This window comes from Rhizobium sp. NZLR10 (assembly GCF_019685125.1).
GTDB lineage: Bacteria > Pseudomonadota > Alphaproteobacteria > Rhizobiales > Rhizobiaceae > Rhizobium.
Genome location: NZ_JABDWE010000001.1, coordinates 229,946 through 459,003 on the forward strand (window position 1 = coordinate 229,946; position 229,058 = coordinate 459,003).

At 61.5% G+C, this 229,058-nt stretch carries 211 protein-coding genes and 3 pseudogenes (2 of these 214 running past the window's edge); 81 read left to right on the forward strand and 133 right to left on the reverse strand.

Translation table 11 applies throughout. The features are described from left to right. On the forward strand, positions 1–835 hold the 3' portion of the coding sequence (locus tag HJB82_RS01080; protein WP_221114919.1) for an SMP-30/gluconolactonase/LRE family protein. Its footprint begins 92 nt before the window's first position; 835 of the gene's 927 nt are visible here — the last part of the coding sequence; its start codon lies beyond the left edge, outside the window; the stop codon is at positions 833–835. A 55-nt stretch (positions 836–890) separates the two neighbouring features. On the opposite strand, the gene HJB82_RS01085 is transcribed toward HJB82_RS01080, so the two are convergent. Both HJB82_RS01085 and HJB82_RS01090 read right to left on the reverse strand, forming a co-directional pair. Further along, positions 891–3,029 (reverse strand): VWA domain-containing protein, encoded by a 2,139-nt coding sequence (locus HJB82_RS01085; protein ID WP_207584982.1) that lies wholly within the window; start codon positions 3,027–3,029, stop codon positions 891–893. After that, a complete protein-coding gene (locus HJB82_RS01090) occupies positions 3,026–3,550 on the reverse strand; it encodes an RNA polymerase sigma factor (protein WP_207584981.1) in 525 nt (174 codons plus the stop codon). The genes HJB82_RS01085 and HJB82_RS01090 overlap by 4 nt, the downstream gene beginning before the upstream one ends. Positions 3,551–3,812: 262 nt before the next feature. On the opposite strand from HJB82_RS01090, the gene HJB82_RS01095 reads away from it, so the two are divergent. Continuing rightward, the gene (locus HJB82_RS01095; RefSeq protein ID WP_221114920.1) at positions 3,813–4,724 is read left to right on the forward strand and encodes an alpha/beta hydrolase; all 912 of its coding nucleotides are present in this window, start codon (positions 3,813–3,815) and stop codon (positions 4,722–4,724) included. A gap of 3 nt (positions 4,725–4,727) precedes the next feature. On the opposite strand, the gene HJB82_RS01100 is transcribed toward HJB82_RS01095, so the two are convergent. From HJB82_RS01100 to HJB82_RS01145, 10 genes are all read right to left on the reverse strand, one after another. Further along, a complete protein-coding gene (locus HJB82_RS01100) occupies positions 4,728–6,731 on the reverse strand; it encodes a CocE/NonD family hydrolase (protein ID WP_405049106.1) in 2,004 nt (667 codons plus the stop codon). Between the two features lie 27 nt (positions 6,732–6,758). Next, positions 6,759–8,390 carry an ABC transporter ATP-binding protein gene (locus tag HJB82_RS01105; RefSeq protein WP_221114921.1) on the reverse strand — a complete coding sequence of 544 codons (1,632 nt, stop codon included), beginning with the start codon at positions 8,388–8,390 and terminating at the stop codon, positions 6,759–6,761. Then, positions 8,383–9,210, reverse strand: a complete 828-nt coding sequence (locus tag HJB82_RS01110; protein ID WP_207584979.1) for an ABC transporter permease — start codon at positions 9,208–9,210, stop codon at positions 8,383–8,385. Before HJB82_RS01110 ends, HJB82_RS01105 begins: the two co-directional genes overlap by 8 nt. Beyond that, a complete protein-coding gene (locus HJB82_RS01115; RefSeq protein ID WP_207584978.1) occupies positions 9,207–10,214 on the reverse strand; it encodes an ABC transporter permease in 1,008 nt (335 codons plus the stop codon). Before HJB82_RS01115 ends, HJB82_RS01110 begins: the two co-directional genes overlap by 4 nt. A gap of 89 nt (positions 10,215–10,303) precedes the next feature. Continuing rightward, a complete protein-coding gene (locus HJB82_RS01120) occupies positions 10,304–11,893 on the reverse strand; it encodes an ABC transporter substrate-binding protein (protein ID WP_221131358.1) in 1,590 nt (529 codons plus the stop codon). Between the two features lie 118 nt (positions 11,894–12,011). After that, the gene (locus tag HJB82_RS01125) at positions 12,012–12,794 is read right to left on the reverse strand and encodes a carnitinyl-CoA dehydratase (RefSeq protein WP_221114923.1); all 783 of its coding nucleotides are present in this window, start codon (positions 12,792–12,794) and stop codon (positions 12,012–12,014) included. A gap of 6 nt (positions 12,795–12,800) precedes the next feature. Then, entirely contained in the window at positions 12,801–13,808 is a 1,008-nt protein-coding gene (locus tag HJB82_RS01130; RefSeq protein ID WP_409201844.1) for an acetate--CoA ligase family protein, read from the reverse strand. Beyond that, positions 13,720–14,880 (reverse strand): acyl-CoA dehydrogenase family protein, encoded by a 1,161-nt coding sequence (locus HJB82_RS01135; RefSeq protein WP_207584974.1) that lies wholly within the window; start codon positions 14,878–14,880, stop codon positions 13,720–13,722. The genes HJB82_RS01130 and HJB82_RS01135 overlap by 89 nt, the downstream gene beginning before the upstream one ends. A 9-nt stretch (positions 14,881–14,889) precedes the next feature. Continuing rightward, positions 14,890–16,380, reverse strand: coding sequence for a carnitine 3-dehydrogenase (locus HJB82_RS01140; protein WP_221114926.1), 1,491 nt, complete (start codon positions 16,378–16,380; stop codon positions 14,890–14,892). Positions 16,381–16,387: 7 nt separating this feature from the next. Continuing rightward, positions 16,388–17,290: a 3-keto-5-aminohexanoate cleavage protein gene (locus tag HJB82_RS01145; protein ID WP_207584972.1), complete on the reverse strand. Its 903-nt coding sequence runs from the start codon at positions 17,288–17,290 to the stop codon at positions 16,388–16,390. A gap of 105 nt (positions 17,291–17,395) precedes the next feature. Between HJB82_RS01145 and HJB82_RS01150 the strand changes: the two genes are divergently transcribed. Beyond that, positions 17,396–18,388: a GlxA family transcriptional regulator gene (locus tag HJB82_RS01150; protein WP_221114928.1), complete on the forward strand. Its 993-nt coding sequence runs from the start codon at positions 17,396–17,398 to the stop codon at positions 18,386–18,388. Here the strand turns inward: HJB82_RS01150 and HJB82_RS01155 are convergent. Beyond that, a complete protein-coding gene (locus tag HJB82_RS01155; RefSeq protein ID WP_207584970.1) occupies positions 18,363–19,238 on the reverse strand; it encodes a LysR substrate-binding domain-containing protein in 876 nt (291 codons plus the stop codon). The two genes, HJB82_RS01150 and HJB82_RS01155, sit on opposite strands and share 26 nt — an antisense overlap. Before the next feature lie 111 nt (positions 19,239–19,349). On the opposite strand from HJB82_RS01155, the gene HJB82_RS01160 reads away from it, so the two are divergent. Next, positions 19,350–20,252, forward strand: a complete 903-nt coding sequence (locus tag HJB82_RS01160; RefSeq protein WP_207584969.1) for a DMT family transporter — start codon at positions 19,350–19,352, stop codon at positions 20,250–20,252. A 100-nt stretch (positions 20,253–20,352) separates the two neighbouring features. On the opposite strand, the gene HJB82_RS01165 is transcribed toward HJB82_RS01160, so the two are convergent. Then, positions 20,353–20,787, reverse strand: a complete 435-nt coding sequence (locus tag HJB82_RS01165; RefSeq protein ID WP_207584968.1) for a hypothetical protein — start codon at positions 20,785–20,787, stop codon at positions 20,353–20,355. 762 nt (positions 20,788–21,549) lie between these two features. Here HJB82_RS01165 and fdhA point away from each other — a divergent pair. After that, complete coding sequence (fdhA, locus tag HJB82_RS01170) at positions 21,550–22,740, forward strand: formaldehyde dehydrogenase, glutathione-independent (RefSeq protein WP_207584967.1); 1,191 nt, start codon at positions 21,550–21,552, stop codon at positions 22,738–22,740. 80 nt (positions 22,741–22,820) lie between these two features. Here fdhA and HJB82_RS01175 read toward each other — a convergent pair whose 3' ends face one another. Then, entirely contained in the window at positions 22,821–23,627 is an 807-nt protein-coding gene (locus HJB82_RS01175; protein ID WP_207584966.1) for a transporter substrate-binding domain-containing protein, read from the reverse strand. A gap of 101 nt (positions 23,628–23,728) precedes the next feature. Here HJB82_RS01175 and HJB82_RS01180 point away from each other — a divergent pair, with 101 nt between their 5' ends. Next, positions 23,729–26,119 carry an EAL domain-containing protein gene (locus HJB82_RS01180; RefSeq protein ID WP_221139418.1) on the forward strand — a complete coding sequence of 797 codons (2,391 nt, stop codon included), beginning with the start codon at positions 23,729–23,731 and terminating at the stop codon, positions 26,117–26,119. Between the two features lie 80 nt (positions 26,120–26,199). After that, positions 26,200–26,784: a cysteine hydrolase family protein gene (locus HJB82_RS01185; protein ID WP_207584964.1), complete on the forward strand. Its 585-nt coding sequence runs from the start codon at positions 26,200–26,202 to the stop codon at positions 26,782–26,784. A 115-nt stretch (positions 26,785–26,899) separates the two neighbouring features. Here the strand turns inward: HJB82_RS01185 and HJB82_RS01190 are convergent, their stop codons facing one another. The 7 genes from HJB82_RS01190 to HJB82_RS01220 form a co-directional block, all read right to left on the reverse strand. Continuing rightward, complete coding sequence (locus HJB82_RS01190; protein WP_207584963.1) at positions 26,900–27,253, reverse strand: cupin domain-containing protein; 354 nt, start codon at positions 27,251–27,253, stop codon at positions 26,900–26,902. After that, positions 27,246–27,914, reverse strand: a complete 669-nt coding sequence (locus tag HJB82_RS01195; protein WP_207584962.1) for a cysteine hydrolase family protein — start codon at positions 27,912–27,914, stop codon at positions 27,246–27,248. Before HJB82_RS01195 ends, HJB82_RS01190 begins: the two co-directional genes overlap by 8 nt. After that, entirely contained in the window at positions 27,914–29,464 is a 1,551-nt protein-coding gene (locus tag HJB82_RS01200) for an ABC transporter ATP-binding protein (RefSeq protein ID WP_221131369.1), read from the reverse strand. The genes HJB82_RS01195 and HJB82_RS01200 overlap by 1 nt, the downstream gene beginning before the upstream one ends. Continuing rightward, positions 29,461–30,162, reverse strand: coding sequence for a cysteine hydrolase family protein (locus HJB82_RS01205; protein WP_207585174.1), 702 nt, complete (start codon positions 30,160–30,162; stop codon positions 29,461–29,463). Before HJB82_RS01205 ends, HJB82_RS01200 begins: the two co-directional genes overlap by 4 nt. Positions 30,163–30,227: 65 nt before the next feature. Continuing rightward, positions 30,228–31,154, reverse strand: coding sequence for an ABC transporter permease (locus tag HJB82_RS01210; RefSeq protein ID WP_207584960.1), 927 nt, complete (start codon positions 31,152–31,154; stop codon positions 30,228–30,230). Then, positions 31,154–32,278 carry an ABC transporter permease gene (locus HJB82_RS01215; protein ID WP_221139419.1) on the reverse strand — a complete coding sequence of 375 codons (1,125 nt, stop codon included), beginning with the start codon at positions 32,276–32,278 and terminating at the stop codon, positions 31,154–31,156. Before HJB82_RS01215 ends, HJB82_RS01210 begins: the two co-directional genes overlap by 1 nt. 20 nt (positions 32,279–32,298) lie before the next feature. Next, complete coding sequence (locus HJB82_RS01220) at positions 32,299–33,426, reverse strand: BMP family ABC transporter substrate-binding protein (RefSeq protein ID WP_207584958.1); 1,128 nt, start codon at positions 33,424–33,426, stop codon at positions 32,299–32,301. A gap of 341 nt (positions 33,427–33,767) precedes the next feature. Between HJB82_RS01220 and HJB82_RS01225 the strand changes: the two genes are divergently transcribed. After that, positions 33,768–34,442 carry a GntR family transcriptional regulator gene (locus tag HJB82_RS01225; protein WP_207584957.1) on the forward strand — a complete coding sequence of 225 codons (675 nt, stop codon included), beginning with the start codon at positions 33,768–33,770 and terminating at the stop codon, positions 34,440–34,442. Positions 34,443–34,482: 40 nt separating this feature from the next. On the opposite strand, the gene HJB82_RS01230 is transcribed toward HJB82_RS01225, so the two are convergent. The 5 genes from HJB82_RS01230 to HJB82_RS01250 form a co-directional block, all read right to left on the reverse strand. Further along, on the reverse strand, positions 34,483–35,280 hold the full coding sequence (locus HJB82_RS01230) for an ABC transporter ATP-binding protein (protein ID WP_207584956.1): 798 nt from the start codon (positions 35,278–35,280) through the stop codon (positions 34,483–34,485). Positions 35,281–35,291: 11 nt separating this feature from the next. Beyond that, positions 35,292–36,185 (reverse strand): nitrate ABC transporter permease, encoded by an 894-nt coding sequence (gene ntrB / locus HJB82_RS01235; RefSeq protein ID WP_207584955.1) that lies wholly within the window; start codon positions 36,183–36,185, stop codon positions 35,292–35,294. A gap of 58 nt (positions 36,186–36,243) precedes the next feature. After that, entirely contained in the window at positions 36,244–37,557 is a 1,314-nt protein-coding gene (locus tag HJB82_RS01240; protein WP_207584954.1) for a CmpA/NrtA family ABC transporter substrate-binding protein, read from the reverse strand. Between the two features lie 470 nt (positions 37,558–38,027). Further along, positions 38,028–39,032 carry an inorganic phosphate transporter gene (locus tag HJB82_RS01245; protein ID WP_033184194.1) on the reverse strand — a complete coding sequence of 335 codons (1,005 nt, stop codon included), beginning with the start codon at positions 39,030–39,032 and terminating at the stop codon, positions 38,028–38,030. Continuing rightward, positions 39,032–39,676 (reverse strand): DUF47 domain-containing protein, encoded by a 645-nt coding sequence (locus HJB82_RS01250; protein ID WP_207584952.1) that lies wholly within the window; start codon positions 39,674–39,676, stop codon positions 39,032–39,034. The genes HJB82_RS01245 and HJB82_RS01250 overlap by 1 nt, the downstream gene beginning before the upstream one ends. A 95-nt stretch (positions 39,677–39,771) precedes the next feature. On the opposite strand from HJB82_RS01250, the gene HJB82_RS01255 reads away from it, so the two are divergent. Next, complete coding sequence (locus tag HJB82_RS01255) at positions 39,772–40,305, forward strand: NUDIX hydrolase (protein ID WP_207584951.1); 534 nt, start codon at positions 39,772–39,774, stop codon at positions 40,303–40,305. Positions 40,306–40,331: 26 nt separating this feature from the next. Here HJB82_RS01255 and HJB82_RS01260 read toward each other — a convergent pair whose 3' ends face one another. From HJB82_RS01260 to HJB82_RS01310, 11 genes are all read right to left on the reverse strand, one after another. Next, entirely contained in the window at positions 40,332–41,243 is a 912-nt protein-coding gene (locus HJB82_RS01260; RefSeq protein ID WP_207584950.1) for an ABC transporter permease, read from the reverse strand. Further along, a complete protein-coding gene (locus HJB82_RS01265) occupies positions 41,240–42,340 on the reverse strand; it encodes an ABC transporter permease (RefSeq protein WP_221139420.1) in 1,101 nt (366 codons plus the stop codon). Before HJB82_RS01265 ends, HJB82_RS01260 begins: the two co-directional genes overlap by 4 nt. Beyond that, positions 42,340–43,860 carry an ABC transporter ATP-binding protein gene (locus HJB82_RS01270; RefSeq protein ID WP_207584948.1) on the reverse strand — a complete coding sequence of 507 codons (1,521 nt, stop codon included), beginning with the start codon at positions 43,858–43,860 and terminating at the stop codon, positions 42,340–42,342. Before HJB82_RS01270 ends, HJB82_RS01265 begins: the two co-directional genes overlap by 1 nt. A 3-nt stretch (positions 43,861–43,863) precedes the next feature. Continuing rightward, positions 43,864–44,961: a BMP family ABC transporter substrate-binding protein gene (locus HJB82_RS01275; protein ID WP_207584947.1), complete on the reverse strand. Its 1,098-nt coding sequence runs from the start codon at positions 44,959–44,961 to the stop codon at positions 43,864–43,866. A 25-nt stretch (positions 44,962–44,986) separates the two neighbouring features. Further along, the gene (locus HJB82_RS01280) at positions 44,987–46,366 is read right to left on the reverse strand and encodes an amidohydrolase (RefSeq protein ID WP_207584946.1); all 1,380 of its coding nucleotides are present in this window, start codon (positions 46,364–46,366) and stop codon (positions 44,987–44,989) included. 1 nt (position 46,367) lies between these two features. Beyond that, complete coding sequence (locus tag HJB82_RS01285) at positions 46,368–47,030, reverse strand: glutathione S-transferase family protein (RefSeq protein ID WP_221139421.1); 663 nt, start codon at positions 47,028–47,030, stop codon at positions 46,368–46,370. Beyond that, positions 47,027–47,872, reverse strand: coding sequence for an aromatic ring-hydroxylating dioxygenase subunit alpha (locus HJB82_RS01290; protein WP_207584944.1), 846 nt, complete (start codon positions 47,870–47,872; stop codon positions 47,027–47,029). Before HJB82_RS01290 ends, HJB82_RS01285 begins: the two co-directional genes overlap by 4 nt. Continuing rightward, complete coding sequence (locus tag HJB82_RS01295) at positions 47,869–48,522, reverse strand: Rieske 2Fe-2S domain-containing protein (protein ID WP_207584943.1); 654 nt, start codon at positions 48,520–48,522, stop codon at positions 47,869–47,871. Before HJB82_RS01295 ends, HJB82_RS01290 begins: the two co-directional genes overlap by 4 nt. 151 nt (positions 48,523–48,673) lie before the next feature. Then, positions 48,674–48,940, reverse strand: coding sequence for an acylphosphatase (locus HJB82_RS01300; protein ID WP_221114938.1), 267 nt, complete (start codon positions 48,938–48,940; stop codon positions 48,674–48,676). Positions 48,941–49,191: 251 nt separating this feature from the next. After that, positions 49,192–50,643: an NADP-dependent succinate-semialdehyde dehydrogenase gene (gene gabD, locus HJB82_RS01305; RefSeq protein ID WP_207584941.1), complete on the reverse strand. Its 1,452-nt coding sequence runs from the start codon at positions 50,641–50,643 to the stop codon at positions 49,192–49,194. A 325-nt stretch (positions 50,644–50,968) separates the two neighbouring features. After that, positions 50,969–51,844, reverse strand: a complete 876-nt coding sequence (locus tag HJB82_RS01310; protein ID WP_221131374.1) for a GNAT family N-acetyltransferase — start codon at positions 51,842–51,844, stop codon at positions 50,969–50,971. Between the two features lie 242 nt (positions 51,845–52,086). Between HJB82_RS01310 and argE the strand changes: the two genes are divergently transcribed. Genes argE through HJB82_RS01325 form a run of 3 tightly spaced genes read left to right on the forward strand, consistent with a single transcriptional unit; the run spans position 52,087 to position 54,524 of the window. Beyond that, complete coding sequence (gene argE, locus HJB82_RS01315; RefSeq protein WP_221131375.1) at positions 52,087–53,214, forward strand: acetylornithine deacetylase; 1,128 nt, start codon at positions 52,087–52,089, stop codon at positions 53,212–53,214. Between the two features lie 15 nt (positions 53,215–53,229). After that, positions 53,230–54,153 carry a glyoxylate/hydroxypyruvate reductase A gene (locus tag HJB82_RS01320; protein WP_221139422.1) on the forward strand — a complete coding sequence of 308 codons (924 nt, stop codon included), beginning with the start codon at positions 53,230–53,232 and terminating at the stop codon, positions 54,151–54,153. Positions 54,154–54,167: 14 nt separating this feature from the next. Further along, positions 54,168–54,524, forward strand: coding sequence for a cupin domain-containing protein (locus HJB82_RS01325; protein WP_221131377.1), 357 nt, complete (start codon positions 54,168–54,170; stop codon positions 54,522–54,524). Between the two features lie 122 nt (positions 54,525–54,646). On the opposite strand, the gene HJB82_RS01330 is transcribed toward HJB82_RS01325, so the two are convergent. Beyond that, positions 54,647–55,216: a cupin domain-containing protein gene (locus HJB82_RS01330; RefSeq protein ID WP_259673894.1), complete on the reverse strand. Its 570-nt coding sequence runs from the start codon at positions 55,214–55,216 to the stop codon at positions 54,647–54,649. Between the two features lie 528 nt (positions 55,217–55,744). Here HJB82_RS01330 and HJB82_RS01335 point away from each other — a divergent pair. From HJB82_RS01335 to HJB82_RS01345, 3 genes are all read left to right on the forward strand, one after another. Further along, the gene (locus HJB82_RS01335; protein WP_221114943.1) at positions 55,745–57,022 is read left to right on the forward strand and encodes an FAD-binding oxidoreductase; all 1,278 of its coding nucleotides are present in this window, start codon (positions 55,745–55,747) and stop codon (positions 57,020–57,022) included. Between the two features lie 126 nt (positions 57,023–57,148). Continuing rightward, a complete protein-coding gene (locus tag HJB82_RS01340; RefSeq protein WP_221139423.1) occupies positions 57,149–58,603 on the forward strand; it encodes an aldehyde dehydrogenase family protein in 1,455 nt (484 codons plus the stop codon). Positions 58,604–58,881: 278 nt separating this feature from the next. Beyond that, positions 58,882–60,339, forward strand: a complete 1,458-nt coding sequence (locus HJB82_RS01345) for an NAD-dependent succinate-semialdehyde dehydrogenase (RefSeq protein ID WP_221139424.1) — start codon at positions 58,882–58,884, stop codon at positions 60,337–60,339. 444 nt (positions 60,340–60,783) lie between these two features. Here the strand turns inward: HJB82_RS01345 and HJB82_RS01350 are convergent, their stop codons facing one another. After that, positions 60,784–61,452, reverse strand: a complete 669-nt coding sequence (locus HJB82_RS01350) for a haloacid dehalogenase type II (RefSeq protein ID WP_221139425.1) — start codon at positions 61,450–61,452, stop codon at positions 60,784–60,786. A gap of 395 nt (positions 61,453–61,847) precedes the next feature. Here HJB82_RS01350 and HJB82_RS01355 point away from each other — a divergent pair, with 395 nt between their 5' ends. Next, the gene (locus tag HJB82_RS01355; RefSeq protein ID WP_221139426.1) at positions 61,848–62,681 is read left to right on the forward strand and encodes a GNAT family N-acetyltransferase; all 834 of its coding nucleotides are present in this window, start codon (positions 61,848–61,850) and stop codon (positions 62,679–62,681) included. A gap of 13 nt (positions 62,682–62,694) precedes the next feature. Then, complete coding sequence (locus tag HJB82_RS01360) at positions 62,695–64,071, forward strand: aspartate aminotransferase family protein (RefSeq protein WP_221139427.1); 1,377 nt, start codon at positions 62,695–62,697, stop codon at positions 64,069–64,071. Between the two features lie 398 nt (positions 64,072–64,469). Here the strand turns inward: HJB82_RS01360 and HJB82_RS01365 are convergent, their stop codons facing one another. Next, positions 64,470–64,946: an Lrp/AsnC family transcriptional regulator gene (locus tag HJB82_RS01365; RefSeq protein WP_007634620.1), complete on the reverse strand. Its 477-nt coding sequence runs from the start codon at positions 64,944–64,946 to the stop codon at positions 64,470–64,472. 201 nt (positions 64,947–65,147) lie between these two features. Next, positions 65,148–66,221 carry a tartrate dehydrogenase gene (locus HJB82_RS01370; protein ID WP_221139428.1) on the reverse strand — a complete coding sequence of 358 codons (1,074 nt, stop codon included), beginning with the start codon at positions 66,219–66,221 and terminating at the stop codon, positions 65,148–65,150. 115 nt (positions 66,222–66,336) lie between these two features. Between HJB82_RS01370 and HJB82_RS01375 the strand changes: the two genes are divergently transcribed. Further along, positions 66,337–66,564, forward strand: a complete 228-nt coding sequence (locus HJB82_RS01375) for a LysR substrate-binding domain-containing protein (RefSeq protein ID WP_409201822.1) — start codon at positions 66,337–66,339, stop codon at positions 66,562–66,564. A gap of 66 nt (positions 66,565–66,630) precedes the next feature. Here the strand turns inward: HJB82_RS01375 and HJB82_RS01380 are convergent, their stop codons facing one another. After that, positions 66,631–67,626 (reverse strand): LacI family DNA-binding transcriptional regulator, encoded by a 996-nt coding sequence (locus HJB82_RS01380; RefSeq protein WP_207585173.1) that lies wholly within the window; start codon positions 67,624–67,626, stop codon positions 66,631–66,633. A 171-nt stretch (positions 67,627–67,797) separates the two neighbouring features. On the opposite strand from HJB82_RS01380, the gene HJB82_RS01385 reads away from it, so the two are divergent. The 9 genes from HJB82_RS01385 to HJB82_RS01425 all read left to right on the forward strand — a co-directional run bounded on the left by HJB82_RS01385 (position 67,798) and on the right by HJB82_RS01425 (position 76,919). After that, entirely contained in the window at positions 67,798–68,745 is a 948-nt protein-coding gene (locus HJB82_RS01385) for a sugar ABC transporter substrate-binding protein (RefSeq protein WP_221114947.1), read from the forward strand. Positions 68,746–68,870: 125 nt separating this feature from the next. Continuing rightward, complete coding sequence (locus tag HJB82_RS01390) at positions 68,871–69,992, forward strand: ABC transporter permease (protein ID WP_221114948.1); 1,122 nt, start codon at positions 68,871–68,873, stop codon at positions 69,990–69,992. 2 nt (positions 69,993–69,994) lie between these two features. Beyond that, positions 69,995–70,789 carry an ATP-binding cassette domain-containing protein gene (locus HJB82_RS01395; protein WP_207584926.1) on the forward strand — a complete coding sequence of 265 codons (795 nt, stop codon included), beginning with the start codon at positions 69,995–69,997 and terminating at the stop codon, positions 70,787–70,789. A gap of 81 nt (positions 70,790–70,870) precedes the next feature. Further along, positions 70,871–71,674, forward strand: coding sequence for a TIM barrel protein (locus tag HJB82_RS01400; RefSeq protein ID WP_207584925.1), 804 nt, complete (start codon positions 70,871–70,873; stop codon positions 71,672–71,674). 42 nt (positions 71,675–71,716) lie between these two features. Continuing rightward, positions 71,717–72,709 (forward strand): inositol 2-dehydrogenase, encoded by a 993-nt coding sequence (iolG, locus tag HJB82_RS01405; RefSeq protein ID WP_221139429.1) that lies wholly within the window; start codon positions 71,717–71,719, stop codon positions 72,707–72,709. Between the two features lie 139 nt (positions 72,710–72,848). After that, positions 72,849–73,133, forward strand: coding sequence for a MurR/RpiR family transcriptional regulator (locus HJB82_RS01410; protein WP_221139430.1), 285 nt, complete (start codon positions 72,849–72,851; stop codon positions 73,131–73,133). A 410-nt stretch (positions 73,134–73,543) separates the two neighbouring features. Continuing rightward, a complete protein-coding gene (locus HJB82_RS01415; RefSeq protein ID WP_221139431.1) occupies positions 73,544–74,365 on the forward strand; it encodes an Ig-like domain-containing protein in 822 nt (273 codons plus the stop codon). A 360-nt stretch (positions 74,366–74,725) separates the two neighbouring features. Then, entirely contained in the window at positions 74,726–76,129 is a 1,404-nt protein-coding gene (locus HJB82_RS01420) for a nodulation protein NfeD (RefSeq protein WP_207585172.1), read from the forward strand. Between the two features lie 28 nt (positions 76,130–76,157). Beyond that, the gene (locus tag HJB82_RS01425) at positions 76,158–76,919 is read left to right on the forward strand and encodes a slipin family protein (protein WP_207584905.1); all 762 of its coding nucleotides are present in this window, start codon (positions 76,158–76,160) and stop codon (positions 76,917–76,919) included. Here HJB82_RS01425 and HJB82_RS01430 read toward each other — a convergent pair. From HJB82_RS01430 to HJB82_RS01465, 8 genes and pseudogenes are all read right to left on the reverse strand, one after another. Next, a pseudogene (locus HJB82_RS01430) lies at positions 76,866–77,081 on the reverse strand (ATP-binding protein); the annotation flags it as partial. The gene HJB82_RS01425 and the pseudogene HJB82_RS01430 overlap by 54 nt on opposite strands. A gap of 44 nt (positions 77,082–77,125) precedes the next feature. Beyond that, entirely contained in the window at positions 77,126–78,523 is a 1,398-nt protein-coding gene (lpdA, locus tag HJB82_RS01435; RefSeq protein WP_221114956.1) for a dihydrolipoyl dehydrogenase, read from the reverse strand. 3 nt (positions 78,524–78,526) lie between these two features. Then, entirely contained in the window at positions 78,527–79,762 is a 1,236-nt protein-coding gene (locus HJB82_RS01440; RefSeq protein WP_221114957.1) for a dihydrolipoamide acetyltransferase family protein, read from the reverse strand. 3 nt (positions 79,763–79,765) lie between these two features. Further along, positions 79,766–80,779 (reverse strand): alpha-ketoacid dehydrogenase subunit beta, encoded by a 1,014-nt coding sequence (locus tag HJB82_RS01445; RefSeq protein WP_221139432.1) that lies wholly within the window; start codon positions 80,777–80,779, stop codon positions 79,766–79,768. 1 nt (position 80,780) lies between these two features. Beyond that, entirely contained in the window at positions 80,781–82,013 is a 1,233-nt protein-coding gene (locus HJB82_RS01450) for a 3-methyl-2-oxobutanoate dehydrogenase (2-methylpropanoyl-transferring) subunit alpha (protein WP_221131386.1), read from the reverse strand. Between the two features lie 63 nt (positions 82,014–82,076). Continuing rightward, positions 82,077–83,204 carry an acyl-CoA dehydrogenase family protein gene (locus HJB82_RS01455; protein WP_221114960.1) on the reverse strand — a complete coding sequence of 376 codons (1,128 nt, stop codon included), beginning with the start codon at positions 83,202–83,204 and terminating at the stop codon, positions 82,077–82,079. 4 nt (positions 83,205–83,208) lie between these two features. Continuing rightward, positions 83,209–84,408, reverse strand: a complete 1,200-nt coding sequence (locus tag HJB82_RS01460; protein WP_221139433.1) for an acetyl-CoA C-acyltransferase — start codon at positions 84,406–84,408, stop codon at positions 83,209–83,211. 20 nt (positions 84,409–84,428) lie between these two features. Then, positions 84,429–85,196, reverse strand: coding sequence for an SDR family NAD(P)-dependent oxidoreductase (locus HJB82_RS01465; protein ID WP_207584898.1), 768 nt, complete (start codon positions 85,194–85,196; stop codon positions 84,429–84,431). Positions 85,197–85,329: 133 nt separating this feature from the next. Between HJB82_RS01465 and HJB82_RS01470 the strand changes: the two genes are divergently transcribed. Next, positions 85,330–86,337 carry an AraC family transcriptional regulator gene (locus HJB82_RS01470; RefSeq protein ID WP_221139434.1) on the forward strand — a complete coding sequence of 336 codons (1,008 nt, stop codon included), beginning with the start codon at positions 85,330–85,332 and terminating at the stop codon, positions 86,335–86,337. A 1-nt stretch (position 86,338) separates the two neighbouring features. Here HJB82_RS01470 and HJB82_RS01475 read toward each other — a convergent pair whose 3' ends face one another. Together HJB82_RS01475 and HJB82_RS01480 are read right to left on the reverse strand one after the other, a co-directional pair. Beyond that, entirely contained in the window at positions 86,339–86,758 is a 420-nt protein-coding gene (locus HJB82_RS01475) for a hypothetical protein (RefSeq protein ID WP_221139435.1), read from the reverse strand. Then, a complete protein-coding gene (locus tag HJB82_RS01480) occupies positions 86,748–87,008 on the reverse strand; it encodes a type II toxin-antitoxin system Phd/YefM family antitoxin (RefSeq protein ID WP_207584895.1) in 261 nt (86 codons plus the stop codon). The genes HJB82_RS01475 and HJB82_RS01480 overlap by 11 nt, the downstream gene beginning before the upstream one ends. 153 nt (positions 87,009–87,161) lie before the next feature. On the opposite strand from HJB82_RS01480, the gene HJB82_RS01485 reads away from it, so the two are divergent. Genes HJB82_RS01485 through HJB82_RS01505 form a run of 5 tightly spaced genes read left to right on the forward strand, consistent with a single transcriptional unit; the run spans position 87,162 to position 93,087 of the window. Next, positions 87,162–88,307, forward strand: coding sequence for an isovaleryl-CoA dehydrogenase (locus HJB82_RS01485; RefSeq protein WP_221114963.1), 1,146 nt, complete (start codon positions 87,162–87,164; stop codon positions 88,305–88,307). Next, positions 88,304–89,914 carry a carboxyl transferase domain-containing protein gene (locus HJB82_RS01490; RefSeq protein WP_221139436.1) on the forward strand — a complete coding sequence of 537 codons (1,611 nt, stop codon included), beginning with the start codon at positions 88,304–88,306 and terminating at the stop codon, positions 89,912–89,914. Before HJB82_RS01485 ends, HJB82_RS01490 begins: the two co-directional genes overlap by 4 nt. A 7-nt stretch (positions 89,915–89,921) precedes the next feature. Then, positions 89,922–91,787: an acetyl/propionyl/methylcrotonyl-CoA carboxylase subunit alpha gene (locus tag HJB82_RS01495; protein ID WP_221139437.1), complete on the forward strand. Its 1,866-nt coding sequence runs from the start codon at positions 89,922–89,924 to the stop codon at positions 91,785–91,787. Then, positions 91,787–92,239: a MaoC family dehydratase gene (locus tag HJB82_RS01500; protein ID WP_221131389.1), complete on the forward strand. Its 453-nt coding sequence runs from the start codon at positions 91,787–91,789 to the stop codon at positions 92,237–92,239. Before HJB82_RS01495 ends, HJB82_RS01500 begins: the two co-directional genes overlap by 1 nt. Beyond that, a complete protein-coding gene (locus tag HJB82_RS01505; protein ID WP_221139438.1) occupies positions 92,236–93,087 on the forward strand; it encodes a CoA ester lyase in 852 nt (283 codons plus the stop codon). Before HJB82_RS01500 ends, HJB82_RS01505 begins: the two co-directional genes overlap by 4 nt. 98 nt (positions 93,088–93,185) lie before the next feature. Here the strand turns inward: HJB82_RS01505 and HJB82_RS01510 are convergent, their stop codons facing one another. The 3 genes from HJB82_RS01510 to HJB82_RS01520 form a co-directional block, all read right to left on the reverse strand. Continuing rightward, positions 93,186–94,634 carry an efflux transporter outer membrane subunit gene (locus tag HJB82_RS01510; RefSeq protein ID WP_221139439.1) on the reverse strand — a complete coding sequence of 483 codons (1,449 nt, stop codon included), beginning with the start codon at positions 94,632–94,634 and terminating at the stop codon, positions 93,186–93,188. A gap of 116 nt (positions 94,635–94,750) precedes the next feature. Then, positions 94,751–96,040 carry an ATP-binding protein gene (locus tag HJB82_RS01515; protein WP_221139440.1) on the reverse strand — a complete coding sequence of 430 codons (1,290 nt, stop codon included), beginning with the start codon at positions 96,038–96,040 and terminating at the stop codon, positions 94,751–94,753. A gap of 2 nt (positions 96,041–96,042) precedes the next feature. Continuing rightward, complete coding sequence (locus HJB82_RS01520) at positions 96,043–96,729, reverse strand: response regulator (protein WP_221114970.1); 687 nt, start codon at positions 96,727–96,729, stop codon at positions 96,043–96,045. Between the two features lie 320 nt (positions 96,730–97,049). On the opposite strand from HJB82_RS01520, the gene HJB82_RS01525 reads away from it, so the two are divergent. Both HJB82_RS01525 and HJB82_RS01530 read left to right on the forward strand, forming a co-directional pair. Continuing rightward, positions 97,050–98,150: an efflux RND transporter periplasmic adaptor subunit gene (locus tag HJB82_RS01525; protein ID WP_221139441.1), complete on the forward strand. Its 1,101-nt coding sequence runs from the start codon at positions 97,050–97,052 to the stop codon at positions 98,148–98,150. Then, positions 98,150–101,302 (forward strand): efflux RND transporter permease subunit, encoded by a 3,153-nt coding sequence (locus HJB82_RS01530; RefSeq protein ID WP_221114972.1) that lies wholly within the window; start codon positions 98,150–98,152, stop codon positions 101,300–101,302. Before HJB82_RS01525 ends, HJB82_RS01530 begins: the two co-directional genes overlap by 1 nt. Before the next feature lie 146 nt (positions 101,303–101,448). Here the strand turns inward: HJB82_RS01530 and HJB82_RS01535 are convergent, their stop codons facing one another. The 10 genes from HJB82_RS01535 to HJB82_RS01580 all read right to left on the reverse strand — a co-directional run bounded on the left by HJB82_RS01535 (position 101,449) and on the right by HJB82_RS01580 (position 113,775). After that, positions 101,449–102,876, reverse strand: a complete 1,428-nt coding sequence (locus HJB82_RS01535) for a mandelate racemase (RefSeq protein WP_221139442.1) — start codon at positions 102,874–102,876, stop codon at positions 101,449–101,451. Beyond that, positions 102,873–103,889: a hydroxyacid dehydrogenase gene (locus HJB82_RS01540; RefSeq protein WP_221114974.1), complete on the reverse strand. Its 1,017-nt coding sequence runs from the start codon at positions 103,887–103,889 to the stop codon at positions 102,873–102,875. The genes HJB82_RS01535 and HJB82_RS01540 overlap by 4 nt, the downstream gene beginning before the upstream one ends. Before the next feature lie 4 nt (positions 103,890–103,893). Further along, positions 103,894–104,712, reverse strand: a complete 819-nt coding sequence (locus HJB82_RS01545) for a sugar phosphate isomerase/epimerase (protein WP_221131396.1) — start codon at positions 104,710–104,712, stop codon at positions 103,894–103,896. A 31-nt stretch (positions 104,713–104,743) separates the two neighbouring features. After that, positions 104,744–106,612: a GH39 family glycosyl hydrolase gene (locus HJB82_RS01550; protein WP_221139443.1), complete on the reverse strand. Its 1,869-nt coding sequence runs from the start codon at positions 106,610–106,612 to the stop codon at positions 104,744–104,746. 69 nt (positions 106,613–106,681) lie between these two features. Further along, complete coding sequence (locus HJB82_RS01555; RefSeq protein ID WP_221114977.1) at positions 106,682–107,515, reverse strand: 5-deoxy-glucuronate isomerase; 834 nt, start codon at positions 107,513–107,515, stop codon at positions 106,682–106,684. Beyond that, the gene (locus HJB82_RS01560; protein WP_221139568.1) at positions 107,515–108,573 is read right to left on the reverse strand and encodes an ABC transporter ATP-binding protein; all 1,059 of its coding nucleotides are present in this window, start codon (positions 108,571–108,573) and stop codon (positions 107,515–107,517) included. Before HJB82_RS01560 ends, HJB82_RS01555 begins: the two co-directional genes overlap by 1 nt. Then, positions 108,573–109,622 carry an ABC transporter ATP-binding protein gene (locus HJB82_RS01565; RefSeq protein ID WP_259673895.1) on the reverse strand — a complete coding sequence of 350 codons (1,050 nt, stop codon included), beginning with the start codon at positions 109,620–109,622 and terminating at the stop codon, positions 108,573–108,575. The genes HJB82_RS01560 and HJB82_RS01565 overlap by 1 nt, the downstream gene beginning before the upstream one ends. Next, complete coding sequence (locus HJB82_RS01570) at positions 109,612–110,745, reverse strand: ABC transporter permease (RefSeq protein ID WP_221139445.1); 1,134 nt, start codon at positions 110,743–110,745, stop codon at positions 109,612–109,614. Before HJB82_RS01570 ends, HJB82_RS01565 begins: the two co-directional genes overlap by 11 nt. Positions 110,746–110,757: 12 nt before the next feature. Next, the gene (locus tag HJB82_RS01575; RefSeq protein ID WP_221139446.1) at positions 110,758–111,744 is read right to left on the reverse strand and encodes an ABC transporter permease; all 987 of its coding nucleotides are present in this window, start codon (positions 111,742–111,744) and stop codon (positions 110,758–110,760) included. A gap of 105 nt (positions 111,745–111,849) precedes the next feature. Further along, entirely contained in the window at positions 111,850–113,775 is a 1,926-nt protein-coding gene (locus HJB82_RS01580; protein ID WP_221139447.1) for an ABC transporter substrate-binding protein, read from the reverse strand. Positions 113,776–113,962: 187 nt separating this feature from the next. Between HJB82_RS01580 and HJB82_RS01585 the strand changes: the two genes are divergently transcribed. Continuing rightward, positions 113,963–114,970: a LacI family DNA-binding transcriptional regulator gene (locus tag HJB82_RS01585; RefSeq protein ID WP_207584873.1), complete on the forward strand. Its 1,008-nt coding sequence runs from the start codon at positions 113,963–113,965 to the stop codon at positions 114,968–114,970. A 29-nt stretch (positions 114,971–114,999) separates the two neighbouring features. Next, entirely contained in the window at positions 115,000–116,337 is a 1,338-nt protein-coding gene (locus tag HJB82_RS01590; protein ID WP_221139448.1) for an alpha-L-fucosidase, read from the forward strand. Between the two features lie 37 nt (positions 116,338–116,374). Here the strand turns inward: HJB82_RS01590 and HJB82_RS01595 are convergent, their stop codons facing one another. After that, the gene (locus HJB82_RS01595; RefSeq protein ID WP_221114982.1) at positions 116,375–117,517 is read right to left on the reverse strand and encodes a Xaa-Pro peptidase family protein; all 1,143 of its coding nucleotides are present in this window, start codon (positions 117,515–117,517) and stop codon (positions 116,375–116,377) included. A 78-nt stretch (positions 117,518–117,595) separates the two neighbouring features. Continuing rightward, positions 117,596–118,645 carry a LacI family DNA-binding transcriptional regulator gene (locus HJB82_RS01600; protein ID WP_221114983.1) on the reverse strand — a complete coding sequence of 350 codons (1,050 nt, stop codon included), beginning with the start codon at positions 118,643–118,645 and terminating at the stop codon, positions 117,596–117,598. A 141-nt stretch (positions 118,646–118,786) separates the two neighbouring features. On the opposite strand from HJB82_RS01600, the gene HJB82_RS01605 reads away from it, so the two are divergent. The 5 genes from HJB82_RS01605 to HJB82_RS01625 all read left to right on the forward strand — a co-directional run bounded on the left by HJB82_RS01605 (position 118,787) and on the right by HJB82_RS01625 (position 125,175). Continuing rightward, entirely contained in the window at positions 118,787–121,108 is a 2,322-nt protein-coding gene (locus tag HJB82_RS01605; RefSeq protein ID WP_221139449.1) for an alpha-L-rhamnosidase, read from the forward strand. 37 nt (positions 121,109–121,145) lie between these two features. Continuing rightward, positions 121,146–122,429 (forward strand): ABC transporter substrate-binding protein, encoded by a 1,284-nt coding sequence (locus HJB82_RS01610; RefSeq protein ID WP_221114985.1) that lies wholly within the window; start codon positions 121,146–121,148, stop codon positions 122,427–122,429. Between the two features lie 61 nt (positions 122,430–122,490). Next, positions 122,491–123,369: a carbohydrate ABC transporter permease gene (locus tag HJB82_RS01615; RefSeq protein WP_207584865.1), complete on the forward strand. Its 879-nt coding sequence runs from the start codon at positions 122,491–122,493 to the stop codon at positions 123,367–123,369. Next, positions 123,366–124,193: a carbohydrate ABC transporter permease gene (locus HJB82_RS01620; protein ID WP_207584864.1), complete on the forward strand. Its 828-nt coding sequence runs from the start codon at positions 123,366–123,368 to the stop codon at positions 124,191–124,193. Before HJB82_RS01615 ends, HJB82_RS01620 begins: the two co-directional genes overlap by 4 nt. A gap of 4 nt (positions 124,194–124,197) precedes the next feature. Further along, positions 124,198–125,175: an ABC transporter ATP-binding protein gene (locus HJB82_RS01625; protein ID WP_221139450.1), complete on the forward strand. Its 978-nt coding sequence runs from the start codon at positions 124,198–124,200 to the stop codon at positions 125,173–125,175. 42 nt (positions 125,176–125,217) lie between these two features. Here the strand turns inward: HJB82_RS01625 and HJB82_RS01630 are convergent, their stop codons facing one another. The 4 genes from HJB82_RS01630 to HJB82_RS01645 form a co-directional block, all read right to left on the reverse strand. After that, positions 125,218–125,568, reverse strand: coding sequence for a type II toxin-antitoxin system RelE/ParE family toxin (locus HJB82_RS01630; protein ID WP_221115168.1), 351 nt, complete (start codon positions 125,566–125,568; stop codon positions 125,218–125,220). 5 nt (positions 125,569–125,573) lie between these two features. Then, on the reverse strand, positions 125,574–125,825 hold the full coding sequence (locus HJB82_RS01635) for a transcriptional regulator (protein WP_097621406.1): 252 nt from the start codon (positions 125,823–125,825) through the stop codon (positions 125,574–125,576). Positions 125,826–125,921: 96 nt separating this feature from the next. Further along, positions 125,922–127,214, reverse strand: a complete 1,293-nt coding sequence (locus tag HJB82_RS01640; RefSeq protein WP_221114986.1) for an FAD-binding oxidoreductase — start codon at positions 127,212–127,214, stop codon at positions 125,922–125,924. Between the two features lie 3 nt (positions 127,215–127,217). Further along, the gene (locus HJB82_RS01645) at positions 127,218–128,615 is read right to left on the reverse strand and encodes a PLP-dependent aminotransferase family protein (protein ID WP_221114987.1); all 1,398 of its coding nucleotides are present in this window, start codon (positions 128,613–128,615) and stop codon (positions 127,218–127,220) included. A 238-nt stretch (positions 128,616–128,853) separates the two neighbouring features. Here HJB82_RS01645 and HJB82_RS01650 point away from each other — a divergent pair, with 238 nt between their 5' ends. From HJB82_RS01650 to HJB82_RS01690, 9 genes are all read left to right on the forward strand, one after another. Next, on the forward strand, positions 128,854–129,936 hold the full coding sequence (locus tag HJB82_RS01650) for an ABC transporter ATP-binding protein (RefSeq protein ID WP_221114988.1): 1,083 nt from the start codon (positions 128,854–128,856) through the stop codon (positions 129,934–129,936). 48 nt (positions 129,937–129,984) lie between these two features. Then, on the forward strand, positions 129,985–131,034 hold the full coding sequence (locus HJB82_RS01655) for an ABC transporter substrate-binding protein (protein WP_221114989.1): 1,050 nt from the start codon (positions 129,985–129,987) through the stop codon (positions 131,032–131,034). Positions 131,035–131,103: 69 nt separating this feature from the next. Beyond that, positions 131,104–132,360 (forward strand): ABC transporter permease, encoded by a 1,257-nt coding sequence (locus tag HJB82_RS01660; RefSeq protein ID WP_221114990.1) that lies wholly within the window; start codon positions 131,104–131,106, stop codon positions 132,358–132,360. Beyond that, positions 132,360–133,181 carry an ABC transporter permease gene (locus HJB82_RS01665; protein WP_221139451.1) on the forward strand — a complete coding sequence of 274 codons (822 nt, stop codon included), beginning with the start codon at positions 132,360–132,362 and terminating at the stop codon, positions 133,179–133,181. Before HJB82_RS01660 ends, HJB82_RS01665 begins: the two co-directional genes overlap by 1 nt. Before the next feature lie 14 nt (positions 133,182–133,195). Continuing rightward, entirely contained in the window at positions 133,196–133,552 is a 357-nt protein-coding gene (locus tag HJB82_RS01670; protein WP_221114992.1) for a RidA family protein, read from the forward strand. Between the two features lie 274 nt (positions 133,553–133,826). Then, entirely contained in the window at positions 133,827–134,453 is a 627-nt protein-coding gene (locus tag HJB82_RS01675) for an SIS domain-containing protein (protein ID WP_221114993.1), read from the forward strand. A gap of 17 nt (positions 134,454–134,470) precedes the next feature. Beyond that, the gene (locus HJB82_RS01680; protein WP_221114994.1) at positions 134,471–135,709 is read left to right on the forward strand and encodes a glycosyltransferase family 2 protein; all 1,239 of its coding nucleotides are present in this window, start codon (positions 134,471–134,473) and stop codon (positions 135,707–135,709) included. 20 nt (positions 135,710–135,729) lie between these two features. Continuing rightward, positions 135,730–137,700, forward strand: a complete 1,971-nt coding sequence (locus HJB82_RS01685) for a hypothetical protein (protein ID WP_221139452.1) — start codon at positions 135,730–135,732, stop codon at positions 137,698–137,700. Continuing rightward, positions 137,697–138,656 carry a lysylphosphatidylglycerol synthase transmembrane domain-containing protein gene (locus tag HJB82_RS01690; RefSeq protein ID WP_221139453.1) on the forward strand — a complete coding sequence of 320 codons (960 nt, stop codon included), beginning with the start codon at positions 137,697–137,699 and terminating at the stop codon, positions 138,654–138,656. The genes HJB82_RS01685 and HJB82_RS01690 overlap by 4 nt, the downstream gene beginning before the upstream one ends. Positions 138,657–138,670: 14 nt before the next feature. On the opposite strand, the gene HJB82_RS31455 is transcribed toward HJB82_RS01690, so the two are convergent. After that, positions 138,671–138,817, reverse strand: a complete 147-nt coding sequence (locus HJB82_RS31455; protein ID WP_259673910.1) for a hypothetical protein — start codon at positions 138,815–138,817, stop codon at positions 138,671–138,673. On the opposite strand from HJB82_RS31455, the gene HJB82_RS01695 reads away from it, so the two are divergent. Genes HJB82_RS01695 through HJB82_RS01715 form a run of 5 tightly spaced genes read left to right on the forward strand, consistent with a single transcriptional unit; the run spans position 138,749 to position 145,299 of the window. After that, positions 138,749–139,630 carry an NAD-dependent epimerase/dehydratase family protein gene (locus HJB82_RS01695; protein WP_259673900.1) on the forward strand — a complete coding sequence of 294 codons (882 nt, stop codon included), beginning with the start codon at positions 138,749–138,751 and terminating at the stop codon, positions 139,628–139,630. The genes HJB82_RS31455 and HJB82_RS01695 overlap by 69 nt on opposite strands. Then, on the forward strand, positions 139,620–141,569 hold the full coding sequence (locus HJB82_RS01700) for an HAD-IIIA family hydrolase (protein WP_221139455.1): 1,950 nt from the start codon (positions 139,620–139,622) through the stop codon (positions 141,567–141,569). The genes HJB82_RS01695 and HJB82_RS01700 overlap by 11 nt, the downstream gene beginning before the upstream one ends. Continuing rightward, positions 141,566–142,546 (forward strand): GHMP kinase, encoded by a 981-nt coding sequence (locus tag HJB82_RS01705; protein WP_221139456.1) that lies wholly within the window; start codon positions 141,566–141,568, stop codon positions 142,544–142,546. The genes HJB82_RS01700 and HJB82_RS01705 overlap by 4 nt, the downstream gene beginning before the upstream one ends. A 9-nt stretch (positions 142,547–142,555) precedes the next feature. Next, a complete protein-coding gene (locus tag HJB82_RS01710; protein ID WP_221115000.1) occupies positions 142,556–143,773 on the forward strand; it encodes an NAD(P)-dependent oxidoreductase in 1,218 nt (405 codons plus the stop codon). Then, positions 143,770–145,299, forward strand: coding sequence for an FAD-dependent oxidoreductase (locus tag HJB82_RS01715; protein WP_221139457.1), 1,530 nt, complete (start codon positions 143,770–143,772; stop codon positions 145,297–145,299). Before HJB82_RS01710 ends, HJB82_RS01715 begins: the two co-directional genes overlap by 4 nt. 14 nt (positions 145,300–145,313) lie before the next feature. On the opposite strand, the gene HJB82_RS01720 is transcribed toward HJB82_RS01715, so the two are convergent. The 14 genes from HJB82_RS01720 to HJB82_RS01785 form a co-directional block, all read right to left on the reverse strand. Next, positions 145,314–146,114 (reverse strand): phosphate/phosphite/phosphonate ABC transporter substrate-binding protein, encoded by an 801-nt coding sequence (locus tag HJB82_RS01720; RefSeq protein ID WP_207584851.1) that lies wholly within the window; start codon positions 146,112–146,114, stop codon positions 145,314–145,316. A 42-nt stretch (positions 146,115–146,156) separates the two neighbouring features. After that, the gene (locus HJB82_RS01725) at positions 146,157–147,611 is read right to left on the reverse strand and encodes an NAD-dependent succinate-semialdehyde dehydrogenase (RefSeq protein WP_221115002.1); all 1,455 of its coding nucleotides are present in this window, start codon (positions 147,609–147,611) and stop codon (positions 146,157–146,159) included. 10 nt (positions 147,612–147,621) lie between these two features. Then, positions 147,622–148,698, reverse strand: a complete 1,077-nt coding sequence (locus HJB82_RS01730; RefSeq protein WP_221115003.1) for an ABC transporter ATP-binding protein — start codon at positions 148,696–148,698, stop codon at positions 147,622–147,624. Beyond that, complete coding sequence (locus tag HJB82_RS01735) at positions 148,695–149,495, reverse strand: ABC transporter permease (RefSeq protein WP_221139458.1); 801 nt, start codon at positions 149,493–149,495, stop codon at positions 148,695–148,697. Before HJB82_RS01735 ends, HJB82_RS01730 begins: the two co-directional genes overlap by 4 nt. A 1-nt stretch (position 149,496) precedes the next feature. Then, complete coding sequence (locus HJB82_RS01740; RefSeq protein ID WP_221139459.1) at positions 149,497–150,369, reverse strand: ABC transporter permease; 873 nt, start codon at positions 150,367–150,369, stop codon at positions 149,497–149,499. 114 nt (positions 150,370–150,483) lie between these two features. After that, on the reverse strand, positions 150,484–151,494 hold the full coding sequence (locus tag HJB82_RS01745) for an ABC transporter substrate-binding protein (protein WP_221131400.1): 1,011 nt from the start codon (positions 151,492–151,494) through the stop codon (positions 150,484–150,486). A 48-nt stretch (positions 151,495–151,542) separates the two neighbouring features. After that, positions 151,543–151,866 carry an NIPSNAP family protein gene (locus tag HJB82_RS01750; RefSeq protein WP_207584847.1) on the reverse strand — a complete coding sequence of 108 codons (324 nt, stop codon included), beginning with the start codon at positions 151,864–151,866 and terminating at the stop codon, positions 151,543–151,545. Between the two features lie 5 nt (positions 151,867–151,871). Then, complete coding sequence (locus tag HJB82_RS01755; RefSeq protein ID WP_221131401.1) at positions 151,872–153,335, reverse strand: aldehyde dehydrogenase; 1,464 nt, start codon at positions 153,333–153,335, stop codon at positions 151,872–151,874. Between the two features lie 4 nt (positions 153,336–153,339). Continuing rightward, positions 153,340–154,380 (reverse strand): LLM class flavin-dependent oxidoreductase, encoded by a 1,041-nt coding sequence (locus tag HJB82_RS01760; RefSeq protein ID WP_207584845.1) that lies wholly within the window; start codon positions 154,378–154,380, stop codon positions 153,340–153,342. After that, a complete protein-coding gene (locus HJB82_RS01765) occupies positions 154,377–155,312 on the reverse strand; it encodes a flavin reductase family protein (RefSeq protein WP_207584844.1) in 936 nt (311 codons plus the stop codon). The genes HJB82_RS01760 and HJB82_RS01765 overlap by 4 nt, the downstream gene beginning before the upstream one ends. Then, on the reverse strand, positions 155,309–156,154 hold the full coding sequence (locus HJB82_RS01770) for an alpha/beta fold hydrolase (protein ID WP_207584843.1): 846 nt from the start codon (positions 156,152–156,154) through the stop codon (positions 155,309–155,311). Before HJB82_RS01770 ends, HJB82_RS01765 begins: the two co-directional genes overlap by 4 nt. Positions 156,155–156,170: 16 nt before the next feature. Next, entirely contained in the window at positions 156,171–156,773 is a 603-nt protein-coding gene (locus HJB82_RS01775; RefSeq protein ID WP_207584842.1) for an amino acid synthesis family protein, read from the reverse strand. A 472-nt stretch (positions 156,774–157,245) separates the two neighbouring features. Next, on the reverse strand, positions 157,246–157,938 hold the full coding sequence (locus tag HJB82_RS01780; RefSeq protein WP_221139460.1) for a GntR family transcriptional regulator: 693 nt from the start codon (positions 157,936–157,938) through the stop codon (positions 157,246–157,248). Positions 157,939–158,185: 247 nt separating this feature from the next. Beyond that, complete coding sequence (locus tag HJB82_RS01785; RefSeq protein ID WP_207584840.1) at positions 158,186–159,556, reverse strand: FAD/NAD(P)-binding protein; 1,371 nt, start codon at positions 159,554–159,556, stop codon at positions 158,186–158,188. A 213-nt stretch (positions 159,557–159,769) separates the two neighbouring features. Between HJB82_RS01785 and tauA the strand changes: the two genes are divergently transcribed. From tauA to HJB82_RS01800, 3 genes are read left to right on the forward strand one after another with little or no spacing between them, the layout of a single operon-like run. Next, positions 159,770–160,783 carry a taurine ABC transporter substrate-binding protein gene (gene tauA, locus HJB82_RS01790; RefSeq protein WP_207584839.1) on the forward strand — a complete coding sequence of 338 codons (1,014 nt, stop codon included), beginning with the start codon at positions 159,770–159,772 and terminating at the stop codon, positions 160,781–160,783. A 57-nt stretch (positions 160,784–160,840) separates the two neighbouring features. After that, the gene (locus HJB82_RS01795) at positions 160,841–161,629 is read left to right on the forward strand and encodes a taurine ABC transporter ATP-binding protein (RefSeq protein ID WP_207584838.1); all 789 of its coding nucleotides are present in this window, start codon (positions 160,841–160,843) and stop codon (positions 161,627–161,629) included. After that, positions 161,626–162,480, forward strand: coding sequence for an ABC transporter permease subunit (locus HJB82_RS01800; protein WP_221139461.1), 855 nt, complete (start codon positions 161,626–161,628; stop codon positions 162,478–162,480). Before HJB82_RS01795 ends, HJB82_RS01800 begins: the two co-directional genes overlap by 4 nt. Before the next feature lie 6 nt (positions 162,481–162,486). Here the strand turns inward: HJB82_RS01800 and HJB82_RS01805 are convergent, their stop codons facing one another. From HJB82_RS01805 to HJB82_RS01875, 15 genes and pseudogenes are all read right to left on the reverse strand, one after another. Beyond that, entirely contained in the window at positions 162,487–162,795 is a 309-nt protein-coding gene (locus HJB82_RS01805) for a hypothetical protein (RefSeq protein ID WP_221139462.1), read from the reverse strand. An 11-nt stretch (positions 162,796–162,806) separates the two neighbouring features. Next, positions 162,807–163,370, reverse strand: a complete 564-nt coding sequence (locus HJB82_RS01810; protein ID WP_207584835.1) for an alpha/beta hydrolase — start codon at positions 163,368–163,370, stop codon at positions 162,807–162,809. Next, entirely contained in the window at positions 163,370–163,519 is a 150-nt protein-coding gene (locus tag HJB82_RS01815) for a hypothetical protein (RefSeq protein WP_207584834.1), read from the reverse strand. Before HJB82_RS01815 ends, HJB82_RS01810 begins: the two co-directional genes overlap by 1 nt. Before the next feature lie 13 nt (positions 163,520–163,532). Then, positions 163,533–163,697: a hypothetical protein gene (locus HJB82_RS01820; RefSeq protein ID WP_207584833.1), complete on the reverse strand. Its 165-nt coding sequence runs from the start codon at positions 163,695–163,697 to the stop codon at positions 163,533–163,535. A 32-nt stretch (positions 163,698–163,729) separates the two neighbouring features. Then, entirely contained in the window at positions 163,730–163,927 is a 198-nt protein-coding gene (locus HJB82_RS01825) for a hypothetical protein (protein ID WP_207584832.1), read from the reverse strand. Positions 163,928–163,938: 11 nt separating this feature from the next. Next, the gene (gene msuE / locus HJB82_RS01830) at positions 163,939–164,499 is read right to left on the reverse strand and encodes an FMN reductase (RefSeq protein WP_221115011.1); all 561 of its coding nucleotides are present in this window, start codon (positions 164,497–164,499) and stop codon (positions 163,939–163,941) included. A 114-nt stretch (positions 164,500–164,613) separates the two neighbouring features. Next, complete coding sequence (locus tag HJB82_RS01835; protein WP_207584830.1) at positions 164,614–165,210, reverse strand: 2-hydroxychromene-2-carboxylate isomerase; 597 nt, start codon at positions 165,208–165,210, stop codon at positions 164,614–164,616. A gap of 60 nt (positions 165,211–165,270) precedes the next feature. Further along, positions 165,271–166,303, reverse strand: a pseudogene (locus HJB82_RS01840) (LLM class flavin-dependent oxidoreductase). A 29-nt stretch (positions 166,304–166,332) separates the two neighbouring features. After that, positions 166,333–167,271, reverse strand: coding sequence for an ABC transporter substrate-binding protein (locus HJB82_RS01845; protein WP_221139463.1), 939 nt, complete (start codon positions 167,269–167,271; stop codon positions 166,333–166,335). 72 nt (positions 167,272–167,343) lie between these two features. After that, on the reverse strand, positions 167,344–168,288 hold the full coding sequence (locus HJB82_RS01850) for an ABC transporter substrate-binding protein (protein ID WP_221139464.1): 945 nt from the start codon (positions 168,286–168,288) through the stop codon (positions 167,344–167,346). A 93-nt stretch (positions 168,289–168,381) separates the two neighbouring features. Continuing rightward, positions 168,382–170,160, reverse strand: coding sequence for an amino acid ABC transporter permease/ATP-binding protein (locus HJB82_RS31870; RefSeq protein WP_221115014.1), 1,779 nt, complete (start codon positions 170,158–170,160; stop codon positions 168,382–168,384). Between the two features lie 37 nt (positions 170,161–170,197). Next, positions 170,198–170,749: a GNAT family N-acetyltransferase gene (locus tag HJB82_RS01860; protein WP_221139465.1), complete on the reverse strand. Its 552-nt coding sequence runs from the start codon at positions 170,747–170,749 to the stop codon at positions 170,198–170,200. 8 nt (positions 170,750–170,757) lie between these two features. Further along, a complete protein-coding gene (locus HJB82_RS01865; protein WP_207584825.1) occupies positions 170,758–171,957 on the reverse strand; it encodes a M20 aminoacylase family protein in 1,200 nt (399 codons plus the stop codon). Positions 171,958–171,974: 17 nt separating this feature from the next. Beyond that, positions 171,975–173,324, reverse strand: coding sequence for an LLM class flavin-dependent oxidoreductase (locus tag HJB82_RS01870; protein WP_221115017.1), 1,350 nt, complete (start codon positions 173,322–173,324; stop codon positions 171,975–171,977). A 23-nt stretch (positions 173,325–173,347) separates the two neighbouring features. Next, on the reverse strand, positions 173,348–174,340 hold the full coding sequence (locus tag HJB82_RS01875; protein WP_207584823.1) for an LLM class flavin-dependent oxidoreductase: 993 nt from the start codon (positions 174,338–174,340) through the stop codon (positions 173,348–173,350). 161 nt (positions 174,341–174,501) lie between these two features. On the opposite strand from HJB82_RS01875, the pseudogene HJB82_RS31970 reads away from it, so the two are divergent. Further along, positions 174,502–174,776, forward strand: a pseudogene (locus tag HJB82_RS31970) (prevent-host-death protein). A 38-nt stretch (positions 174,777–174,814) separates the two neighbouring features. On the opposite strand, the gene HJB82_RS01880 reads toward HJB82_RS31970, so the two are convergent. Together HJB82_RS01880 and HJB82_RS01885 are read right to left on the reverse strand one after the other, a co-directional pair. After that, entirely contained in the window at positions 174,815–176,998 is a 2,184-nt protein-coding gene (locus HJB82_RS01880) for a DUF1217 domain-containing protein (RefSeq protein WP_221139466.1), read from the reverse strand. A gap of 365 nt (positions 176,999–177,363) precedes the next feature. Further along, a complete protein-coding gene (locus tag HJB82_RS01885) occupies positions 177,364–178,011 on the reverse strand; it encodes a TetR/AcrR family transcriptional regulator (protein WP_207584821.1) in 648 nt (215 codons plus the stop codon). 163 nt (positions 178,012–178,174) lie between these two features. On the opposite strand from HJB82_RS01885, the gene HJB82_RS01890 reads away from it, so the two are divergent. The 8 genes from HJB82_RS01890 (at position 178,175) to HJB82_RS01925 (ending at position 186,238) form a co-directional block, all read left to right on the forward strand. Next, entirely contained in the window at positions 178,175–179,050 is an 876-nt protein-coding gene (locus HJB82_RS01890) for an EF-hand domain-containing protein (protein ID WP_221115018.1), read from the forward strand. Between the two features lie 362 nt (positions 179,051–179,412). Then, positions 179,413–180,705, forward strand: coding sequence for a flagellar hook protein FlgE (locus HJB82_RS01895; protein ID WP_221139467.1), 1,293 nt, complete (start codon positions 179,413–179,415; stop codon positions 180,703–180,705). 13 nt (positions 180,706–180,718) lie between these two features. Beyond that, positions 180,719–182,179 carry a flagellar hook-associated protein FlgK gene (flgK, locus tag HJB82_RS01900; protein ID WP_221139468.1) on the forward strand — a complete coding sequence of 487 codons (1,461 nt, stop codon included), beginning with the start codon at positions 180,719–180,721 and terminating at the stop codon, positions 182,177–182,179. A 2-nt stretch (positions 182,180–182,181) separates the two neighbouring features. Further along, positions 182,182–183,228: a flagellar hook-associated family protein gene (locus HJB82_RS01905; protein WP_221131408.1), complete on the forward strand. Its 1,047-nt coding sequence runs from the start codon at positions 182,182–182,184 to the stop codon at positions 183,226–183,228. Between the two features lie 10 nt (positions 183,229–183,238). Beyond that, positions 183,239–183,613, forward strand: a complete 375-nt coding sequence (locus HJB82_RS01910; RefSeq protein WP_207584816.1) for a hypothetical protein — start codon at positions 183,239–183,241, stop codon at positions 183,611–183,613. Between the two features lie 183 nt (positions 183,614–183,796). Next, complete coding sequence (locus HJB82_RS01915; RefSeq protein WP_207584815.1) at positions 183,797–184,660, forward strand: DUF6502 family protein; 864 nt, start codon at positions 183,797–183,799, stop codon at positions 184,658–184,660. Continuing rightward, on the forward strand, positions 184,657–185,745 hold the full coding sequence (locus HJB82_RS01920; RefSeq protein WP_207584814.1) for a DUF5666 domain-containing protein: 1,089 nt from the start codon (positions 184,657–184,659) through the stop codon (positions 185,743–185,745). The genes HJB82_RS01915 and HJB82_RS01920 overlap by 4 nt, the downstream gene beginning before the upstream one ends. Positions 185,746–185,989: 244 nt before the next feature. Continuing rightward, positions 185,990–186,238 (forward strand): hypothetical protein, encoded by a 249-nt coding sequence (locus HJB82_RS01925; protein ID WP_221139469.1) that lies wholly within the window; start codon positions 185,990–185,992, stop codon positions 186,236–186,238. A gap of 29 nt (positions 186,239–186,267) precedes the next feature. Here the strand turns inward: HJB82_RS01925 and HJB82_RS01930 are convergent, their stop codons facing one another. Further along, positions 186,268–186,516 (reverse strand): plasmid stabilization protein, encoded by a 249-nt coding sequence (locus HJB82_RS01930; RefSeq protein ID WP_207584812.1) that lies wholly within the window; start codon positions 186,514–186,516, stop codon positions 186,268–186,270. Positions 186,517–186,764: 248 nt separating this feature from the next. Here HJB82_RS01930 and HJB82_RS01935 point away from each other — a divergent pair, with 248 nt between their 5' ends. Then, positions 186,765–188,582: a methyl-accepting chemotaxis protein gene (locus HJB82_RS01935; RefSeq protein ID WP_207584811.1), complete on the forward strand. Its 1,818-nt coding sequence runs from the start codon at positions 186,765–186,767 to the stop codon at positions 188,580–188,582. Positions 188,583–188,613: 31 nt separating this feature from the next. On the opposite strand, the gene doeB is transcribed toward HJB82_RS01935, so the two are convergent. From doeB to HJB82_RS01985, 10 genes are all read right to left on the reverse strand, one after another. Further along, positions 188,614–189,621 (reverse strand): N(2)-acetyl-L-2,4-diaminobutanoate deacetylase DoeB, encoded by a 1,008-nt coding sequence (gene doeB / locus HJB82_RS01940; protein WP_221139470.1) that lies wholly within the window; start codon positions 189,619–189,621, stop codon positions 188,614–188,616. 7 nt (positions 189,622–189,628) lie between these two features. Continuing rightward, on the reverse strand, positions 189,629–190,810 hold the full coding sequence (gene doeA / locus HJB82_RS01945) for an ectoine hydrolase DoeA (protein ID WP_221139471.1): 1,182 nt from the start codon (positions 190,808–190,810) through the stop codon (positions 189,629–189,631). Between the two features lie 33 nt (positions 190,811–190,843). After that, complete coding sequence (gene eutC, locus HJB82_RS01950; protein ID WP_221139472.1) at positions 190,844–191,836, reverse strand: ectoine utilization protein EutC; 993 nt, start codon at positions 191,834–191,836, stop codon at positions 190,844–190,846. Next, a complete protein-coding gene (gene eutB, locus HJB82_RS01955; protein WP_221139473.1) occupies positions 191,833–192,834 on the reverse strand; it encodes a hydroxyectoine utilization dehydratase EutB in 1,002 nt (333 codons plus the stop codon). Before eutB ends, eutC begins: the two co-directional genes overlap by 4 nt. 4 nt (positions 192,835–192,838) lie before the next feature. Beyond that, positions 192,839–193,618: an ectoine utilization protein EutA gene (gene eutA, locus HJB82_RS01960; protein WP_221139474.1), complete on the reverse strand. Its 780-nt coding sequence runs from the start codon at positions 193,616–193,618 to the stop codon at positions 192,839–192,841. A 2-nt stretch (positions 193,619–193,620) separates the two neighbouring features. Continuing rightward, entirely contained in the window at positions 193,621–194,280 is a 660-nt protein-coding gene (ehuD, locus tag HJB82_RS01965) for an ectoine/hydroxyectoine ABC transporter permease subunit EhuD (RefSeq protein WP_221139475.1), read from the reverse strand. 4 nt (positions 194,281–194,284) lie between these two features. Further along, the gene (ehuC, locus tag HJB82_RS01970) at positions 194,285–194,944 is read right to left on the reverse strand and encodes an ectoine/hydroxyectoine ABC transporter permease subunit EhuC (protein WP_221139476.1); all 660 of its coding nucleotides are present in this window, start codon (positions 194,942–194,944) and stop codon (positions 194,285–194,287) included. Positions 194,945–195,019: 75 nt separating this feature from the next. Continuing rightward, positions 195,020–195,868 carry an ectoine/hydroxyectoine ABC transporter substrate-binding protein EhuB gene (ehuB, locus tag HJB82_RS01975; RefSeq protein ID WP_221139477.1) on the reverse strand — a complete coding sequence of 283 codons (849 nt, stop codon included), beginning with the start codon at positions 195,866–195,868 and terminating at the stop codon, positions 195,020–195,022. 92 nt (positions 195,869–195,960) lie between these two features. Beyond that, positions 195,961–196,746 (reverse strand): ectoine/hydroxyectoine ABC transporter ATP-binding protein EhuA, encoded by a 786-nt coding sequence (ehuA, locus tag HJB82_RS01980; RefSeq protein WP_221139478.1) that lies wholly within the window; start codon positions 196,744–196,746, stop codon positions 195,961–195,963. A 122-nt stretch (positions 196,747–196,868) separates the two neighbouring features. Continuing rightward, positions 196,869–198,254, reverse strand: coding sequence for a PLP-dependent aminotransferase family protein (locus HJB82_RS01985; protein WP_221139479.1), 1,386 nt, complete (start codon positions 198,252–198,254; stop codon positions 196,869–196,871). Between the two features lie 101 nt (positions 198,255–198,355). On the opposite strand from HJB82_RS01985, the gene HJB82_RS01990 reads away from it, so the two are divergent. The 5 genes from HJB82_RS01990 (at position 198,356) to HJB82_RS02010 (ending at position 203,432) form a co-directional block, all read left to right on the forward strand. Next, positions 198,356–198,853 (forward strand): Lrp/AsnC family transcriptional regulator, encoded by a 498-nt coding sequence (locus HJB82_RS01990; RefSeq protein WP_221139480.1) that lies wholly within the window; start codon positions 198,356–198,358, stop codon positions 198,851–198,853. Between the two features lie 120 nt (positions 198,854–198,973). After that, entirely contained in the window at positions 198,974–200,470 is a 1,497-nt protein-coding gene (locus tag HJB82_RS01995; RefSeq protein ID WP_221139481.1) for an NAD-dependent succinate-semialdehyde dehydrogenase, read from the forward strand. A gap of 43 nt (positions 200,471–200,513) precedes the next feature. After that, on the forward strand, positions 200,514–201,893 hold the full coding sequence (locus HJB82_RS02000; RefSeq protein ID WP_221139482.1) for an aspartate aminotransferase family protein: 1,380 nt from the start codon (positions 200,514–200,516) through the stop codon (positions 201,891–201,893). Positions 201,894–201,907: 14 nt separating this feature from the next. After that, positions 201,908–202,981 carry an alcohol dehydrogenase family protein gene (locus HJB82_RS02005; RefSeq protein WP_221139483.1) on the forward strand — a complete coding sequence of 358 codons (1,074 nt, stop codon included), beginning with the start codon at positions 201,908–201,910 and terminating at the stop codon, positions 202,979–202,981. 58 nt (positions 202,982–203,039) lie between these two features. Next, entirely contained in the window at positions 203,040–203,432 is a 393-nt protein-coding gene (locus HJB82_RS02010) for a DUF4112 domain-containing protein (protein ID WP_221131416.1), read from the forward strand. 113 nt (positions 203,433–203,545) lie between these two features. On the opposite strand, the gene HJB82_RS02015 is transcribed toward HJB82_RS02010, so the two are convergent. From HJB82_RS02015 to HJB82_RS02040, 6 genes are all read right to left on the reverse strand, one after another. After that, on the reverse strand, positions 203,546–204,583 hold the full coding sequence (locus HJB82_RS02015; protein ID WP_221139484.1) for a Gfo/Idh/MocA family protein: 1,038 nt from the start codon (positions 204,581–204,583) through the stop codon (positions 203,546–203,548). A gap of 149 nt (positions 204,584–204,732) precedes the next feature. Then, positions 204,733–205,518 (reverse strand): ThuA domain-containing protein, encoded by a 786-nt coding sequence (locus HJB82_RS02020; RefSeq protein WP_221131418.1) that lies wholly within the window; start codon positions 205,516–205,518, stop codon positions 204,733–204,735. Positions 205,519–205,561: 43 nt separating this feature from the next. Then, a complete protein-coding gene (locus HJB82_RS02025) occupies positions 205,562–206,587 on the reverse strand; it encodes an ABC transporter ATP-binding protein (RefSeq protein ID WP_221131419.1) in 1,026 nt (341 codons plus the stop codon). A 10-nt stretch (positions 206,588–206,597) separates the two neighbouring features. Then, a complete protein-coding gene (locus HJB82_RS02030) occupies positions 206,598–207,428 on the reverse strand; it encodes a carbohydrate ABC transporter permease (RefSeq protein WP_221131420.1) in 831 nt (276 codons plus the stop codon). Continuing rightward, positions 207,428–208,414: a carbohydrate ABC transporter permease gene (locus tag HJB82_RS02035; protein ID WP_221131421.1), complete on the reverse strand. Its 987-nt coding sequence runs from the start codon at positions 208,412–208,414 to the stop codon at positions 207,428–207,430. The genes HJB82_RS02030 and HJB82_RS02035 overlap by 1 nt, the downstream gene beginning before the upstream one ends. A 70-nt stretch (positions 208,415–208,484) precedes the next feature. Next, positions 208,485–209,744 carry an ABC transporter substrate-binding protein gene (locus HJB82_RS02040; protein ID WP_221139485.1) on the reverse strand — a complete coding sequence of 420 codons (1,260 nt, stop codon included), beginning with the start codon at positions 209,742–209,744 and terminating at the stop codon, positions 208,485–208,487. A gap of 269 nt (positions 209,745–210,013) precedes the next feature. On the opposite strand from HJB82_RS02040, the gene HJB82_RS02045 reads away from it, so the two are divergent. Beyond that, positions 210,014–211,027: a substrate-binding domain-containing protein gene (locus tag HJB82_RS02045; protein ID WP_221131423.1), complete on the forward strand. Its 1,014-nt coding sequence runs from the start codon at positions 210,014–210,016 to the stop codon at positions 211,025–211,027. Between the two features lie 40 nt (positions 211,028–211,067). Here HJB82_RS02045 and HJB82_RS02050 read toward each other — a convergent pair whose 3' ends face one another. From HJB82_RS02050 to HJB82_RS02085, 8 genes are all read right to left on the reverse strand, one after another. Continuing rightward, positions 211,068–212,033 (reverse strand): ROK family protein, encoded by a 966-nt coding sequence (locus HJB82_RS02050; protein ID WP_221131424.1) that lies wholly within the window; start codon positions 212,031–212,033, stop codon positions 211,068–211,070. 14 nt (positions 212,034–212,047) lie between these two features. Further along, positions 212,048–212,749 carry a ribulose-phosphate 3-epimerase gene (locus HJB82_RS02055; protein ID WP_221131425.1) on the reverse strand — a complete coding sequence of 234 codons (702 nt, stop codon included), beginning with the start codon at positions 212,747–212,749 and terminating at the stop codon, positions 212,048–212,050. 4 nt (positions 212,750–212,753) lie between these two features. Then, positions 212,754–213,563 (reverse strand): alpha/beta fold hydrolase, encoded by an 810-nt coding sequence (locus HJB82_RS02060; protein WP_221139486.1) that lies wholly within the window; start codon positions 213,561–213,563, stop codon positions 212,754–212,756. Next, positions 213,560–214,405 (reverse strand): sugar phosphate isomerase/epimerase, encoded by an 846-nt coding sequence (locus HJB82_RS02065; protein WP_221139487.1) that lies wholly within the window; start codon positions 214,403–214,405, stop codon positions 213,560–213,562. Before HJB82_RS02065 ends, HJB82_RS02060 begins: the two co-directional genes overlap by 4 nt. Continuing rightward, positions 214,405–215,481, reverse strand: a complete 1,077-nt coding sequence (locus HJB82_RS02070) for a Gfo/Idh/MocA family protein (protein ID WP_221139488.1) — start codon at positions 215,479–215,481, stop codon at positions 214,405–214,407. The genes HJB82_RS02065 and HJB82_RS02070 overlap by 1 nt, the downstream gene beginning before the upstream one ends. Before the next feature lie 132 nt (positions 215,482–215,613). Then, a complete protein-coding gene (locus tag HJB82_RS02075; RefSeq protein WP_221139489.1) occupies positions 215,614–216,762 on the reverse strand; it encodes an ABC transporter ATP-binding protein in 1,149 nt (382 codons plus the stop codon). A 327-nt stretch (positions 216,763–217,089) separates the two neighbouring features. Beyond that, entirely contained in the window at positions 217,090–218,031 is a 942-nt protein-coding gene (locus tag HJB82_RS02080; protein ID WP_221139490.1) for a PfkB family carbohydrate kinase, read from the reverse strand. A 3-nt stretch (positions 218,032–218,034) separates the two neighbouring features. Beyond that, on the reverse strand, positions 218,035–218,835 hold the full coding sequence (locus HJB82_RS02085; protein ID WP_221131431.1) for a class I fructose-bisphosphate aldolase: 801 nt from the start codon (positions 218,833–218,835) through the stop codon (positions 218,035–218,037). A 264-nt stretch (positions 218,836–219,099) separates the two neighbouring features. Between HJB82_RS02085 and HJB82_RS02090 the strand changes: the two genes are divergently transcribed. Beyond that, on the forward strand, positions 219,100–219,861 hold the full coding sequence (locus HJB82_RS02090; protein WP_221131432.1) for a DeoR/GlpR family DNA-binding transcription regulator: 762 nt from the start codon (positions 219,100–219,102) through the stop codon (positions 219,859–219,861). A 93-nt stretch (positions 219,862–219,954) separates the two neighbouring features. Here the strand turns inward: HJB82_RS02090 and HJB82_RS02095 are convergent, their stop codons facing one another. After that, positions 219,955–220,773 carry a sugar phosphate isomerase/epimerase gene (locus HJB82_RS02095; RefSeq protein ID WP_221139491.1) on the reverse strand — a complete coding sequence of 273 codons (819 nt, stop codon included), beginning with the start codon at positions 220,771–220,773 and terminating at the stop codon, positions 219,955–219,957. 282 nt (positions 220,774–221,055) lie between these two features. Between HJB82_RS02095 and HJB82_RS02100 the strand changes: the two genes are divergently transcribed. Further along, entirely contained in the window at positions 221,056–222,204 is a 1,149-nt protein-coding gene (locus HJB82_RS02100) for a Gfo/Idh/MocA family protein (protein ID WP_221139492.1), read from the forward strand. Then, positions 222,201–223,136, forward strand: coding sequence for an alpha/beta hydrolase (locus HJB82_RS02105; RefSeq protein WP_221139493.1), 936 nt, complete (start codon positions 222,201–222,203; stop codon positions 223,134–223,136). Before HJB82_RS02100 ends, HJB82_RS02105 begins: the two co-directional genes overlap by 4 nt. A gap of 18 nt (positions 223,137–223,154) precedes the next feature. On the opposite strand, the gene HJB82_RS02110 is transcribed toward HJB82_RS02105, so the two are convergent. Further along, positions 223,155–224,189, reverse strand: a complete 1,035-nt coding sequence (locus HJB82_RS02110; RefSeq protein WP_221139494.1) for a LacI family DNA-binding transcriptional regulator — start codon at positions 224,187–224,189, stop codon at positions 223,155–223,157. Between the two features lie 526 nt (positions 224,190–224,715). Here HJB82_RS02110 and HJB82_RS02115 point away from each other — a divergent pair. From HJB82_RS02115 to HJB82_RS02125, 3 genes are all read left to right on the forward strand, one after another. Beyond that, on the forward strand, positions 224,716–225,963 hold the full coding sequence (locus HJB82_RS02115) for a sugar ABC transporter substrate-binding protein (RefSeq protein WP_207584784.1): 1,248 nt from the start codon (positions 224,716–224,718) through the stop codon (positions 225,961–225,963). A 153-nt stretch (positions 225,964–226,116) separates the two neighbouring features. Then, positions 226,117–227,055: a carbohydrate ABC transporter permease gene (locus tag HJB82_RS02120; RefSeq protein ID WP_207584783.1), complete on the forward strand. Its 939-nt coding sequence runs from the start codon at positions 226,117–226,119 to the stop codon at positions 227,053–227,055. Positions 227,056–227,060: 5 nt separating this feature from the next. Continuing rightward, positions 227,061–227,906, forward strand: a complete 846-nt coding sequence (locus HJB82_RS02125; RefSeq protein WP_207584782.1) for a carbohydrate ABC transporter permease — start codon at positions 227,061–227,063, stop codon at positions 227,904–227,906. 36 nt (positions 227,907–227,942) lie between these two features. On the opposite strand, the gene HJB82_RS02130 is transcribed toward HJB82_RS02125, so the two are convergent. Both HJB82_RS02130 and HJB82_RS02135 read right to left on the reverse strand, forming a co-directional pair. Continuing rightward, complete coding sequence (locus HJB82_RS02130) at positions 227,943–228,929, reverse strand: sugar kinase (protein WP_221115170.1); 987 nt, start codon at positions 228,927–228,929, stop codon at positions 227,943–227,945. A gap of 120 nt (positions 228,930–229,049) precedes the next feature. After that, positions 229,050–229,058, reverse strand: partial view of a carbohydrate ABC transporter permease gene (locus tag HJB82_RS02135; RefSeq protein WP_221115034.1) — the final stretch only. 807 nt of this gene lie beyond the right edge of the window; 9 of the gene's 816 nt are visible here — the last part of the coding sequence; its start codon lies off the right edge, out of view; it ends in the stop codon at positions 229,050–229,052.

The window sequence follows — 229,058 nt, forward strand, 5'->3', positions numbered from 1 at the left end:
GACCGGCGGCCGCTGGCTGGAGGGGCCAGCCTGGTTTGCCGCCGGGCGTTATCTGGTTTTCTCGGACATCCCCAATAACCGAATGATGCGCTACGACCATACCAGCGGCCATACGTCGGTCTTCCGCGCCCCCAGCGACAATTCGAACGGCAATACCGTCGACACTCAGGGCCGGCTCATCACCTGCGAGCATCTGACGCGTCGCGTCACGCGAACCGACTTCAACGGCCAGATCAGCATTCTGGCCGACCGAATTGCCGGCAACCGGCTCAACTCTCCAAACGACGTCACCGTCAAATCCGATGGAACTATCTGGTTCACCGACCCGAGCTACGGCATCCTTCACGACTATGAAGGCGACTACGGCGAAGAGGAAATCGGCGGATGCCACGTCTACCGGCATGACCCGGCAACGGGCACGACAGACCAGATGACGTCCGATTTCGTCAAGCCGAACGGGCTGGCTTTTTCCCCCGACGAAAAGCTGCTCTATGTCGCCGACACCGGAGGTACGCATCTATCAGGCGGTCCGCGCCATATACGAAAGCTTGCTGTATCCGACGATGGAAAGCTGACCGATCTCGGTATTTTCGCCGAATGCACCTCGGGCTTTTTCGACGGTTTTCGTGTCGACCGGAAGGGAAGGATCTGGACGAGCGCCGGCGACGGTGTGCACGCTTACGATCCGGATGGCACGCTGATCGGCAAAATCCATATTCCCGAGATCGTCTCCAATGTCGCCTTCGGCGGCGAGAAATTGAATCGCCTGTTCATCACGGCAACAACGTCCCTTTATGCTGTCTACCTTACGGCCAATGGATCAAGACCCGGCTAAACACCAAGCAGGAGAGGCCGCCTTTCCGGGCGGCCTCTCCTTTGCGCTTCTCCACTTATCGTTGGCTGAGGCCATCCGCCAGCCGGACCAGCCCGAGGAAATCCGATCGATAGCCGAACGGATCCGTGCCCCGCGACGCCGCCGCGAGATCGACAATCGCCTGATAGGAATAGGCATCGAGGGCGGCGCTGCGGCTCAGTTTCTGGCCGAAGGCGGCGACGGCCACCGAGAAACGGACATCCTGAGGCGCGGCGTCGACAGTGGCGACCACGTTGCCGTTGTCGACAGGTGTGGTGATGAGGGCGCTCTTATCCTCGCCCGGCCGCTTGTAGCGCATCTTGACGAAGGCAAGCTCGCCGCCATGAGCGCTATCGGAGGCCTGTGCCGGCGCCTTGTCGGCTGCGCCATAACGCAGGTCGTCATTCATGACCGCAGGGCTTCCTTTGGGGGTAATCTCGTAGATCGCCGTGACGCTGTGGCCGGAGCCGATATCGCCGGCATCGACACGGTCATTGTTGAAATCCTCGCGGTTGAGGGCGCGTGTCTCGTAGCCGATCAGCCGGTATTCGGCGATCCGTTCCGGATTGAACTCGACCTGGAACTTGACGTCCTTGGCGATCGGAAACAGCGTCGACCCGGCCTCTTCAACGAGCGTCTTCTGCGCCTCCGCCAAGGTGTCGATATAGGCGGCGCTGCCATTGCCGTTCTGCGCCAGCGTCTGCATCAGCGAGTCGTTGAGATTGCCGCGTCCGAAGCCAAGAACAGTGAGGAAGATGCCGTCCTTGCGCCTCTCTTCGATGATGCGCTTCAAATCCTCGTCGCTTGATGGGCCGACATTGAAGTCGCCGTCCGTCGCCAGCATCACCCGATTGACGCCGTCCTTGACGAATGCCTGTTTGGCAAGGTCGTAAGCTGCCTCGATGCCCTCGGCGCCGCCGGTCGAACCTCCAGCTTCCAGCCTGTCGATTGCCGACAGGATCTTTGACTTCTCCATCACGCGCGTCGGCTGAAGCACGGTCCCGGCATTGCCGGCATAGGTGACGATCGAGACTGTATCGTCAGCCTTCAGCCGGTTGACCAGAAGGCGGAAGGCGCTTTTCAGCAGCGGCAGCTTATCCGGCTCGTCCATCGAGCCCGAGACGTCGATCAGGAAGACCAGATTGGCGTGCGGCGCAGTCGCCGGCGCGATGTCATAGCCCTTGATCGCCACATGCATCAATTCCGTGTCGTGGTTCCACGGCGTCGGCATCACCGTCACAGTCGCCTTGAAGGGCTGCTCGGCCTTATCGGGACCCGGCCAGTCATAGGGGAAATAATTGATCATCTCCTCGACGCGGACCGATTGCGGATCGGGCATCGCCCCGCCCGTTAACGACCGGCGGACGAAGGAATAGGATGCGCTGTCGACATCGGCTGAGAAAGTCGAGACCGGATCGGTCGCGACACTCTTGATCGGATTAGCCGCGGCATTGGCAAAGCGCTCGTGGCTGGGATCGAGCTGAAGCTGGACACGTCCGTCCGCCGGCGGAGCAGGGGAAGGGGCGACAGCAGCCATCGGTTCGGCTGGCTGCTGTTGGGGGGCGATGCCGGGTGCAATGGAGCGTTTGGCTTCGCCGAGCGTTGTGGCGGAACCCTCCGACTTATTCAGAAGAGTCGACATTTCATCGGCATCGAACTCAGAGGTCTGCGGCGCCTTGGCTTTCGCGGCAGCTTGCTGCTCCTTGTCCTGCAACGCTTCGGCGTTGCCGGCCGCTGACGATCGAGCCAGTTTGTTCTCTTCGGCCGCTGCCTCGGGAAGTTGAGGCGCAGCCGCAACTGGGTCTGCCGGCTTGCCTGCCGGTTCGGCCGGTTTCGACGTCCCATTCTGCGAAAGATTGCCGGCGATCTCAGTCTGGTCGATGATCGGCAATCCGTTTCGGGTCAGCTCGACTACGAGATAACCGGCGGCGGGAATGACAAGCAGCGTCGCAAGCGCTGAACCGGCAAGGAATTTCTTGTTCATGGCTGGGCTCCATATCCAGTTGATGACGGAGCTTTGACGCCAGCCTCTCGCATTTCCTTGGGCTGCCGCCACATTATTTTCTGCGCCGTCGAAGGCCTGCATCGCCGCGGCAAGGGCGCGTACGCGCGCCTCCGGATCGGCTGCCGGCGGGGTGAGGCGGGAGAGCTTTTCAAGTTCCTTGTCCACGGTCATACCTCTTCCTTGCCGAGCATGGCCTTCAACCTTTTGCGCGCCTCATGCACCTGCCAGGACACGGTCGTTTCCGAACAGCCCATGATATCGGCGGCAGCGGAATGGCTAAGGCCTTCGCCATAGACGAGCAGCACGGCGTCGCATTGCCTTTCCGGCAAGGCGCGCACGGCTGCCCATAATTCACTCGATAACTCGTCGTCGTTTGCGGCCGGCGCATCCTGCCGCGGTTCGGCGGCGAATGCGCGAAATGTCTGCTCTTCTCGCGCAAGCTTCCGTCTATGGTCGCGGGCCGCGTTGAGCGTCAGCGTATAGAGCCATGTCCTGAAGCGGCTGGCGCCACGAAAGCCGCGAATGGCTGCGCCGAGTTTGACGCAAACCTCCTGGGCAATATCGTCCGCGTCGGTGGAACTGCCCGACCACCGCCATGCCGCCGCATGGACGAAATCATAGTGGCGCGAAACCAGTTGCCCGAAGGCCTCCCGGTCGCCGCCCTGTGCTCGTTCTATGAGCTCCGCATCCAATGCGCACCTACCCCCAAGCTATCCAGCAAGATGCTATTTCGGAATTGAGACGTTTCTCCGAAGGCTTTCCTTGGGTCGATGACGAAAAAATATCGGATTTTTGAAAAAAAGCCGAAATCTGGAAATGCGGGTTCAAAATAATCGAGTGTCGCGACATTTATGGGTCGCGACCAGACAGATTGCCTCCGTCACCTTGACGCATGATGAGCGCAGAGTCGGCCAGGGACATGGGTCTGCATGTCCCAAATCGAAAGGACCTTCAATGTCCGCTCCATCGCCTGCGCCCACCGAAAAGGGCATCCTGCAGTTTCTTGAGATCTGCGATAGCTTCTATCCCGCGGACGCCGTTGACGCGTCGGCCGAGCAGCAGCGGCATTGGTACGACGCTCTTTGCGCCCGCTTCGACCGACCGTTGCCCCCGGAGATGATCTTTGCGGACGGCATGCTTCAGCGCATACCGATTCGGCGCTACCGCCCACGGAAGATCGTCACGCGGACCATCCTGCTCTATCTGCATGGCGGCGGCTTCGTTGTCGGGTCGCTCGAGAGCCACCATGCCATCTGCGCCGAGATTGCCGATTTTGCCGGCGCGGAACTCGTTTCCGTCGATTACCGGCTGGCCCCGGAATATCGCTGGCCGGCACAGACGGATGACGGCTTTACCGTGTTGAAGCATCTGCTTTCCGCCAACAGCAAGGTCGTGCTGATCGGCGACAGCGCCGGCGGCAATCTTGCGGCGGGCCTTGCATTGCGTGCACGCGACGAGGGCCTGTCCGGCCTCATTGGCCAGGTCCTGATCTACCCCGCGCTCGGCGGGGACCTTACGGCAGGCTCTTACGTCGAGATGGCCGAGGCCCCAGGGCTGACGACGGCGGATGTCGCCTATTATCGCGACATCCTGCAGGCGACGGCAGGCAGTGAGATCGCTGAGCCGCTGCAGGCAGCCTCGCTGGCCGGGCTGCCGCCGGCCTTCATCACGGTCGCGCATTTCGATCCTCTCCGCGACGACGGCCGGCACTATGCCGCCCGGCTTACCGCGGAGGGCGTCGAAGTCTGGTTTCGGGAGGAGCCGCAAATGGTGCATGCTTGGCTGCGCGCCCGCCACATCAGCGATGGCGCACGCGATGGTTTCCATGCCGTCTGCGAGGCCGTCCGGCATTTCGCGGCGCCCTGACGATCACATCAGGTCGCGTCGGATCCGCTTTTCCGCAAAGACCTTTTCGAAGATCTGCACGTCGTCCTCGAAAGCGGTGACGACGGCGCTGATGATCCAATCGGTCGCAGTGCAGGCAATCCGCGCCGTTGAGACTGTGCGGACGAACCAGCCGGGGCGGCGCATGTCGCAGGTCCAGGTCGATGTTCCTGTCATCGACAGCGGATCATCCGGTGAAATCGACCAGACTTCCTCGCGCAATTGCCGGGTTGACAGGCCCGTCTGCGGATGTTCGTGGAGCCCGGTATCCTCGTGGATGCGATAATCCGTCCGGTTGGCAGACAGGTCGCGGACGACCTGCCGTTTCGTCGCAGCCGCCGCATGTTCAATATATTTTGGCAGAGGATCGGGATTGGCCGGTTCCTCGATTTCAATCCTGCGATGGTCGCCGAGCACCGGCAGCCCCAGGCCGAGCGATGCCATATCGATCTCTACCCCTTCATCCTCAGGCGGCGGAAGGATCATCGGCCAATAGGCCGTCGAAAGCGAAAGACGGATGCGATGCCCCTTGCGGAAGCGATAACCGCAGGCGTCGAGCGCGAGCCGGATCGACACTGTCTCGCCTGGAATCAGCGGCTTGGGATCGGCATTGCCGTCACGGTGGGTAAGATTGACAACGCCGAAGGCGACACGCGTTGCCGTGCCATCCGGATGGACGTCGACGAGCCGGGCGCAGAGATTCCCACCCGCCGCGCCGGGACGTAGCGCAAGCGTCAGCACCGGCCGGCCGAGATAGTCGCAATCGCCGGCAAGCGGCATCGTATCGAAAACCAATGAGCCGGCATCGTCCGAGCGCTGATCGATCGCCATTTCGGCATCCGGCTTCAGCGTGAAATATTCACCCGATGCCGTCCCGATGTCGAGCCGAGAGCTCACATAGACGGGATGCTCGGGCGCATGCGGGATCGGCATGCCCTCCGTCAACCTGCCGAATTGCTCGACATAGAAGCATTGCATGTGCGGCGGCGTCCAGACATCCTTGGCGATCCAGAAACCCCGATCACTATCGCGGCGGGGCGCAGGGCGGATGGCATCGAGAATATAGGCGCGGGCCTGCGGCAAGCGGTCGATGCCATTGTCCTCGCCACGCAGCCACTTGTTCCACCAGGCGATCGCTTCGCCATGGAAATCCGTGCGGGGTTTCGGCCAGGCGAAGTGCGGGTATTTATGCACCCAAGGGCCGATCAACGCCTTGGCTTTATCGCCCAAGCCCTCGACCGCCATCAGCGGCGTATTGCGGTAGCCATCCGCCCAGCCGGCGATCACCAGCGTCGGGATCTCGACGCTTGAAAAATCCTCTGCGATCGAGCCGTGACGCCAGAAATCGTCGCGCCGTTGGTGGGCCAGCCACTCCTCCATGAAGAAGGGTTCGCCTGCCAGGCGCTCCAACCACATTTCCTTCCAGCGCTCGCCGACCAGCGCCGGATCGGGCGGGCGCGACTGGTAGCCGAGCATCGTCGCCGCCCAGGAGAGCTGGGCGGAGAGATGGCAGCCGTTCTTGTAGTGGATATCGTCATTGTAGCGGTCGACGGTCGAGGCGAGCGAGATGACGGCTTTCAGCGCCGGCGGGCGCAGAGCTGCGACCTGCAGGCTGTTGAACCCGCCCCAGGAGATGCCCATCATGCCGACCGAGCCGTTCGACCATGGCTGGGCGGCAATCCACGCGATCAGCTCGCAGGCATCGGCGAGCTCACGCTCGGTATATTCGCCATCGATGACGCCATCGGATTCTCCCGATCCCCGGATATCGACGCGCACGCCGGCAATGCCTGCGGCCGCAAACACTGGATAGGTCGACTCGTCCCTGAGGCAGGTTCCATCGCGTTTGCGATAGGGCAGGAATTCGAAGACGGCGGGAACGGGATCCTGCTCCGCGCCGTCGGGCATCCAGATGCGCGCGGCAAGCCGTGTTCCATCCTTCAGCGTGATCCATTCATTTTCGATCGTGGCAAAGCCGCGCGAGCCCATGTTCATTCCTTTCAGTGATCGGCCCATTCAATGGCCGGCGCTCTCCATGCGTCGCGTCGCAAGCACACGTTCCAGCCAGCCGATTTCCATTTCCGGCACGGATTTCAAAAGCAGATCGGTGTAGTCGTCGAAGGGCGGTGAAAGCGCTGTCGATTTCGGGCCGAAGCGCACCAGCCTGCCGCGATGCATCACCGCCACGCTGTCGGCGATTGCCCGGACGATCGCGATGTCGTGGGTGATGAAGACATAGGACAGCTGCTCTTCTTCCTGTAGGCGGAGCAGCAGCTTGAGGATACCCTCCGCCACCAGCGGGTCGAGCGCCGAAGTCGGCTCATCGCAGAGGATGAGTTCGGGCTTGGCGGCAAGGGCTCTGGCGATCGCCACGCGCTGCTTCTGTCCACCGGACAGTTCGGCCGGATAGCGATCGATGAAGCCGTTGCTCATCTCGATCTGGTCGAGCAATTCCTTCACCCGGGCGGTTTTCTCAGCACCTCTCAGACCATAATAGAAGGTCAGCGGGCGGCCGATGATGTCACGGACCGTCTGCCGCGGGTTCATCGCCGTATCAGCCATCTGGTAGATCAGCTGAATGCGCCTGAGGTCGTCGTTCGGCCGGCTCTTGAGGTGGGGCATCAGCGGTTTGCCGCCAAAGACGATGCGGCCGCCGCTTGGCGGCAACAGGCCGGTAATGACGCGCGCCAAGGATGATTTGCCCGAACCGGATTCGCCGACGATGGCGAGCGTCTGCCCCTTCGGCACGTGCAGCGAGACATCATGCAGCACCTTGAAGCCGTTGGAATATTCGGCGCTGACATTTTCCACCTTGAGAAGTGCGGCAGACTGGTCGGCGGCCTCCTCGCGATAGGCCTGCCTGACATTGACGAGCGCGCGCGTATACTCTTCCCGCGGCGCCTCGATGATCTGCTGGACGCTGCCATATTCCACCTGCCTGCCGTGGCGCAGCACCATGATGTCGTCGGATATCTGGGCAACGACGGCAAGGTCGTGGGTGATGTAGAGGGCGGCCGTGTGCGTTTCCTCGATGGCATGTTTGATTGCCGCCAGCACGTCGATCTGCGTGGTGACGTCAAGGGCTGTGGTCGGCTCGTCGAAAACGATGAGTTCGGGGTTGGAACAGAGCGCCATCGCCGTCATCGCCCGCTGCAATTGGCCGCCGGAGACCTGATGGGCGAAGCGCTCACCGAAGGTTTCAGGATTGGGAAGGCCCAAGACCCGGAACAGATAAAGCGCCCGTTTGCGCGCCTCCTCCCTGATCATCAACCCATGTTTGAGCGACGCTTCGATCACCTGATCGCCAAGCCGGTGCGCCGGATTGAAGGCGGCGGCGGCCGATTGCGCGACGTAGCAGACCCGGGCGCCACGAATTTTTCGGATGCCGTTCTTGCCGAGTGGCAGGATATCGGCGCCGTCGAGCCGTACCTCGCCGCCGGTGATTTCGGCGCCACCCCGGCCATAGGCCAGCGCCGCAAGGCCGATCGTCGACTTGCCGGCGCCCGATTCACCGATCAGGCCCAGAACCTTGCCCTTCTGCAGGTCGAAGGAAACGCCGTCGACGATCGTCACCCGCTTGGGCGGTTCGCCGGGGGGATAGCTGGTTGCTTCGATCTTCAGATTGCGAACGGAAAGAAGCTCAGGCATCGCCGCGCCCTCCCTTGAGGCTGGATGTACGTTTCAGGAGCCAGTCGACCACGAGGTTGACGCAGACGGCAAGCACGGCGATCGCCGTGCCCGGCACCAGCGCGGCGGAGATGCCGAAGATGATGCCGTCCTTGTTGTCCTTGACCATGCCGCCCCAATCGGCCGCCGGCGGCTGAATGCCGAGGCCGAGGAAGGAAAGCGTCGAGAGGAACAGGATCGAGAAGGCGAAGCGCAGCCCGAACTCGGCAAGCAGAGGCGACAGCGTGTTCGGCAGGATTTCGCGGAAGATGATCCAGAGCCTGCCTTCGCCGCGTAGCTTGGCCGCCTCGACGAATTCCATCACCGCGACATCGAGCGCCACGGCGCGGCCGAGGCGATAAACGCGGGTGGAATCGAGGATCGCCATCACCAGGATCAGGACGATGATGTTCTGCGGCAGGACCGCAAGAACCACCAGCGCAAAGATCAGCGTCGGGATCGACATCATCAGATCGTTGAAGCGCGAGAACACCGTGTCGATGATGCCGCGCGAAACCGCGGCGGTGAAGCTCAGGATGATACCGAGCGAGAAGGAGATGATGGTGGCCGCGGATGAGACCAGCAGTGTCGTGCGCGCGCCGTAGATCAGCCGCGAGAAGATGTCGCGGCCGAGGTTGTCGAGGCCGAAGATATAGTGATCATCCGGCAGTTGCCAGACGTCGCCGACGACCTGCGTCTCGCCATAGGGGGCGAGCCAAGGTGCAAAGAGCGCAAAGATGAAGGCGATGGCGATGCCGGTGATGCCGATCCAGGCGGTGATGGGGATGTCTCTCAATCTCATCGCGGATGCCTCAGCCGGGGATTGGCGACGATCGCGAGGATATCGGCCGTCATATTGAGGAAGATGTAGACCGCCGCGAAGATCAGGCCGCAGGCTTGCACGACCGGCATGTCGCGCACGGTGACCGCATCGACCATATATTGCCCCATGCCGGGATAGACGAAGACCACTTCGACAACGACGACGCCGACGACGAGATAGGCGAGGTTCAGCGCGACGACGTTGATGATCGGCGCCAGCGCATTGGGCGCCGCGTGCTTGACGATCGAGCGGAAGGCGCTGAGGCCTTTCAGCTCGGCGGTCTCCATATAGGCGGAAGACATCACCGAGAGGATGGCGGCCCGCGTCATCCGCATCATGTGGGCGAGCACGACGAGCACCAGGGTGGCCGTCGGTAAGGCGATCGCCTTCAACCGCTCGACGAAGCCCATGCTGTCATAGACCGTCGCCGGAAAGGTGGCGATGCCGAGGTTCACCGCGAAGAAGAGGATGAGCAGATAGCCGATGAAGAATTCCGGCAGCGAGATCGCCGCAAGCGAGATCACATTGATGATCTTGTCCGGCAGCCGGTTGCGGAAATGCACCGAGAACATGCCGAGGCCGACGGCGAGCGGCACTGATATCACCGCGGCGAAACCCGCCAGGAAGAGCGAATTGCCAAGGCGCTTGCCGATCTGCTCGCTCACCGAATTTTTGCTGGCCCAGGATGTGCCGAAGTTCCCTTGAACGGCGTTGCCGAGCCATTCGACGTAGCGCGTCGTGACCGGACGGTTCAGCCCGAGATCCTGACGAATATTGGCGACAGCCTGCGGTGTGGCCGACTGGCCGAGATAGGTGGTGGCAAAATCGCCGGGCAGGGCTTCGAGCCCGCCGAAAATCAGGATGGAAACGGCGAAAAGCAGCACGATGCTGAGCACGAAGCGCTCGAGGATGAGGGCGAGCAGCGGAAAACGCTGCCGGAACCTCAAGCCCGGCAAGATATTGCTCGGGACTGGATTGGTCATGGCGAAGGCCTCTCGTAAAACGTCAGGAGGGACCGCAGGTTTCATCCCGCGGTCCCGGCTTCGTCGGAGATCAAAGGGCGTTGCGCCCCTCAGGCGTCCAGCCAGACGCGGGTTGCGACATAACCGTTCGACATGTCGTTGCCGATGTCGTGGACATAACCCTTCACCTGCTTGGTGGAGGCGTTCACGAAGTCGTTGAACATCGGCAGAATCACCCCGCCTTCGTCGCGCACCATCATCGCCATGGCGCGGTACATGTCCTTGCGCTTGGCTTCATCCAGTTCGGAGCGGGCCTGTAGCAGCAGTTTGTCGAAGTCGGGACGCTTGAACTTGGTGTCGTTCCAATCCGCCGTCGAGAGATAGGCGGTGGAATACATCTGGTCCTGCGTCGGCCGGCCACCCCAGTAGGAGGTCGAGAAGGGCTGGACGTTCCAGACGTTGGTCCAGTAGCCGTCGCCCGGTTCGCGCTTCACCTCGATCTCGATCCCGGCCTTCTTGCAACTTTCCTGATAGAGGACGGCCGCATCGACGCCGCCGGGGAAAGCGACTTCCGAGGTGCGCAAGAGGACCGAGCCGCTATGGCCCGATTTCTTGTAGTGGAAGGCGGCCTTGTCGGGATCGTAAACGCGCTGCTCGATGCCCTCGGGGAATAGCGCATAGGTGCTGTTGATCGGAAAGTCGTTGCCGACCTTGCCGTAACCGCCGAGGATCTTCTGCACCATGGTTTCGCGGTCCATGGCGTATTTGAGGGCCAAGCGCAGGTCGTTATTGTCGAACGGCGCCTTGTCGCAGTGCATGATGAAGACGTAATGGCCGCGGCCGGCGGTCGAGAGGATCTCGACGTTGGGGGCGCGTTTCAAGAGGTTGACCGTCTTCGGGTCGACGCGGTTGATATAGTGCACCTGGCCGGACGACAGGGCCGCGATGCGGGCGGTCGCGTCATTCATGCCGATCACTTCGATCGAATCGACATAACCCCGGTCGCTGCGCCAGTCGTCCTTGTTCTTTTCGAAGGTGGCGCGAACGCCGGCCTCGAAGCTCGTCAGCTTATAGGGACCGGTGCCGATCGAGGCGAGCGGATCGTCGACGCCGCCGTTCGGCTGGATGACCAGATGGTAATCGGACAGCAGCAACGGCATGTCGGCATTGCCTTCGCTCAGCGTCAGCACGAGATTGCCGCCGTCAGCCTTGACCTCCTTGATCGACCCGAGAACACCGAGCGCGCCGGATTCCGACTTTTTATCGGTGTGGCGCTTCAGCGTCGCAACGACGTCGTCGATCGTGAGTTCCTTGCCATCGTGGAACTTGACACCCTTGCGGATCTTGAAGGTCCAGGTCACCGCGTCCTTCGACGGCTCCCAGGATTCGGCGAGCGCCGGTACGGCGGCACCGGTCAGCGGGTCGGATTCGACCAGCATGTCACCCCAGCAGCGGCCGACGCAGAACATGAACTGCGACAGGAATTTCGCCGGATCCTTGGAATCGGTGGCCGCCCCCCCTTCGAGGCCGAGCTTCAGGTGGCCGCCGCGTTTCGGTTCGGCGGCTTCGGCACTCTCGGTGAAGAGCTTGTCGGCGACGGCAAGTGTGATGCCTGCCGCCATGGCGCGTCCCATGAATTCGCGGCGGCTGAGCCCGCCTGCGGTGACGCGGCTTGCGAGAACTTTGGTATAGTCGTTCATTCCCCAGTTCCTTCTTTATTGTGCGTTGACAGAACTTCCGGGCAGATCCGCAGGCGGTTTCCTCTCCGCCTTCGGTGCCCGCATCATGCGGGAAAACATTGCGGTTGCCGCCGCCTCGTTATTGTCCTTTCCAGATAGGGTTTCGCTTCTCGGCGAAGGCCCGCGCGCCTTCCAATTGGTCTTGGCTCGAATAGAGCCTGTCGACCGTTGCAAACTGCCGCTTGGTGACCTTGTTCATGGCAGTCTGGAACGTCGAACCCTCCGCATCGCGCACGATTTCCTTGATGGCCGCATAGACGAGCGGCGGCCCGCTCGCGAGCAGGCGGGCAAGCTCCCAGGCTCTCTCCATCAGCCGCTCGGCCGGCAAGACCTCGTTGACGAAACCCCAGCGATGCGCCTCGTGAACGTCGAGCCAGCGTCCGGTCAAAAGCATGTCCATGGCGATATGGTAGGGAATGCGTTTCGGCAGCTTGATCGAGGCCGCATCGGCAACCGTACCGGAGCGGATTTCCGGCAGCGCGAAGGTCGCATGTTCGGCGGCGATGATCAGGTCGGCTGAGAGCGCGATCTCCAGTCCGCCGCCGCAACAGATGCCGTTGACCGCACAGATGACGGGCTTGTTGAGATCGCGCAGCTCCTGCAGCCCGCCGAAGCCGCCGACGCCATAATCGCCGTCGACCGCATCGCCTGATGCACCCGCCTTGAGGTCCCAGCCGGCGCAAAAGAACTTCTCGCCCGCGCCCGAGACGATGGCGACACGCAATTCAGAATCGTCGCGGAAATCCCGGAAGATCAATCCCAGAGCACGGCTGGTCGCCAGGTCGATGGCGTTCGCCTTCGGCCGGTCGATGACGACTTCGAGGATGCCGCCGTCATGTCGTACGCGAATTTGGTCGCTCAACCTATGCTACCTCCTCCGCCGTATCAGCGCATCGACTGCTGCAACGCCTTGCCCTTCGGGAAGAACCATCAATGGATTAATGTCCAGTTCCTCCAGCCATGCCGCGTTCGTTACGACATAATCTGCCGCTGCTGCGATAGCGACGACCGCGGCGTCGAGATCGCCTTTTGGCCGCCCGCGATAGCCATAGATCAATTTTGCAAGTTTGAGACGAGAAATCGCCGCGTAAATCTCGGTTTTCGTCGCGGGAAGCGGAAGAATGACCGAATCCTCAAGCAATTCAACGAGGATTCCTCCCGCTCCGAGCGTGAGCGACAATCCGAAGACAGGGTCGCGGACGGCGCCGACAATGAGCTCGGCGACCGGCGGATCGATCATCTTCTCGACGAGATAACCGGCATTTAGCGGCATGGCCGCCGCCGCGTTCGAAACCGTTTCAACATCCTTAAGGTTGAGCGCGACAGCCCCGGCCTCGGTCTTGTGAGCGATGCCGAGAGCCTTCAGGACGACGGGAAAACCGAGCCGTTCGGCCTGTTCGCCGGCATCGATCGGCATATCGCCAGCCGCTTCCAGCAGGGCTTGCTGCAGCTCGGCGCCGTCGCCGAGTTCGCCGGTCGCCTCGCTGAAGCCGGAGGCATAACAGACCGCGCCGCCGGCACCGGCCGCAGAAAGGCTGCGCACGATCTCGACGGTCAGCGTCCTGTTGACGCCGACGAAGGCGGCGTCCGGCGCCGACGGCAGATCGGAGACCGAGCGATAGCAGGCCCGTCCAAGCACCTCGTCGAGTTTGGGATGGACGGGCCAGATCTTGCCTGAAAAGCCCATGCGGTCGCACTGCTCGATCACCCTGCGCGCCTCACGGCCGCCGAAGACGGCGATCGTTTGCGGTCTAAGCAGGCGGTCGAGAGGGCTCGCTGTCATCGGCTCATGCTCCCAGAGGCCGAAGCAGGTCGCGGCTGATGATATGCCGCTGGATTTCCGATGTGCCGTCCCAGATGCGCTCGACGCGGGCATCGCGCCAGAAGCGGGCAAGCGGCAGATCGTCCATCAGCCCCATGCCGCCGAAGATCTGGATCGCCTCATCCGTCACCCTCGCCAGCATTTCGGAGGCGTAGAGCTTGGCCGAAGCGATCTGCCGGTCGGCCGACAGGCCGGCATCGAGCCGCCAGGCGGCTGAAAGCGTCAGCCATTCGGCCGCGTCGATCTCGGTGATCATATCGGCGAGCTTGAACGACACGCCCTGATTGGCGCCGATCGGCCTGCCGAACTGTTTGCGCTCGGCGGCATAGGGCAGGGCCATCTCGAAGACACGCCGCGCCCGGCCGACGCAGGTGGCGGCAACCGTCAGCCGCGTGCCGTAAAGCCATTGATTGGCAATATCGAAGCCGCGATGCACCTCGCCCAACACTTGGGCTTCGGGGATGCGGCAATCTGCGAAGTTGAGCGTCGAGTTGTGGTAGCCGCGATGCGAAACGGAATCGTAGCCCTTCAGGATTTCAAACCCCGGCGTGCCGCGGTCCACCAGGAAAGCGGTGATCTTCTTCTTGATGCCCTTCGGCGTTTCCTCTTCGCCCGTCGCGGCAAAGACGATCACGAAATCGGCGACGTCGGCATGGGAGATGAAATGTTTCGTGCCGTTCAAGACGAAATCGCCGCCGTCGCGGCGGGCAGCACACTTCATGCCGCGCATATCAGAGCCGGCGTCCGGCTCGGTGATGGCAAGCGCGTCGATCTTCTCGCCACGCACCGCGGGCAGCAGGTAACGCTCGCGCTGCTCGCCCTCGCAGGCCATCAGAATGCCCGAGGGCCGACCGAAAAAAACCGTCAGCCCGAGCGAGCCGCGCCCGAGCTCGCGCTCGACCAGCGTGAAGGTGACATGGTCGATGCCGGCGCCGCCGACCTCCTCGGGGAAATTGCAGGCGTAGAAGCCGAGATCGACGCATTTGCGCTGGATATCGCGGCCGAGTTCCGGCGGGACGATGCCGGTCCGCTCGACCTCGTTCTCATGCGGATAGATTTCGGTTTCAACGAAGGTGCGGACCGTCTCGACGATCATTTCCTGTTCTTGGCTGAGACCGAAATCCATGTTGATCCTCTAGCGCTTCTGGCCGATGTGGCGGCCGACGCCTTCAGGCAGCGCCAACGCCGCATGGGCGTTCGCGATCGCCTTCGCCTTGTCGAGCAGGGCGGCCGGCGCTGGCACAGCCTTGCCGGCCTTGCTGTCGACGTGCAGCAGCATGTGCTCGGCGGTTGCCAGAGCTTCGTCCGTCGCCGTGTCGTAGAGAGTATGGAAGAGATGCAGCCGCTTTTCGTCGACGGACAGAATCCGGCAGGTCGCATGGATTGCCTGGCCGAGCTTCGCCTCGCCGAGATGACGGATGTGGGTTTCCACCGTGTAATAGCTCTGCCCCGCCTCGACATAAGCGAGATCGACGCCGATGAGGCGCAGCAATGCGTCGGAGGTGTCGCCGAAAACCTGGAGGTAGCGGTGCTCGGTCATATGGCCGTTATAGTCGACCCAGGCGGGGCTGACTTTTGCCTCGATGAGCCGCAGCGGTTTCGATGGGTCGAAAGACGCGGTCGCACCGCCGCCTTCTGCCCAGAGCGATTGCTCGAAATCCTTCAGCAGCTTGCCGGCGCCCCAGCCCTTGCCGCCATCGCCGCCTTTCAGCGCCTGCAGGATGCCGACGAGGTTTTCGTCGCGGATGCGTTCGAGTTCGCGGATCGAGAGACCGGCCGCCTGTTCGTCGGATTGCCGGCCGATCTTTTCGATCAGTGCATCGTCGAGATCGACGACATCGGTGAGCTTGGTCCAGGGCCAGGCAAGGCAGGGACCGAACTGGGCGAGGAAGTGGCGCATCCCGGCCTCGCCGCCGGCGATGCGGTAGGTCTGGAACAGACCCATCTGCGCCCAGCGTAGGCCGAAGGAATAGCGGATGACGTCGTCGAGCGTCTCGACGGTGCAGATATCGTCGTGGATGAGCCACAAGGCCTCGCGCCAGAGTGCTTCGAGCAGCCGGTCGCCGACGAAGGCCTCGATCTCCTTGGCGATATGAACGCCCTTCATGCCGATCGGGACCAGTTTTTCCATCGCCGCATGGATGGTCGCCGCCGAGGTCTTCTCTCCGCCGACGATTTCGACGAGCGGCAGCAGATAGACGGGATTATAAGGGTGAGCGACGAACAGGCGTTCGGGATGCTTCATGTCGCGCTGCAGATCGGTTGGCAGCAGCCCTGACGTGGAAGAGCCGATCAGCGCATCCGGACGCGCTACGGCATCGATCTCGGTCAGCACGCGGCGCTTGAGATCGAGCCTTTCCGGCACACTTTCCTGGATCCAGTCCGCATCTGTGACGGCTTCCTCTAGCGTCTTGGTGAAGCTAAGCCTGCCGCGCGGCGGCAGCGGTGCGCCGGTTAGCATGGCATAGGCTCTTTCGGCATTGGCGATCACCTCGCCGACGATGCGGCCCGCTTCCGGATGCGGGTCGAACACATCAACGTCGATGCCGGCCAGCAGGAAACGGGCGATCCACCCGCCGCCGATGACGCCGCCGCCGATACAAGCCGCCTTGCTGATCCTTGTCATGCCGTCCTCAGCGCTTCGTCAGTTTGAGTTTCTTGCGCACGTCTTCCGGGCCGATGATCCGCGCCCCCATGCCTTCGACCACCTGCACGGCCTTTTCGACGAGCTGCGCATTGGTGGCGAGCTGGCCCTTGCCGACGAAGAGGTTGTCTTCCAGGCCGACGCGCACATTGCCGCCGGCAAGAACCGCTGCCGCCGGGTAGGCCATGGCGTTGCGGCCAATCGAGAAGGCCGAGAAGGTCCAGCTATCGGGCACGTTGTTGACCATCGCCATGAAGGTATTGAGATCGTCGGGCGCGCCCCACGGAATGCCCATGCAGAGCTGGATCAGCACCGGGTCTTCGATGAGGCCTTCCTCGGCAAGCTGTTTGGCGAACCAGAGATGGCCGGTGTCGAAAGCTTCGATCTCCGGCCGCACGCCGAGATCCGTCATCTTCTTCGCCATCGCCCGCAGCATGGCAGGCGTGTTGGTCATGACATAGTCGCCAAGGTTGAAATTCATGGTGCCGCAGTCGAGCGTGCAGATCTCCGGCAGGCATTCGGCGACATGGCTGACGCGCTCGGTGGCCCCTGCCATATCCGTGCCCTTCGGATTGAGGGGAAGGGGGCTTTCGACATCCCCGAAAATCATATCCCCGCCCATGCCGGCGGTGAGATTGAGGACGACGTCGATATCCGCCGAGCGGATGCGGTCGGTGACTTCCCTATAGAGATCGTTGCGGCGGCTGGCGGCCCCCGTTTCAGGATCGCGGACATGGCAGTGAACAACAGCCGCCCCAGCCTTGGCGGCGTCGATCGCGGAGGCGGCGATCTGCTTGGGAGTAATGGGAACATGGCTGGATCTGGAAATCGTATCGCCGGCGCCGGTGACGGCGCAGGTGATGAAAACATCGCGGTTCATCGCAAGAGGCATGTTTTTTTCTCCCCGTCTTACCAACCATTACGCGACAGGATCGGCGGAGATGCTTTGCATTCTCGGAACTCAACGATACATTATCGGAACAACAGGGAGGTGGCCTTGCTGCAGCGATCGACTGAACGGCTTGATATCGACCTTCTCGTCCTGCCGGATGCGAACCTGATCCTGATCGCGTCTGTCATCGAGCCGCTGCGCGGCGCCAACCGCATCGCCGGCAGTGAACTCTATCGCTGGCGGCTGCTGACGCCGGATGGAGCGCCGGTCCCGACCACCAGCGATATCGCCATCCCGGCCCAGGGGATATTCCAGGCGACGCGGGACGAGGCGCCGCTGTTCGTGCTTGCGAGTTATAATTGGCGCCGCAGCGCGACGCCGGCGCTGAAGATGCAGCTGTCGCAGGCCGCCCGCTACCGTACGACAATCGCCGGCATCGAGTCCGGTACCTGGCTGCTGGCCGAGGCAAGCCTGCTCGACGGCCTGTCGGCAACCGTTCACTGGGAAGACTATGAGGATTTTGCGCTGGCCTATCCTGAGGTGCGGGCCGTCAAGGATCGTTTCGTCATCGACGGCAAGCGGCTGACGACATCGGGATCGCTTCCGACCGTCGATCTGATGCTGGAGGTGATCAGGCAACGGCAAGGCTATTCGCTGGCGCTCGAAGTCAGCCGGCTGTTCCGCTACGAGCATCCGTCTTTCCATGCGGACGAGCCGCTTGCCGCGGCCTCGGCGGGACTGCGCATGCAGGATTCCCGCGTGACGCAGGCGGTGCGGCTGATGGAGGAGCATATCGAGCAACCATTGGTGCTCGCGCGGCTTGCCCGCAGGGTGGGCATCAGCGCCCGGCATCTGCAGGATCTTTTCCAGCAGAGCATCGGCGCACCGCCGCATGTGCATTATTTGGCGCTACGCCTGAACGCAGCGCGCCGCAAGGTGATCGAGACGACAGCCTCCTTCGCCGACATCGCCGCAGCGACCGGCTTCAATTCGGCTTCGGCCTTTGCGAGAAGCTACCGGGCGAGTTTCTCCGAGAGCCCCTCCGAGACGAGGCGCCGACTGCGCCGCCGCATCACACCATCGCCGGCGCCGCCATAGGCTGGAAGGCTTCGCGCACCATTTCGGCAAGCTCCCGTACGGCTTCGCTGGAACGGAAAGTGCTCCGGCGAAGCACGACCTTCGAGGAATCGACCGGCGGAAAACCGTCTTCGGCGGTCAGCTCCCGGCAGCCGAGCGGGATGCTGCTGCGGGAAAGCGTCGTGACGGCAAGGCCCGCGGTCACGGCATTCTTCAGCCCCGAGCCGGTATCGGCGATGAAGGCGATCCGGTAGTTGCGGCCGATCTGCTCCAGCGACCGGAGCGCAAAATCGCGTGACCACGTGGAGTTGCGATAGGTCGCAACGGGCAGCGGATCGATGTCGTGCAGCCGGTGAACCATCGATGTGACCCAGACTGTCGGATCGACGCAGAGGACTTCGCCTTTGTTCTGGTCGCTCCAGTCGAAAACGACGGCGAGATCGAGTTCGTCCCGTTCCAGGGCGGCAAGGTTGCGGACCGTGTAGTCGCAGGACACCGTGACCTCGACCGCAGGATGGCGCACGGCAAAAGCCGCAAGGGCGGCCGGCAGCACCGTCTGGCTGTATTCCTCGGGAATTCCGATGCGCACCGGCCCGTCGAGAGGCTTGCTGCGGATCGTCGCGGCGGCCTCGTTCAGGAGATCGATCACCCTGCGGGCATAAGGCACCAGTTGCATGCCCTGGCGAGTGAGCAGCACGCCGCGGGCGCCGCGTTCGAAAAGACTTTCGCCGATCGCCTCCTCGAGCCTCTTGACCTGGGTGCTGACGGCCGATTGCGTCCGCCCGATGCGCTGGGCAGCAACGGAGAAGTTCGACGTCTCGGCGACGACCAGGAAGGTTCTCAACAGGTCGCTTTCGATCGGCTGGTGCATTGCTAGCCATAGAAAAAATCGATGATTGCCATCTCTACTATTCGTTTGTCGAATGTCAATTCTCGGCGCAGAACAGGATCGCGTTCGACTTCCTTCTTTGAGACCATCTGCGTGACCATTGAAAATCCGACCACACGCCTCGCAGGCAGCGAGCACGAGAAGGGTGTGCTTCTCATCGTTGCCGCGACGCTCGCCTGGAGTGCGAGCGGCGTTTACGCGCGGCTCCTGACCACCGACGTATGGACGGCGATCGCCTGGCGGTCGTTGTTCGGCGGCCTGTTTCTGCTGATCCCCTGCCTTTTCCTCGAAGGGGGCATCTCGCGGCGGCAATGGCGTTCCGTTTTCCATCCCTCGGGACTTGCGATGATCGCGTGCCAGACCTTCAGTCAGGGCTGCTTCATCGGGGCGCTCTATATGACCACCGTCGCCAATGTGACGATGATCTATGCTACGACGCCGTTCATCGCAGCCTTGTTCGGCTGGCTCATCCTCAAGGAGAGGGTCGCCAGGCGGACGCTGATTGCCGGCGGCGTCTCGCTCTTCGGCGTTGCGGTCATCGTCGCCTCGTCGATCGGCGGGGGCACCGGCTGGGGCGACCTGCTGGCGCTCGGCATGACCGCGTCGTTTGCGCTTGTTATCATCATTCCGCGTATCAATCCCGGCGTGCCGAGCCTGCCGCCGACTGTCGTCAGCGCTTTTCTGACCCTCGTCATCTTCGCGCCGTTCGGTTCGGTCGGCTCACTCGACCTGCACAACTGGATCGTCCTTGCCGCCTTCGGCGCGACTAACTTCTCCCTCGCGCTGGTGCTATTCCTTGCCGGCGCGAAGCGGATGCCGCCGGCCGAGGCAGCGCTGATCGGCACGATGGAAATCGTGCTGACGCCCTTCTGGGTCTGGCTGCTGTTTTCGGAGCAGCCGCCAGTCGCCACCTATTTCGGCGGGGCGATCATCCTCGGCGCCGTGTTCTGGCACACGGCGATCGACTTCAACCTGGGCCGGTGGTCACGTGACTAGATGTCAGGTGGCCGCAACACGAGACGCCACGCAACGAGGCGTGCCAAAACGATAGGTTGACCATTCACAACCAGCAGACAGCGCGTAGCGCTACTGGCCGCTAGCCAAAGAACGCACGGAGCTGAGCGAAAAAACCGCCTGGACTGCGATCTGCCATCTTTCGCACGCGACGAGCGACTGTCGCCGCGCTGACGCGTTCACCAAAATGGCAGAAGCAGACAACATCGTGCAACTGCTCGTCGCTGAGTTCGAAGAACCGTCTGGCCTCTCCATAGCTGTCATTTTCCATTCCTGCCGCCCGCAGGATGGGATCAGCGAATGCAACAGAGATCGGGGTGTCGTCATCCCGCAAGGCAAACCGATCTGCGATCGGCTGATATTCGGTTTCGTGAAGCGTTCTAAGATACGGTCTGGGGCTGCGTTCGAGACATTCAGCCCAGCGTTCAATGCGTTCGCGCCGCGTTAGTTCAAGGCGCTTACAGGTCGTGCTGACCTTTGCAACTGCTTTCAGTTGCTCCAGTGCATACTGTTCCATTCCGGCCTCCTATCTTCGCAAAAATAGATGGTCCGCTCCCAACAATAGCGTGGCTCAGGTCGAAGCCGATGTCCAATCACGATTGAAAACGTCATCTGCGCGGGCCGAGGAGATGTGATCACAGCGCGACAGCCAATTAGCCAAATCAGGCTCCAGAGCACAAACTGAGGCTCGACAGTGGGCGACATCATGCTCAAACTATTTGATCAGAGGCCTACGATCAAATTTCTGAAGCGATCCGGAAAACCGCCCTATTCGAGGGGCCAACTTATCCGCTGGAGCGGCATGCCGCCGCGGCTTCGCCGACGTCGTCTTTGAATTGCACCCATGTCGTTTTTTTGGGCGCTGTTTTCCGCCGGGCGTGGTTTTCTTGTGGTATTCAAGGCGCCGCCTTGCAAGCTGGCGACATGAACCATTGAAAGGCCGGTCCGGCCGCTCGGCAGCTGTTATAAGAACTGAATCCGCAAGGAGATCGCCGGAGAGAGTTCCGGAAGGATATCGAGATGGATCGAAGGAGGTTCTGGAGCCCGAAACTGGCGCTTACGCAGCAGATCGGCGATGACGAGCGGAACGACAGGCAAGACCTATCGTGTTTACTCTCTCCCTCCATCCAATCTGTCCATTCGTGAAATTCGAATATCGCCCGATGCGGCGATATCCGGCGCGTTGTGAATACCGGGCTGCAGAGGAGGCAGGCCGAAGGAAAGGTTGCCATCGACTGCATCGGTTGCAGCTCGAGGCATCAACAAGTGGGAGGAATCCATGAGCAAGAATAGAGGCGTCGTTTATTTGCGGCCGGGCAAGGTCGAGGTTCGCGATCTCGACGATCCGAAACTGGAAGCGCCCGATGGCCGCCGCATCGAACACGGCGTCATTCTGAAGGTAATATCGACCAACATTTGCGGCTCCGACCAGCACATGGTCCGTGGCCGTACCACGGCAATGCCGGGTCTGGTCCTCGGCCACGAGATCACCGGCGAGATCATCGAGAAAGGCATCGACGTCGAGATGCTCGACATCGGCGATATCGTCTCGGTACCCTTCAATGTCGCCTGCGGCCGTTGCCGCTGCTGCAAGTCCCAGGATACCGGTGTCTGCCTCACCGTAAACCCGTCCCGCGCCGGTGGCGCTTATGGTTATGTCGACATGGGCGGCTGGATCGGCGGACAGGCGCGCTACGTCACCATCCCCTATGCGGATTTCAACCTGCTGAAAATCCCCGATCGGGACAAGGCGATGGCGAAGATCCGCGATCTCACCATGCTCTCCGATATTCTGCCCACCGGTTTCCATGGCGCAGTGCGCGCCGGTGTCGGGGTCGGCTCGACCGTCTACGTCGCTGGCGCCGGCCCTGTCGGCCTTGCGGCTGCGGCTTCGGCACGCATCCTCGGCGCCGCGGTCGTCATGATCGGTGACTTCAACAAGGATCGTCTGGCGCATGCGGCGAGGGTCGGTTTCGAACCGATCGATCTCTCCAAGAGCGACCGTCTTGGCGACATGATCGCCCAGGTCGTCGGCAGCAACGAGGTGGATAGCGCCATCGATGCGGTCGGCTTCGAGGCACGCGGCCATTCGGGCGGCGAACAGCCTGCGATCGTGCTCAACCAGATGATGGAGATTACCCGAGCCGCAGGCTCGATCGGTATTCCCGGCCTCTACGTCACCGAGGATCCGGGCGCCGTCGACAATGCCGCCAAACACGGCAATCTTGCGCTCCGCTTCGGTCTCGGCTGGGCCAAGGCGCAATCTTTCCACACCGGCCAGACGCCGGTGCTCAAATACAATCGTCAGCTCATGCAGGCGATCCTCCACGACCGGCTGCCCATTGCCGATATCGTCAATGCCAAGGTCATCCCGCTCGACGATGCCGCCGCTGGATATGAGAGCTTCGACCATGGAGCCGCGATGAAATATGTCCTCGATCCGCATGGAGACGTCGCGAAAGCCGCATAGCGGCACGATCGAAGATAGCCCTGATGGGATGGTCGGCCGCAAACCGGCCATCCTTCATTTATCAAGCATTTACTGCGAAACTACTGGATGCTGAACGGGAAATATTTTGCGTTGATCATGTCATAGGTCCCGTCCGCCTTGATGCTCTTCAACGCTTCGTTCAAGCGCGTAAGACGTTCCTTGTCATCCAGGCGCAACGCGATGCCGGCACCTTCACCGAAGTATGTGACGTCGACCAGATCCGGTCCTTTGAACTCGCAGCAGGTTCCAGCCTTCGTATTGGCGATCCAGTCGTAGATGGCGAGTTTGTCTTCCAGAATGATATCGACACTGCCGTCCGACAGCCCCTTGTACAATTCAGGCGAAGACCGAAAGACCTTCTTTTTCATCTCCGGATAGAGATGGTTGGCGTAGGATTCCTGCGCTGTCGACGACGTCACCCCGAGAATCTTGCCGCTGAGGGCGGCGGGGCTGACATCGCTGATCGGCGAATCTTTCCGAGCGATGAACACGGACGGGCTGTTGTAGTATTTTTCAGTGAAAGCAACCTTTTGACGCCGCTCGAGGCTCATCGACATGGATGAGATGATCGCGTCGTATTTATCGGCAACGAGATCGGGAATTATGTCGTCCCACTTCTCGATGATGAACTGGCATTCGAACTTGCCGACCTCGCAAAGGGCGTTGGCAACATCGATGTCGAAGCCTTGAAGCTTGTTGTTTGCATCGACGTAATTAAAGGGCGGAAATGCCCCTTCGACGGCAATCCTCATCGGCGTACGATCTTGCGCGGTCGCCTGGATTGGCGCGGCCGCGATCAATAACATACCCAAGCCCCCCGCAATCAGTGCTCCGCGCAACATAGTCTGAAGGGATATGCGCAGCATCGGGAGCTCCTTGGGGCGTATTCGATCTCGCCCATAATGCGCCGTAGCTTTTAATTCTACGTGAACGCTTCTTTGTTAGCGTCGGCGAATACGCCCGTGTCGTGGTGTCCAGGGGTCTAGGCTTGCAAATCGTTGTTCCTTCCAGCTCCAATACGTTTCAGCAATCCTGGATCGCCTCGGGAAGAATTCTCTTTCTGATCGCCGTCAGCGGCCTTGGAGCGATTGGACTTGTCGTGCTTTCGGCGCTGTGGGCAGGAACCGAGAGTGACGCTGCCGCCCTTGATCGCCAACGCCAGCTTGTAAATGCGCGCCTGCGCGAACAGGTCGATCAGGTCGCGCATGTTATCGGTCAGTTCGGCAATGGCTACCTCACACGTGTTTATCCTGCCGCCCGATCAACCGGAGGCTCCTCAAGCCTCGAGGCAGTACTGACGGCGGCGGCCGGAAGTGCGATCAGCCAGACCGCAATGTCCGCCTTCGGCTACGACCAGGCTTTCGTCGTCGACGAGAAGGCTCAACTGCTCATGCTGGCGGACGCCCAGACGGAAAAGCGTTATCGCTGGATGAAGCCTCTCTTTTTGCCTCTCCTTCAGGATGCCCGCCTTGGGGTGAGACAAGGGACGGTTTCCGAACGAACGCCGTCCTCGATGGAAAGCCGCCTTGCGAACGCAACCCGCTCCAACCGTGCCTTGGCCAATCTGATGCGGCTGGAAGGCCGGCCGACGATCGTCGGCGTCGTCGCCATCAACGAGGCCGACCAGGGACAGCAGCAGCCGACGCGGCAATTCCTGATCGTCGTTCGGTTTATCGATGGTGCGGCGCTGGACGAATTGAGCCGGCAACAAGGTCTCAACGGCGCGCGCTTCGCGCGCACCGCCGATGCGGACGAAAACGAGGTTGCGTTTCAGATCGACGCCACGGCAAACGGCGAACCGATCGGCTTCATCGTCTGGCGGCCCGATCTTCCGGGTTCAAGAGTGATCGGCCGCTTGATGCCGGCGCTTTCGATTGCCGCCCTGGTGATCGCCATCCTGTTCTCGGTCCTGCTGGTGCGCCTGCGAAGCAGTCTCGGCGAATTGAAGAAAAGCGAGCTGCATGCACGGCAGCTTGCCCTGCATGATGTGCTGACCGACCTTCCCAATCGCGCCTTGTTCGCCATCCGGTTCGACGAGTGCCTGGCCGAGACAAAAAATTCGGCCGAGCGCTCGGCAGTTGCGCTTCTCGACCTCGACCGCTTCAAAGCCGTGAACGACACGTTCGGCCATGCGGCCGGCGATGAACTCATCAGGATGGCTGCGGAGCGGATCCGCTCCATACTGCGTCCAGGCGACACGCTTGCCCGGCTCGGAGGGGACGAATTTGCCCTGCTTCTCCGGGACATCAAAGACCATGATCAAGTTTTGCCGGCAATCTGCGAAGCGATCGTTGCCGAACTTGGCAAGCCCTTCCCGCTTTTGCGAGGCGAGGCGGTCGCCCGCGTCGGCGGCTCGATCGGCGTAACCGTTGTTCCGGATGCCGGCCGGAATGCCGACGACATCATGCGCTACGCCGACGTCGCGCTTTACGAGGCCAAGATGGGCGGGAGAGGTCAATGGCGCGTCTATTCGCCGTCCATGGACGGCGGCAGGAATGCGCGCGACATTCTCAAAAACGAATTGCGCGAAGTTCTGGCTAAAAGCATGGCCTCATCCGGCGACGGTCCACGCTCAGATCCGGCTGCAAACAGGCCGGATTTCGGATCGCTCGAGGTCTATTACCAAACCGTGCATCGTGCCGAGGGCGGATACTCGGCGTCGGGCGCGGAAGCTCTGGTGCGCTGGCGTCACAGTCAGCGTGGACTGTTGACGCCTGCCAGCTTCATCCCTGTCGCCGAGGAGGGTGGTCTCATCGACGCTCTCGGTTTCTGGGTATTGCGCGAAGCCTGCCGAGCCGCCTGCAAATGGCCTGAAGATACGTTCGTTGCCGTCAATGTATCTCCCGCCCAGTTAAGAAGACCGAATTTTGCCGAGGAAGTCTTCGCCGTGCTTCAGGAGAGCGGGCTGCTGCCATCCCGGCTCGAACTCGAGCTCACCGAATCCTCGCTCATCGAGGATAACTCGGACGTCTATTCGGTGCTGAAGTCGCTGCGCAGTCGGGGTATTCAGATTTCGCTCGACGATTTCGGGACCGGATTTTCATGCCTCAGCCACCTGATGCGCTTCGATATCGACCGCATCAAGATCGATCGTTCCTTCGTCTCGCTGCTCGGCACAAAAGCCAACGGGGCAGCTATCATTGGCGCTATCGTCGCGCTCAGCCGCAACCTCGGGATCTCGACGACGGCGGAAGGGGTTGAAACCGAATATCAACGCGACTTTCTGGCCGCCCTCGGCTGCACCGACCTCCAAGGCTACTTCTTCTCCAAACCAGTTCCTCTTCGTGAACTCGATTGTTTCCGGGAACCTGAAAGCACCACTCGATTACTGACGATCGCTCCGGGCGCCGTTGCCTGAAAGGCTTCTGCTCTTCCGCTGGTTAGAGGAACTTTCGCCCAGCGCGGCGGTTGACGCCTGAAAACCGAATGGAGGATGTGATGGGCGAGGTCGGGGAGTGGCGGCATCTTTGTGTCGACATGCAGCGGATGTTTGCCGAGGACACGCCGTGGCACGTTCCCTGGATGGCACGGGTCTCTCCCCAGATCGAAGAGCTGGCCGGGCGGCACCCTTCCCGAACGATCTTTACCCGTTTCGTGCCACCCGCACATGCCGACGACATGACGGGAAAATGGAGGGATTATTACCAGAAATGGTGGATGATGACGGGCGAACATCTTCCCCGCAGCTTCATCGATCTCGCCTCATCGCTGGCGTCGCTGGTTCCGCCGGCAAGGCACTTCGACAAACGCACCTATTCCCCTTGGATCGACGGGCGTCTTCATCCGATCCTTCAGTCGGAGCGGGTCGATACCCTCGTCATCACCGGCGGTGAAACGGACGTCTGCGTGCTTGCCACGACACTCGGCGCCATCGATCTCGCCTATCGAGTCATCGTGCTGAAGGATGCCGTCTGCAGTGGCGCCGACGATACGCATGACGCCTCACTGGAACTCCTGCACGATCGGTTTTCCGTGCAGCTTGAACTCATGGAGACCGAGGAGTTTTTGAGAGGCGTTGCTTAAAAGCGCGTCGCACCCAGCGTCACGCCGCTTGCCTGATGGAAATCGCCCCAGTGGGTGAGACCGCTTCAATTAGCTCGACGCTGCTGTCGTTGCCATGCAGCGGCGAAGAACGGAATCATGCGATTTCCTCTTCGAGTATCTTCACCGGCCGGTCCCACTGGATCAGCACGACACAGCCGGTATCGCTCCAGACCGAATGCTCGCTGCCGGGTGCATTGACGATATAACTGCCGCTGATGTAATCGCCCGTCTCGTCGGATTGAACACCATCGAGCACCAGGATGGTCTCGAGCCCCTCGTGGAGATGGCGGGGAACGGAGGCGCCGGGCTCATATTTCAACAGCGCCACGCCCGGCTGGTCGCCCTCGAAGGGGCGGATCCAGTGAATGGTGACATTCTCGCGGAAAGGGCCGAATTCCACTTCCTTCCAGCCGCCCGATGTCAGCAGTTCGCGGGTCGTTTCAGGCATTGGCAATGCTTTCCAGAATGTCGTCGACATGGGCGGTCCAGCCGACGATAGCGCCCTGGGCGCGGATCATGGCGATGGCTGCGGCTTTGAATTCGGGGAAATAGCTTTCCGTCGCCTCCTCGGCGAGCAGGCATTCATAGCCGCGGTCGTTTGCTTCGCGCATGGTCGTCTGCACGCAGACTTCGGTGGTGACGCCGGCAAAGACGAGCTGACTGATGCCCTTCTGCTGCAACATGGCGCCAAGCTCGGTAGCGTAGAAGGCGCCCTTGCCGGGTTTTTCGATGATGATTTCCCCCTTCACAGGAGCAAGTTCCGGAAGAATCGCCGTGCCGGGTTCGCCTGAGATCAGGATGCGGCCCATCAGGCCTTCGTCGCCGATCCTGAGCGAAGGATTGCCGCGGTCGCGTTTCGCCGGCGGCAGGTCGGACAGGTCCGGCCGGTGGCACTCCATCGTATGGATCACAGGCAGGCCGGCATTGCGGAAGCCCTGGATCAGGCGTTTGACATCAGGCACGATGCGGGTGATGCGGCTGACATCGTTACCAAGGCTTGCACCGAAGCCGCCGGCTTCGGCGAAATCGCGCTGCATGTCGATGACGATAAGGGCGAGTTCATCGTGCCTCACCGGAAAGGCGAAAGGTTCGGCTTTAATCCCCACCATCAGTGATGCCCCGCCATGTGGGCGCCGATCACGCCGATATCGGCCGAACGCGCCGGTGTCTCGTAAACCAGCCTGCCTTCCGAAATGACCATGATGCGATCGGACATTTCGAGCAGTTCGTCGAGGTCTTCGGAGAGCAGCAGCACGGCAGCACCCAAATTGCGCGCCTTCATGATGCGGGCGCGGATTTCGGCAACGGCCGAGAAATCGAGGCCGAAACACGGGTTGGAGACGATGAGCAGATCGACGTCGCCGGTCAGCTCGCGGGCGAGCACCGCCCGCTGCACGTTGCCGCCTGAAAGCGCTGCAATCGGCGAGGAGGAAGAGGCGGTCCTGACCTTGAAGTCGGAGATCAGCGCCGACGCACGCTTCTTCATGCTGGCCCTGTTCAACCAGATCGCGTCCTTGCCGTCCGGCTTCAAGTCGAAGGTGCGGAACGCAAGGTTCTCGCTCACCGTCATCTTCGGCGCGCAGGCATTCTGCAACGGCTCCTCGGGGATAAAACGCACCCTGTTCTTGCGGGTCTCGTCGCGGGTTGCGCCGTAAGCCTCGCCATTGACCATGACCTGGCCGCTATCGGTCGGGCGCTGGCCGGCGAGGATTTCCGTCAGTTCCTTCTGGCCATTGCCCGATATGCCGGCGATGCCGACGATCTCGCCGGAGCGCACCGTAAGCTCGTCGATTTCGATCGTTTTCAGGCCGGAACGATCCGGGGCTTTCACCCGGCTTACGGACAGCACCGGCCTTGCCGCTTCCGCCACCGGCAGGCGGCTGTCGAGTTCGGCGAGCTTGACGTCGCCGATCATCATCGCCGCCATATCTGATGTGGAGAGCTCACCGACGTTGCCGGCACCGACCAGTTTGCCGCGCCGCAGGATCGAGACGGCATCGGCGAATTTCGTCACTTCGTGGAATTTGTGAGAAATCATCAGCACGGTGAGTTCGCCGCGCTCGGTCATCCCGCGCACGATGCCAAGCATCTCGTCTGCCTCCGCCGGCGTCAGCACCGAGGTCGGCTCGTCGAGAACGAGGAAGGAGCGGCCGAGGTAGAGCTGCTTGACGATTTCGAGCTTCTGTTTTTCGCCGGCGGCAAGCTGGCTCACCGGCCTGTCGAGCGGGATCTTGAACGGCATGCGCTCCATGAAACCCGCCAGATCCTTGCGTTCCCCGGCCCAGTTGATCACCGCAGGTACTTCGGCACGGCTGATGACCAGGTTTTCCGCGCCGGTCAGAGAGGGAACCAAGGTGAAATGCTGGTAGACCATACCGAGCCCGTAGGTCGCGGCATCCTTGGGTGAGCCGATCGCTACCTCGCGGCCGTCGACCGACAGCGAGCCTGACGTGGCGTGATAGAAGCCCATGATGCATTTGACAAGCGTCGACTTGCCGGCGCCGTTTTCGCCGAGAAGCGCGTGAAAAGAGCCGGCCGGAACGGCGATCGAGACGTTGTCGAGCGCGGTAAAGCTGCCGAAGCGCATGGTCATGCCGAGCGTATCGATACCGATCGCCTTGCCGGCCTTGGGAAGGGGCGTGTCGCGAACGGTGCTCATGACAGCTGGCTCACAAAGGTTTCGGAATTGGAGACCGAGCCGAAGACGCCGCCCTGCATCTTCACCATCTTGATGGCGGCGAGGTGGTTTCCATAGTCCGTCGCCCCACAGCAGTCCTCCAGCAGCAGGCATTCGTAGCCGCGGTCGTTCGCCTCGCGCATCGTCGTCGAGACGCAGACATCGGTGGTGATTCCCGTGAGGATGATGTTCTCGATGCGCTTCTGGTTGAGGATGAGCTCAAGATCGGTGGCGCAGAACGAACCCTTGCCGGGCTTGTCGATGATTGTCTCGCCTTCGGTCGGGTAGAGTTCGGGGATGATGTCCCAGCCGGGTTCGCCACGCGTCAGGATGCGGCCGCAGGGGCCGGGATCCCCTATGCCGGCGCCGATCCGCCGCGAGCGCCAGCGTTTGTTGGCCGGCAGATCGGCGAGGTCGGGGCGATGGCCCTCGCGCGTATGGATGATGTGGTAGCCCTTGGCCCGCATGGCGGCAAGCACGCGTTTGATGGGTTCGATCGGCGCCTGCACCAGCGACAGGTCGTAGCCCATGTGGTCGACATAGCCGCCTTTGCCACAGAAATCCGTCTGCATGTCGATGATGATGAGGGCGGTGTTATCAGGCCTGAGAGCGCCGTTATAGGGCCACGGATACGGATCGGCGTCGATAAAACGCCCTTTGGTTTCGACCATCGCGTCCATCATTCTCTCTCCTATTCCGCGGCAGATTTGTTGAGACCGCCAAGTCCGTTCATCACAAGGCTCCGTTATTTCGTCAGCGACAGCGCGCCCGGCGCACCGGCGAGCGAGCGGGTGGGCGAGGAGGTGGCAATCAGGATGATGAGGGTGAGGACATAAGGGGCAGCGTAGAAGAGGTAGTAGCCTTGTGTGACGCCGACCGATTGCAGCGCCGGGCCGAGCGCGCCGGCACCGCCGAAAAGCAGGGCGGCGAGGAAGCAGCCGATTGGGTTCCAGCGCGCGAAGATCACTAGGGCCACGGCCATCAGGCCCTGACCCGACGAGATGCCTTCGTTCCACGAGCCCGGATAATAGAGCGAAAGGTAGGCGCCGCCGATCGCCGCCAGCGAGCCGCCCGCGGCCGTCGCCAGCAGGCGAACCCGGTCAGGGTCGATGCCCATGGCCCGGGCCGCGTCGGTGCTATCGCCGACGACGCGCAGGATCAGACCGATGCGGGTGTTCTTGAAGGCCCAGAACAGGAAGAGAGCAAGTGCGGCGCCGATGAAGAACAGCACGTTGATATTGAGCGCCGCCTGTAGCTGCGGCATGCTCGACCAGCCTCCGAGCGCGATCGAGGGCAGTTTCGGCGCCACGGGTTGAATGAAGGATTTGCCGAGGAAGAACGCCATGCCGAGACCGAACTGCATCATGGCAATGCCGATGGCGATGTCATTGACCTTGGGGAATTTGCAGATCCAGCCGTGGATGACGCCGAAGATCGCGCCGGCCATCATCGCGGCCACCACGCCGAGGGTCGGTGAGCCAGTCATGACGGCCACCGCATAAGCCGTCATGGCGCCGAAGACCAGCGTGCCTTCCAGGCCGAGATTGATGCGGCCGGAGCGTTCGGTGATCGTCTCGCCGAGGCTAACGAAGATGAACGGGGTGGAAACGCGGATGGCGCCTGCAAAGATCGCCAGCGGCACGCCCCAGATGCCGATGCCTGTCTCTTCCATCAGAGGCTCCTTTTCCAGAGATCGGGATTGAAGATCTTAAAGCGGCCGTAGAATGTCTCGCAGAAAAGAATAACGATGAAGAGCGTTCCCTGCAGCACCAGAACGGTCGCATCCGGCAGGCCCATGCGCCGCTGGATGAGGCCGCCCGAGGCTTCGATGCCGCCGAGCAGGATCGCCACTGGAATGATCGCCAGCGGATTGTGCCTGGCGAGGAAGGCGACGAGGATGCCGGTATAACCGTAGCCCGCCGCAAGCGAAGCATTGGCACTTCCCTGCACCGCCGCCACTTCGATCATGCCCGCCAGACCGGCAAAGCTGCCGGCAAGTGCGGTAAATCCCGCGATCAGCTTGCCGACCGGCAGCCCCTGGATCTGGGCGGCTCGCACGTTGCCGCCGGCGATGCGGGCGGCAAAACCGTAGCTCGTCGCCTCGATCGCGATCCACGAGACCATGCAGGCGAGGATGCCGATGACAAGACCCCAATGCACGTCCATGCCGGGTATATTGCCGAGCATGTATTCCGCCGGCAGCGGCCTGGTCGACGGCTTGTTGAGGCTTGCCGGATCGCGGAGCACCCCTTCGACGAACTGGTTCATCAGGGCAATGGCGATATAGGAGAGCAGCAGCGACGATATGGTTTCGTTGACGCCGCGGTAGTGGCGCAGGAACCCGGCGAGGCCGATCCAGATGCCGCCGACCACCATGGCCGCCATCGCCATCAGAACGAGGGTGAGGAAGACCGGCGCGGTGCCGGCGAGCGGCAGAGCCATGGCTGCGGCAGCAACGCCGCCCAACACAACCGCTCCTTCCCCGCCGATGATGACGAGGCCGAGACGGGCGGGCAGGGCGACGCAGAGTGCCGTCAGGAGAAGGGGTGCGGCACGGCTTAGGCTGTTTTGCACCGAAAACCAGCTGCCGAAGCCGCCGGTGTACATCAGTTGGAAGAGGGTGGCCGGCGACTTGCCGACCGCCAGGATGAAGAGGGAGAAAAGCGCAAGACCGATCAGGATGGCCGCGAGGCCGATGACGATCGGCTCGGCTCGCCGCGCGGTCCATTCGAGGACCGGGCGCAGCGAAGCCGGTTTTCCCGCGATCGATATTGCAGGATTGGCCTCGATGGTCATGGCGCTTCTCCCTTCGCGGTTTACGATGTGGACCCGACGACGCCCTCGACCAGATAATTCATGCTTTCGAGCTCGATCGCGTCTTCAGCGTAGCTCTTGTCTGCAGCCACGGCGGTGTCGCCCTTGTTGTCCTTCAACGGTCCCTTGAAAACCGAGAAGCCGCCCTTCATCATGTCCGCCTGCGTGGCTTCGAAGGCCTTGCGGCCCTCTGCGGACACGCCGGGGCCGAGCGCGCTCATCTTGACGAAGCCGTCCTTCAGGCCGCCGCGCACGAAATTGCCGAGCTTTTCGCCGGCCTGCGCCTTCTTGACGAAGTCGCCATAGACGTTGCCCCAGGCCCATTCGGCGCCCGTGAGGTACTTTTCGGGAGCGAGCGGGCTCTGGTTGGCGTGATAGCCGCAGACGAAGGCGCCGCGGCCCGCGGCCGTCTCGACAACCACTTTCGGGCTATCGACGTGGCAGGTGATGACGTCGGCGCCTTGGTCGACCAAGGCGTTGGTGGCTTCGGCCTCCTTGACGGCGAGCGACCACTCGCCGGTGAAGATTACCTGGCAGGTGATAGCAGGGTCGACTGCGCGCGCGCCGAGCAGGAAGGCGTTGATGTTCTGCAGAACCTGCGGGATCGGCTTGGCGGCGACAAAGCCGATCTTCTTGCTCTTCGTCGCATGGCCGGCGGCGATGCCGTTCAGATACTGGCCCTGGAAGATATAGCCGAAATAGGAGCCCGTATTGGCCGGGTGCTTGCCTTCCTGCCAGAGGCCGCCGCAATGGCGGAACTGAACGTCGGGATGTTTAGCGGCCATGGCCAGCATGTGTGGGTCGAAATAGCCGAAGGAGGTCGGAAACAGCAGGGTCGCACCGTCGAGATTGATCATCGACTCCATGGTCTTCTGAACATCGACGGTCTCCGGAACGTTCTCTTCTTCGACCAGCGTCACGCCCGGCAGCGCCTTGACCACGGCGGCGCCTTCCGCATGCGCCTGGTTGTAGCCGTAGTCGTCCTTGGGGCCGACATAGATGAAGCCGATGGTCAGCGCGGTTTGGGCCGCTGCGGAGGAGCCGATCAGGCCCGGTATGGCGCTGGCCAGCGCTCCGGCAGCGGAAGCCTGCAGGAAATTGCGGCGGTTCATGGAAAGGAGTTTGGTCATTGGAATGCTCCTTGCGGCGCTGGGCCGGTTTGCGAAACAGGACAGTAAAGTGCATGCAATGCTCATGCCAGAACCCAATTTATTGTTTTTTATATATTATTTTTGGAGTAGCAGCCTGTATTGTTTAAAGTGCATGCAGATTGACCGCAGTAACGCATAAAAAATAATCATGAACTGTTTTTTGCTCAATCTAGGTGCGCAGTCAGCGAGTCGACAAGCTGTTGCGGACTGTGCCTTGCATCGGAAAGTGAAAATCTAACAATATCTTCGCCACGTAGTTTGACTTATGGCGTGCTGAGCGGCATCTGTATGCAGAGTGTTGACGTGAGCAGATTCGTATCGTGAAGCAGGCCAAACGCAGAGAAATCATCCGCACCGGAACCACCGTCGAACAGATGGTGAGGGCGATCTCCGACATGATCGTCACAGGCGAAATCCTGCCGGGCGGAAAGCTGGACGAGGTGTCGCTCGCGGTTCGTTTCGACGTTTCGCGCACACCGGTCAGAGAAGCCTTGCGTGAGCTCAGCGCCATGGGATTGGTTGCGCGCGAACCAAACCGCAGTGCCGTCGTTACCAATGTCACCGAGGCTTATCTGCATTCGATGTTCGAGGCGATGGCGGAACTCGAAGCGATCTGTGCCAGGCTCTCGGCCGAGCGTATGACGGTCGATGAGCGGCGGGCGCTGGAACTGGATCATCGGGGATCGGTGAAGCTCGTGCATGCCGGCGCGGAAGAGGAATATTCGGCTCACAACACCGAATTTCACACCCGGCTTTATCGCGGCGCGCATAACGATCATGTCTTCGAGATGGTGACTCAGACGCGGGCGCGGCTCGCGGCTTTTCGGCGGGCGCAGTTCCGTCTGCCCGGACGTCTGGCGAAATCCTATGAAGAGCACGGCCGGATCGTGACCGCAATCATGCGCGCGGACGCAGCCGCCGCGGGGCAGGCGGCATATTCCCACGTGGAAATTGTCAGCGATGCCAGCGCGGTATTTGCAACGGCCGAGGAGTAAGCAGGCTGCGACCGGTCAATCACGCCGTTGTTTCCGGTCTCTACTCCGCGACTTCGATGAAGCGGTGGCGTTCGTAAAGGAACTTCAGCACGGCCTCCCGGCATTTGAGATATGTCCGGTCGGAGGCGAGTTCGATGCGATTGCGGGGACGAGACATGGTCACATCGAGCACTTCGCCGATGCGGGCCGCCGGGCCGTTGGTCATCATCACGATGCGGTCGGAGAGCAGCACCGCCTCATCGACGTCATGGGTGATCATCACCATCGTGTTGCCGAGCCGGGCGTGGATTTCCATCACTGCGTCCTGAAGATGGGCGCGGGTCAGCGCATCCAGCGCACCGAAAGGCTCGTCGAGCAGCAAGATCTTCGGCTCCATCGAAAGCGCGCGGGCAATGCCGACGCGCTGTTTCATGCCACCGGAAATTTCCGAAGGCCGCTTATCCCTCGCATGCGCCATTTGCACAAGGTCGAGGTTGGCCATGACCCAGTCATGCCGCTCGGCCTTGGTCTTCGTTCGGTTGAAGAGCTTGGAGACGGCCAGATTGACGTTCTCGTAAACCGTCAGCCAAGGCAGCAGGGAGTGGTTCTGGAAAACGACGGCGCGTTCGGGACCGGGTCCGTTGACCTCACGATTTTCGAGGAGCACGGCGCCGGCGGAAACCGGGGTCAGGCCGGCAATGAGGTTGAGCAGAGTGGATTTTCCACAGCCCGAATGGCCGATGATCGAGACGAATTCGCCCGCGGAGATCGTCAGGTTGATGTCTTTCAAAACCTCGGCGCGCACGCCGCTGCGATCGAAATGTTTGTCGATATGATCGAGCTTCAGATAGGCATTCATCGGGACGTTCCTTAGTTGGCGGTGGCGCCGCGCGTGATGAGTTTGCCGAGCGCAGCCACCAGCTTGTCGAGTGCGAAGCCGACGATACCGATATAGGCGAGCGCGACGATGATGTCCGGCAGGCGCGACGAATTCCATGCGTCCCAGATGAAGAAACCGATGCCGACGCCGCCGGTCAGCATTTCGGCGGCGACGATGGCGAGCCAGGAGAGGCCGACTCCGATCCTCAGGCCGGTGAAGATGTAGGGGGCCGCCGATGGCAGCATGATCTTCCAGAAAAACTCGAACTGATTGAGCCGCAGCACCTCGGCAACGTTGCGGTAGTCCTGCGGGATATTACGTACGCCGACGGCGGTGTTGATAATCACCGGCCAGATCGAGGTGATGAAGATGACGAAAATCGCGGAAGGGTTGGAATCCTGGAAGGCTGCGAGCGATAGCGGCAACCAGGCGAGCGGCGGAACCGTTCGCAACACCTGGAAGATCGGATCGAGACCGCGCATTGCCCAGACCGATTGGCCGATGATCGCTCCGACGATAACGCCGGTGACGGAGGCCAAGCCAAAACCATAGAGCACGCGTTGCAGCGAAACGAGCACGCGCCAGCCAAGCCCGATATCCTGGGAGCCGTTGTTGAAGAACGGATAGGCGATCAGGTCGTAGCTCTCCTGCCAGACCCGATGCGGCGAGGGCAAAGACGCATCCGGCGATGAACAGAGCGCCTGCCAGAAGAGCAGGATGAGTGCCAGCACCACGGCTGGCGGAACGACGTTGCGAAACGTGGCGGTTGCCGCATGACGAAAATCGATCCGTGATCTTTGCTTGCCGGATAATGGCAGAATTTTTGCCGCCGGCTTGGCAGAGACGGCAGTGGAGGGATTTGCTTTATTTGCCAGGGCGGACATCGACGCGCTCCTCACATGAACGAAAGGCCGGCGCGCCCGTGGCGCGCCGGAGGCGGGGTTAGGAGACAACCTTGATCGAAAGGCTGTCGAGATAGGCGGAAGGATTTTCAGGGTCGAAGATCTTGCCGTCGAAGAAGGTCTCCTTGCCACGGGAAGACGAGGCGGGAATATCGGCCGCCGCGACACCGAGATCCTTGGCGGCCTCGCGCCAGATATCTTCACGGTTCACCTGGTTGACCAGCGCCTTGATGTCGGTACTCGCCGGCAGATTTCCCCAGCGGATGTTTTCCGTCATGAACCAGGTATCGTGGCTCTTGAACGGATAGGAGGCGCCGTCTTTCCAGAACTTCATGTAGAGGTCGGTGGCCTTGACCTCGCGGCCGTTGCCATAATTGATGTCTCCCTTGAGGCGGCCGAGCACGTCCTTCGTCGGAACGTTGAACCATTGGCGCTTGCCGAGAATGTCCGCCATCTCCGCCTTGTTATCCATGCTCTCGCACCACTGCTGGGCCTCCATGACAGCCATCAGCAAGGCCTTGGCCGCATTGGGATTCTTTTCGATCCATTCGGCGCGGAGCCCCAGCGCCTTTTCGGGATGACCCTTCCAGAGCTCGCCGGTGGTAGCCGCGGTGAAGCCGATGCCTTGGTTGACGAGCTGCTCGTTCCACGGTTCGCCCACACAGAAGACGTCCATGTTGCCGACCTTCATATTGGCAACCATCTGCGGCGGCGGCACGACGATGGTCGAAACGTCCTTGTTTGGATCGATGCCGCCGGCGGCGAGCCAATAGCGTATCCAGAGGTCGTGTGTGCCGCCCGGGAAGGTCATGGCGGCCTTGATCTCCTTGCCTTCTGCCTTCTTTTTCTCGAACGCGGCCTTCAGCTTCGAGGCATCGAGCTGCACGCCGGTTTCGGCATATTCCTTGGCGACGGAAATGCCCTGGCTGTCGAGGTTGAGGCGGGCGAGGATCGCCATCGGCACCGGCTTATTGTTCTGCGTCACCTTGCCGGTATGCATGAGATAGGGCAGCGGCGAGAGGATATGGGCACCGTCGATACCGTTTGCTGCGCCGCCCAGCACGAGATTGTCGCGGGTCGCGCCCCAGGATGCCTGTTTGGCCACATCCGTTTCCGGAAGGCCATGCTTGTCGAAAAAGCCCTTCTCTCTAGCGATGATCAGCGGCGCGGAATCCGTGAGAGCGATAAAGCCGAGCTTGACGCCTTTCACTTCAGGGCCTGCTCCGGCTGCGAAGGCGCCGGACGGAAAGGCAGTTTTGACGGCGCCGATGAGGGCAGCCGCTGCGGTCGTCTTGAGCATGCTGCGGCGGGTTATGCCTATTGTCGAAATCCCAGTCTTCAAATTCGTTGTCATGCGCAGGTTCCCTCTGCTGGCTGAATTTGGACACAAAAAAACGCCGCTGGAAATTGCGTCCAGGGGATGGGAGCATCCCGGAGAGCAAAGACCTTGCGACGTCGGTGTCTGATGTAGGCGCTTATGCCGCGCCTATCCGCACCGGTCGCCGTTGACCGGTGCGTCTCAGGACTTGCAAGCAGCGTGCCAATTTCAAGAAGAGTTGGTAACGGCATGAAGCAAAAGGAGAAATGCGAAGAATTGATAAATGCCTATTTTTTGGGCTTTGTTATTTTCCGCTTCCGTTTTGTGCGATTACTGCTGTGGCCGCAGCCATGGGAGCGCTCTATTTGTGCAGTGCACGCAATATGGAAGTCGCGATGACGAGGACGGGGGAATGGATTCTGCCCGCCCTATTCGTCGGTATTGCCACTGGCAAAGCTCAAGAGGGGAGGGTCAATGCGAGGTGATTGCCTCGCCGTCACCTCATTTCATTGCAGCAAAGATACGAGGCCGTAGAACGCTGCGGATATTGCCGCAGCCGCCGGCATCGTTACGATCCAGGCTATCACGATGTTGCCGGCCAATCCCCAGCGCACGGCTGAAACACGACGAGCCGCGCCCACTCCAACGATTGCTCCAGTGATGGTATGCGTCGTCGAAACGGGAATACCGAGCCACGTCGCTCCGAAGAGTGTCAACGCTCCGCCCGTCTCTGCGCAGAAACCTTGCATGGGGTTGAGCCGAGTGATCTTCGACCCCATGGTATGAACGATCCGCCATCCGCCAAAGAGCGTACCGAGAGCCATTGCCGACTGGCAGGAAATGACCACCCAGAAAGGCACGTAGAATGTCGGGCCAAGATATCCTTGGCTGAACAAGAGTACCGCAATGATGCCCATCGTCTTCTGCGCATCGTTCCCGCCGTGGCCAAGCGAGTAGAGCGAAGCGGACACAAATTGCATGACGCGAAATGTCCGATCCACCGCAAACGGCGTTTGCCGGACGAATAACCAGGAGACGGCGAGCACCAGCACGAGGGCGAGCAGGAAGCCGATGGCTGGCGAAAGGAAAATGGCACCGACGGTCTTTAGGAGGCCGTTCCAGACGATCGAACTGAAACCCACCTTTGCCAGGCCGGCCCCCACCAGCCCACCGACAAGCGCATGCGACGAACTGGACGGAATCCCGAAAATCCAGGTGAGAATATTCCAAATGATAGCGCCCATCAGTGCGGCGAAGATCACTTGAGGCGAAACGATCGCAGGATCGATGATGCCGGTTCCCAGCGTTTCGGCCACATGCAGACCGAAGAACAGGAATGCGATGAAATTGAAGAACGCCGCCCAGGCGACCGCATATTGTGGCCGCAGGACGCGGGTCGAGACGATCGTGGCGATCGAATTGGCCGCATCATGCAGACCGTTGAGAAAGTCGAAGAACAGGGCGACAACGACCAGGCCGACGAGCAGCGGCAAAGCGAGGGAGGCATCCATCAGACGTTCTCGATGAGAATGCCGCTGATCTCGTTGGCGACATCCTCGAAGCGGTCGACGACTTTCTCCAGCTCTCCGTAGATTTCGCTTCCGATCATGTAGGCCATCGCATTGCCGCTGGCGCCATAACGCACAAACAGCTCCTTCAAGCCCTGGTCGTGGAGCTCATCGGAACGTCCCTCCACTCGGGTGACCTCCTCCGCGATGGCTGCGAGACGTTGCGCATTGGCTCCCAATTTGTCGAGGAGGGGTATCGCTTCGGCGACAAGGTTTGCCGCCTTGACGATTTCACTGCCCATCTGCTGCATGAGCGGATCGAAGCAGGATTGCTCGAACAAGCGGATCGTCTTGACAGTTTTGTGCATCATGTCGATCGCATCATCCATCGACTGAATAAGGTCTTTGATGTCCCCCCGGTCGAAGGGCGTGATGAAGCTTCGCCGAACGGCAAGAAGAACCTCACGCGTGACGTCGTCGGCCTCGTTTTCCAATGTGACGATACGTTCACAGTTTTTCTGAACGTCATTGCCCTTCAGGAGTTGATCGAGGGCGTGCGCCGCGGCAACGACGGTCTTCGAATGCTTGGAAAACATTTCAAAGAATCTGTCTTCCCGTGGCATCAGCTTGCGAAAAATGCTCATCATGCCTGCGAACCTTCCTCGTGCGGCCGACTGTCATAAATGTGTCATAAACACGCTCAGGCAATTGAAGCAACAAGCAAATCGGCTACTCCATCGCTATGACGCCTAGCAAAAAAGGCAGGAAGCCTAGACTGGACAAAACCCAGCCACTACTGCGGCAGCTCGCTGCTGTTCCTGAAACGCTGTTCGCCGGCGCATTCCGCCAACAATATGGCGCTATTTGCTTCCGCCATTGCAATGCCGGATCCGAGGTCGAAATCCTGGTGATCACATCGCGCGAGAGCGCACGCTGGGTCATCCCGAAAGGGTGGCCGATGAAGGGGAAAAAGCCTTTCGAAGCAGCAGCAATCGAAGCATGGGAGGAGGCAGGCGTGCGCGGGCTGGTGAAGAAGAAGCCGGTCGGACGCTATACCTATCTCAAAGAATTCGACAATGGCGATGTGGCCCCCTGTATCGTCGACATGTTTCAGATTGAAGTCACGGAAATCAGCGGCGATTTCAAGGAGCGGGATCAGCGTATTCTCGAATGGGTCAGCCCGGATGAAGCGGCACGACGCGTTCGCGAGATCGAACTCAAGTCGCTGCTCGTCCAATTTGAAGTGCGCAGTCGCAAGAAACGCGATCGCGGCTGACCGCTGACACCTTTCCGCACGATGCTCTATCGCTCGAATGGTTCGCCCAGTGAAGCGACGCCGTTCAGTTTCAGCAGGCGGCGGTCGGCGGAGATGATGCCGAGCACGATGATCGTGACGAGATAAGGCAGGCTCGAGAGCAATTGCGAGGGAACGTCCAGCCCGCTTGCCTGGGCTGCAAGCCCCATCAGCGAGACCGCACCGAAGAGGCAGGCGCCGAGGAAGATGCGACCGGTGAGCCAGGTCCCGAAGACGACCAGAGCGACGGCGATCCAGCCGCGTCCGGCGATCATTCCGTCGGCCCAAAGTGGTGTGTAGACGACCGCCGCGTAGGCGCCGGCGAAGCCGGCCATCGCGCCGCCGAAGGCGATGGCGAGGATACGGACCGATATGACCGAATAGCCGATAGCGTGGGCGGCCTTCGGGTTCTCGCCAACGGCCCGGACGATGAGACCAAGCTTGGTGTAGGCAAGTATGGCCCAGAGAGCGAGGGTCGCGGCGAGCGAAATCCACACGACGATGTCCTGGACGAAAAGACCGCCGATGACCGGGAGTTCCGACAGCCCTGGAAGAGCAAGCTTTGAAAGACCTTTGACCGTCAGGCTTTCATAGGTCTTGCCGAAAAGCGCCGAGAGGCCCTGGCCAAGGATGCCGATGGCAAGGCCGGCGGCCACCTGGTTTGCCCGGAACCCGAGCGTGACGAAGGCAAAAAGCAGGGAAAGGGCAGCGCTGCCGAGCCCTGCGGCGATGAAGCCGAGAAAATGTCCGCCGCCATGATAAACGACGATGAAGGCGAGCACGGCGCCAAGCGCCATCAATCCCTCGACCCCGAGGTTGAGGACACCGGCGCGCTCGGCCACCAGTTCGCCGAGTGCTGCCAGAAGAAACGGTGTCGCGGCAGCAAGCATGCCGGCAAGAATGAACTCGATGGCGTTCATGGCAGGCTCCGCTGGGCGGTGCGGCGCCATTCAAGACGGTAGCGCACGAAGGCGACGGCGATCAGGTAGGCGAGCAGCAGACTGCCCTGGAAGACACGGACGGCGGCGATCGGCAGGCCGGCCGAGACCATGGCATTGTCGCCGCCGATATAGATGACCGCCATGACCAGCGCCGAGACCACGATGCCGATTGGATGCAGGCCGCCGAGATAGGCGACGATGATGGCCGCATAACCATAGCCGCTCGCGACCGAACGCTGCAGCTGGCCGAGCGGACCGGCAACTTCGGCGGCGCCGGCAAGGCCGGCAGCAAAACCGCCGATCAGCAGCGAAAGCCAGATCGCCCAACCTTCCCTGAAGCCGGCGTAGCCGGCAGCCCTCGGCGCCAGGCCGCCGACCTGCAGCTTATAGCCGATGAAGCTCTTCTGCATGAAGACCCAGGCCGCAACCGACAAAACGAGGGTGATGAGGAAGGAGACGTTGACACGAGTATCGGCAATCAGGGTCGGCACCATCGCATCGTACTGGAACATCACCGACTGCGGGAAATTGAAGCCGTTCGGATCCTTCCAGGGGCCGAGCAGCAGATAGTTCAACAGTTGCGCGGCAACGAGGCTCAGCATCAGCGAAACGAGGATCTCGTTGGCGTTGAGGCGTACGCGCCAGAAGGCGGTAAGAGAAGCCCAGAGTGCGCCGCCGATGGCGCCGAGCAGCAGCATCGCCGGCCAGATCCACTGGCCCGTCGCCTGGGGAAACCAGACCGGAATGGCGGAGGCGAAGATCGCCCCAAGGATAAACTGGCCTTCGGCGCCGATATTGAAAACCTTGGCGCGAAAGCCGATTGCCAGCCCCTGGGCGATGAGGAGGAGGGGCCCAGCCTTTAAGAGCACTTCCGAAAATGAAGCCCAGGAGAGGAAGGGCTCGAAAAGCATCGCATAGACGACCGCGACGGGGTCGCGGCCCATCAAGACATAAAGGCAAAGATTAAGTGCGATCGCCCCCCCGAGCGCGATGACGGGTGCGCAGAGGGCCGCAGCCAGCGATGCACGCTCCCGGCGGACCAGGGTGGGAACGGAAGCGGGTAACCAAGCGCTCATCACTGGACTTTCTCGGGCGAGGTATGTGCCCCGATCATGTATCGGCCGATCTCCTCGGGCTTCGTGTCCCGCGTTGCGAGCGGCGGGCTGAGCCGGCCGTGATGCAGCACCTGGATGGAATCGCAGAGCTCGAACAGTTCTTCCAGTTCCTCGGAAATGACGAGGATCGCCATGCCCTGATTGCGCAATGCGACCAGGCGGCTGCGGATGGCGGATGCAGCGCCGACATCGACGCCCCAGGTCGGCTGCGCCACGAAAAGCAATTTCGGAGACAGCATGATTTCGCGGCCAACGATGAACTTCTGCAGGTTGCCGCCGGACAGGGTGCCGGCTTCCGCATCCGGACCGGGTGTGCGGACATCATACTGACGGATACAATCCTTGGTGAATGTCATCGCTCGTGCCCTTTCGATGAGACCACGCCGTAAAAGCTTGAGTGGATGGGCCGTCAGCAAGCTGTTGAGGACGAGCGACATTTCCGGCACGGCGCCGCGTCCGAGCCGGTCTTCCGGAACGAAGGCAAATCCGAGCTGCCGCCGCGCGGCGGCATCGAGCCTGCCGACATCCATTCCCATCATGTAGATCCGGTCGCGTTGTTCGCGCCCCAGCATGGTCTCGCCCGAAATCAGCGCGGCAAGCTCACTTTGGCCGTTGCCCGAAATACCGGCGATCCCAAGGATTTCGCCGGAACGCACTTCGAGACTGAGGCCGGAGAGCGGCACCGCAAAGGGATCGTCGGGCTGGTGGTCCAAACCGATGATCTCCAGCCGCTTTTCCCCGCCAGACAGCGGCAGCGCCGAGATGGGTGCCGGCATATCGCGGCCGATCATCATCCGGGCAAGGTCATGGGCGTCGTGATCGCGCGGGTCGATATCTCCGGTCACGCGTCCGCTCCGCAGAATCGTCGCGCGGTCACAGATCGCCCGAATTTCTTCGAGCTTGTGGGAAATCAGCAGGATGGAAACGCCGCCGTCGCGCAGCCGACGCAGGGTGTCGAAGAGTTTCTCCACCAGTTGCGGCGGCAGGACGGAGGTGGGCTCGTCAAGGATCAGCAGCTTCGGATTGGTCATCAGGCTTCGGATGATCTCCACCCGTTGCCGCTCGCCGACCGACAGCGCATGCACATGGGCAAGCGGATCGACTTCGAGGCCGAACTCCCGTCCAAGCGTCCGGATACGTTCCTTGAGATCAGCTTTGCGACCCGGCACCACCAGCTGAATATTCTCGATGACCGTCAATGTCTCGAACAGCGAAAAGTGCTGGAAGACCATGCCGATGCCCTTGCGCCTCGCCTCCCCGGGGGAGGCGAGGCGCAAGGGTGTTCCTTCCCAGACGACATCTCCGTCGTCCGGCTGCTCGACACCGTAAATCAGCTTCATCAGCGTCGATTTTCCCGCCCCGTTTTCTCCGAGGATCGCATGGATCGATTGCGGAGCCACGTCCAGATCGATTGCCTGATTGGCATGGATCTGGCCGTAGCTTTTCGAAATGCCACGCAGCGACAGGAGCGGGGTGGTCATGAATTATTTCGGCAGCGGCGTCGAGACGCCCTTGACGTGCCAATTCATGGCTATGATCTCAGGGTCGGCCATGGTTGCGCCCGAGGCGGCACCTTCGCTGCCGTCGGCCTTGGTGATCGGCCCGGTGAAGGGCGAGAAGCTGCCGTCGGCGATCTTTGCCTCGACCTCTTTGATCTTGGTCATTACGTCGGCCGGAATATCTGGGTTCCAGTCGACCACTTCGACGACCTTGTCGGCGACGCCGAGGAACGTATTGGCCCCCTTGAACGTACCGGCGAGATGGGCATCGACCGAAGCCTTGAAGAAGGGCGACCAGTCCGTCGAGATGCAGCCGAGATAGGTTTTCGGCGCATACTTCTTCATCGACGAATTGAGGTTGAAGGCGTAGACGCCGGCGTCCTCACAGGCAGAGATGACGGATGGCGTGTCCTGTGCATTGGAGAAGATCACGTCGCACTTCTGCGCGATCAGCGCCTTGGCTGCCTCCTGCTCCTTGGCCGGGTCGAACCAGGAATTGACCCAGACGACGGAGACTTCGATATCCGGCTTCACCGCCTGGGCGCCGAGCGTAAAGGCGTTGATCGAGGTAATGAGCTCGGGAATGGCAAAGGCCGAGACGGAGCCGAGCTTGCCGGTCTTGGAAAGCGCCGCCGCGGCCATGCCGAGCAGATAGGTGCCCTGGAAATATTTGGCGGCGAACGGCGAGAAATTCGGAGCAACCTGGAAGCCGGAGGCATGCAGGACCGTCACGCTCGGATCACGGCGGGCGATCTGCAGGGCGCCGTTCTGATAGCCGAAGGAGCCGGCAATCAGGAACTTATTTCCGTCGGCGACGGTCTTGGTCATGATGCGGTCGGCGTCCGGGCCTTCGGCGATATTCTCAAGCACCGTGACCTTCACCTTGTCGCCGTAAGCGGCCTTGATCGGCTCGAGACCGGCGGCAAGGGCGTGCCCCCAGCCTACGTCGCCGATCGGCGAAGGGACGACGAGGGTGATGCCGAGCGGCTGGTCGGCGGCGAAGGCAAGACGGCGGCCGAGCGCGCCGGCAAGGCCGGTGGCGGCAGCGGCCGTCATCAGGTTTCTGCGGGTCAATTTGGTCATGTTCACGGGTTCCCTTTTTTGGTTTTTAGAATTTCACGGCTGCGAGTGCAGCCTCGGCGTCGGCAGAAAGCTTGGCCTCGTCGAGACCGGGGAATTCCCCCTTCTGCCAGACGATGCGGCCATTGATCATCGTCATGTCGGTCGCCATGCCGATGCCGACGCGGGCAATCAGGCTCAACGGATCGTGCCGCGTACCGACATAATCCATGCGGCGCGTGTCAATCGCAAACAGGTCGGCTGCCATGCCGGGCGCCAGCCGGCCGATGTCGCGCCTGCCGAGCAGGCTCGCACCGCCTGTCGTGCCGTAGCCGAGGAAATCGACGGGCGGCGGCACGGGATGGGCGCGGCTGGAGGAGACCAGGCACTGCAGCATATAGGCGGAGTGCAGGCAGTGCATCAGGTTGGAATTGTCGTTGGAGGCGGCCCCGTCGCAACCAAGGCCGATGCGCAGGCCGAAGGCGGCCATGGCGGGAATGTCGGTGACTTCAGCGCCGACCAGATAGACCGGCTCCGGGCAGTGCGCCACGCCGGTGCGGCTCGCCGCCATCTTCCTGAGTTCGTCGTGGCTCAACTCCCAGCAATGGGCATAGAAGGTGTCCGGCCCGGCAAAGCCGACTTCTTCCAGATAATCGACCGTGCGCATGCCATGGCGAGCATGAATGACCGGGCTTTCGCCCTCGCCGACATGGGTGTGCATCATGACGCCGCGATCACGCGCCAGCGCCACCGATTCCGCAAAGGTCTCGCGATAGCAATTCACCGGCTGGCAGGGCGCCACCACGACCTGGCGCATGCTGAAGGGGTTGGCATCGTGGTAAGTGTCGATCAGCCGGGCGCAGTCGGCGATGAATTCATCGGTCGTTTCCAGCATCTCGTCGGGAATGGTCGAGCCCTCCGACTTCGGCAGGGTATTGCCGCCGCGGCCGGCGTGGAAGCGCATGCCGAACAGTTCGGCTGCTTCGAACTGGCGGTCGATCAGCCGCTTCCCGGCGTGCCGCGGGAAATTGTATTGATGGTCAAAAGCCGTGGTACAGCCATGTTTGATCATCTCGGCCATCGCCGTGACGGAGGAGTGGTAAAAACACTCCTCGTTGAGCTGCGAAAAGATCGGGTAGATCCAGTCCAGCCACTCGATGACCGAAAGCTTCGTCCAGTCGAGATCGGCGCGATTGCGCACGAAGCATTGGAAAAAATGATGATGGGTGTTGACGAGGCCGGGATAGACGAACCAGCCGGCAGCATCCTGAACAGTCGTGCCGGCGAAAAGCGCGTCCGCCGCCAGATTTTCGCCGATCGCCACAATCGCCGAACCGTCGGTCAGGAGATCGACATGGCGACGGACGACCGGCCCCTTGCCCTCGTCGACGATCACGGCCGCGCAGTTCTTCAGGAGATAGCCGGTCATGTCACGCCTCGCCCGGTTCTTCGATATGAGGTTCGGGCTTCAATTCGTGCAGCCGGTGAATACCCGGCATTTCGATAAACTTGTCGAGGGCTCGCAGCGCCCGCGACCAGAGCCGGATGGCGGGATAAGCATCCAGCGTCACGCCCCCATCGGGCGCCAGCGCCACATAGGGAAAGCAGGCGATGTCGGCAATTGTCGGCCGGTCGGCGGCAAGAAAGCGCACGCCGCGAAGACCCTGCTCGACGAGCCCGGCCTCGAGCTCGCGAAGTGCGGCGATACCCTGGGCCTGCAGCGCGCCGATATCGCCCGGCCGCAGCAGCATCTCATGAAGTCGCGCGCCGCCGAGGTTTGCCGTCAGCCGGCCGGAGAACGACAGCCATTGCTGCACCTGGGCCGCTTCCCGCGCCGCGCCATTACCAAGCCATTCGGGTGCTGCCTTGGCGGCGAGATAGACGAGAATCGCCGACGACTCGGTCAGGATCAGATCACCATCCTCCAGGATCGGAATGGAGCCTGCCGGATTGAGGGTGAGAAGCTCGGGGCCGCGATGCTCGGCGCCGGGATGGAAATCCACCGGACGAAGTTCCAGCTTCACGCCGGTCAGCGCCGCCATCAGGCGCACCTTGTAGCAGCTGGGGGAAAGAATGTAGTCGTAGAGCCTCATTGCGCCACCAGCTGTGCGCCGTAAGTATAATTGTGACGCTTGAGCCAACGCCGGTAAGCGATCGATGTCAGATCGGCCCGCGTCGGGATTTCCATACCGGGATCAAGCGGCAGGAGCCGCGGGATCTGGTTTTCGAGGATCGAACGGTCTTGCAGGAAGATCGTCTGCTGGAAGTGGATGAGGTCGGTCATCGCAGTTTCGTCGTCGAAGAGCGCCATCCACGGCCAGACGTCGCACAGGTCCTCGGCCAGCGGCTGCACGAAGAGCGTGATGACATCCCATTCGCTCGGGCGCGGCGGGCAGGTCTTGTAGAGCACGGAACAGGTCGGTGCCGGCACGCGGTACATATACTCCGTGGTGATCCCGCCGCTTGCCGACTTGGAGGCCTGCGGCTGGTAAAACTTCACCTGCGTTGCCCAGACTTCGTCTTCCTCCTCGCGGATCTCGACCTTGTAGTTCTGAACCTCCGTGTGCGGCTCTGCACCGAGAATGTCGGTGTGGACGAAGGGGAAATGGGCAATGTCGAGGAAGTTCTCGACGGCGCGCAGGGGCGAGCAGCGTACCCGCACCACGCCGACGTCGACGAAACGGCGGCCGGGCTGGTCGGCCTCGGGGATCGGGAAAATATCCTTCTTCGGCTCGCCGAGGGAAGACCAAACATGGCCGTAACGTACGCGCACCGGCAGAACACGGCCGTCGCCGGCCGTTACCCGCGCATTGCCATCGGCGTCGCTCGCCACTTCGATCGGCTCGCCCATCAACGCCGTCCTGCGACCGGGGCTCTCAAGCTGACTGAAAAGCCCGACCGGATACCATTCGTCGATCATCGCCTGCATCCTCACCGCGCGATCTCCTTTTTCTGAAGACCTTCAGCCCGGCGGCGCAGGCCTTCGGCGGCCCGCGAAGCGCCGATGGCGACGGCGGGGCCGACGTCACCCTTCAGCAGCACATGGATCAGCGTCTGCCCATCTTCCTGAGCGGATAATAGCAGACAGAAGCTGCCCGTGGATGCGTCGATCTCGATAAGACCGTCAGGGTTCGCCTTCACGCCGGCTGCCGCCTCGATCGCGGCAGTGCCGGCAAACGCCGTCAGCGAGCGCAGGGGCATGAGGCCGTCAAGCCTCGGCGGCTTCGAAGTGGGCGTGCCGACCGCCACCCAGATCACGCTGCCCGCTTCCTCGACGTCATGGGTGGCGACACGGATGGTTTCCGGCGGCGCCAGCCCCGGATGGGCGGGAATGCGCAGACAGTTTCCGGCCTGACCATAGCTCCAGCCGTGATAGATGCAGGAAAGTGCCTCGCCGCGCACGAAGCCATGGGACAAACGCATGCCGCGGTGCGGACAGCGATCCGCCGATGCCGATATACGCCCCAAAGCGCTGCGCCAGAGGGCTATCGATCCAGATGCCGTCCGGGCCGGCATGACGGTTGCGGCCGGCAGATCCCGGGAAAGGGCGACTGGCGTCCAAAAGCCGGTCGTATCGGATGGCATGACTAGACTTCCTGAACCATACTATGTTTTGTAGAGCACGCTCCACCTTGGCCTCAAGGCAGTTGCGCTCAAGGCCTCACGTTTGCATAGTTATTTCGCATTGGCAATATTGATTAAATAATATGCACATCGCAAAAAACCGCATTTGGTGTCAGGCCGTTTCTCCGATGATCGCCGTGCGTTCTATGCTCTCGACCCATACGTCGATTGGCCCCAGCGAGCACCCCACCTCCATCATGTCGATCAAATCCTCCGGTCCTGAAAGCTCGAGTTCGATCCGCATCGAACTTGTATGAGATATGCTGTGCGAGAGCCCGAGCTTGGCGGCATGGCGCCGGATCCAGGGGACAAAGGACGCAGCCTCGAGATCACCGACAATCGTCATCCGCTCCTGAAGGTGGCTTGTATCTTGTCCCATGCTCGCCCTTGCTTTTCCTGCACCATAGCGCCTGGATGAACTTGCGAAAGGGTCATCATCGAATCGAGGATACGCCGTCGGAGTTTGCTCTGCAAAAGGCCGGTGACCCTCCACGATGCTCAGCTTGCACCGTGGTGAGCCGACAGGTCGATGACGCCGCCTCGACGGCAAGCCCATAGCCATGACGGCCGTTTCTCGAAAAGAACAGAAATCGTGGATGGGCTATGCTTGTCTTGGGCCTTGTTTTGGCCTCAGGCGATGCCGCCGAGGCAGACATATTTGATTTCGGTGAATTCCTCGATGCCGTATTTCGAGCCTTCGCGGCCGAGGCCGGAGAGCTTGACGCCGCCGAAGGGGGCTTCGGCCGTCGAGATCAGCCCGGTATTGACGCCGACCATGCCGTATTCCAGCGCTTCGGCGACCCGGAAGACCCGGGCGAGATCCTTGGCGTAGAAATAGGAGGCGAGACCGAACTCGGTGTCGTTGGCCTGGGCGATCACATCGCCTTCGTCCTTGAAGCGGAAGAGTGGAGCCACCGGTCCGAACGTCTCTTCCTTCGCCACAGCCATGCCAGCGGCGACGTCGGCCAGCACCGTCGCCTCATAGAAGCGCCCGCCGAGCCGATGGCGATGCCCGCCGGCAATGACCCGGCCGCCCTTGGAAAGCGCATCGGCGACATGCTCTTCGACCTTGGCAAGTGCTGCCTCGTCGATCAGCGGGCCGAGATTGATGCCCTCGTCGAAGCCGTTGCCGGTCTTCAGCGCTCCGACGGCCTTCGACAACTTCTCGGCAAAGGCGTCATAGACACCCTCCTGCACATAGAGGCGGTTGGCGCAGACGCAGGTCTGGCCGTTGTTGCGGAACTTGGCGATCAAAGCACCTTCCACGGCCGCATCGAGATCGGCATCGTCGAAGACGATGAAGGGGGCGTTGCCGCCGAGTTCCAGCCCAAGCTTCTTGATGGTCGCGGCGCTCTGCCTGTAAAGCTCGGTGCCGACTTCGGTCGAGCCGGTGAAGGTCAGCTTGCGTACGACGGGGCTTGCGGTCATCTCGCCACCGATGGCGCGCGCCGAGCCGGTCAAGACGCTGAACAGGCCTTTGGGGAAGCCGGCGCGCTCGGCAAGGATGGCAATGGCAATTGCCGAAAAGGGCGTCTGCGAGGCCGGCTTCAACACCATGGCGCAGCCGGCGGCAAAGGCCGGCCCCGCCTTGCGGGTGATCATCGCATTCGGGAAATTCCACGGGGTGATGGCGGCAACGACACCGATCGGCTGCTTCATCACCAGAATGCGCTTGTCCTTCTGATGGCCGGGAACGATGTCGCCGTAGACACGCCGCGCCTCCTCGGCAAACCATTCGATGAAACTCGCGCCATAGGCGATCTCGCCCTTGGCCTCAGCAAGCGGCTTGCCCTGTTCTGATGTCAGGATGCGGCCGAGATCGTCCTGATTGTCCATCATCAGCTGGAACCAGCGCCGCAGGATCACCGACCGTTCCTTGGCGGTGCGGGCTGCCCATTCCTTCTGCGCAATCTCGGCTGCGGCAATCGCCGCCTTGGTTTCCGCAGCCCCCAGATTGGGAACGCGGCCGATGATCTCGCCGGTCGCGGGATTATCCACGGCGATCGCATTGTCCCCGGCCTCGATCCAATCGCCGCCGACCAATGCGGCCTGCCGAAACAAAGTTGCGTCCTTCAATTCCATGACTGTCTCCTCAGATAGACCATTTCTGTTTCTTCGAGTCGCGGGGATGCTCTATCTCTTTTCGTGTTTGTGCAATCCACCACACAATTTTGCGGGAATGCGCTCGACACCTCAGGCACGCGATCGCGGACAACTGCCCATCCGGCTGCCGCCACCGACCGGGGTCGAGCCACGGGTCTCGACCCGTCCTTCGGACCCCCGTAAACGGGGCGAATGCCGCAGCCTCTCCGTCACCAGGGTCTTGTAGGGCACGTCCCTTCTGCCCGTCAGTACGGGGGAGAAGGTAATCCATCAGCGTAAAATTAGATTTCGCCAGTCCATTACACTAGCTTAGCGCATGGCCGGCCAAACCATAAACCGCCGGTTCGCCGCTCTGCCTATTTAAGAAATTACGCCCCTTTGACATGGTCGTAACGGTATCGGAGACGGCGAGCCGGCTCTGTTGAAGGAACTCGGCGAACAGGCCTTTCTCTCGGGTATCAACACGTGCGAACCCGCCTGCCAAATCCTTGAGATGCACGGCGGCAAGATTGATCGCGTCCTGATCATTGCTTGCCACGATCGGACCAATCACATGGCCACGCCCGAACTCGCGACACATGGAATAGCCGACGATTTCGTCGCCTCGCCGGAGTGTGCAAATGGACGCCCCCTCAGCGAGCAAAGCGATCAACTTGCCGCGATCGGTGCCGAAGGCTCGCGTATCGAGAGCGTTGATCTCCTCGATTTTATCGCTGGACGGTTCGCTCAACTGCCCATTCAGCTCCGGCAGGGGAGGAAGCTTCGGTCCGACATCTCCCTGGTACTGATAGACAATCGCTTCCTTGGTGAAATCGAGCGAAACATAAAGTCTGTAAGCTGCATGGGTCGAATTCAAGCTCAGATTGCGGTCGCCGCACTGCTCGAACACTTGGTCCATGAGCCATCGCCCGGTCCCTTGCGCCTGCGTGCGAGGCGAGGTGATCACCAGCCCGATCGTGGCGAAATCATCGCCATGCGGAAACCACATCGCACTTCCGAAGACGCGTCCTATGCCATCGACCGCAACGATGCCAAGCCCAGCGCGCCGCAGGAGATCCCAGTCTTTGGGCCGGTGCGGCCAGCCGACGCCGATCGACAGCGCGTGAAGCAGGCTGACATCGACACTGTTTATATCCTGCGCGATCAATTCGAATGATTTCAGGCGCACTGATTTTTGCATTTTCGGATATCCGCTCCGTTCGCCGGATCACCAAGCTCCACTGGAGGTAGACAGTGTCTTTGATCATGCGCCGATTGCAACCAAGTCACAATATTGCACACCAAGGCCGGCAGGATTGGCTTGTTCATCGCAACAATTCGAAATCTTCAGCTGAACCGAAGCCCTACTCAGCAGGTAAAACGCATCCCTGCGCTTAGGCTAGGTAACATCTAGACCACTCTGAAGGCAACTTGGTCACTCCCATGGACGTCAAAGAAATTCTCGCAAGGTTGATCGCATTCCCCTCCGTTGTCGGCACGCCGAATGGCGCGATTACCGACTGGATACGTGACTATTGCCGGAAGGCGGGAGCCGATGTGACAGTCCATCTCGGCCCGGAAGGTGACCGGTACAACCTTTTCGCGACCGCCGGACCGCGCGAAGGCCAGGGTTACATTCTGTCCGGGCACATGGATGTCGTGCCGGCCGGCGAACGGGAATGGAGTTCGGATCCTTTCGTTCTGCGCGCTGAGGGGGACAGACTTTTCGGACGTGGCACCAGCGACATGAAAGGCTTTCTCGCCTGCGCCTTGGCCGCATTGCCGAAGCTTGCCGCCATGAACCTGCGGCGGCCAATTCACCTTGCCTTCTCCTATGACGAGGAGGCAGGCAGCCGCGGCGTACCGCATCTCATCGCTGAGCTGCCAAACCTGTGCAATGCCCCGCTGGGCGCAATCATCGGTGAGCCGAGCCGGATGCAGGCCGTCCGGGCGCACAAAGGCAAAGCAGCTGTCCGCCTCGAGGTGATCGGGCGCTCGGGGCATTCTTCCCGTCCGGATCTCGGACTAAACGCCATTCATGCCATGGCCAATCTGATCACCGAGGTTGCGGAATACGGCAAGTCCCTGACGAACGGTCCGTTCCACGATGATTTCGCGCCTCCCTACTCGTCATTGCAGGTTGGTGTCATTACCGGCGGCCAGGCGGTCAATATCATCCCGGATCGCTGCACCGCCGATATCGAGGCCCGCGCTGTGCCCGGTATCTCCCCGTCATCTCTGCTGGAGCCGGTAAGGGCGAGGCTCGCTGCTCTCAAAGTCCAGGGTTTCGAGGTGGGCTGGCACGAGCTGAGCGCTTACCCCGGACTGGCGCTCCCCGCAGGCAGCGACCTCGCAGCGCTGCTGATGAAATTGACGGGGCAGGAGCCGCTTGCCGCCGTAAGCTATGGCACGGAGGCCGGGCTCTACCAGCAGGCTGGCATCGATTCCATCATCTGCGGTCCTGGGGATATTGGTCGCGCACACCGCCCTGACGAATACATCGAGCTTGGCGAACTCGCAGCATGCCAGACGATGATCGAAGAACTCGGCGCCCATCTTGCCGAAGGCTGAAAGAAGGCGATTTTCATGGCGTTTCTCTTCAACTCCGATGCCACACGCGGTGCGATCTTCCATGAGATTTTTGCGCGCGAACTGCCGGATCTGGAGTTCGTCGGGCAGGGCCAGCCGGTGGATCCGCAAAGGGTGCGGTATCTTCTGACATGGACGATCCCCAGCGATATCTCGCGTTACCGCAATTTGGAAGTTTTGTTTTGCATCGGCGCCGGCGTCGATCAGCTCAAACAAGACAGCCTACCGGACCACGTAGCGGTCGTCCGCATGGTCGAGGACGGCATTATCCGGATGATGCAGGAATACGTCACTCTCGGCGTCCTGACGCTCCACCGGGAGATGCTCGCTTACCGGGAGCTGCAGCGACAGTCTGTCTGGCAGACGCTCGCCGCGCCGCAGGCCGCACAGCGCCGAATAGGTTTCCTGGGCCTCGGCATCCTGGCGCAGGCGGCGATCGAACGCTTGAAGCCCTTCCGATTTCCACTCGCAGCATGGAGCCGAAGCAAGAAGCAAATCGACGGCGTCACCTGCCATCATGGCACGGATGGACTGGCCGACTTTTTGGCGAAGACCGACGTCCTGGTCTGTCTGCTGCCGCTGACCGACGAGACGCGCGGCATCCTCAATGCCGAGCTCTTCGCACAGCTGCCGGGCGGCGCACGGCTGTTGCATGTGGGCCGCGGGCCGCACCTTGACCACGCGGCTTTGATCGAGGCTCTCGATAGCGGCCGTCTTGCCGCGGCGATTCTCGATGTCACCGATCCCGAGCCGCTGCCGGCAGAACATCCACTCTGGCAACATCCGAAAGTAGCGATTACGCCGCACATCGCCTCCGTCACGCAACCGGAAACGGCAGCGCAATCGGTCACTGAAAATATTCGGCGCCACCGCGCCGGCGAAAAGCTGATCGGCCTGGTCGATCGGACACGCGGTTATTAAACGAGGAAAATGACATGTCGCTTCTTCTGACTATCGATATCGATCCAAATTTCACCCCCAAACAGGCCTTGCCGGACGCAGAACGGCTGATTTCAGGCAATCCCGCCTACAAGACCTGGGCGCAAGATGCCTCAAAAGGCGAGAAGGTGCTGACCGGCATTTGGGAAGCGACGCCCGGCGAGCACCATTCCATCAAGGGCACGGTCTACGAGTTCTGTCACATCATTTCCGGTGTCGTTGAAATCGACGAAAAAGACGGCGAGACGAAGACTTACCGTGCCGGCGATAGCTTCGTGATGAAGCCCGGTTTTGTCGGCGTCTGGCGTACCATCGAGACCATGCGCAAGATCTACGTCTGCGTTTACGACTGAGCGACTGCCAACGGCGCTCGCCCGAAAGAAGGGCGCGCCTGCCGCATAGAAGCACCGAAGGCCGGCAGAAGGGTAAGCCTCAACATTCGGCGTCCTATCCGCAGACGAGGCCGCTGATCCGGTTAAATCTCCAGGCCTTCGACGATGGCGAAGATCTTCTTGAGGTTGCCGTGGATCGATAGGCGGTTGATCGTCCCGCGACCGACGAAGATCGCGTCTCCCGCCTCGACTGACGTTTTCGTACCGTCTCCATCGGTCACATCAGCCTGCCCCTCCAGGATGTACATCAATTCATGGACGGGATGAGGGCGCGACAGCCGGACGTGTGGCGTCGTCGCCCAGACACCTGTTCGAAAGCCGACCGCCTCGTCGGAAAATGCCCTGAAGTGACTGCACTGAGGTGTGTCCCCCTCCACGAACTGCGCCGGAGGCGGCGGGGAGGGGGCAAGTGCAACCTGCCTATCGATCGCAACGACGCCTTGCGTGCTCAATGTTGCCGCGGTCGTCGCACAGAAGATCCAGCGGGTGCCTTTTTCCGCTTCCGCCGTGATGTCGCTGCCCCGGCCGATGACCACGCTGTCGCCGGATGTGAGATCAAATGTTGAGCCGCCCGAATGCAGGACAAGTCGCCCTGCCACGACAACCAGGGATTCCGTATGGGGAAAGCTGGCGATCGAGGTCTTTCCGTTCAAATGCACGGATCCGGCGGAAACCCCGCCCGAAGCGCTCCAGACGATATTGCGGCCGGCTCCGAATATGTCGTCTGGCCCTAAGGTGCGTCGCTGGCCTTCCGGAGCAGATCCGCTTTTCGCCTCGAAGAGGAGGATGGTCTTACCGGTCATCGTCTGACTCCCAATTTGGTGCGACATTCATAGGTCTGGTGCTGGTGCCGACGGGCCGCAAGCCGATTTATCAGGCCAGGCCAGGCTCGTTCCCAGTCCTTTGGAGTCGGCCCGATGCAGCAGCACTTCGGCAACAGCAGAGCATCATCGGACATGGTCTACTCCTGGAAGCACCTCGGGACCGAATTCTGCGTAGATCCTAATCTGTGGCTTCAAGGGGTGGGCTGCGGAGTTGGCGCATAAACAGAATATCCTGTGGTTTGCTGCCCCCAACACAGGCAATTGTTGCGAAACAAGGCCGCCTGCGCCGCACCTCTCCAGCGCAAGCAGGCATATACTTCAGGCATTCGGATCAGACGAGCATAAGGGCATGCGCCAATGAAATTTGCTTCCTACTGGCATGACACCTCAATCCCATTCGCAGGAGGCATCGTCGACCCCGTCTCGGGAGATTTCGAGGTTGCAGTGATCGGCGCCGGCTTCACGGGGCTCAACGCCGCGCGCACACTGGCGCAATCCGGTGTGAAGGTCGCTCTGTTGGAAGCCGAGCACGTCGGGTATGGTGCCTCCGGCCGCAATGGAGGGCACCTTAACAGCGGTCATTTCGCAAGCTTCAGTGCCGCCAGGCAGCATCTCGGAGAAGACCGGGCGCGGCGCTTGTGGCGAGCCTATGATGACTCGATCGACATGATCGAACGGATCATCGAGGAAGAAAAGATCGCCTGCGATTTCCGCAGGGGCGGCAAGCTCAAGCTTGCCTCGAAGCCCTCTCATGTCGGCAAGCTGCAGGCGATGTCAGACGAAATCCGTCGCGAGGTCGACCCGTCAGCCGAATGGCTCACGCGTGAGGACCTCCGCAAGGAGGTGCTATCGGATGCCTTCCATGGTGGGATTCTCTATCCGAAATCCGCCATGATGCACATGGGACGCTACGCCAACGGCGTGGCGCAGGCGGCCCGTCGCCATGGTGCTGCGATCTGGGAGCGAAACCCGGTCACCGGCCGCGAACGCGTGCCGAATGGATGGCGGCTAACCACACCGACCGGCTCGCTTACTGCGCGCCAGGTCATCCTGGCGACCGATGCCTATACGCCAAGCGTCTTTAACTATTTCCGCCGGAGGCTCATGCCGATCGCTTCCTTCATCATTGCGACGCGCCCGCTCACGCCGCAGGAGGTCGCCGCGACGGTTCCGGGCAACCGCAACTTCACCAACTCGCTCAACATCGCCAACTATTTCCGCCTGACGCCCGACAACCGCATGCTGTTCGGGGGGAGGGCAAGATTTTCGACTGTGTCGAACCAGAAAACCGACGTCAGCTCTGGCCAGCTTCTGCGCCAGCAGATGCTCGGCATGTTTCCGCAGCTTGCCGACGTCGAGATCGACTATTGCTGGGGCGGCCTCGTCGGTTGCACGCAAGACCGTTATCCCCGCGCGGGCAGCGCCGAGGGTGTGATTTACAGCATGGGCTATTCCGGCCACGGAGCCCAGTTGTCGACCTTCATGGGTAACGCCCTGGCGAATATGGCGATGGGGCGCAAAGACGCCAATCCACTCGACGGCTTCGCCTGGCCCGCCGTTCCGATGCATACCGGGAATCCGTGGTTCCTGCCGATCGTCGGCACCTATTACCGCATGAAGGACCTGCTGCCCTGACCGATCCTGGCGCCGCCCCGGTCGCGGCTAGACGGCCTCACCTGGGGACGGCCGACGACGTCATGGACGGCCACCCCTGGTCCCTGCCGATCCTCCGCGCAATTGCCGCATGAAGGACCTTGTAAGATGATCACGCCTCTCGAACACCTGTCCCGCAACGGTCGTCTGGACAAGTTCTTCATCGACGGTCGATGGCTCGAACCCAAGGGCACCGCCAAGGGCGTCGTGGTCAACCCTGCCACGGAAGAGGTGGTGACCCACTTTGCGCTCGGAAACGCCGAGGATGTCGATGCGGCTGTTTCCGCCGCCCGACGGGCCTTCGCCACCTGGAGCCGCACCAAACCGGAATACCGCGCGGGCCTGCTTGAGCGCCTGCAGGCGCTGCTCGAAGCCCGTAGCGAACTGTTTGCGCAGTGCCTGAGCCTCGAAATGGGCGCGGCGATCGGATATTCGCGCACCGCGCAGGTGCCGCTGGCGGTCGCCCATGTCAAGGTCGCTCGCGAGGTCCTGGAAGCCTTCCCCTTCGTCAAGCAGCGCGGCCACACCGCCATCACCCACGAACCGATCGGTGTCTGCGCACTGATCACGCCATGGAACTGGCCGCTCTACCAGATCACTGCCAAAGTTTCGCCGGCACTCGCCGCAGGCTGTACTGTCGTGCTGAAGCCCAGCGAGCTTTCTCCCCTCAACGCGCTGCTGTTTGCTGAGGCGATCGAGGACGCCGGCTTCCCCTCCGGCGTCTTCAACCTCGTCAATGGTGACGGCCCGTCCGTCGGTTCGGTCCTCGCGTCGCATCCCGATGTCGACATGATTTCCATTACCGGCTCAACCCGTGCCGGTATCGCAGTGGCTCAGGCAGCCGCGCCGACTGTCAAGCGCGTCGCGCAGGAGCTTGGCGGCAAGTCACCGAACGTGGTCCTGCCGGACGCCGATCTCGATCGAGCCGTTTCCTTAGGCATAGCGGCTGCTTTCCGCAATCTCGGCCAATCATGCAGCGCGCCGACGCGGATGATTGTGCCGTGCACGCAGCTCTCCGAGATCGAGTCGCTTGCCAAGGGGGCCGCAGATGAGATCGTCGTCGGTGATCCCCGTTCAAACGCCACCACGCACGGTGCGATCGCCAACCGCGCCCAGTTCGATCGGATCCAGACCATGATCGGCGTCGGGATTGCGGAAGGCGCGACGCTCGTTGCCGGCGGAGAGGGTCGCCCAGCCGGTCTGAATGCCGGGTTCTACGTTAAACCGACGGTTTTCTCGGACGTGCGCACAGACATGCGCATCGCCCAGGAGGAAATCTTCGGCCCGGTCCTCTGCCTTATTCCCTACGACACGGTGGACGAAGCCATCGCCATCGCCAACCATACCGTCTACGGCCTGGCTGCGCATGTGCAGGGCAAGAATATAGACATCGTCAAGGACGTCGCCTCACAGATCCGCTGCGGACAAGTGCATCTCAACTATCCGGCCTGGGATCCACACGCGCCTTTTGGCGGCTTCAAACAATCTGGAAATGGACGCGAATTCGGCATTGAGGGCATGCTCGAATACCTCGAAGTCAAATCCATCCTCGGATACTTCTAGGGCATCCGTCAACGCTGGCCGATGGCTCCTTCTGCACGTCCTCCCGACCTTTGAAGGCCATCAGCCGAAGCGTCAAGGCAACAACCGAATCTGACTGTCGCCTCGCGCAAAACGTTATTTTCCACCGCTCTGGCACCCGCAGTCGATGCATGCTGCTTGCCCTGTTTCGCTAAGCTCAGCCCGGGAACACGTCGAGGGCTGCGATGGCGGCACGGGACGAAATTCATTCATCACGGTGGCTCTTGCAGCCGACGACCAATGGTCCGAGAGGAAACGATATGCTTGAGTTGAAAGACAAAGACCTTTTTCAGCAGGCCGGCCTGATCGACGGGATCTGGTCGAGGGCAGCGTCGGGCAAGACGGTGAGCGTCGTCAATCCGGCCACCCAGGCACGCCTTGGCACTGTCCCGGATATGGGAACCGCCGAGACCCGCGCGGCGATCGGCGCGGCCCAGGCCGCTTTCACCCTATGGAAGAAGAGGACGCATGCCGAGCGTGCGGTTCTGCTCGAGCGTTGGTATGCGCTGATGATCGAAAATCTCCAGGATCTTGCGCTGCTCATCACGCTCGAGCAGGGCAAGCCTGTCGATGAATCTCGCGCCGAGGTCCGTTACGGTGCCTCCTTCGTCAAATGGTTTGCCGAAGAAGCCCGCCGCATCGGCGGCCACACCATTCCCTCGCCAACACCGGATCGCCGCATCATCGTCCTCAAGGAAGCGGTCGGCGTCTGCGCGATCGTCACCCCGTGGAATTTTCCGATCGCGATGATCACCCGAAAGGTGGCGCCCGCCTTGGCGGCCGGCTGCACGGTTGTCATCAAGCCTTCGGAATTCACCCCCTATTCGGCGCTCGCCATGGGTATCCTTGCCGAGCGCGCCGGCATTCCGGCAGGGGTGATCAATATCGTCACCGGCATGCCGACTGAGATCGGCAACGAGTTCATGGCAAACGCGACGGTGCGGAAAATCTCCTTCACCGGCTCGACTCGGATCGGCTCGCTTCTGATGCGCGGCGCCGCCGACAGCGTCAAGCGGCTCTCCCTCGAACTCGGCGGCAATGCGCCGTTCATCGTCTTCGATGATGCCGATCTCGATCTCGCGGTCGAAGGCGCAATCCTGTCCAAGTTCCGCAACGGCGGCCAGACCTGCGTCTGCGCCAACCGCATCTTGGTACAGGCCGGCGTGTATGATGCCTTTGCCGAGAAACTCGGCGCCAGCGTCAACGCCATGAAGGTCGGCCCCGGTACGGAGCCGGGCAATGTCATCGGCCCGATGATCAACGCTGCGGCGATCGAGAAGATCAACCGCCATGTCGACGACGCTCTGGCCAAAGGCGCCAAGATCGCCGCACGGGGCAGCACGGTGGCGGAAGGCAGGCAATACGCCGCGCCGATGGTGCTGACGGAGGCGACAACCGACATGCTGCTTGCCAGCGAAGAGACCTTCGGCCCGGTTGCACCGCTCTTCCGCTTCGAGACGGAAGACGAAGCGATCACAATCGCCAACGGCACACCCTTCGGCCTTGCCGCCTACCTCTACACCGAAAACCTGAAGCGCTCCTGGCGCGTCGGCGAAGCGCTCGAATTCGGCATGATCGGGCTCAACACCGGCGCGATCTCGACCGAAGTCGCCCCTTTCGGCGGCGTCAAGCAGTCTGGCCTCGGCCGGGAGGGAGCCCAGGTTGGCATCGAGGAATATCTCGAAATGAAGAGCTTCCACATTGGTGGGCTGAGCTGAACCTGAAGCGATTATGAGATGAGAACCAGCAATGTGGCGCACGCGCGGGCGCCACATTTTTTGCTTCAGAGCCAACCGGCACACGCGTATTGGCAGTCCTTCCGTTGCGATCGATCCGGCAGCAGCATCTCTGGGAGTTCGCCTGGTCGGGGAGGGAGACCCTCGCTCGAGATAGTGACGCAGGCTTAGTGGCAAGGAGAGGGGAACCATTTTGCGGGTGTTCGTTGCGGCACTGCCGCTGGGTGCCATCAACGACCGCGATGCGAAGGCGAAACTGCCGATGCGGATTAGGCGCCGCCGGCGGCGATCAATACTCGACCTTGCCAGCACCGGTACCACGACTTCATGACGATACGGCAGCGAATTGCCTTGCGGGCCGGCGAGCACGGCCGCACTTAAAGAAAGCGCGGGCGGAAAAGCCGCCCGCGCTTTCCTTCGTTGGCTTTAGAGACCGAAAACACCGGGGAGGCCGGAGATGTCGGCGATCTCGACGTAACCATAGAACGGGTTGGCGGGCTCGTGGCCGCGGTTCACCCACACCTTGTTCTTGATGCCGATATCGTTAGCCGACATATGATCGTAACGGAACGAGGAGGAGCAATGGACGACATCTTCGGGGGCGCAGCAGAGCATGTCGAACAGGTATTCAAAGGCCTGCAGGCGCGGCTTGTAGGCCTGCGCCTGTTCGGCCGTGTAGACCGCATGGAAGGGCGCACCGAGCTTTTCGACGTTCGACATGATCTGCGAATTCATCGCGTTCGACAGGATCACCAGCGGGATCTCCTTGGCAACCTTCGCAAGACCCGCCGGCACATCCGCATGCGGCCCCCAAGTCGGCACCCGCTCATAGACCGTGCGGGCATCTTCGTCGTTGAACTTGACGCCGTTGCGCTTGCAACTGCGCTCGATCGAATTGTGAACGACCTCGGCATAGGGTTTCCAGTCGCCCAGGACCTCGTCGAGGCGATAGGCGGCGAAATTCCGGATGAACTCGGCCATGCGGGGTTCATCGAGCTGGTCGCGGTAAAGGTCGTGTGCCGCTTCCGCCATCTGGAAGTTGGTCAGCGTACCGTAGCAGTCGAAGGTGATGTATTTCGGACGCGACAGGGTCATGGGCATATCCTTTGGAGAGTGGACCGGGGCATTTGAACCCATGATAGACGCGGCCCGCCCCTCGGCTCGCCTGAATGTGGCGGCTAACGAAGCAGATTATTTCGTATCGAAAGGTGGCTTTGGCAGATGGTTGCGGACCCCCGCCGGCTGGCGGGCGCGGAAGGGCGGCGGACGATTGACTACGTCACCCATGCTATATCCCACTGTTTTGACCGGCTCGTTGCGGCGAGTGCAGCGAATTTTGCGCGAGATCCGCCCCGTGGAGCCTACATGCCAGCATAAGATGCGGCGGGCGACAAAGGGAAAACGATAAGATACCGCTCAGAGCGTAGCCTTCAGACGATTAGCCAACCCGCACTCCTTCACACTTCCACCCAGGAAATGAAGGAAGTGTCATGCAGACAAGCCAGATCGATTTCGCCGCTTTCGGCACCGAACACCTGGGTGCCGCTCTCAACCTGTCGCGGCAGGCAGGCTGGCCCCATCGCCCTGAGGATTGGCAGATGGCGCTTGCCTTGAGCGAAGGCGTTGTGGCGATCGAGAACGACCGGGTGGTCGGCACCGTGCTCATGACCCCCTACAAGCAAGAGTGCGCCACGATCAACATGGTCATCGTCGATGAAGCCATGCGCGGCCGCGGGCTTGGCCGCAGGCTGATGGATGCCGCAATAGAGCTTGCCGGCAAACGCCCGCTCCGGCTTGTTGCGACCGCCGACGGCCTTCCGCTCTATGAGAAGCTCGGCTTCCGCCAGACCGGCCGCATTCTGCAGCACCAAGGCATCGCAGCAGAACTCGCCGCGCCGATGGCGACGTCAGCCGCCGCCATTGCCGATTCTCCCGCGATCACCGAACTCGATCGACAGGCCTTCGGCGCCGATCGCGCCGATCTGATCGCATATCTCGCCAAGGTCGGGGAATTTGCCGTCGTCCGCCGTAGCGGAGGCGTCACCGGTTTTGCGGTCATCCGCACCTTCGGCCGGGGCGAGGTCATCGGCCCCGTCGTTGCCCGGAACCTGGAGGACGCCAAAGCGCTCGTCGCTCATTTCATCGCCCGGCGGCCCGGCGTGTTTCTCAGGGTCGATACCACCGCCGCCGCCGGCCTGTCCGACTGGCTGGTCGAACAGGGCTTCGCCCATGTCGGTGGCGGCATCGCCATGATGAAGCCATCGATTCCAGACGCCGATTCCGTCGCCACCATCTTCGCCCTCGCCAACCAGGCGCTCGGCTGATCCGGAGAGTATGATGTACAGCAATTCCCTTGTCGAACTCGACCGCGCCCATCTCGTGCATCCGGTCGCCTCCTACCGCAATCATGAAAAGCTCGGCGTGCGTGTGCTCGCTTCCGCCAAAGGCGCGACGGTGACCGATGCTTCCGGCAAGCAGCTGGTCGACGGCTTTGCCGGCCTGTGGTGCGTCAATGCCGGTTACGGCCATGAATCGATCGTCGAGGCAGCAACGCGGCAGATGCGCGACCTGCCCTATGCGACAACCTATTTCGGTCTCGGCTCGGAACCGGCGATCCGGCTTGCCGCGGCATTGGCCGAACGGGCTCCAGGCGACCTCAACCATGTCTACTTCACCCTGGGCGGATCCGATGCCGTCGACAGCACGATCCGTTTCATCCGCTATTACTGGATCGCCCGCGGGCAGCCGCAGCGCGACCAGTTCATCTCCCTTGAGCAAGGTTATCACGGTTCTTCGACTGTCGGGGCAGGGCTGACGGCACTTCCACTGTTCCACGCCGGCTTCGGCATTCCCTTCGACTGGCAGCATAAAATTCCCTCCCACTACGCCTATCGCAACCCCGTCGGCCAGGACCCGCAGGCGATCATCAACTCCTCCCTCGCAGCCCTGCGTCGCAAGGTCGAAGAGATCGGTCCCGAACGCGTCGCCGCCTTTTATGCCGAACCCATCCAGGGTTCGGGCGGCGTGCTGGTGCCGCCGAAGGGCTGGATGAAGGCGATGCGCGCGCTTTGCAGCGAGCTCGGCATCCTCTTTGTCGCCGACGAAGTGATCACCGCTTTCGGCCGCACCGGCCCACTCTTTGCATGCGAGGAGGACGAGATCGTTCCGGACTTCATCACCACGGCAAAGGGTCTGACCTCCGGCTATGTGCCGATGGGGGCGGTCTTCATGGCCGACCACGTCTACCAAACCATTGCGGATGGCGCTGGTGGCGCGGCCGTCGGTCACGGCTATACCTATTCGGCCCACCCCGTCAGCGCCGCCGTCGGCCTCGAAGTGCTGAACCTTTATGAAACCGGTCTCCTGGCGAACGGCCGGAAGGCCGGCGCAAGGCTGATGCAGGGGCTTGAAGGCCTCAAGGACCATCCGCTCGTCGGCGATGTGCGCGGCCGCGGCATGCTCGCCGCCATCGAACTGGTGATCGACAAGGAGAAGAAGACGCCGTTGCCGGCAGCCGCCGATCCGGCGCGCCGGATCTTCGACCGCGCCTGGGAAAACGGCCTGGTCATCCGTGCCTTTGGCAACGGCGTCCTCGGTTATGCGCCGCCGCTCTGTTGCACCGACGCCGACATCGACGCGATCATCGAGCGCACGCGCAAAACCTTGGACGACACCCTGGCTGACCCCGATGTACGCGCGGCCCTGAAGGGCTGAGCGGGCAGGCAGCCGTTTCCGTGATCCCTGCGATAAAACGAAACATATGGCAAAGGCCGATGCCATGTGAGCATCCGGCCCTTGTCACCCCCGCGGCCGCGCACCCTTGACGGGGTCGACCACCAAACTAGAGCCTTTCCTGGTCAGATTGAATCATTCTGTTGGCTCAAACGGAGTCGGATGCTCGACCGGCCGGCGCGCGTCGTAGCTCAGCTCTACGGCCAAGCCGGCCGGTCGAGCAGGCGGCCCGTTTCAGCCAACCCGAAGGGCCGGGCATCTTTCCGCCAGGATCAGAGGCGATCGGCTCGGACGTACCAAAGGGTATGCCCGTCGCCAATCGCCTCTGCCCTGTCGAAAACCTGCTCCGGCAGAATGCTTCAAGCTGACCAGGAAAGGCTCTAGAGCGGAAATAGGCTCGTCAATGGCATGTGCGCCTTGACGATCGGCGATTTCAGAACGACGAAGCTGAAATACTTGTCGATGCCGATCTCCATGTCGGAGAGCCGCTCCATGATCGTCTGGTACTCGCCGATCCCGGCCGTCACGAATTTCAACAGATAATCGTAGCCGCCGGAGACCAGATGACATTCGATCACCTGGTCGATCTTCTCGACCGTCGTCAAAAACCGGGCGAAATCGATCTGCCGGTGGTTCTTCAGGGTGATCTCGGTGAAAACGGTCAACGTCTGTCCGAGCTTGGCGACATTGATCTGTGCGGAGTAGCCCTCGATATATCCTTCCGACTGCAGCTTCTTCACCCGCATCAGGCAGGGGCTCGGCGACAGGTTGACGAGCTCGGCGAGCTCGACATTGGTGACGCGGCCATTCTTCTGCAATTCATGCAGAATTTTTATATCGATCCGGTCGAGTTTCATCGCTCCACTCCGCCTGTCGAACCTGCTAACGCCGCAGCATATTGTGCCGCCACTTTCCCAACACTAACACATTGGAGGTTCGAGTCGATCGCGTTTCGGGGGCTCGGGGAGGGACGAACGGGATGCGGCTTGGCCTAAGACAGCATTTTATGCTGCCCCTGACCGGAGACGCAACGATGTGTGACACCCCGCGGCCGTGTTCTAGATATTGGAGGAATGGATCGCGTCGCAGACGGCCTCCGTGACCTCTTTGGTCGTGGCGGTGCCGCCGAGGTCGGGGGTGAGGATGCCCGCGCCGGTGACCGCTTCGACGGCGCGCATGAGACGAGCCGCGGCCTCCTGCTCGCCGAGATGGTCGAGCATCTGCGCGGCGGTCCAGAAGCTCGCGATAGGGTTGGCGATGCCCTTGCCGGTGATGTCGAAGGCCGAGCCATGGATCGGTTCGAACATCGAGGGAAAACGCCGCTGCGGATCGATATTCGCGGTGGGGGCGACACCGATACTGCCGGCCAGCGCACCGGCGAGGTCGGAGAGGATGTCGGCATGCAGGTTGGTCGCGACGATCGTGTCGAGGCTCTGCGGCTTCAGCGTCATCCGCACCGTCATGGCGTCGACCAGCATCTTGTCCCAGGTGACGTCAGGGAACTCTGCAGCCACCTCGGCGGCGATCTCGTCCCACATGACCATGCCGTGGCGCTGGGCATTCGATTTGGTCACGACCGTCAGCAACTTGCGCGGCCGCGCCTGCGCCAGTTTGAAGGCGTAGCGCATGATGCGGGTGACGCCGACGCGCGTGAAGATGGCGACCTCGGTCCCGACTTCCTCGGGCAGGCCGCGATGGGCGCGGCCGCCATGGCCGGAGTATTCGCCTTCGGAATTCTCGCGGACAATCACCCAGTCAAGATCGCCCACACCGCAGTTGCGCAGCGGAGGGGTAATGCCCGGAAGGATCTTGGTCGGCCGGACATTGGCATATTGGTCGAAGCCCTGGCAGATCGGCAGTCTGAGCCCCCAGAGGGTGATGTGGTCGGGAACATCCAACGCGCCGACGGCACCGAAATAGATCGCGTCGAATTTCTTCAGCCGCTCAAGTCCGTCGGACGGCATCATCACGCCGTGCTTCTTGTAGTAGTCGGAACCCCAGTCGAAATTTTCGATGGCGAACCTCACGTCGCCGAGACGTTTTTCCAGACTTGCAAGCACCGTGCACCCGGCAGCAATGACCTCAGGTCCGATCCCGTCGGCGGGGATGGCTGCGATTGAGTATTCACGCATCGATTTTCTCCCGTAACATCTTCCGCAGGTCTTATCCGCTGAGGCCTGCGCGCTCCTGTTTGCGGCAGCCGGCCTGCACCGTGATATCACCCAGGTCGCCGATGAAAAGCAAACCATCGTCAGCATGGTTGCGGGCGGCCTCGGTCTCGCCGTCGTCCCACGATGGACATCCTCTCTTGCCTCTGCCGGGGTTCGCTTTTTGCCGGTGCAAGAGGAAGCCGGGCGACCGACGCCGAAACTGCCGCTGGCGGTGGCATGGATGAAGGCAGCCGGTGATCCGGAGAGTGATGCTCTGCTCGATCTCCTGAGGCGCAACCGCGAAAGATATTCGGCATCGGCCTGAGCATGTTCATTCGCGATCGCGCCATCGCCGACTGCCGTTAAAAAGGCTCGCGGGCTAGCGGGCAATTCACGCCGATGATCTCGGCACAAGACGCCCAGGCAGAATAATCGTTTCGGCTTCGCGCTTGCCCGTGATCATTGCGACCATGGTGTCAATCATCTCATCGGCAGGCTGCTCGTAAGACGTCAGTTGATAAGCGGGAGCGGCGCTGAGCTCGATATTGTCGAAGCCGACGATCGCCAGGTCATGTGGAACGCGAAGCGCGAATTCGCTGCGGACCACATCCATTGCTCCGAGCGCCAGAATGTCGTTCTCGCACATCAGCACATCGATGCGCGAGGAGGGGGAGGTGGCGTTCAGATAGGCGCGCGCCACCTTAGCCCCGGCCTCGGCGCTGTAGCGCTCTGCAGTCAGCTCGACGACGCCTTCGACGCCCTTCCGCTGCCAGAATTTCAAATAGTGATGTCGTCGGCCGAGCGCGGTCGACAGGGTCTGTCCTCCCGTCATGAAGCCCGGACGGCGATACCCCCTCTCGAACAGGTAATTCACAATTTCGCCGAGAGCGAGTTCGGCATTGCAGGCGACGGCGGGAACGCCGGGGATTTGGCTATCGCGCGCAAGGACGAACATCGGCGGAAAACCGGGGCCAAGCCGTTGACTACCCAGCGTTTCCTCACGAAAGGCGGTTCCGAACAGAATGACGGCGTCGAACTGGCGCTGATCGGCGTTGATCAACGCATGAATGTGATCGAAATGGCGATTGATATTGATCAGGACGGTCAGCAGACCCTCCGCCTGCAAACGCTCGGTCAGCATCTCCAGAACGGGGAGCTTATGTGGGTTGGCGAAGTCGTCGACGAAGACGGCGACCTGATGCGTGATGTTCGTCGCAAGGCTGCGGGCAAGCAGGTTGGGTGAGTAATTCAGAGCCTCTGCCGCCCGAAGCACTTTCTGTCGGCTGGCATCTGTAATCGACGCACCGGAAGTGAAGGCGCGGATGACCGTCCATTTCGATACGCCAGCGGCTTCCGCCACCTCTTTTGCTGTCGCCCGCTTGCGCATTTGCCGCCTCCTTGATTGGAATGAATATTCCACAAAAAAATAAAAATGGAATGGATGCTTGATTTTTGTCGAGGATAAAGTAATTTTGCTCCGCTTGCTACCGGGTGCAAATGGAGTTGCAACCGGTAGCATTGGGAAGATCCACCCGGTGGATCGTTTTGGGAGGGTAAAATGAAATTTGGTCTGAAATCACTTTTCGCAGGCGCCGCCTTTGCGGCCGCGATCATCGGGTCTTCGGCACTTGCCACTGCCGCCGACATTCGCATCGTTGCCGTCACTCACGGTCAGGCCAACGACCCATTCTGGTCCGTCGTCAAGAACGGCGTGAGCGCGGCGGCCAAGGACATGGGTGCCAGTGTCGAATATCGTGCTCCGGAAACTTTCGACATGGTGTCGATGGCGCAGCTTATCGATGCTGCCGTCAATCAGAAACCCGATGGGCTGATCGTCTCCATTCCAGACGCCTCGGCGCTCGGTCCTTCCATTAAGAAAGCCGTCGCTGCCGGGATCCCGGTCATCTCAATCAATTCCGGCTCCGATGTTTCGAAAGAGTTGGGAGCGCTTCTGCATGTCGGTCAGGACGAATATACCGCCGGCAAAGCCGCCGGCGCAAAGCTCCACGATCTCGGCGGCAAGGAAGGCCTGTGCGTGAACCAGGAAGTCGGCAATGTTTCGCTCGATCTGCGTTGCAAGGGCTTTGCCGATGGTTTCGGCGGCAAAGTCACGGTGCTTCCTGTCAGCAACGATCCGGCCGATGTTCGGGCGAAGGTCAAGGCAGCGCTGAGTTCCAACTCGACCGTCGATACCGTTATGGCGCTCGGCGCCAGCACAGCTGGTGAGCCGGCCTTGGCAGCCGTCGAAGATGTCGGCATGACCGGCAAGATCAAGGTGGCAACCTTCGACCTTTCGGCTGATTTTCTGAAGGCGGTGGCAGACGGCAAGGCCGCTTTCGCGATCGATCAGCAGCAATTCCTTCAGGGTTATATGCCTGTCGTGTTTCTGGCCAATTACGCCAAATACGGGCTCATCCCAGGTGGCAACGTCCCCTCCGGTCCGAACCTGATCACCAAAGAAAAGGCCGCTCAGGTAGTCGATCTTTCCGCTAAGGGGATCCGCTGACCGAGATTGCCGAAAGGCATCCTCCCCGAAGTTCCTCCCCGTTATCGGGGAGGGGCTTTGGTTTGATGGAACGCGCTGCGAGGCAGCGCAGATGAAGCGCTAAATTACATTCACAGGGAGGAATCATGGCTTCGCTTGAGCAGAAAGCGGCGGTCGCGCCGAAAGCCGATGAGCGTATCAAGCAGGTGGGCTTTCTGACGCAACTGATGCGTCGGCCCGAGCTTGGAGCCGTGGCCGGCCTGGTGCTCGTCATCGTATTTTTCTTTCTCACCGCAGACCCCACAATGTTTTCGCTTTCGGGCGTAATGACGATCATGGCGCCGGCTTCCCAATTGGGGATCCTCGCCATCGCGGCCGCACTTCTAATGATCGGCGGCGAGTTCGATCTCTCGATCGGTTCTATGGTCGCGTTCGCTGGACTGGTCTTTGGTGTCATCCTGACCAACTTCGGTCAGCCATTGTCGGTCGCCATCGTGATGACGATGCTTTTCGCCGCCTTCATGGGCGCGATCAACGGACAGATCGTGATCCATACGCGTCTGCCATCCTTTATCGTGACGCTGGCGTTCCTCTTTATTCTCCGCGGTCTGACGCTCGTCGGCCTGAAATGGGCAACCGGTGGCTCGACACAGCTCCGCGGCATCAGCGACCATGTCAAAGACAGCCCGCTGCTTGGAATTTTCTCCGGCGAAGCCCTGAAGGGCGCCTTCCTATGGCTCGCGGATCATGATCTGATCGACAAGTTCCCCAATGGCGTGCCGAAGGTCACGGGCGTTCCGGTTTCCGTCTTGTGGTTCGCAGCCCTTGCCCTGCTGGCGACCTGGGTCTTATTGCGTACGCGCACCGGCAACTGGGTCTTTGCGGCCGGCGGCGATCCCAATGCGGCGAGGAACTCGGGTGTCCCGGTCCACAGGGTTAAAACCGGCCTCTTTGCGCTGACGGCATGTGCGGCGGCACTCGTTGCGATCATCACCGTACTCGATGCTGGTTCCACCGACGCCAGGCGCGGATTTCAGAAGGAATTCGAAGCCATCATCGCAGCCGTTATCGGCGGGTGTTTGCTCACCGGCGGCTACGGCTCGGCGATCGGCGCCTTCTTCGGTGCGATTATCTTCGGCTCGGTTTCGATCGGTCTGACCTATACCAAGTTCGACTCCGACTGGTTTCAGGTGTTCCTGGGCTCAATGCTGTTGCTGGCCGTGCTCTTCAACAATTTCATTCGCCGCAAGGTTACTGGGGAGCGCTGATCATGGTTGACGTCAACATCCGAACTCCGGTCATCGAAGTGGCCGATATCGTCAAGCACTACGGTTCGGTGATCGCATTGAACGGCGTGTCAATGCAGGTCTCAGCCGGGGAGGTGCTTTGTCTTCTGGGAGACAATGGCGCGGGCAAATCCACGCTGATCAAGACGCTATCCGGCGTTGTCCGCCCGAGTGGCGGCGAGTTCCGGGTGGAGGGAAAGCCGGTCGATTTCAGAAGCCCCAGGGATGCACTCGATGCCGGGATCGCGACCGTCTACCAGGATCTTGCGATGATCCCCCTGATGTCGATCACCCGCAATTTCTTCATGGGGCGGGAACCTCGTAGAGGCGTCTTCCCATTCCGCCACATCGACTTCGATCACTGCAATGATGTCACGCGCGAGGAAATGCGCAAGATCGGCATCGATATCCGCGATCCCAACCAGGCCGTCGGCACGCTTTCCGGCGGTGAACGCCAGTGCGTGGCCATCGCACGAGCCGTCTATTTCGGCGCCAAGATCCTCATCCTGGACGAACCGACCTCGGCGCTCGGTGTGGCTCAGACCTCAATGGTGTTGAAATACATCCATCAGGTCCGGCAGAAAGGATTGGGCGTTATCTTCATTACCCACAATGTCCGCCACGCCTATGCGGTGGCCGACCGTTTCACCATCCTCAACCGCGGTCAAACGCTTGGCACATACGCAAAGGCGGACATCGCCATGGACGAACTCCAGAACCTGATGGCCGGTGGCAAGGAGCTGCAGCAGTTGTCCGAGGAACTCGGCGGTACGATCTAGACCGCGGTCACACCACAAGCGGTTCGACCGTTGCAAAAAAGCAATCGCCTCTCATTCACGCAATAACGATGGAACACGATCATGAACGATCGATCACGAGATGACCTGCCAACGTTTACACTCGCCGCCTGCGCGGAAATGCTCTGGCGCGACAAGGCGATCGAGTGGCGGGCCTCCCGCCTTAAGGAAATGGGCTTTGGCGTTGGTCTATGGAATTGGCCGGATCACGATCTGAGCAAGTTGGAAGCAACCGGCGCGACTTTCACAATTATGAACGGCTATCTCTCCGGCCGTCTGACCGACGACGAAGGTGCCGCCGAACTTCTCAAGACGGCACGCGAAACGGCGCAGATCGGTAAGCGGCTCGGCGTGCAAAGGCTCAATCTGCACGGCACAGGTCTGGGAGATGGAGGCCTGCCGGTCCAGCCGGTCGAAGTCGTGACCGGCGCCATGTGGTTGAAGGCGCGCGACACCCTCTGCCGTGTCGTCGACATGGCCGAAGAAGAAGGCGTCACCTTCACGCTCGAGAACCTCAACCTGCCGGTCGATCATCCGGGCGTGCCATTCGGGCGCGCCGAAGACACGCTGGCGCTTGTCTCGAGCGTCAATCATCCGCGGCTCCGCCTTAATCTCGATCTCTACCATGCCCAGATTGGCGAGGGAAACCTGATCGAGCTTTGCCGCAAATGCCTGCCTTGGATCGGCGAAATCCAGGTGGCCGATGTGCCCGGCCGCTGCGAGCCAGGGACTGGCGAGGTCAATTATAAGATGATCGCACGCACGCTCAAGGACATGGGCTATCGCGGCGCCATCGGCATGGAGGCCTGGGCGTCCGGCGACGATGAGGCGGCGCTCGACCGCTTCCGCGATGCCTTCACGGTTTGAACGATCCGACAGTTAACGCTTACAGATAACGGAGAAATATCGATGATCAGGTTTGGAGTGATCGGCGCCGGCCGGATAGGCAAGGTACATGCCGCCACCATCGCGGCGAACCCGAAGGCAAAGCTCGTTTATGTGGCCGATGCTTTCAGGGCCACGGCAGAGGCGCTTGCTGCCCAGACGGGCGCCGAGGTCGCTGAAGCGGAGGATATCATCAAGTCTCCAGCGGTGGATGCGATCCTCATAGCAACGCCGACGCCCAGTCATGCCGATCTCATCGAGGCGGCCTCGAAGGCCGGCAAGGCGATCCTCTGCGAAAAGCCGGTATCCTTGTCGGTCGAACGCATCAATGCCTGCCTCGACGTTGTCGAGAAGAACAATTCCACGCTGATGATCGGCTTCAATCGCCGCTTCGATCCCAATTTTGCCAGTGTGGAGGCGCGGCTGCGTCGCGGCGATGTCGGCGACATCGAAATCGTCACCATCACCAGCCGTGATCCCGCCCCGCCGCCAGCCGAATACGTCAAATCCTCCGGCGGCTTGTTCCGCGACATGATGATCCACGACTTCGATATGGCCCGCTTCCTCATGGGCGAGGAATTCGTCGTGGTAAACGCGCTTGGATCGTCTCTCGTCGACAAGGCGATCGGGGCCGAAGGTGATGTGGATACTGCCGCCGTGCAGATGCAGACGGCGTCGGGTCGTATCGCTGTCATCACCAATTCGCGCCGGGCAACCTATGGCTACGATCAACGCATCGAAGTCCATGGCGCTGCCGGCATGCTTGCGGCGCGGAATATCCAGGCAACCAGTGTGGAGCTTTCCAACGCAAGCGGTGTCAGCGGCGATCCCGTCCAATATTTCTTCCTTGAGCGCTACGCGCAGGCCTACGCCAACGAGATCAATGCCTTCATCGACGCAATCGACAATGGCCATCGGTCGCCGCGGCCGAGCGGGTTTGACGGATTGCAAGCTCAGAAACTCGCGGAAGCCGCAACCAAAAGCTGGCAGACCGGCAAACCGGTGACGGTCGATTGATGGAAGGGAACGGGTGCGAACCAATAGTGCTTCACGCGTTATCGGTTCGCACCCGACGCACCGGCTAACCTTTGCAGATCGTCGGATGCTACGCATGACCGGCAGATCCTAGATAGCGACCTTCAGGAGGCAGAAGCCAATGAAGCAGGCTAACGTTGGTCCTCCTCAGACATTGGAGGAGCTGAAATCTCTGATCGCGAGGCGTCAGATTGTCTTTCCCGATCGACTGGAGCAGGTTGCCAGACAAGTCATTGGACGACCGGAGATGGTTGCTTTCGAAAGCGCTGCAGAAATCGCGCGCATTTGCGAGGTATCTCAAACAACGGTGTTGCGCCTGGCGCAGCACTGTGGATTGCAGACATTCGCCGAATTGCGGTCGATGATGAGAAATCATGTTCGGAAGGCTGCCATCACTCACAGGTGACTAGGAGATAGAAGTCACCAATCGCTGTTCGTTGCGGAGCTGAGAGCGATCGGCATGCACAACGGCAACTTCAAAAGAGTGGGACGCTGAGATGGGTGACGACGGTATGTGATTGTAATCAAACGGCATATTTTTGTTCCATAATAACCCTTACGCCACTTTCTTTGTAGGAAGGTGGGCTGGTCAATTGGGGTGTCGCGCCGCTAATCGGCTTTGACAAAGGTTCCCTCCCTCCGGTTGCGCGTCCCTTCTTAATCGCTGCAAGTTTGCAGTCGCAGCGACGGGCCGCGCACCAATTCCCTTGCAGCGTGTAGTTTGTTGCTTGACTCAAAGTGGAGTAGAAAGTTTATTTGGGGCGTTCGGGTCGCTGCCCGACATCCTTTCCACGCTCATCTTCAGGGAGGCGAGCCATGGCAAATCACAAACCAACCGTGCCCAGCGTGTCGATCCACGACTACTCCCCAACGGAAGCCGTCGAAGGCAACCTGCTCGAAAGCGCTTCGGACGCAGATGGCGATCTGCTTCAAGTTCAGTTCGTCAACGGCATGAGAATCCCCAGCAAAGCCGGTGAGCCCGGATATCTTACGGTAGCGGGCGAGCACGGAACGCTGACGATTTGGAGCAACGGCAGCTATGCTTACAACGTCAACGACCCGGCAAGCGTCGAGCCTGGTGGCGTATTTTCGGAGAATTTTTCATTCAAGACCTCCGATGGAAATGGCGGTACTGACGTCAGCAATCTCCACATCGCCGTCAACGCCCCGCCGCAAGGGATGTACGCTATCGATTTCGAAAACGCCCCTAGGGAATATCCCGGGCAGCCTGATATCGCCTCGGGCTATGCAGGCTTCAAATTTGGCGACAAACTTGACGGCAATCTCTGGGAGGTCGCCGAAGCCAACGGCAACGAGTACGTCGTCAGCAATCCCTACAATCCCTTTTTCAATCACGCTGACGGCAAGCTCTTCACGATAGAGGGCGTCGACGTAGCAACCAATTTCGACCCTGGTTACGAAGGGGTCGATGCCCTCGTGACCTTTGAGGGTTATATCGGCGGCAACAAGGTGAGCGAGATGGCTGTTACGGTCTATGGAGACACGATTGCCGACGGCCAGCATATCTCATTGGAGGCCCTCGGAGCAGTCGACTTCGTCCGCTTCGATATTCAGCCTGACGTAGAGCCTACCGGCTTTCCGCAACTCGCATTTGACAACTTCACCGTCCTGGTCTGACCATTGACAGAAAGGCGGCTTTGCGCGATCCGCACCAACTGGCGTGCGCTTGGCAACCACTCATCATCGCCTGCTCCTAGTCAAACATACAGGGCGTTCCCGAACGCTTTCAGCGCCGCCTCCATGACCGCTTCGCTGCGGGTCGGATATTGCTTGGACTGGTCGACACGGTGTGCTCCGAGTATCTGGCGATCCTTGCGCGGAATAGCGGGTAGCAGCGTTGTGTGAATGCCTTTTGTACGTACCATTCAGTTAAACTAACCGTGCAAGCGAAGCCTTGAGGTTGGCGTTCTTCGCTTGTTCGGAAATCCTGAGACACCTCTTCTTTTTCTTTGTAATTTCCGACATATATTAAATATTATGTACGTTCCGCAGATTGTCACGCGCGGATTAAGGTGTTGGCGATGGCAACCGCCAATCTTCACTTTGTTGTTTTTGCTGTTCTCAGCCTTGGGCTTCGTCGCACCGTCGGCGTCCAGCCGCGTTGCTGTCGTCCTCAAGGTGAACGGCGCCATTGGGCCTGCGATAGCTGACTACGTGATACGAGGCATTCAGCGTGCTGGCGAACGTGGAGCGGTCTTGGTCATTCTGCAAATGGACACACCAGGTGGTCTTGACACCTCCATGCGGGAAATCATTCGCGCGATCCTTGCCTCACCAGTGCCTGTCGCGGGCTTCGTCGCACCGAGCGGGGCACGGGCTGCCAGCGCCGGCACCTATATTCTCTACGCAAGCCACATTGCGGCAATGGCGCCTGGGACCAATCTAGGTGCGGCGACACCAATCGCGCTCAGCGTAAAGCCTTTCGGCGGTGATGCGGAACCCGAAAAGAAGCCGGGCGAACCTAGTGACAAGCAGGCAGAAGCTCCGGGCAATGCCAGCGAAGCAAAAGCCGTTAACGACGCAGTCGCTTACATTCGCGGGCTTGCGGAATTGCGCAATCGCAACGCCGACTGGGCAGAGCGTGCCGTGCGCGAAGCTGCGAGCCTTTCATCCACTGCGGCAGTGCGCGAACATGCCATCGATTTCACGGCAGTTGATGTCAACGATCTCCTTGCAAAGGCACAAGGGCAGGTGGTGCGGGTCGGTCAAACGGACGCCCGGCTCGATACCTCCGGTTTAGTCGTGCAGGAATTCGAGCCCGACTGGCGCACGCGCCTGCTTTCCGTCATTACCGATCCGAACATCGCAATCATCCTGATGATGGTCGGGATCTATGGCCTGATCTTCGAATTTCTCGCACCTGGGACAATGCTTCCTGGCACGATCGGCGGCATCTGCCTCCTCCTTGGTCTCTATGCCCTGGCATTGCTGCCGGTGAGTTTTGCCGGCCTTGGGCTTATTTTCCTCGGCGTGGGATTGACTGTGGCTGAGGCGCATTCGCCAAGCTTCGGCGCTTTCGGCATTGGCGGCGGGTTGGCCGTGATCCTGGGAGCAACCATTTTGTTTGATACCGATATACCCGGCCTGGAAGTGTCGCGCGCCCTACTGGGCGCAATTGCATTTGCTGCTCTTGCTTTTAGCCTTGTCGTTGCTCGCCTGGCGTTCACCTCGCGCTTGCGCCGGGTTGCCACCGGTGCAGAGCAGATGATTGGCATTTCCGGTAAAGTTGAGAGCTGGATGGGGCTCACGGGGTATGTCATCGCACATGGCGAACGCTGGAAGGCGGTTTCCGCCGAACCACTTGTTGCCGGTGACCCTGTCAGCGTGACCGGCCGCAATGGGCTGGCTCTCGAGGTCGCCAGCCGTCCTAAGGACACTTAACGGCACTCAGCAAGCAGGAGGAGAAGTCATGGATATGTTTGCAGATCTTGCCTTCTATTTGGTGGCCATCGTCATTTTGGTCGCCATCCTCGCATCCGCGGTTAAAATCCTGAGGGAATACGAACGCGGCGTCGTGTTCACACTTGGCCGCTTTACCGGAGTCAAGGGACCCGGCTTGATTCTGCTCATCCCCTATGTCCAGCAGATGATGCGGGTCGACTTGCGCACGCGCGTACTCGATGTCCCTAGCCAGGACGTCATCTCACATGACAATGTCTCGGTTCGTGTCAGCGCGGTGATCTATTTCAGGGTTATTGACCCCGAGAAGTCGACCATCCAGGTCGAGGATTTCATGATGGCAACAAGCCAGCTTGCCCAGACGACGTTGCGCTCCGTGCTCGGCAAGCACGACCTCGATGAGATGCTGGCAGAACGTGACAGGCTCAACTCGGATATTCAGGAAATCCTTGACACTCAGACGGATGCTTGGGGAATTAAAGTAGCCACTGTCGAGATCAAACATGTGGATATCAACGAGTCGATGGTTCGTGCAATTGCTCGCCAAGCGGAAGCCGAACGCGAACGCCGCGCAAAGATCATTAATGCCGAGGGCGAACAGCAAGCTGCAGCGAAGCTACTAGAAGCGGCCGAAATTTTGGCCAGGCAGCCGGAGGCGATGCAACTTCGTTACTTGAGCACTTTGAACGTCATCGCCAGCGAGAAGACTTCGACGATTTTATTCCCCTTCCCGATGGAGTTCGGCAATCTGATGGCCATTAAGCCGAAGTGATCGAACGGCTCTGGCGGTGCTCCGTCGGGCGCGACTTTGCGCGAGACGATAGCTGTCGCCATTCATCTCGAGGATGTTGACGTGGTGGGTGATACGATCGAGTAGCGCACCGGTCTTGGAGAGCGGCACGAAGCCCAACTCATCGATGATGAGAAGCTGGTAGGTCCGGCGGAACACCGCCACCCCGTGGTCTTGGTCAGCTCGGCTCAGATGTGCAAAGCGCTTCCCAAAGCTTTCAGCGCCGCCTCCATGACTGCTTCACTGCGGGTCGGATGGGCGTGGATGGTGCCGGCAATATCTTCCAGGCGCGCACCCATTTCGATCGCCAGCGCAAAGGCCGCCGAGAGTTCGGAGACCCCTGCTCCCACAGCCTGCAGGCCGAGAACGAGATTGGTGTCGGCGCGGGCGACGACGCGCACGAAGCCCTCCTCCGACAGCATGGTCATCGCCCGTCCGTTGGCGCTGAACGGAAACTGGCCGGTGCGGATTTGATAGCCCTGCGCCTGCGCCTCCGCCGGCGAGAGGCCGGCGCTGACAATCTCCGGATCGGTAAAGCAGATGGCGGGAATGCAGCGCTTGTCCCAGGCCCGCTTCTTGCCGGCGATGATCTCGGCTACCATCTCGCCTTGCGCCATCGCCCGATGGGCCAGCATCGGCTCGCCGGTGACGTCGCCGATCGCATAGATGCCGCGCATGGAGGTGCGGCAGCGATCGTCGATCCTGAGATAAGGGCCGGCGCGATCGAGATCGAGCTCTTCGAGACCGGAGCCTGCCGTCCTCGGGCGGCGGCCGACGGTAACGAGGATGCGGTCCGCCGGCAGGCTCTCTCGCCGGCCATCGGATGTTTCGACGATCAATGTCTCGCCATTATCGGCAAGGCCGATCGCCTTCGCACCTGTCAACACCCGGACGCCGCTTTCGGTCAGCTTGCGCATGACGGGCCGCACCAGCTCGGCATCATATAATGGCAGCACCTGTGGCGTTGCCTCGACCACCGTCACCTCCGATCCCATCTTGGAAAAGGCCGTGCCAAGCTCCAGCCCGATATAACCGCCGCCGACGACGACAAGTTTTTTCGGCAGCTCCGTCAGCGACAGCGCCTCCGTCGAGGAGATCACGCGGCCGTCGAACGGCAGGTTGGCAAGCTCCACCGGATCGGAACCGGTGGCAATCACCACGGTCTCGGCGCGGATGATCTGCTGGCCGGTCTCCGTCTCCACCTCCACCGTCTTGCCGTCGCGGAAGTGGGCCCGGCCATGGACGATCTTGACCCGCGCCTTCTGTAATAGCCCCGAGACGCCGCCTGTAAGCCGGCCGACGATGCCGTCCTTCCAGGCGATCGTCCTCAAAAGATCGATCGAGGCGCCTTCGACGCGGATGCCCATCGGGTTCTTGCCGACAAGCATCTTTTGCGTCGCGTCGAATTCCTCGGCCGCATGAATTAACGCCTTGGAGGGAATGCAGCCGACCGTCAGGCAGGTGCCGCCCGGCTTGCCGGCCTCGACGATGACCGTATCGACGCCGAGCTGGCCGGCGCGGATGGCGCAGACATAACCGCCAGGGCCGGCGCCGATGACGAGGAGCTTGCAGACGATTTCTTTCATGGCTCAGCCTTCGATGAAAATGAGCGCGGGCGATTCGAGCAGCGTACGGATGCGCTGCACGAAGGTTGCCGCATCCCAGCCGTCGATGATGCGATGATCGAAGCTGGAGGAGAGGTTCATCATCTTGCGCGGTACGAACTGCGCGCCGTCCCATACCGGCCGTGTGGCGATCTTGTTGACGCCGATGATCGCCACTTCGGGATGATTGATCACCGGCGTCGAGACGATGCCGCCGAGAGCGCCCAGCGAGCTGATGGTGATGGTCGAGCCCAAAAGCTCATCGCGGGTCGCCGTCCCCGATCGCGCCGCTTCCGCCAGCCGGTTCATTTCCGCCGCGCAATCCCAGATGCCGCGCGCTTCCGCATGCCGCACCACCGGCACGGTCAGACCGGCCGGCGTCTGCGTGGCGATGCCGATATGCACGGCGCTATGACGCGTGATGATGCCGGCATCGTCGTCGAAGGTGGCGTTGACGTCGGGCTGCCCGGAAATGGCCTTGACCAGCGCCCGCATCAGGAAGGGCAGAACCGTCAGCTTCGGATGATCCGGCCTGCGGTCGCCGTTCATGGTGGCGCGCAACTCCTCGAGCGCGGTCATATCCACTTCCTCCACATAGGTGATGTGGGGGATGCGCGAGGTGGACAGCACCATTTTTTCGGCGATGCGGCGGCGCAGGCCGGTCAGCTTGATCTGCTCGGTCGCCGTCTTCCTGGCAGAACCGTTCCTTGCCGTTGCCGGAGCGGCGCCCAGGGTCAGGAATTGCTCGATATCCTCGCGCAGGATGCGGCCGGCCGGTCCGCTTCCCTGCACCTGTCTGAGATCCACCCCCTTTTCCCTGGCAAACAGCCGCACGGAGGGCGCGGCAAGCGGCTTTTCAACCGGCGCTGGCGCAGAGGCCGGCGCTGCCGGAGTGGGCTTTGCAATCTCGACCTTGGCCGTTTCGGCAGGTGGCGTCTGCGAGATCCGCACGGGCTGGGCGTCGCCGTCGCCGACATCGCCCGCCGTCTCGATCCGCACCAGCGGCGCCTTGACCGCGATCCGGTCTCCGACCTCGCCGGCAAGCCAGATGACGGTGCCGTTGACGGGAGAAGGAATTTCCACGGTGGCCTTGTCGGTCATGACGGCGGCGATCACCATATCCTCGCGGACCGGATCTCCCGCCTTCACATGCCATTCCACCAGCTCGGCCTCGGCCACCCCTTCCCCGACATCGGGCATCTTGATGATGAATTCGCCCATGGCTCAGGCCTCCATGACTTCGGCAAGTGCCCGCCCGACCCGGGCGGGACCGGGGAAATAGTCCCATTCCTGCGCATGCGGATAGGGCGTGTCCCAGCCGGCGACGCGCACCACCGGCGCTTCGAGATGATAGAAGCAATGTTCCTGTACCAGTGCCGCAACCTCGGCGCCAAAGCCGGAGGTCAGCGTTGCCTCATGCACGACGACGCAACGGCCCGTCTTGGTGACCGATTTGACGATCGTATCGAGATCGAGCGGCAGCAGGCTCCTGAGATCGATCACCTCGGCATCGATGCCGGCATCGTCTGCCGCGGCAAGCGCCACATGCACCATCGTGCCATAGGCAACCACGGTCACCGCAGACCCGGCGCGCCGCACTTCGGCCTTGCCGATCGGGATGGTGTAATGGCCGTCGGGCACCTCTCCCAGCGCATGTTTCGACCACGGCGTCACCGGCCGCTCGTGATGGCCGTCGAAGGGGCCGTTATAGAGCCGCTTCGGCTCCAGGAACATGACGGGGTCGGGATCCTCGATCGCCGCGATCAGCAGGCCCTTGGCGTCATAGGGATTGGAGGGAACGATCACTTTCAGCCCGCAGACATGGGTAAATAGCGCTTCCGGGCTCTGGCTGTGTGTCTGGCCGCCGAAGATGCCGCCGCCGGTCGGCATACGCACGACGATCGGGCAGGTGAAATCGCCGTTGGAACGGTAGCGGATGCGCGCCGCCTCCTGCGTCAGCTGGTCATAGGCCGGATACATGTAATCGGCGAACTGGATTTCGACACAGGGCTTCAGCCCGTAGGCGGCCATGCCGATCGCCGTGCCGACAATGCCGGATTCGCTGATCGGCGTATCGAAGCAGCGCGTCCTGCCGTATTTTGCCTGCAGACCTTGCGTGCTGCGGAAGACCCCGCCGAAATAGCCGACATCCTCGCCGAACACCACGACATCGTCGTCGCGCGCCATCGAGACGTCCATGGCGCTGCGCACCGCCTCGATCATCGTCATCCTGGCCATGTCAGTACCCCGCCTTCTGCCGCTGGCGGCGGATATGCGGCGGCATCTCGGCATAGACGCCCTCGAAAATGTCGCGCACCGAAGGCCTGCCGCCGGCATGCAGCGTGCCATGCGCTTCCGCCTGACGCTGTGCCTCGATCACCTCGTCGGCAATTTCAGCCTCCGCCTGCACATGCCGCTCCTCCGACCACGCGCCCTTGACGATCAGATGTTTCTTCAGCCGCAGCACGGGATCGCCGAGCGGCCAGGCCTCCGATTCCGTCTTCGGCCGATAGGCGCTCGGATCGTCGGAGGTCGAATGCGCGCCGACGCGGTAGGTGACATATTCGATCAGCGTCGGGCCGAGATTGCGCCGGGCGCGTTCGGCCGCCCAGCGGGCGACGGCATGGACGGCGAGATAGTCGTTTCCGTCGACGCGCAGCGCCGGAATGCCGAAGCCGAGGCCGCGGGCGGCGAAAGTGCCGGAACCGCCACGGGCGATGCCTTGAAAGGTGGAGATCGCCCATTGATTGTTGACGATGTTGAGAATGACGGGCGCCTTGTAGGTCGAGGCGAAGACGAGCGCCGAATGAAAGTCCGATTCCGCCGTCGAGCCGTCGCCGATCCATGCCGCGGCAATGCGGCTGTCATTCTTGATCGCCGAGGCCATCGCCCATCCCACGGCCTGCACATATTGGGTGGCGAGATTGCCGGAGATGGTGAAGAAGCCGTGTTCCTTGGAGGAGTACATGATCGGCAGCTGCCGGCCGCGAAGCGGATCGCTCTCGTTCGAGTAGATCTGGTTCATCATCTCGACCATCGGATAGTCGTCTGAAATCAGCAGGCCCGCCTGGCGATAGGTCGGGAAATTCATGTCTCCCTTGATGAGCGCCTTGCGGAAGGCGCAGCTGACGGCTTCTTCGCCGAGATGCTGCATGTAGAAGGAGGTCTTGCCCTGGCGCTGCGCCATCAGCATGCGAGTGTCGAAGGCACGCAGCTTCATCATGTTGCGAAGCCCGGTCAGCAGTTCCTCGTCGGAGAGCGAGCCTGCCCAGGGGCCAACCGCCTCGCCGTCGCGGTTCAGCACGCGGATGATCGAATAGGCGAGCTCGCGGATGTCTTCCGAAGCGACGTCCACCTCCGGCCGCGGCACGGCACCAGCCTTGGCGATCTTGACGTTGGAAAAATCGGGCTGGCCGCCCGGGCGGACGGCGGGTTCGGGGACGTGCAGGCTCAAACGAGCGGAATCCACCATGTTTTTTTATTCCTCCCTTTGCCGGCCATGCATCCCTCCCCGGAAGCAGGGCCGGATATATTGTTACAGATTGCGGGCGATCACCATGCGCTGCACGTCGCTCGTTCCTTCATAGATCTGGCAGATGCGCACATCGCGATAGATGCGCTCGACCGGGTAATCGGCCATGTAGCCATAACCTCCATGGATCTGGATCGCGTCGGAGCAGACGCGCTCGGCCATCTCGGAGGCAAAAAGCTTCGCCATCGAGGCTTCCGACAGGCAGGGCAGCCCGGCTTCCCTCAGGCAGGCGGCGTGAAAGGTGAGCTGCCGGCCGGCCTCGATCCGCACCGCCATATCGGCCAGGCGGAAGGCAACCGCCTGGTGCTCGACGATCGGCTTGCCGAAGGCGGTGCGCTCTCCGGCGTAGTCGCGCGCCGCCTCGAACGCCGCCCGCGCCATGCCGACCGCCTGCGCCGCAATGCCGATCCGCCCGCCTTCAAGATTGGCGAGCGCGATGCGGTAGCCTTCGCCTTCTGCGCCGAGCCTCAACTCGACAGGAATGCGCATGCCGTTGAAAGCGATCTGGCAGGTATCGGTGGAATGCAGGCCAAGCTTATCCTCGACGCGGATCACCTCGTAGCCTGGCGTATCCGTCGGCACGATGAAGGCGGTGATGCCTTTCTTGCCGGCATCAGGATCGGTGACGGCAAAGACGATGATGACATTGCCGTTCTTTCCCGAGGTGATGAATTGCTTGGCGCCATCGAGCACGTAGTCGTCGCCGTCACGCCGCGCCCGGGTCTTCAGGTTTGAGGCATCGGACCCCGCCTGCGGCTCGGTGAGCGCAAAGCCGCCGATCCATTCGCCGCTTGCCAGTTTCGGCAGGAAGCGCTGCCGCTGCTCCTCGGTGCCGAACTTCAGGATCGGCACGCAACCGACGGAGCTGTGCACGCTCATGATCGTCGAACACGGCCCGTCGCCGGCGGCAATCTCCTCAAGGGCGGCGGCATAGGCGACCACACCGGTATCCGAGCCGCCATAGGCCTCCGGAACCAGCATGCCGAGCAGCCCGAGTTCACCCATCTCCTTCAGTTCCTCGCGCGGGAAGAGATGCTCCCGGTCACGCTTGGCCGCCCCCGGCGCCAGCCGGTCGCGGGCAAAATCGCGGGCGAGATCTGAGATCTGCTGCTGAAGATCGGAAAGAATCATCTGTTCAACCTCTCGCCTCGTGCCGCTCGATGGCGACGGCCGTCGCCTCGCCGCCGCCGATGCAGAGCGCGGCCATGCCGCACTTCAGGTCGTAGCGCTCCAATGCCGAAAGCAGCGTCACCAGAATCCGGGCTCCCGACGCGCCGATCGGATGACCGAGGGCGCAGGCGCCTCCATGCACATTCACTTTTTCATGCGGCAGGTCGAGATCGCGCATCGCCGCCATCGCGACGACGGCGAAAGCCTCGTTGATTTCGAAGAGATCGACGTCCGAGAGCGCCACGCCGGTGCGGTCGGACAGTTTCTGCAGCGCGCCGATCGGCGCAGTGGCGAATAGATTGGGCGCCTGCGAATGCGTGGCATGGCCGAGAATGGTGGCGAGCGGTTGGAGGCCGCGATGCTCCGCCTCGGAGCGGCGCATCAACACGAGGGCCGCGGCGCCATCGGAGATCGAGCTGGAATTGGCGGCGGTCACCGTGCCACCTTCGCGAAAGGCGGGCTTCAGCGTCGGGATCTTGTCGAGCCTGGCCTTGCCGGGCTGTTCGTCGCGGCTCGCCACCTGCTCGGCTTTGCCCGATTTCACCGTGACCGCCACGATCTCGCTTTCGAAACAGCGCTCGGCAATCGCCTTCTGCGCCCGCGTCAGAGAGGCGATGGCGTAGTTGTCCTGCGCCTCGCGCGTAAACTGATAGGCCTCGGCGCAATCCTCCGCAAAGCTGCCCATCAAGCGCCCCTTGTCATAAGCATCCTCCAGCCCGTCGAGGAACATGTGATCCACGACACGCCCATGGCCAAGCCTGTAGCCGGCACGGGCCCTGTCAAGGAGATAGGGCGCATTCGTCATGCTTTCCATGCCGCCTGCGACCGCCACCGAAGCACTGCCGGCGGCGATCAGGTCATGCGCCATCATCACCGCCTTCATGCCCGAACCGCACATCTTGTTGACGGTGCTGGCCGCTGTCGCAAACGGCAGGCCGGCATGGACGGCCGCCTGGCGGGCGGGCGCCTGCCCCTGCCCGGCCGACAGCACGCAGCCGAAGATGACCTCCTCGATCGCCTCGGCCTCGACGCGGCTGCGCTCAAGCGCTGCGAGGATCGCCACTGCTCCGAGTTCGGGTGCTGTCGCCTCCTTCAGCTCTCCCTGAAAACTGCCGATCGGGGTGCGCGCCGCCCCGACGATGACGATGGGGTCCTGCAATGCCATCTTTCCTCCTCGGGCGCCGCTCACCGCGCACCCATTCGCAATGCGCCGTCGAGGCGGATGACCTCGCCGTTCAGCATGTTGTTTTCAAAGACATGGCGCACCAGCCCGGCAAATTCCGCCGGCCGGCCGAGCCGCGGCGGAAAGGGCACGCTCTTGCCGAGTGCGGCCTGAACCTCGGCCGGCATATCAGCCATCATCGGCGTCTCGAAAATCCCGGGCGCGATCGAAACGACGCGAATGCCGTAACGGGCAAGCTCGCGGGCGACCGGCAAGGTCATCGCCGCCACGCCGCCCTTGGAGGCGGCATAGGCCGCCTGGCCGATCTGCCCGTCAAAGGCGGCAACCGAGGCCGTATTGACGATGACGCCGCGTTCGCTTTCCGCATCCGGCTCCGCATTCTGGATCGCAGCAGCGGCAAGCCGGATCATGTTGAAGGTGCCGATGAGATTGATGCCGATGGTGCGGGCAAAACTCTCCAGCCGGTGGGGCCCGTCGCGGCCGATCACCTTTTCGGCCGGTGCCACGCCGGCGCAATTCACCAGGCCGCGCAGGCCGCCGAAGGCCTCGACCGCCGCGGCAACCACTGCTTTTCCCGCCTCGCCATCGGTCACATCCGCCTCGACGAAGCGGACATCGCGCCCGAACTCGCGGGTAATTTCCTCGCCCGCCTGCGGATTGAGATCGGCAATCGTCACGCGCCCGCCCGCCTCGACCAGCGCGCGCACCGTTGCCGCGCCGAGCCCCGAGCCGCCGCCGGTCACGATGAAACCTGCACCTGCGATTAGCATGAACCTATTCCTCCCGCCGCCGCGCCGTCCTCCAGGCACAACCGGCAGCCGCGATTCTATTCGCTCCACCTATTGCAAGCGATGACAGAACTGCTCCATTATCTCGGCCAGTTTTGCCATAGTGGGGATTGATATGGCCGAGATCGAGCGACGCATGATCGCGCCGGGTTTCGTGGAGGAAGCGCTCGACAGCCTGCGGCGGTTGGGCAAGCCGACGGCGCCGATCCTTGCCCGCGTCAGCCTGCCGCCTGGCATCGACCAGCCGGTTTCGGCGGAGACCTATGGCGCGCTCTGGCTGGCGATCGCCGCCGAGCTCGACGACGAATTCTTCGGCATGGGCGCTCGCCCGATGCGCAGCGGCAGCTTCACCCTGCTTTGCCATTGCGTGCTGCATGCGCCGACACTCGGTCACGCGCTCCGCCGGGCGCTGCGCTTCCTCGATGTCGTGCTCGACGATCCCCGGGGACGGCTCGTCGTCCGCGACGGCATGGCTGAGGTCGAGCTCAGCGATGCCGGCGCGCCGCGTTCGGCCTTCGCCTACCGCACCTACTGGATCATCCTGCACGGCATCATTTGCTGGCTGGTCGGCCGGCGCGTCCCGATCCGCCTTGTCGATTTCCGCTGCGCCGAGCCCCGCCAAGGCGCCGACTACCAGCTCTTCTTCGGAGCACCGGTGCGGTTTTCTCAAGCCATCAGCCGGCTCGGCTTCGACAGCGCCCTGCTCGACCTGCCGATTTCACGCAGCGAGCAGGCGCTGAAACAGTTCCTGCGCGGCGCGCCCGCCAATATTCTGGTGCGTTATCGTTACGATGCCGGCATCGCCGCCGCCGTCCGCCGGCGCTTGAACCTGGCAACGCCCAATGCCTGGTCGAGCTTCGCCAAGCTTGCCGCCGATATGCGCATGCCGCCCTCCACGCTTCGCCACCGCCTGCACGATGAGGGGCAAAGCTATGCCGCCATCAAGGACGACATCCGCCGCGACCTCGCCGTCGACCTTCTGCTGAGCACATCGAACACCATCGGTGAGATTGCCGTGCAGCTTGGTTATTCCGAACCCAGCGCCTTCTTCCGGGCTTTCCGGAAATGGATGGGCAAGAGCCCCGAGGCTTTCCGGCGGGAAGAAGCGGAAAATCGAAGCTAAGTCAGTCGAACCGCTTGACGCGATCCGACTGGGTTCGCGCTTTCGCGAACGTCGCGCCAATCTTCATCACGAAGGATTTGCTGAAGCGACCAAGAATCTCTTGATGCGGCTCGATGTACCAGGAGTGTTCGACGATATCATAGTTATATTCGTCTACGACGATCCAACTCTGTTTGAGATCACCAATACCGGCACGCCGGCATTCGATATCGGGAATTTCCAGGGCGATCCGCTCCGCCTGCGGCGGCTGCGTTGTGATTGCCAGAAGCACAAGATGCGTATTTCCATCGCCTGCGCTGCGGATTGCGACAACGACACAAACTGGTCGTTGTTTACGCCCTTCGGTCTCGCCCCGCTGCTGCTGCCATGCCCAGAGATAGGGATAGTATATCACTTCCCCGGGGCGAAACTCATGGCTCATCGTCGTAACCGTCACCCTTCGCCAGCCGCTCGATCGCCTCGCCGAATAACTCGGCATGTTCGTCCGGCATCTCCGAGAGGTGATGAGCACGACGTGGGTCCTTGCCGCTGCGCATGCGCTCGTAATGTTCATAGCTCATCAGCACGAAACGCGGCTTGTTATGTCGAGTGAGAACGATCGGCTCCCGGCTTGCAGCATCGGTGACGTCGCCGACCTGCTTGTTGAGATCCCCTGTCGTGAACTGTCGCATGATAATCTCCGGCTTTGTTTCCATATATTCCATATTTCCCATATTTTCAAGAAAACGGCACAACTTCGATACGGAGGCCGTCACCCGCATCCAAATCAGAGACACTTTGAACCTTCCGCAACCCGCGCTACATATTTCAGCGGGAGGACTGCCATGTTTGATTTTTCGCTCGGCGACACCGCGGACGCGATCCGTGAAACGACGGCGCGGTTTGCCGCCGATCATATTGCTCCGATGGCCGCGGAGATCGACGAAAACAATACGTTTCCGCGCCAGCTCTGGCCTCGGATGGGGGCGCTCGGCCTGCATGGGATCACCGTCGAGGAAGAATTCGGCGGGGCCGGTCTCGGTTACCTCGAGCATGTCGTCGCCATGGAGGAGGTTTCCCGCGCCTCCGCTTCCATCGGCTTGAGTTACGGCGCCCATTCCAATCTCTGCGTCAATCAGATCCGCCGCTGGGCCTCGACGGAGCAGAAACGCCGCCATCTGCCGAAGCTGATCTCCGGCGAACATGTCGGCGCGCTTGCCATGTCCGAGGCCGGCGCCGGTTCCGATGTCGTCTCCATGCGGCTGCGGGCCGACCAAAAGGGCGACCGCTACATCCTGAGCGGCACCAAGTTCTGGATCACCAATGCGCCGCATGCCGACGTGCTTGTCGTCTATGCCAAGACCGATCCGGCCGCCGGCCCGAAAGGCATTTCCGCCTTCATCATCGAAAAAGGCCTGCCTGGCTTCAGCGTCTCGAAAAAGCTCTCCAAGCTCGGCATGCGCGGCAGCGACACGGCCGAGCTGGTCTTTCAGGATTGCGAGGTGCCGGCCGAGGCGCTGATGGGGCGGGAGGGGGAAGGCGTGAAGATCCTGATGTCCGGCCTCGATTACGAACGCGCCGTGCTTGCCGGCGGCCCGCTCGGCATCATGCAGGCCTGCCTTGATGTCGTGCTGCCCTATGTGCGCGATCGCAAGCAGTTCGGCAAACCGATCGGCGATTTCCAGCTGATGCAGGCAAAGATCGCCGATATGTATGTCGCGCTGAATTCGGCGCGCGCCTATGTCTATGCCGTCGCCCGCGCCTGCGATGCCGGCCGCGCGACGCGCACGGATGCTGCCGCCGCGATCCTTTTCGCCAGTGAGAATGCCGTCAAGGTCTCGCTGGAGGCGATCCAGGCGCTCGGCGGCGCCGGCTATACCAAGGAATGGCCGGTCGAACGCTTCTTGCGCGATGCCAAGCTCTACGACATCGGCGCCGGCACCAACGAGATTCGCCGCTACCTGATCGGCCGGGAGCTCATTGCGTCATGACGGTGATTTCGACTGCGATCGACCGCGACAGCGACAGCTTCAAGGCCAATACCGTCAAGAACAAGGCCCTGATCGACGAGCTCCACGAGCGTTCGGTCAAAGCGCGCCAGGGCGGATCGCCAACGGCGCGCGAGCGCCATACCGGCAAGGGCAAGCTCCTGCCGCGCGACCGCATCCAGCTGCTGATCGATGCCGGCAGTCCTTTCCTGGAGATCGGCACGCTGGCCGCCAACGGCATGTATGGCGACGAAGCGCCGGGCGCCGGCATCATATCAGGCATCGGCCGCGTTTCCGGCCGCGAGGTGATGATTGTCGCCAATGACGCGACGGTGAAGGGTGGCGCCTATTACCCCCTGACGGTGAAGAAACATCTGCGGGCGCAGGAGATCGCCATGCAGAACCGATTGCCCTGCCTCTATCTGGTCGACAGCGGCGGCGCCAATCTTCCGCATCAGGCCGAGGTCTTTCCCGACCGCGACCATTTCGGCGCGATCTTCTACAACCAGGCACAGATGTCGGCCGAAGGCATTCCGCAGATTGCCTGCGTGATGGGAAGCTGCACCGCCGGCGGCGCCTATGTGCCGGCCATATCCGACGAAACGGTCATCGTTCGCAATCAAGGCACGATCTTCCTCGCCGGCCCGCCGCTGGTCAAAGCTGCCACCGGCGAGATCATCTCGGCCGAAGAGCTCGGCGGCGCCGAGACCCACGGCCGCCGCTCCGGCGTCGTCGATCATGTCGCCGAAAACGACGAACATGCGCTGCTGCTGATGCGCGATATTACAGCAAGCCTCAACAGTGTGAAATCAATCGATATCGACATCACGCCGCCGCGGCGGCCGAAACTCGGTCCGGAAGATCTCTGCGGCCTCATTCCGGACGACGTCCGCTCGCCCTATGACGTGCGCGAGGTAATCGGCCGGATCGTCGACGGCTCGGAACTGCACGAGTTCAAACCGCTTTACGGCACCACGCTGGTCTGCGGCTTCGCCCGCATCTGGGGCATGCCGGTCGCCATCATCGCCAATAACGGCGTGCTGTTTTCCGAAAGCGCTCTGAAGGGCGCGCATTTCATCGAGCTCGCCTGCCAGCGCCGCGTGCCGTTGCTCTTCCTGCAAAATATCTCCGGCTTCATGGTCGGCGGCCGATACGAGGCCGGCGGCATCGCCAAGGACGGGGCAAAGCTGGTGACGGCGGTGGCAACCGCGACCGTACCGAAAGTGACCGTCATCATCGGCGGCAGCTTCGGCGCCGGCAATTACGGCATGTGCGGCCGCGCCTATCGACCGCGCTTCCTTTTCACCTGGCCGAACAGCCGCATCAGCGTCATGGGCGGCGAACAGGCAGCCTCGGTGCTCGCCACCATCCGCCGCGATGCGATGGAGGCGCGCGGAGAGGACTGGCCGGACGAAGAAGAGGCCGCCTTCAAGGCGCCGATCCGGGCCGCCTACGAGGCCGAGGGCAATCCCTATTATGCGACGGCCCGCCTCTGGGACGACGGCATCATCGACCCGCGCCAGACCCGCGATGTCCTCGGCCTTGCCTTTTCCGCCTGCCTGAATGCGCCGATCCCGAAAGGGCCGCGCTTCGGCCTGTTCCGGATGTGAGGCGGCCATGATGGAAAGCCTTCTCATTGCCAACAGGGGCGAGATCGCCCGCCGCATCATCCGCACCGCCAAGCTGCTCGGCATCCGCACGATCGCCGTCTATTCCGAGGCCGATGCCGGCCTACCCTTCGTGAGCGAAGCGGACGAGGCGATCGCCATCGGCCCGCCGGCGGCCCGCGAAAGCTACCTCTCGCAGCAACGCATCCTGGAGGCCGCCCGGAAAACCGGCACCGCCGCCATCCATCCCGGTTACGGTTTCCTGTCGGAAAATGCCGAATTTGCCGAAGCGGTGGAAAGCGCCGGCATCCTCTGGGTCGGCGCGCCCCCGGCCGCCATCCGCGCCATGGGGCTCAAGGACGCCGCGAAAGAATTGATGCAGGCGGCAGGCGTCCCCGTCACCCCCGGCTATCTCGGCCCGGACCAGAGAGAAGAGCGGCTGTCGGCAGAAGCCGATGCCATCGGTTATCCCGTGCTGATCAAGGCGGTTGCCGGCGGCGGCGGCAAAGGCATGCGCCGCGTCGACCGCCCGCAGGATTTCGCAGAGCTTCTCGCCTCATGCCGCCGTGAGGCCGCCGCCTCCTTCGGCGACGATCGCGTTCTGATCGAACGCTACATTGCCAATCCGCGTCATATCGAGGTGCAGGTCTTTGCCGACAAGCTCGGGAATTGCGTTCACCTCTTCGAACGCGATTGTTCGCTCCAGCGCCGTCACCAGAAAGTCATCGAGGAGGCCCCCGCCCCAGGCCTCGATACCGCCACCCGGGCGGTAATCTGCGATGCGGCGGTGAAGGCTGCAAGAGCGGTAAACTATGTCGGCGCCGGCACTATCGAATTCATCGCCGATGCCTCCGGTGGCCTCAATCCCGACCGCATCTGGTTCATGGAGATGAACACGCGGCTGCAGGTGGAACACCCGGTCACCGAAGCGATAACTGGCGAGGATCTGGTGCTCTGGCAGCTGAAAGTCGCCAGCGGCGAGCCCTTGCCGAAAAGCCAGGACGAGATTGTTGTCAACGGCTGGGCCTTTGAGGCCCGGCTTTACGCCGAAAATCCCGCCGCCGGCTATCTGCCCTCGACCGGCCGGCTAGACCATCTCAAGCTGCCGAAAACGGTCCGCGTCGACAGCGGCGTCGATGAGGGCGATGAGATCACCGCCTTCTACGATCCGATGATCGCCAAGATCATTGCGCATGGGCCGAACCGCGAGGCGGCACTGTCGAAACTCGCGGCCGCCTGCGCCGACGTCGAGGTCTGGCCGGTCAGATCGAATGCCGGTCTTCTCGCCCGCATCGCCGCCGACCCGGATTTTCACGCCGCCCGGATCGATACCGGCTTCCTCGACCGTCACGGTGAAAGCCTTGTGGCGACCGAGCCTGATGAAACCGTGATCGACAGCGCCGCCACCGCGCTTGCAAAGAGCGCATCTGATGAGCCTTGGTCCGCCCTCACCGGTTTTCGCGTCGCTGGGCCGAGCGACAGACGCGTCCGGGTGCGCGTCGGCGGCCACCTCTATTGGGGGCGTCTGCGCCCCGACCTCGAAGCAAAGACCATCGAGACGGACGAGACGACGGTGCTTTTCGACGCCGGCAACGCCTGGCCGATCGGCCTGCCCGTCGCAAGCGAGGTCGAGGCAAGCCACGGCGTGGGTGATGGCGCCATCCTGTCGCCCATGCCCGGCCTGGTCATTTCCGTGGATGTCGCCGAAGGCGACCCGGTCGCCAAGGGCGATCGTCTGCTGACGGTCGAAGCCATGAAAATGGAACATTCGCTGCGGGCGCCCTTCGACGGCATCGTCGGAAAGCTGCAGGTTTCCCCCGGTATCAGGGTCTCGGAAAACCAGCTGGTCGCCAGCGTCATGAAGGGAGAGGATTGATGGCCGGTCGCTACTTCGACGAATGGACGGTCGGCGACCGCATCGCTCATGAGATCCGCCGAACGGTCACCGAGACCGACAACCTGCTGTTTTCGACGCTCTCCCACAATCCGCAGCCGCTACACCTCGATGCCGAGTATGCGGCCAGCACCGAATTCGGCCGGATCGTCGTCAACGGCACCTTCACTTTTGCGCTGACCGTTGGCCTTTCTGTCGGCGACACGACGCTCGGCACGCTCGTCGCCAATCTCGGCTACGACAAGGTGACGATGCCGAAACCGGTCTTCATCGGCGATACGCTGCGGGTGGAAACCGAGGTGATGGAGCTGCGCCGCTCGAACTCCCGCCCAGACGCCGGCATCGTCACCTTCCGGCACATCACTCTGAACCAGCGCGATGAGATCGTCTGTCAGTGCCTGCGCACGGCGATGCTGAAGGTGAAACCGTCATGAGGCTGCGCTCGCTGCTCTTCGTGCCCGGCGACCGGCCGGAACGTTTCGAAAAAGCGCTCGCCTCGGGCGCCGATGCCGTCATTCTCGATCTGGAAGATTCGGTTGCGCCAGCGAGCAAGCCGAAAGCGCGCGAAAACGTACACGAGTTCACCCTGCGCCAGACCGGCGAGACCGCCCTTCTTATCCGTATCAATCCCCTCACCTCCCCGGCATTCGAGGACGACCTTGCCGCTCTGAGCGGCCTTCGCCCTTTCGCGATCATGCTGCCGAAGGCCGAGGGCGCGGCTTCCGTGCGCAAACTCGCGGCCTCGCTGACGTCGGCCGTTCCCGTTTTGCCGATCGCGACCGAAACGCCGTCGGCGATCTTCGAGATCGGCAGTTACCGGGAGGTCTCGACCAGCCTCTGCGGCCTGACCTGGGGTGCTGAGGATCTGCCCGCCGCGATGGGGGCCACGACCGCGCGGAGGACGGATGGCCGTTATACGCCACCTTACGAGCTTGCCCGCTCGCTCACGCTATTCGCAGCCCATGCCGCCGCCGTTCCCGCAATCGAAACCGTCTATCCCGATTTCCACGATCTCAAAGGTCTGAGCGCCTATCTCGGCCGCGCCCGGCGAGACGGCTTTTCCGGCATGATGGCCATCCATCCGAGCCAGATCGAAACGATCAATCACGCCTTTATGCCGGATGCATCCGAGATCTCCTGGGCCGAGAAAGTCGCCGCCGCCTTTGCCGCCAATCCCGACGCAGGCGTCATCCAACTGGACGGGCGCATGCTGGATATACCGCATCTGAAGCTCGCGCTGCGCATTCTGGCAATGGCAGGGCAAATCACTCCTGCCAACTAGAGAATTTCCATTTTTCTTCGAACCACCGAATTGTTCTATCTCGTTGTTTTCACGCAATTCCGGGCGCAAAACCGCTGCGCACTTTTGCGGGAATTGCTCTAACCCGACTTCGCAATCTGCTTGGAGGCGGCGTGCTCCGGCTCGAGGTAACCGGCACCGATGGCGACATACAGATCCACATAGTCCTTGGCGACCTGCTGAACGCTCGCGGCAAGGCTTGCCTCCGCATCGGAGACCGAACGCTGCGCGTCCAGAATATCGAGCAGCGACGAGGCGCCATCCTTGTAGCTCGTGGTCGAAAGTGCCAGCGATTCCAGCGCCGTCTGCACCTGCCGGCGCAACGGCTCCAGCGTCTGCGTGTCGCGGCGAACCGCCGACAGCGCGTTTTCGACCTCTTCGACCCCGTTCAGCACCGCCGCTTTCCACGCGAGATATTGGGTCTTCGCATCGGATTTTTCGATATCGACATTCGCGCGCAATGTGCCGCCATCGAAGATCGGCAGGTTGAGCGATGGCCCGAAAGACCAGCTCGTCAGGCTTGCGCCGCTGCCTGATGATTTGACCCAGCTCGGCGAGATCGAACCGGACAAGGTGATCGACGGGTAGAGCTGGGCTTCGGCTGCGCCGATATCGGCGACGGCCGCCGCCAGCTCGCGCTCGGCCTTGCGAATATCCGGACGATTGCGGATGAGATCGGCGGGAATGCCAGCGCGAATGTCGCCGCGGAAGACCGGTTGGCCGGCACTCTTCTTCAGCTCGTCCGTCAGCGAAGCCGCTGGCATCCCGAGCAGCGTGGCGATGTGATGGGCCGATTCCGTGAAGCTCTTTTCGAGGCCGGGTACGTCGGCCTTTGTCGACTGCACCAGGCCCTCGGCCTGAACGACATCGAGGCGGGAGGCTGCACCGGCTTTCAGCTGCAGCTGCGTCAGTTCATAGGTCTGCTGGCGGGATTTCAAACTCGCTTGGGAAAGCGCGATGCGCTCCTGGTAGTAACGGGCGTCGATATAGCTCTCGACAAGGTCCTTGAGGAAGGTGAGCTTCGCATTGTCGGCCGTCGCATAGGCGGCCCCCAGCGAGGCGATTGCGCTCTCTTTCGAGCGACGGTACTGGCCGAAGACGTCGAGCAGCCAGGAGAGGCTGGCGTCGCCGCTCGTCGTGTTCGTAGTGCCGATTGTCGTGCGGAGCCGGCCCTTCTCGCCGGATAATGTGTGCGATGCATCGACAGTCAGGCTCGGCAAGCCGCCGGCGCCGGCGACCGTGACATTGGCGGCGGCCGAGTTGATGCTTTCGAGCGCCTGAAGCACATCGAGATTTTCGCTGAGGCCATGGGCCACCAGGCCGTCGAGCCGCTTGTCGCGAAAGGCCGTCCACCACTCAGCCACCACGACATTGCCGTTGCTCTTGTTACCTCCCTCTGCGAATTTCGCGGGAAGCGGCATTTGCGGGGGAACGTGATCCGGGCCGCTGACGCAGCCCGTCAGCAGAATTGTCAGTGCGGATGCAGCGTAGCGGAGGGATGATGGTCTTGTGGGAAACGACGTACTCACGGGCGAGCCTTCTGAACCGGGATCGTGGGTTCAGGCTTAGCGATGCCAGCGTTAATGGCGGTTAAGAAACTGTAAAGTTAGGTAAAATCCGGCACCGCCTCGTCAGGCGATGCGGATCAGGTTTCATCATTGGCCGCGCCATAGGGCGCCGGCACCCTCGGAAGCTCCAGGGTGATCGCCAGGCCGCCGGCCTCCGGCAATGATGCACGCACGCGCCCGCCATGGCGTTCGATCGCCTGCCTGCTGATGGCGAGACCCAGACCGTATCCGCCTCTCGGCACGGCGTCTTTCCCGCGTGAGAACGGCTGGAAGATCCGTTCGAGTTCGTCCCGTCCGACACCTGGCCCCTGATCCGTCACGCAGATCTTGAGGCGGTCGGCCGTCGCCTCGCAGGAGACGGTGATGCGCGAACGATCGGCTGTGTATTTTACGGCGTTGCGGACGACGTTTTCGAGCGCCCGGTAGATCAGTTCGCCTTCGACCTCGGCGCGGAAGATGCCGTCGATACTCTGCGTGATCGAGACCTCGCGCGCCTGGGCTTCGAATGCCGCATCGCCGAGGATTTCGTTGAGCAGCTCAATGACATCCAAGGTCTGCGTTTTCAGCGGCCGGCTGGAACCCGCCGTCAGCCTGGCAAGCGTCAGCACCTCGCCCACCAGCATGTCGAGCCGTTCGACCTCCCGGTCCATACGGTCCAGCATGGCGGTAAGTTTGGCCGGGCTCTGCCGGAGCACGCCGACGGCGGCCTGCAGGCGGGACAAAGGCGAACGCAGTTCGTGGGAGACGTCATGGAACAGCCTCTGCTGCGCATCCTGGAGCTCCTGAAGCCGGGCGGCGCTGGAATCGAAATCATAGGCCAGTGCCGTCACCTCATCCTTTCGGCCGGCCATTTTATCGCCGATGCGGAAGTCGAAGCGGCCATGGGCAAGCGCGCTCAAACCGTCGCGCAGATGGACGACGGGACGAATGAGGTATCGTGCCAGTGCGCCCGCCGCGATCGTGCTCGCGATCAGGATGGTGAGCCACGGCATGAACGGGCCAAGGTTGTCGAAGGTGGAACTGGCCGGCGCCGACACGGAAAGCCGATAGCAGTCGCCATCCTTCAGCACGGATCGCGTAATGACCGTGTTCTTCTCGGCGCAGGCGGCAGCTTCCCCAGGCTTCGAAAGGCTCAGGCCGAGCGGCTGCGTCTTCTCGCTTGTGGTCACGAAACGCGCGGCTGCGGCTTCGCCGTCCTCAACCAGAATGTTTGCAGTCAGGTTCAGCACGAGCGTCCGCCGCTCCTGGTCCAGCTCGCCTGCGAAGGGAACCGCCTGAACAAGTTTGACGATAAGGATAATGACAGCGAGGCTTGCCGCCAGCGTCAGCCAGATGATCCTGAAGAATTTCCAGAAAAGCCGGGGCATGATCAGTCCACGAGAAGTTGATAGCCCTGGCCGCGGACGGACTGGATCCAGGATTGCCCGTCCTCCCTCAGCCCGAGCTTCTGGCGAACACTGCTGATATGGACATCGATACGGCGGTCGAACGGCGTGAGCGGCTTGCCGAAGGCCCGCTTCGAAATCTCCTGCTTCGATACAAGCTGGCCGGCGCTGCGGGCGAGAACCTCGAGCAGGCTGAATTCGGTGCCGGTCAACTCCAAGGTCTGGCCGCGCCATTCGGCGCTTCTGCTGCCGGAATGGAGCACGAGCTGTCCTGCTTTGATCGTGTCGGTCGATACACCGGCCGCCGGCTGACCGGCGCGGCGCAGGATGGCCCGCAACCTCGCGGCCAATTCGCCCGGCGAACATGGTTTCGGCACATAGTCGTCGGCGCCGAGATTGAGGCCCGATATCCTGTCGACGTCGTCGCCTCTTGCGGTCAGCATCACAACGGGGACCTGGCTCAGCTTCCGGATCCTCTGCAGGACTTCGATCCCGTTCATCCGGGGCATCATGATGTCGAGCACGATGATATCGACCGTATTGCCGGCTGCCGCGGCAATGGCGGCGCGGCCATCCGTATCCGTTACGACGTCATATCCTTCCTCGACCAGATATTCCTGCAGAAGCGTCGTCAGCTCGGCATCGTCGTCGATGAGGAGAACCTTGTTCATTCGCATTATCCGTCATTAGAACAGGATGATTTTAGACCGGGTCGGCCTAAAATCTGAATCCTGTTCTACATTAAAGAGTGAGAGCATGATGTCGTCCGAAAACCGCTCACACTTTTCGGCATCATGCTCGAATCCGGGCAAGCCATACAGCACGAACACGCTCGCGCGGCCAAGTTTTACCTAACTTAACGCCAACTTGACCGCACTTAACATTCGCCCCGTTACCTATCCTGCCATGACATCGACGCGAGCTGCGATCGGATTGCCGTGCATCAGCCGCAATCCTTCATCGAGCTGATCGCGGATCGGGAAAGGCAGCGATGCCTTTGACCACAAGGAGTGCATCGTTGAGAAAACCATCCAAACCACTCGCCGCCGCGTTCGTTGCGGTCGCGCTTTTCTTCCCCCTCCGCAATGCCGCAGCCGAGCAGGTGGCAGCTCCCGCTCTCACCGTCTCTCTGACGGCGCCGGTGCAGCGGGACTGGCCTGAAACCGTTCCGGCGAGCGGATGGCTGAAACCCTGGCAGGAAGCGGTCATTGCCTCCGAAACCGGCGGCCTGCGCATAACCGATGTCCTGGTCGATGTCGGCTCCGTGGTCACGAAGGGACAGCCGCTCGTCCTGCTTTCCCAGGAAAGCGTGCTCGCCGATCTTCGCAAGCAGGAGGCCGCCGTCGAGACCGCCAAGGCAAGTCTTTCGAAGGCCAAGGCCAACGCCGACCGGGCGCGGCAGCTCCGTCCCTCGGGCGCGCTTTCCGACGAGAAGATTGTCGAATATCTGGCCGACGAGCAGACGGCGACGGCAAGTCTCGCATCTGAAGAGGCGGCACTCGACAGCGAAAAGATCAAGCTTGCGCAGACCACCATCACCGCCGTCGACGACGGTCTCATAACGTCCCGTTCCGCCAATCTCGGCGCTGTCGTCTCCGCCGGCACCGAGCTGTTCCGCATGGTTCGCCAGCAGCGTGTCGAATGGCAGGCCGAAATTTCAGCGCGTTACCTCCCACGCATTTCGGAAGACTTGAGCGTCAAGATCAACGGGCCGGACGGCCATGCCATTGACGGCAAGGTGAGACTTGTCGGGCCTTCGGTCAGCACCGATACCAGTCGGGCAATCATCTATGTGGCGCTTCCCACCGACGTCCGTCCGCGCACCGGCCTCTATGTCACCGGCAACATCGAATTGCAGACCTCTCCGGCGCTGACCGTTCCCGAGACGGCGATCGTGTTCCGGGACGGCATCAGTTACCTCTTCACTTCAGGTGAGGATCAGCGGGTGCAAAAGGTCAGGGTGGAAACCGGCCGCCGCAACAATGGTGAGGTGGAAATCGTCTCCGGAATAGATCGCTCGTCGAAGGTGGTGAGCTCAGGCGGCGCGTTCCTGTCGGACAACGACCTCGTGAAGATTGCGGAGACAAACTGATGAACTTCTCAGCCTGGTCGATCCGCAATCCTGTACCGGCGATATTGCTGTTTGTGATGCTGACAGCCGGTGGGCTCTTGGCCTTCAAACAGCTGCCAATCCAGAATTTCCCCGACATGGACCTTCCCACAATCAACGTCACCGCTACCCTCGACGGCGCGGCGCCGACGCAGCTCGAAACCGAGGTGGCTCGTAAGATCGAGGATAGTCTTGCCGCGCTCAGCTATCTCGACCACATCACCACGACCATCACGGACGGCACCGTTTCGATCAAGGTGTCCTTCAAGCTGGAAAAAAACAGCGAAACGGCCCTGAACGAAGTCCGCAATGCCGTCGACAGCGTCAAGGGCGACCTGCCGGCGCAGATGGAGACGCCTAGCGTCAGCAAGGTCACCGTACAGAGTTCCGCGCTGGTCACCTTTGCCGTTCGCTCGACCGCTCTCAACGAGACCGAACTTTCCTGGTTTGTCGACAATGATCTGACCAAGGCGCTGCTTTCGGTGTCGGGTGTCGGGCAAGTCAACCGCATCGGCGGGATCGACCGTGAGGTTCATGTGGATCTCGATCCCGCGACGATGGCGTCGCTGGGCGTCACCGCGGCCACCGTGTCGTCGCAGCTGAAGGCCGTGCAGACGGATACATCGGGCGGCCTTGGCGAAATCGGCGGCACCCGCCAGACCTTGCGCACGCTCGGCGCCCTGCCATCGGTCGAGGCGCTGAAGGGGCTCAAAATCCCACTGGCGAACGGCCAGCAGGTTCGCCTCGATGACGTCGCATCCATCACCGACAGTTTCGCCGAGCGCTCCTCGATGGCCTATCTCGACGGCAAGCCGGTGATCGCGGTCGAGATCAAGCGCTCGAACGGATTTTCCGACAGCGGTGTTGCCGCCGATGTCGACAAGGCGATCAAACAGTTCGCCGCCAAGCATTCCGACGTGCAGATCGACGAGGCTTACAGCACGATCGGCCCGATCATCGGCAACTACGATGGTTCGATGCACATGCTGTACGAAGGCGCGATCCTGGCGATCATCGTTGTCTGGCTTTTCCTCCGTGACTGGCGGGCGACGATCCTGTCGGCCGTGGCGCTGCCCTTGTCGGTCATACCGACCTTCCTTGTCATGTACCTCACCGGCTTCAGCCTGAATATCGTCACGCTGCTCGCGCTGTCGCTGGTAGTCGGCATCCTCGTCGACGATGCCATCGTCGAGATCGAGAACATCGCCCGCCACCTGCAGATGGGCAAGCGGCCGATCGATGCCGCCCTCGAAGCGGCCGACGAGATCGGACTTGCCGTCATAGCAACCACCTTCACGCTGGTCTCGGTCTTCCTGCCGACGGCGTTCATGAGCGGCATACCGGGCCTTATATTCCGCCAGTTCGGCATCACCGCCGCCGTCGCCGTGCTCGCCTCGCTCGTGGTCGCGCGCCTGCTGACGCCGATGATGGCCGGCTATTTCATGAAGGCCCATCCGACCGAGGAGAAGGATGGCCGGATCATGCGTGCCTATATCGCCATCGTGAAGGCCGCCATGAACCGCAGGAAGACGACTGTGGCCGTCACTGCCATCGTCGTGGCGCTCTCGCTTTCGACCATCCCCTTGCTGAAATCGGGCTTCCTGCCCGCGTCCGACGATGCGCGGACCCAGATTACGCTGACCATGCAACCGGGCGCCACCATCGAACAGACGGATGCCACGGCCAGGAAAGCCGCGGATATTATCGGCAAGCTTCCCGACGTGACGCATGTCTTCTCAGCCGTCGGTTCGACGTCCTCGGGCGGCGGTCCCGACGCCAGCACCACGAGCGATGTCGGATCGGCCACAATCGTCGCCGTGCTGCCGCCCATCGACGAGCGCTATCGCAAGCAGTCTGAAATCGAAAACGACATCCGACAGGCGCTCTCCGTCCTCCCCGGCGTGCGTGTGGAGGTCGGCGGCGGCGGCAATGGCACGAAACTCGAGATCACGCTGGCGAGCGACGACGCAAACGTGCTCGACAGCGCCAGCACGGCGCTCGAGGAACAGCTCCGCACACTGCAGGGCATCGGAGCGGTGACATCGACAGCCGCCAGACAGGCGCCCGAGATCCAGATCACACCCGACTTTGCGCGCAGCGCAGCACTCGGGGTAACCTCGAGCGCCATCGCCGAGGCCGTGCGCGTGGCGACGAGCGGGGAATATTCCTCCGACCTGCCGAAGCTCAACCTGCCTCAGCGGCAGATTCCCATCGTCGTCCGCTTCTCGCCCGAGACGCGCACCAATCTGGACGATATCAAGAACATGCGGGTGGCGGGAACCAACGGCAACGTCGATCTCGGATCGATTGCCGACGTGAGGATTGGCGGCAGCCCCTCCCAAATCGATCGTATCGATCGGATGCGCAATGTCACCCTTTCCGTCGAACTCAATGGCCGCATCCTCGGCGACGTCAATCGCGAGGCGCAGGCGCTGCCGGCGCTCCGGCATCTTCCGTCGGGCGTCACTCTTGTCGAACAGGGCGAACTTCAGCGCAGTTCGGAACTGTTTCAGAGTTTTGCGCTGGCGATGGCAATCGGCGTCTTCTGCATCTACGCGGTCCTCGTTCTGCTCTTCCACGATTTCCTGCAGCCGCTCACCCTTCTGATGGCTCTGCCGCTCTCGCTCGGCGGCGCGTTGGTGCCGCTCGTGCTGACCGGAACGAGCTTCTCCATGCCCGTAGTCATCGGCCTGCTCATGCTGATGGGCGTGGTGACGAAGAACTCCATCCTGCTCATCGAATATGCGATCATGTCGCGTCAGCGTGGCATGGCCAGGTTCGACGCCTTGGTGGATGCCTGCCACAAGCGCGCACGGCCGATCGTCATGACCACCATCGCCATGGCATGCGGCATGCTGCCGGCCGCGCTCAGCCTGATGGGCGGGGATTCGAGCTTCCGCCAGCCGATGGCGATCGTGGTGATCGGCGGCGTGGTGATGTCGACGCTGCTCAGCCTCATCGTCATCCCCGTCATCTTCACCTTCGTCGATGATCTCGAACAGGTCCTCAAACGGTTGCTGCGCCGGATCGGCCTGGCTGAGGAGATCGCCGGAGATGAACCGCATGCGTCCAACGATCACGCGGCGGTCGCCTTCCAGCCCGAGCAGTCAAGGCGAGGGCAAGGTCAGAGATGATCTCCGCTCCTCATCTGATCGGCCAGATTGTCCAGCGCCAGACGACGGCCGGTGACGGCAAGCTCTTCGGCCGCGTTCCTCTCCCCCGGAACAAGGCCGCGGGACGTGTTCCCCCGCAGGCGGCCACAAGCCGCTTGCGCGTCCTGCTATCCGACTGACAGCGGCTCCATCGCTTCGAAATCGGGCAAGGCGCCGCTCGCATAGCCGATCGCCCCGAGCGAACCGATGGTAATCCGGCCGTCGCGGATCGACAGGAACGGTCCGTCGGCGCCCTGTTCGTAGAGATCGGCATGGGCTGCGGCAAAGCGCGCCCTCTCCGCCTGCGGTGCAGCTTGCATGCCGGCAACATAGTGATGGCCGTTGCGCTCGGCATGGGAGAGGCCGAGCAGGGAAACCAGCGCCAGATCCTGCTGCACGCTAAGCCCGGCCTGGCAGGTCAGATCCTCGCCCGAGAGGAACAAACCCGGCACCGTTCCTGTTTTGATGCGGATCGCCTTCAGCAGCGAGCGGTAAATGCCCTTGCAGGTTTTTGAGGAGACCCCGGTGTAGCCGAGCCGCCGGGCGTGGGCAAAAGCGCCGTCGCTATCGTCGCTCTCGTCGATCAGGAACGGCAACTGCGCCGCCAGATCCCCGAGCGGCGTTTCCATGGTGATCGCGCGCGCGAACGGCTGCTCGACAAAGGTAATGGCCGCACGCAGCCTCGCCAGCCGGGGCATGGCCTCGATTTGCGCCAGCAAGGCGCCGAGCTGTTCGGCAGCGTCGAACTGTTCGTTGCCGTCGACCGTCACCTGGTAGTCGGGCAGGCGGTCCAGCACGGCGGCAATCCGCGCCAGGCGGTCGATATCGGCATCGACCGTGCCCGAAAGCTTGATCTTGAACCAGCGATTGCCATAGCGCGCGATCACCGCCTCAAGGCTCTGCGGCAGGCCGTCATCGACGGGATCGATGATTTCGCCCTCGGTGATCGGGTCGAGAAGTCCGATCGTATGCCGGGCCGAGATCGACCCGGCCGGGCGAAGGCCGGCAAGCACCGCAGAGGCGCCATCCGCGTCGATATCGCCAGGCAGCATCGGGCCGCCAATGCCGACGAGGTTTTGGCGCACCGCATCGAAGAAGGAAATGCCGGCAAGACGGCAATAGGCATCGAGTGCTGCGCGGGCGATAAGCGAAGGTCCGAAACCGGCGACCAGCGGATTTCCGGGCAGGCGCCGCACGGTTTCCATCTCGTTCAGGCGGGCGGCGGCAAACAATGTCGTCGGCGCTGAAGCTTCGAGCGACGCAGCGGCAGCGGTGCGGATCGAGCCGCGCAATTGATCGACATTCTGCGCCGGTGTCAGCGCCGGGTTTTTGTCGAACCATTTCGGCACCATCATTTCGGCGGCGGCGCCGATGGCGGTTTTGCCCTCTTCATTCTCGACGCGGACTCTGAGGAAGGCTTGCGGCGCCTTTTCCAGCGTCGCCGCGCCGAAGCGGAACGGCAGACGCAGGTTGATCTCGCGCTCGAAAGCGTCGATCTCGACGATCCTGATGCGCGGCGCCGTCACCGAACCTTGCGTGTTTCTGTCCATGCTCATGCCATCCGGTCGAGCATGGCGCGCGACACTTCGTGTTGGAGCGGCTCCCGGCGCAGCAGCCGGCCGATCTCGTCCACCATAGCCTGGCCTTGGGCGAGATGCGCCTCTTCGGTGTGGCCGGCGGCATGGGGCGAAATGGTGACATTGGCGAGACCGGGGTCGCGGAACGGGCTTTCCGGCGGCAGCGGTTCATTGTCGAAGACATCCAGAGCCGCCTCGATGCGGCCGGCGCGGATCTCGGAAAGCAGCGCCACCTCATCGACCAGCTCTGCGCGCGCCGTATTGATGAACAAGGCGCCGGGGCGCAACAGCGCCAGTTCGCGGGCGCCGATCATCCGGCGCGTCTCGGGCAGGACGGGCGCATGCAGGGAAATCACATCGCTCTCAGTGAGCGCATCGTCCAGTCCTGTCCTGACGACGCCGAGCGCGGCTGCCTCGCTGCCACTGAGATAGGGATCGACGACCAGCACCCGGCAGCCGAATGGCACGAGCAAGCGCATCACCGCCCGTCCGACATATCCGGCGCCGACGATGCCGACCGTTCTGGCGCCCAGCAATCTTTGCGGCACGGCGGCGCGAACGTCGAGCCATTCACCGCCGCCGCGCAATGCATGATGCAGCCGGTGGATGCCGCGCATGGCGAGCAACGCTTCGGCGACGACGAACTCGGCAACCGAGGCGGCAATTTTCGAGGCGGCATGGGTGACGCGAAGGCCGTCGTCGAACAGACGGGCCGGGACTAGCGTACGGATGCTGCCGGCCGAATGCGCGACAAGGGCGAGTTGCGGATGGCGCTGGCGCGCGGCGAGATCGAAGGGCGGCGTGCCCCATCCGGTAAGGCAGGCCGTAGCGCCCTGCAGCAGCCGGTCGGCATCGACGGCGTCGATCGTGGCGCCGGCCGGCCAGCGCACCTCGCCGAGGGCGTTCAACTCAGCGGTCGCCGCATCGTCCAGCATCATGCGGCGGGTCTTTTCGGTCAAAAGCACGGCAATGATGGGAGCTTGTTTGCTCATGGCTCTACTCTTTCGCTGCGGCGACCAGGCGCCTGAGATGGGCAAGATCGGCGCGGACTTTAGCGAGCGCCTGTTCCCGTGGAACTCGGTATTGGGAATGCATCGAGAGCACGCCGGCAAATCCGGTGGTCACCAGATGCGCAATGATTTCGTTCCAGGGCACCATACCGTCATCGAGCCCATACCAATCCGAGTGCCAGGCACGTTGGCCGTCGGCTCCGTAAGCGCCTGGAAACCAGCCGCAGTTCTTGACGCCCATGCAACAGAACCACGGATCGAGAAGCTCAAGGCTCAGACGCCAGTCCTCGCTCCCCTCGCGAATGATCTGATTGGCCGGATCGGGATAGGCGCCGATCCTGATGGGATCGCGCCCGACGAGCAATTGCATCGCCAGCGCGCCGGAACTGTGCAGGGTCCCGCCGTGCAGCTGGATGGTCAGCTTAACGGCGAACCGTTCGGCGAGACGCTCGAAACCATCCAGGTCGCGCCGCGCCTCATCGACCTGAACCTTCCAGCGCCGCGACGGATCATAGCGCCAGAAGCCGAGCCGGACCTGGCCGATGCCGGCTTCGCCGCAATAGCCGAGAAGCCGGGATGCCGCATCGTCGGGCTGCGTCGAGTCGATGGTCGCCATCGGGCTGCGCAGTCCGGCCGCCGCAAAGAGCTTTACGGCCCTGACAATTTCCTCCGGCCGGCCGGGGGAAACGGCCTGGCCATCGCGAACGAGAAGGTCGGCACAGTCGAACCCCAGGCCCGCCGTGATCTCCGCCGCCTGCTCCAGCGGCAGGCCTTCCAGGGTTTTGGTGAAATAGGCGATATCCATCGTTCAGATCCCAGGCAGGAAGGCGCGCTGTTCAAGCGCGAGAGATACAAAGCTCGCTGCGGCGGCCAAACGCATCGCGGGCGTACACCGCATAACGCGCGCCCTCTGGCGGCGACATATGCAGGAATGCCGTCGAGATCAGCGGCACGGGACTGACCTTTTCAAAAGCCTTGCCGTCGGTGCTGGTGAGGACATCGTAGAAGATGGCCGGGCTGATATCGCCGGCAGCCCAGAACAGCATGCGCTCCTCCCGGCCGCCGAGGCCGAGGTAACGTTCGACGACGAGACCGGTTGGCGCGGCCGGGGGCGCACCTGTGTCGGGCACGACAAGCACCTGCGTCAGCGACGGCAACGGCAAGTCCAGATCGACGCTGACCCGGCCTTCGTCGCAGGCGATGACGCTGATCGGATGCAGTAAGGCCGGCTCCTGGGCGCGGCGCAGGTCGGCAAATTGCGCCTCATCAGGTTCGGGCGGAGCGCCGACCGGCTCGAAGGGGCCGCGCGGATTGTTTTCGTCGCGCTGGGCCTCCCAGACCTCCATCGGATTGGTGAACTCCTCGTCGATCCGCAGCAGGCAAAGCGCGTGGCGGCCGGGAACCAGCCCGTTGACCTCGAGGCGGACGGCAGTCCGGCCCGAACGGTTGATGGAGTCGACGCTGTGGATGAGGCTGATGGAAACGCCGCCGCCCGGCAGCCGTGTCGGCAGGATCGCCAGGCCATCCTGGTCGGGCGTCAGCACCGGTTCGGCCGTCACCCTGCAGACGGTATCGCCGAGCGTTGCCAGCAGTTCCATGGCTGTCAGGCCGGGCTTTTTGATGATGTCGAAGGGCGGCGCACGATCGACATCCGTGACCAGCATGGCGAGATCGGTCTTGTGCTCCCACTGCGCCTTGGTGAAATTGCGCGAACCGAAATAGGCAAAGATCGTGCGCTGGCTCCAGCCGCCGATAAAGGCATGATCATTGCTGAGGAAGGTGAAATTCGCCGCTTTCGGGGCGATGATGCGCCGGTCGTGCTGTTCGATGATGCGGGCGATGATACCGGCGTAATAGGCTTTGCCGTGCCAGCTATGATGATCGCTCCAGCCGAGCTGCGGATCGCATTCGTCGTTGACGATCGGCAGGCCCGCAAGCCGCGGATGATGCTCCTTGAGATAATCGACGACGAGAAGCGTGCGATCGACGATGGCGTTGGTTTTCGGGGTCAGGTCATCCTTGCTGCCGTTGACGCCCTTTTCGTGGATCGAGATGTAATCGATGCGCGGCGGGCCGTCCCCGCTCAGGCAACTCGTACCGCTGTCGCAATGGGCCATGAGAGCGCGAAAGATCGGCGAGAGCGTACGGGCGGTGCCGGGTCCGCCCATCGGCAGCCCGGGATCGATGGCGTCGAGCCCAGCGACGCAGGCGTCGTAATAATTGGTGTAGCCCTTGATGCCATAGGTCCACCAGCCGGAATCGGCCTCATTCGTCGTTTCGAAATACCATGTGCGCAATTCGTCCATGCCGTAGCGGGCGCCATAGCGCTCCACCGTCACCGTCACGAGATCGCGCCAGCGCTTGACCTGGTCCATGTCCTCGTAGTCGGTGAACAGGCCCGACGGGTTGCCCATCAGCTCGAAAAACGGCTTCAGCCGATGTTCGATCATCACGTCGAGAGCGCGGTCAAGCAGCGACCAGTCGTAGCCGCCTGCGTCGCTGGTCGAGCGCAGCAGGTTGTAGAGGTAGTGGACGCGCAGGAACCTGATGCCTTCGTTCGGCAGGCCGCCGATATAGGCGAGCATCTGGCGCATCTCGGGTTCGAGCAGCAGCTCGGCAGGCGAAAAGCCGGTGCCGCGCCAGAACCGCTCGAAGGGGCGCACCGTTTGGCTGGCATCAACGTTTATTCGCGTCCGTTCACGCATGGATCGTCTCTCCTTGGGCGGAAATCTGTCCGTGCCCCGCAAAGCCGGCACGGGAGGTCAAGAGCCTGATTATTTGAACTTTTCACGCATCGCATCGATGCCGGGGATGGTTTTGGTCAGATGCTGATGGGCGGGATCGAAGCGCTGGATCAGCCCGCGGCGATGCTTGCCGACAAGAATGGTGAAGATATAGCCGCGATGGCCGGGCGACGTGACGGTCGGGTGGTAGCCACGATCGACCAGGACAGTATCGCCGTTGCGGGTCATGAGGATCTTGACCGGACCGTCGTCGTCATAAGTAATCTGGCTGCCGAAGCCGGTTTCGGGCTGGAAGCGGTAGTGATAGAGCTCCTCGTGCAGGGTCTCGGCATCGCCGTCTTCCGTATCGTGCTTGTGGGGAGGATAGCCTGACCAGCAGCCCTCGCCGGCATAGAGCTCGCTCACCAGGAGGTTGCCGCAGCGGCCGTTCTGCCGTTGCCCAAGCAGGTGGACGATCCGCCGCTGGCTATGCGTGTCGGGCGAGCCGACATTGACCGCGTCGACCTCCTCGGGCGTGACCCGGAACGGGGCGTAGCGCGTCTCGCAGAGGCCGCCGGCGATCGCAATTTCCGCCGGGCCGCCACGGGCCGATATCCGGACATTGACGTCGACGGGCGCGTAAACCGAGTCCGCATCGCCTCCCCAGATATCGGCTCGCCGGCCCACAGCTTCGAACGTGATCTCATCCACCTCGATATCCACCTGCCCCGACAGCACGACGTAGAGGCTTTCGTGCAAGGGCAGCCGCCGCGTGTCCCGACCATCGGCCGGAAGCGCGAGGAGGTCGAAGTAGATGAGATCGAGCGTCCTGGAGGAGGTATCCACAATGGGACGCTGCTCGGAGCGTGGAATGAATTCGGGCATCAATTGAACTCCGGAACGGTACGATCGGTGAAAGGATTGAGGGTCAGGGATTCGGCGTGGTGACAGGCCACTTCGTGTCCATCGACGGTGACGGTACGCAACGCCGGCAGCTCCTGCCTGCAAAGCTCGGTGGCGTAGCGGCAGCGCGGATGAAAAGCACAGCCGGGAGGCGCATGCGCGGGGTCGGCAACCTCGCCCGCCAGCCGGATGCGCCGGCCGTGGCGGCGCATCCTCGGATCGGCGATTGGCACCGCCGAGAGCAGCGCTTCGGTATAGGGATGGAGCGGACGCGAAAAGATCTGCTCCGTCGGCGCCTTTTCGACGACTCGGCCCACATACATGACGGCGATATTGTCGGAGATGTGCCGGACGACCGAGAGGTCGTGGGCGACGAAGAGATAGGTCAGGCCGAACTGTTCCTGAAGATCCTGCAGCAGGTTGATGGTTTGCGCCTGCACGCTGACATCGAGCGCCGAGACGGCCTCATCGGCGATCACCAGCCGCGGATTGGACGCCAGCGCCCGGGCAATGCCGATGCGCTGGCGTTCGCCGCCGGAGAAGGCATGCGGATAGCGGCGCATATATTCAGGCCGCAGACCGACGCTCTGCATCAGCTCGGCGACCCGGTGCTCGAGTTCCCGTCCCTTGGCGATGCCGTTGACACTCAGTACTTCGCCGATGATGTCGATCACGGGAAGGCGCGGATTGAGCGAGGATTGCGGATCCTGAAACACGATGCGCAGGTCCCGATGGATTTCCTTGAGGGCGGGGCCTGAGAGTGCCGCGAGATCCACCGTGCCGCCGCTGCGGTCGCGATAGCGGATTTCTCCGCTGGTCGGCCGATAGATGCGCAGGACGGTGCGGGCCAGCGTGGACTTGCCGCAGCCGGATTCCCCGACAATGCCGAGTGTCTCGCCATCTTCGACGCGAAGCGAAACGCCGTCGACCGCCTTGACATGCCCGACCACCTGCCGGAATGCACCCTTGCGGATCGGGAAATGCATCCTGAGATCGTTCAATTCGAGCAGCGGGCTTCGTTGCATCTTGGGATCGGCCATCATTGTCTTGCCTCGTAAAGCAGGCAGCTGGCGACATGCCCGTCGCCGATGGCGACGGGTTGCGGATTGCTTCGATCGCACAGGCCCGCCCTCGCCTCTCTGCATCGCGGATGAAAGCTGCAGCCCTCGGGCCGGTCGAAACGCGAGGGCACCATGCCCTCGATGATCGCGAGCCGTTCGGTCGGCTGGCCATGCATGCGCGGCACCGATTGCAGCAGGGCCTCGGTGTAGGGGTGGGCGGGTGCATGGAAGATCGTGTCGACATCGCCCGCCTCCACCACCCGGCCGACATACATGACGACGACTTCGTCGGCGATTTCGGCCACGACGCCGAGATCATGGGTGACGAACAGCACCGAGAGCCCGAATTCGGCCTGCAGCGAGGCCAACAGGTCGAGGATATTGGCCTGGGTGGTTACATCGAGCGCGGTGGTCGGTTCGTCGGCGATCAAGAGCTTGGGACGGCAGGCGAGCGCCAGCGCAATGCAGACGCGCTGGCGCATGCCGCCGGAGAACTGGAAGGCATAATTTTCCATGCGCTCGGCCGGCCTGGGAATGCCGACCAGCGCCAGCGTCTCGATCGCATGTTCGCGCGCCTCCTTCTTTCCCATCTTGAGATGCAGGCGGATCACTTCCATCATCTGGTTGCCGATCGTATGAACGGGTGAAAGTGCGGCCATCGGCTCCTGGCTGATCAAGCCGATCTGGGCGCCGCGGATTGCCCGCATGTCGCGGCCGCGCGGATCGAGCGAGGCGAGATCAATGGCGGGTGCGGCCGGATCGGGCCGATAGCGGATCGCACCTGAGACGATCCGCCCGCCCCGCGGAACCTGGTTGAGGATCGAGCGGCCGGTGATGCTCTTTCCCGAACCGGATTCGCCGACGACACAGACCGTCTTGCCGCGGGGGATGGAAAAGGAAACACCGTCGACCGCCCGCACCGTGCCCGCACCGCCGAAGAAGTGGGTCCTGAGGTCATCGACCTCAATCAGGGCGTCGCGATCGGCATGCCCACCGCCGGCCGCGGCGAAATTGGAATTAGTATTCATAGGGATCTGCAGCATCGCGTAATCCATCACCAAGAAAATTGAGGGCGAGCACGGTGACGATCACCGCAAGACCAGGAAGAAACAGCCATGGCGCGCTCGAGACCGCGAGAATGTTCTGCGCCTCCTGAAGCAGCACGCCCCAGCTCACCACCGGCGGACGCAGGCCGATGCCGAGGAAGGAGAGCGCGGTTTCGGCAAGGATCATCGTCGGGATGGCGAGCGTCACCGAGGCGATGATATGGCTCATGAAGGAAGGAACCATGTGCCGCCAGATGATGCGCATTCGCGAACAGCCATCGAGATGGGCGGCGATGACAAAATCCTCAGTCTTCAACGACAGGAACCGTCCGCGCACAACCCGCGCGAGGTCGGTCCAGCCGATCAGCGACAGGATGACCGTGATCCAGAGATAGACCAGGATCGGATCGGCGCTGATCGGAACGGCAGCCGCAAGCCCCATCCACAGCGGGATGGTCGGGATCGAGTTGATGAGTTCGATGCAGCGCTGGATGACATCGTCCACCCAGCCGCCATAGAGCCCGGAGATGCCGCCGAGGATAATGCCGAGTATGAGGCTGATCGTGACCCCGATCAGCCCGACGGACATAGACACGCGGGTGCCGTGCACCGTCCGGCTGAAGACGTCGCGACCCAGACGGTCGGCGCCGAACAGGTAGAATGGCTTGCCGGCCTCGATCGGGCCGATCAGGTGCCGGTTGAGATCGAACAATCCCCAGAGCCGATAGGGTTCGCCTTTGACGAAGAAACCGACGGGAATGACGACAGCCGGATCAGGCACGTAATTGCGGCTGAGCGCGATCGGGTCGATCGTCATCGAATAGCCGTTGACATAAAGCGGGTGGAATCCGCCCGCCGCGTCGTAGCCGGCGAACCTCAACTGCTGGGGCGGCGCATAGGTGTAGCGGGAATCGTAGGTCTGCGATGAAACCGGGGCGAGAATCTCGGCAAACAGGGCGACAAGGTAGATCAACAGAATGACGAGGCCGGCGGCCAGCGCCAGCCGGTGGCGACGGAAGCGCCGCCAGATGAGTTTCCACTGGCCGGCAACGGCGTCGGAATTGCGGACGGGTTCAGGCGATAGCGCGATGGCTTGATCGGTCATATCTATCGTCCTTCAGCCGTTACGGATGCGGGGATCGAGCCAGGCGAGCAGCAGGTCTGAGATCAGCGTGCCGATCAGGGTCAGCATGCTCATCAGCAGGATGAAGGTGCCGGCCAGATACATGTCCTGGGCAAACAGGGCATTGAGCAGGAGCGGCCCGGTGATCGGCAGGCTGAGAACGATGGAGACCACCACCGAACCCGAGACGAGGTGCGGCAGCACCCAGCCGACTGTGGAGACGAAGGGGTTGAGCGCCACCCGCACCGGATATTTCAATAGCAGCCGGATTTCGCCCAGGCCCCGGGCCCGGGCCATGTCGACATAGGGCTTGTTGAGCTCGTCGAGCAGGTTGGCACGCATGATGCGGATCAGCGCCGCCGTGGCGCCGGTTCCGAGCACGACGACCGGGATCCACATATGCGAAATCAGGTCGCCGAGCTTGGCCCAGCTCCAGGCCGCGTTGATATAAGTGGGTGAAAACAGCCCGCCGACGCTCTGGCCGAAATACTGCGACGAGACATACATCAGCACCAGCGCCAGCAGGAAGTTCGGAATGGCAAGGCCGAGAAAGCCGAAGAAAGTGGCGAAGTAGTCCCCCACCGAATATTGCCGTACGGCGGAATAGATGCCGATCGGAAAGGCCACCGCCCAGACGAAGAGCAGCGTCGTGACCGAGACCACCATCGTCATGCCCATGCGGGCCCAGATCAGCTCGCTGACCGGCTTGTTCCAATCGAGGGACTGGCCGAAATCGCCGCGTAGCAGGATGCCGCTGATCCATTTCCAGTATTGGACCGCCCAGGGCTGATCGAGGCCATAACGTTCGCGCAGGCCCGCGATGACGCCGGGATCGATGGTTTCGTTCTGGGAGGCCAGACGCGCGGTCATCGCGGTCAGGAAGTCGCCGGGCGGCAACTGGATGATGATGAAGGTCACGACCGAGATCGCGAACATCATCGGGATCATGTACAGCAGACGTCTGATGATGAAGCCGGCCATGTTCAAGCTCCTTCAATCGGCAGTGGCCGATCGGACTGGGGGATTGGGTGGGGCTGGTCTTGGTGGAATGGCGCCTGCGGACGCCATTCCGGCCGATCATGTGTCTTATTGCTGGTAGTAGAAGGTCTCGGGCTTCGCCGGTCCCGGCGTCATGTAGAACGACGTGCTGGGGATGACCTTGGGGACGTTGCGCATAGCGGTCTTGACGATGCCGACGCGGTCCGGCTCCAGGTTGGTGCCGATGACGTAGAATTCGTCACGCGTGATCGCCAGCAGTTCTTTCATCGCTTCAAGCTGCTTTTCGAGCGTCGGGGCTTCCTGCACCTGCCGATAGAGATCCATCTGCTTCTTGGCGGCTGGGCTCGGCTCCTCAGCGTTCGGATCCTTGGGGTTCTGGTAGTAGAGGCCCCAGGCTGTCGCGAAGCTTGATTCATACTCATGCGGGAAATACCATTTGGGATCGAGCAGGCCGAGGATATCGTAGCCCCCGCCGCCGACCCAGGCGAGACCGTCATTCTCGTTGTTCTGCAGGCGGGAGAAGATCAGCGAACGCTCGGCCGGCCGGGGCTGCATGTCGATGCCGACCGCCCGCCAGTAGCGCTGGATCATTTCGAGCGCGTCGACCTGGATCGGGCTTCCGGTCAGCGCATCGATCGCAAAGGTGATCCGCTTGCCGTCCTGACCGAGGCGATAGCCGTCGCCGTCTTTTTTGCTCAGGCCGGCCTTGTCGAGATACTGGTTGGCGAGGTCGACGTTATATTCCAGATATTGCGTCGCCATTTTCTCGTCGTAGAGCGCGGTGCCTTCGCGGGGTGCCGCCTGATAGGGCTTGGCTTGTCCGGCATAGATCAGCTGGTTGAGCTCCTCGCGGTTGATGGCATAGCTGAGGCCGATGCGAAAATCCTTGTTGGAGAAGACGGCGCGCAAGGCCGGATTCTTGTGGGTCTCGTTCAGGGTGATCAAAAGGGCGTTCGACCATGCCGGCCGGGCGATGAACAGGCCGTAACCGGCCTTCTGCTGGTTCTGCACGATGACAGTGCGGGCGTCCGTCGTCTCGATGAAGCGGTTCTGCATGTCGATTTCGCCGCTGATCGCCTTCAGGATGATCGCCTGGGTATCCTGCATCACGTCGATGGTGATGCGATCGAAGTAAGGCAGCTGATTTCCTGAAGTATCCACCTTGGCATAATAGGGATTGCGTTCGGCGACGACCTGGGTGGTGCCGTTATAGGGCGCGGTCAGCACCCAGGCGTCGAGCGTCGGGCGGCCGAGATCACGCCAGCGGCCGGGGAAGCCGATCTTGTTGTTGAAGAGCTGGACCCAGTCGGTCGCGCCGGCCGCCTTTACCAGGGCGTCGACGCCGTCGGGATTGAAATCCTTGTGGAACTGCTTGAGGTAATGGGCCGGTGCGGCAGCGAGGATATCGGAACCGCGCACGGTCGCCATGTTCATCAGGAACAGGCCGTTCGGGGCAGCGAACTTGAAGACCACCTTGTCGTCGGCGAGCTTTTCGACCTTGACGGTCTGACCACCCGCGGTCAGCCAATCCGGCGCTGCAGGCGTGATCTTGGTGTTGCGCAGCACGTTCTCGTTCCACCACACCAGATCGTCGGCGGTGAAGGGCTCGCCGTCCGACCAACGCGTGCCTTCCCGCAGGGTGAACGTGTATTCGGTGGCATTCTCGTTGACCTCGACGCTCTTGGCGATGTCGGGGATCACCTCGGTCCATTCCGGATTCCAGCGGACCAATCTCGTATAGCCGATCGAACGTTCGATCTCGCTGTCGCCGCCGCCAAAGGTGGCCGTGCGCCAGGTGCCGCCATAGGTACCGACCGATTCAAGCGGCGTCAGCACCAGTGGCTCCTTGGGCAGCCGCTTTTCAACCGGCGGCAGCTTGCCGGCGTCGACCAGCGCCTTCAATTCCGGCGACTCCTGAAAGCCGAAAGCGGCGCCGGCCCAACCGACACCCATGAGGATCGCCGCGGCAACGGTCGAAACAACCTGCCGTCTTAGAATTCTGACGTGCTGCATTCTGTCCTCCCAACATTCTGCATAGGTTATCGTTAACGTATTTCCTCTTTTGCGAACGTTATCGTTATCGTAATCTCTTGTCAAAAAGATTCGTTCCGCCCGATACTCGACCCACAAGGCTTGGCTTTCTCGAAAATCCTGTTAGTTATCGTTATCGTAAATTCCCCGCCCTTCTCAGAGACAGCCGTTGAGCCGCCCCAAAGAACCAGACTCCAAAATAACCATCGCCGATGTCGCCCGCGCCGCAGACGTGTCGCCGATGACGGTATCGCGCGTACTCAACGGCCAGGGCGGCGCCAGCGCGGAAACCAGTCAACGCATCATTTCAGCAGCAAGCGAACTCAATTACCGGCCCAATCCCTTTGCGCGCGGATTGCGGTCCGACCGGTCGAAAACCATCGGCCTTCTGGTTCCAGACATCACCAATCCGTTTTTTCCCGAGGTCATCCGGGGGGCCGAGGATGCCGCGAGCGCCGCCGGCTACAATCTGCTTCTGGCCAATGTCGTCGAGAACAGCAAACGTGAGGAAGAACTCATCGAAACGCTGCTGCGGCATCGAGTCGACGGGATCATCGTCTGCAGCGCCCGACTGCCCGATGCGGCGCTTCATAAGGCGCTGGCGCCCCACCGCGCCGTGGTCCTCATCAACCGCGAGGCGCCCAACGAGATCGCCGGGACGATCGTCACCGACTACGAGACCGGGGCATCGCGTGCCGTCGATCATCTGGTCGAGCGCGGCCGCCGCAAAATCGCGATCGTCGCCGGGCCGCGCAGCTCGTTCGGCGGCAAGAGCCGTCTCGTCGGTTTCCGCAAGACGCTGGCGGCCCATGGGCTGAAGGCGCATGGCATCGTCTATTGCGATCCGACCGCGGCCGGCGGGCAGACGGCGGCCGCGCAGTTGCTGGCGGAAACGCCGGGCATCGATGCCCTTATCTGCTACAACGACCTCAATGCGATCGGCGCCATGAAGGCCTGCCGGGCAGCCCACATCTTGATCCCCGAGCAGATCGCCCTCATCGGCTTCGACGACATCCCGACGGCCGAACTGCTGTCTCCGGCGCTCACCACGCTGCGGGTGCAGAAACGGGAAATGGGAGAGGAAGCCGTGCGCCTGCTGCTCAGCCGCATCGCCACCAAGAACCGTCAGCACGGCATCGTCATCGTGCCCGAGCTCATCGTCCGCGAAACGACCTGATTCGACTATCAACAGGAGGAATATATCCCATGGATGGCGACAATCTGCATTCACTGGCCTTGCCCGAGGAGAAGAAGGCCTGGTTCGTCCACGAGCGGTTCGGCATGTTCGTGCATTGGGGGCTTTATGCCCTGCCGGCGCGCCATGAATGGGTTAAGAGCCGCGAAGAACTGAACGACGCCGACTACCAGAAATATTTCGATCATTTCGATCCCGATCTCTATGACCCGCGTGAATGGGCGAGACGCGCCAAGGCTGCGGGCATGAAATACGTGGTGCTGACGACCAAGCATCATGAAGGCTTCTGCCTCTGGGATACCAAGGCGACCGACTTCAAGGTGACCAACACGCCTTATGGCAAGGATCTGCTGCGCCCCTTCGTCGACGCCTTCCGCGCCGAGGGCCTGAGGATCGGCTTCTACTATTCGCTGATCGACTGGCATCATCCCGACTTCACGGTCGATCCGCGCCATCCGCAGCGCAATCATCCCGATGCGTTAGAGATCAACGAAGGCCGGGATATGCTCCGTTATGCCGCCTTCATGCGCGAACAGGTGCGCGAGTTGCTGACCGAGTTCGGGCAGATCGACATCATGTGGTTCGATTTCAGCTATCCGCAGTGGAAGCTCGGAGATTTGGTCGGAAAGGGCCATCGAGACTGGGAAAGCGAGAAGCTCGTGCGCATGGTGCGCGAGCTTGCCCCCGACATCATCATCAACAACCGGCTCGATCTCGCCGGTCTGCAGCCCGACATCGTCACGCCGGAACAATATATGCCGCGCGCCTGGCCGAAACGCGACGGCAGGCGCGTCGTCTGGGAAGCCTGCCAGACGCTCAGCGGCTCCTGGGGTTATCACCGCGACGAGGACACCTGGAAAAGCACGGAGCAACTGGTGCAGATGCTGGTCGGCACCGTTGCCATAGGCGGCAATCTGCTGATGAATGTCGGGCCGACGGCGCGCGGCACGCTCGACCACCGCGCAATATCAGCCCTTGCCGCCTATGAGGAGTGGATGGCGCTGCACGAGCGCAGCATCGTCGGCTGCACCCAATCCGACTTCACCGCCCCGCCCGATTGCCGCCTGACCCAGAACGGCGATCGCCTCTATATCCACCTCTTCAACTGGCCCTATAAGCATTTGCATTTCGATGCTTTGGCCGGGAAAGTCGAATATGCGCAATTCTTGCATGATGCCAGCGAAGTGACCTGGCTGCGCCCCTCCGCCAATACCTTATGGACGAACACCCAGTTCGCCGTCGCCGACGACGAACTGACATTCGTCCTGCCGGTGCGCCGACCCGGGGTCGTCGTCCCGGTCATCGAAGTCAAGCTTAAGGCCGGAAGCGCGCCCGCCATTCAGGATTAAGATGCAACGGCTTGGGCGGGCGAGGCATGGCGTCTGCTCAGGAGAACGGCTCGGTCGGCCCCGTCGCGGGATTGGTAAACCAGCGCGGTCCCTCGGCGGTCATGTAGATATGGTCCTCCAGCCGAATCCCGAATTTTTCGGGAAAGACGATCATCGGCTCGTTGGAAAAACACATGCCGGCGGCAAGTGGCGTGTCGTTGCCGCGAACGATGTAGGGCTCCTCGTGGATCTCCAATCCGAGCCCATGACCGGCGCGGTGCGGCAATCCCGGCAGGCGGTAGTCGGGGCCGAGGGAATGTTTGGCAAGTACCTTGCGGGCGGCATTGTCGAGGCTCGAGCAGGCGGCGCCGATCCGGGCGGCGTCGAAGACGGCCTGCTGTGCCTCGCGTTCGATCCACCAGGCGCGTTCAAAGGCGCTGTTGCCGCCCTCCAGCATGTAAGTCCGGGTAATATCGGAATGATAACCGTCGATCCGGCAGCCGGTGTCGACGAGGATGACGTCGTCACGGCCAAGCACCTGATCGCCGTCGGCGCCATGCGGAAGCGCGGTCGCGGCGCCAAACGAGACGATGCAGAATGTCGAGCCGGAATCGGCGCCGGCCTGGCGATGCCGGTGATCGATGAAATCGACCACTTCGGATGATTTGATGCCGGGTTTCAACAGCGCATGCACCTGCCTGTGGACGTCGAGCGTCAGGTTCATCGCATATTGAATGAGCGCGATCTCGGCAGCCGATTTGATCCGACGCAGATCGCGGACCAGCCGTCCGCCATCGACAAGCCTTCCGGCGCCCATCGCCGCGGCCAGGGCGTGATAGAAGAAAAGCGGCAACCCATCATCGAGGGCGAGCCTGCCGCCTTGGCCGACAAGGCGCGCGATGAGCGCAGCGCTGCTCTCCTCCTCTTCGCAGACCAGGATTTCCCCCGGCAGATGCGGCAGGGTTTCGACGCGGCTGCGCTCGAAACCCGGAACGATGTAGGAAACCGCCGTCGGCGTAACGAGGGCGCCGAGAAACCTTTCGCTCGGATGCCCGACGAGCCCGGTGAAATAACGCAGGCTTTCGGTCGGTCCGAGAAGCATGCCAGCCAATCCGTGGACTTCGATCACTTGCCGAAGCCTGCTGAGGCGGCGCTGCCGCTCCTCATCGGTTATGCGGGGTACGGGGTGCTGCCACGACATTTCGTTTTCCTGCTCTTGCTGTGCGTGCTGACGGGGCCGGCGAGTGTGGACAGCCGCTGCCGGTCTTACCCATCAGCGCTATTTCGTATCGGACCGGGCCAGGCTGTTGCGGCTGACCAGCGACGGTGTCTGGAGAATATGCTCGGATGCGGTGCGACCTTCAATTCTGGAAATGAGGGCCTGGGTGGCAACCTGGCCGAGTTCCCTGCCCGACTGATCGATGCTGGCGAGATTGACAAGGCCGAGGGCTGCGGTCGATGAATTGTCGTATCCGATGACGGCGAGGTCCTCGGGCACGCGCACGCCCATCTCCATCGCCAGGCTGAGAAGGGTGATGGCGTCGAGATCGCTCCAGCAGAACACGGCGCGCGGCCTGTCTTGCCGCGACAGGAATTTTCGCATCGCCTCTTCCCGCTTTGGCGAGGCCATGGGAATTTTGACGATCGGCCCCGGCGAGCCGAGCCCGCCGCGCTGCATCGCCCGGCGGAACCCGATCTCACGCTGGCGGACGACGGAAACCGCGTGCCCCTCGCGCTCGCCGAGGCTCAGCATGCCGATATCGCGGTAGCCGCAGGCAAACAGCGCTTCGACGGCGATCTCCGCCCCCCGCTGGTCGTCGGCATTGATGGTATCGAAGGCCGTGGCGCTGGCATCGTGGTAACCGACCGTGACGATCGGTACCTGAACCGCAAATTTTGCGAGGATCTCCGAGGGCAGCCGCGGCGCAACCAGGATAAGGCCGTCCATCTTGTAGTCGATCATCGACTCGATCAACGAGGTCTCCAGTTGCACGCGCGCATCGCTGACGCCGATCATCGCCTGATAGTGCGACGGCGCCAGCACCCCGTTCACGCCGGCGATCACGTCGGGCAGGAAGGGGTTGCGGATGTCGATCAGCAGCACGCCGATGGTGAAACTCTGGCCGCGCAATCCGCGCGCCGCCCGCGAGGGGCGATATCCGAGCTCCCCGATGGCCTCGGTAACCTTTGCGCGCAGCGCTTCGCTGACGCCGTAGGCGTTCCGCATCACCTTGGAAACCGCCGCGACCGATACGCCTGCATGCGCGGCCACCGTTCGGATCGTCGCGCGATCGTTTCGTTGCGGCTTGTGTTTGTCTTCGACTGACATGAAATCCCGGGCTTGCGGCTACGGGTCGTCAATCGCCCGCAAAACCACCATGGCAGACCGGCAACGAAATTTCTATTGCGCTTTCGAAAAAAATGTAGAACGTTATACGGAGACCGTTCTACAAATCATTGGGAGGTTTTGATGAACTTTCAGCCGGCAGCCATCAGCGGCAACCGCGTTTCGCGCACCTGGTCGGGAGAGATGATCGCGCCGCTGTCGGATGGCGGCCAGGGAACGGCCGCAAGCTTCGTCGCCCAAACCTTCGAACATGACGGCTCCAAGCTTCCGGTCGAGCTGTTCATCTCGGCCCTCGGCCTCTATCGCTGCTTCATCAACGGCGCCCGGGTCGGCGACGACCTGCTGACACCCGGCTGGACGAATTACGACGATCGCCTTGCCTATCAGCGATATGACGTGTCGAACCTGCTCAAGCCAGGCCAGAACCGGATCGAGATCTGGCTTGCCGACGGATGGTACCGCTCGCCCTTGATGTGGGGCGCCAAGGCGATCGCGAACTGCTGGGGCGACAGAATCGGCGCCATCGCGGATCTCATCGGACCGGACGGCACCCTTCTTTCCACCGACACCACATGGCGGAGCGGTCTGTTGCCGATCCTGAAGTCGGGCATCTATTTCGGCGAGATCTACGATGCGCGCGCAGAAAATCTTGTAGGGACCCATGGCACCGAAAGATTGCCGTTCGACAGAGCGCTGCTCGTCGCCCATGAAACCGCGGCGGTGCGGGAATTGCCGCCGCTTGCCCCGATCGAAAGCTGGACCGACGAAGACGGCAGGACGGTTTACGATTTCGGTCAGAATGCCGGCGGTTATATCAGATATACGGTTCGGGGAGCTACCGGTGCCGAAGTGCAGGTGGAGCATTCGGAAGTGCTCGGCCCCGACCGTCACTTCGACAATCGCAATTATCGCGCGGCCGTGGCGCAGACCGTCTATACACTGCGCGGAGACGGCGACGAGACCTACGCGCCGCATTTCACCTTTCAAGGTTTCCGCTATGCCAGGGTGACCATCACAGGCGATGCTGAGATTCTTGCAATCGCATCCATCCCGATCACGTCGGTGCCCGAGCCTGCCGGCGGCTTCACCTGCGGCAATCCCCTCGTCAATCGCCTCGTCGAGAACACCATCTGGTCGCAGCGCGCCAATTTCGTCGAAGTGCCCACAGATTGCCCGCAGCGCGACGAACGCCTGGGCTGGACGGGCGACGCCCAGGTATTTGCCGCAACCGCCTGCTGGCTGAGCGACAGCCAGTCTTTCCTGAAAAAGTATCTGCGCGATGTGATGGCCGACCAGCGCGAGGACGGCGCCGTCTCGCATTTTTCGCCGGATCCGACACGTCTGCATCCCGCCGATTTCCCGGGCTATGCCGGCTCGACCGGCTGGGGCGACGCGATTGTCGTCATCCCCTGGGTTCTCTACACCCATTACGGCGATCGGGCCGTGCTGTCCGAGTGCCTGGATTCCATGGTCCGCTGGGTCGATTTCGTCTGGTCGATCTCGGATGGTCCGCTGGTGCGCCCGCCGTCCCGCTGGGGCGATCGCGGCTTTACCTTCGGAGACTGGCTGCAGCCGGTCGGCGACAACAGAAAACCCCGTCCGACGATCGCCGACGACTGCGCGGCGACACTCTATCACTTCATCTCGACCGACCTTCTGGCGAAGATCGCAGCCGTTCTCGGCGAGCATAAGCTTGAAGATGAGATGAAGCGGCGGGCCGGCGAGATCCGGCGGGCCTTCGCCAACGAGTTCATCACGCCGGCGGGACGGCTGGCGCATAACGACCAGACGTCCTATGCGCTGGCCTTCCTGCACGATCTGATACCGGCAGAACATCGGCCAGCCGCCGAGCAGCATTTCCGTCAGGTGATCATCGATGCCGACTACAGGATCGGCACCGGCTTCATCGGCACACCTGCCCTGCTGCCGGCCCTGACGAAGCTCGGGATGGACGACCTGGCGGCAAAGGTCTTCCTGCAGGAAGACGTGCCAGGCTGGCTCTACCAGGTCTCGAAGGGGGCGACGACGATCTGGGAGCGCTGGGATTCGATGGCGCCGGACGGCACGATCTACGAACCCGACATGAACAGCTACAACCACTACGCCTATGGCGCCGTCTGCCAATGGCTGTTCGAATCCGTTGCCGGAATTTCGCCGAGCCCTGATGCACCCGGATTTGCCGAGGTGATCGTCGATCCCGCGCCGATTGCCGATCTCTCGCCGGTTGCGGCCCATCATGACATCGACCAGGGCCGCATCGAGGCCGGCTGGCATTGCACCGGCAACAAGGTCACCTATGTGCTGACCCTTCCGGAAGGATGCATCGGCCGCTTCCGGCCCGGGCGGCGGCACCGGAACCCGTCGCTCAACGGCGAGCCTGTCGTCGAGGAAGCCGTCCTTCCCCCGGGCACGCACCAGTTGGTTTTTTGGATACCGGATTCTTGAGGAGCATACACGTCACATCGTTCAGAGGAGGAACGTCATGACACATCGGATAAAGCTTATTCTCGCCGGCGCATCCGCGCTTTTGGCGTTGGTCGCGGCCGGCCCGTCGCATGCGGAAACGACGCTGTCGTTCCTGATCGACAACAACCCCGACACGGTCGCAGCGGCCGAAGCGCTGGTTGCCGCCTACCAGGCCAAGGCGCCTGACGTGACGATCGAAATCGAGCCGCGGGCGGGCGGTGGCGAGGGTGACAACATCATCAAGACGCGCCTGGCAACGGGCGAGATGTCCGATGTGTTCCTCTATAATTCCGGTTCGCTGCTGCAGGCGCTGAAGCCGGCGCAGACGCTCGTCGATCTGAGCGGGCTCGCGTCGCAGGCGAAGGTGGACGACGGCTTCAAGTCGGTGGTCAGCGCCGACGGCAAGCTCTACGGCGTTCCCTTCGGTACGGCGATGGCCGGCGGCATCCTCTACAACAGGAAAATCTACCAGGACCTCGGCCTCACCGTTCCGAAGACATGGGCTGATTTCATGGCCAACAACGCCAAGGTCAAAGCCTCAGGCAAGGTCGCCGTGGCGCAGACCTATCGCGATACCTGGACCTCGCAGCTATTCGTTCTGGCCGACTATTACAACCTGCACGCGGCGGTGCCGAACTTCGCCGCCGACTATACCGCCAACAAGGCGAAATACGCGGAAACGCCGGCGGCCATGAAAGGCTTCGAACGGCTGAAGGACATTCACGACGCCGGCCTGATGAACGAGGACTTCGGCGCGGCAAGCTATGACGACGGCCTGAGAATGGTGGCGACCGGCGAGGCCGCGCATTATCCGATGCTGAGCTTCGCAGTCGGCGCGCTCAAGCAGAATTATCCCGAGAACCTCGCAGATGTCGGGTTCTTTGCGCAGCCGAGCGACGATGCGGCGACGAACGGCCTGACGGTCTGGATGCCGCCGGCCCTTTATATTCCGCTGACCAGCCAGCACGCCGAGGAAGCAAAGAAATTCGTGGATTTCGCCGGAAGCGTCGAAGGCTGCAAGATCATGGTTGAAACCAACACCGTGCAGGGGCCTCCCTTGATCGACGGCTGCGATCTGCCTGCTGACGTACCGCCTGCGGTAAAGGACATGCTCCCCTATTTCGACGCCAAGGACAAGACGACCCCGGCGCTGGAATTCGTTTCGCCGGTCAAGGGGCCGGCCCTCGAGCAGATCACCGTCGAAGTCGGCTCCGGCATTCGCCAGCCGGCCGAAGCGGCGAAACTCTATGACGACGATGTGCGCAAACAGGCCAAGCAGCTCGGCCTGCCGAACTGGTAGCGGTCTTTCGAGACAACCTCGCTCCCGAGGGGCGAGGTTCCACCCGATCGAAGAGATAGATATGATCGAGACACGCCCCCGCTCGCGCAAATCGCCCTACCCGCTGTGGTTTTTCATTCCCGCCGCCATCATCTACGGCGTGCTGTTTCTGGTTCCGACGGTATCGTCTCTCTGGTTCAGCCTGACGCGCTGGGATCTTTCGACGGCCGAATTCATCGGGCTCGAAAACTTTCAGCAGTTCTTTTCCGAACCGTTCCTGGTCAGGGGGCTGGTCAACACGCTGATCTATGCCGTGACGACATCCGGCCTGAAGACGGTCTGCGGGCTGCTGCTGGCGGTGCTCTTGACCAGCAATATCTTCGCCCGCGGCTTCCTGCGCACGCTGGTCTTCTTTCCCGTCCTGGTCTCGACGATCGGCATCGGCATCACCTTCACCGTGATGATGCATCCGACCAAAGGCATCATCAATGTCACGCTCGAAACGCTCGGCATCCCAGGGCCGGGATGGCTCACCAATCCGGCGCTCGCGCTTTTTTCGGTGGCCCTGGTCGACCTCTGGAAGGGTGTCGGCCTCGCCACCCTGATCTTCATCGCCGGCCTTGCTGCGATCAGCCCCGACTATTATGAGGCGGCGAGAATTGACGGAGCCACGCGTCTTCAGCAATTTTTCCGGGTTACCCTGCCGCTTGTGCGTCCCGCCACCGTCACCGTCGTGACATTATCGCTGATCGGCGGGCTTCGCTCATTCGATCTGATATGGGCAATGACCCGCGGCGGGCCGGGTTTTTCCTCCGATGTGATCGCCTCGGTCATCTACAAGCAGTACCAGGCAGGCTTCTACGGTCTGTCGACCGCCGGAAACGTCATCCTGTTTGCGCTGATTGCCGCAATCATCCTGCCACTCACCCTATGGCTCAACCGGCGCGGGGTCGAAGAATGAGAAGCATCCGCCCTTATGTGACCGGCGCGATAGCCCTTGCCGTCGCTGCCGTCATCTTCGTCATGCCCTTCGTTTTCGTCGCTCTCCAGGCGGTCAAGTCGAAGTCCGAAGCGTCCCGCCTCGATTTCGAACTGCCTGCGCAGTGGCTGTTCTGGGACAATCTTGTCGCCGTCTTCAAGGCGCGCGATTATCAGCTGGTGCTTGCCTATTTCAATTCGACCCTGATCACCGTCGTCTCCGTCACCATCCTCATCCTGCTGTCGGCGATGGTCGGATATGTCATGCAGCGCCGCAAGACCGCCTGGAACAGGGTGGCATCCATTGCCCTTTTCATGGGGCTGATGATGCCGCCCGCCGTCGTTCCGACGATCGGCCTGCTGCAGGATATCGGCCTCTTCAAGACCATGACCGGGATGATCCTGATCCAGGTCGCCTATAATCTCTCGTTCTCGACCTTGCTCTACCGGTCGTTCATTTCGACCATACCGCGCGACCTCGACGAGGCGGCGCTGATTGACGGCGCAAAGCCCCGGCAGATCTTCTTCCGGGTGATCCTGCCGCTGCTGAAGCCGGTGACCGTCACCAACATCGTCGTGCAGTCGATTGCGATCTTCAACGATTTCACCAACCCGCTCTACTACCTGCCCGGCAAGGAGAACGTGACGGTGCAGCTGACGCTCTATAATTTCCAGAGCATGTATACGAGCCAGTACAATCTTCTCTTCATGAACATCCTCCTCGTTACGATCCCGCCGCTGATCGTCTTCATCTTCTTCAACCGCCAGATCGTCGCGGGCATGACATCAGGCGCAGTCAAAGGGTAGTGGAATGGCTGAGCTCACTCTCAAACAGGTTCGCAAGAGCTTCGGCGGCCTCGAAGTCATCAAGGGGGTCGATCTGGAGGTTGCCTCCGGCGAGTTCGTCGTTTTCGTCGGCCCGTCTGGATGCGGGAAATCGACGCTGCTGCGCATCATCGCCGGCCTGGAGGAGACGACGTCGGGCGCGCTGACCATCGGCGGCAAGGACGTGACCTATGCCGAACCCTCCGAGCGCGGCATTGCCATGGTGTTCCAGAGCTATGCGCTCTACCCGCATATGACCGTTGCCGAGAATATCGGCTTCGGACTTTCGCTTGCCCGCCGCCCGAAGGCGGAGATCGCCGAAAAGGTTGCTGCCACGGCCGAAACGCTGCAGCTCACCCATCTCTTGCAGAGAAAACCGAAAGCGCTCTCCGGCGGCCAGAGGCAGCGCGTCGCCATCGGCCGCGCGATCGTTCGCGATCCCCAGGTCTTCCTGTTCGACGAACCGCTCTCCAATCTGGACGCGTCGCTTAGAGCTCAGATGCGTCTTGAGATCGCCGATCTTCACGCCCGCCTGAAGTCGACGATGATCTATGTCACCCACGACCAGGTCGAGGCGATGACGATGGCGGACAAGATCGTCGTGCTCAACGGCGGAGCAGTCGAGCAGATCGGCAGCCCGATGGAACTCTACCGCAATCCCGCGACACCCTTCGTCGCCGGCTTCATCGGCAGCCCGAAGATGAACCTCTATGGCGGCGAAACCGCACGGCGATTGAACTGCACAACCTACGGCATCCGTCCGGAACATATCAGGCTTTCGGAAGATGCCGGACAATGGCAAGGCAAGATCCGGCATGTCGAACGGCTCGGTGCCGATGCGATCCTCTATCTCGATGTCCCGGAACTCGGCGAGATGGTCGTGCGCGCTGAAGGCGAGACGCCGTTTGCGCCTGACATGACGGTCTGGGCAGACCCGGTCGAGGGAGCCGAACATCGGTTCTGAGGCCGGACCGAAGCCATCACGGCAAGCCGACGAAAATCCGTGTCACGCTTGTTTGTTCAAGAGAGCCGCCAGGTCCTCTTTGAGCCGGATCGGCAGATTCATCCGTTCGTGAAGAATGCTCATGACACCAAGATCACCGTTCTGAAGCTCCCGAAAGAACACATAGTGATGTTCATAGCGACCGAAATAGGCCGAACGCTGGATGTCTGCCGGAACCGCCAGACGTTGCGGAAGCTGTCGCCAGATCGACCGATCCTCGCATAAACGCCGCAAAAAGGCGTGCAGCCCGAGAATATAGGCGTCCGCCTGCTTCTCTCCCCACGCCTCGACCGTGTCACGCCAAATCTTGTCCTGCGCGACGTCGGCGCGCGGATAAAATCGATAGGCCATCACCATGCTTATCGGCGCTTGTTACGGCGGATGACGTCTTCGGCCGAAACGGCGACAAATTCGCTGTCTTCGGCCCGCATCGCGGGCGCAAGCTCCTTTTGCAGCATATCCCAGGCCTCATCACGGGTCTGCAGGTCGCGTCGAATGAGAGCACGAATATATTCGCTGGCGTTTTCATAGAGGCCGTCGTCGCCGACCTGCTGCTGGATATGATCCTGCAACTGCCCGCTGACCTTCACATGAATGCTACCCGATGCCATCGCCATACCCTTTCGTTCTTATTTATCATGGGTAGCGTAGCATATATTGTCAATATTCATCACACCCGCCTTCGCTCATCCGAGCGCATCCGTGGCTCAGAACCGGTCGGGACGCAGCGGCGCCAGATCGATGGCCGGAGTCCGTCCGGCGACAAGCTCAGAAACGAGATAGCCGGTCAAGGCGGACAATGTCAGGCCGAGATGGCCATGACCGAAGGCATAGGTGACGCGGGGCAAGCTGCGGGAGTTGCCGATGACGGGAAGCGAATCCGGCATGGATGGGCGAAAACCCAGCCACTCGTCGCTGCCTTCTCCGGCCGCCGGCAGGAGCTTTTTCACGCCCGCCCGGATCATTGCGGTCCGCCTGGGATTCAAGGGAGCGGCAAGCCCGCCGAGTTCCACCGTCCCGGCCGCACGCAGCCCGTCCGCCATCGGCACCATGTAGAAGCCGTGCTCGGGATAGCAGACCGGGCGCGACAAAAGATGACCCGCCTGCGGGAACAGGACGTGATAGCCGCGCTCGGTGTCGAGCAGCACGCGATCGCCGATCGATGCGGTGAGCTTGCGCGAATGGGCGCCGGCGGCGACGACGGCGTGGTCCGCAAGCATTCCCTTGCCCGCGATCCTGAGACCGATGCCGTCCGTGTGCGGCTCGATTGCCGAGACCTCGCCACAGACGATGTCTCCTCCGCCGTCTACAAAAGCCTGGGCGAGCGCGAAGGCGAGTTGTTTGGGGCTGGAAAACACATACGCGTCGCGGAACAGCACGCCCCTGTGGTAGAGCGGCGCGAGATTGGGCTCGATGCTGCGGATATCGGCTTGGCCCAACCGATCCATGGCGACGCCATGGCGTTCACGCAGATCGTTCTCGGCATTGGCCGCTCGGAATTGCGCTTCGGTCTTGTAGAGATAGAGGCAGCCGTCATGCCGCTTCAACCGCTCGGCGCCCGCCTGCATCACAAGCGGTTGCCAGGCGGCATCGGCGTGAGACAGCAGCACCGCCAATGTCGCGGCGATCCGCTCGACCTCGGCCTTCGTGCTCGATGCCAGGAAGGCGCGCAGCCACGGGACCAGTTGCGGCAGGTATTTCCAGACGATTGCCAGCGGACCGAGCGGATTGAGCAGCATGCCCGGCACGCGCCAGATGACGCCCGGTGTCGCGACGGGGACGACGCCGTGCGGCGCAAAGGTACAGGCATTCCCGTAGGAACAGGCCTGCCTGTAGGATGCGTCGCCCAATGGTGGCGCCGGATCGATGATCGTGACCCGGTGCCCCATTCTCTGCAGCCAGAGAGCCGAGCAGAGGCCGACCAGTCCCGCGCCGACGACTGCCACATGCCGCCGCTCGGCGTCGGGCAAGGGTGAAAGCTCGGGGAGCGGCGTGTGCATCGCCTAAACCAGGCCGGCCAGAGCGCGGGGACGATCGTTCAGCGTGGCGGCGATGATGCGCAGGGCCGTTGCCAGTTCGTCCCGCGACGATGCGCAGCCGACATTGACGCGAACGGCATGCTCGACCGGCTGGCGGTCGCAGGCAAAGGCGGTTGCAGCCATGACGGCAACGCCGTGAGCGCGCAGATTGGCGGCGAAATCCTCGCATCGCCACGGCGCCGGCAGTCTGAGCCACAGAAACATGCAGCGCGGATCGGCGGAGAAGGAATGGCCGGCGAGGATCGTCGTGACGATCGCGTGGCGCGCCCGCAGCTCTGCAAGCTGAGCCTTGAGGATCGCTTCGGCCGTCCCGTCCTCCAGCCAGCGAGTCGCCAGCAGTAGCGGCAGCGGAGAGGGCATCCAGGCAGTCGTGCGGACCGCCTCGGCAGAGAGCAGCGCGCGGCCGGGCGGGCAGGTCAGATAGCCGACGCGCAGACCCGGCGCCAAGGCCTTGGAGAGCGCGGAAATATGATAGGTCCTCGCCGGAGCAAGCGTGATCAGGGCGCTAGCGCGAGCCCCGAGCATCGGCCCATAGACATCGTCCTCGATGATGACGAGATCATGCTTTTCCGCGACCTCGACCAGTTCCCGCCGGCGGGCCTCGCTCATGGTGACGACGGTCGGGTTGTGCATCGAGGGAACCGTGAAGACGGCGCGCACCGGCTCGCGGCTGCAGATGTCGTCCAGTTCCGCCGCCGACATGCCCTCATCGTCGCTTCCAATGCCGATAATGCGGAAACGGAACATCTGGGCGAGCGCGATCAGGCCGTAATAGGTCAGCCGGTCGCAGACGATGGTGTCGCCGGGCTCTATCAGGCTGCTGATGACAGCCAGAAGAGCGTGCTGCGCGCCACTGGTGACCACGATATCGTCCTCGGACGGGTCGAAGCCGTTGAGCCTTATCCATTTCTTCGCCGCGTGACGCGCCCAGGCCGGCCCTTCCGGTGGCTGGTACTCCTGCATCTGGCGGAAGCGTTTGTCCGAGGACAGATCCGGCAGGGACTGGGCGAGGCGCTGCTGAAAATCGTCGACGGCCGGCCGGTTGACCGTCAAGTCGATGACGCCGGCCGGGCTCGCCGCCCGGTCGACCCGCGGCATGGCGCCGTCGCCAATGACGATCGTGCCGCGTCGGGTGCTGCCCATCACAAGATTAAGGTTCTGCAATTCGCGGTAGGCGCGCGTGACCGTGGAGACATTGAGCGACCGCTCCCGTGCGAGGTCACGCTGTGGCGGCAGCTGGCTGCCCGGAGGCAAGGCGCCCGAACGGATCCTCGCCTCGAGCTCGCTTGCAAGCTCCAGATAGGCCGGTATTCGCGCCTCCCGCTGCTGATTTGTCCGGGTTACTTCCGATCTTTCAGACATACAATTCCTGTAACAGGGATACAAATTCCATGTGCATCGTGCACCGCATTGGCTACCCGTGCTGCGATTCAACATCGTTTTGTGCCACATAGCACGCTTTTTCAGTATTTTCGAGATCCGTAGCCGCCACCGTACAAAATTATTTGTGTGGCTTGACAAGCGGAAATAGACCGAGACAATATAGACTAGCATCGAGACAAAGAGGCAGGGACCCGGCCGATGCAAACAGGAGGAATTCATGAGCGAGCGCTTCATTGCCTTCGAAGGCGTGCGTAAATCCTATGACGGCGTCAGCTATGTCGTGCGCGGCCTGGACCTCGATGTCGCCAAGGGCGAGTTTCTGACCCTTCTCGGTCCGTCCGGTTCCGGCAAGACCACGACCTTGATGATGCTGGCGGGCTTCGAGGCTCCGAGCAGCGGGACCATTACCCTTGCCGACACCAGGATCGACAGCGTTCCGCCACATCGCCGCAACATCGGCGTCGTATTCCAGAATTACGCGCTCTTCCCGCATATGACGGTCGGCGAGAACGTCGCCTTTCCACTGAAAATGCGCCGGCTCGGCAAAGCGGAAATTACCGAACGGGTTCGCCGCGCGCTCGACATGGTGCGCATGGCGAGTTTCGAAACGCGGCGGCCCAACCAGCTTTCGGGTGGACAGCAGCAACGCATCGCGCTTGCCCGCGCCCTGGTATTCGAGCCGCAGCTGGTGCTGATGGACGAGCCACTCGGTGCGCTCGATAAGCAGCTTCGCGAACATATGCAGCTCGAGATCAAGCATCTGCATGCCCGCCTCGGCATCAATGTCGTCTACGTTACCCACGACCAGAGCGAGGCGCTGACCATGTCGGATCGGGTCGGCGTGTTCAATGACGGCATCCTGCAGCAGATCGCGCCGCCGCATGCGCTTTACGAAACGCCGGCAAACCCTTTCGTCGCAACCTTTATCGGTGAGAACAATGCGATATCGGGCGAGATCGTCGCAATCGACAATGCGGTCTGCCGAATTCGCGCGCCTGACGGTTCGATCATCACCGGCCATGCCGGAGAAGGATTGAAGGAAGGCGCACGGGCAACTCTGGTTCTGAGGCCCGAGCGGATTCAGCTGTCGCCCGCAGCCGACGTTGCGAACCGGTTCACAGCCACGCTCAGGGAAATCATCTATCACGGCGATCATGTGAGGTTGCGCGTCTCAGCCTGCGGCTGCGATGACATCTTTGTCAAAGTTGCCGCCGCCCAGGACATTCCGGTTCAGGGATTAGGCTCGCATGCCCTCATCGGCTGGGCGCCGGAGGATTGCCGCGCGCTCGCGCTCTCCTGACCGAGTATTGATTCTTTCGTAAACGCAGCAACAAAAAGGGGAACCACCATGATGCGTTTCAACTGCATGCTTCTCAGTTCCGTCATGACTCTGGCAATCGCGGGAGCGGCGTTTGCCGAAGATACGCTGACCGTCACATCCTGGGGCGGCGCCTATACGAAGAGCCAGGAGGAGGCCTTTTTCAAGCCCTTCGCCAAGCAAACCGGCACCAAGATCCTTCAGGATGAATGGGACGGCTCGACCGCCAAGCTGAAGGGCATGGTCGAGACCGGCCAAGTAACCTGGGATGTCGTCGATGTCGAACCCAGCCATGCGCTGCAAGGCTGTGACGAAGGCTGGCTCGAAGCCATCGACTATTCGAAGCTCGGCGGCAAGGACGCCTTCATCGATGGCGCAGCGATGGATTGCGCGGTCGCGACGATCGTCTTCGGCACCATCTATGCCTATGACGCCGCCAAGTTTCCGAATGGCGGGCCGACAACCATGGCCGACCTGTTCGATACCGCCAAATTCCCAGGGCCGCGCGCCTTGCGCAAGTCGCCGAAGACCACGCTGGAATTCGCGCTGATTGCCGATGGCGTCAAACCGTCGGAAGTCTACGACGTGCTCGGGACGCCGGAGGGAGTCGATCGCGCCTTCAAGAAGCTCGACACGATCAAAAAGGATGTGAAGGTCTGGTGGACCGCCGGTGCGCAGCCGCCGCAGCTTCTCGCCGACGGTGAAGTCGTGATGACCACGGCCTGGAACGGCCGCATCTATGACGCCGTCAAGAACAGCGGCAAGAACTTCAAGATCGTCTGGGATGGCCAGGGAATGGACTTCAATCTCTGGGCCGAGCCGAAAGGCTCGAAGAACAAGGAACTGGCGGACAAATTCGTCGCCTTCACCGTCAATCCCGATGTGATGGCGCAGCAGTCGAAATATATCTCCTATGGCCCGACCCTGAAAGCGGCCATCGCCAAGGTTCCGCCGGACATTCTCGTCGATCTGCCGACAGCACCCGAGAACACCAAGACCGCATTCGTCGTCTCCTCCGAGTTCTGGGCCGACCATGATGAGGAATTGACCGAACGCTTCAATAAGTGGCTCGCACAGTAACCTCGTCGGGCGGGCGAGTGTCCCCCGGCTTCGCCCGCCCCTTTTCTCTACCGCAAAAAGGCAAGAGCGATGGTGACCGCGACAATGAATGAAGGCGACGGCTCGATGATTGCCGCCCGCATGCGGGTGAAAAGCCTCGGCAGTGCGAAAAGCAAGGCGCAGCTGCGAGCGCTGCTGCTGGTCGCGCCTTTGCTGATCTTCCTGCTGATCGTCTTCGTGCTGCCCATTGCCCTGTTGCTGACGCGCGCGGTTGACAACAGGGCAGCTTCGGCCGCCCTGCCCTACACGATGTCGGCTCTATCAGCCTGGGATGACCAATCCCCGCCGGACGAAGCGCTGTTTGCCGCCTTTGCTACCGATCTGAAACAATCGCCTCGCGACCAGATCGCCGAGGTGGCCAAGCGTCTCAACTATTATGAGACAGGCATGCGCTCGATGCTCTTGAAAACCGCACGCACGATCCGCAACGCCGAGCCGCCCTACAAGGCCGCTTTTGTTGCCATCGATCCCAAGTGGGATAGCCGGCATTACTGGACGATCATCAAGAATGCATCCCCACCCTTCACTGACTACTACCTGCTCGCCTCCCTCGACCTGGAGCGCGACGCGTCGGGCGCCATCGGCAGGGTCTCGGCGGAGAATGCGGTGCATGTCGACGTGCTGATCCGCACATTCGTCGTCAGCGCTTCGGTCACCGTAATTTGTCTGTTCCTCGGCTATCCCCTCGCCGCCCTGATCGCCCGGTCGAAAGGGGCGGTTGCCAATACGCTGCTGATCCTGGTGCTTTTGCCATTCTGGACCTCGCTTCTGGTCCGCACCAGCGCCTGGGTCGTATTGCTGCAGGGGCGCGGCGTGATCAACTCGGCACTCATCTGGTTTGGCCTGGTCGATCCCGCGCATCCCCTCGACCTGATCTACAATCGCATCGGCGTCCTGATCGCCATGACCCATATTCTGCTGCCCTTCATGGTGCTGCCGATCTACAGCGTCATGAAGAGCATACCCCCGGTCTATCTGAGGGCCGCCTCGTCGCTCGGCGCCCCGCCGGTATCGGCCTTCTTGCGCATATACCTGCCGATGAGCATGCCCGGTGTCAGCGCCGGCGGCTTGCTCGTCTTCATTCTGGCGCTCGGCTATTACATCACGCCGGCTCTGGTCGGTGGACCGGGAGACCAGATGGTGAGCTATTTCATCGCCTATTATTCCAACCAGGTCACGAACTGGGGCATGGCGGCGGCTTTGAGCACGATCCTGCTGGTGGCGGTGCTCATCCTCTACGCCGTTTACAATCGCATCGTCGGCATCGACAGGCTGAGGATAGGCTGATGACAAACTTCCATTCTTTCCCGCGGCTGTTTTCGATTCTCTTGTGGCTGGTTGGCGGCCTGGTGATCCTGTTCCTGATCGCGCCGATCGTCGCGATCGTGCCGCTGTCCTTCAATGCCGAGCCGTTCTTCACCTATCCCATGCCCGGCCTGTCGCTGCGGTGGTATCGCGAATTCTTCGATTCCAACGTCTGGCAGCTGGCGCTGAGGAACAGCATCATCGTCGCCGTCTGCGCCACGCTTCTGTCGACCTTTCTCGGCACGCTTGCTGCGATCGGCCTCAGCCGGCCATCCTGCCCGGCGCGGGCAACGCTGACCGCGATCCTGATTTCGCCGATGATCGTGCCGGTCATCGTTTCGGCGGTCGGCATCTATTATGCCTTCGCTGCGGTCGGACTGCTCAACAGCCTGACCGGACTGGTGCTGGCCCATACGGCCATCGGTGCCCCCTTCGTGGTGATCACCGTGACGGCGACACTCGCAAGCTTCGATCACAATCTGATGCGAGCGGCATCCAGCCTCGGTGCAACCCCAGTCGAAGCGACGTTGCGCATCATGCTGCCGGTCATCGCCCCAGGGGTGGCATCCGGCGCCCTCTTCGCCTTCGTCACCTCGTTCGACGAAGTGGTGATCGCGCTCTTCATCGCCGGCTCCGAGGAACGCACGCTGCCGCGCCAGATGTGGAGCGGCGTGCGCGAAACGTTGAGCCCGACGATTGCCGCCGTCGCCACCCTCCTCATCCTGTTTTCGACGCTGTTCCTTGCCACGATCCAATGGCTGCAGCGCCGCGCCGAACGCCAGAAGATTGCGCATAGGGATTGATGAAGGAGTTGAACATGCAGATCGAGCGTTACGAAACCGGAAAGCGAATGAGCCAGGCCGTGACCTATGGCGGCTTCGTCTTCCTCGCAGGGCAGGTCGCAATCGACGCGCCGGGTGCGTCCGTCCGCGAGCAGACGACCAACATCCTGGCGCGGGTCACGCGGCTTCTGGACGGCGCGGGCAGCAATTCGACACGAATCCTCAGCGCAACGATCTGGCTTGCGGATATGTCGAGGTTCGAAGACATGAATGCCGTCTGGGATGCCTGGGTGCCTGCGGGCCATGCGCCGGCGCGCGCCACGGTCGAAGCAAGGCTCGCCGGGCCGGAATTCGCCGTGGAGATCGGCATCGTCGCAGCGATCAGGAACTGACGATCGGCCCCTGCTGGAAGGGACTGCCAACCCCTCGCCCACCTGCATGGCATAACCAGCGCGAGCGCTGAAAAGCGCTTGTCGTCGCGGCTCAACTCGATCGGCCGCCCTGAGCCCCGGGCGCAGTCGGTGAATTCAATGCCTGGCGTGACACCCTTAGTTGCAAAGCCGTGACAGTCGCCGACAACCCTTAAAAGAGCGGGTGAGCAACTTGCCTTTATACCATTTAGTCTTTAAGGACGCCCCAATTTCCAAGGCGCAGGACTGAACGAGCATGTCACATCACGAGAACACGTCTTCGGGGCTCGGTGTCACAGCCGGCGATCTGGATCGCTACTTCACATTTCTCCGCCACGCTCTTGTGAATACGACCGCCACGAGGGCAGCCGGAAAGCCGCTGGATTATGCGGCGGCAGTGACGGAATCCATGCAATTGGCCCGTGCCACGCACGATGCCGGCCGAAAGATCATGTTCATCGGCAACGGCGGCAGCGCGGCAATTGCCAGCCATATGGCGACGGACTACTCGAAAAACGGTGGGCTGCGCGCGATGGCGATGAACGATGGCGCAACGCTGACATGCCTGTCCAACGATCTCGGATATGAGAATGTGTTCGCGACGCAGATCGACATGCACGCGAGCGAAGGTGATCTGCTGGTGGCAATCAGCAGCTCTGGGAGATCGGAAAGCATTACCCGGGCCGTCCGTACGGCACGCGCCAAAGGCTGCGCCATTATGACTTTGAGCGGGTTCGCGCCAGGCAATCCGCTGCGCGACCTGGGTGACCTGAACTTTTATGTCGCTTCCGATCAATATGGTTATGTGGAGATCGCGCATCTGGCGATCTGCCATGCCGTATTGGATTTTTCCTGCGGACTTGTGCCGCCTACCCTTTCTTAAAGAGCCGTTTCACGCGCATGAATTTCCCCCGCATCCACGATCCGGAATTGACGCTTCTGACGCCCGACGATGATGTCGCCAATCCTGAAGTGACGATCCTTGTTCCTTCTCTCAACGAGGAATTGACGATTGGAACCTTCGTCGACTGGTGCCGCGAGGGTATTGCGGCAAGCGGTGCGGCTGTCGAGATCCTCATCGTCGACAGTTCGACCGATCGCACACCCGAAATCGCCCGCGACAGGGGCGCCCGCGTGTTGCGGACACCAAAGCGCGGTTTGGGCAGAGCTTACATCGATGCCATTCCACTCGTGCGCGGCAAGTTCATCATCATGGGCGATGCGGACTGCACCTACGACTTTCGGCAGATAGCGCCGTTTATCGAGGCCTTTCGGAAGGGCTACGACTTCGTGATGGGCTCTCGGTTCAAGGGCTCGATCGAAGACAACGCGATGCCGCCGCTGCATCGCTATTTCGGAACGCCACTGACCACGTGGATCCTCAATCGGATGTTCAGCAGCCGCTTTTCCGACATCCATTGCGGCATGCGGGGCATCAGCGTGGATGCCTTGCTGCGCATGGATCTTCGGTCGCAAGGATGGGAATATGCGTCGGAGATGGTGCTGAAGTCCGTGCATATGGAGCTGCCGACCACCGAAGTGCCGATCCACTTCCTGAAAGATCCGGACGGTCGGCTGAGCCATATGAAGCGGCGGGGTTGGATGGAGCCGTGGCGCGCAGGCTGGCGCAATCTCCAGGCAATGTTCGTCTACGGGTTTGATTTCTTTCTCATCTGGCCGGGCTTCCTGCTTCTGGCCCTCGGCTTGATAATTATGCTGCCCCTGCTCGCCGGGCCTATGTCCATTGCCGGTGTGCGGTTCTCGTCCAATGCCATGCTGTTTTCCATGGCCCTGGCCGTACTTGGTCAATCCATGCTGGTTTCGGCGGCAATCGGACGAGTGATTTTCGACTATTCGGGACGCGCGCAGGCCCGTTTCGAGCGGATTCTGCCTTACAATGCAACGATCTGGGGATCGGTTATCGCCGTTCTGGCAGGTGTTTTGTTGGCGGTTCCGCTCTTCGATTCCTATGTCGGAAACGGATACGTGCTGCCTGAGATCGGCGTCGAGACCAACTGGGCCGTCTTCGGGCTCTGGCTCATCATTACGGCGTTTCAGATCTTTATATCAGGGCTCATGATAAGAGCACTTGGGGTCATGCTGCCCCTCAAGAAGCCTGTGCCTCCTCTCGCGGGATAGGAGCCACGAAAGGGGCGATAATGATCGTAGGCTGGTGCACGGTTCTCTCCATAATTTTATGGGGCCTCGTGGTCGACAGAGGCATCGTTGCTTGGCTCAACCGGCGTTGCGATCAGCCCTTGCGGGACGGTACTGACTTTCTATTCAGCGGTATTCTGCCGTCCCTGGCGATCGCCGGCGGCGCGGCTACCATCCTTGGCGCATTTCACGGGCTGCGATGGGAAATCCTTCTTCCGATCGTGGCTGTCTCGATGATCTGGCGGCGGCGCGATCTCGTCACCGTTCTTCGCGACGTGGGTTCCCTGTTTCGCAAAATCGCCGCTGAACGGAAAAACGGAAACCCGTTTCCGGTGCTTGCGGCTCTCACATGCATCGTACTTTGCTATGTGTGGAGTGTTCTGGCCCTGTTTCCATCGAGCATTGCCGACGTTTGGGTTTTCCACATCCCGCTCGCAAACAGTATCATCGAGCATGCCGGCTTTGTGTCGCCGCAGATCGACCATCCCTTCTACGGCAATATTCCACTTTTCTTCAATGTGCTGTTTGCGCTCGTCATGATGGTCAGCGGTCACTGGACCGGCGCGGCGGTGGTGAATATCGCAATTTTCTTCGGATTTCTGTTCCTGCTTTCAAGCTGTGCCAGTCGTTGGCGGGCATGCGGTTTTTTCCTGGTGGCCGCTCTGATCCTCAGCATCCCGTTCTTCAGGGGGAGTGTCGGCGAACCGATGACGGATCTGGCCCGGTCGTGCTTCTCAGTCGCAGCCGTGCTTTTCCTATGGCGTTATCTGGAAACCCGGCGTCCGGCGGAGCTTTTTCATTGTGCGCTCGTGTTGGGAGGAGCGGTCGGAGGAAAATACACGGAACTGCAAATGGTTGGCCTTATCGGGCTGGCACTGATGCCAACGCTTTTCAAGGGAAGGGTATCGCTGCCGCTTTTTGTGTCATGCCTTTGCGCATTCCTCGCAGTCGCGGGCTACTGGTATGCGAAAAACCTGATCGTTCTCGGCAACCCGATCTATCCTTTCATGTTCGGTCATCCGGGCCTCACCGACGCGTGGATGGCGGATTACATGCTCGAATTGGGCCGGGCCTTCGATCCTGCCAACCGACATTTCGTGACGAACCTCGCAACTCTGCAAGGTTGGCGCGACTTCCTCCATATCCTTTACGACTGGTTCCTCGCTCGCAAACCGAATGCTTTCGTCGCTCTCGCTTTGATACTAGCCGGTCTTGCCGTGGCTTTTCGGCGCATCGCATTTCTCGCAGCGATTGTTGTTGCCATGCTTGTGATATGGTACACTGTTATGTTCAATCACATACGGTGGGCAACGCCAGCCTATCTGCTTTTCTTTTCGACCGGGTTTATCGGCGCCTCCCTGGTGCGGGAACGGCTTGATCAATGGCTCGACCGGCAGGTCCTGCCGCGGATAACCCCGCTCAAGAAAATTGTCTCTTCGCCAGTCTGCATGGTCGCCAGCCCGGTGATCATCAGCGTGCTGGCCGGGGGGCTTTGGATCTGCCATTGGTATCGCGTCGGCGGCAGCGACATCGATCCCGTCAAGGCGAAAGAACTCGACGTCGCGCTTGGGATGATAAGCGTCGACAAATATATGGAGAGCCACCGCGAAGCCTATTTCATGTATCGCTATATCGCGGACCATGACCTGCGGGCGGTTTTTCAACCTTTCGACACCGCCAACACACTTTTGTCCACGGTTTACAACGGCGGCCGCGACGGCGGCTGGCAATTGCCGCGCTACGTGCTGCCTGCGCCGGGTTCGGATATCGGCGCGTTCATCAGGGACAATCATATAGGCTACTTCATCACCACCCCTGACGTCGGCAGCGCGTTCCTCGCCGAACGCCTTGGAGAAGACAAAATGGTGATGGCCAAGACCGTCATATCCCATATGTTGCCCCGCTCCTCCCTGGTACTGACGGATCGGTTCGGCTGGAAACTCTATCGTTTTGATGCGGATCAAGCACCTTGACTATTCCGTCCGCCCAAACCTTGCTTCGCATCGGCATACCGGTCCTGAAAGTGGCCGTCGCGCTCGGCCTCGTCATATGGATCGCACGCAAGGTAGATTTTTCGGAAGGGTGGGCTGCAGTCCAAGCCCTGTCGGCGACAACCATCTGGGTCAGCGTCTTCCTTCTGCTCCTGCAGGCCCTGCTTTCGGCGTGGCGATGGTGCCTTCTATCGGAAATGATAGGGCAAAGGCTGAAAATATCAGGCGCGATGAAACTCTTCATGCAAAGCCTGTTCTATAATCAAGCTCTTCCAAGTCCCATTCCGGGCGATGCCGCTCGCATATTTGGCGCCGTGAAATACGGCCTGACGGTCGGCGAAGCCACGCTTGGTGTCGTCATGGACCGCATGCTCACACTTTTCGGACTGGCGGTCGTTGCACTGATCGGGCTGATCATCATGCGTGCCGCCTACGGGCACGACTTTCCCATCCCCTATCTGACCGAGTTCACCGCGCTCGGCGTCGTCGGAACCACCGCATTGGCCATCGCCTTCGGCTGGCGTCAGCAGCTCTTCATCCGGTTTCTTCCGGCGAGGCTGCACACGCTGAGCGCCGTGTTGCGGGCTTTTATCACGCACCGGAGAATGGTCGGCATATTTCTGTTGACCCTGGTCATTCACGGGTTGAGCGTCGTCTCCTTGGAGATCCTCGTTCTCGGCCTCGGCCTCCCGCTTGGCTGGGGCCAGGCGGCAGCCGCTTTCCCGCCAGTGCTTTTGATCGCGATGGTTCCGATTTCCGTTGGAGGATGGGGCCTGCGGGAAGGCGGCATGATCATTTCACTTGCGGTGTTCGGCATAGGCACGACGGATGCCGCGACGCTATCGGTGGTTTTCGGCCTGTTGCAGCTTGTGGTCGGGTTGGCCGGTGGTGTATTCGTCCTTTCGCGTCCTCATTCGGGAAAGATCAAAGCGCTCTGATGAGCCTTAGCAGATCACATGGAGCTGCCGACATGCATGCCTTGGTAACGGGAGGGGCCGGATTTATCGGCAGCCACCTCTGCGATCGCCTTTTGAAGTTGGGCTATCGGGTAACTGCGATCGACAATCTTCATCTTGGCCGGATGCGGAACATCGACCATCTGATGGGTCGAGCGGATTTTTGTTTCCAGAAGCTGGACATGCTTGATCGGGAGGGCATGGACCAGCTCGTCGCGACGGATCGTCCTGACGCCGTTTTTCATCTCGCCGCCAATTCCGATATTGCCGCAGGCAACGCCAATGCGGAACTCGACCTCCAGCTGAACCAGCTGACGACGACGACGCTGCTTGCCATCATGCGCAAGTATGAGGTCGGCAGGCTTTTTTTCGCCAGCACCTCCGCGGTGTTCGGAGAAGCCGAAGGAAACATTCACGAGAACCACGGCCCTCTGCGGCCGATCTCGCTCTATGGCGCCAGCAAGCTTGCTGCTGAGGCCTATTTGTCCGTCTACGCGCTGTCATTCGGCATCAGGACGCTCGTGCTGCGCTTTCCCAACGTCATTGGGGAACGTTCCACGCACGGCGCAATCTACGACTTCATCAACCGGTTGAAAGCTGATCCGACGAGGCTTCAGGTGCTTGGCAATGGAAGGCAGACCAAGCCTTATCTCTATGTCGGCGACCTCGTAGACGCGATCCTCCTCGCCTGGGACAAGGCGCCCGGTGCCTATGAGGTGTTTCACGCAAGCGGCATCGGCGAAACGTCTGTCCGCGATATCGCCGAAATCGTGGTTTCCAAGGTCGCGGCCGGAGCTGCCATCGAATATGGAAGCGAGGACCGCGGCTGGCTGGGCGACGTGCCGCGCTTCAGCTACGACATAAGCCGGCTCGTAACGCTGGGCTGGTCTCCGAGGCGGAAATCGACAGAAGCCGTTGAACTTGCTGTCGAGCGGATCCTGGCGAATGGGTTCTGAGGACACTATCCGCCAGGCCATTATCATCGCCGGGGGCCTTGGAACGCGCGCTCGCAGTATGACGGGCGATGCCATTCCGAAGGCCCTTTTGCCGCTTGCCGGCGTGCCGATCATTCTGCGGCAGATCCGTATCCTGGCTCGCGAAGGTGTTCAACATGTGCGTGTGCTCGGCGGCCACCTCGGCAGCCAGCTGGAGCCTGCTCTTGCTCCGGAAGCTGAAAAACTCGGCATCAAGGTGGAAGTCTTCGTCGAGAAGTCTCCGCTCGGCACGGCAGGCTGCTTGACGACTTTGGACACGATGGCCGGCGACGTCCTGATCGTCTACGGCGACATGCTTTTCGATATCGATCTGTCGGCACTGGCGCGTCATCGTCAGCAATTTCCTGCCGCTCTGACCATTATTGCTCACCCCAACGATCATCCCCGCACATCCGATCTCGTCGTCCAGAAGAACGGTTATCTTCAGCGCCTTTTGCCCCGCAAAACCCCGCGAGATTCGGATTGGCGGAATCTGGTGCCTGCCGGTTTGTATGTTGCCTCTGAGCAATTTTTCCAGGCGCTCTTGCCGGGCCAAACGGCTGATATGATCCACGACGTCATTCCCGGTCTCCTCGAACGCTCCGTTCCGATCGCAATTTATGACACGCCGGAATATATGAAGGATACCGGGTCGCCGAACCGGCACGCTGCCGCGGAGGATGACCTCCGGCAGGAACGGGTTCATGCGGCGCATCTGTCCGTGCGCAGGCCCGCGGTTTTCTTCGATTGCGACGGCGTGCTCAACGAAGATGTCGGAGGCCATGGCGTCATTCATCCCGACCAGGTGAAGCTGATCGACCGGGCAGGCGAAGCGGTGCAGCTCGCCCGTGACGCAGGTTTCCTGACGGTTGCAGTCACGAACAGGCCGCAGGTCGCCAAAGGCTTTCTGGATGAGCCGGGCCTGGATCATGTTCTTGGTCATCTGGAAGCTGAGCTTGCCGAGGAAGGCGGCGTCCTGGACCGTATTTACTTTTGTCCGCACCATCCGGACAAAGGATTTCCCCATGAAGTCGCGGCGCTCAAGATCGATTGCGGCTGCCGCAAACCGGGCGATCTGATGATCCGCCAGGCAATGACGGAACTGCCGATCGAAAAAGAGAAATCCGTCATCATCGGAGATAGCCTGCGCGACATAGGCGCGGGCCGCAAGGCAGGCATCTGGGCTTACGGCGTTCGGACAGGCTATGGCCTGCGCGATGGCAAGAGCTATCCTGCCGCGGAGGCTGATATTCCACGCGCGGATCTCATCTTCGACACGGTCTATGACGCCGTTCGCTTTCAATGCAGTTATCAGGATATCGGCCACGAGCTGTCCGGAGCCATTCATCAACGTCTTTCAAATGGCGCCGGCCCGCTGCTCGTCGGCATATGCGGTCGTTCCCGCTCCGGGAAAAGCACGCTTGCGCATGCGGTCGAGCGTCTGCTCTCGGAAGCAGGACGCCGGGTAGCGAGGCTGGAGCTTGATCGCTGGATACTGCCGCTCGAACATCGGCGCCCTGATATGAACGCGGAAGAACGCAACCGGGTCGAACTCTATCCCGAGATCATCAGCATGCTGCGCCAGTCGGGACGGGTCGAAGCGCCCGGTTACGAAGCGACAAGCCGCGGTCAGCGTAAGCACACGACCATCTATGACGCGCGCGATGCCGACGTCATTCTCCTGGACGGCATCTTTGCCGGACATGCGTCAATCCGCGACGATGTCGATATGGCTGTCTTTGTCGAGGCTTCGCAGCAGACATTGCTCAACCGCTTTCACAAGTTCTACGCCTGGAAAGGCCTCACGCCAGCTTCCGCCGAAGGACTCTGGGTGTCGCGCATTCAGGAGGAGTGGCCGAAGATCGATCTGCAGCGGGCAGCGGCCGATATCGTCATCAATTTCGAGGAGGCAATCCTTTGATCGTTTCATCCGCACCTTTTCGGGTCAGCTTTGCCGGTGGCGGCTCGGACATAGCGTCCTATTACCGCCGTCAGGCGGGCGCGGTGTTGTCCTGCGCGATCGCCAAGTACAGCTTCGTGATCGTGCACAACTACTTCAATGAAAACAAATATCATCTGAAATATACGCGCACCGAGCTTGCCGGCACGCTCGAGGATATCGCGCATCCGCTGCTGCGTGAGGCTCTGCGGATGCATCGGGTCGAGCCCGGGATCGAAGTCGCCTCCGTCGCCGACATTCCCTCCGGGACCGGCCTTGGATCATCCAGCTCCTTTTCCGTGGCGCTGATCAACGCGCTCTATGCCCACAGGTCGCGCTTTGCCTCCAAGGACCAGTTGGCGGAAGAAGCCTGCAAGCTCGAAATCGATATCCTGAAGGAGCCGATCGGCAAACAGGACCAATACGCAGCCGCGCATGGCGGCTTGAACTTCATCGAATTCAATTCCAATGGCAGCGTGAATGTTCAACCCGTCGTTCTCAGCTCCGAAAAGATGGCTGAGCTCGAGAGCAACATCCTCCTGTTTTTCACCGGAAGTCAGCGCGATACGCGTTCGGTGCTGTCGACGCAGGTGCAAGCCATGGAAGCGGACGAAGAAAAATTCCGGACCGTCGAGCGCATGGTGCAGTTGGCTTACGAAATGCGCGACATCCTGATGGATGGGGATCTCGGCGCCTTCGGCGAAGCGCTGCATCGCGGATGGATGATGAAAAGATCGCTGACGTCGAAGATTACCAACAGCGCGATCGACGAGTTTTACGATGCGGCCCGCGCTGCCGGTGCCATTGGCGGCAAGCTGGCAGGTGCCGGCGGAGGGGGATTTCTCGTCCTCTATTGCCCGAAAGACCGCCAGGAAAAAGTCCGCCAAGCGCTGTCGCATCTCAAGGAAATCGAGTTTCGCTTCGACTGGAGCGGCGCGCGCATCGCCTTTGCACAATAGAGGCTGTAAATGGCACCGCGTCTCATCATCACCGGATCGACCGGCTATATCGGCGCAAGACTGGTAGCGATGGCGCGCGAGCGCGGCTTCGAGGTGATTGAACTGGGCCGGCGGTCCGGAGCCAAGTGGCGCATCGGTGACGAGCCTGCTGCCTCCGAGCTGGAAGGGGCGGTTGGAATAGTCCATCTCGCCCATGCCTGGGCCACCGAGCCGCAGGCAGCCGAGGAAGACAACATCAATATATTGGGCACCGAGAAATTGGCGGAAGCGGCAAAGGCAGCCGGCGTGCCGCGTTTCGTTTTTTCCTCTACCACCTCGTCCAGGCAGGAAGCGCTCAACGTTTACGGCCGCACCAAGTTCAGGATCGAACAGCATTTGGCTGCCAGCCCTGCAGCGCCGATCGTTCGGGTTGCGCGAATAGGGCTCGTCTATGGCGGACCACGGACCGCCATGTACGGACTGATGGCCAAGTTGGCCGCTTTAAGTCCGGTTCTGCCAATGATAGGGCTCGGCCGCGAGGTCCAGCCCATTCATCTCGACGAAGTCGCTGAAGGCCTGCTGGCGCTGGCGACCCAAGAGAACCAGCCGCCGCAAACATTCGTGCTTGCGCAGGAAAAACCGATGAGCTTTGCTGCCTGGCTCAGAGTGCTTCGTCGCAGTCAGGGCAAGGGAAATCTCCATTTCATACCGGTTCCCCTGACCGCTGCACTCTTTGCCTGCCACATGACGAAACTCGTGCCGTTGATCCCAGCGGTCGATCCGGAGCGCGTCCTGGGGCTTGCGGGTGCCGCACCCATGGAAAGCGGGGAGAGCCTCAGGCTTCTGAACTTGAACTTGAATGACCCGATGACTGCGCTTGCTGGCGAATTCGGCCAAACAGGCGAGGAGCGATCGCGGAGTGAAGCGCGGGCTCTGCTGCAATATCTCGACGCAACAGCCACGGAAATGCAACTCCAGCGGCTTTGCGAAGGGCTTCGGCGCGAAGGGCTGTCGCCGCTCGGTCTTTCCACGACGGTGATCAGGCATCCGCGCCTGCTGGCGCTCTTCGAGCCGTCGGCCAATCGGACGCAGCATCGCCTCGCGCGAGCCCTCTACCTGGCTGACCTCGCGAGCGAACCGGAGAGGCATGCAGGCCACAAGGCCGGGTTTTTCGGCGCAGCATTGACCATCGCCAGCGATGTCCTGCTCTTTCCGCTCCGCGCGCTTTTGGCCGGGAAATATCGATGAATGCGCCCGACGCCGACTTCATCATCATCGGCAGCGGTCCTGCGGGCGTCTCCGCTGCGTTTCCGCTGATAGCGGCCGGCCGTCGAGTTCTGATGCTGGATGCCGGCGATGACGCCGGATCGCAGGAGGAAAACCGCAGCGTCCGCGTCCTGGGAAGCGATCTGGAATCGCTGCGTGCCGACGATGGCAGCTCGCCGAAACTGCAAACCCCTGCGTCACGCGGGATTCTCGAACGGTTCAAACGCGTGTCCGGAATCTCAGGCGTTGGCTTCAACCCGATTGGCAGCCTCGCGCGCGGCGGGCTCTCCAATATCTGGGGTGCGCAAGTCAGCTATCTCGACGCTAGGGATATCGCGGATTGGCCGATCGACCTCGCTTCCCTGCAGAACTCTTACGAGCGGGTATCCCAACGCATCGGGATAAGCAGCAATGCCGATGTTACGATCCACGCCAACGGCCGGGCCAGCCTACCGCTTGGTGCGACAGCCGTCCATGTTCTTCGTCGACACGAGGCCGCACAGCCGGCGGATCGGTCGTTTCGGCTATTTCCCGCCGTCAATGCCATACTCTCCAAAGCGCAGCCTGGACGTGCGGCATGCGATCTGCGCGGCGACTGTCTCTACGGTTGCCCGAGCGGTGCGATCTATAACAGCAGGCAGGACCTGCTTGCGTTGCGCAGATCACCGCATTTTCGTTTGCTCGACAACATGCGGGCCGTCTCGTTGACACGCGGCTCGGGCTGGACGGTCGAAACGGCGGATGGATCGTCATTTTCCGCACCGCGGATCATTCTTGCCGCAGGGGTGCTGGGAACGGCCGCCCTGCTCACCGATCTCCTGCCGATTGGCGAGGAGGGATTGCGTCTCCTGAACAGTCCCACGCTGGCTATTCCTCTGCTCTCTCCCGCGAGATTGCTGCGTTCGGCGACGCCGACGCACAGCCTTGCGCAGCTCGGATTGTCTCTGCGCTATGGCGATAGCCCATCCGATTACGTGACGGGAGCGGTCTATGAAGTCGGCTCCCTGCCGGCGCAGAGTTTCGTCAACAGGATGCCGCTCGGCCGAAAGGCCGGGCGAGCCGCGTTCGAACTTATTGCCGGAAGCCTCCTCGTCGCGACGATCTACTATCCCGGCGATCAAAGCCGGAGCTACATTCATCGCGAGGTAACGGCGAAAAAAGGACTGACGGTCCGCGGCGGTTTCGCGGAAGGTTTCGACATCCGCGCCGAGGCTTTGAAAAACGCGCTTCGCCGTGAATGGAAACGGTTGGGGCTCATTCAGCTCCCGGGCGCATCGCTGGCGGAGCCGGGTATCGACGCCCATTTCGCCGGCACTCTGCCTATGGGCGAAGCCGGGCCATTTGGCACCTCCTCGGACGGCGAACTGAACCTCCATCCGGGTCTCTACGTCGTCGACGGCTCCATTCTTCCCGATCTGTCTTCGAAATACGTCACGATGACGATCATGGCCAATGCCGATCGCATCGCCCACCGTCTCGCCGAAATGGAAGCAGCCTCGGCGCTCTGAAATCCGCTGCCTCTTCAAGCTCTCAATTGCGGCAATGCCTCACCGGCCAATGATAGAAGCGGCTCGTAGTCGGCTTCGGAAAGCACGGCAAAATCGGTGAGGCCGAGTATTGCGCGCGTCGCTGTCAGCGATGGCTCGCTGATGGCGGCGTCGAGCGCATTTCGCAGCAGAAGGACCCTGTCGTCCGAGGCATCGCCCGAGGTGATGAATGGCAGGCCTGGACCTTTGGGCGTTTCGGCGATGATGCGGACCCCTTCAATCTGGCCGGGATCGAAGCGGCGAATATTGGCGTAGGTGATGCAATCGATCGCCGCGCTGTCCGCCCTGCCCTCGAGGACGGCGGCGATGCTGCCGCCGTGGCTGCCGGTTTCGATGATCCGGTCGAAGAAGCGACCGTCGCGGGCAAGCGGAGCCACGGCGGCGCGAAAGAGATTGCTGCCGGAATTGCTGTCAGGACTGTTGATCGCAGCCGTGGTGCCGCGCAAATCCTCAAGCGAGCGAAGCGAAGAATCTTTGCGGACGACGATGAAGCTGCGCATCAACGGGCCGTCGCAGCCGGGATGGTCATACACCGGCGTCGCCACCAGGCGAACCCTGCCGCGCAGGCGCCTGGCAAAGGGATAGCCGCATGTCTGCGAGAGGAGAAGGTCGGGCCTCAACCAGGCTTCGTCATAGGGCACCGTCTGGTCGAGCACCTCGGGCAGATCCGTCAGCCCGGCTTGTAAGAGATAATGTCGGAGGAATGACCAGAGTTCGGCCGTCGCATCCGCAAGCGGCGGGGATGTGAGATACATGGCAATGCTGACGAGGTGCATGCTGGGTCTTTCTTTGCGGCAAGGCGCAAATGACGACCAAGGTCAGGCAATGCCGCCCAGGCATACATACTTAAGTTCGGTATATTCGTCCAACCCGTGCCTGGAGCCTTCGCGACCGAGACCCGACATCTTGACGCCGCCGAACGGCGCCTCGGCGGTGGAGACGAGACCGGTATTGACGCCGACCATCCCATATTCGAGCGCTTCGGCGACGCGGAATACCCGCGACAGATCGCGCGCGTAGAAATACGAAGCAAGCCCGTATTCGGTGTCGTTTGCCTGTTCGATGACGTCTTGCTCGTCGCGAAACCGAAAGAGCGGCGCAAGAGGCCCGAAGGTTTCCTCGCGGGCGACCTGCATGCCGGCAGCGACATCGCGCAGAATGGTCGGTTCGAAGAAAAGGCCGCCGAGTGGGTGACGTTTGCCGCCTGAAACGAGTGCTGCACCCTTTGCGACGGCATCGCTGATATGCGTCTCGATCTTGGCGACAGCATTTTCGTCGATGAGCGGGCCAAGCACGACGTCGCGCTCCAGGCCGTTGCCGACCTTCAGCGCCGAAACGGCGGTCGCGAGCTTGGCGGCAAAGGCCTCGTAGACGCCGTCCTGGACATAGAGCCGGTTGGCGCAGACGCAGGTCTGGCCATTGTTGCGGAACTTGGCGATGATTGCGCCTTCGACCGCAGCGTCGAGATCGGCATCATCGAAGACGATGAAGGGTGCATTGCCGCCAAGCTCGAGGCCGAGCTTTTTGATCGTCGGCGCGCATTGCCGGTAAAGCAGCTCGCCCGTCCGCGTGGAGCCGGTGAACGTCAGGACCCTGATGTCACGGCTTGCCGTCAGGACCCCACCAATTGCCGCTGCGTCACCCGTGACGATGTTGAGCAGGCCAGCCGGCAGGCCGGCGCGCTCGGCGAGAATGGCGATGGCGATCGCCGAGAACGGCGTCTGCGGCGCCGGCTTGAGAACGACGGCGCAGCCGGCGGCGAGTGCGGGGCCGACCTTGCGGGTGATCATTGCGTTCGGAAAGTTCCAGGGCGTGATGGCGGCCACCACTCCAGCCGGCTGACGCAGGACGAGAATGCGCTTGTCCGGTTGGTGCCCCGGTATGGTCTCGCCGTTGATGCGTCTTGCCTCTTCGGCGAACCATTCGATAAAGCTCGCGCCATAGGTGATCTCCCCCTTGGCCTCAGCGAGCGGTTTTCCCTGCTCCAGCGTCAGGATCATCGCCAGATCGTCGCGGTTTTCGATCATCAGACGATGCCAAGCCTTGAGAACGGCGGCGCGTTCGCCGGCGGTCTTCTTCGCCCAAAGCTTCTGGGCAATGACGGCAGCTCGAATGGCCTCCTCCGTTTCCGCGGCCCCGAGGTCGGGGACCGCGCCCAGCTTCTCGCCTGTCGCCGGATTGCGGACGGTCGTCGCCGGACGGCCTTCCGCTTCGATCCAGCGGTCGGCGACCGGGCATGCTTGACGGAAAAGCGAGGGATCACTGAGTTTCATAGGACGACTTTCAACAGAAGACGTGAGCGGCACCCGGATCGAATTCCAGATGCACCGTGTCTCCACGGCTGAGCCCGGTGATCGCTTCGTGACCGAACGGCAGGCGAACCGCCAGCGCCTCGCCCCTCGCCGTTTCTGTGGAGACGTGGATATTGTTGCCGAGGAAGGTAATGTCGCTGACGGTGGCGGCGAGACCCGCTCCCGCTTGGGCGCGCGACAGCCGAATGCGCTCCGGCCTCAGCATCAAGGCTGCTTTTGTGCCGGCAGTCCCTTTTCCATGCACCGGAATGCTGTTGAAGACGGTGCCGCCGCCAAGGGAAATTGTGGCCTGCCCGTGGGAGGACGTCAGCAGGTCGCAGGAAATGAAGTCGCTGTCGCCGATGAATTCGGCGACGAAGCGGGTCTTAGGATTGGCGTAGAGTTCAGGGCCTGTGCCGATCTGGTCGATGACGCCCTTGGAAAAGACGGCGATGCGGTCGGAGAGCCGCAGGGCCTCCTCCTGGTCGTGGGTGACGTAGAGGATCGTCACTTCGGTCTGCTGGTGGATACGGCGGATCTCGTGCTGGATTTCCTCGCGCAGCTTCTTGTCGAGCGCCGACAGCGGCTCGTCCATCAAAAGCACCGGCGGATCATAGGCAAGAGCTCTGGCAAGGGCGACACGCTGTTGCTGGCCGCCGGACATCTGCGCCGGCTTGCGGTCCTCGAAGCCCTCGAGCCGGACAAGGCGCAGCATCTCCTTCACCTTGCTGTCGACCTCGGCCTTGGACTTGCGCCTGACCTTCAGCGGAAATGCGATGTTTTCGCCCACCGTCAGATGCGGAAACAGGGTGTAACGCTGGAAAACCATGCCGATATTGCGCTTGTGCGACGGCGTGGCGAGCAGGGTCTTGCCCTCGAGCGTAATGTCGCCTTTCGTCGGATTATCAAATCCCGCCAGAATGTAGAGCGTCGTGCTCTTGCCGGATCCGGACGGTCCGAGAAAGGTGAGGAACTCCCCGCGCCGAACGTCGAGCGTGACGTCGTGCACGGCGACCACGGGGCCGTATTCCTTGCGTATTCCGCGGATCTGAAGGAATGGTTCGTTCATTGTTTCAGTACCTTACGCACGACGGCAACCAAAGCCATCAAGATGATCGTCAAAAGGATGAGAAGGGTCGACGCGGCTGCGACAACAGGCGTCAGGTCTTGCCGCAGCGTCGCCCATACCTTCACGGGCAGCGTCTGCAGGGTTGGGCTGGACATGAAGATCGCCACCACCACCTCGTCCCAGGATGTCAGGAAGGAGAAGACGGCCGCCGAAAACAGCCCATGGCTGATCGCGGGAAGGGTGACCCTGATTTTTGCCTCAAGGGGCGAGGCGCCACAGAGCACCGCCGCATCCTCGATCGACTTGTCGAAACCTTCAAGCGCACTCGATATCGACAGGATCGAGAAGGGCAGCGCGAGCACGAGGTGCGAAATGACAAAGCCCGTCAAGGTGCCGCCAAGGCCGATCCTGAGAAAGAAGGCGTAGAGGGCGACCGCGAGAACCACGACGGGCAGGATCATCGGCGTCAGGAACAGCGCTTTCAGCGCATCGCGGAACATGAACGAACCACGCACCAGTCCGAAGGACGTCACAAGCCCGAGCAGCACCGACAGAACGGTGACGATGACCGCGATCTTCAAGCTCGTCAAAGCCGATTCCAGCCAGCGCGGATCGGCGAAAAGCTCGCCGTACCATTGAAGCGTCCAGCCCGGCGGCGGAAAGATCAGCCACTGCGACGAGCCGAAGGACAGTGCTGCGATAAAGATGATCGGCATCAGCAGAAAGGCCGCGGTCAGAAGCGTTATGCCGAGAAGGGCGTATTTCCACCAGCCGAGACGGTCGAAATTGAGCAACATATCAACGTCCCCCCGGATTCTGGTTGCCGAAGAATTGCAGCTGTACGGTATAAAGCGACAGGGTCACCACCAGCAGGACCAGCGCCGCAGCACCCCCCATTCCCCAGTTGACCAGCGACTGCACGAATTGCGCGATCAATTCGGCGAGCATCATGTTGGCGGTGCCGCCGAGAAGCGACGGCGTGACGAAATAGCCAAGCGACATGACGAAGACCATCAGTGCGCCGGCCGCCATGCCGGGCGTCGCCAACGGCAGGAGAACACGGGTCAGGCACTGCCACCGATTGGCGCCGCAAAGTGCCGCCGCCTGTAGCGTCGACGGGTCGATCTTCTTGATCACGCCATAGAGCGGCAGGATGATGAAAGGCAGCATGATATAGGTCATGCCGATCGTCACGCCCGTCAGATTGTTGACCAGCGCCAGCGGCTGGTCGATCAGGCCCATTCCCATCAGCATCTTGTTGATCAGCCCGGTCCGCTGCAGGAGCACCATCCAGGCATAGGTGCGGGCCAAAAGGTTGGTCCACATCGACAGGAGCAGGATCGCAAAAATCACCGACGTCAGCCGTCCCGGCATGATCGCCAGCGCCCAGGCGACGGGAAAACCGATCGCGAGCGAAATCACCGTGACGAGACCCGAGACGATGAAAGTATTGGCGAAAATCTTGAGATAGGTCGCAGACCCGATCAGCTGCGCATAGTTTCCCAGACCCGGCACGGGTTCCAGCACGCTTCGCAACAGGAGTATCGCCACCGGCACGATGAAAAAGATGCTCACAAAGGCGAAAGCCGGAACGACCCCGCTAAAACCTGTTGGCCTGCGGACCTTTGGCAAGGGCGTAATTACGCCGGAGAGATCGCTATACGTCGACATGACAGTCCTTCCCACCCGTCAATTTCCGCAGGCGCCGAGGTGCAATCGATTTCGCACCGGCGCTGCGCGGGACACGGCGAACCTTCGCCGTGCCCGTTGATCTCAAGTTTCAGCTTATTTCGCCTGCCAAGCGTACCACTTCTCGCCGATGGCATCGCGATTATCGGCCCAGTAGCTCATATCGGCGTTGACCTGGCTTGCCGTCTGCTGGTCCGGCAGGGTCTTTGCCGTTTCCGGATCCATCAGCTTGGCCGAGTCAAGGTTGATCGGCGCATACCCGGTGGCTTTTGCGAGGGCGGCCTGCGGTTCGGCCGAGGTGGCCAGTGCAATGAACTTCATCGAAGCTTCGACATTCGGCGAACCCTTCGGCACGACGAGTGCATCGGCGGCGGTGATGTTCTGTTCCCAGGAGGTTTCCACCTTGATGCCGGTCGCGGCAAGCGCCGTCATGCGGCCGTTCCAGACGCTGCCGAAGGGCGCTTCGGCCGATGCCAGCAGCTGCTGCGACTGTGCGCCGCCCGACCACCAGATGATGTCCGATTTGATCGTATCGAGCTTCTTGAAGGCGCGGTCGAGATCGAGCGGATAAAGCTTGTCGGCAGGCACGCCGTCGGCAAGTAGCGCGGCTTCGATCACGCCGGGAGCCGACCACTTGTAGAATGTGCGCTTGCCGGGAAACTTGGCCGTGTCGAACAGGTCGGCCCATGTCTTCGGGCAGGCTTTGACGGCATCGACATTGCAGCCGATGACGAAGGAATAATAGAAGCTGCCGACCGAATAGTCGGTGACGAAACGCGGATCGAGCTTGGATTTGTCGATGACGGAGAAGTCGAGCTTCTCGAGCTGGCCGGTCTTGCCGGCCTGGGCGGCATAATCGCCTTCGACGTCGACGACGTCCCAGGTGACTTCGCCGGCCTCGACCATGGCCTTGAGCTTGCCGTAGTCGGTCGGGCCGTCCTGCACGACGGTGATGCCGGTCTTTTCGGTGAAGGGGCTTGCCCATGCCGCCTTCTGGGCATCCTGGGTCGTTCCGCCCCAGCTCGAGAAGACCATGTTGTCGGCGTGTGCCGGCGCGGAGACGGCCACGAATGCGGCAACCGCCGCGAATGCAAATGTCGTTTTCATGTTCCCTTATCCCTGTTTTGGTTTGTCCTACGGGTATGCGTTATGTCGTCAGTGCGCGTTGCTCCTGGGAGAAAAGCTTGCTGGCTTCATAATCTTGTTTTCCGCCACCTCGATGAGGTCGCGAATCTTGGGCAGAAAGGCCTGCCACCGGGGATCGGCCAGAAGCCGCTGGCGTCTCGCCTCTCTGTCATCCAGGCTTGTAAACGCCCAGATGTGGACGATCTCGTTGATCGTGCCGATCTCCGAGAAGAAGTAACCGACCAGCGTGCCAAGATGGCTCTTCTGGATCTCGATCCCCTCTTCCTCGACGACCTTGAGATATTGCGGGATCGTTCCGTTCTTCAGCCGATAGGTGCGGATTTCGTAAAACATCGGCGTCACCTCATCACGAAGGGATCGGGGATCGGATCGTCCGAGGTCCTCAGCCAGATCGTCTTGGTCCGGGTATAATCGAGAGCCGCGGCCATGCCGCCTTCCCTGCCGTGGCCCGACAGGCCGAAGCCGCCGAACGGCGCGATCGGCGATACGGCTCGGTAGGTGTTGACCCAGACGATGCCGGCGCGGAGCCCCTTCATCAGCCGGTGCGCCCGGGTGAGGTTCTGGGTGAAGACGCCGGAGGCCAGGCCGTAGCGGGTGTCGTTGGCAAGCCTCAGCGCCTCCGCCTCGGTCTCGAAGGAGACGACGGAGAGAACCGGCCCGAAGAATTCCTCGATCAGCGAGGGCGAGGCGACATCGTCGCAGTCGAGGATCGTCGGTTGGAAGTAATAACCTTCGCCATCGATCTTGCGTCCGCCCGTGACGAGATGGGCGCCGCTTTCGATCGATCTCTCAACGAGGGCGCCGATATTGTCCTGCTGGCGCTTGGTGGCAAGCGGGCCGACTTCGGTCGCCATATCGAGCGGCGCGCCGATCCGGATCGCCTCTGCCTTCTCCCGCAGCAGGGCGACGAACTTGTCCTTGACGCTGCGTTCGACGATCAGTCGCGATCCGGCCACGCAGCTCTGCCCGGTCGCAGCGAAAATGCCCGCAACCTGGGCGTTGGCCGCACTTTCGAGGTCGGCGTCGGCAAAGACGATGAAGGGGGACTTGCCGCCGAGTTCAAGCGAAGTGGAGGCGAGGTTTTCGGCCGAGTTGCGAACGACGTGCCGGGCGGTTTCAGGACCACCGGTGAAGGCGACATGTGCGACCTTCGGGTGACGGCCGAGGGCGGCCCCACAGGAGGAGCCGAAACCGGTGATGATGTTGACGACACCGGCGGGAAAGCCCGCCTCATGCACCAGGCGTGCAAATTCGAGAAGCGGCGCCGGCCCGTCTTCCGAGGCCTTGACCACCATCGTGCAACCGGCGGCGAGCGCCGGGCCGATCTTGACCGCGGACAGGAAGAGCTGGCTGTTCCAGGGCACCACCATCGCAACGACACCGATCGGCTCGCGGCGAAGCCAGACGTCCATATCCGGCTTGTCGATCGGCAGGTAGGCGCCTTCGATCTTGTCTGCGATGCCGGCATAATAACGATAATATTCGGCGACATAAGCGATCTGCGCGGATGTCTCGCGGATGATCTTGCCGGTGTCCCGCGTCTCCAGTTCCGCCAGGATCTGGGCGTTGGCGGCAACCAGGTCTGCCAGCTTGTAGAGCAGCTTGCCGCGTTGGGTGGCCGTCAGTTTCGCCCACGGGCCGTCATAAAGCGCCTTGTCGGCAGCATTCACAGCCCGATCGACATCCCCTTCGCGGGCTTCGGGCATATCGGCCCAGACCGCGCCGGTCGCCGGATCGATGCTCGGATAGGAAGCCTCGCCGTCCGAGAATTCGCCATCGATATAGTGCTGAAAACGCCGCATGGTCTTACTCCTGAAATGCCGGCATGACCTCGGTAATGAAGCGCTCGAGCGACGCTTTCTTGCGCTCGAAACTCATACCGGTGTCGATCCAGAAGGAATATTCGTCGTAACCGAGCGCCTCATAGGCCTTCAGCCGGTCGATGACGGTCCGGGCGTTACCAACGACATTGTTGGTGCGCATGACCTGATCCGAAAGCATGGCGTTCGCTCGGATTTGCTCGTCCGGAATCCGTTCGATCAGGCCTTGGGTAACCGGCTTCTCATTCTTGAACCAGGCAAAGAAATAATTGTAATAAACGCTCAGTTCATGGGCGGCCTGGGCGACGTCTTCTTCTGACGAGCCGACATAGGTGTGGCGCAGCAGCATGATCTTCGGCCGCTCGATATCCGGGTTCTTGGCGCAGGCATCGTTGAAGCGTTCCATCAGCGACTGAACCTCGTCGTCACCCTGCCAGAGCGGTGTGACCTGAACGTTGCAGCCGTTGGCGACGGCAAATTCGTGCGAGTTCGGATCGCGCGCCGCGACCCAGATCGGCGGGTTCGGCTGCTGCAGCGGCTTCGGCGCCGAGGTGGTTGCGGGGAATTTGAAGAATTCCCCGTCATGGGCATAGTCGCCGTTCCAGATGCCCTTGACCGCCGGGATGAGTTCGCGCATGCGCTGGCCAGCCCCCCAGGCATCGAGGCCGGGCAGCAGGCGTTCGTATTCGAAAGAATAGGCGCCGCGCGCAATCCCGATGTCGAGCCTTCCGTCGCAGATGATGTCGGCCATAGCAGCCTCGCCGGCGAGCTTGATCGGATGCCAGAAGGGGGCGATCACCGTGCCCGTCCCGAGCCTTGCCCGCGATGTGCGGCGGGCGAGATCGGCAATGGTCACGAACGGGTTGGGTGCGATGGTGAAGTCCATGCCATGGTGCTCGCCGGTCCAGATCGCATGCATGCCACCCTCGTCGGCGATCTCGCAGAGCGCGACGAATTCCTCATAGAGGCTCTTATGGCTCTGGCTGGCGTCGAGCCGTTCCATATGGACGAAGAGGGAGAACTTCATGCTTTTGCGCCCTTGGCTGGAATGGGATGAACGGTGCCGCCGGTCTCGTCACCGAAATAGACGCCGAAATTGCCGATCGAGCTTTCCATCGCAAAACGATTGACGATATCGGCGGTCGAACTGGTCTTGAATTTTGCGGCAGCCAGTGCGTCGGGTTTCACGAACCTGCCGCCGGTAGGCTCGCCGTCGCCGGCAACGGCGTGATAGACAATGTGCTGCTTGCCGTCGCTCTTGCCCTGATAAACCGAATAGAGGAAGCCGATGCTGACCTTCAGCCCGGTGAGCGCCTCCAGATACTTTTCCAGCGTCTCGGTCGGGTTGCCGTCATGGGCGTCGACGCTTGGCAGGGAGAGCACATCCTCGCCGAGCAGCAGAACCTCTCCACGGCGCTCAACGACGGCCGCGAGTTCGATATTGCCTTCGCTTGCCGCGGAAACCGCCTTGCTGGCGAGCGTTGGGGTGAAATAACCGCCACGCGCATAGCCGAGACCATTGCGGCCGCTATTGTCGAACGCTTCGATGCGCCCCATCAGAATGACATGGTCGCCAGCCTCGACGACCTGATCCATGGCGCATTCGAACCAGGCCGCCACATTTGAGAAGATCGGGCAGCCCGCCGCCCCCTTGTTCCATTCGACCGCTGCAAACCTGTCTTCGACCGGCCGCGCAAAAGTGTTCGACACGTCTTTCTGGGTTTCCGAAAGCACGTTGATCGCAAAATGCTGTGCTCCGGTCATGGTCGCGAAATTGCGCGACGTCTTGGCAAGACAAACGAGAAGCAAAGGCGGATTGAGCGACACTGATGTGAAGGAGTTCGCCGTGAAGCCGATCGGATTTCCATCCGCGTCGCAGGCAGTGACGACCGTCACGCCGGTCGGAAAAGCTCCGAATGCATCACGCAATGCTCTTGGGTCGACAGTCTGGATTGTCATCGCTCATCCTCCCCGAACGACAGCCACTCAGCGAGCAGCGAATTGACGATATCAGGCGCGGTCAGGTTCACCATATGACGATGACCCTCCACGATGCGGGCCCAGCCCCGGGGCGCGAGCGCCGCCATTTGCGTCGCCATCAAGGGCGTCGAATTCGGATCATCGGACCCCGTCAGAAACAGGGCCGGACCAGCCACGTCTTTCCAACGATCGGCATAGGTTTCGTCTCCTCCGGCGAAGGCGGCGTAAGCGACAGCATACCCTTCCGGATCGACGAGGTTGAGCCATTTCCGCGTCCGTTCCCGCGCAACGACGCTGTCCGGATCATCGCCGAACCAGCGAACCAGCGGGCCTTCCTTGTCCACGCCCGTCACCGGAATGGCGGCTGCCCGTGCGAGCACGGCAGCCTTTGCTTGCCGGTCACGCCTGTAGACGCCGTTGAGGTAAGCGACACGGCTGATACGTTCGCCGAACGTCGCCGCCGCCCCTCCCGATACCAGCGCTCCCATCGAGTGGCCGGCAACGTTCGCTGTGTCGATCGCCATCTCGTCGAGAAAGCGCCCGAACCAGGCGACGAACTCCTCGAGGCGGCTGCCCGCCGGCAATTTTACGCTCTCGCCATGTCCCGGCATGTCGACGGCGATGACGCGATGGCCGGCCGACAGAAATGCGATCTGCGGCGCCCAGGCCTCAAGCCGCATGCCGACGCCATGAATAAGAACCAGCGGCTCGCCGCTGCCGGCCTCGTGATAGGCCGTTCCACTTGCCGTCTTCTTTCGGGGCAGATCACCGGCGGCGCTCTTTGCTGCAGCGGCGCCTGAGATCGATCCGGCTGTCAGCATCTCAGCGCCCACCCTTTCAAACGCCCGCAGGATTGGCGACGTCCTGCCCAAGATCTTTTAGATCCTGATAGCGATCGCCAATGCGGTGATGAGGACGTCCACCCACCGAAGCGCCAAGCGCCACGACGATCTCGTCGGCGGCAGGCGCGTCGGGGATCGAGGTCTGGATGGTCAGATAATGCGAGCGGCGGCCTTCGTCGTTCTTGTCCATCAGCGGGATCATGATCGGCGCATTGGCGGGGCCACGGGTGTTGCAGAAGGCGAGATAGGACTTGGCGCCGACGGCATGACGATAAAAATTGCCGAAGCGCAGCGTGTGGATCAGCGCGGAGGCATGTTCGATCTCGCCGTCCAGGCCGACGACGGCGGCCTTGCCATAGGCTTCGACAGCCTCGCCGGAACCGACCGCATCGATGATCATCTTGGTCAGCAATTCGCCGAGAACCGGAGCGCCCGCATGGATTTCGGGCTTGAGGTCTTCGACAAAGCCGCGGCCCGCCCAGGGGTTCTTCACGACCGCGAAGGCGGAAAACAGCTTTAGCGGCACCGCCGCGGTCTTGCCGCCTTCGATCAGCGTCGTTTCGATCTGCAGTCCGGTCTTGCGAATTTGAATGGCCATGGAGCACCTCATCTCTCTATTCAGTATTATGGTATACCATAATATATGAGTGTCAACTTGGTTTCGGCGAAGACGCAGCAAAGTCCGACGAATCACGAATTTGGCGCGTATGCGCTCCAACGCCCGAAAGCGCTTTGTTCATTCAGCGTGTTGTCGAGAGCCGGACGGCACGGCGGCGGCCTGCAGCGGCGCGACACGTCAGAACGTCAAAATTATCCCAGACCATATGATACCGCCTTATATATTATTGATTATGGCATACCATCACATCGAGCAAAGTTGGGTGTCAAGCTTGGAGTTTGAATTCTCTTCATTCCGCGGAACGTGATTGCGAAATGCGGCAGAGGCATCGACAAATGTCGATGCGACAACTCCATGCTGGCCGTCTTCCAGCGAGACAGGTGCGCGCGAAGAGATGCAACAATAGAGTAGTAGGACGGCGACCGTCTTGAAAACCGCGCGGCGCTACGCCCTATTCGGCAGTCTTCTGGGCGGACAGCACCGCTTCGGCAATTGCGCTGGCGGCCGCGACATGATCCATCGCCGCCCGCTGGGCGCCCTCGCCGTCGCCGCGGCGGATGGCGTCGATGATCTTAGACATCTGCAGCGGCCCTTCAATGTCGCGCCTTTCCGTCTTGATGGTCATCGAGCGCAGGTGGTTTATGCGCACGGTGAGGAGGTTGACGACGCCCCAGGCGACATGCCTGTCAACCCTGGTGAACAGCGTTTGATAGAAGGAAGAGGTATTGGCTAGCACAGCCGTCATATCGCCGTCGCGATAACTGTTGCGGATTGCGGTCAGCGATTCTTCGAGCGCGGCGACGATTTCCGGGCTGCCACGCTCCGCACACAGCCGCGCCGCCATGCCTTCGAGCGCACCACGGATCTCATAGATCTGTTTGGCTTCCTCGATATCCAGCAGGGCGACGATCGGTCCCTTGTTCGGCAGATTGGCGACGAGCCCTTCCGATTCCAGATGTCTCAGCACCTCGCGCACGACCGTCCGGCTGACGCCGAGCTGGGCGCAGAGGTCGCGCTCGACAAGGCGGTCTCCGGGACGAAAGTATCCGTTGACGATGGCTTCGCGGACCTTGTCGAGCGCCAATTCCCGCAATGTCTTTGCAGGACGCTCGACTCTGATTGCGTCCTTAAGAGCACCGCTCATGCTGTACCTCAGTGTTGGATTGACTTTCGCATGCTCAAGTTCCGCTGCGGCAGCCGAATTCAGGAATCGTATTATGGCCTACCAAATACTGTAGCCGTCGGCGACCAGCAATTCAACAGCACCGTGCCGAGGATATTGTCAGCCTAAAGCGCGTCGCGATCTTTCAGATTCGCTTGCCACGCTTTAGGTCTTTGGTTTTGCGCAGGTCGTCATCGCAAAACCGCTGCACACTTTTGCGCGACATGTTCTAAGCGTCGGAATTGGGCCTCGCCCTGACGATCCCTTCGACCACGGCTTTTGCCTGGACCCGAATGTCGGGAACGGCGGTGATCTCCCAGAATTGCCCTGCCGTCAAGGCGCCGACAGCAAACAGCCGAGGAGGCGAGATCCGGGACGGAGCCATCACCTCGGAAGCCGCATCCACCCGGATGCCGAGGCCAAGAGGATCAGGAACGATCAGCTGAAGCCGGTTCATCTCCTTCAAAAGCGGCGAATGGCTGATCCCGGCACGCTCCATTCCCGTGCAGTTGACCAGCCAGTCCGCCCTGATCTCAGCGATCTCACGTTGGGCTCTGACCCTGTAGCCGGCGACGAGCCCGTCTTCCCAAGGGCCGAGCGATTTCAGGAAACCTGCATGGAAGCGAACGGTTCCTTCCGAGATCAGTTTCTCGAACCCGGCGAACACCTCCGGCGCGACCCGGTGACGGTGGATGTTCCACCAGGGAAGCGCATGCCGCAAGAAACGCACCCGCTCCTCGCTCGAAAGCCGCTGCCAGAGAGCCTGTGTGACCGGCCTCAGGCCGTCCATCACGGCGCGCCAGTCGGCGACCTCTCTGCTCCTCGCCCGCAAAGTCTTCAATAGGCCGCTGATCGTACCGGGAAGCGTCTCAACGTCGATCGGCACAGGCGCCGGCGGCGTCCTCGCATGTCCGAGCGGTGCCAACCCGCGCCGCGAAAGCACGTCGATCCTGCCTCTATGGCCATGGGCGCGAAGGGCGAGAACCTGATCGATCATCGTCAGGCCGGAGCCGAGGATGCAGACTGCATCAGACGGTGCGACGCGCCTCAGCCACGAGAGCCGCCACGGGTTCTCGATGATCCGCGATCGCAGAGATGATGGGACGCCGGCCGGATCGACCGGAAGGTTCGCATTTCCGACGCCAAGGCACAGCACGACATTCTTCCCGGCAATCTCGTCGCCGTTGCCGAGTTGGAAGGCGAGCGTAGTCTTGTAGCGTTCCACGCATCCCGCCGCTTTGGCCTTGATGAAATCGACCCGGCAACGGCCGTCCCGCTTTCGAAGCAGCCGCGCAAGCGTGTCCCTGACATAAAGACCGTAATCGCCGCGCGAGGCGAAATCGCCTGCCTGCGTCAGGCGTCCACGGTTTTTCAGCCAGTCGACAAAATCGTCGGGATGATGGGGCAGCAGGCTCATGCGGCCTGCGGGAACGTTGAGGCGATGGAGATAGAGTTCCGTCCGGTATGCCGTTCCGCGCCCGAAACCGGGATCGTCACCCACGACGGCAACCTTCGCCGAAGCGGGAAGCTGCTCGATGAGATTGCAGGTCACAGCTATCGCTGAAAAACCGGAACCGACGACGATCACATCGTATATCAACGCATTCTCCCTGAAGCCTGGTAATCTTTCGTCATTCGGGCCCTGCCGCCACTCGCCGGTCCAGCAGATTGCACAAGCGGCCGAATCGCGAAAACAATTATCTGTATAGTCTATAAATATAGTTTGTTATTTCTCCCGCCAGCCCATTCTCAACCTTAGGCTTTTGAGGGTGAAATCAAGGGGCCGATCGGCTCTCAAACAACGGGGCTCAAGATGAATTTCAGAAATTTGGTTGCCGCAATCGCCGTCGGCGTCGGCACTCTGGCAACGGCGGCCGTCACTGAGGCGGCGGACAAAAAGGTCGTCGTCGGCTATCAAACCGATGCCTTGCCGTCTTCGGTGGCGATCGCAAACGGCGAATTCGCTAGGGATACCGGATACGACATCGATTTCCGCAGGTTCAATTCGGGCGCCGAAATCTTTGCGGCTATTGCCTCAGGCGACGTCCAGGTCGGCTATGTCGGCTCCAGTCCGTTTGCGGCTGCGGTATCGCGCGGGCTCGAGGTCAAGGCCTTCTACCTGGCGTCCATCTCCGGCATCGACGAGGCGCTCGTCGTCCGCAACGGGTCCGGCATCGAAAGCCTGAACGATCTGAAGGGCAAGAAGCTTGCCGCCGCACCTGTTTCCACGGACCACTATCAGCTGCTGGCGCTCGTCAAATCGCTTGGTCTAACCGAGAAAGACGTTCAGGTCTTCGCGATCCCTCAGCCCGAAATCGTCGCGAGCTATAATCGCGGCGATATCGACGGCGGTTTCGTTTGGGATCCGGCTCTGACCGAACTCAAGAAGACCGGAAAGGTTCTCGTGACCTCCAAAGACGTGGCGGACAAGGGTGCGCCGACGTTCTCGGCCTGGGTTGCGACCTCGGCGTTTGCTGCCGACAACCCGGAATTCCTGAAGGGCTTCGCCTCGGTCATCAACAAATACTACGCGTCCTTCGCCTCGGACAAAGCCGCCTGGGGTCCCGACAGCGACAATGCCAAGTCGCTCTCCAAACTTCTCGGCGGAACGCCGGAGCAGCAGGCCTCGGCTCTGAAGAACCTGACGCTGCTGACACCCGAGGCCCAGGCATCAGACGCCTGGCTCGGCGGCGGGGAGAAAGCGGGTGCCGGAAAGATCCTCAAGGACACGGCATCGTTCCTGAAGGAACAGGGCAAAGTCTCCGACGTGCTGGAAAATTACGGCACGTTCGTCACCGCAGACGCGCTTGCCGGCGTCAGCAACTGATCCTCCATGACGCCGGCGCGAAAGTCGCGCGCCGGCGTCGAAACTGCGAGTGGCACCATGCTTAAAGTCGATCACGCCAGCGTTTTCTTCGCAGCCCGCGATGGGCGGACCGTTCACGCGCTCGACCGCGTTTCCTTCGATATTCCCGAACGTGGTTTCGTCGTCGCGCTCGGCGCCTCGGGATGCGGCAAATCAACTCTTCTCAACGCGATTGCCGGCTTCCTTCCGCTTTCCGATGGCCGGATCACGCTCGACGGCCGCGCGGTCGAACGGCCAGGTGCCGATCGCGGCGTCGTCTTTCAGAAAGATGCGCTGCTGCCCTGGAAATCGGTGGCCGACAACGTCGCCCTCGGCCTAAAATTCGCCGGCATAAATCGGAAGGAGCGCCGAACGCGCGCCCTCGAGCTGCTCCGGCTCGTCGGCCTCGACGAATTCGCCGGCGCCTTTCCCTACGAGCTGTCGGGCGGCATGCGCCAGCGGGTCGGCATCGCCCGAGCTCTCGCGACAAATCCCGACATCCTGCTGATGGACGAACCGTTCGGCGCGCTTGACAGCCTGACACGCGAGCAGATGCAGGAACTGCTGGTTTCCATTTGGGATAAAACGGCAAAGAAGGTTTTCTTCATCACCCACTCGATCGAAGAGGCCTTGTTCCTGGGCACGCAGGTCCTGGTCATGTCGCCTCGGCCAGGGCGCGTCGTGGCGCGCTTCGATCTCGATTTCATCCGCCGCTTCGCCGAAACCGGCGATGCAAGATCGATCAAGGCGTCGCCGCAATTTGCCGAGCTGCGCGAGGAAATCCGCGCCATTCTGCACAGCACCGAAGACCTCAGGAGCGCCGCATGAGCGATATCGTCCAGGCTCCGCCGATTGCGGCTGATGTAGAAGACCGCCAGGTCACGCTGGTGAAAATGGCAAGCTTCGGCGCCGGTGAGAAATCGACTGTGGCCGTCAGCATTGCCGCCGCCCTGGCGATACTGCTGCTGTGGTGGCTTGTGTCCACGCTCGGTGTCGTACCACACCTGTTCCTGCCGCGTCCGGATGAGGTGCTGACGCAGATCGGCGTCATCTATCGCGACGGTTATGCCGGCGCGTCGCTGTCCGAACATGTCTTTGCAAGCCTGTTCCGCATCGTGGTCGCAGCCCTCGTCGCCATCTCCGTCGGCATTCCGCTCGGATTGCTCATGGGCCTGAACCGCTGGGCGAAAGGTGTGCTCGACGCGCCGATCGAGTTCTACTGGCCGCTTCCGCCCCTCTCCTACCTGCCGCTGATGATCATCTGGCTCGGCATTGGCGAAACGTCGAAGATCACGCTGCTCGTGCTTGCGATGTTCGCACCGATCTGCCTCTCGGCCCAGGCGGGCGTTCGGTCACTGCCGATCGAGCGGGTCAATGCCGCCCGTTCGCTGGGCGCGAGCCGGCTGCAGCTTTTCATCGATATCGTCTTTCCCTCCGCCCTGCCCGAGATCCTTACGGGCATCCGCATTGCGCTTGGCGTTGGCTGGGGCACGCTGGTCGCCGCCGAACTGATCGCGTCTACGCGCGGGATCGGTTTCATGATCATGTCGGCGTCGCAGTTCCTGGCGACCGACGTCGTCTTCGTCGGCATCGGCATCATCGCGATCTGCGCCTTCACCTTCTCGGCCGCCCTCCGCTTTCTGGAGGCATTCCTCCTGCCCTGGAAAGGCAAGCTCTGAGGAGGATCAATGCACCGTAAATCTGGCCGCATCGGCCTGACGCCGCTGCAGGCTGCGGATCAGCACCGCCGCCTCCCTGACGATCGCCGCAAATGTCGGATCGTCGGCCTCCGCGATCGTGCCCGTCATGTCGCCGATAATCGTCGTTAAATGGATGATCGAATGGCGATGTTGCGCCTCTTCCGGCCCAATTTCGGCATCGGCCATGGTGAGCAGCGTCTGCACCAAACACTCCATGGTTTGCCGGCGCCTACTTTTAGGGTCGCTATTCGGATCTTCGCTGAGGCGCAGGAGATCATCGACAATGTCCGACATTCCGCCTCCATTCACATCGCAAAAGCCGGCCGCGCGGAAACGATGCGCGCCGTCAAGGCATCCAGCAGCCGATAGCCGTTACGCCAGCGGCCAAAACCACTGGCGATATTGATGTGCCCGGCAAGGCCGATATTCCTGGTTTCGGCCTTCCACAGCCGGCCGAAAAGGGTCAGCCGATCGACCGTCATGTAGGCGTCGTTCATGCTGCCGACGACGATGCTCGGAAACGGCAGCGGCGCCGTCGGCATGCCGTCGAAGGCGATATGCCCCGGATGCAGAATTTCCGTGACCGGCAGATCGCATGGCGCAACGAGCAATGCCCCTTTCACGCGCCGGGCAGCGCTTCGCCCGGCCAGCCTTGCGGCGAGCAGGCATCCAAGACTATGGGCAACCAGATATGCCTCACCGGCCTCTTCAAGCGCGCCTTCCAGCCGCGGCAGCCAGTTGTCGAGGTCCGGATGATCCCAGTCATCCTGGACGACGCAACAACTGCCCGGCTGATCCTGTAGCCAGTGCTGTTGCCAATGCCCCTCTCCCGAGCCGAAAAGTCCTGGAAGAATAAGAACGTCGCTCATCAGATCAACCCGATCACCAGGGCGAACAGGAAGGTGAAGGAACTGACGACCGTGCGGATCCCTGCCGCATGCCTGAACTGCGAGATGACGCTGCCCGTTGCTCTTCCCTTATCGGGCCGACGGAAGCCGGTCTCAATGACGATTGCCATTACACCACCCTCCTCAATACCAAAGTCCGGGCATCGCGCCCCAATAGTGAAGCTCGTATTCGTGCGCCGACCGGTCCCGCTCTTCGTCCCGGGAGAATGCGTTTACGGGCTCCCGCGCCTTAGGCTCGGGGAGGCGGCCGATCGTGCGCCTCAGCCAGAAATGGAAATCAAGTTTCATGCGAACCTCCTGTCTGGAACCATCTTCCGCGGTTAGGAAATCAGCGAATGACGTCGCGCATTGGCGAGCAGATCGCGAAGCGATGCTGTTGGTCCGTAGAGCATCAGCAGGCGATTCTCTTCACGTTTGGCGAGGCGATATCGCCGAGCAAATTCGAATACGCTCCAGATTTGCTCGCTTGCCCCCGGTCTTTCCGTATCGTTCATCGTGGCCTCCCGAGATCGAACCATGGGAACGATCCCTATTGGGCGGCCGCTATTACCGGTCTTGCTTCAGGAAAGAAGGCTGCCAATTCGCCGATGACTTCGCTGATGCGGCTCGAAAGCGCTTCTGATGAGACCGCGTAATCCGCGAAATCGCGATCGGACGCATAAACAGCCGTCGGCAGCGTATGGGACATGAAAAAACCGAACAGCGGCCGAAGTTGATGCTCGACCATCAATGCATGTCGGTCGCCGCCACCCGTCGCCGTGATGATGATCGGCTTGCCCCGAAGTTCCTGCGGGTCGATCAGATCGATCAGGTGTTTGAACAGACCGGGATAGGAACCCTTGTAGGTCGGCGAGCCGATAATCAAAGCATCGGCCTTGACGATCTCGTCGACGACACGCCTGGCTTGCTCGTCGAGGTCCTTGCGCCACAAGGCGCGGCCGAGCGACGGACCAAGATCGTGCAGATCATAGGTCTTGCTCGCAAAGCCGTATCGGAGGCTCGCGCGGTCGGCGACATGCCGAACAAGTGCCAGTGTCTTCGACGGACGGTTGAAGCTGCCGGCGATGCCGACGAGTTTGAAACCTGACATGGTTTTTCCTCTCTATGGTTGCTTCAAATATTGTCTATAAAATTACTGGATTAAAGGAATGGGCGTCTCTCGTTCGGCGCTCGGTTGAAAAAACATTCGTCTTGATGATCCAACCTAAGGCCTGTCGCCGCGAAGATGACGTTCGAGGAAAGGCAAATTGTCCTGCCCCCAGTAAATCTCGCGATGATAGACATAGGTGGGAAAGCCGAAGACGCCGCTGTCGCGCGCATGCACGCGGTCTGCCGACCATTTATTCTGGACATCGTCGTCGGCTTGCCGCCGGAGAAGCGCTGCGCCATCGAAACCCGCTGCGGCAACGATCGCCTCGCGCACATCGGGCTTGCCGATATCTCTCGCCTCGCTCCAGAAGGCATGCTGCAAGGCCCTGGTAACGCCGATCCAATCTTGCCCGTCGAGATAGGCGGCAATCACGAAGAGGGAGGCCGGCGTCGGATCGCTGAGCTCCGGGCGATGTTCGAGCCGCAAATCCTTGCCGCGCACGCGCGCCCAGCGTTTGAGGTCCCGCGTCCAGTAGGCGCGCCGGATCTCCGGACGGTTGCGTGAGAAGATGCCACCATTTTCCTCGACCACCGTCGTCAGATAGGGCGTGATGACGACGTCGTTCTCTGCGGCAAGTTCGGTGAAGGCGTCGAAGCCGATGTAGGACCAGGGGGACCCAATCGAAAAGAAGTATTCTATCGTTCTGGCCACTGATGGCGTTCCTCGTAGATGATCGTTCTGGCGTCGAATAGGGCATCGGCTCGATGGCCTTCAGGAAGCGGCCTGAATTTCCGGCTGCGCTTTCCATCCGAGTTCCGATGCGATTGTTGTCACGAAGTCGTGGAGGATCTGGCGATATTCCTCCTGCTCGAACTCGTAAGGAAGCTCCAGCCGCAACTCGCCGACGTCAGGCAGGATCGGATCGGCGAAAAGCTGCTCCAATATCTCGTCCGACGTGCCGATGACATCGCGGGCGAACAAGGTCCGCCGTTCGCCCTGGGGCGAAAGCGTCCGTTCATGGCGGCCCTCGGCATAATCCCGGTAGCGGCGGCGCGTGACCGCGTCGGCATTGTCGAAAGGCACGATGACGCGGCGAGCGCGACGCGCCGCGCGGTTCCGGCGGCGCGATGGGTTTTGATCAATCTGGATTGAGCGACGAAGAAATCATCCGTCCCCTCACCCGTTATCACGTTGCCGGTCAACAGGTTGAAGCCGTTGCGGCCGGCCCACTCGGCCGAGCGTTGCGACCCGCCGCCATACCAGATCGGTCAATCAGGCCCTTGGCATAGGGCTGCAGGCGCGGCCGCTGCTGCCCGAAAGGCGTTTTGATGAAAGTCTACTCGTCGCCGAGATAAGTGCCGCGCAGATTGTCGGCAAAGCGCAGCACGCGATCATGCGAGAAATCGTAGCCCGTCCAGTCACCGTCGAACACGAGCGGGGCAATCAGGTCGGCATGCAGCGGCCGGCCGGCGCTGACGCCGATATTCAGCCGGCCGCGCGACAGAATATCGACGGTGGCGAGATCTTCGGCCAGCCGGTAGGGGCTTTCATAGCCGATCGGAATGACCGCGGTTCCGAGTTCGATCCGGCTGGTTCGCTGGGTCGCCGCCGCCAGGAAGGCGCTGGCGGAAGAGATGCCCGGCTCAAGATGCCGCTGGCGGACCCAGGCACTGTCGAAGCCCAACTCCTCGCCATATTGCAGTTGCTGGAGCGTCTGCTCCAATCCCGACAACGGATCGTCGGCGATATAGTTGCCGGGAGTGAGGAAGCCTATATGGCTGATGGATATATTGCCGGGGCTCATGTCGTCCCTTCCACAGGTGCTATCCGATATCAATATTTTGGAAGGCCGGGCGGGTTGGTCTCGGATGCCGGCAGGGCTTCCTCGGAGAGATGCCAGTGGTCGAGGATTTTGGCGTAGGTGCCGTTGTTGATCAGGCCATTGGTGGCAACGGTCAGCGCATCGGCGAGCCCGCTTCCCTTGCGGGTGGTGATCGCGACGTCGGAACGATCAGGCCATCCGGCGCTCAGCGTGCCGACGCGCTTGATGTTCTTGTCGCGCGCGGCGATGAAGACGAGCTGGGCGTGCGGCTGGACGATGACATCGGCCCGGCCGGAACGCAGTGCGAGAAGGCTTGCCGCCTCGTCGTCGTAATATTGCAGTTCGATCGGCTTCAGCCCCGCGGTGACATCCTCGTCGCTCCATTTCAGTAGAATGCGCTCCTGGTTGGTGCCGGCACCGACGATGATCCTGAGGCCCGCCGCATCCCTGGGTTCCTTGATTGAGATGACCGGGTTGTCGGATTTCACGAAAAAACCGTGCAGTCCCTGGCGGTAGGTGGAGAAATCGAACTTCTCCTTGCGCTGCTCGGTGACCCCGACATTGGAGATGACGGCATCATACTTGCCCGAGGTGAGGCCGAGCGGCCAGTCGATCCAGGCGACGGGCACGATTTCCAGCGTCAGGCCAAGGCTGTCGGCGATGGCATAGGCATAGTCGGGATCTGCCCCAACTACGGTTTTGGCGTCGGTGGCATAGGTGCCAAGCGGAGCACCGCCGGGGCTGACGGCGATGGTGAACTTGCCTGGCGTGACGAACTTGAAGTGCTTCGGGATCGCGGTGATCGCCGCCTCGTTCCTGGCGGCATGCAGCCTGCCCGGCTGTTGCGGGCTGAGGTCGAAATCGTCGGCTGAATGGGCCGCCCCGAAGCCGGCCAAGGCAGACGTCAGCGCCGCAAGCAGCAAGGCGCGGATTGTCGAAAAAATCGTCACGTTCGATATCTCTCCGTTTGCATTGAGAAGCAGCGGCGGACCGGCGTTTGAACGCCAGCCCGTCGGGCAATGTCAGGAGCCGCTCTTCGGCAGGCCGGGAGGATTGGTCTTTGCTTGGTCGATCGCCTCGGGGCCAAGATTCCAGGTATCGAGGATCTTCTTGTAGGCTCCGCTGGCGATCAGGTCGTTGACAACATCGGTCAAGGGAGCCGCCAGACCGCTGCCTTTGCGCGTCGTGACCGCAATCTCGGCAGTGATCGGCCAACCGCCGCTGACGGTGCCGACGAGCTTGGTCTTGCCATTGATGCCCGCCGAGTAGGCCTGCGTCGCGTTGACGCTGAAGACCGCGTCGGCTCTGCCGGACTGGACGGCGAGATCCTTGACCGCGTCGTCGTCATAATATTGCACCTCGATCGGCTTTAGGCCGGCCGCGACGTTCTCGCGGTCCCATTCCAACAGGATCTTCTCCTGGTTGGTTCCGGCATCGGTGATGACCTTCAGGCCGGCAATATCCTTCGGCTGCTTGAGCGCCGTAATCGGGCTGTCGGCCTTGACGTAGAAGCCAAGCTCGTCCTTGCGGTAGGTCGAAAAGTCGAATTTCTGCTTGCGCTCTTCCGTGACGGTCACGTTCGAGATCACCGCGTCTAACTTGCCCGACGTCAGTCCCAGCGGCCAGTCGGCCCAGGCAACGGAAACCAGTTCCAGCTTCAGGCCGAGGCTGTCGGCGATGGCCTGCGCTAGATCGACGTCATAGCCGATGACCGTCTTGGAATCGGAGGCATAATCATGCAGCGGCAGATTGCCGCTCGAGCTGATGCCGACGGTAAAGGCGCCGTTTTCGACGAACTTGAAGCCCTTGACTTCGTCAACGCGCTTCTCGTTCTTCTCGACCCGCAGCCGGTTCGGCTGCTCGGGGCTGAGATCGAACTTCTGCTGCGCCTGAGCCGAACCGAAACCGAGTGCGGCGATGGTGACGGCCCCTGCTATGAGAAGCCTTGTTCTATCTGCAAATGCCATGTCCCGTCTCCATTTTCATTTTTAAGTTGTGGTTGTTGTCAGTCGGCCGGTGCAGCCCGTCGCGGCCAGGCATTTCGCCAGCGCTGTCGGGCGCTAGAGAACCTTGGCGAGGAATTCGCGCGTGCGGGGATGTTCCGCTTTGTTGAAGATGCGCGCCGGCGGGCCGGCCTCCAGAATGTGGCCACTGTCCATGAAGACGACGGTGTCGGCGACTTCGCGGGCAAAGCCAACCTCATGGGTGACGATGACGAGCGTCGTGCCGGTACGGGCAAGCTCCTTGATGACATCGAGCACTTCGCCGACGAGCTCGGGATCGAGCGCCGAGGTCGGCTCGTCGAAGAGCAGCACCTTAGGGCGGAGCGCCAGTGCGCGGGCGATCGCCACACGCTGCTGCTGGCCGCCGGAGAGCTGGCGTGGATAGGCGTCGATCTTGTTGCTGAGCCCGATGCGCGCGAGCAGCTCCTGCGCCAGCTGCACCGCTTCCTCGCGGCCGATGCCGCGAACCTGGATCGGTGCCTCGATGAGGTTTTCGAGCACGGTCAGATGTGGGAAGAGATTGAAGTTCTGGAAGACCATGCCGATATCGGCGCGGCGTTTGAGAATTTCGTTTTCCTTGAGTTCGTAGAGCGTATCGCCCTTTCTGCTGTAGCCGACGAAATCGCCATCGACGGAGATGAAGCCCTCATCGACACGCTCCAGATGATTGATGGCACGCAAAAGCGTCGACTTGCCGGAGCCGGACGGGCCAAGGATGGCGGTCACGCTGCCGGCAGGCAGGCTGAGCTCGATGTCATCGAGCACCTTCAGCGAACCGAAGCTCTTCGAGATACCGTGGATGCGCACCGCGCCGCCCGCGGCCCGCAGGGCCGCCGCATCCTGAAAGCCGATCTTGCGCACGGTGTCGATCGCCGTATCGAGGACAGGCAGCGGACGCCGGAAGCGCGCGAAAAATGCCTGAAAGGGAAGCGGCGTCGGATTGCGCACGGCGCCTTTGGAAAAATAGCGTTCGATATAGTGCTGGGCAACCGACAGCACCGTCATGATGATCAGATACCAGACGGTCGCGACCATCAGCAGCGGAATGACTTCGAGATTGCGGCGGTAGATCACCTGGACCGTGTAGAAGAGTTCCGGCAGCGCCAGCACGTAGACCATGGATGTGCTCTTCGCCAATCCGATGAGCTCGTTGAAGCCTGTCGGCAGGATGGAGCGCATGGCCTGCGGCAGTACGATGCGGAAGGCCTGGCGGCGGTGCGGCAGGCCGAGTGCGGCTGCAGCCTCCAATTGCCCATGATCCACCGAAAGAATGCCGCCGCGCACGATCTCGGCGAAGAAGGCCGACTGGTTGAGCGTGAGGCCGAGGAAGGCAGCGGCAAAGGGCGTCAGCAGTTGCACCGTCGGATAGTCGATGAAGACCGTATCGGTGAAAGGGATGCCGATCTTGATCGTCTCGTAGAGGTAGCCAAGATTGTTCAGTATCAGCAGCAGCACGATGACGGGGATCGAGCGCAGTAGCCAGATATAGCCCCATGAGAGACCGGAAAGCAGCGGCGACCTGGAAACGCGGGCAAGCGCCAGAGCCGTTCCGAGAATGGAACCGGATATGGCGGCAAGCGCGGTCAAAAGCAGTGTCCTGCCGAGGCCGACGAGCACCGGTTCGGCAAAGAACCATTCGGCAAAGACGCCCCAACCCCAGCGTGGATTGGTGAAGGTGGAATAAAGCACGGCGATGATGACGAAGGCGGCGAAGATCGTGCCCACGAGCTGGCCGGGATGGCGCGCCGGTACGATGCGGTAACGGGAGTGATCCTGCTTCGGTTCTGCCGTCCTGCTGCCGGGGTCGATGCCCACGAAATCCGTCGTCAGTGCCATTGTGCTTCCCTTTTATGATTGTCGGTCTTTGCCGCTTTCAGTGATTTGCGCTGGCGACGCGCAGGCGTGGCTCGGCCGCTTCGTTTTCGGGAGCCGGCTGAGCGAGATGGGTGATGTCCTTCTCGAAGGGCAGGCTCTTGTAGATCTCGGGATCGACAGCAGTGTCGAAGAGAGCGGTGTAGCCATAGGTCAGATAGAGGCCGACTGCCTCGGGCTGGCGAAAGCCGGTCGTAAGATAGATGCGGGCATAGCCCTGGCGGGCGGCCTGGGCCTCCAGTTCCACCAGCACCTTGCGGGCAAGGCCCTGGCGGCGCAGATCGGAGCGCGTCCAGATGCGTTTGAACTCGGCCGTGCGCTCGTCATACTGCTTGAAGGCGCCGCCGCCGATGCTTTGACCATTCCGCATCAACAGGAGGAAGTTGCCGTGCGGCGGCGCAAAGGCTTCGGAGGGATAGCGATTGAGCTCGGCCGCTGCACCTTCGGCATTGAAATAGGTGCCGTAGCGGCTGTCATATTCGTGGATCAACTCATCGATCAGCGGCTTGGCGCGGGGGTCGAGAGGGCTCGTATAGAGAAATGTATCGCTCATATAGTTCATCACCCGTTGTCATCAGTGAGGAAGGCCTCAACGAGCCGCACCCAGTAGCGGGCGGCAGGCGCAATGACCGAGTCGTTGAAATCATAGTGGGCGCTGTGGAGGGGAGCGCTGTCGCCATTGCCGACGAACAGGTAGCTGCCGGGATTGGCCTTCAGCATGAAGGCGAAATCCTCACTCGCGGTTCTCGGCCGGAAATCCTTCTCGATCGCCGCCAGACCGAGTGCGTCCTGTGCGACATCACGGGCAAATGCCGTTTCCTTGGCGTGATTGACCAACGCCGGAAAGCCGAGGCGATAATTCACGTCCGCTTCGGCGCCGAAGCTTTCGGCCTGGGCGCGGGCAAGGGCTGGAATACGCTCCTGCAGCAATTGGCGAACCGTCTCGCTGAAGGCCCGCATGGTGAGCTTCATCTCCACGCTCTCAGGGATGACGTTCGAGGCGGAGCCGGCATGGATCGAGCCGACGGTGGCAACCGCCATGTCCTGCGGATCGACATTGCGCGAGACCACGCTTTGCAGGGCGGTGATGAAGGAGGCGGACGCCAGCACCGGATCGACGGCGCGGTGCGGTTCCGCGCCATGGCCGCCCTTGCCGACAATCTTGATCACCGCCTGATCGACCGAAGCCATGGCAGGACCGGTGACGAAGCCGAATTGCCCCGTCGGCACACCCGGCCAGTTATGCAGCCCGAAGACCGCATCGACAGGAAACCGTTCGAACAGGCCTTCCGAGATCATCTTGCGTGCGCCGGCGCCGATTTCCTCGGCGGGCTGGAAGATCAGCCTGAGCGTGCCGCTGAGATTACCGCTCTCTGAGAGATAACGGGCGGCCGCCAGCAGGATCGAGGTATGCCCGTCATGGCCGCAGGCATGCATGACGCCGGGATTGCTGCTGGCATAGGCAAGACCGGTTGCCTCCTCGATCGGCAGCGCGTCCATGTCGGCGCGAATGCCGATCCGCTTCCTGCCGTCGCCGCGCCTGAGGGTGGCGACGATGCCGGTGCCGGCAATGCCCGTCGCCACCTCGTAGCCCCAGGAGGAAAGGCGGGATGCCACGAGCTTGCTGGTCCTGAGTTCCTGGAACGCAAGCTCCGGATACTGGTGCAGATCGTGGCGAAGCGCGATGATCTCGTCGAGATAGGCGGCGATGCCCTTTTCGACCGGATCGTTGCTGCGCGGGTTCCGAGCGATGATGTCCATGACGGTTCGTCAGCGCCTCAGGCGCCGACGGCCTTTCCGCGCTCGAGGCGGTCCGCACCGGCCGCATACCGGCTTTCGCGGAAGGGCAGACCCAAATGGTCGCGCAGCGTCTCGCCTTTCAGGACCGGATCGAAATAACCGCGCTCCGTGAGGATCGGCAGGACGTATTCGGCAAAGTCGGCGAAACCCTCGGCGATGACGGGAAAACCGAGAATAAAGCCGTCGGCAGCGCCATGGTCCACCCAGCGGATGATCTCGTCGGCGATATGCTCCGCGGTACCGATGAAGGCGGTGCGCGGCGTCGCGGAATCAAGCGCGACCTGGCGGAGCGTCAGGCCCTTATCGCGCGCCGTCCTCTTGATGCGGTCGGTGGTAGCGCGGAAATTGTTTCTGCCGATATCGCCAAGTTCGGGGAACGGCTCGTCCAGCGGATAGACGGCGAAATCATGATGATCAAAGAAGCGGCCGAGATAGAGCAGCGCCTCCTCGATAGTGACGAGGTTGCGGATCGCTTGGTACTTGGCTTCCGCTTCCTCGGCCGTCTTCCCGACGATCGGGCCGATGCCGGGATAGATGCCGACCTCCGCCGCCGGGCGGCCATGCGCAATCACGCTGTCCTTGAGCTGGCGGTAGAAGGCCTGCGCCTCCTCGATAGGCCCGCCATTGGTGAAAACGGCATCGGCATGTTTGCCGGCGAGCCTGATGCCGGAATCCGAAGCGCCCGCCTGGAAGACGACCGGTTGACCCTGCTTCGAACGGCCGATGTTGAGCGGCCCCTCGACGCGGAAGAAGCGGCCCTTATGGTCGAGGCGATGCATCTTGGTCTTGTCGACAAAGACGCCGGTCTCGCGGTTGCGGACGAAGGCGTCGTCGTCCCAGGAATCCCACAGACCCTTGATCGCATCGATATAGTCCTCGGCGATCTCGTAGCGCAGTTCATGTTCGGGATGTTCGCGGCTGTAGTTGCGCCCCGAGCCCTCGAGCGGCGAGGTCACCGCGTTCCACCCTGCCCGGCCGCCACTGATGAGGTCGATCGAAGCGAACTGCCGGGCGATGGTGAAGGGATCGCTGTAGGAGGTCGAGACCGTGCCGACGAGACCGATTTTCGAGGTCGATGCCGCCAGCGCCGAGAGAATGGCGATCGGCTCGAAGCGGTTGAGGAAATGCGGAATCGACTGCTCGTTGATATAGAGCCCGTCGGCGACGAAGGCGAAAGCGATGCCGGCCGCCTCCGCGCTACGCGCCGTCGTGACGAAGAAGTCGAAATTGACACTGGCATCCGCCGGCCCGCTTGGATGCTTCCAGGCATTCATGTGACCGCCGGGACCCTGCAGCATGATGCCGAACGTGACGTGTTTCTGAGCCATGGGATCGATCTCCTTGAAAACGGTCAGGCGACGAGGGAAAGCCGCTCCTCGGCGAGCAGCTCGATGGAGGCCAGGCGCTCGGCGGTTGAAAGCGCCGGCGTGTCGAGCACGAATTCGTTGACGCCGTAGCGGCGGTGAAACTCGTCCAATTCCTTGCGGATCTGCGTTGCGGTGCCGTGCAGCACACTCGGCACCTTCTCCTCGATGCGGTAATCGGTGACGCCGGCCTGGCGGGCAAATTCAGCCGCCTGCTCCTCGCTGCCGACATTGACGGTCTGGCCGTTCGGCAGAAACACCTTGACGATGCGCAGATTGCCGACGCGCTCGCGGGCATAATCCTCGCTTTCGGCGGCAAAGGCTGCGAGCGCCAGGATCGGCCGCTTGCCGCCGGATGCCTGCTCATAGGCCTCAAAGGTCCTGCGCAGATTGTCGGGATCGCCGTTCAGGTGACCGGCAAAAACCAGTTCCCAGCCCTTCTCGGCAGCAAGTTTGGCGCTGTCGACGCTGGCGCCGAGCAGGAAACGTTCGGGAGCGGTGGGCGGGAAAGGGGTCGCCTGCGCACCCTCGTAATTCGGGTCGGCTGCGAGATAGGTGTTAAGATCGGAAAGCTGGCTGGCAAAATCCGGTTTGCTTGCCGGATCGACGCCAAGCTGCAGCGCGCGTGTCGAAAGCGGAAAGCCGCCCGGCGCCTTGCCGACACCGAGATCGACGCGGCCGGGTGCAAGCGATGCCAGAAGATTGAAGGTCTCGGCAACCTTGTAGGCGCTGTAATGCTGCAGCATGACGCCGCCCGAGCCGATACGGATTTTCGAGGTCCTGGCGAGAAGGTAGGCGATCAGCGCTTCCGGCGCCGAGCTCGCCAGATTGGACATGTTATGATGCTCGGCCACCCAGAAACGGTGATAACCGAGTTCCTCGGCTCGGGCAGCAATCTTGACCGTCGTCCGCAACGCATCCGCAGCGGTGAAACCCTGTTCGATCGGACTTTTGTCGAGAAGACTGAGGAGATAGGTCATGACATCACGAGCCGATCGCTGGTTGCAAAGTATAATCTATAAAATCAGTAGACAAACTTCGTTATAAGAAATGACATTCTCTTTCGCAGAGGTTTCGTGAAAAAAGCGGCCGCGCCTGAGATGGAAATCGGAGCCTCTCCAGGCCAGGCCTGGGGCGTTCGATATTCTGGGCCAAAGGGCGTTACCGCAGGACGCTGTCGGCGCATGTCAAGCCGATCAGCTACCTCAAAGCGCATGCGCCCGGGAATATCCGGTCACTCAAGGACAAGCTGCAGCTGATCGCCATCACGCTTCAGTCGGTCAATACGAAAACCCACGAGGCACCGGCGCCCCTGAAGGTGCCGGCGCCTATCAACCGGCAAGTCGAGGCAGGCAATTCATCCCGCTGCCAAGTCCTTCGCGACGCCGCGAACGTCTGGCAGACAGCCAATCTTGATGTGGGCGGGTCCTCACGAACCGGGGAGTAAAGATCACTCAGCCGCTTTTCAACTGCGCCATTGCAAGCAGCGTGTCAGAGCTTATCGTCGCTGAGCCGGTGAGGATCGAAAGTGCTGTCGACGTGGTGCCGGTGCCGTTGGCGACATCATACATGGCGGTGAAGCGTTTGATCAGATCGTCGACTTTCTCAGGATCCGCCAGATCCTTGATGTCGATGAAATTGTTGACCATCTCGGCTTGCTTGTCGACGTCCATGTTGGAGACATAACTGGACAGGTTGAAGGTCGTGGTAAAAAACTCGAAGAGCGCGCTGTCACCCAGAATGTCATAGGCGCTCGAAATCTCCGGCGCCTTGCGCTGGAAATAGAGCGCGAGGCGCACGCCGGTGTTGCTATCGCCCTGATCGTCCTCAAGCGTCAGCCTGACATAGGAGTCGATGGTGTCGAGCACATCGCCGCGCTGCTGCACCGTCCCGGTGGGATCGGTGGAAATATTGCCGTCCTGGTCGAAATTGAACGAGCCGACGAGTTCGGCGAAACGATTGTCGTCCAGCTTGTTGACATAACTATCTTCGTCGTCGAGATCGGAAGAAAACATCTTCTCCAATTCGTCCGACGTGACATCGTCAGGGTCGAGCCCCTTGGCCTCGAGCGCCAGGGAAACCAGGCGATCGTCGGCCAGAAATTCGCTCGCCGTGGTGATCGTCGCCATCTGCTCGCGAAAATAGCTGATCTCGTCATCCGCCGCATCGGTCGCCTCGGTCAGTTCGTTCCCTTCGAGGTAGCGGATCTTGTTCTGCTTGTAATAGGCGGCATAGTCGTCGACGACGGATTCCGACATGGCCTGCAAGGGAACGGTGACGTCGCCGTCGCTGTCGAAGTTGAAGGCTTTGCGAAAGGCGACGAACCGGTCATCGTTCAGGCTGTTGACATAGCTTTTGGCGTCCGTTGGATCGCTTTCGAGTATCTTCCGGACCTCGCTTCTCGAAACCTCGGTGGAATCGATGCCATAGGCGCGCAACGCCATTTCCCACATTTCCGGGAGATCGTCGTTGTCGTCATCGTCGTCATCGGCATTCGATACGAGGAAATCATCGATCGAGGTAACGCTGGCGATGCGCGTCGTATAGTTGTCGGTGGCGTCTTCCGTGCTGGTATTGGCGACCAGCACCTGGTAATTTTCATCGAAGGCTGCCGTGGTCGTGGCGGTCTGTTCCGACGTCTGGGCGGTGTCGCCATCGGCAAGCGCGCCGTCTTCATCGAAATTGAAGGCGTCGTGCAAATCGGACAGGCCGATCGCGTCGGCGATGTCGGCGCTTTTCAGCGCCGCGGAAATGAAAGTGTCGGATTCGTCGTCGGTCAGCCCGTAGGCGATCCTGAGATAGCCGACCAGCTTATCGTCGCTCATCAACTGATCGACGGAGGTGACGTTTCCAATTTCTGCAGCGAAATAGGTGTCATAGGCCTCTCCGGTGTCCGAAGACGCAGTGGTCGACGAGGCCACCGCATACCCACTCGTCATCAGCGAGATCTGATCTTCCGACATCACGTCGCCGTCGGTCGAGCCGTCCTCGTTGAAGTTGAAGGCTTTTGCCAGGCTGACATAGACGTCGTCGCCGAGCTGGTTGACGAAACTGTCGGGATCGTCGAGATCGCTCGTCAAAACCTCCTTCAAGAAGCTGCTTGAGGTATAGTCGGTGCTGAGACCGAAGGCCGTCAGCGCATAGTTCTTCAGCCTCGAACTCGACAGGAAATCATCGACGGAGGTGATCGACGAGATATTCTCTTCGAAATAATCCGTCTCATCCGCGATGTCGTCCGCCTCGGTGTCGAAGGACGTCTCATAAGCATCGAGCAGATTGTCCCGCTGCACGTCCGATTGCGCCGTCTTCGTCTCGCCGGAAAATTTGAAGGCGGCTGCAAACTCGGCATAGCGGCTGTCACTCAAGCTGTTGGCGAAGCTCGATGAATCGCTGAGGTCGCTTTCCAGCACCTTCTTCATGAAGGCCTTGGCATAGGTCATGTCGTCGAGCCCGTAGGCCTTCATGGCATAGGAATAGAGCTTGTAATCACCCATGAAGTCATCGACCGTCGTGACCTTGCCGATGTTTTCCTTGTAATAGGCGCTGTCGCGGGCAACCGTGGCCTGGGATGCGACGTTCGAAAGACTGGCGCCGAGATTTCGAGCGACCGAGAGGTAGCTTACATAAGTGGAAACCAACGTTTGTCCCTCTAACCTCTGGTTTTTACGCGTTTCCGAACGCAAAATCGCTCTGCGGCTTTTGCTGGATTTGCGCTAAAGCGCGTCGCATCAAACTTGATTCATGCGACGCGCTTTAGTCCTCTGTTTTTATGCATGTCGTTATCCCGGAACCGCTGCACACTTCCGGGCGACATGCTTTAAGCACGGCGGCGCCGCGCGAAAGCCTGCCGGCAATCACGGGGGAACTTTTCATCTCTGCGGGAATGTCGGCGCCGATCATGGCGAAGCACAGCCACGTCCATGTGGCCGAATCAATTTAATAGAACTCCATAGTTCTATAATTCATCTGATGCGGAATTGGAAGTTGAAAAATGCGATGCGCTTCAGGCGGCGCCGACGCCAGCGGCAAAGATGGCGATGCAACGGCGAAGATGGGCAAGCAGCCTCGCCCGATCGGGCCACGCCTGGGCCCGCCCTTCCGGCGGGCCCATACCGCCGAAGATCATGTCCATCAGCATGCGGGCGCCGCTTGCCGGGTCGTCGAGCGCCAACCTGCCTTCGGCCCGGCGATCGTTCAACCAGTCGGCAAGGTGTTGGCGGCTGGCAAGCATGCCTTCATGCTGCAGAATGTCGACAAGCTCAGGAAACTGAGCCGCCTCGCGAAAGACGAGCTGCAGGAAACCGGCACGATCCGCGTCCTTCTCCTCATCCATGTCGATCATGAAGATACGTTCGAGGCTCTCGGCGATCGAGAGATCTTCCGCGGGCCTGGGCAGATCGAGCATCATGCGCCGATGCGCGCCGACGACGGCGGCAAACAGCTCTTCCTTGCTCTGGAACAGTTTGTAGAGCGTCTGTTTCGAAACGCCTGCCTCCGTGGCGACGACCGCGGTCGTGCTTCCGGCATAGCCGCATTTTACAAAAACACGGCGAGCGATTTCGACGATATGTGCCCGCTTGTCCTCATCGCTGGAGACTTTCGGCCGGCCTCGCTTGCGCGGCTCATCTGCGGGCTCGTCGACACCATCCATGACGATCTAGACCGCCTTACCGAAGCGCATGCCGACGAGCCTGAAAAGCGGACTGCGATTTCTGAGGGATGATTTTTTCGGTTGTGGCATTAGCAATTTCGATTTAGAGAACTCATAAGTTCTGTAATGCGTTGCATCCCCACCCTCTAGCGATGGAGCGCTTATGACGACCATTTCGGCCGCAACATCAATTTCTTCCTATTCCTATAGCAAGAGCTCGACATCCGCATCCCAGGACATCCTATCCTGTAATACGGTTTCGGCAAAAAAATCAACCACAAGCCAGCAGTCCGACGAAGACACGACCAACAGTGCCGAGAAACTCATGGCCCAGTTGATGTCGCTGGCGATGAACGGCCTCACCGGTCAGTCCGGCTCCAGCCAAGAGCAGGGCGGCGGCGCCGGCATGGACGTTGCGCAGTTGGACAGCGATGGCGACGGCTATGTGAGCAAGGCCGAGTTCGTCGCAGCCCGGCCGTCCGACGTGACAGAGGATCAGGCCGGTACGCTGTTCGACAGCTTCGACAGCGAAGATTCCGGCTCGCTATCGGTCGATGCGCTCACTGAGGACATGTCCGCCCTGCAATCGCAACGTCCCGACGGACCGCCACCGCCGCCGCCGGCCGACGACGATCAGTCTGCATCCCTGATCTCCGATCTCGATACCGATGGTGACGGGCTGGTGAGCAAGGCGGAGTTCGTCGCAGGCCGGCCGTCCGATGTGACGGAAGATCAGGCCGGCACGCTTTTCGATAGCTTCGACAGCGAAAGCGCCGGGTCCCTATCGGTCGATGCGCTGACCGAGGCCATGTCCTCTCAGTCATCGCAACGTCCCGACGGACCGCCGCCACCGCCGCCCGCCGACAATGACCAGTCTGCATCCCTGCTCTCAGATCTCGATACGAATGGAGACGGACTCGTGACATTGGACGAATTCATGGCCGGTAGGCCGGACGACGTCACCGAAAGCCAGGCGAGCCAGCTCTTTGATCTGCTCGACACATCCGGCACCGGTTCATTGTCCACTGCCACGGGCTGACGACCGCCTAGTTGTTTAGACCAGGATGATTTTAGGCCCGGTCGGCCTAAATTCTGAATCCTGTTCTAAATTAGAGAGTTAGCGCATGATGTCATAAGAAAACCGCTCACACTTTTCGGCATCATGCTCTAGCAGGAACGCCGCCATAGCCGTCAGCCGAACAAATGGTGCGCCGCAATAGGCGCACGACACCAGCGCACGGATGAGCCGAAGCGCCTATCGCCATCACGGGGTCAGTCCAGACAATCAGATCATCGACCGGTGTGGGCTTTGCCCGGCGCCAGCGATGTCGTGCGCCCGCAATCCGGGATCTGGAAGCCTGTCGCCACATGGCATGTTCCCCAACCTTTAAGGATTGAGCCATGAGCATTTTTGGAAGTATGAAAACCGCCGTCTCAGGCATGAGCGCCCAGGCAAACCGGCTGAGCACGGTTTCCGACAATATCGCCAACGCAAACACGGTCGGCTACAAAGCCGTTTCCACCTCCTTCTCGTCGCTGGTCCTGCCGTCGTCCTCAGGCAATTACAATTCCGGCGGCGTCCAGACATCCGTGCGCCAGGCGATTTCCGAACAGGGCGACATCTCCTATACGACCTCGGATTACGACCTGGCGATATCAGGAGACGGGTTCTTCATCGTGCAAAGCCCCGACGGCACGCCGGTTCTTACCCGGGCCGGCGACTTCTCGGTCGATAGCGACGGCAATCTGGTCAACAGCGCCGGTTTCACCCTTATGGGGTATTCTTATGATTCCGGCGTGCCGGCGGTTGTCGTCAACGGTTTCGACGGCCTGGTGCCGGTTAACGTCGCCCAATCGGGCTTGAGCGCGATCGCTTCGACCAGCGCCTATTTCAGCGGCAACCTGAATTCCGAGGCAATTGTCGTCACGGATGCGACGACGCTGCCGAGCGCCAATTCCTCTGGTGTCACCGACGATACGCAGAAGATGTCGCTGGTTGCCTATGACAGCCTCGGCGGCACGGTCCAGTACGACTACTATTTCACCAAGACGGGTGTCACGACGGATTCAGCCGGCGCGGTCACTGGAAGCACCTGGGAAGTCTCGGTTTACCGCAATGCCGATGCAGCGATCGGCGGCACGACGTCCTTCCCCTACTCCTCCAGTGCGGTGAGCGTCGCGACGCTCTCCTTCGACGCCGACGGCCAGCTGACGTCTGCGACCGACACGGATATCGTCGATCCGGTCACGGCAAAGACGATCACCATGGATTATTCGGACTTCACCCAGCTTGCCTCCGACTTCTCGGCGACGGGCTCTGCCGATGGTCAGGCAGCCAGTGCCGTCAGCTCGGTGTCCATAGGGACGGACGGCGTGGTATCGGTCTCCTATGCGAATGGCGCGACGAAGGCGCTCTATCAGATCCCGCTTGCGACGGTCGCCAGCCCCGACAATCTGACGCTGCTCAGCGGCAACGTCTACAGCGCCAACGGATTGTCCGGCGTCACGGTCACCGGCTTTCCGCAGACGAACGGGCTCGGCTCCATCCAGTCCGGCGCCCTCGAGAGTTCGAACGTCGATCTCGCCGGCGAACTGACGGAAATGATCGAGGCGCAGCGCAGCTATACCGCCAATTCGAAGGTGTTTCAGACCGGCTCCGACATCATGGATGTCCTCGTCAACCTGAAACGATAAAGGGAGCGCCTAGATGTCGCTTACCTCCGCCTTGAACAGCGTCCAAAGTATTTTCAACAATACCGGCCAGCAAAGCAGCGTCGTCTCGACCAACATCGCCAATGTCGGAAATTCCGACTATGTCAGACGCGAGGCGTCGATAACGACGTCTCTGTCCGGCGCTCAGGTCGTCAGCATCAGCCGGGCGCAGGAAACCGCGCTGCTGGCCCAGTATCTGCAATCGAACGCCAAGGACAGCGCCCAGCAGACGCTTGTGACCGGCCTCGAAAGCCTGAAGTCGCTGACGGGCGGCAATGACTACGAGACCTCGCCGAGCACTTATCTCTCGGCATTTCAGCAGGCGCTGCAGACATTCGCTACATCGCCGAGCAGCACGACCGCCGCGCAATCGGCTGTCACCGCCGCGCAGGATCTGGCCAATTCGCTGAATACCGCAAGCGACGGCGTCCAGTCGATCAGAGCCGATGCCGATGCGGAGATCGCCACGCAGGTCTCATCGCTGAATACGCTATTGTCGCAGTTCGAAACCGCCAACAATGCGGTCAAGGGGGCGACAGCGACGGGCGCCGATACGTCCTCGGCTCTCGACGAGCGTGAAAAGCTTCTGAAGCAGATCTCCTCGATCGTCGGTGTGACCACCGCCGTCCGCGACAATAACGACATGGCGCTCTACACCTCTGACGGCACCGTGCTGTTCGAGACCATACCGCGCACCGTCACATACGTGCCCACGACAACCTACGTCGCCGGAACGGAGGGCAATTCCGTCTATATAGACGGCGTTGCGCTCGACGCCGGCGAGGGATCGACGACAAGTGCCTCGGGCAGCCTGCAGGCGCTGCTGCAGCTTCGCGACGAAATCGCCCCGACATTCCAGGCTCAGCTCGACGAGATCGCCAAGTCCCTCGTCCAGGCCCTCTCGGAAACCGACGGCAGCACCAGCGCACCCGCACTTTTCGTCTGGACGACGGCGGCCGGAGCAACTGGAGGAACACCCTCGGATTCCGACGATATCACCGGCATCGCGTCCTCGATCTCGGTCAATCTTGCCGTCGTTACCAGCGAGGGCGGGGATGCAACGAAGCTGCGCGACGGAACGATCAGCGGCATCACCGATCTCAACAGCTCGGGCGACAGCGGCTTCTCGGACAATCTCGACGCCCTGTATACGGCGTTGACGGAACAGCGCTCGTTCTCCTCCGACGCCGGTCTTTCCACATCGCAAAGCCTGATGGACTATGCCAGTTCCTCGATCGGCTGGCTCGAACAATACCGCAGCGATGCGACGGCGGCCTCCGAAAACACATCTGCGGCGCTATCGCGCTCCGACGAGGCCTATTCCAACGAGGCCGGCGTCAACCTCGACGAGGAGCTGACGCTCCTCCTCGATATCGAACAATCCTACAAAGCGGCGACAAAGATCCTGAACGTCATCGACGAGATGTTCCAGTCGCTCCTCGATATAGCGAGCTAGTCATGAAAGCCTCTTTTGTCTCGTCATCGGCGATGCAGAACGTCCTGCGTCTGACCATCAGCCAGTCCCAAACCAAGCTGCAGCAGGCCTCGACGGAGGCGACGACCGGAACCTACGCCGATATCGGCGTCTCCCTTGGCGCCGGCGCCGCGAAAACGATCAATCTGACCAGCGCCATCGACCAGGCCGCCTCGTTCCAGTCAAGTAATGCCGTCGTCGGATTGCGCATGGACGCATCGCAGACCGCCCTTTCGAGCCTCAAGGATGCCGGCGATAGCCTGGTCTCGAACCTGACAGCGCTCCAGGCGAGCCAGGATACGACCAGCATCGCCGTTGCCCTGCAGACGGCGGGCGCCACGATTTCTCAGCTGATCTCGACGGCGAACACCGAGGTGAATGGCGAGTTCCTGTTTGGCGGAACGAACCTCGACAGCCAGCCTCTGACCGATCAGTCCTCTACGGTCTCGGATGCGATCGTGACCGCGCTGGGCGATTATGCAACCGGCCTTGGAAAAGACGTCAACGATCTGACCGGCGAGGAAATCGGCACTTTCATCACCGATACCGTCGAGCCGATGTTTTCCGAAAGCGCCTGGACGGACGCTTCGGGAGGCTGGTCGACCGCTTCCAGCACCGACATGACAAGCCGGATCAGCGGCTCGGAAACCATCACCTCGTCCACCAACGCCAATTCCGAAGGCATGCGTTATCTGGCGCTTGCCTCCGTCGTCGTCTCCGCGCTCTTCGGCCAGGATCTCAGCGCCGACGCACAGAGCACGGTGGCATCGAAGGCGATCGGTTATGCCGCGCAGGCGACTTCAGGCATCGTGACGCAGCAAAGCCAGCTCGGCCTCTCGCAAGAACGGGTCGAAAAGGCAAATGACGCGCTCGATGCCCAGTCGAGCCTGCTTCAGGGAAACCTCGTCGATCTCCAGGGCGTGGATGCCTATGAGGCTTCGACGCTCGTCAACCAGCTGCAGACGCAACTGGAAACGGCCTACACGCTCGTCTCAAAACTCCAGGGCCTGAGCCTGGTCAACTATCTCTGACGGATTGAAAATGCGGGAATTCAAGCGGCTGCAAATACCGGCCTTAACGAGAGAGCCCAACACGAGCTGCTCCGAAATCGTGGCTGAGGCCGCCTTTGCGCTTGCCTCAGGCATCATCAATACGATCCCTTTCGTCGGCAGCAAGCTCGACGAGCAACAGGCCCAGGCGTGGCCGCGATCGGGGATTTTCACCGACGACGGTGTAGAGATGACGGGAACGCCCCCCGAAATCTTCGAGCTTTGCGAGCTCCTGGCCTCCTACATCGAGAAAGGCTCGTCATTCGACGTCTTCGAGGTTTTCCACAAGATTGCTCGAATCGACCGGTTGATCGACTGGCGCCAGGGCGCCTTGCTGTCCCCCGAGTCGGAGAACACAAGACATTGATAGAATAAGAAAAATACCTTCAGGAAGGCGTCGCGATCGTGCGCGCGCCGCCAGGGAGCATGGCAAGGACCGGGCTTGCTTGTCGCCTGTGCGTTGCGGCAGTGTGGACTTTGCCATAGGGAAGACCAAGGACGATTGTCGAAGTCTGCCGGCAATGGTCTTTCACAGGCCGAGTGTTTCTTGATGTCAAAGCCGCGCGCGAAGCTTCCGTTCTCCGAAGAGACCTTGCAGGCCATGCTGGTCCGCGTGCTCCGCCCGCTGGTCAAACTCGCTCTCGCCTCCGGCTTCAACTTCACCGCTTTTTCGGTCGTCCTTCGCCGGCTTTATATCGAGGTGGCGGAGAAGGAATTCGCGCTGCCGAACAAGCAGCAGACGGATAGCCGCATCTCGCTGCTGACAGGCATCCACCGCAAGGACGTCAACCGGCTGCGCGGACTGGCGCTTGATCCATCGTTCCTGACCGTGGGCGTTTCGCAGACGAGCCGCATCCTTGCGCGGTGGCTTGCCGATCCGCTTTATTGCGATGCCGAGGACAGGCCGAGCACTTTGCCCCGGACGTCCAGCGATGGTGTTCCCTCATTCGAGAGCCTGGTCAGCGACATCACCAAAGACGTCCATCCCCGCTCCATCCTCGACGACTGGCTGGACAAGGGCATCGTCGTTGTCGACGACAACGGCTGGGTCCGGCTCAACCTTTCATCGATCGTGCCCAATGCCGGCGACGAAGCCCGCCGGCATTATTTTACCCGCAACCTTCGTGACCATGTGCAGGCGTCGGTCATGAACCTGATGAACGACCCTCCTCCCTATTTCGAACGTGCCGTTCATTATGATGGGATGTCGCCAGCGCTCGCCGCCCGGCTCGACGAAATCGCGCGCGAGGAAGGGATGGCGATGCTTCTCAAGCTCAACAAGATCGCCCATCAGGCCATCAAGGACGATCCGGGCGGCAGCAGCCGCTGGATCTCGGGCCTCTACGTCATGACCGAGGAGCGTGAGCCGGATCCTCAGGCAGACGCCGCTTCCGAGACGGAGGCGGACGAATGAGCCCGTCAACGATCTCGAGACGACAGTTTCTGCTGGGCGGAATTGCGCTTCAGGTCCTGATACCTGCGATGACAGCCGCGCAGCCGACCGGCACCAGCGATCATGGAATCGGCGGGTCCGGTCTTTCCATTCAGGGAGGCGGCGAGAACGAAGATCACGGCATCGGCGGAACCGGCATCGTCGGGACCATCCAGGGTTTCGGCAGCATTATCGTCAACGATATCCACATACCGTTCAGCGCCACGACGCCGATCGAGATCGATGGACGACGCGTTCCCGCCAGCGCGATGAAGGTCGGTCATGTCGCCCGGGTGCTGCTCACAGGCAAGCGCGCCGCCCGCATTACGATCGTCAGCGAGGTCCAGGGCCGCATCGACCGGATTGATAAGACCGGGATAAGAATACTTTCGCAAACCGTCGACGCATCAGGTTTGGCGACGAAGGGCCTGCGGAAAGGCAAGCGGGTTGCCGTGTTCGGTATCCGCAAACCTGACGGCACGATCATTGCCCGGCGCATCGAGCCCCGCTCCGTTTCCGATGGCGTCCATGTCCGTGGTGTCCTCGTCAAGAGCGGCAATCACGTCCTGATCGGCGGCCTTTCGCTTGGAAGCACGCATGGGTATCTGGCCGGCAAACAAACACTCGTGCGTCTGAAGGCGGTTGCCGATCGATTGATCGTCACTCGTATTCAGGCCGAACCTGTCGTGCCGGGCCTGAAACGCGGTACCGTCAACATCGAGACCTTCCGGCCGGGGGACAGAGGCATGGCGGGTTCTGGACCTGGAGGTTCGGCGCCTTCCGGGTCGATGCAACTCTCCCCCGATGGTCATGGCTTCGTCGATATCGGCGTGCGGGATTCGAGCAGAATGACTGGCTTTCCCGGACCTGGTCCCAATGGCGTTGGTCCGCGCCCGCCGAATGGTCCCGGGAACGGACCGGGGCCCGATCACTCGCCTTTCGGCAGAGGCGGGCCGGGCGGCGATTTTCCCGATCCGGGCAGGCGAGGTCCGCCACCCGGCCCTGGCGGCCCGCCTCCCGGCTCGGGGCCTCCCGGGTCGCCGCCCCCCGATCCGGTTCCGCACTGAAAACGCTGTCACCCACATTGACAAATGGGAAATATTCCCATTTTATTGCTCCTGCGAATCCTGCTTTGGGTGATTCCGGGAAGGGTTTGCCGATTGGCTAACGGGTCCGCCCCATACCCGCTAGCCAATCGTTTCAAACGCTTTTTAAGTCGAACCGTATTCCCGCGTAGTTGCAGAGATGGCCCACCGCCGACCCGATGGCGCCATCCGAACCAAGTCATCTTCGCCCAAGAGGAATCAGAAATTGCTTTTGCTGGAACGCGAACCGGATATTTCGATCGAGATGGACGAACCAACCGTCGTTGTAACCTGGGAAAACCGCGCGCAAATCATCGGCATAATGAACAGCGCGCTCCAGATGAGCCAAGAATTCCAACAGCTTTGGAACAGCAGCGGCGAAACCGGCCGGCTCAGCCAGGACGATACAGATAGATTGGTCGAGCTGCTGCGCAAGATCGGCGACCTCAACGAAATGCTGATGCGATTGGCCTAAATTCTCACCGGAACGACCCAATCCAGAATTTAGACCTCTATGCCCTTGTGAATCTCGCGGCTTCCATCGACGACTGCTTCGAGATCGAGATCCGCCCCGCTTTGCGGTGAAAGGCGGGCATAGACGGACATGGCTGGCTCTGGCCCGACTTGACAGATCTCATAGTGTTCGAGAGCCCGCTCGACAATCTCGGCGACTGAACGATTTTCGCGGCGGGCAAGCCGTCGCGCAAGATCACGCGCCTTTGCACTCCGTACGGCAAGCTGAGGTTCGGTCATACTGATCTCCTTTCTGATAAATATGACGCTCAGCATCCCGGCCAGTGAGTTGACGGATAATGGCTTACTACCAAAGTGGCCGTTGTTTGCCATCACCCCAATTTTGGACGGTTGCACCGGCCTTTCACAGGTGAGCCAACCCCCTGCCAACGAAAGAATTAACCATATCTCAGCGTTCTTGCGAAATAATGCTGCACGTAGATCAGGCGTCTCGAAGAAGAGAGGCCATAAGTTATTTGGAGACGGTCTTGGCCTTTACTATTGCGCGCAGTTTGGTGGCGTTTGGCGTCGCCGTTTCGGCCGGCCTCTTCATGTCGATCGGATTGCAGCAATCGGCGCTCGAACGGCTGAAGGTCAATGGCCCGGTTTACGAACAGGTCGTTTACGGAAAGGATCTGATCGCCGATATTCTGCCGCCGCCGCTGTTTGTCGTCGAGTCCTACATGCTCTCCTTCGAGGCGAGCAAATTTCCCGAACTGACCGATACCAATCTGGCCAAGATCGCGAATCTCAAGGCTGCTTACGACGATCGCCGCGCCTATTGGAAAACCACCCGGCTGCCGCAGGCTTTGAAGGACGAGCTTGAAAACGATGTCATCGCCAAGGGCGATGTATTCTGGGACGTGATGAACCGCGAGATCATTCCCGCCCTGACCGCCAAGGATGAAGACAAGGCGCATGGTGCGATCGAGCAATTGCGCGTCGCCTTTCATTCGCATCAGGATGCGGTCGAGAAACTTGTCGCAAATTCCGATGCCTTCCTGAAGGGCGAGGAGCGCAATGCCGCCTCGGAAATCGTCACCTGGACGATCTATGCGGGTGCCGCGGGCTTCGGCTCATTCGGCCTGTTGCTGGTGGGTCTCTATCTCTTGCGTCGCCGGGCAATCGTGCCGCTCGACGGTATGAAAGCCTATATGGGCAACCTCGCAGACGGCGATTATTCGACAGACGTTCCCTATGCCAGCCGCTCCGACGAAATCGGCGCCATGTCCAAGGCCGTGGCCGTCTTCCGCCGCAACGCGCTGGAACGCGAGGGCGCGCAGAAGCGCGAGACGGCGCTTCGCGATGCGGAATTTGAACGCGAACGCAGCCAGATGGCCGAAAAAGCCGCCGACGAGCAGATCCGCGAAATGGTGATCGATCAGCTGACGTACGGCTTGGACCAGCTATCACACGGCAATCTCGATTGCCGGATCGCCACACCCTTCGCCGCCGCCTACGAGACTTTGCGCGCCAAGTTCAACGACAGCATGGACGCACTTTGCGCCTCGATGGCCGAGATCGCCCTGACCTCCAGGCAAGTGGGCAGTTCCTCGGACGGCATTACGGGCGCAACCGAGAGTCTCGCGTCGCGCACGGAACAGCAGGCCGCGATGCTCGAACAGGCCACGGCTGCGCTCGATGAGATGAACGTCAAGGCGAAAGACGCCGCCGAGCATGCCGGCAAGGCAACCGGCATGATGGCCGAGACCCGCACCAGCGCCGAACATTCGGCCGCCGTCGTTCGCGAAGCGATCGCCGCCATGGAAAGGATCGAAGGTTCGTCGTCGCAGATCGGCGACATCGTCAACGTCATCGATGAAATCGCCTTCCAGACCAATCTTCTGGCGCTCAATGCCGGGGTCGAAGCCGCCCGTGCTGGCGAAGCGGGCAAGGGTTTTGCCGTCGTGGCGCAGGAAGTGCGCGAACTCGCCATGCGCTCGGCCAACGCCGCCAAGGAGATCAGGGCTCTGATTTCCACATCCTCGGCTCAGGTTTCCAGCGGGGTGCAGCTTGTCAACCGCACTGGCAAGGCGCTTCTGGAAATTGAAGGACAGGTCGAGCAGGTCGCCGGCCTGATTGCCCGCATCGTTTCGGTGTCCTCCGAACAGGCGGTGGCGATCGGCGAGATCAACGCCTCCGTCAATGCTCTGGATGAAGTGACGCAACGCAACGCGGCCATGGCCGTCGAAACCGCCTCGGCCTGTCGAGCGCTCGGCACTCAGACGCAGACGCTGGAAGGGGTCGTCAACCGCTTCCAGGTTGATGCGAGAGCCAGCGCGTCAAGACCGCAGAAAGCGGCTTGACGTATGAGCTGCCGCCGGAACTCCGTTCACCTCAGCCTGTAACGATCGCCACGACGGCAACGCAATCGCCTGGTTTGACCAGCCCCGGGAAATGCCGGGCACAGAGAATGCCGCTCATTCCGGCGCGGATCTCGCGGGGCGCCACCCCGGTCCGCCCGGTCGGATGGATGCGCGCAATGACGGCATCGTCAGTGACTGCGTCACCGAGATCGATGACAGGTTCGATCAGTCCCCCTTCCTCCGCGAAGGAGAAGCAGCGGCCGTCCGGCATGTCGAGCCAGGTCGTCGGACCGCTATCGACGATGCCTGCGACGATCTCCGCGTGGCGTAGCACATTCATAGTGCCGCGCTTGGCAATCGCCGCGGTTTTCGCCGTGGCGGTGCCGCCGCCGCCGAGTTCCGTGGTGATGAAGATCTTGCCCATCTCCTCGGCCGCCGTGTCGTACATGCCGACCGCATCGATCTCCAGCATCTTCATCGAATAGGGGGCTGCAAACGCCGTGACGAATTCGAAAGCCTTCGCCTCCTGCTGCTTGTTCGCCAGGATGTGCGCCGCGCAGAACGGCAGGAAATCGAGCGTCTTGCCGCCGGAATGGAAATCGAGAACGATATCGGCCATCGGCAGAAGCACACGCTGGAAATAGTCGGCGATCTTCTCCGTCACCGTCCCGTCCGGCCGGCCCGGAAAGCTGCGGTTCATATTGCCCCGATCGATCGGCGAAGTCCTGGTTCCCGCCAGAAACGCCGGGTAATTCATCGCCGGCACGATGATGACCCTGCCGCTGACCTCGTCGGCCTTCAGCGAGCGGGCGAGATCGAAGAGCGCGATCGGTCCTTCGTACTCGTCGCCGTGATTGCCGCCGGTCAGAAGAGCCGTCGGTCCCTTGCCGTTGCTGACGACAGTGATCGGGATCATCACCGAGCCCCAGGCGGAATCGTCGCGACTGTAGGGCAGCCTGAGGAAACCGTGCTGGATGCCCATGGCAGTGAAATCCACCGTCGCACTGATCGGCGACGGCCGCAAACAGGTCTCGTTCATGACAGCCTCAATCCTTGACCATCAGCTTGCGCGGCACGTTCGCCAGGCATTCGACGCCGCTCTCGGTGATGAGGATGCTCTCGGTCGTCTCGAAGCCCATGTCGTCGAGCCAGAGACCCGTCATGAAATGGAAGGTCATGCCGGGCTTCAGCTCCGTCCGGTCGCCGGGGCGCAGGCTCATGGTGCGCTCGCCCCAGTCCGGCGGATAGGAGAGACCGATCGGGTAACCGGTGCGGTTGTCCTTGACGATGCCGTATTTCTTCAAGACACCAAAGAAGGCATAGGCGATGTCCTCGCAGGTGTTGCCGGGCTTTGCCACCGCAAGGCCGGCCTCCATGCCTTCCAGCGTTGCTTTCTCCGCGTCTATGAAAGCCTGCGTCGGCTTGCCGAGGAAGACGGTGCGCGACAGCGGCAGGTGGTAACGGTTGTAGCAGCCGGCGATCTCGAAGAAGGTGCCCTCGCCCTTCTTCATCGGCCGGTCGTCCCAGGTCAGATGCGGCGCGGAAGCCTCGACGCCCGACGGCAGCAGCGGCACGATCGCCGGATAGTCGCCGCCGATGCCGTCGACGCCGCGGGTGCCGGCATCGTAGATTTCGGCGACCAGATCGCATTTGCGCATGCCGACCTCGATCTTGTCGAAGATGCGGGCATGCATCGCCTCGACGATGCGCGCGGCGTTGCGCATGTACTTGATCTCGGCCTCGCTCTTGACGGCGCGCTGCCAGTTGACGAGCGCGGTCGCATCGACGAAGCGGGCGTTCGGCAGGTGCTTCTGCAGCGAAGCGAAGGCCGCAGCCGAGAACCAGTAATTGTCCATCTCGACGCCAATCGTCAGCTTGCCGAAGCCGCGCTCGGTCAGGATGCCGGAGAGGTAGTCCATTGGATGGCGCTCGGTCGACTGCACGTAATGATCGGGATAACCGACGATGTTGTCGTGCTTCAGATAGGCCGTCAGCTTGGCGCCGTTGGCGTCCTGGCCGCGGCCGAACCAGATCGGCTCACCCGACTGCGGCACGATCACCCCCTGGTGCACATAGAAGGACCAGCCGTCATAGCCGGTTAGCCAGGCCATATTCGACGGATCGCTGACGATCAAAAGGTCGATGCCCTTCGCCTCCATGGCACGCCGTGTCTTTTCCAGCCGCGCGGCATATTCGCCGAGCGAGAACTTCAGATTGGGCTGGGTCATGTCTCTTCCCTTCTTGTCCGGCGCGAGCGCCGCTCAGCTTTCGAATGTGGTTCCGGCGTTTGCCGCGCCGGCCCGCGCAAAAGCAAGGACGGCGATGGCGGTGTCCTGGATGCCGGTTCCCGTGAGGTCCGCGATGGTGATCTGGTCGTTGCTTGTCCGCCCCTGCGCGCTGCCGGCGACGATCTGACCGAGCTCGGCGAAATCAGCTTCGGGCGCGACCAGGCCAGCCCCGATTGCGTGATGCAGCTCGCCGAGGCGGCGCGTCTGCTTCAGGCTGTCGGCGACATACAGGCCGGCGCCGGCAATGGCGGTGGGATCGATCTCGTTCTTGTGCTCGGCATCCGAGCCCATCGCCGTCAGATGCTGGCCGACTTCGAGCCACTCGGCCCCGATGATCGGCTTTTCCGAGGGCGTCGTGGTCACGATGATGTCGGCGCCGGAAATTGCCCGTCTGGGCTCCGATGTCGCGGTGACGGAAAAGCCGAGTTTTCCCGCCAGTTCCGCGGCCAAAGCCTCAGCCTTTGCGGCGTCGCGCGCCCATATCCTCGCTTCTCGGATCGGCCGCACCAGCGTCAGCGCTTCGAGCTGCAGCCGCGCCTGCATGCCTGCGCCGAAGATCGCGGCGACGCTGGAATTCTCGCGTGACAGATGTTTCGCCGCCACCGCGCCGGCTGCCGCGGTGCGCACGTCCGTGAGGTAGCCGTTATCAAGCAGCAGCGCCTGCACCAGCCCCGTGCGGCTCGACAGCAGCACCATCATGCCGTTGGTGCTCGGTAGGCCGAGCTTCGGATTGTCGAAGAAGCCGGGGCTGATCTTGATCGCGAAGCCTTCGACGCCGGGAATATAGGCTGTCTTCACATCGACCTCGCCACGATGTTCCGGAATATCGAGCCGCAGGATCGGCGGCATGGCGACCGCTTTCGTCGCAAGCGCTGCGAAAGCCTGCTCGACGCAGGCGACCGCATCGCGATCGAGCGTGATGACTTTCCTCAGTTCCGCTTCCGTCAGAATGATCATCCGGCTCATGGCCCATCCTCCGCAAACAGCGCCGTCTCGCCGTTGATCACCCGACGGTGCTGCTCCATGTCGACATTCCGTCCGGAAAGGATCGCAACGACGGGACCGTCGGCCTTGATCTTTCCGGCAAGAAGGGCTGCGATACCGACCGCTGCGGCTCCCTCGACGATCTCGCGTTCGATGGCATAGGCATGGCGCATGCCGGCGGCGATTTCCGTCTCCGAAAGCAGGAGGACGTCGTCGAGAAGCTCGCGGCACATCATAAAGGTGACGCGATTGTCGAGACCGATGCCGCCGCCGAGCGAGTCGGCAAGGCTCGGCAGTTCCTCGACCTGTATCGGCCGCCCGGCATCGAGGCTCGCCTTCATCGCAGCGCCCCGTTCCATCGTCAGGCCGATCACTTTGGTCTTCGGATTGATCGCCTTGATCGCGGCGGCAACGCCCGCCGCAAGTCCGCCGCCCGAAAGCGGCACCAGCACCGCTGCTGCCTCCGGTAATGCCTCGATGATTTCAAGCCCCAGCGTCCCCTGCCCGGCCACGACGGCGGGATGGTCGAAGGGCGGGACCATCACCAGCCCCTCCTCGCGCACCAGCCGGTCGACCTCATGCTGCGCCTCGTCTTGCGATATCCCGACGATGCGGACATCGGCGCCGAGGCGGCGGATTTCCGCAACCTTGTTGTCAGGCACCAGCCGCGACATGCAGATGGTCGCGACCGCGCCTTCGGCCTTTGCCGCATAGGCAAGCGCGCGACCGTGATTTCCGGTCGAGGCCGCGACGACGCCGCGCGAGCGTTGCGCCGGCGACAACGACAGCACCGCATTGGTCGCCCCGCGCAGCTTAAAGCTACCGGTCGTCTGCTGATGTTCGAGCTTGAGATGGACAGGCGCGCCGGCCAATTCGCCAAGCGAGGCGGACCGCACCATCGGTGTGCCGATCACGCGGCCGGCAATCCGACGCGCCGCCGCACGGATGTCCTCCAGCGAAACGGGCAAAGCGCTCACCATGACCTCAGCCTTCCCGATAGGGCTTGGTCATCAATTGACCGAGCTCGGGCCGCCCCCGATCGTCGCCGCAAAGCCTCAGACAGGCCCAGGCGGTCGCAAGATTGCTCGTGACGACCGGCTTGCCGATCTCGGCCTCGATCCCGGCCGCGACCTGGGCGGCGCGCACCGCCGTACAGGAGATAAATAGCGCATCCGACTGCGGCGCCAGCGCCTGGCGCGCGCAGGCCAGGATCTCATCCGGCGCGATCCGCGCCATCTCGCGATCATCCGCCAGGCCGAGACAGGTGAAGCGGTCGATCGCAAAGCCGAGATCCGCGAAATAATCCGCCATCGGCCGGCTGGTCTCGATCGTATAGGGCGTCAGCACTGAAATTCGTCTGGCGCCGAGCGCTCTCAGACCTGTCACGGCCGCCGCCGTCGGGGTCACGATGGCGACCCCGGGCTTGGCCGCATGGATCGCCGTCTCGATGTTCCGGTCGCCGATCACTACCGAGGCGGAGGTGCAGGAATAGACGATTGCGTCGAGCGCCTCGTCCGGCAGGATCAGTGCCGCGCCTTGCGTCAGCGACGGCTGCATCCTCAAGAGATTTTCCGGTGTGACCGGATTGGCGTAATGGATGCGGCTGACATAGACGCCGACGCGGTCGCTGGCGACCATGCGCCGGAAATCGACTTCCGTCGTGTGGTCCGTCGCGAGGATGATCAGGCCGATGCGCTTTTCGAGCGGCCGGTCCTCCAGTCGCGGCAGCCGGCCGGCGGGAATGATCTCGATCTTTGCGGTCATGGTCAGTCATCCATCCTGGCGTAACGTTCCTCGAGCCAGCGTAACCCCACGACCGAGATCAGGCTGACGACGAGGAAGAAGACACCGACCAGCGTCATCGGTTCGATGTAGCGGTAGTTGCTGTTGGCGATGCTCTTTGCCTGGTTCATCAGTTCGAGCACGGTGATCGCCGAAAGCAGCGGCGTCTCCTTGAACATGGCGATGAAATAGTTGGCGAGTGCGGGGATCATCGGCGGGATCGCCTGCGGCAGGACCACGTGGATCCAGGCCTGGCGCGTCGTCAGGTTCGTGGCCTTGGCCGCCTCCCATTGCCCGCGCGGCACGTTCTCGATGCCGGCGCGATAAACCTCGGCGGTATAAGTCGCATAATGGATGCCCATCCCGATCACGCCTGCGACCAGCGGCGCCAGCCGGATGCCGATATCCGGCAGCACGTAGAAGATGAAGTAGAGCTGCACCAGCAGCGGCGTGCCGCGGATGAACTCGGAAACGAAGCCGACCGTTCTCGAAACGGCGGCGACCGGCGACCGCCGCGCGATGGCAAGGCCGAGGCCGACGACCATGGCGACGGCAGCGCCGAGGATGGTCGCAAGAATAGTGATCTTGAACCCTTCGAGAAGGGTCGGCATGATCTGCCAGACGAAATCCCAATCCCATTCCATCTGATCAGGTCCTTATGCCGTCGAGGCTGCGGGCCATTCGCCGCTCCAGCCAGCGCATCGTCGCGGAGATCGCCAAGGCCATGAGAAAGTAGAGGATGAGGATCGTCGCGAAGGGCACCAGCGTATTGCCGGTCTGCGCCCGCACCACCTGCGCCTGGAACGTCATGTCCGTCAGCGAGATCAGCGACACGACGGCCGTGCCCTTCAGGAGCTCGATCGCATTGTTGCAGAAGGTCGGCAGCATCAAAGGCAGCGCCTGCGGCAGGATGACGTGGCGCATGCGCTGGTATCGCGAAAGGTTGAGGGCGACGCAGGCTTCCGACTGTTCCCGCCCGACCGCCTTGACGGCGCCGCGCACCACTTCCGCGCCATAGGCGCCGACATTCAGCCCGAGCGCCAGCACGCCCGCCTGCAGCGGCGTCAGGGTCAACCCGGCAAAAGGCAGCACGAAATAGACCCAGAAGAGTTGGACGAAGATCGAGGTGCCGCGGAAGAACTCGATATAGGCCGTCGCGAGAGCCCGGACGGCGAAGAAGCGCGACAGCCGGCCGAGGCCCGCCAGGAAGGCCATGACAAGCGCCAGCGCAGATCCCATGACCGTCAGTTCGAGCGTCACCAGGGCGCCCTCAAGGATCAGTGTCAGATAGCCGGACCATACCGACATCGGCAACTCACTCTCTGGAGATGGTGCGAGGATCAGCCGGCCATGCCCAAGGCATGGCCGGCTGATTACCCCTGTTTACTTCGCCGCGGCACAGAGCTTTTCACGGCTCGTCGACATCGCAGCCTTGGCCGAGAAGCCGTAGGGCTCGATGATCTTGGCGAATTCGCCCGATTCCTTCAGCTTCTTCAGCTCGACGTCGAAGGCATCGCGGAGGGCGACGTCCTGCTTGCGGAAGGCGGCGCCATCGCAATAGACCGGCGCGTTGACGACGGGGGCGACGGTTTCGAGGGTCGGATCGTTCGCCTTGGCCATCAGGTCGTGGATCGACAGAACCGGCAGCGAGTAGACGTCGATGCGGCCGTCCTGCAGCATCTTGATGCCGCTCTGGCCATCCGGAACGACGATGACGCGGTCACGCGGCACGCCGGCCTCGAGCGCCAGCTTCTCCTCGGTGCCGCCACCCGGCGCACCGATCTTGGCGTCCGGATTGTCGGCGATATCCTTGTAGCTCGTCAGCTTCAGCGGATTGCCCTTCTTGAGCGCGAAGGCTTCGGCGTCGCAGAGGATCGGTTCGGAATAGGCGACGGCAGCGCAACGCTCCGGCTTCATGAACAGGCCGGCGGTGATCGCGTCGTGGCGACCGGCCTGCAGGCCGGGGATCATCGCGCCATATTCCGAGATCGAGGCGACCACTTCCTTGACGCCCAGCTTTTCGAAAATTGCGCGCGCCACATCGGGTGCCGCACCCGACACCTTGCCGTCGGCGCCGACGGCCGTGAACGGCGGCTCGTTGGCGATGGCGATGCGAGCAAAGCCTTGCTCCTTGAGTTGTTCGAGCTTGTCATCGGCGGCGGATGCGGGGCCCGCGGCCGCCATCAGCAGCACCGACAGGCTGGCGGCGGTCAAAAGATATCCTGCTTTCATCGTTCCCAACTCCTCTGGCTTTCCTTGAGTCTTGTTCTTTGCGGGCAATGCCTGCCGTCAAGCGGTCAGACGCGGTGCCCCGCCGCAATGATTCAGACGCGGTGCCCAGCCGCGATGATCTTGCGCAGGAAGATCTGCGTCCTCTCCTGCGTCGGATTGCGAAAGATGTCGGCAGGCTTGCCTTCTTCGACGATCTTGCCGCGGTCGAAGAACAGCACGCGATCGGCGAAATCATGGGCAAAGCCCATTTCGTGGGTGACGAGAAGCATGGTCATGTCGGTCTCGGAGGCCAGCCGCCGCATGACGTTCAGCACCTCCTCGACCAGTTCCGGGTCGAGCGCCGAAGTTACCTCGTCAAACAGCATGATCTTCGGCGACAGCGCCAGCGCCCGGGCGATGGCGACGCGCTGCTTCTGCCCGCCGGATAGCTGCGCCGGGACGCTCTTCGCCTTGTCGGCCAGGCCGACCATCTCGAGAAGCTCCATCGCCCGCTTTTCGGCTAGCGGCCGCTTGATGCCCTTCGTCAGCATCGGCGCCAGCGTCACGTTGTCGAGCACGCATTTATGCGGGAACAGGTTGAAGTGCTGAAAGACCATGCCGATCTTTTCGCGCATGCGATGCAGATGCCGTTCATCGGCCGGCACCAGCCCGCTGCTATTCGGCATGTGATAGAGCTGTTCGCCGTCGACCTCGATATGGCCGCCGCTAATCGTCTCCAGCGTCATCAGGATGCGCAGGATCGTCGTCTTGCCGGAGCCGGACGGCCCGATCAGCGCCAGCTTCTCGCCCGGCATAACATTCATCGACAGGCCGTCGAGCACGGTCAGCGGACCGTATCTCTTGACGATGTTGTCGATGCGGATGATGGGCTGAGGCATTCATGTCTCTCCCTGTTGAGACAAGCAATGTCCTAACGATGACGGCGCATCCAAATCATGTCAATTCGTAAAATAATATCATGACAATTATTCTGCGCATGCGCAAACGCAGGGCAGCCGCGTCAAATCGCAAGCAGCAGTTCTTCCGGATTTCCCTGCGCCAATGAGGCGACGATCCCCAACCCGGTCCGCAACTCGCTTTCCGTTGTCGAGCCAAGCGAGATGCGCACGGCCGGCGTCCAGCCCTGATCGGCCGTGCGGAACGATTTGCCGGGCGCGATCGCCACACCGCGCAGCCTTGCCTGCGACACGAAGCCATCCTCGGTATGGTTGCCGGAGAGCGGCAGCCAGACATGCAGGCTTTGCGGATGTGCCCGGTAGGTGAGGCCGGCCAGCATCTCCGCCGCGATCACATGGCGGCTCGCAAGGGCACGGCGCTGCCAGTTGACCAGTTCCATCGCGGTGCCGTCGCTGACCCAGCGGGTGGCGATCTCGGCCATGGCAGGTGTCGCCATCCAGTTGGAGACGAGGTGCCGGTTGGCGACGGCGGCGACATAGCGGTCGGGTGCGACGAGGTACCCGATCCGCAGGCCCGGAACGGTGATCTTGGTGAAGCTGGTGATGTAGAGCGTCCGCTCCGGCGCAAAGGCGGCCATCGGCGGCGCCCGGTTCTCGACCATCGGACCGAGAATATCGTTTTCGATGATCGCTATGTCATGCTTGGCGGCGACGGTGGCGAGCGCCTGCCGGCGCTCTGCGCTCATCAGTGCCGCCATCGGATTGATCACCGAGGGCTGCAGGAAAATTGCCCGGATCGGCCCCGTCCGGCAGGCTTCGTCGAGCGCCTCCGGGATCATGCCCTCCTCGTCGATCGCCAGCCCCTCGAGGTGCAGGCCGAGATAGCCGCAGAGCGGCACCAGCGTATGGTGGCTGATCGCCTCGGTCGCGACCGTCGAGCCGGGCGGGGCGACGCTCATCAGCGCCACCGTCATGCCTGACGTCGCGCCGTTCGTCACGCTGACGTTCAGCGGCGACACCTCCAGCCCGCAGCGCGCCAGCCATTCGGTGGCGACAGTGCGGTGGCGTGGAAACACCATGTTCGGCCGGAACGAAAGGGCCGAGCTGGAGGGCAGGTTTTCCGAAAGCCAGCCGAAGGCCTGGCGCAGCTTATCGAGATGGATCTGCTCGCAGACCGGCTTCAGGATCGAGAGATCGATCACCTCTCCCAGCCGTTCCGGCAGATAGGGCGGCTCCGGCTCGCGCGGCCGCGTCTGGACGAAGCTGCCGCGGCCGATCTCGCCTGAGATCAGCCCCCGGCGGCTGAGTTCGTCATAGGCTCGGCTCACCGTCTGCACCGAAAGATGCAGATCGTCCGCCAGCTTGCGGTGCGGCGGCAATTGCATGCCGTCGGAAAGCTTGCCGTCGGTGATCGCGTTGGCGATCTGCTCGGCAAGCGAGAGATAGGCCGGCCGGCGGAGTTGCGAGGGATCGGGGCGCCACTTTGTCATGATTTCAACACTGCTGAAAATCAGTTCAATTGACAATGCCAAAATGCGCACCCATTGTCTTTTCCCTGCGTTTGAAATGATTTCTTTCTAAAGAAAGCACCATGAAGCTGGACGCCATCGACCTGCGCATTCTCGACGCCGTCCAGCGCGACGGCCGCATCACCAAGCTGGCGCTGGCCGAAAAGGCCGGTCTGTCGCCGACACCGTGCTGGATGCGGCTGCGCAAGCTCGAAAAGGCCGGGATCATCACCGGTTACCACGCCCGCATCGCCGCGCGACGCATCGCGCCGGTCGCCAGCGTGATGATGGAAGTGACGCTTGCCAACCATCGCCAGGCGGATTTCGAGCGCTTCGAGCGCGCCGTCGCTGCAATTCCGGAGATCGTCGCCTGCTGGTCGGTCGGCGGCGGCGTCGATTACATCCTGAAGATCATCGCCGCCGATATCGACGCCTACCAGCGGCTCGTCGACGGTCTTCTCGACCGCGAACTCGGCATCGACCGTTACTTCACCTACATCGTCACCAAGGTGGTGAAGGAGGAAACGGTGCTCCCGGTTTCTTCCTTTGTCGCCGACGGCGAGGAGCAGTCCGCGCCGTAGACAATCTCTCTACGAGATCGCCATCCTTTAGACCATCTCTCTCTTTCCGCCGCCGCCAACAGACAATCTCTCGTCCGCTTCCGTGGAAGACTTGTGTCAACCGCAACGAGGAGACTGGACATGACCGCCGTTTTTGCCCGCCCCGCCTTTCATGAAGCGTTGTCGCGGCTCGCCGACCGTCATCTCCTGCGCGATCTCTCCTATGTCGGCGGCCGCTGGATCGCCGGCGCCGCAGGAAAGAGCTTCGAAGTCACCGACCCGGCCTCTTCGGCAACGCTGGCCTGGGTTGCGAGCCTCGGCGCGGAAGAGACGGCAGCCGCGATCGACGCGGCGTCGGAGGCCTTCGCCGCGTGGCGCGCCATGCTGCCGCAGCACCGGGCGGCGATCCTGCGCAAGTGGCATGGGCTGATGCTCGCAGCCAAGGAGGACCTGGCGCTGATCATGACGCTCGAACAGGGCAAGCCGCTTGCGGAAGCGCGCGGCGAGATCGATTATGCCGCCTCCTTCATCGAATGGTATGCCGAGGAAGGCAAACGGGCGAACGCCGAAAGCGTCACCAGCCACCTGCCCGGCGCGGAAATGATCGTCCGGCGGGAGGCACTCGGCATCGTTGGCATGGTCACCCCCTGGAATTTCCCCTCTGCCATGCTCACCCGAAAGGCCGCTGCCGCGCTTGCCGCCGGCTGCACGGTCGTCGCCCATCCCTCCTCGGAGACGCCGCTTTCCGCCCTTGCCCTTGCCGAACTCGGCGAACGCGCCGGCCTTCCCGCCGGCGTCTTCAACGTGGTCACCGGCAATGCCGTGACGGTCGTCGGACGCATGTGCGCCGATACCCGCCTGCGCGCCATGAGCTTTACCGGCTCCACGGAGATCGGACGCCTGATCGCCGCCCAGTGCGCGCCGAGCCTGAAGCGGCTGGTGATGGAACTCGGCGGCCACGCGCCACTGATTATCTTCGACGACGCCGATATCACCAAAGCGGTCGAGATCGCCGTCAACGCCAAGTTTGCCACATCGGGACAGGATTGCCTTGCCGCCAACCGCATCTTCGTCCAGCGCCGCATCGCCGATGCCTTCACCACGGCCTTCGCCGCCCGCATCGCCGAACTGAAGGTTGGTGCAGGCTTCGAGGATGGCGTCGAGATCGGGCCGCTGATGCATGAGCGCGCCGTCGCCAAGGTCGAGGAACAGGTCGCCGACGCGTTGGCGCGCGGCGCGCGGCTCGTCACCGGCGGCAGGCGCCACAAGGCCGGCCGGCTCTTCTACGAGCCGACGCTGCTGACGGATGTGCCGGCAGATGCGCTGATCATGCGCGAGGAGACCTTCGGGCCGGTGGCTGCCGTCACCACCTTCGACACGGAGGAAGAGGTGATCGCCCGCGCCAACGATACCGAATACGGCCTCGTCGCCTATATCGTCACAGAGAACGGCGCCCGCCAGATGCGTCTCGGCCGCGCGCTGGAATACGGCATGGTGGCGGTCAACCGCGTGAAAATCACCGGCGGCCCCGTTCCCTTCGGCGGCTGGAAGCAGTCCGGCCTCGGCCGCGAGGGTTCCCGCCATGGGCTCGAGGCCTTCACCGAGCTCAAATATCTCTGCATCGACACGGCCGCCTGACCCGCATTTCAAGTGAGCCCCATTTCAACAAAGAGGATAGGACATGTTCGAGAAAAGCAACGAACTCACCGCCTGGGACCGCGATCACTTCTTCCATCCCTCGACCCATATGGGCATGCATGCCCGCGGCGAGACCCCGACACGCGTCGTTGCCGGCGGCGAAGGCGTTTACATCACCGATACGAGCGGCCGGAAGAGCCTCGATGCCTTTGCCGGCCTCTATTGCGTCAATGTCGGCTACGGCCGCCAGAAGATTGCCGACGCGATCGCCGAACAGGCAAAGAACCTCGCCTATTACCACGCCTATGTCGGCCACGGCACCGAAGCCTCGATTACGCTGTCGAAGATGATCATCGACCGCGCGCCGGCCGGCATGTCCAGGGTCTATTTCGGGCTTTCGGGCTCGGATGCCAACGAGACCAACATCAAGCTGATCTGGTACTACAACAACATCCTCGGCCGTCCTGAGAAAAAGAAGATCATCTCGCGCTGGCGCGGCTATCACGGTTCCGGCGTCATGACCGGCAGCCTGACCGGCCTTGCGCTCTTCCACAACGCCTTCGACCTGCCGCGGGCGCCGGTGCTGCATACCGAAGCGCCCTATTATTTCCGCCGCTCCGACCGGTCGATGGACGAGGAGCAGTTTTCGCAATATTGCGCCGACAAGCTCGAGGAGATGATCATCGCCGAAGGCCCGGACACGGTCGCTGCCTTCATCGGCGAACCCATCCTCGGCACCGGCGGTATCGTGCCGCCGCCGACAGGCTACTGGCAGAAGATCCAGGCCGTGCTCGACAGATATGACATTCTGCTCGTCGCCGACGAAGTCGTCACCGGCTTCGGCCGTCTCGGCACGATGTTCGGCTCGGATCACTACAGCATGAAGCCGGATCTGATCACCATCGCCAAAGGCCTGACCTCGGCCTATGCTCCGCTTTCCGGCACGATCGTCTCCGACAAAATGTGGCAGGTGCTGGTGCAGGGCTCCGACCAGATGGGGGCGATCGGTCACGGCTGGACCTACTCCGCCCATCCGATCTGCGCTGCCGCCGGCATTGCCAATCTCGAACTGATCGACGAACTCGGCATCGTCGAGAATGCCGGTACGACCGGCGCCTATTTCCGCTCGGAACTGACAAAAGCTCTCGGCAGCCACCGACATGTCGGCGAAGTCCGTGGTGACGGGCTGATGGCGGCAATCGAATTCGTTGAGGACAGGGACGACCGCAAATTCTTCGATCCCAGCCGAAAGATCGGGCCGCAGGTGGCCGCCGCCCTTCTCGAACGCGGCGTCATCGGCCGCGCCATGCCGCAGGGCGATATCCTCGGCTTCGCCCCGCCGCTCTGCCTGACACGCGAAGAGGCCGACATCGTCGTCAAGGCCGCGGCAGAGACGATCGAAACCGTCTTCAACAGCATCTGAGGGAGAAGAGCGGCATGACGATCCCGGAAAAGATGGCGGCCATATTGCTCATCGGCCATGGCGGAATGGACAAGCTCGTCTACCGCGACGACGTATCGGTGCCGACGCCTGCGGACGGCGAGGTGCTGATCCGCGTCACCGCCTGCGGCATGAACAATACCGATGTCTGGGTGCGCGAGGGTGCCTATGGTACCGAGGACGACCCGGCCGCCGTCTCCACCTGGCGCCGGCAGGGCAATACGCTGACCTTCCCCCGCATTCAGGGCACCGATACGGTCGGTCACATCGTTGGCGTCGGTGCCGGCGTCGATCCGGCACGCATCGGTCAACGCGTCATGGTCGACTTCTCGATCTACAACCGGGACGACGACAGCCTTGCCGACATCGACTACATGGGCCATGGCCGCGACGGCGGTTATGCCGAATATATGGCGTTGCCGGCCGAGAACGCCCATCTCGTCGCAACCGATCTGACCGACGTCGAACTCGCCACCTTCTGCTGCGCCTATCTGACCGGCGAACGCATGCTGGAACGGGCGAGGCTTGTCGCTGGCGAACGTATCCTCGTCACCGGCGCCTCGGGCGGCGTCGGCTCGGCGATCATCCAGCTTGCGCGCGCCCGCGGCGCCATCCCCATCGCGGTCGCCGGTCCCGGCAAGGAGGCGGCGATGATCGAGATCGGCGCCGAAGCGGTGGTGACCCGCGGCAGGGGCGATCTGGTCGAAGCCGTTTATTCGGCAGCCGGCGGACAGCCGATCGATGTCGTCGCCGATCTCGTCGGCGGTCCGCTGTTCAACGACCTCTTGAAGATCCTGCGCCCGGAAGGCCGCTACACCACGGCCGGCGCCATCGCCGGCCCGGTCGTCCAGCTCGACCTCAGGACCATGTATCTGAAGCAGCTGGAATTGCACGGCTCAAGCCAGGGCAGCCGCGCCGACTTCCGCCGGCTTGTCGGCTATATCGAGAGCCGGAAGATCCGGCCCCTCGTCGGCGGCGTCTACCCCTTGTCGGAATTCCACCGCGCCCAGACCGATTTCATGGCGAAGAACTTCGTCGGCAAATTGGTCGTGGTTCCGGACAAGAGATAAGCGCGATCTCCGAGCACGCCGCAGGCGAACCTTATCGGCTCTGCGGCGTTTCACGGCCATGGACACGGGCAAAACGACATACCTCACCTCTGCCGAACTCGGGCGAATTCGGCGCGCTGTCGGCATAGCCCGTCTGATGGATACGGCGGTTCGGTTGCCGGTCATCGGCGTACGGATCGGCGCGGACTCGGTCCTCGGTCTCATCCCGGCCGTCGGCGACATTGCCGGATCCCTGATCGGTCTTTTCATCATCGATGAAGCAAGGCGTCTCGGCCTTCCCACTCACAAACTCGCACGCATGGCCGCCAATCTCGGCGTCGACGCCGCCTGCGGCACGGTTCCCCTGATCGGCGATATTTTCGACGTCTATTTCAAGTCTCATCGCCGCAACGTCGGCATCATCCTCGACCATTTCGGCGTGAACGAAGACGAGCTGAATCAGCGCATTTGACGAGGTCGGCCGCCACCTGCTGCTGCTCTTGGCGAGGAGCCCCTGCGAGGCTCGACGCCGATCCACCATCCGACTCCGTTTGAGCCAACAGAATGGTTCAATCTGACAGGGCTTTAAAGATCAGTCAAAGCGCCCGCCGTCTTCACCGCGTGATCAAGAACAAATTGCAGCTTGGCAGCGTGGCCGAAACCTGGCTCGTCCGGCTGTCCTTTTCGCACGGCGTTGGCAAATCGTTGGAAATTGGTGATGACCGGTTCGACTTCGATCTTGCGCCAGATTGCCTTGTCGGCGTCAGCGCCTTCACAGGTCCTCAGCGTCGAGCCCTCAGGCGTATGCACCACCTCCAGCGCGCCCTTGTCTCCATGCAGGCGCAGGCGCAATTCGTTCAGATGGCCGGTCGCCCATCGCGTTGCATGGATAACGCCAGCCGCACCGTTTTCGAGTTCAGCCATCATCAAGAAACTGTCATTTGCATCGAGGTCGTATTCCCCGATCCGGTTGCCAGGGCTTTTGTCGAACACTTTAAGATGCGATGCCGCCGCCTTGACGTCGCTTCCGGCGGCAAAGACCGCGAAGTCGAGAATATGGATACCGACATCACCAAGCACACCATTGGAGCCGTGTTTCGTCGACAGCCGCCAAAGCCATTGCGATTCCTTGGTCCAGTCTCCCCAAGCCTTTGAGACCAACCAGCTCTGGAGATAGGAGGCTTCGAAATGCCGGATCGCGCCGAGACGTCCGTCAAGCACCATCTTGCGCGCTGCTTGCAGCGGCGCGACATTCCGGTATGTCAGGTTTACCATTGTGACCTTGCCGGACGCCGCCGCGGCGTCGGCCATCTCCTTGGCCTCGCGGTAGTTCACCGCCAACGGCTTCTCGCAGAGCACATGCTTGCCGGCGCGAAGTATCTTCATCGTCGTGGAATAGTGGGCGCGATCCGGCGTGACATTGGTCACGGCATCAAACTCCCCCCAGGCGAGAGCGTCATCGAGCGATGTGAAAGTCAGCGGGATAGCATGCCTGAGCGCGAAAGCCCGCAACCGGACCTCGTCCGTATCGACGGCGGCAACAATTTTGACGCCGGCGATTTCCGAGAAATTCATGGCATGGGTATTTGCCCATCCTCCGGTTCCGAGAATGATCAAGCGCATCTTTGTCCTCATGGCTGTTTGTCGAATTGTTGGCAGCAAAATCGGTCGTCTTTCGCAAGCGCCCGACGCTCTTGCCAAGGAAGAGATCAGCCCGTTTCTTCCGGGCCAACCCTGGCTTGGCGTCCACGCGAGTAAGGTGTCTCAGCTCCTCAGCGGTAACCGGCTTCGCCGGCCTGGTGAAGTCTAGGGCCACGTTCAACGATCGGCTCCAGTGCTTTTTCTACCGGCACATTTGGAGCGTCGGTAATGCTCGTCAACGACCCCTGCGGGTTATAGGCCCACTTCACGCCATTGATCAGCACCTTCTGGACATTGATGTCGTGATAGGTCGGATAGGTTTCGTGGCCGGGGCGGAAATAGAAGATGTTGCCGGCGCCACGGCGCCAGGTCAGGCCCGAGCGGAACACTTCGCCGCCCTGGAACCAGGAGATGAATACCGTTTCGAGCGGCTCCGGCACCGAGAACTGCTCGCCGTACATTTCCTCGTTCTCGAGCTCGAAATGCTCGCCGATGCCTGCGGCGATCGGATGGCGCTGGTTGATCGTCCACAGCCGCTCGCGCTCGCCCGCCTCACGCCATTTCAGCGCGCAGGGCGTGCCCATCAGCCGCTTGAAGATTTTCGAGAAATGCCCGGAATGCAGGACAAGCAGGCCCATGCCTTCCCAGACGCGCTTGGCGACCCGCTCGACGACGATGTCGGAGACCGCGCCATGATCCTTGTGGCCCCACCAGGTCAGTACGTCGGTTTCGGCAAGTCGGGCTTCGCTGAGGCCGTGTTCCGGCTCCTGCAGCGTCGCTGTCGTCGCTGAAATATCGGAATCGCTATTCAGCGCATTGGCGATCGCCGTGTGCATGCCTTCGGGATAGATGCCCCGGACGATTTCATTGGTGTTCTCATGGATGTTTTCACCCCAGACAATGGTGCGAATGGTCACGTTGTTCACTCCTGGTAGTTAAACGGATCGAGCCTTGGGAAGATCAGGCAGCCCGCAGGGATGCCCGCTCCAGCGCCCGGCCTGAGGGGTCGAAACGGTGGACATGGCCGGCAAGTGGTGCAAGGCCAAGCGTCTGGCCTGGCTCGTGACGGGAGACACCGGCCTCCCGCACGATGAGCGGCTCGTCCGCCCCGATATCCACATAGACAAAGCTATCGGAGCCGAGGATTTCCGAATGAATGACCGTGCCGCTCCAAATCGGCGACTCGGCCGTGATGCGAACGTGCTCTGCGCGCACGCCGATTGTATGGCTGTCATAGGGCTGTGCCAGCCCGCCCGACAGGAAGTTCATTTTTGGCGAACCGATGAAGCCGGCAACGAAGAGCGAATTGGGGCTTTCGTAAAGCTCCAGCGGCGTGCCGATCTGCTCGACGACGCCGTCCCTCAACACGCAGATCCGATCGGCCAGCGTCATCGCCTCGACCTGATCATGAGTCACATAGATCATCGTCGTGTTGTGCATGCTGCGATGAAGCTTGGCGATTTCCAGCCTGGTCGCGACGCGAAGCGCCGCATCGAGGTTGGACAGCGGCTCGTCGAAAAGAAAGACCTTGGGATCGCGGACGATCGCCCGCCCGATTGCGACGCGCTGACGCTGTCCGCCGGAAAGCTGGCGCGGCAAGCGATCCAAATAGGGTGAGAGCTGCAGCATACCCGCCGCCTCTTCAACACGCTGGCGGCATTCGTCTCTGGTGCGCCCGGACAGTTTCATGCCGAAAGCCATGTTGTCGAAGACCGTCATATGCGGATAGAGCGCATAGGACTGGAACACCATGGCGATCCCTCGCTTCGATGGCGCGTGCTGATTCACCATCGTGCTGTCAAAGGAGAGGGTTCCTGACGTAATGTCCTCCAGGCCGGAGATAAGCCGCAGCAGCGTGGACTTACCGCATCCCGACGGCCCCACAAACACCATGAACTCGCCTCTGCGGATGTCCATCGTCACGCCCTTGATCACCTCGAAAGCACCGAAGCTCTTGCGGATATTCTCCAGTCGAATTTCTGCCATGTCCTACTCCTCAACCCTTGACGCCGCCGGCGGTCAGTCCCGAAATGATCCGGCGCTGGAATATCAAAACAAGCACGACAACCGGCACGGTGACGATTACCGACGCCGCCATGATGTTGCCCCAGGGGATCTCGAATTCGCTGTTGCCCGACAGCAGGGCGATGGCCACTGGGACGGTCCGCTGCGTATCCGATGATGTGAATGTCAGCGCAAAAAGGAACTCGTTCCACGCGGCGATGAAAGCAAGCAGCCCGGTCGTCACCAGCGCCGGCCACATCAACGGCATGAACACCTGGGTGATGATGACCCATGGTGAGGCGCCATCGACGATCGCCGCCTCCTCGATCTCGATCGGCAATTCCCGCATGAAGGTCGTCAGCACCCAGACGGTGAACGGCAGGGTGAAGATCATGTAGGAGAAGATCAGCGCGAAAGGCGTGTTGAAGATGCCGAACCAGCGAATGAGTTCGAAGAGGCCGGCAAGAACGGCGATCTGCGGAAACATCGACACCGAGAGGATGGTCAGCATCAACAGCGCCCGCCCACGGAAATTCACCCGCGCTAAGGCGAATGCCGCGGTGATCGAAAGCAACAGCGATGCGGAAACCACGACGCAGGCGACCATCGCGGAATTCGCAAGACTGCGAACGAACCCGCCTTGGCCCATCACGGAAGTGTAGTTGGCGAAAGAGATCGAGGTCGGCCAGTAATCGACTTGGAAAAGGGCCGTGCCGGTTTTCAGGCTCGTAAGGATGGCATAGTAGAACGGAAACACCGCAATGATGACGATGATCGTGACGAGCAGGTAGAAGAGCGTATTTTTGGCGATCGAAAGCAGCATCAACGTTCCTCCCCACCGAGCTTGACGCGGCCGAGCCAGATATAAAGGACGGTGACGGAGGCAATGATCAGGAAAAGCACCGTTGAGGCGGTGGCGCCGTAGGCGAATTTGTCGAAGTCGAACAGGTTCTCGCGCGCCATCACCGACATGGTTTTCGTCTGCGCATTGTTGGGCGTCAGGACATAGATCAGATCGAAGATGCGCATCGCATCCAGCATCCGGAAGATCACGGCAACCATGATGGCCGGCCGGATCAGCGGCAGCGTCAGACGCCAGAACACCTTGATCGGATTGACGCCGTCGATCTTGGCGGCCTCATAGATGTCGCCCGGAACCATCTGCAGTCCCGCAAGGATCAGAAGCGCCATGAACGGCGTCGTCTTCCAGACGTCGACGATCAGCACTGCGATCATTGCCGTTTCCAGATTGGCGGTCCAGGCAATCTTCTCGCTGATCAGGCCGAAGCCGAGCAGAATGTCATTCAGGATACCGAACTGGTCGTTGAGCATCCAGGCCCACATCTTGGCCGAGACGATCGTTGGGATCGCCCACGGAATGAGGATTGCGGCCCGAACGATCCCACGCCCGACGAATCGGGCATTCAGCACCAGGGCGACGATCAGCCCAAGCACGGTCTCGATCACGACCGAAAGGACGGTGAACTTGGCGGTATTCCAGACGGCATGCCACCAGACCGGATCGGCAAGCAGCCCGCGATAGACGGTCCTTCCGCTCTTCAGCGTCACCCACGACAAATAATTGGAAAAGCCGACGAACTGCGCGTTGCCAAGGTCGTTGAGGGACGCATTGGTAAAGCTGAAATAGATCGTTCTGAACAGCGGCCATCCGGCGACGATCGCCAGGATCAGCAGCGTCGGCGCCAGAAACATCCAGGCAGATCGAATGCGTTCGGATTGCAGCTCCGTAGAGGCTCTGAGCTTGGTAACCCTTGGTTCAATTGCTTGTGGAACTACGATTTCTGTCATGAAACGCCTACTCCTCGTTGGCTCAGGCCGAAGACCGGACCGACGGCTTGGCAGCCGCCGGTCCCGATATTCACCAGGCGTCGCCCTTGAGGGTCGTCAGGTCGGCTTCGAGAAGCTCGAGGTTCTCGGCAGCTGAGCCGCTGCCGGACAGTGTGTTGTGAACTGCAGTCCAGAACTTCGAGGACACTTCATTGTACTTGACTTTGGCCGTCGCTGAAGGACGCGGCACCGCGTCCTGGAAGATCGGTTTCCAGTTCGGCATGAAGGGCTGTGCCGCGGCAACATCCTTGTCGTCATAAAGGTCCGTCAGCGTCGGCAAATTGGACAGCTCGACGGCACGCGCCTTCTGAACCTCCTTCGACGCCAGGAATTTCACGAGCGCGATGGCCGCCTCCTGCTTTTCGGAGTATTTCGACACCGCCAGATTCCAGCCGCCAAGCGTCGAAGACGGCTTGTCGCCGGCGGCCGCGACCGGTAGCGTCATCACGTCGAACTTGCCCTTTACGGCGCTGTCGGCACCATTGCCGAGGGAATAGGCATAGGGCCAGTTGCGCATGAAGACGGCATTACCGGTCTGCCAGACGCCGCGCGATTCTTCTTCCTGATAGGCGAGCACGCCTGGCGGTGAGATCGTGCCGATCCAGCCCTTGGCGCGTTCGAGTGCTGCAGCCGCCTTCTCATTGTTGATGGAGATCGTCCCGTCCGTCTCGACGACCTGGCCGCCGCCCGACGACTTCACCCATTCCAGCGCGTTGCAGGTCAGCCCCTCGTAGGAATTCCCTTGGAACACGTAGCCCCAGAGGTCCTTCTGTCCGGCCTGACGTTCTTTATCCTGAACCTCTTTAGCGGTGGCGGCCATCTCGTCCCAGGTCTTCGGCGGCTGCTTGCCGTATTTGTCGAGCAGGTCCTTTCGGTAAAACAACGCCGGAGCATCGGTAAACAACGGCAACGCCACGAGCCGGCCATTAACGGTCTGCGACGCGATGATCGACGGGAAGAACTGGCCGACCACGTCTTTGGTGGCCTCCTTGAGATCGATGAACTGGTCGGCAAGCTGTGGCGCCCAGATCACGTCGGTCTGATAGACATCGATGTCCTTGTTTCCGGCCGCAAGCCATAGGCGGTATTGGGAGAACTGCTCGCTGCTCGATGATGGCATTGTGACGAGCTTGACATGATTGCCGGTATTCTTCTCGAAAACCGCCACCTGCTTCTGAAGGAATTCGATGCTTTTCCCGGTGGTGTTGGCGGCGAACGAAATTTCGGCAGCGCGGATCGGGCCGGCGACCGCGACGGCAAGCGCGGTTAAGGCAAAGGCAAACTGTTTCATGATCTCCTCCCAGAAATTGAAATCGATTTGGCCCACAGAACATTGCAGAAGGCCTTGGCGGCGTCAAGCCGCAAAATTAACACTTAACAGTTGCGCAACATGTCAATACTGGCACCATATACAGCTTACGAGGCAATTTCTGGCGCCTACAGGCAACACCCCAAGTCAGCTATATTGAAATCGATTTCAATCACCGCTGAATTAGGCACTTGCCCGTTGCGCATCGCCAATGCATCGTCCATTGATTGCCGAGATAAAGAAGACATCCGATGAAACTTCGTGAATTTGCAAAGCAGCTTGGGCTTTCTCCGACGACGGTCAGCCGTGCACTTAGCGGCTACCCAGAGGTGAGCGAAGCCACGCGAGCCCGGGTTGCAAGCGAAGCAATGCGGCTTGGCTATCGCCCCGATATCAATGCCGTAAGGCTGAAGACCGGAAGAGCCGGAGCGATAGGCGTCATGATGGCGCGTTCGGGGGAAATCCATTTCGCTGAATTCATGTCGGGCATGGCGCAGCGTCTGGAAACGGCCGATACTGATATCCTCATCACACCTATTACCGCCGACAATGACGGCGACGAGATGCAGGCCTATCGACGCCTGGTCGAAAGCCGCCGGGTGGATGCGATCATCATTCATTCGCCTCGCCCCAAGGATCCGCGGATCGAGCTGCTGAACAGCCTTCATCTGCCTTTCCTGGTTCACGGCCGGTCGGAGACCGATCAGGTTCACGCCTGGCTCGATATCGACAATGAAAATGCCGTGCGCAGGGCCACCGAACACCTGCTCGACCTCGGGCACCGGCGCATCGCCATGATCAACGGCCTGCGGGGAAAAACCTATTCTATCCATCGCGAGCATGGTTTTCGCACTGCACTACAGGAGCGTGGGCTCGCCGCAGATCCCAACCTGATGGTCTGCGATATATTCTCCGATGAGATCGGCTTTCGCCATGCCCGCTCTTTCCTCGAAAGGGCGAACCCGCCGACCGCGATCGTCGCCGGTTCCACAATGACCGCGCTCGGTGTTTACCGCGCCGTGCGTTCGCTTGGGATGACGGTGGGGCAGGATGTGTCGGTCATCGCCCATGACGACGTCTTCCCTTATCTGACGGCCGAAAACATGGCGCCGTCGCTCTCGACGACGCGATCCTCCATGCGTGCTGCGGGCACACGCTGCGCGGAACTGACGCTGCAGCTCATCGCTGGACGGGCCGCGGAGGAGGTCCACGAATTGTGGCCGGTCGAACTGATCCTGAGGGAAAGTACCGCCCAGCCGCCCTGACAGAGCAACCTCGCGATGAGCGTGGGTTCGGCGTAGTTTTCTAAAGAGAATCGATCGGAGCGACCTTCCCCGCCAGAAACGCCAGAGCCGCCGCGCCGATGAGGCCCGAGTTCTGATCCAATGCCGCCAGCATCACCTTGACATCCTTGAATGCCGGCATTGCCCATTGGCTGATATAGGCCTGAATGCCCGGTTGCAGACGGTCGAACTCGTGGGAGAGCCCTCCCCCCATGACGATGATATCGGGACTGAAGATATGGATGAGGCTAGTGAAGCCGCGGCCGAGAATTTCCGCTTCCTCGTCGACCAGTTGATTTGCCAGACGGTCGCCATTTCGGGCCGCCGCGAAAACGCTGCGGCTGTCGATGGCGCCGCCGTCGCTGCCGATCGTCGTCTCGCGACTTTCCATCGCCCTTATTTGGGCGCGCCGCGCAAAAGCCGGTCCGGAGCCATAGGCCTCGAAACAGCCTCTGTTGCCGCAAGGGCAAAGCTCGCCGTTCGGCACGACCGACATGTGGCCAACATGGGCTGCCATGCCCTTGCGGCCCCGGATCACGCGACCATCCGAGATAACCCCGCCGCCGATCCCGGTGCTCACCGTGACGTAGATAAGGTTATCAAGTCCCTTGCCGATACCGAATTGCCACTCGCCGATCGCCGCAGCAATGGCGTCGTTTTCGAGATCGACCGGAAACGGAAACCGCTTCTGCAACTCCGCCTTCAGCGGAAAATCGACAAAGCCCGAAAGGGTCGGGATATCGGTTGCGACACCGGCGACGGTATCGAGCGGGCCTGGGGCGGATACGCCGACGCCGACCACCGAAGCAGGGTTGGATGCCGCAAGCAGCCGATCGGCCAAGCCGCAAATCTGGGCGAGCACCCGGTTCGGGCCATCCAGCGCATCCGTTGGTTCAGCCAAGCGCGTCAGGATCCTGCCCTGCTCGTTGACAAGGGCTGCGCGCACCTGCGTTCCGCCGAGGTCTATACCAATGGCAACCTGCTGCATGTGAAGACCAAGCTTTAGAGTGTGCGGACCCACGCCATCCGCTCGTCGAGCGAGGGCGCATTGAAAGCCAGGGAGCCGAGAACGACCGTTTCCGCACCGGACTGGCGCAGGAGGGGCACAGTGTGCTCGCGAATGCCGCCGTCGGCGGCAAGCACGATCCGATGAGCCGCACCGCAGCCGGCGATGATCTGCTTTGCTTGTTGAAGCCGGGCGCCGGCTTTCTCGTCGAGGCCCTGGCCCTTCACGCCGATCGCCGTGCCGAGCAGCGTCACAAAGCTCAGCCGGGAAACGTATCTTTCTATCCGCTCGACCGGGGTCTCGACCTTGAGGACCATGCCGGCTGCGACACCGCGGCGGTCGAGAAGATCGAGAGCCTCGTCGGCAACGCTTTCGTTTTCGACATGAAGACTGATCAGGTCGCTGCCCGCATCGGCGAACTGATCGATCTGCGACAGGATGATGCTGTCGGCAACCATCAGGTGAACATGGATCGGGCGTGCGGAAACTTTGCGCACACCGGCGACGAGATCGGGGAAAAACAACATTGCCGGCGCGAAATGGCCGTCGGCGACATCGATATGGAGGATGTCGACGTGAGGATCGACACGTCCGAGATCATCCGCGAGACGCATGAGATCGGCCGACCAGACGGAGAATTCGGCAATCAGTCGATCCTTCGGAAGATCTTCGATCCAGGTCTTGGAGGGGGTAGGCATCGTTTCAGAGCTCCTTCAGAAAATTGCCGACGGCAAGCCGAAAGTCGGCGACATATAGCGGACGGCTCTCCGTTTTCGGCGTGATCTGCACGAAACGCGCGCCGGCAATCTGCTCGGCAAGAGCACGCGCGTGGCCAAGAGGATGGATGCTGTCGCGATCATGGCCGATGACGAGCGTCGGCAAGGCGAGATTGCGAACGTCCGCGTCGGTCACATCAGGGCCGTCATTTGAGATCCTGGTCAGGAGTTCGGCGGTCACATCCAGAGGCGCGCGGGAGAAAAACCCGGCAAGCGAGGCCAGATTGTCAGGCGCCTCGGCGGCGAGCCGCACGCCCACAGGTCCGGCAAGAAATGCCTGCTTTGCCTCACCCGGCGGCAGGGTTTTCAGAAGCCGACCGACTTCGGCATTGGGCGCCATATTGTCAGGCGCCGATGCCGTCAGCCAGGCCGGCCTTGCCAGGATCAGCGCCTTGACGAGATCGGGCCGTTTGACCGCGAGACGCAAGGCGATCGCAGCACCCATCGAGATGCCGCCGACCACAACCGGCAGCATAAGGTTCTTCTCGATATAAGTGGCGATATCGTCGCAGAAGGTGGCAATCGACAACTGCTCGAGATTACCGGCCCCAGAACGGCCGTGGCCGCGGGCTTCGACCGTAACCCGGCGATATCCGGTTTCGAGCGGAAAGACCTCGTCGGTCTGCGCCGCGTCTCCGCATAGGCCGTGCTGGAATATGACCGACGCGCCCTCGCCCGCCATATCGACGTTGAGAATGGTCCCGTCGCTGGTTTCGAACGGTTCAGCCCGTCTCATCGTCCTCTCCCCACGCCTTCGCCGTCGAGAGTCTTTTTCAGGAAGGCCGCCGCACCGGCCGCTTCCGAGGCCGAAAGACCGTGGGTGACGAGACTGCCGGTAAAACCAATTGCCTTGAGGCGGCCGAGATAATGCGCGTAGTCGAGCACGCCCTTGCCGGCGGTCGCGAAACTGCCGTTAGCATTGCGGTCTTTCGCATGCGCCATGACGATCCGATCGGCCAGAAGATCGATTGCGGAAGACACGATGCTGCGCTGTTCGTCCAGCGTCGCGACCTCGAAAAGATTGGCCGGATCGAGCACGATCTTGATGCGCGGGCTCTGCAATGCGGTAATCAGCCGCTGGGCTTTCTCAGCCGAGTTGACGACATTGGCAAGTTCGGGCTCGATGCCGAGATCCACATTATAGCGCTCGGCGATTGCGATGGCCGCTTCCATAGCTTCGAGGAGATCGCGCCAGGCCGCCGGCGTGTCGTTGTCGGCGTGTGCCTTCCATTGGTCGACAGGGTCGCGGGTGCCGGTGCAAAGCGTGATCAGTGCGGTCGACATGCCGGCGCAGCGCTCGGCCAGTGTCGCCAAATTGCGAAGGCCTGTCTCGCGTTGGGCGGGATCGGGATGAATCATGTTGTAGGTGCCGGAAACGGCAACGATCTCGACGCCGCTTTTGAGCGACGCCTCCGTGACCGCGCGGGCCTGGGCTTGCGTAATCCTTTCCGGCATCGGCGGCAGACCCGAGCAGGCCATATTGTATTGTGCTGCCGCGAACCCAGCCCGGGCGACCGAATTGAGGACGGTCGAGGGCTCAATTCCCTCGAAGGTCTTTGCGAAGATGCCGAGCTTCATCACACGCCACCCGTGACGTCAGCCAGTGCAACCGCCTGGCCGCTTTCGACGGAACGCGCGACGGCGACCATGGCCCGTACGGAGGCCAGGCCATCATCGATGTCGGCGCCTTCCATCACCGCGCCGTCCAGAATGGTGCGGGCGAAGCCTTCGACCTGACGGCGGTAGAAATGGCCATCGGCGCCGAGAACCCGATGGGTGGCGCCATCGGCTTCCCGGAAAATGTCGACCTCACTCGTCTTGTAGTACCATGGGTTATAGGTCTTGCCCAAAATGCTGCCGTTCCTGCCATAGATCTGGAAGCCCTCGTGCCAGTCCATGCGCACCTGAACGGTGAGATCGAGATGACCGAGCGTGCCGGAGGCAAATTCCACGTCGACGAACCAGCACCAGATGCCGGCTCGCTCGGACAGGCGGGAATTGACCGAGACGATGTCGCCGGCAAAATAACGAGCCGTGTCGATCAGGTGGCAACCATGCGCCAGCATGTAGTAGCGGCGCAGGTCGGCTTTCGGATTGGCGGAGGGTTTGCGCGCATTGGCGCTGCTGACGATCAGCGGCTGGACCGCATCGGTCATCGGATAGCGGTGCGTGCTGTCGCAATACCATGCTTTCAGGGCAACCATCTCACCCATCTCATCGCGGATGAAGGATTTCGCCGCCTGCAGCCCGGCGTCGAAACGCTTCATATGCCCGACCTGAAACACCTTTCCCGACCTGTCGACTTCAGCCTTCAGTTCAAGGCATTCCTCGACGGTGACACCGACGGGTTTCTCGCACAGCACATGCTTGCCCGCCTGAAGGGCGCGAATGGAGGCCGGGACGTGAAAGGCATCGGCGGTCGCGATGATCACCGCATCGAGGCCGGGATCGGCCAGCATCCTGTCGTAGTCGTCATAGGTTTTTTCCGCTCCATGGGTGATTGCCATACGTTCGCGGAGATCCGCGGCGACGTCGCAGATCGCATAGAGATCGGCATTCACAGCCTTCGCGCAGCTCTCGAAGTGCGCGGCCTGGGCAATCTGGCCGGCTCCCAGTACGCCGATGCGGAGGCGTTGTTGCTGTTTTGCTGGCATCGATAAGCCCTCTGGGTCGGATGTTGAAGATGACCGCCGGTTTCGGCGCCGAATGGAGTGGCTTTCAAAACGTCAAACGCCGAAGACGTCTTCTGCCAGCCGAACCGCCATCAGCGCCTCCCGGCTCCCTCGTCAGTTCAAAGCCATATGTGTTTGAGGATGGAAAAAGTGCAGTTTCGCCGGGTCGATTGCCAGATTGATCGATTGGCCTGTCTCGACCGTACTGACAGCCTCGAAGCGGGCGACGGCGTTGGCGGCACCGCTCAGGTCTTCGACTGCGTCGGGGTCGCCCGAATCGATCCGGACCGCGTCGATCTTCAAATGCACGATCAACTCGGAGCCAAGCTCCTCGATCGACTTCACGACAACCGGGATCGTCGGATGGGAGGCTCCGGACGGCAACCGGCTGTCATAGAGATCCTCGGGCCGAACGCCGAAGATCAGGGCCTTTCCCTCGAAGGCGGAAAGACCGGGAGCCCGCTCGAAGGCGCCGTCGGACAAGGGGATGGAGAAGCCCGGCAGATGGATCCGTCCACCCTCAAGGCGCCCCTCGAAAAGGTTCATCGACGGCGAACCGATAAAGCCGGCGACGAACACATTGACCGGGCGGTGATAGAGGACCTTCGGCGTATCCACCTGCTGGAGCACGCCGCCCTTCAGCACCGCGACGCGATCGCCCATGGTCAGCGCTTCGGTCTGGTCGTGCGTCACGTAGATCGTCGTCACGCCCAATTGTCGCTGCAGGCTGGCAATCTCAGCGCGCATCTGAACACGCAGCTTGGCATCGAGGTTCGAGAGCGGTTCGTCCATCAGGAATGCCGCGGGCTCGCGAACCATGGCGCGTCCCATCGCAACACGCTGGCGCTGGCCGCCGGAAAGCTGGGCGGGTTTGTTCCCCAGCAGGCTTTCCAGCTGCAGGATCTTGGCGATCTCATGCACGCGCTTGGCGCGCTCGGCCTTGGTCTTTCCGGCCAGCTTCATCGAAAAGGCGATGTTGTCGAACACCGTCATGTGCGGATAAAGCGCATAACTCTGAAAGACCATGGCAATGTCCCGGTCCTTGGGCGCAAGATCGACGACGTCCTGACCGCCGATGCTCAAGGTTCCGCTGCTGATTTCCTCGAGGCCGGCAATCATGCGGAGCGCCGTCGATTTTCCGCATCCGGATGGACCGACCAGGATCAGAAACTCACCATCATGGATCGTCAGGCTCAGATCCTTGATCGCATGGTAGCTGTTTCCATAGGTCTTGCAGATTTTGTCCAGTACAACCACAGCCACGTCTCATCCTCCCGTATCAGTCCGCTCACATCTTCGACCGGCGCTTGCCGCCACCTCCGATCCTTTCGACAAGAAGGCTCAGGCCTGAGCTTCAAAGTCAACCAAAGAATTGAGCGGTTTCTGCCACGCGTTGCCGAAAAATCACCGTATCCATTTGAAATATTTCGGATTTAATCAAAAATACAAGATTTGTCTGCGCGCTAATATTTTTTTACGCGCGTAATTTTTATAGCCAGCGCGGCGGCTGTTGAAGGATCTTTCAAATCCTACGAGCAGCGTGCGTTTCCGCTCGGGCCGCCAACCACTCCGACAGCGAGCACCTGCACGCTAATCGTGACATCCCGGAATCGGGCGCGGCGCCGGTGCATTCTCCCCTGCCATCCATGCCTGGCACGTGCGATTGTCCGGCAGCCCCCTGCGCCCTCCCCGTGCGGTCACGGAAATGGCAGCAGCCGCCGTGGCATGGGCTACGCAATCAAGCGGGGCTTTCCCTTCGGCAAGAGCAAGAGCGTAGGCCCCGTGAAAACAATCGCCGGCGCCGGTCGTGTCGACCGCCTGAACCTGATAGGCCGGCAAATACCACCGGGTGGGATCGCCTTTCTGGCGGAGGCAGGTCCCTCGTTCACCATCTGTCAGCACGACAGCGGACCGATCCGTTGACCAAAGCTTCTCCAGGATGGCCGCCGGATCGCCTGCGCCGGTATACTCCCTTGCGAAAGCGAGCGGCAGCACCAGATGGTCGGCGAAGGCTAGGATCCGGTCCGTCGCGGCACCGACCGTCCATTCGATATCGGCTATCACGGCAAGGCCGAGCGCGCGCGCCCGCGCCACGACGCTTTCCGAATGCGTGGCATATCCATCGATCAGCAGGACTGGGGCCTGCATCAAAACGTCATCGGGCAGCGCATCGGATGTGCCGTGCAGCACATCGTCGTCATAGGCTATGAACCGGTCGCCGTCAGGACCGACGGTGATCACGGAGCGGATCGGCGCGGCAGCGGCATGGCGGGGCGCCAGGGATATGTCGACGCCCTCACGCTCGAGTTCGGCACCGGCCGGATCGGTCGCAGGCTCGTCGCCGAGCCAGCCGATGAAACCAGCGCGCCCGCCAAGCCGGGCGACGGCAACAAGGGCCGTCGCCACATTGCCGCCGTGGTCCGTGGCACGCTTCGTCACCTTCCCCTTGCCGGCCGAAAGCCCGCGATCGACATAGATGATGTCATCGATGGCAAGGGCGCCGAAGCCCAGAACCTGGAGCGGGCGCGACACCTCTCAAGCACCGGCAGCCGCCAGCGCCTCCTCTGGCGCCATCCCCTGATGAATGACGAACTTGAAGGCGCGCGCGGCCATGGTCGTATCGCCGTGACCCCAAAGATTGCGGCCGACGACCGCGCCTTTGGCGCCGGCGCGCAAGGCTTCCGAGGTCTGGACGAGCGCGCCAAGCAGCGTATCGGTCTTCGGGCCGCCGGCGATCACCACCGGAATGGGGCAGGTGGCAACGGTCTCCCGGAACGAGTCGAAATCGCCGGTGTAGCCGACCTTGATCACGTCGACGCCGGCCTCGAAGCCGATGCGCACCGCATAGGCAATCTCATCCGGGGTGAACACGATCTTGCCGCCGTCGGAGAAATCACGGGGATAGACGTGGGCGACGACCGGCATCTCGAAGCGGGCGGCGGCGTTGACCGTATCGGTGAGCCAGCGGATGTACTCTCCTTCGGTGGCGCCGCGCACCGGAATGGCGACAGCCAGAGCATCCGCACCATAGCGCACCGCGTCTTCCGGGGTCGCGATGAGCTGGCGAATCCGGTCGTCGGCCGTGAAGCAGCCGCCCTGGATGACGAGGGCTGCCTTTCCGGCATAATCCGACCAGAGGTGGCGGGCCGCACCGGGCTGGATGCTGACATAGTCGGGGCCTCCCGCCATGACGCGTTTGAGCGCGCCTGGCAGATCGGCAAGCCCGCCCTCCCGGACATTGCCATAACCGACAAAATGATCGACCGCGCCTCCAAACAAATGACCCGATGGATTCGAGAACAGGCGTGCGAGGCGGATTTTGGTTCCGAGACCCATGGCGAGGCTTCCTTTGCTATTTCTGGCGTTGCGATTTCTGGCGTTTCGATTTCTGGCGCCGTTGCTGAGAAAATCCTAACTCGAAAACAAACAAATGTTCAATATTTCGAATTCTTTCGTTTTCACGCGGAAAGAGAATTTTTGACGTGCATTTTTTGCTGTCAGAGGCTATTTCTGCAGCACAGGCCGTACGACCGCACGGCCGTCTTTCGTTTTTCAAAAGTCGCCTTATCGCAACGAGGCGCGCGGCAGTCGGGATCGCACATGCTTGCAGAACAGAGGCGGCAGCAGATCATGCTGGAACTTCAACGGGTCGGCCAGGCGCGCACCCGCCAGCTCGCGGAATTCTTCGAGGTCTCGGAAGTCACGATCCGCTCCGACCTCGAAATCATGGACGCGAAGAAACAGTTGATCAAAACGCACGGCGGGGCAATCGCCCTGCCGTCCGACTCGCCGGCCGCAGCCTTCGAGGAGCGCATGCAGCGCAATTTCGATGCAAAACGGCGCATTGCCCAGATGGCCGCGCGGCAGATCATCGACAATCAGTCCATCGTCTTCGACAGCGGCTCGACGCTGCTCCAGGTCGCCATGCAGATGCCGCCGGTCAACAACGTCGTGGTCGCGACGACGGCGATGAACATCGCCCAGCATCTGATGTACCGGCCGGGCCTCGACGTGCACATGATCGGCGGCCGGGTGTTTCCGAGCACCGTCAGCACGATCGTATCGGATTCCGACAAGGCGGTCGGCGGCCTCGTCGCCCACCAGGTCTTTGTCAGCGCCCACGCGATTGATCAAGCCTTCGACGTCGTCGATGTGTCAGAAGACATTGCACGGACCAAACGCAATCTGGTTCGCATGGCCCGGCGTGTCGTGCTCGTGGCGGATTCGAGCAAATTTGATATCGGCGCCTCCTCCAAAGCCTTCTCGCTGTCGCGCGTCGATCTGATCATCACCGACAGCAACATGCCGCACGGCATTCGTCACCGGCTGGACAAGCTTGGCGTAGAGGTTCGCTACGCGTGACCTGCAGCCGACTTCTCCACATCGGAACAGAGCCAGGAGAGGTTTTTGGCGCACGTCAAGGGCTTTGACCGATGCCGGGGGGAACGAGGTCGGCTAAAACCCCAGCCGTCGAAGCACCTCGCGGTTCACGCGAACGGCCGCGGCAGGATCGGTTCCGGCATAGTCCGATTCTTCCTCCACCACGATCCAGCCGATAAATTCAGGTGCGGCCCGAACCGCCGAAATCACGCCGGGCACGTCGCAGACGCCTTCGCCCAGCATCGCCCAGACCCCGCCGGCGTCGACATCCTTCAGATGCACGTAGCGAATACGGTCCCGGTGAGCCGCCAGCGTATCGTCGATCTCTTGGCCGCCGCGCAGGATATGGCCGGTATCCGGCACCCAACCCACGCGCGGATCCAGGAGAGCAAACAGCCGGTCGTAGTCGTTCCGGGTGAAGAGCAGCGTGTTGTGGTGCGAGGAAGGATGGACGGCGACGGTGACGCCAGCCGACTGTCCAATCTCGGTCGCCCGATTATAGCACTCCGCCGCAATGGCGAACTTCTCATCGCGCGGACCATCCGAGACGACGGTGGCCGAGCCCATCGACACCATCGCACCTGGAAAGTTCGCCACGAAATCCACCCATCGCCGCGCCGCCTCCAGATCGGAGGCGATCTTTTCCGCCACCGTGAAGCCGCTGCCCGAGCCGAAGGCAAAGGAAACCAGCGTCAAATCGGCATCCGCGAGAACCCGGGAAAAGCCGGCTGGATCAAGCGCATAGCGACCGATCATCGTGTCGGTGATCTCAAGACCGGCATATCCGCCATCGGCGATGGCGCGCACCAGATCATCCGGCCCACCGCTCCACCCTTTGCCCAGCATTTCCCAGGTGAATGTCTGGCAGCCGATCTTCAGCGCGGCATTGTTCATGGCTTGGTCCTGACCTGTTCGTTGGTGACAGCCGATATCGAAGCCGGAGTCTCGGCGCAGGCGACATCGGGACACCTGGTACCCGGCATTATCGAAAAGCCGTCTTCAAGAAGGGATCGATATCCCGAGCGAAGGGGTTTTCCCTCGGGGAATTGCTACGCCTCACAACGTCTTGTCATTTCGTAGGGTAAAATGTTAGCGTGCGTCAACATAATTTATTCCTCGCGAATTCAACGTGCATCCGCAGCTCTCCGATCAAAAACGGCAAGGTCAGGTTCTTCCATGGCGCAGACCAATGATATGAAACTCAGGATCGGCGTTGTCGGATGCGGCAGCATTTCGCTCGCCTATATGCGCAACGCGCCGCTGTTTGGCGGCGTCGAAATCACCGCCTGTGCGGATATCAACGCCGACGCCGCCAAGCGCCGCGCAGCCGAATTCAACCTGCGGGCAGCCGACGTCGACGCCCTCATTGACGACAAGAACATCGACCTCATCCTCAACCTGACGATCCCGGCTGCGCATTTCGACGTCTCGATGCGGGCGCTGTCGGCGGGCAAACATGTCTTCACCGAGAAGCCGCTGGGCGTCACGGCCGCGGAAGGACGCCTGTTGGTCGATGCGGCCGCCGAAAAGAGCCTCATGCTCGGTTCGGCGCCGGACACGTTCCTGGGCGCGGCCGGACGCCATGCCCGACGGCAGATGGAAGCCGGGGCCATCGGCAGGCCGGTCACGGGAACAGCCTTCATGATGGGCCGCGGCATGGAGCATTGGCATCCCGATCCCAGCTTCTACTACCAGGCCGGCGCAGGCCCGGTGATGGACATGGGCCCCTATTACCTGACGATGATGGTCAATCTCATGGGGCCGATCCGCCGTGTGCAGGCCGTCGCCACAAGCGGGCAGGAAGAGCGGCTCATTACCGCCGAAGGGCCGAAACAGGGCACCACGTTCAAGGTGGGCACGCCGACCAGCGTGCTGTCGCTGCTGGAATTCGATTGCGGCGCCACGGTCACCTTCGGCACCTCCTGGGACGTCTTCCGCCATTCCAACCACCCCATCGAGCTGCACGGCACCGAGGGCTCGCTGCGCCTGCCCGATCCGGACAATTTCGGCGGCCGCGTCGCGTTCTCCAGCCGTGGCGCGCCCTGGCAGGAAACCGATACATCAGGCGCACTCTTCGGTGCCGTCAACTGGCCGGTCGCAGCGCCGGACCGCGCCAACTATCGCATGCTTGGCCTTGCCGATCTCGCCCGCGCCATCATCGAGGGCCGTAAGCCGCGCGCTTCGGGCGATCTCGCTCTGCATGTGCTCGACGTTATGGAAGCAATCCTCCGGGCAGGTGAAACCGGTGTCGCGCAGACCATTCCAACGACCGTTGACCAACCAGGGGAATTGCGGGAAGACGAAGCAAGGAGCCTTCTCGCATGACGCAACTGGATGAATCCGCACGACGCGCACTGGCCTGGCCTGGTGATCCCCAGGAGCCGGTGGAAAGCTGTACGCCGGCGCTGGCGCGGCAACAATATCTGGATGGTTTCGCAGATATCCAGTGGCCGCTCGAGGATGTCACGGAGATCCTGGAAAGACATGCCGGCGCAACCCGCTTGAAGATATGGCGCGGCCGGGCCGCGCCGCGCCAGCGGGCTCCCGCCTTGCTTTATATCCATGGCGGCGGCTTTGTCATCGGCGCCCCGGAAACCCATGAGGACATCTGCCGGAGCCTTGCCAATACGGCCGGCGCCGTCGTGGTTTCGCCCGACTATCGCCTCGCCCCGGAACATCCCTTTCCAGCAGCGATCGAGGACTGCGCGGCCACGCTTATCTGGATGAAGGATCAGGCCGATACACTCGGCATCGATCCGGCGCGAATTGTCGTTGGCGGCGATAGCGCCGGCGGAAATCTCGCCGCCGTCATCGCTCTTCTGGCGCGGGACGGACAGGTGCCGGCCGTCATCGGCCAGGTGCTGATCTATCCGGTGACCGACCAGTTGCAGGCAACCGACAGCTACTTGCGTTACGCCGAAGGCTTCGGCCTGACCGCAGCGGCCATGCGATGGTTCCGGGACCACTATCTGCCGGACCCTGCAAGCGGGTCCGACTGGCGGGCCTCGCCGCTGCGGGCGGCGTCCCTGGCGGGTGTGGCGCCGGCTATCGTGATCCTTGCCGGCCACGACGTGCTGTTCGACGAAGGGGCGCTCTATGCCGAACGGCTCAGCTCGGAAGCCCAGGCGACAAGCCGGACATGGCCTGGACAGATCCATGGCTTCGTCTCGAAGAGACGGGCCATTCCGGAGGCGCAGGAGGCTCTCGAAGCCATTGCCACGGCATGGCGCGCCATGGACCCTGCGCTGGCGCGTTGAGCGTGACCCACGACGATCTCAAGCCGAGTCGCGCATCACCAGCGTCGCTTCCAGGATCACCCTGTTCGTTGAAGGCGTCGTACCCTCGTCCTCGCTTTCGATATGAGACAGCAAAAGCTCCACGGACTTTGCCGCGATCTCCGGCGCGTTCTGGGCCATCGTCGTCAGCGACGGACAGGTGTACCGGCTGAGCGGGTGGTCGTCGTGCCCGGCGATGCGCACGTCGCAGCCGTCGCTGCGGCCGATTTTCAGGCCGGACGCGAAGGCGGCCGCCATGGCGCCGAAAGCGAAGCGGTCGTTGGCGCAGAGCAGCGTTTTGCCGGGCAGGCCGCCACGCGCAAGAATTCTCTGCATCTGCTCGTATCCGAGACGCTCGAACTCCCAGGACGGTGGTGCGTCACAATCGATGACCAGCGGTGAATGCCCTTCCCTTGCCATGGTCGCGCGGTAGCTCGCCTGCCGCTCGCCGGCGTTTTCCGTCAGATGCGGAATTTCCAGGAATATCGGCGGCTCACCGGACCGGCAGAGATATTGCACGATGGCTGCCATGCTTTGTGCGTTGTCGTTGCCGACATAAGGAAGGTCGCCGCTGGCCGGATTGTCGAAGCAGACGACGGGGATTGCGTCCTTCAGTCTTTCCAGCGCGGAGCGGCGCAAGCCGGCTCCGAGCGGCGCCACGATCGCACCTGCAACCTTCAGCGAGAGCAATGTCCGCACCGCCTCGGCCTCCAGCTCCGGCCGCGTGTGCGAAGAGATCTGGACCGGCCAGAAGCCTTTTTCGCGCAACTCCAGCTCGATCAGCGACACGACCTGCACATAAAAGGGATCCGACATGGTCGGGACCAGGATCCCGATATTTCTGGTCCGCTTGCGATTGAGGTGCCGCGCGAAAAGGTTCGGCTCGAAATTCGACTTCTTGAGGGCCGCCTCGATACGCTTGCGGGTCACCTCCTTGATCTGCGAGGGATCATCGAAATATTTCGACAGCGTCGGACGCGATACGCCGGAGGCGGTCGCGAAATCGTCCATCGATTTATAACTTTTCTTGGCCATTCAGTTCCTTATCGGCGGGACGAGGCGCCGGATCAAAATGATTTCGCATCAACGGCAAATCCACTGACGCGCCAAATCACGCATGGGGCAATTTGTACAGAGCGTTTTTGGCGCCCGGAATTGCAGACTCGGCTCCCTTTCGAAAACCGAAATATTCCCTCCACCTGCGATTTGCGGCGGCTGCGCCTCGTGGCTGCAAAAACGCTTGTTTCAGGCCGCAAATCGGAAAATTTCGCAGTGAAGATGACGCACTTCCCATGTTTCGTCTTGTTGAGCAAACTTTCATTTGTTTACGAAAGTAAAGAAAAAATGAGTCACAAGCAACACAAATGCTTGAAAAAAGAATTGATTCCAACGGTAGATTTTATCCTGTCTTGTCAGTTACTTATCCTGTTATTCGCCGCCAACGCAGGTCTCTCATCCTTTCTCGATCGCAGTTCTTCGTTGACAGATAGGTGCCTCAGGGAACCTACTTTGTCTACGGTCTTGAGGAGGATCGATTAACTGAAATCTATGGGAGGCACAGATGAATATTAGAAAATTCAGCATGACGATGCGGGCTGCCGTGGCTGTATGGGCGCTTTGCGCCACATCGGCATTTGCCGACACCACCATCGAATTTATTCAATGGTGGGAACCGGAAATGCCGTCCGGGGCCCTGCGCGGCATCATGAACGATTTTGAGGCGGCAAACCCCGGCATCAAGGTGACGCTGGTTAGCGGCCCCTATGCCACGACGCGTGACCAGATCGTCGTCGGCGCCGCCTCCGGAACCCTCAGCGACGTCGTCGGCCTGGATGGCGCCTGGGTCAACGGGCTCGCCAAGCAGGGCGCGATCGCCTCCATGGACGAACTGATGGAGAAGGCGAAATACGACAAGAGCCAGATCACCGATATCGTCAAGGTCGATGGCAAGAGCGTGATGTTCCCGCTGGCTTCCTTCGTCTACCCGGTCTTCGTCAACCTGGATATCGCCAAGGCGTCTGGCGTCGACAAATTGCCGACCACGCGCACGGAATTCGCCGAAGCCGCCAAGAAGATGACCGACGGCTCGAAGAACCAGTATGGTTGGGTTCTGCCGCTATCGCTGCAGTCCCCGAGCGGAATCCAGAATGACGTGATGTCCTGGGTCTGGGCCTCCGGTGCCTCGATGATGAAGGACGGCAAGCCCGATCTTGAAAATGACGCCGTCGTCGGCACGCTCGACTATCTTGCTTCCCTCAACAAGGAAGGCGTTATTTCTCCCGGCATTTTCGCCAAGAAGGAACAGGACAAGGTCGAGGAATTCGTCAATGGCCGCGTCGGCATGATGGTCGATTCCCTCGCACATGTGAACCTTATCCGCGAGCGCAATCCGAAGCTCAAGTTCGGCATCTCGGCCCTGCCCGCAACCGACGGCTACACCGGCAAACGCGGCATGCCCTATGCGTCCTGGGGCATCGGCATCAGCGACGGCAGCAAGCACAAGGAAGAAGCCTGGAAGCTTGTGGAATATCTGATGAGCCCCGACGTCAATGGCCGTCTGGTCTCGATTGCCAACGCCTTCCCCGGCAACGTCCATGCCAAACCGGACTTCGTGGCATCGGACCCGATCTTCGCGGAAGCTTTTAAAATCTTCCAGAGCGGCTATCCTGCCAACGAATTCGTCGGCCTTCCGGTAGCCGAAGAGCTGATGCGGGACATGAACGTCGAAGTTCAAAAGATGTTCGACGGCGGCCAGTCGGCCAAGGATGCGGCTGCCAATACCGAGAAGGTCTGGCTCGCGAAGTTCTAATGCATGTCGCCCGGAAGTGCGCGGCGGTTCCGGGATAAGGACATGCATAAAACAAAGGACTAAAGCACGTCGCTTTCACGAGATCACCGGCAGAGCGACCTGGCGCTGCCGGTGAAAGTCGTCAAATCTTCGCATAATGGGAAGTCACAGCTCATGAATCATTCCGCTCCGGCTCTGGTCGCTGCGCAAGTCAAAGCGCGAAGGAAAGGAAGACTTCGTTACAGCACCTTGAGGAAGCTGGTGCCGTATTTCTACGTGTCGCCGGCCACCCTGCTGCTGGTTCTGCTGATGCTGTTCCCCATGGTGATGGTCTTCAAATATTCATTGATGGACGGCGCCATCATGAAAAAGGACGCTGCGTTCGCAGGGGTCCAGAATTACCTGACCATCTTCGAAAATCCGGTGTTCTGGCAGTCGGTCGCCCAGACGATGTATTTCACGATCATGAGCGTCGTCTTCCACTTCATCATCGGCTTGGCTTTCGCGCTGCTGTTGAACACCAACCGCGTCGATCCGCTTATTCGGAGCGTCCTGCGTGTGCTCTTCATCCTGCCCTGGCTGTTCACCGCCGTGATCATCGCCATCATCTGGCGTTTGCTGCTCGATCCGAACGGCGTCGTCAACAGCGTGCTGATGGCGCTCCACATCATCAATTTCAAGGTCGAGTGGTTTTCCTCGACCCGCACCGCCATTCACGCCTTGACCTTTGCAAACATCTGGGCGGGTTATCCGCTTTATATGGTCAGCCTGCTTGCCGGTCTCCAAGGCATTTCGAAGGAGCTTTACGAGGCAGCCGGGATCGATGGTGCCAACGAACTAGAAAAATTCTGGTACATCACCATCCCGCAACTGATGCCGATCATCATCAGCATCGCGCTTCTCGATTTTATCTGGACGATGCAGGTTTTTCCGCTCGTCTGGATGACGACGGGCGGCGGTCCGATCTATTCGACGGAAGTGCTATCCACCTTCACCTACAAGCTCGCCTTCTCCCAATATGAATTTTCGCTGGCTTCGGCGAGTGCAATGATCATCCTCATCATTTCGATGAGCGTCACCTACTTCTACATCAAACACCAGCAGCGAAGGTGACCGTCATGGCAAAGCGTTCCTTCAAGAACTCGGCACTGCCGACCATCCTGACCTATCTCGGACTGGCGATCGGCCTGGTCTTTTCGACCTTCCCGATCGTCTGGATGTTTTTCAGTTCACTGAAATCGAATACCGAAATCTTCGCTCTTCCGCCGCGGCTTTTGCCGAAGGATTTTACCCTGGCCGCCTATCTGACGATCTTCAACGATCCGGTAAAGGTGCGGTTCTTCATCAACAGCTACTTCGTCGCCGGCGTCGTCACCTGCCTCACCCTCGTCATCGCTATCCTGACTGCTTACGGCTTCAGCCGCTATTCCTTCCGCTTCAAGAATACCTTGAACATCTTCATCATCAGCACGCAGACCGTTCCGCCCATCACCCTTCTGATCCCCTATTTCGGAATGGTAGTCGCCTTCAGGATCTTCGACACATATCTGGCACTGATCCTCACCTATATGGTCTTTACACTGCCTTACGCAGTCCTGCTGATGACGGGCTATCTCAACACCTTACCGAAAGAGCTGGACGAGGCCGTTCTCGTCGATGGCGGTTCGAGCTGGACGGCACTTTGGCGCGTCATCGTGCCCGTCTCCATCCCCGGGATTGTTGCTACGGCGGTCTACACTTTTCTGCTGGCGTGGAATGAATTCCTCTTCGCACTGACGCTGACAAAATCGATGAATCTCAGAACCGTTCCGATCGGCATCCAGCTGCTGATGGGCCAGCATGCTTTCGAATGGAATGAAATGATGGCAATGAGCGTGCTCGGCTCCCTTCCCCTCCTGGTGCTTTACCTGGTTGCTCAACGCTACTTCCTGGCGGGCATGACCGCCGGTTCGGTCAAAAGCTGAGGGAGCGCAAACTCATACCGCGGGCGGATCGCTTTTTTAATCTACCTGCCCGCACGATTGCCGCTCGACGCCCCAACCGCGGAGGGCATCGCAGACCTCGGCTCTGGTTGGTGCACCGATGCGTCCGCCGAACACCTGGCATTTCAGCGCCGCCGCCATCGACGACAAGCGCATCGTCTCGGCGATCGGCACGCCTTCTGCGATCGCCAGAGCGAAAGCGCCATGGAAGATATCGCCTGCTGCGAGCGTATCGACGGCCCTCACCTTCGGAGCCGCCAGATGGAAAATCTCGCCGGTTTGGTCATCGAACCAGAAGGAGCCGTTTTCCCCTGATGTGACGCTGATGAAGGCCTGCTCGAACTTTCGCTTCAGGAGGCCAACGGCCTTCGCCGTCTCCGCAGTTCCGGTAAGGCGCTCGGCGGCCGGCTGTGAAAACACGATGTGACTGGCCGCCGGTGCAAGCATCTCGATTACGCCATCGCCCGCAACGTCGCCATCGAGAATGGCTGGCCTGCCGGCCTCTCTGGCTGCGAACAGCGTCCGCAGCGCAAGCTTCGGCCAGCGGACGTCGACGAGCACAGCATCGAAAGCAGACACGTCGTGTTTTGTCACCGGTTTGACCGTCTCGTGCAGCCCGGCATCGTAGAAGGGCACAATCAGCCGCTCGCCCTGATCATCGACAAGGATCGTCGAGACCGCCGAGCGGGCGCCTACCACACGAACCATACCGCTCGTATCTACTCCGCTATCGCTGAGCTCCGCAATGATGCGTTCGCCGGTGGCATCATCGCCAACCGCACCCCAGAGGTTGGCATTGCCACCCAGCCGGGCGACCGCAAAGGCCGCGCTCGACGCCATACCCTCGGCGATCTGCAGCATATCGTAGGGGAGAATTTTGCCCTGGCCGGTCGGCAACGAGCGCACACGAAACAGCGTGTCGAGCACCGCAGCGCCGACACATAAAACGCTGCGCGCCGGACCCGAGCGTGATGCCGAAAAGTGCGAGCGGTTTTCGGACGACATCATGCTCTAACTCTTTAATTTAGAATAGGATTCAGATTCTAGGCCGACCGGCCTAAAATCATCCTGGTCAAGCAGGCAGGCGAAAGCAGAAGAAGTCGCCAAAACCGTCGTCTCACCGGCTCACTTGAC

What these genes read in the sequence shown, in the direction of transcription:
- HJB82_RS01085 (WP_207584982.1), bottom strand. Translation starts at nt 3,029, where the DNA reads ATGACCGTGGACAAGGAACTTGAAAAGCTCTCCCGCCTCACCCCGCCG.
- HJB82_RS01095 (WP_221114920.1), top strand. Translation starts at nt 3,813, where the DNA reads ATGTCCGCTCCATCGCCTGCGCCCACCGAAAAGGGCATCCTGCAGTTT.
- HJB82_RS01100 (WP_405049106.1), bottom strand. Translation starts at nt 6,731, where the DNA reads ATGGGCTCGCGCGGCTTTGCCACGATCGAAAATGAATGGATCACGCTG.
- HJB82_RS01105 (WP_221114921.1), bottom strand. Translation starts at nt 8,390, where the DNA reads ATGCCTGAGCTTCTTTCCGTTCGCAATCTGAAGATCGAAGCAACCAGC.
- HJB82_RS01110 (WP_207584979.1), bottom strand. Translation starts at nt 9,210, where the DNA reads ATGAGATTGAGAGACATCCCCATCACCGCCTGGATCGGCATCACCGGC.
- HJB82_RS01115 (WP_207584978.1), bottom strand. Translation starts at nt 10,214, where the DNA reads ATGACCAATCCAGTCCCGAGCAATATCTTGCCGGGCTTGAGGTTCCGG.
- HJB82_RS01120 (WP_221131358.1), bottom strand. Translation starts at nt 11,893, where the DNA reads ATGAACGACTATACCAAAGTTCTCGCAAGCCGCGTCACCGCAGGCGGG.
- HJB82_RS01130 (WP_409201844.1), bottom strand. Translation starts at nt 13,808, where the DNA reads ATGCCCGCGTCGAGCGCATCTGGGACGGCACATCGGAAATCCAGCGGC.
- HJB82_RS01135 (WP_207584974.1), bottom strand. Translation starts at nt 14,880, where the DNA reads ATGGATTTCGGTCTCAGCCAAGAACAGGAAATGATCGTCGAGACGGTC.
- HJB82_RS01140 (WP_221114926.1), bottom strand. Translation starts at nt 16,380, where the DNA reads ATGACAAGGATCAGCAAGGCGGCTTGTATCGGCGGCGGCGTCATCGGC.
- HJB82_RS01145 (WP_207584972.1), bottom strand. Translation starts at nt 17,290, where the DNA reads ATGCCTCTTGCGATGAACCGCGATGTTTTCATCACCTGCGCCGTCACC.
- HJB82_RS01155 (WP_207584970.1), bottom strand. Translation starts at nt 19,238, where the DNA reads ATGCACCAGCCGATCGAAAGCGACCTGTTGAGAACCTTCCTGGTCGTC.
- HJB82_RS01165 (WP_207584968.1), bottom strand. Translation starts at nt 20,787, where the DNA reads ATGGAACAGTATGCACTGGAGCAACTGAAAGCAGTTGCAAAGGTCAGC.
- fdhA (WP_207584967.1), top strand. Translation starts at nt 21,550, where the DNA reads ATGAGCAAGAATAGAGGCGTCGTTTATTTGCGGCCGGGCAAGGTCGAG.
- HJB82_RS01175 (WP_207584966.1), bottom strand. Translation starts at nt 23,627, where the DNA reads ATGCTGCGCATATCCCTTCAGACTATGTTGCGCGGAGCACTGATTGCG.
- HJB82_RS01185 (WP_207584964.1), top strand. Translation starts at nt 26,200, where the DNA reads ATGGGCGAGGTCGGGGAGTGGCGGCATCTTTGTGTCGACATGCAGCGG.
- HJB82_RS01190 (WP_207584963.1), bottom strand. Translation starts at nt 27,253, where the DNA reads ATGCCTGAAACGACCCGCGAACTGCTGACATCGGGCGGCTGGAAGGAA.
- HJB82_RS01195 (WP_207584962.1), bottom strand. Translation starts at nt 27,914, where the DNA reads ATGGTGGGGATTAAAGCCGAACCTTTCGCCTTTCCGGTGAGGCACGAT.
- HJB82_RS01200 (WP_221131369.1), bottom strand. Translation starts at nt 29,464, where the DNA reads ATGAGCACCGTTCGCGACACGCCCCTTCCCAAGGCCGGCAAGGCGATC.
- HJB82_RS01205 (WP_207585174.1), bottom strand. Translation starts at nt 30,162, where the DNA reads ATGGACGCGATGGTCGAAACCAAAGGGCGTTTTATCGACGCCGATCCG.
- HJB82_RS01210 (WP_207584960.1), bottom strand. Translation starts at nt 31,154, where the DNA reads ATGGAAGAGACAGGCATCGGCATCTGGGGCGTGCCGCTGGCGATCTTT.
- HJB82_RS01215 (WP_221139419.1), bottom strand. Translation starts at nt 32,278, where the DNA reads ATGACCATCGAGGCCAATCCTGCAATATCGATCGCGGGAAAACCGGCT.
- HJB82_RS01220 (WP_207584958.1), bottom strand. Translation starts at nt 33,426, where the DNA reads ATGACCAAACTCCTTTCCATGAACCGCCGCAATTTCCTGCAGGCTTCC.
- HJB82_RS01230 (WP_207584956.1), bottom strand. Translation starts at nt 35,280, where the DNA reads ATGAATGCCTATCTGAAGCTCGATCATATCGACAAACATTTCGATCGC.
- ntrB (WP_207584955.1), bottom strand. Translation starts at nt 36,185, where the DNA reads ATGTCCGCCCTGGCAAATAAAGCAAATCCCTCCACTGCCGTCTCTGCC.
- HJB82_RS01240 (WP_207584954.1), bottom strand. Translation starts at nt 37,557, where the DNA reads ATGACAACGAATTTGAAGACTGGGATTTCGACAATAGGCATAACCCGC.
- HJB82_RS01245 (WP_033184194.1), bottom strand. Translation starts at nt 39,032, where the DNA reads ATGGATGCCTCCCTCGCTTTGCCGCTGCTCGTCGGCCTGGTCGTTGTC.
- HJB82_RS01250 (WP_207584952.1), bottom strand. Translation starts at nt 39,676, where the DNA reads ATGATGAGCATTTTTCGCAAGCTGATGCCACGGGAAGACAGATTCTTT.
- HJB82_RS01255 (WP_207584951.1), top strand. Translation starts at nt 39,772, where the DNA reads ATGACGCCTAGCAAAAAAGGCAGGAAGCCTAGACTGGACAAAACCCAG.
- HJB82_RS01260 (WP_207584950.1), bottom strand. Translation starts at nt 41,243, where the DNA reads ATGAACGCCATCGAGTTCATTCTTGCCGGCATGCTTGCTGCCGCGACA.
- HJB82_RS01265 (WP_221139420.1), bottom strand. Translation starts at nt 42,340, where the DNA reads ATGAGCGCTTGGTTACCCGCTTCCGTTCCCACCCTGGTCCGCCGGGAG.
- HJB82_RS01270 (WP_207584948.1), bottom strand. Translation starts at nt 43,860, where the DNA reads ATGACCACCCCGCTCCTGTCGCTGCGTGGCATTTCGAAAAGCTACGGC.
- HJB82_RS01275 (WP_207584947.1), bottom strand. Translation starts at nt 44,961, where the DNA reads ATGACCAAATTGACCCGCAGAAACCTGATGACGGCCGCTGCCGCCACC.
- HJB82_RS01280 (WP_207584946.1), bottom strand. Translation starts at nt 46,366, where the DNA reads ATGACCGGCTATCTCCTGAAGAACTGCGCGGCCGTGATCGTCGACGAG.
- HJB82_RS01285 (WP_221139421.1), bottom strand. Translation starts at nt 47,030, where the DNA reads ATGAGGCTCTACGACTACATTCTTTCCCCCAGCTGCTACAAGGTGCGC.
- HJB82_RS01295 (WP_207584943.1), bottom strand. Translation starts at nt 48,522, where the DNA reads ATGCCATCCGATACGACCGGCTTTTGGACGCCAGTCGCCCTTTCCCGG.
- HJB82_RS01300 (WP_221114938.1), bottom strand. Translation starts at nt 48,940, where the DNA reads ATGGGACAAGATACAAGCCACCTTCAGGAGCGGATGACGATTGTCGGT.
- gabD (WP_207584941.1), bottom strand. Translation starts at nt 50,643, where the DNA reads ATGGAATTGAAGGACGCAACTTTGTTTCGGCAGGCCGCATTGGTCGGC.
- HJB82_RS01310 (WP_221131374.1), bottom strand. Translation starts at nt 51,844, where the DNA reads ATGCAAAAATCAGTGCGCCTGAAATCATTCGAATTGATCGCGCAGGAT.
- argE (WP_221131375.1), top strand. Translation starts at nt 52,087, where the DNA reads ATGGACGTCAAAGAAATTCTCGCAAGGTTGATCGCATTCCCCTCCGTT.
- HJB82_RS01320 (WP_221139422.1), top strand. Translation starts at nt 53,230, where the DNA reads ATGGCGTTTCTCTTCAACTCCGATGCCACACGCGGTGCGATCTTCCAT.
- HJB82_RS01325 (WP_221131377.1), top strand. Translation starts at nt 54,168, where the DNA reads ATGTCGCTTCTTCTGACTATCGATATCGATCCAAATTTCACCCCCAAA.
- HJB82_RS01335 (WP_221114943.1), top strand. Translation starts at nt 55,745, where the DNA reads ATGAAATTTGCTTCCTACTGGCATGACACCTCAATCCCATTCGCAGGA.
- HJB82_RS01340 (WP_221139423.1), top strand. Translation starts at nt 57,149, where the DNA reads ATGATCACGCCTCTCGAACACCTGTCCCGCAACGGTCGTCTGGACAAG.
- HJB82_RS01345 (WP_221139424.1), top strand. Translation starts at nt 58,882, where the DNA reads ATGCTTGAGTTGAAAGACAAAGACCTTTTTCAGCAGGCCGGCCTGATC.
- HJB82_RS01350 (WP_221139425.1), bottom strand. Translation starts at nt 61,452, where the DNA reads ATGACCCTGTCGCGTCCGAAATACATCACCTTCGACTGCTACGGTACG.
- HJB82_RS01355 (WP_221139426.1), top strand. Translation starts at nt 61,848, where the DNA reads ATGCAGACAAGCCAGATCGATTTCGCCGCTTTCGGCACCGAACACCTG.
- HJB82_RS01360 (WP_221139427.1), top strand. Translation starts at nt 62,695, where the DNA reads ATGTACAGCAATTCCCTTGTCGAACTCGACCGCGCCCATCTCGTGCAT.
- HJB82_RS01365 (WP_007634620.1), bottom strand. Translation starts at nt 64,946, where the DNA reads ATGAAACTCGACCGGATCGATATAAAAATTCTGCATGAATTGCAGAAG.
- HJB82_RS01370 (WP_221139428.1), bottom strand. Translation starts at nt 66,221, where the DNA reads ATGCGTGAATACTCAATCGCAGCCATCCCCGCCGACGGGATCGGACCT.
- HJB82_RS01380 (WP_207585173.1), bottom strand. Translation starts at nt 67,626, where the DNA reads ATGCGCAAGCGGGCGACAGCAAAAGAGGTGGCGGAAGCCGCTGGCGTA.
- HJB82_RS01385 (WP_221114947.1), top strand. Translation starts at nt 67,798, where the DNA reads ATGAAATTTGGTCTGAAATCACTTTTCGCAGGCGCCGCCTTTGCGGCC.
- HJB82_RS01390 (WP_221114948.1), top strand. Translation starts at nt 68,871, where the DNA reads ATGGCTTCGCTTGAGCAGAAAGCGGCGGTCGCGCCGAAAGCCGATGAG.
- HJB82_RS01395 (WP_207584926.1), top strand. Translation starts at nt 69,995, where the DNA reads ATGGTTGACGTCAACATCCGAACTCCGGTCATCGAAGTGGCCGATATC.
- HJB82_RS01400 (WP_207584925.1), top strand. Translation starts at nt 70,871, where the DNA reads ATGAACGATCGATCACGAGATGACCTGCCAACGTTTACACTCGCCGCC.
- iolG (WP_221139429.1), top strand. Translation starts at nt 71,717, where the DNA reads ATGATCAGGTTTGGAGTGATCGGCGCCGGCCGGATAGGCAAGGTACAT.
- HJB82_RS01410 (WP_221139430.1), top strand. Translation starts at nt 72,849, where the DNA reads ATGAAGCAGGCTAACGTTGGTCCTCCTCAGACATTGGAGGAGCTGAAA.
- HJB82_RS01415 (WP_221139431.1), top strand. Translation starts at nt 73,544, where the DNA reads ATGGCAAATCACAAACCAACCGTGCCCAGCGTGTCGATCCACGACTAC.
- HJB82_RS01420 (WP_207585172.1), top strand. Translation starts at nt 74,726, where the DNA reads ATGTACGTTCCGCAGATTGTCACGCGCGGATTAAGGTGTTGGCGATGG.
- HJB82_RS01425 (WP_207584905.1), top strand. Translation starts at nt 76,158, where the DNA reads ATGGATATGTTTGCAGATCTTGCCTTCTATTTGGTGGCCATCGTCATT.
- lpdA (WP_221114956.1), bottom strand. Translation starts at nt 78,523, where the DNA reads ATGAAAGAAATCGTCTGCAAGCTCCTCGTCATCGGCGCCGGCCCTGGC.
- HJB82_RS01440 (WP_221114957.1), bottom strand. Translation starts at nt 79,762, where the DNA reads ATGGGCGAATTCATCATCAAGATGCCCGATGTCGGGGAAGGGGTGGCC.
- HJB82_RS01445 (WP_221139432.1), bottom strand. Translation starts at nt 80,779, where the DNA reads ATGGCCAGGATGACGATGATCGAGGCGGTGCGCAGCGCCATGGACGTC.
- HJB82_RS01450 (WP_221131386.1), bottom strand. Translation starts at nt 82,013, where the DNA reads ATGGTGGATTCCGCTCGTTTGAGCCTGCACGTCCCCGAACCCGCCGTC.
- HJB82_RS01455 (WP_221114960.1), bottom strand. Translation starts at nt 83,204, where the DNA reads ATGATTCTTTCCGATCTTCAGCAGCAGATCTCAGATCTCGCCCGCGAT.
- HJB82_RS01460 (WP_221139433.1), bottom strand. Translation starts at nt 84,408, where the DNA reads ATGGCATTGCAGGACCCCATCGTCATCGTCGGGGCGGCGCGCACCCCG.
- HJB82_RS01465 (WP_207584898.1), bottom strand. Translation starts at nt 85,196, where the DNA reads ATGCTAATCGCAGGTGCAGGTTTCATCGTGACCGGCGGCGGCTCGGGG.
- HJB82_RS01470 (WP_221139434.1), top strand. Translation starts at nt 85,330, where the DNA reads ATGGCCGAGATCGAGCGACGCATGATCGCGCCGGGTTTCGTGGAGGAA.
- HJB82_RS01475 (WP_221139435.1), bottom strand. Translation starts at nt 86,758, where the DNA reads ATGAGCCATGAGTTTCGCCCCGGGGAAGTGATATACTATCCCTATCTC.
- HJB82_RS01480 (WP_207584895.1), bottom strand. Translation starts at nt 87,008, where the DNA reads ATGCGACAGTTCACGACAGGGGATCTCAACAAGCAGGTCGGCGACGTC.
- HJB82_RS01485 (WP_221114963.1), top strand. Translation starts at nt 87,162, where the DNA reads ATGTTTGATTTTTCGCTCGGCGACACCGCGGACGCGATCCGTGAAACG.
- HJB82_RS01490 (WP_221139436.1), top strand. Translation starts at nt 88,304, where the DNA reads ATGACGGTGATTTCGACTGCGATCGACCGCGACAGCGACAGCTTCAAG.
- HJB82_RS01495 (WP_221139437.1), top strand. Translation starts at nt 89,922, where the DNA reads ATGATGGAAAGCCTTCTCATTGCCAACAGGGGCGAGATCGCCCGCCGC.
- HJB82_RS01500 (WP_221131389.1), top strand. Translation starts at nt 91,787, where the DNA reads ATGGCCGGTCGCTACTTCGACGAATGGACGGTCGGCGACCGCATCGCT.
- HJB82_RS01505 (WP_221139438.1), top strand. Translation starts at nt 92,236, where the DNA reads ATGAGGCTGCGCTCGCTGCTCTTCGTGCCCGGCGACCGGCCGGAACGT.
- HJB82_RS01515 (WP_221139440.1), bottom strand. Translation starts at nt 96,040, where the DNA reads ATGCCCCGGCTTTTCTGGAAATTCTTCAGGATCATCTGGCTGACGCTG.
- HJB82_RS01520 (WP_221114970.1), bottom strand. Translation starts at nt 96,729, where the DNA reads ATGAACAAGGTTCTCCTCATCGACGACGATGCCGAGCTGACGACGCTT.
- HJB82_RS01525 (WP_221139441.1), top strand. Translation starts at nt 97,050, where the DNA reads ATGCCTTTGACCACAAGGAGTGCATCGTTGAGAAAACCATCCAAACCA.
- HJB82_RS01530 (WP_221114972.1), top strand. Translation starts at nt 98,150, where the DNA reads ATGAACTTCTCAGCCTGGTCGATCCGCAATCCTGTACCGGCGATATTG.
- HJB82_RS01535 (WP_221139442.1), bottom strand. Translation starts at nt 102,876, where the DNA reads ATGAGCATGGACAGAAACACGCAAGGTTCGGTGACGGCGCCGCGCATC.
- HJB82_RS01540 (WP_221114974.1), bottom strand. Translation starts at nt 103,889, where the DNA reads ATGAGCAAACAAGCTCCCATCATTGCCGTGCTTTTGACCGAAAAGACC.
- HJB82_RS01545 (WP_221131396.1), bottom strand. Translation starts at nt 104,712, where the DNA reads ATGGATATCGCCTATTTCACCAAAACCCTGGAAGGCCTGCCGCTGGAG.
- HJB82_RS01550 (WP_221139443.1), bottom strand. Translation starts at nt 106,612, where the DNA reads ATGCGTGAACGGACGCGAATAAACGTTGATGCCAGCCAAACGGTGCGC.
- HJB82_RS01555 (WP_221114977.1), bottom strand. Translation starts at nt 107,515, where the DNA reads ATGCCCGAATTCATTCCACGCTCCGAGCAGCGTCCCATTGTGGATACC.
- HJB82_RS01560 (WP_221139568.1), bottom strand. Translation starts at nt 108,573, where the DNA reads ATGGCCGATCCCAAGATGCAACGAAGCCCGCTGCTCGAATTGAACGAT.
- HJB82_RS01565 (WP_259673895.1), bottom strand. Translation starts at nt 109,622, where the DNA reads ATGAATACTAATTCCAATTTCGCCGCGGCCGGCGGTGGGCATGCCGAT.
- HJB82_RS01570 (WP_221139445.1), bottom strand. Translation starts at nt 110,745, where the DNA reads ATGACCGATCAAGCCATCGCGCTATCGCCTGAACCCGTCCGCAATTCC.
- HJB82_RS01575 (WP_221139446.1), bottom strand. Translation starts at nt 111,744, where the DNA reads ATGGCCGGCTTCATCATCAGACGTCTGCTGTACATGATCCCGATGATG.
- HJB82_RS01580 (WP_221139447.1), bottom strand. Translation starts at nt 113,775, where the DNA reads ATGCAGCACGTCAGAATTCTAAGACGGCAGGTTGTTTCGACCGTTGCC.
- HJB82_RS01590 (WP_221139448.1), top strand. Translation starts at nt 115,000, where the DNA reads ATGGATGGCGACAATCTGCATTCACTGGCCTTGCCCGAGGAGAAGAAG.
- HJB82_RS01595 (WP_221114982.1), bottom strand. Translation starts at nt 117,517, where the DNA reads ATGTCGTGGCAGCACCCCGTACCCCGCATAACCGATGAGGAGCGGCAG.
- HJB82_RS01600 (WP_221114983.1), bottom strand. Translation starts at nt 118,645, where the DNA reads ATGTCAGTCGAAGACAAACACAAGCCGCAACGAAACGATCGCGCGACG.
- HJB82_RS01605 (WP_221139449.1), top strand. Translation starts at nt 118,787, where the DNA reads ATGAACTTTCAGCCGGCAGCCATCAGCGGCAACCGCGTTTCGCGCACC.
- HJB82_RS01610 (WP_221114985.1), top strand. Translation starts at nt 121,146, where the DNA reads ATGACACATCGGATAAAGCTTATTCTCGCCGGCGCATCCGCGCTTTTG.
- HJB82_RS01615 (WP_207584865.1), top strand. Translation starts at nt 122,491, where the DNA reads ATGATCGAGACACGCCCCCGCTCGCGCAAATCGCCCTACCCGCTGTGG.
- HJB82_RS01620 (WP_207584864.1), top strand. Translation starts at nt 123,366, where the DNA reads ATGAGAAGCATCCGCCCTTATGTGACCGGCGCGATAGCCCTTGCCGTC.
- HJB82_RS01625 (WP_221139450.1), top strand. Translation starts at nt 124,198, where the DNA reads ATGGCTGAGCTCACTCTCAAACAGGTTCGCAAGAGCTTCGGCGGCCTC.
- HJB82_RS01635 (WP_097621406.1), bottom strand. Translation starts at nt 125,825, where the DNA reads ATGGCATCGGGTAGCATTCATGTGAAGGTCAGCGGGCAGTTGCAGGAT.
- HJB82_RS01640 (WP_221114986.1), bottom strand. Translation starts at nt 127,214, where the DNA reads ATGCACACGCCGCTCCCCGAGCTTTCACCCTTGCCCGACGCCGAGCGG.
- HJB82_RS01645 (WP_221114987.1), bottom strand. Translation starts at nt 128,615, where the DNA reads ATGTCTGAAAGATCGGAAGTAACCCGGACAAATCAGCAGCGGGAGGCG.
- HJB82_RS01650 (WP_221114988.1), top strand. Translation starts at nt 128,854, where the DNA reads ATGAGCGAGCGCTTCATTGCCTTCGAAGGCGTGCGTAAATCCTATGAC.
- HJB82_RS01655 (WP_221114989.1), top strand. Translation starts at nt 129,985, where the DNA reads ATGATGCGTTTCAACTGCATGCTTCTCAGTTCCGTCATGACTCTGGCA.
- HJB82_RS01660 (WP_221114990.1), top strand. Translation starts at nt 131,104, where the DNA reads ATGGTGACCGCGACAATGAATGAAGGCGACGGCTCGATGATTGCCGCC.
- HJB82_RS01665 (WP_221139451.1), top strand. Translation starts at nt 132,360, where the DNA reads ATGACAAACTTCCATTCTTTCCCGCGGCTGTTTTCGATTCTCTTGTGG.
- HJB82_RS01670 (WP_221114992.1), top strand. Translation starts at nt 133,196, where the DNA reads ATGCAGATCGAGCGTTACGAAACCGGAAAGCGAATGAGCCAGGCCGTG.
- HJB82_RS01675 (WP_221114993.1), top strand. Translation starts at nt 133,827, where the DNA reads ATGTCACATCACGAGAACACGTCTTCGGGGCTCGGTGTCACAGCCGGC.
- HJB82_RS01680 (WP_221114994.1), top strand. Translation starts at nt 134,471, where the DNA reads ATGAATTTCCCCCGCATCCACGATCCGGAATTGACGCTTCTGACGCCC.
- HJB82_RS01685 (WP_221139452.1), top strand. Translation starts at nt 135,730, where the DNA reads ATGATCGTAGGCTGGTGCACGGTTCTCTCCATAATTTTATGGGGCCTC.
- HJB82_RS31455 (WP_259673910.1), bottom strand. Translation starts at nt 138,817, where the DNA reads ATGGTCGATGTTCCGCATCCGGCCAAGATGAAGATTGTCGATCGCAGT.
- HJB82_RS01700 (WP_221139455.1), top strand. Translation starts at nt 139,620, where the DNA reads ATGGGTTCTGAGGACACTATCCGCCAGGCCATTATCATCGCCGGGGGC.
- HJB82_RS01710 (WP_221115000.1), top strand. Translation starts at nt 142,556, where the DNA reads ATGGCACCGCGTCTCATCATCACCGGATCGACCGGCTATATCGGCGCA.
- HJB82_RS01715 (WP_221139457.1), top strand. Translation starts at nt 143,770, where the DNA reads ATGAATGCGCCCGACGCCGACTTCATCATCATCGGCAGCGGTCCTGCG.
- HJB82_RS01720 (WP_207584851.1), bottom strand. Translation starts at nt 146,114, where the DNA reads ATGCACCTCGTCAGCATTGCCATGTATCTCACATCCCCGCCGCTTGCG.
- HJB82_RS01725 (WP_221115002.1), bottom strand. Translation starts at nt 147,611, where the DNA reads ATGAAACTCAGTGATCCCTCGCTTTTCCGTCAAGCATGCCCGGTCGCC.
- HJB82_RS01730 (WP_221115003.1), bottom strand. Translation starts at nt 148,698, where the DNA reads ATGAACGAACCATTCCTTCAGATCCGCGGAATACGCAAGGAATACGGC.
- HJB82_RS01735 (WP_221139458.1), bottom strand. Translation starts at nt 149,495, where the DNA reads ATGTTGCTCAATTTCGACCGTCTCGGCTGGTGGAAATACGCCCTTCTC.
- HJB82_RS01740 (WP_221139459.1), bottom strand. Translation starts at nt 150,369, where the DNA reads ATGTCGACGTATAGCGATCTCTCCGGCGTAATTACGCCCTTGCCAAAG.
- HJB82_RS01745 (WP_221131400.1), bottom strand. Translation starts at nt 151,494, where the DNA reads ATGAAAACGACATTTGCATTCGCGGCGGTTGCCGCATTCGTGGCCGTC.
- HJB82_RS01750 (WP_207584847.1), bottom strand. Translation starts at nt 151,866, where the DNA reads ATGTTTTACGAAATCCGCACCTATCGGCTGAAGAACGGAACGATCCCG.
- HJB82_RS01755 (WP_221131401.1), bottom strand. Translation starts at nt 153,335, where the DNA reads ATGCGGCGTTTTCAGCACTATATCGATGGCGAATTCTCGGACGGCGAG.
- HJB82_RS01760 (WP_207584845.1), bottom strand. Translation starts at nt 154,380, where the DNA reads ATGAAGTTCTCCCTCTTCGTCCATATGGAACGGCTCGACGCCAGCCAG.
- HJB82_RS01765 (WP_207584844.1), bottom strand. Translation starts at nt 155,312, where the DNA reads ATGACAATCCAGACTGTCGACCCAAGAGCATTGCGTGATGCATTCGGA.
- HJB82_RS01770 (WP_207584843.1), bottom strand. Translation starts at nt 156,154, where the DNA reads ATGCTGACAGCCGGATCGATCTCAGGCGCCGCTGCAGCAAAGAGCGCC.
- HJB82_RS01775 (WP_207584842.1), bottom strand. Translation starts at nt 156,773, where the DNA reads ATGGCCATTCAAATTCGCAAGACCGGACTGCAGATCGAAACGACGCTG.
- HJB82_RS01780 (WP_221139460.1), bottom strand. Translation starts at nt 157,938, where the DNA reads ATGAGCGGTGCTCTTAAGGACGCAATCAGAGTCGAGCGTCCTGCAAAG.
- tauA (WP_207584839.1), top strand. Translation starts at nt 159,770, where the DNA reads ATGAATTTCAGAAATTTGGTTGCCGCAATCGCCGTCGGCGTCGGCACT.
- HJB82_RS01795 (WP_207584838.1), top strand. Translation starts at nt 160,841, where the DNA reads ATGCTTAAAGTCGATCACGCCAGCGTTTTCTTCGCAGCCCGCGATGGG.
- HJB82_RS01800 (WP_221139461.1), top strand. Translation starts at nt 161,626, where the DNA reads ATGAGCGATATCGTCCAGGCTCCGCCGATTGCGGCTGATGTAGAAGAC.
- HJB82_RS01805 (WP_221139462.1), bottom strand. Translation starts at nt 162,795, where the DNA reads ATGTCGGACATTGTCGATGATCTCCTGCGCCTCAGCGAAGATCCGAAT.
- HJB82_RS01810 (WP_207584835.1), bottom strand. Translation starts at nt 163,370, where the DNA reads ATGAGCGACGTTCTTATTCTTCCAGGACTTTTCGGCTCGGGAGAGGGG.
- HJB82_RS01815 (WP_207584834.1), bottom strand. Translation starts at nt 163,519, where the DNA reads ATGGCAATCGTCATTGAGACCGGCTTCCGTCGGCCCGATAAGGGAAGA.
- HJB82_RS01820 (WP_207584833.1), bottom strand. Translation starts at nt 163,697, where the DNA reads ATGAAACTTGATTTCCATTTCTGGCTGAGGCGCACGATCGGCCGCCTC.
- HJB82_RS01825 (WP_207584832.1), bottom strand. Translation starts at nt 163,927, where the DNA reads ATGGTTCGATCTCGGGAGGCCACGATGAACGATACGGAAAGACCGGGG.
- msuE (WP_221115011.1), bottom strand. Translation starts at nt 164,499, where the DNA reads ATGTCAGGTTTCAAACTCGTCGGCATCGCCGGCAGCTTCAACCGTCCG.
- HJB82_RS01850 (WP_221139464.1), bottom strand. Translation starts at nt 168,288, where the DNA reads ATGGCATTTGCAGATAGAACAAGGCTTCTCATAGCAGGGGCCGTCACC.
- HJB82_RS31870 (WP_221115014.1), bottom strand. Translation starts at nt 170,160, where the DNA reads ATGGCACTGACGACGGATTTCGTGGGCATCGACCCCGGCAGCAGGACG.
- HJB82_RS01860 (WP_221139465.1), bottom strand. Translation starts at nt 170,749, where the DNA reads ATGAGCGATACATTTCTCTATACGAGCCCTCTCGACCCCCGCGCCAAG.
- HJB82_RS01865 (WP_207584825.1), bottom strand. Translation starts at nt 171,957, where the DNA reads ATGGACATCATCGCTCGGAACCCGCGCAGCAACGATCCGGTCGAAAAG.
- HJB82_RS01870 (WP_221115017.1), bottom strand. Translation starts at nt 173,324, where the DNA reads ATGGCTCAGAAACACGTCACGTTCGGCATCATGCTGCAGGGTCCCGGC.
- HJB82_RS01875 (WP_207584823.1), bottom strand. Translation starts at nt 174,340, where the DNA reads ATGACCTATCTCCTCAGTCTTCTCGACAAAAGTCCGATCGAACAGGGT.
- HJB82_RS01885 (WP_207584821.1), bottom strand. Translation starts at nt 178,011, where the DNA reads ATGGATGGTGTCGACGAGCCCGCAGATGAGCCGCGCAAGCGAGGCCGG.
- HJB82_RS01890 (WP_221115018.1), top strand. Translation starts at nt 178,175, where the DNA reads ATGACGACCATTTCGGCCGCAACATCAATTTCTTCCTATTCCTATAGC.
- HJB82_RS01895 (WP_221139467.1), top strand. Translation starts at nt 179,413, where the DNA reads ATGAGCATTTTTGGAAGTATGAAAACCGCCGTCTCAGGCATGAGCGCC.
- flgK (WP_221139468.1), top strand. Translation starts at nt 180,719, where the DNA reads ATGTCGCTTACCTCCGCCTTGAACAGCGTCCAAAGTATTTTCAACAAT.
- HJB82_RS01905 (WP_221131408.1), top strand. Translation starts at nt 182,182, where the DNA reads ATGAAAGCCTCTTTTGTCTCGTCATCGGCGATGCAGAACGTCCTGCGT.
- HJB82_RS01910 (WP_207584816.1), top strand. Translation starts at nt 183,239, where the DNA reads ATGCGGGAATTCAAGCGGCTGCAAATACCGGCCTTAACGAGAGAGCCC.
- HJB82_RS01915 (WP_207584815.1), top strand. Translation starts at nt 183,797, where the DNA reads ATGTCAAAGCCGCGCGCGAAGCTTCCGTTCTCCGAAGAGACCTTGCAG.
- HJB82_RS01920 (WP_207584814.1), top strand. Translation starts at nt 184,657, where the DNA reads ATGAGCCCGTCAACGATCTCGAGACGACAGTTTCTGCTGGGCGGAATT.
- HJB82_RS01930 (WP_207584812.1), bottom strand. Translation starts at nt 186,516, where the DNA reads ATGACCGAACCTCAGCTTGCCGTACGGAGTGCAAAGGCGCGTGATCTT.
- doeB (WP_221139470.1), bottom strand. Translation starts at nt 189,621, where the DNA reads ATGAACGAGACCTGTTTGCGGCCGTCGCCGATCAGTGCGACGGTGGAT.
- doeA (WP_221139471.1), bottom strand. Translation starts at nt 190,810, where the DNA reads ATGACCCAGCCCAATCTGAAGTTCTCGCTCGGCGAATATGCCGCGCGG.
- eutC (WP_221139472.1), bottom strand. Translation starts at nt 191,836, where the DNA reads ATGAGCCGGATGATCATTCTGACGGAAGCGGAACTGAGGAAAGTCATC.
- eutB (WP_221139473.1), bottom strand. Translation starts at nt 192,834, where the DNA reads ATGGTGAGCGCTTTGCCCGTTTCGCTGGAGGACATCCGTGCGGCGGCG.
- eutA (WP_221139474.1), bottom strand. Translation starts at nt 193,618, where the DNA reads ATGACCGCAAAGATCGAGATCATTCCCGCCGGCCGGCTGCCGCGACTG.
- ehuD (WP_221139475.1), bottom strand. Translation starts at nt 194,280, where the DNA reads ATGGAATGGGATTGGGATTTCGTCTGGCAGATCATGCCGACCCTTCTC.
- ehuC (WP_221139476.1), bottom strand. Translation starts at nt 194,944, where the DNA reads ATGTCGGTATGGTCCGGCTATCTGACACTGATCCTTGAGGGCGCCCTG.
- ehuB (WP_221139477.1), bottom strand. Translation starts at nt 195,868, where the DNA reads ATGAAAGCAGGATATCTTTTGACCGCCGCCAGCCTGTCGGTGCTGCTG.
- ehuA (WP_221139478.1), bottom strand. Translation starts at nt 196,746, where the DNA reads ATGCCTCAGCCCATCATCCGCATCGACAACATCGTCAAGAGATACGGT.
- HJB82_RS01985 (WP_221139479.1), bottom strand. Translation starts at nt 198,254, where the DNA reads ATGACAAAGTGGCGCCCCGATCCCTCGCAACTCCGCCGGCCGGCCTAT.
- HJB82_RS01990 (WP_221139480.1), top strand. Translation starts at nt 198,356, where the DNA reads ATGAAGCTGGACGCCATCGACCTGCGCATTCTCGACGCCGTCCAGCGC.
- HJB82_RS01995 (WP_221139481.1), top strand. Translation starts at nt 198,974, where the DNA reads ATGACCGCCGTTTTTGCCCGCCCCGCCTTTCATGAAGCGTTGTCGCGG.
- HJB82_RS02000 (WP_221139482.1), top strand. Translation starts at nt 200,514, where the DNA reads ATGTTCGAGAAAAGCAACGAACTCACCGCCTGGGACCGCGATCACTTC.
- HJB82_RS02005 (WP_221139483.1), top strand. Translation starts at nt 201,908, where the DNA reads ATGACGATCCCGGAAAAGATGGCGGCCATATTGCTCATCGGCCATGGC.
- HJB82_RS02010 (WP_221131416.1), top strand. Translation starts at nt 203,040, where the DNA reads ATGGACACGGGCAAAACGACATACCTCACCTCTGCCGAACTCGGGCGA.
- HJB82_RS02015 (WP_221139484.1), bottom strand. Translation starts at nt 204,583, where the DNA reads ATGCGCTTGATCATTCTCGGAACCGGAGGATGGGCAAATACCCATGCC.
- HJB82_RS02025 (WP_221131419.1), bottom strand. Translation starts at nt 206,587, where the DNA reads ATGGCAGAAATTCGACTGGAGAATATCCGCAAGAGCTTCGGTGCTTTC.
- HJB82_RS02030 (WP_221131420.1), bottom strand. Translation starts at nt 207,428, where the DNA reads ATGCTGCTTTCGATCGCCAAAAATACGCTCTTCTACCTGCTCGTCACG.
- HJB82_RS02035 (WP_221131421.1), bottom strand. Translation starts at nt 208,414, where the DNA reads ATGACAGAAATCGTAGTTCCACAAGCAATTGAACCAAGGGTTACCAAG.
- HJB82_RS02040 (WP_221139485.1), bottom strand. Translation starts at nt 209,744, where the DNA reads ATGAAACAGTTTGCCTTTGCCTTAACCGCGCTTGCCGTCGCGGTCGCC.
- HJB82_RS02045 (WP_221131423.1), top strand. Translation starts at nt 210,014, where the DNA reads ATGAAACTTCGTGAATTTGCAAAGCAGCTTGGGCTTTCTCCGACGACG.
- HJB82_RS02050 (WP_221131424.1), bottom strand. Translation starts at nt 212,033, where the DNA reads ATGCAGCAGGTTGCCATTGGTATAGACCTCGGCGGAACGCAGGTGCGC.
- HJB82_RS02055 (WP_221131425.1), bottom strand. Translation starts at nt 212,749, where the DNA reads ATGCCTACCCCCTCCAAGACCTGGATCGAAGATCTTCCGAAGGATCGA.
- HJB82_RS02060 (WP_221139486.1), bottom strand. Translation starts at nt 213,563, where the DNA reads ATGAGACGGGCTGAACCGTTCGAAACCAGCGACGGGACCATTCTCAAC.
- HJB82_RS02065 (WP_221139487.1), bottom strand. Translation starts at nt 214,405, where the DNA reads ATGAAGCTCGGCATCTTCGCAAAGACCTTCGAGGGAATTGAGCCCTCG.
- HJB82_RS02070 (WP_221139488.1), bottom strand. Translation starts at nt 215,481, where the DNA reads ATGCCAGCAAAACAGCAACAACGCCTCCGCATCGGCGTACTGGGAGCC.
- HJB82_RS02085 (WP_221131431.1), bottom strand. Translation starts at nt 218,835, where the DNA reads ATGGGTCTCGGAACCAAAATCCGCCTCGCACGCCTGTTCTCGAATCCA.
- HJB82_RS02090 (WP_221131432.1), top strand. Translation starts at nt 219,100, where the DNA reads ATGCTTGCAGAACAGAGGCGGCAGCAGATCATGCTGGAACTTCAACGG.
- HJB82_RS02095 (WP_221139491.1), bottom strand. Translation starts at nt 220,773, where the DNA reads ATGAACAATGCCGCGCTGAAGATCGGCTGCCAGACATTCACCTGGGAA.
- HJB82_RS02100 (WP_221139492.1), top strand. Translation starts at nt 221,056, where the DNA reads ATGGCGCAGACCAATGATATGAAACTCAGGATCGGCGTTGTCGGATGC.
- HJB82_RS02105 (WP_221139493.1), top strand. Translation starts at nt 222,201, where the DNA reads ATGACGCAACTGGATGAATCCGCACGACGCGCACTGGCCTGGCCTGGT.
- HJB82_RS02110 (WP_221139494.1), bottom strand. Translation starts at nt 224,189, where the DNA reads ATGGCCAAGAAAAGTTATAAATCGATGGACGATTTCGCGACCGCCTCC.
- HJB82_RS02115 (WP_207584784.1), top strand. Translation starts at nt 224,716, where the DNA reads ATGAATATTAGAAAATTCAGCATGACGATGCGGGCTGCCGTGGCTGTA.
- HJB82_RS02120 (WP_207584783.1), top strand. Translation starts at nt 226,117, where the DNA reads ATGAATCATTCCGCTCCGGCTCTGGTCGCTGCGCAAGTCAAAGCGCGA.
- HJB82_RS02125 (WP_207584782.1), top strand. Translation starts at nt 227,061, where the DNA reads ATGGCAAAGCGTTCCTTCAAGAACTCGGCACTGCCGACCATCCTGACC.
- HJB82_RS02130 (WP_221115170.1), bottom strand. Translation starts at nt 228,929, where the DNA reads ATGTCGTCCGAAAACCGCTCGCACTTTTCGGCATCACGCTCGGGTCCG.